212 protein-coding genes and 2 pseudogenes (2 of these 214 cut by a window edge) are annotated in these 227,881 nt (G+C 68.8%); 112 read left to right on the top strand and 102 right to left on the bottom strand.

Annotated features, from left to right (window positions below; all coding sequences use genetic code 11):
• The 3 genes from AB0E69_RS07245 to AB0E69_RS07255 all read right to left on the bottom strand — a co-directional run.
• On the bottom strand, positions 1-845 hold the 5' portion of the coding sequence (locus AB0E69_RS07245; protein WP_360141045.1) for a glycoside hydrolase family 16 protein. It extends 130 nt beyond the left edge of the window; 845 of the gene's 975 nt are visible here — the first part of the coding sequence; its start codon is at positions 843-845; its stop codon lies off the left edge, out of view.
• Positions 846-1,078: 233 nt separating this feature from the next.
• Positions 1,079-3,580, bottom strand: coding sequence for an FtsX-like permease family protein (locus AB0E69_RS07250; protein ID WP_360141048.1), 2,502 nt, complete (start codon positions 3,578-3,580; stop codon positions 1,079-1,081).
• A gap of 38 nt (positions 3,581-3,618) precedes the next feature.
• Positions 3,619-4,374, bottom strand: a complete 756-nt coding sequence (locus AB0E69_RS07255) for an ABC transporter ATP-binding protein (RefSeq protein WP_360141051.1) — start codon at positions 4,372-4,374, stop codon at positions 3,619-3,621.
• 452 nt (positions 4,375-4,826) lie between these two features.
• Here AB0E69_RS07255 and AB0E69_RS07260 point away from each other — a divergent pair, with 452 nt between their 5' ends.
• Both AB0E69_RS07260 and AB0E69_RS07265 read left to right on the top strand, forming a co-directional pair.
• The gene (locus AB0E69_RS07260; protein ID WP_360141054.1) at positions 4,827-5,060 is read left to right on the top strand and encodes a hypothetical protein; all 234 of its coding nucleotides are present in this window, start codon (positions 4,827-4,829) and stop codon (positions 5,058-5,060) included.
• Positions 5,061-5,312: 252 nt separating this feature from the next.
• Positions 5,313-5,891, top strand: a complete 579-nt coding sequence (locus tag AB0E69_RS07265; protein ID WP_360141057.1) for a phosphoribosyltransferase family protein — start codon at positions 5,313-5,315, stop codon at positions 5,889-5,891.
• A gap of 50 nt (positions 5,892-5,941) precedes the next feature.
• Here AB0E69_RS07265 and AB0E69_RS07270 read toward each other — a convergent pair whose 3' ends face one another.
• Together AB0E69_RS07270 and AB0E69_RS07275 are read right to left on the bottom strand one after the other, a co-directional pair.
• Positions 5,942-6,577 (bottom strand): alpha/beta hydrolase-fold protein, encoded by a 636-nt coding sequence (locus tag AB0E69_RS07270; protein ID WP_360141060.1) that lies wholly within the window; start codon positions 6,575-6,577, stop codon positions 5,942-5,944.
• Positions 6,577-7,542: a ring-cleaving dioxygenase gene (locus AB0E69_RS07275; protein WP_360141063.1), complete on the bottom strand. Its 966-nt coding sequence runs from the start codon at positions 7,540-7,542 to the stop codon at positions 6,577-6,579. Before AB0E69_RS07275 ends, AB0E69_RS07270 begins: the two co-directional genes overlap by 1 nt.
• Before the next feature lie 280 nt (positions 7,543-7,822).
• Here AB0E69_RS07275 and AB0E69_RS07280 point away from each other — a divergent pair, with 280 nt between their 5' ends.
• The 7 genes from AB0E69_RS07280 to AB0E69_RS07310 all read left to right on the top strand — a co-directional run bounded on the left by AB0E69_RS07280 (position 7,823) and on the right by AB0E69_RS07310 (position 16,528).
• Entirely contained in the window at positions 7,823-8,197 is a 375-nt protein-coding gene (locus AB0E69_RS07280; protein WP_360141066.1) for a VOC family protein, read from the top strand.
• A gap of 4 nt (positions 8,198-8,201) precedes the next feature.
• Entirely contained in the window at positions 8,202-8,435 is a 234-nt protein-coding gene (locus tag AB0E69_RS07285) for a helix-turn-helix transcriptional regulator (protein WP_360141069.1), read from the top strand.
• Between the two features lie 186 nt (positions 8,436-8,621).
• On the top strand, positions 8,622-10,406 hold the full coding sequence (locus tag AB0E69_RS07290; protein ID WP_360141072.1) for a hypothetical protein: 1,785 nt from the start codon (positions 8,622-8,624) through the stop codon (positions 10,404-10,406).
• A 10-nt stretch (positions 10,407-10,416) separates the two neighbouring features.
• Positions 10,417-13,338, top strand: a complete 2,922-nt coding sequence (locus AB0E69_RS07295; RefSeq protein ID WP_360141075.1) for an ATP-binding protein — start codon at positions 10,417-10,419, stop codon at positions 13,336-13,338.
• Positions 13,339-13,423: 85 nt separating this feature from the next.
• Positions 13,424-14,422 carry a hypothetical protein gene (locus AB0E69_RS07300; protein ID WP_360141078.1) on the top strand — a complete coding sequence of 333 codons (999 nt, stop codon included), beginning with the start codon at positions 13,424-13,426 and terminating at the stop codon, positions 14,420-14,422.
• Between the two features lie 14 nt (positions 14,423-14,436).
• Positions 14,437-15,657, top strand: a complete 1,221-nt coding sequence (locus AB0E69_RS07305; RefSeq protein ID WP_360141081.1) for a hypothetical protein — start codon at positions 14,437-14,439, stop codon at positions 15,655-15,657.
• A 70-nt stretch (positions 15,658-15,727) separates the two neighbouring features.
• Positions 15,728-16,528 (top strand): hypothetical protein, encoded by an 801-nt coding sequence (locus tag AB0E69_RS07310; RefSeq protein ID WP_360141084.1) that lies wholly within the window; start codon positions 15,728-15,730, stop codon positions 16,526-16,528.
• Here the strand turns inward: AB0E69_RS07310 and AB0E69_RS07315 are convergent.
• Positions 16,439-17,095, bottom strand: coding sequence for a response regulator transcription factor (locus tag AB0E69_RS07315; protein ID WP_360141087.1), 657 nt, complete (start codon positions 17,093-17,095; stop codon positions 16,439-16,441). The two genes, AB0E69_RS07310 and AB0E69_RS07315, sit on opposite strands and share 90 nt — an antisense overlap.
• Positions 17,092-18,129, bottom strand: coding sequence for a histidine kinase (locus AB0E69_RS07320; protein WP_360141090.1), 1,038 nt, complete (start codon positions 18,127-18,129; stop codon positions 17,092-17,094). Before AB0E69_RS07320 ends, AB0E69_RS07315 begins: the two co-directional genes overlap by 4 nt.
• Before the next feature lie 148 nt (positions 18,130-18,277).
• On the opposite strand from AB0E69_RS07320, the gene AB0E69_RS07325 reads away from it, so the two are divergent.
• From AB0E69_RS07325 to AB0E69_RS07335, 3 genes are all read left to right on the top strand, one after another.
• A complete protein-coding gene (locus tag AB0E69_RS07325; protein WP_360141093.1) occupies positions 18,278-18,991 on the top strand; it encodes an ATP-binding cassette domain-containing protein in 714 nt (237 codons plus the stop codon).
• Positions 18,988-19,755 (top strand): ABC transporter permease, encoded by a 768-nt coding sequence (locus AB0E69_RS07330; protein WP_360141096.1) that lies wholly within the window; start codon positions 18,988-18,990, stop codon positions 19,753-19,755. Before AB0E69_RS07325 ends, AB0E69_RS07330 begins: the two co-directional genes overlap by 4 nt.
• Positions 19,756-19,939: 184 nt before the next feature.
• Positions 19,940-20,632 carry a phosphatase PAP2 family protein gene (locus AB0E69_RS07335; RefSeq protein ID WP_360141099.1) on the top strand — a complete coding sequence of 231 codons (693 nt, stop codon included), beginning with the start codon at positions 19,940-19,942 and terminating at the stop codon, positions 20,630-20,632.
• A 32-nt stretch (positions 20,633-20,664) separates the two neighbouring features.
• Here AB0E69_RS07335 and AB0E69_RS07340 read toward each other — a convergent pair whose 3' ends face one another.
• Entirely contained in the window at positions 20,665-21,399 is a 735-nt protein-coding gene (locus AB0E69_RS07340) for a TetR/AcrR family transcriptional regulator (protein ID WP_360141102.1), read from the bottom strand.
• A 103-nt stretch (positions 21,400-21,502) separates the two neighbouring features.
• Here AB0E69_RS07340 and AB0E69_RS07345 point away from each other — a divergent pair, with 103 nt between their 5' ends.
• The gene (locus AB0E69_RS07345; RefSeq protein WP_360141105.1) at positions 21,503-23,170 is read left to right on the top strand and encodes a carboxylesterase family protein; all 1,668 of its coding nucleotides are present in this window, start codon (positions 21,503-21,505) and stop codon (positions 23,168-23,170) included.
• A gap of 2 nt (positions 23,171-23,172) precedes the next feature.
• On the opposite strand, the gene AB0E69_RS07350 is transcribed toward AB0E69_RS07345, so the two are convergent.
• The 4 genes from AB0E69_RS07350 to AB0E69_RS07365 form a co-directional block, all read right to left on the bottom strand.
• Positions 23,173-23,649 carry a CinA family protein gene (locus AB0E69_RS07350; protein WP_360141108.1) on the bottom strand — a complete coding sequence of 159 codons (477 nt, stop codon included), beginning with the start codon at positions 23,647-23,649 and terminating at the stop codon, positions 23,173-23,175.
• A 93-nt stretch (positions 23,650-23,742) separates the two neighbouring features.
• Positions 23,743-24,321, bottom strand: coding sequence for a hypothetical protein (locus tag AB0E69_RS07355; RefSeq protein WP_360141111.1), 579 nt, complete (start codon positions 24,319-24,321; stop codon positions 23,743-23,745).
• Between the two features lie 104 nt (positions 24,322-24,425).
• Positions 24,426-25,538, bottom strand: a complete 1,113-nt coding sequence (locus tag AB0E69_RS07360; RefSeq protein WP_360141114.1) for an epoxide hydrolase family protein — start codon at positions 25,536-25,538, stop codon at positions 24,426-24,428.
• Positions 25,523-26,797, bottom strand: coding sequence for an MFS transporter (locus AB0E69_RS07365; protein ID WP_360141117.1), 1,275 nt, complete (start codon positions 26,795-26,797; stop codon positions 25,523-25,525). The genes AB0E69_RS07360 and AB0E69_RS07365 overlap by 16 nt, the downstream gene beginning before the upstream one ends.
• A gap of 91 nt (positions 26,798-26,888) precedes the next feature.
• Between AB0E69_RS07365 and AB0E69_RS07370 the strand changes: the two genes are divergently transcribed.
• Entirely contained in the window at positions 26,889-27,446 is a 558-nt protein-coding gene (locus AB0E69_RS07370) for a TetR/AcrR family transcriptional regulator (protein ID WP_360141120.1), read from the top strand.
• Between the two features lie 6 nt (positions 27,447-27,452).
• On the opposite strand, the gene AB0E69_RS07375 is transcribed toward AB0E69_RS07370, so the two are convergent.
• From AB0E69_RS07375 to AB0E69_RS07385, 3 genes are read right to left on the bottom strand one after another with little or no spacing between them, the layout of a single operon-like run.
• Entirely contained in the window at positions 27,453-28,148 is a 696-nt protein-coding gene (locus tag AB0E69_RS07375; protein ID WP_360141122.1) for a hypothetical protein, read from the bottom strand.
• Positions 28,149-28,157: 9 nt separating this feature from the next.
• Positions 28,158-28,808 carry a response regulator transcription factor gene (locus AB0E69_RS07380; protein ID WP_360141124.1) on the bottom strand — a complete coding sequence of 217 codons (651 nt, stop codon included), beginning with the start codon at positions 28,806-28,808 and terminating at the stop codon, positions 28,158-28,160.
• Complete coding sequence (locus tag AB0E69_RS07385) at positions 28,796-30,037, bottom strand: histidine kinase (RefSeq protein WP_360141126.1); 1,242 nt, start codon at positions 30,035-30,037, stop codon at positions 28,796-28,798. Before AB0E69_RS07385 ends, AB0E69_RS07380 begins: the two co-directional genes overlap by 13 nt.
• 239 nt (positions 30,038-30,276) lie before the next feature.
• Here AB0E69_RS07385 and AB0E69_RS07390 point away from each other — a divergent pair, with 239 nt between their 5' ends.
• On the top strand, positions 30,277-31,191 hold the full coding sequence (locus AB0E69_RS07390) for a helix-turn-helix transcriptional regulator (RefSeq protein WP_360141129.1): 915 nt from the start codon (positions 30,277-30,279) through the stop codon (positions 31,189-31,191).
• 35 nt (positions 31,192-31,226) lie between these two features.
• Positions 31,227-32,189, top strand: a complete 963-nt coding sequence (locus AB0E69_RS07395; RefSeq protein WP_360141132.1) for an aldo/keto reductase — start codon at positions 31,227-31,229, stop codon at positions 32,187-32,189.
• A gap of 5 nt (positions 32,190-32,194) precedes the next feature.
• On the opposite strand, the gene AB0E69_RS07400 is transcribed toward AB0E69_RS07395, so the two are convergent.
• The gene (locus AB0E69_RS07400) at positions 32,195-32,971 is read right to left on the bottom strand and encodes a phytanoyl-CoA dioxygenase family protein (RefSeq protein WP_360141135.1); all 777 of its coding nucleotides are present in this window, start codon (positions 32,969-32,971) and stop codon (positions 32,195-32,197) included.
• Positions 32,972-33,125: 154 nt separating this feature from the next.
• Here AB0E69_RS07400 and AB0E69_RS07405 point away from each other — a divergent pair, with 154 nt between their 5' ends.
• The 10 genes from AB0E69_RS07405 (at position 33,126) to AB0E69_RS07450 (ending at position 45,825) form a co-directional block, all read left to right on the top strand.
• Positions 33,126-33,569 (top strand): pyridoxamine 5'-phosphate oxidase family protein, encoded by a 444-nt coding sequence (locus tag AB0E69_RS07405; RefSeq protein WP_360141138.1) that lies wholly within the window; start codon positions 33,126-33,128, stop codon positions 33,567-33,569.
• Between the two features lie 41 nt (positions 33,570-33,610).
• Entirely contained in the window at positions 33,611-35,356 is a 1,746-nt protein-coding gene (locus AB0E69_RS07410; RefSeq protein ID WP_360141140.1) for a GAF domain-containing sensor histidine kinase, read from the top strand.
• Between the two features lie 253 nt (positions 35,357-35,609).
• Complete coding sequence (locus tag AB0E69_RS07415; RefSeq protein WP_360141143.1) at positions 35,610-36,578, top strand: hypothetical protein; 969 nt, start codon at positions 35,610-35,612, stop codon at positions 36,576-36,578.
• Positions 36,575-36,931, top strand: coding sequence for a hypothetical protein (locus AB0E69_RS07420; RefSeq protein WP_360141146.1), 357 nt, complete (start codon positions 36,575-36,577; stop codon positions 36,929-36,931). Before AB0E69_RS07415 ends, AB0E69_RS07420 begins: the two co-directional genes overlap by 4 nt.
• Positions 36,932-37,096: 165 nt before the next feature.
• Entirely contained in the window at positions 37,097-38,488 is a 1,392-nt protein-coding gene (locus tag AB0E69_RS07425) for a cytochrome ubiquinol oxidase subunit I (RefSeq protein WP_360141149.1), read from the top strand.
• A 28-nt stretch (positions 38,489-38,516) separates the two neighbouring features.
• Positions 38,517-39,527: a cytochrome d ubiquinol oxidase subunit II gene (gene cydB / locus AB0E69_RS07430; protein WP_360141152.1), complete on the top strand. Its 1,011-nt coding sequence runs from the start codon at positions 38,517-38,519 to the stop codon at positions 39,525-39,527.
• Positions 39,527-41,167, top strand: a complete 1,641-nt coding sequence (gene cydD, locus AB0E69_RS07435) for a thiol reductant ABC exporter subunit CydD (protein WP_360141155.1) — start codon at positions 39,527-39,529, stop codon at positions 41,165-41,167. Before cydB ends, cydD begins: the two co-directional genes overlap by 1 nt.
• Complete coding sequence (gene cydC / locus AB0E69_RS07440; RefSeq protein WP_360141158.1) at positions 41,164-42,819, top strand: thiol reductant ABC exporter subunit CydC; 1,656 nt, start codon at positions 41,164-41,166, stop codon at positions 42,817-42,819. The genes cydD and cydC overlap by 4 nt, the downstream gene beginning before the upstream one ends.
• Positions 42,812-45,190, top strand: a complete 2,379-nt coding sequence (locus AB0E69_RS07445; protein WP_360141161.1) for a phosphoketolase family protein — start codon at positions 42,812-42,814, stop codon at positions 45,188-45,190. Before cydC ends, AB0E69_RS07445 begins: the two co-directional genes overlap by 8 nt.
• Before the next feature lie 83 nt (positions 45,191-45,273).
• Positions 45,274-45,825 (top strand): flavodoxin domain-containing protein, encoded by a 552-nt coding sequence (locus AB0E69_RS07450; protein ID WP_360141164.1) that lies wholly within the window; start codon positions 45,274-45,276, stop codon positions 45,823-45,825.
• Between the two features lie 9 nt (positions 45,826-45,834).
• On the opposite strand, the gene AB0E69_RS07455 is transcribed toward AB0E69_RS07450, so the two are convergent.
• A complete protein-coding gene (locus AB0E69_RS07455) occupies positions 45,835-46,488 on the bottom strand; it encodes a response regulator transcription factor (RefSeq protein ID WP_360142996.1) in 654 nt (217 codons plus the stop codon).
• A gap of 207 nt (positions 46,489-46,695) precedes the next feature.
• Between AB0E69_RS07455 and AB0E69_RS07460 the strand changes: the two genes are divergently transcribed.
• Positions 46,696-47,340 carry a pyridoxamine 5'-phosphate oxidase family protein gene (locus AB0E69_RS07460; protein WP_360141167.1) on the top strand — a complete coding sequence of 215 codons (645 nt, stop codon included), beginning with the start codon at positions 46,696-46,698 and terminating at the stop codon, positions 47,338-47,340.
• A gap of 263 nt (positions 47,341-47,603) precedes the next feature.
• Here the strand turns inward: AB0E69_RS07460 and AB0E69_RS07465 are convergent, their stop codons facing one another.
• Positions 47,604-48,518, bottom strand: a complete 915-nt coding sequence (locus AB0E69_RS07465) for a universal stress protein (RefSeq protein WP_360141170.1) — start codon at positions 48,516-48,518, stop codon at positions 47,604-47,606.
• Between the two features lie 49 nt (positions 48,519-48,567).
• Positions 48,568-49,131: a hypothetical protein gene (locus tag AB0E69_RS07470; RefSeq protein ID WP_360141173.1), complete on the bottom strand. Its 564-nt coding sequence runs from the start codon at positions 49,129-49,131 to the stop codon at positions 48,568-48,570.
• A 184-nt stretch (positions 49,132-49,315) separates the two neighbouring features.
• Here AB0E69_RS07470 and AB0E69_RS07475 point away from each other — a divergent pair, with 184 nt between their 5' ends.
• Positions 49,316-50,191 carry a universal stress protein gene (locus tag AB0E69_RS07475; protein ID WP_360141176.1) on the top strand — a complete coding sequence of 292 codons (876 nt, stop codon included), beginning with the start codon at positions 49,316-49,318 and terminating at the stop codon, positions 50,189-50,191.
• A 10-nt stretch (positions 50,192-50,201) separates the two neighbouring features.
• On the opposite strand, the gene AB0E69_RS07480 is transcribed toward AB0E69_RS07475, so the two are convergent.
• Complete coding sequence (locus tag AB0E69_RS07480; RefSeq protein WP_360141179.1) at positions 50,202-51,533, bottom strand: ferric reductase-like transmembrane domain-containing protein; 1,332 nt, start codon at positions 51,531-51,533, stop codon at positions 50,202-50,204.
• A gap of 296 nt (positions 51,534-51,829) precedes the next feature.
• On the opposite strand from AB0E69_RS07480, the gene AB0E69_RS07485 reads away from it, so the two are divergent.
• Entirely contained in the window at positions 51,830-52,504 is a 675-nt protein-coding gene (locus AB0E69_RS07485; RefSeq protein ID WP_360141182.1) for a response regulator transcription factor, read from the top strand.
• A complete protein-coding gene (locus tag AB0E69_RS07490) occupies positions 52,476-53,561 on the top strand; it encodes a HAMP domain-containing sensor histidine kinase (protein ID WP_360141185.1) in 1,086 nt (361 codons plus the stop codon). Before AB0E69_RS07485 ends, AB0E69_RS07490 begins: the two co-directional genes overlap by 29 nt.
• Before the next feature lie 15 nt (positions 53,562-53,576).
• Here AB0E69_RS07490 and AB0E69_RS07495 read toward each other — a convergent pair whose 3' ends face one another.
• Genes AB0E69_RS07495 through AB0E69_RS07515 form a run of 5 tightly spaced genes read right to left on the bottom strand, consistent with a single transcriptional unit; the run spans position 53,577 to position 63,522 of the window.
• Entirely contained in the window at positions 53,577-54,044 is a 468-nt protein-coding gene (locus AB0E69_RS07495; protein ID WP_360141188.1) for a hypothetical protein, read from the bottom strand.
• Positions 54,041-55,003, bottom strand: a complete 963-nt coding sequence (locus tag AB0E69_RS07500; RefSeq protein ID WP_360141191.1) for a multicopper oxidase domain-containing protein — start codon at positions 55,001-55,003, stop codon at positions 54,041-54,043. Before AB0E69_RS07500 ends, AB0E69_RS07495 begins: the two co-directional genes overlap by 4 nt.
• A 29-nt stretch (positions 55,004-55,032) precedes the next feature.
• Complete coding sequence (locus tag AB0E69_RS07505) at positions 55,033-57,021, bottom strand: multicopper oxidase domain-containing protein (protein ID WP_360141194.1); 1,989 nt, start codon at positions 57,019-57,021, stop codon at positions 55,033-55,035.
• Between the two features lie 13 nt (positions 57,022-57,034).
• The gene (locus AB0E69_RS07510) at positions 57,035-58,306 is read right to left on the bottom strand and encodes a multicopper oxidase domain-containing protein (RefSeq protein WP_360141197.1); all 1,272 of its coding nucleotides are present in this window, start codon (positions 58,304-58,306) and stop codon (positions 57,035-57,037) included.
• Positions 58,303-63,522, bottom strand: coding sequence for a hypothetical protein (locus AB0E69_RS07515; RefSeq protein ID WP_360141200.1), 5,220 nt, complete (start codon positions 63,520-63,522; stop codon positions 58,303-58,305). Before AB0E69_RS07515 ends, AB0E69_RS07510 begins: the two co-directional genes overlap by 4 nt.
• 272 nt (positions 63,523-63,794) lie before the next feature.
• Here AB0E69_RS07515 and AB0E69_RS07520 point away from each other — a divergent pair, with 272 nt between their 5' ends.
• The 3 genes from AB0E69_RS07520 (at position 63,795) to AB0E69_RS07530 (ending at position 68,544) form a co-directional block, all read left to right on the top strand.
• Positions 63,795-65,363, top strand: a complete 1,569-nt coding sequence (locus AB0E69_RS07520) for a copper resistance protein CopC (RefSeq protein WP_360141203.1) — start codon at positions 63,795-63,797, stop codon at positions 65,361-65,363.
• A complete protein-coding gene (locus tag AB0E69_RS07525; protein WP_360141206.1) occupies positions 65,360-67,546 on the top strand; it encodes a S8 family serine peptidase in 2,187 nt (728 codons plus the stop codon). Before AB0E69_RS07520 ends, AB0E69_RS07525 begins: the two co-directional genes overlap by 4 nt.
• 110 nt (positions 67,547-67,656) lie before the next feature.
• Positions 67,657-68,544, top strand: coding sequence for a universal stress protein (locus AB0E69_RS07530; protein ID WP_360141209.1), 888 nt, complete (start codon positions 67,657-67,659; stop codon positions 68,542-68,544).
• 49 nt (positions 68,545-68,593) lie between these two features.
• Here AB0E69_RS07530 and AB0E69_RS07535 read toward each other — a convergent pair whose 3' ends face one another.
• Complete coding sequence (locus AB0E69_RS07535) at positions 68,594-69,247, bottom strand: CBS domain-containing protein (RefSeq protein ID WP_360141212.1); 654 nt, start codon at positions 69,245-69,247, stop codon at positions 68,594-68,596.
• Positions 69,248-69,308: 61 nt separating this feature from the next.
• On the bottom strand, positions 69,309-70,064 hold the full coding sequence (locus AB0E69_RS07540) for a PEP/pyruvate-binding domain-containing protein (protein WP_360141215.1): 756 nt from the start codon (positions 70,062-70,064) through the stop codon (positions 69,309-69,311).
• Positions 70,065-70,243: 179 nt separating this feature from the next.
• Between AB0E69_RS07540 and ppk2 the strand changes: the two genes are divergently transcribed.
• Both ppk2 and AB0E69_RS07550 read left to right on the top strand, forming a co-directional pair.
• Positions 70,244-71,056 (top strand): polyphosphate kinase 2, encoded by an 813-nt coding sequence (ppk2, locus tag AB0E69_RS07545; RefSeq protein WP_360141218.1) that lies wholly within the window; start codon positions 70,244-70,246, stop codon positions 71,054-71,056.
• 144 nt (positions 71,057-71,200) lie between these two features.
• Positions 71,201-71,974 carry a universal stress protein gene (locus tag AB0E69_RS07550; protein ID WP_360141221.1) on the top strand — a complete coding sequence of 258 codons (774 nt, stop codon included), beginning with the start codon at positions 71,201-71,203 and terminating at the stop codon, positions 71,972-71,974.
• A 393-nt stretch (positions 71,975-72,367) separates the two neighbouring features.
• Here the strand turns inward: AB0E69_RS07550 and AB0E69_RS07555 are convergent, their stop codons facing one another.
• Complete coding sequence (locus tag AB0E69_RS07555) at positions 72,368-73,840, bottom strand: hypothetical protein (RefSeq protein ID WP_360141224.1); 1,473 nt, start codon at positions 73,838-73,840, stop codon at positions 72,368-72,370.
• A gap of 258 nt (positions 73,841-74,098) precedes the next feature.
• Entirely contained in the window at positions 74,099-78,259 is a 4,161-nt protein-coding gene (locus AB0E69_RS07560; RefSeq protein ID WP_360141227.1) for a DUF4157 domain-containing protein, read from the bottom strand.
• Positions 78,260-78,741: 482 nt separating this feature from the next.
• On the opposite strand from AB0E69_RS07560, the gene AB0E69_RS07565 reads away from it, so the two are divergent.
• Positions 78,742-79,197: a VOC family protein gene (locus tag AB0E69_RS07565; RefSeq protein WP_360141230.1), complete on the top strand. Its 456-nt coding sequence runs from the start codon at positions 78,742-78,744 to the stop codon at positions 79,195-79,197.
• A 56-nt stretch (positions 79,198-79,253) separates the two neighbouring features.
• Here AB0E69_RS07565 and AB0E69_RS07570 read toward each other — a convergent pair whose 3' ends face one another.
• Both AB0E69_RS07570 and AB0E69_RS07575 read right to left on the bottom strand, forming a co-directional pair.
• On the bottom strand, positions 79,254-79,517 hold the full coding sequence (locus AB0E69_RS07570; RefSeq protein ID WP_360141233.1) for a hypothetical protein: 264 nt from the start codon (positions 79,515-79,517) through the stop codon (positions 79,254-79,256).
• Between the two features lie 97 nt (positions 79,518-79,614).
• Entirely contained in the window at positions 79,615-80,529 is a 915-nt protein-coding gene (locus AB0E69_RS07575; protein WP_360141236.1) for a LysR family transcriptional regulator, read from the bottom strand.
• Between the two features lie 70 nt (positions 80,530-80,599).
• On the opposite strand from AB0E69_RS07575, the gene AB0E69_RS07580 reads away from it, so the two are divergent.
• Positions 80,600-81,421, top strand: coding sequence for an SDR family NAD(P)-dependent oxidoreductase (locus AB0E69_RS07580; protein ID WP_360141239.1), 822 nt, complete (start codon positions 80,600-80,602; stop codon positions 81,419-81,421).
• Here AB0E69_RS07580 and AB0E69_RS07585 read toward each other — a convergent pair.
• Genes AB0E69_RS07585 through AB0E69_RS07600 form a run of 4 tightly spaced genes read right to left on the bottom strand, consistent with a single transcriptional unit; the run spans position 81,418 to position 86,486 of the window.
• Positions 81,418-82,824 carry an alpha-L-fucosidase gene (locus AB0E69_RS07585; protein ID WP_360141242.1) on the bottom strand — a complete coding sequence of 469 codons (1,407 nt, stop codon included), beginning with the start codon at positions 82,822-82,824 and terminating at the stop codon, positions 81,418-81,420. The two genes, AB0E69_RS07580 and AB0E69_RS07585, sit on opposite strands and share 4 nt — an antisense overlap.
• Positions 82,824-84,515 carry an ABC transporter substrate-binding protein gene (locus AB0E69_RS07590; RefSeq protein WP_360141245.1) on the bottom strand — a complete coding sequence of 564 codons (1,692 nt, stop codon included), beginning with the start codon at positions 84,513-84,515 and terminating at the stop codon, positions 82,824-82,826. Before AB0E69_RS07590 ends, AB0E69_RS07585 begins: the two co-directional genes overlap by 1 nt.
• Before the next feature lie 34 nt (positions 84,516-84,549).
• Positions 84,550-85,500 (bottom strand): carbohydrate ABC transporter permease, encoded by a 951-nt coding sequence (locus AB0E69_RS07595; RefSeq protein WP_360141248.1) that lies wholly within the window; start codon positions 85,498-85,500, stop codon positions 84,550-84,552.
• Positions 85,497-86,486: an ABC transporter permease subunit gene (locus AB0E69_RS07600; protein WP_360141251.1), complete on the bottom strand. Its 990-nt coding sequence runs from the start codon at positions 86,484-86,486 to the stop codon at positions 85,497-85,499. Before AB0E69_RS07600 ends, AB0E69_RS07595 begins: the two co-directional genes overlap by 4 nt.
• Before the next feature lie 131 nt (positions 86,487-86,617).
• Here AB0E69_RS07600 and AB0E69_RS07605 point away from each other — a divergent pair, with 131 nt between their 5' ends.
• From AB0E69_RS07605 to AB0E69_RS07615, 3 genes are read left to right on the top strand one after another with little or no spacing between them, the layout of a single operon-like run.
• Positions 86,618-87,934 carry an L-fuconate dehydratase gene (locus AB0E69_RS07605; protein ID WP_360141254.1) on the top strand — a complete coding sequence of 439 codons (1,317 nt, stop codon included), beginning with the start codon at positions 86,618-86,620 and terminating at the stop codon, positions 87,932-87,934.
• Entirely contained in the window at positions 87,931-88,647 is a 717-nt protein-coding gene (locus AB0E69_RS07610) for an FCD domain-containing protein (protein ID WP_360141257.1), read from the top strand. Before AB0E69_RS07605 ends, AB0E69_RS07610 begins: the two co-directional genes overlap by 4 nt.
• A gap of 8 nt (positions 88,648-88,655) precedes the next feature.
• Positions 88,656-90,659 carry a glycoside hydrolase family 36 protein gene (locus AB0E69_RS07615; RefSeq protein WP_360141260.1) on the top strand — a complete coding sequence of 668 codons (2,004 nt, stop codon included), beginning with the start codon at positions 88,656-88,658 and terminating at the stop codon, positions 90,657-90,659.
• A 10-nt stretch (positions 90,660-90,669) separates the two neighbouring features.
• On the opposite strand, the gene AB0E69_RS07620 is transcribed toward AB0E69_RS07615, so the two are convergent.
• The 5 genes from AB0E69_RS07620 to AB0E69_RS07640 all read right to left on the bottom strand — a co-directional run bounded on the left by AB0E69_RS07620 (position 90,670) and on the right by AB0E69_RS07640 (position 97,057).
• Positions 90,670-92,724: a beta-galactosidase gene (locus AB0E69_RS07620; protein WP_360141263.1), complete on the bottom strand. Its 2,055-nt coding sequence runs from the start codon at positions 92,722-92,724 to the stop codon at positions 90,670-90,672.
• Positions 92,725-92,777: 53 nt separating this feature from the next.
• Positions 92,778-93,629, bottom strand: coding sequence for a carbohydrate ABC transporter permease (locus tag AB0E69_RS07625; RefSeq protein WP_360141266.1), 852 nt, complete (start codon positions 93,627-93,629; stop codon positions 92,778-92,780).
• A complete protein-coding gene (locus AB0E69_RS07630; RefSeq protein ID WP_360141269.1) occupies positions 93,626-94,567 on the bottom strand; it encodes a sugar ABC transporter permease in 942 nt (313 codons plus the stop codon). Before AB0E69_RS07630 ends, AB0E69_RS07625 begins: the two co-directional genes overlap by 4 nt.
• Positions 94,564-95,943, bottom strand: coding sequence for a sugar ABC transporter substrate-binding protein (locus tag AB0E69_RS07635; protein ID WP_360141272.1), 1,380 nt, complete (start codon positions 95,941-95,943; stop codon positions 94,564-94,566). The genes AB0E69_RS07630 and AB0E69_RS07635 overlap by 4 nt, the downstream gene beginning before the upstream one ends.
• Before the next feature lie 76 nt (positions 95,944-96,019).
• Complete coding sequence (locus tag AB0E69_RS07640) at positions 96,020-97,057, bottom strand: LacI family DNA-binding transcriptional regulator (RefSeq protein ID WP_360141275.1); 1,038 nt, start codon at positions 97,055-97,057, stop codon at positions 96,020-96,022.
• A gap of 191 nt (positions 97,058-97,248) precedes the next feature.
• On the opposite strand from AB0E69_RS07640, the gene AB0E69_RS07645 reads away from it, so the two are divergent.
• Positions 97,249-97,518 carry a GlsB/YeaQ/YmgE family stress response membrane protein gene (locus AB0E69_RS07645; protein ID WP_360141278.1) on the top strand — a complete coding sequence of 90 codons (270 nt, stop codon included), beginning with the start codon at positions 97,249-97,251 and terminating at the stop codon, positions 97,516-97,518.
• Positions 97,519-97,567: 49 nt separating this feature from the next.
• On the opposite strand, the gene AB0E69_RS07650 is transcribed toward AB0E69_RS07645, so the two are convergent.
• Positions 97,568-98,587: a zinc-dependent alcohol dehydrogenase family protein gene (locus tag AB0E69_RS07650; RefSeq protein ID WP_360141281.1), complete on the bottom strand. Its 1,020-nt coding sequence runs from the start codon at positions 98,585-98,587 to the stop codon at positions 97,568-97,570.
• Positions 98,588-98,762: 175 nt separating this feature from the next.
• Between AB0E69_RS07650 and AB0E69_RS07655 the strand changes: the two genes are divergently transcribed.
• Positions 98,763-100,628, top strand: a complete 1,866-nt coding sequence (locus AB0E69_RS07655) for a hypothetical protein (protein WP_360141284.1) — start codon at positions 98,763-98,765, stop codon at positions 100,626-100,628.
• Between the two features lie 11 nt (positions 100,629-100,639).
• Here the strand turns inward: AB0E69_RS07655 and sulP are convergent, their stop codons facing one another.
• Genes sulP through AB0E69_RS07675 form a run of 4 tightly spaced genes read right to left on the bottom strand, consistent with a single transcriptional unit; the run spans position 100,640 to position 105,533 of the window.
• Positions 100,640-102,331, bottom strand: a complete 1,692-nt coding sequence (gene sulP, locus AB0E69_RS07660) for a sulfate permease (protein ID WP_360141287.1) — start codon at positions 102,329-102,331, stop codon at positions 100,640-100,642.
• Between the two features lie 36 nt (positions 102,332-102,367).
• Complete coding sequence (locus AB0E69_RS07665; RefSeq protein ID WP_360141290.1) at positions 102,368-103,927, bottom strand: hypothetical protein; 1,560 nt, start codon at positions 103,925-103,927, stop codon at positions 102,368-102,370.
• Between the two features lie 47 nt (positions 103,928-103,974).
• Positions 103,975-104,898 (bottom strand): ABC transporter ATP-binding protein, encoded by a 924-nt coding sequence (locus tag AB0E69_RS07670; RefSeq protein WP_360141293.1) that lies wholly within the window; start codon positions 104,896-104,898, stop codon positions 103,975-103,977.
• The gene (locus tag AB0E69_RS07675; protein WP_360141296.1) at positions 104,895-105,533 is read right to left on the bottom strand and encodes a TetR family transcriptional regulator; all 639 of its coding nucleotides are present in this window, start codon (positions 105,531-105,533) and stop codon (positions 104,895-104,897) included. Before AB0E69_RS07675 ends, AB0E69_RS07670 begins: the two co-directional genes overlap by 4 nt.
• A gap of 47 nt (positions 105,534-105,580) precedes the next feature.
• Here AB0E69_RS07675 and AB0E69_RS07680 point away from each other — a divergent pair, with 47 nt between their 5' ends.
• From AB0E69_RS07680 to AB0E69_RS07690, 3 genes are all read left to right on the top strand, one after another.
• Positions 105,581-105,787 carry a hypothetical protein gene (locus AB0E69_RS07680; RefSeq protein WP_360141299.1) on the top strand — a complete coding sequence of 69 codons (207 nt, stop codon included), beginning with the start codon at positions 105,581-105,583 and terminating at the stop codon, positions 105,785-105,787.
• A gap of 551 nt (positions 105,788-106,338) precedes the next feature.
• Entirely contained in the window at positions 106,339-107,190 is an 852-nt protein-coding gene (locus AB0E69_RS07685) for an NAD(P)-dependent oxidoreductase (protein ID WP_360141302.1), read from the top strand.
• A gap of 118 nt (positions 107,191-107,308) precedes the next feature.
• Positions 107,309-107,482, top strand: coding sequence for a hypothetical protein (locus AB0E69_RS07690; protein ID WP_360141305.1), 174 nt, complete (start codon positions 107,309-107,311; stop codon positions 107,480-107,482).
• A 338-nt stretch (positions 107,483-107,820) separates the two neighbouring features.
• Here the strand turns inward: AB0E69_RS07690 and AB0E69_RS07695 are convergent, their stop codons facing one another.
• Complete coding sequence (locus AB0E69_RS07695) at positions 107,821-108,129, bottom strand: AzlD domain-containing protein (protein ID WP_360141308.1); 309 nt, start codon at positions 108,127-108,129, stop codon at positions 107,821-107,823.
• The gene (locus AB0E69_RS07700) at positions 108,126-108,785 is read right to left on the bottom strand and encodes an AzlC family ABC transporter permease (RefSeq protein ID WP_360141311.1); all 660 of its coding nucleotides are present in this window, start codon (positions 108,783-108,785) and stop codon (positions 108,126-108,128) included. The genes AB0E69_RS07695 and AB0E69_RS07700 overlap by 4 nt, the downstream gene beginning before the upstream one ends.
• Positions 108,786-108,837: 52 nt before the next feature.
• Between AB0E69_RS07700 and AB0E69_RS07705 the strand changes: the two genes are divergently transcribed.
• Positions 108,838-109,416, top strand: coding sequence for a CGNR zinc finger domain-containing protein (locus AB0E69_RS07705; protein WP_360141314.1), 579 nt, complete (start codon positions 108,838-108,840; stop codon positions 109,414-109,416).
• On the opposite strand, the gene AB0E69_RS07710 is transcribed toward AB0E69_RS07705, so the two are convergent.
• The gene (locus AB0E69_RS07710; RefSeq protein WP_360142998.1) at positions 109,413-109,634 is read right to left on the bottom strand and encodes a helix-turn-helix domain-containing protein; all 222 of its coding nucleotides are present in this window, start codon (positions 109,632-109,634) and stop codon (positions 109,413-109,415) included. The genes AB0E69_RS07705 and AB0E69_RS07710 overlap by 4 nt on opposite strands.
• Here AB0E69_RS07710 and AB0E69_RS07715 point away from each other — a divergent pair.
• A complete protein-coding gene (locus tag AB0E69_RS07715) occupies positions 109,593-109,790 on the top strand; it encodes an FAD-dependent oxidoreductase (RefSeq protein WP_360143000.1) in 198 nt (65 codons plus the stop codon). The two genes, AB0E69_RS07710 and AB0E69_RS07715, sit on opposite strands and share 42 nt — an antisense overlap.
• A 21-nt stretch (positions 109,791-109,811) precedes the next feature.
• Here AB0E69_RS07715 and AB0E69_RS07720 read toward each other — a convergent pair whose 3' ends face one another.
• Both AB0E69_RS07720 and AB0E69_RS07725 read right to left on the bottom strand, forming a co-directional pair.
• Positions 109,812-110,642, bottom strand: a complete 831-nt coding sequence (locus tag AB0E69_RS07720; protein ID WP_360141317.1) for a hypothetical protein — start codon at positions 110,640-110,642, stop codon at positions 109,812-109,814.
• A 94-nt stretch (positions 110,643-110,736) separates the two neighbouring features.
• Positions 110,737-111,492, bottom strand: coding sequence for a DeoR/GlpR family DNA-binding transcription regulator (locus AB0E69_RS07725; protein WP_360141320.1), 756 nt, complete (start codon positions 111,490-111,492; stop codon positions 110,737-110,739).
• A gap of 172 nt (positions 111,493-111,664) precedes the next feature.
• Here AB0E69_RS07725 and AB0E69_RS07730 point away from each other — a divergent pair, with 172 nt between their 5' ends.
• From AB0E69_RS07730 to AB0E69_RS07760, 7 genes are read left to right on the top strand one after another with little or no spacing between them, the layout of a single operon-like run.
• Positions 111,665-112,984 carry an extracellular solute-binding protein gene (locus AB0E69_RS07730; protein WP_360141323.1) on the top strand — a complete coding sequence of 440 codons (1,320 nt, stop codon included), beginning with the start codon at positions 111,665-111,667 and terminating at the stop codon, positions 112,982-112,984.
• Between the two features lie 2 nt (positions 112,985-112,986).
• On the top strand, positions 112,987-113,916 hold the full coding sequence (locus AB0E69_RS07735) for a sugar ABC transporter permease (protein WP_360141326.1): 930 nt from the start codon (positions 112,987-112,989) through the stop codon (positions 113,914-113,916).
• Entirely contained in the window at positions 113,913-114,749 is an 837-nt protein-coding gene (locus tag AB0E69_RS07740) for a carbohydrate ABC transporter permease (protein ID WP_360141329.1), read from the top strand. Before AB0E69_RS07735 ends, AB0E69_RS07740 begins: the two co-directional genes overlap by 4 nt.
• Before the next feature lie 12 nt (positions 114,750-114,761).
• Positions 114,762-116,111, top strand: a complete 1,350-nt coding sequence (locus AB0E69_RS07745; RefSeq protein ID WP_360141332.1) for a hypothetical protein — start codon at positions 114,762-114,764, stop codon at positions 116,109-116,111.
• On the top strand, positions 116,108-117,232 hold the full coding sequence (locus AB0E69_RS07750) for an SIS domain-containing protein (protein WP_360141335.1): 1,125 nt from the start codon (positions 116,108-116,110) through the stop codon (positions 117,230-117,232). Before AB0E69_RS07745 ends, AB0E69_RS07750 begins: the two co-directional genes overlap by 4 nt.
• Positions 117,229-118,188 carry a BadF/BadG/BcrA/BcrD ATPase family protein gene (locus tag AB0E69_RS07755; RefSeq protein ID WP_360141338.1) on the top strand — a complete coding sequence of 320 codons (960 nt, stop codon included), beginning with the start codon at positions 117,229-117,231 and terminating at the stop codon, positions 118,186-118,188. The genes AB0E69_RS07750 and AB0E69_RS07755 overlap by 4 nt, the downstream gene beginning before the upstream one ends.
• Positions 118,189-118,198: 10 nt before the next feature.
• Positions 118,199-119,017, top strand: a complete 819-nt coding sequence (locus tag AB0E69_RS07760) for a DeoR/GlpR family DNA-binding transcription regulator (RefSeq protein ID WP_360141341.1) — start codon at positions 118,199-118,201, stop codon at positions 119,015-119,017.
• On the opposite strand, the gene AB0E69_RS07765 is transcribed toward AB0E69_RS07760, so the two are convergent.
• From AB0E69_RS07765 to AB0E69_RS07785, 5 genes are read right to left on the bottom strand one after another with little or no spacing between them, the layout of a single operon-like run.
• On the bottom strand, positions 119,007-119,840 hold the full coding sequence (locus AB0E69_RS07765; protein WP_360141344.1) for a carbohydrate ABC transporter permease: 834 nt from the start codon (positions 119,838-119,840) through the stop codon (positions 119,007-119,009). The two genes, AB0E69_RS07760 and AB0E69_RS07765, sit on opposite strands and share 11 nt — an antisense overlap.
• The gene (locus AB0E69_RS07770; protein WP_360141347.1) at positions 119,833-120,801 is read right to left on the bottom strand and encodes a sugar ABC transporter permease; all 969 of its coding nucleotides are present in this window, start codon (positions 120,799-120,801) and stop codon (positions 119,833-119,835) included. The genes AB0E69_RS07765 and AB0E69_RS07770 overlap by 8 nt, the downstream gene beginning before the upstream one ends.
• Positions 120,798-122,075, bottom strand: coding sequence for a sugar ABC transporter substrate-binding protein (locus AB0E69_RS07775; RefSeq protein WP_360141350.1), 1,278 nt, complete (start codon positions 122,073-122,075; stop codon positions 120,798-120,800). The genes AB0E69_RS07770 and AB0E69_RS07775 overlap by 4 nt, the downstream gene beginning before the upstream one ends.
• Entirely contained in the window at positions 122,075-123,226 is a 1,152-nt protein-coding gene (locus AB0E69_RS07780; protein WP_360141353.1) for an FAD-dependent oxidoreductase, read from the bottom strand. The genes AB0E69_RS07775 and AB0E69_RS07780 overlap by 1 nt, the downstream gene beginning before the upstream one ends.
• On the bottom strand, positions 123,219-124,289 hold the full coding sequence (locus tag AB0E69_RS07785; RefSeq protein ID WP_360141356.1) for an amidohydrolase family protein: 1,071 nt from the start codon (positions 124,287-124,289) through the stop codon (positions 123,219-123,221). Before AB0E69_RS07785 ends, AB0E69_RS07780 begins: the two co-directional genes overlap by 8 nt.
• Positions 124,290-124,472: 183 nt before the next feature.
• Between AB0E69_RS07785 and AB0E69_RS07790 the strand changes: the two genes are divergently transcribed.
• On the top strand, positions 124,473-125,054 hold the full coding sequence (locus AB0E69_RS07790) for a dihydrofolate reductase family protein (RefSeq protein WP_360141359.1): 582 nt from the start codon (positions 124,473-124,475) through the stop codon (positions 125,052-125,054).
• On the opposite strand, the gene AB0E69_RS07795 is transcribed toward AB0E69_RS07790, so the two are convergent.
• The 6 genes from AB0E69_RS07795 to AB0E69_RS07820 all read right to left on the bottom strand — a co-directional run bounded on the left by AB0E69_RS07795 (position 125,026) and on the right by AB0E69_RS07820 (position 129,530).
• Positions 125,026-125,682 (bottom strand): hypothetical protein, encoded by a 657-nt coding sequence (locus AB0E69_RS07795; protein WP_360141362.1) that lies wholly within the window; start codon positions 125,680-125,682, stop codon positions 125,026-125,028. The genes AB0E69_RS07790 and AB0E69_RS07795 overlap by 29 nt on opposite strands.
• Positions 125,679-125,987 carry a PadR family transcriptional regulator gene (locus AB0E69_RS07800; RefSeq protein WP_360141365.1) on the bottom strand — a complete coding sequence of 103 codons (309 nt, stop codon included), beginning with the start codon at positions 125,985-125,987 and terminating at the stop codon, positions 125,679-125,681. The genes AB0E69_RS07795 and AB0E69_RS07800 overlap by 4 nt, the downstream gene beginning before the upstream one ends.
• Positions 125,988-126,056: 69 nt before the next feature.
• Complete coding sequence (locus AB0E69_RS07805) at positions 126,057-126,404, bottom strand: VOC family protein (RefSeq protein WP_360141367.1); 348 nt, start codon at positions 126,402-126,404, stop codon at positions 126,057-126,059.
• 11 nt (positions 126,405-126,415) lie between these two features.
• Entirely contained in the window at positions 126,416-127,291 is an 876-nt protein-coding gene (locus AB0E69_RS07810; RefSeq protein WP_360141370.1) for a LysR family transcriptional regulator, read from the bottom strand.
• Positions 127,292-127,499: 208 nt separating this feature from the next.
• Positions 127,500-128,861, bottom strand: a complete 1,362-nt coding sequence (locus AB0E69_RS07815; protein ID WP_360141373.1) for a HAMP domain-containing sensor histidine kinase — start codon at positions 128,859-128,861, stop codon at positions 127,500-127,502.
• Positions 128,862-128,873: 12 nt separating this feature from the next.
• Positions 128,874-129,530, bottom strand: a complete 657-nt coding sequence (locus AB0E69_RS07820; RefSeq protein ID WP_360141376.1) for a response regulator transcription factor — start codon at positions 129,528-129,530, stop codon at positions 128,874-128,876.
• Between the two features lie 97 nt (positions 129,531-129,627).
• Between AB0E69_RS07820 and AB0E69_RS07825 the strand changes: the two genes are divergently transcribed.
• From AB0E69_RS07825 to AB0E69_RS07875, 11 genes are all read left to right on the top strand, one after another.
• The gene (locus tag AB0E69_RS07825) at positions 129,628-130,344 is read left to right on the top strand and encodes an ABC transporter ATP-binding protein (protein ID WP_360141379.1); all 717 of its coding nucleotides are present in this window, start codon (positions 129,628-129,630) and stop codon (positions 130,342-130,344) included.
• The gene (locus tag AB0E69_RS07830) at positions 130,337-131,095 is read left to right on the top strand and encodes an ABC transporter permease subunit (RefSeq protein WP_360141382.1); all 759 of its coding nucleotides are present in this window, start codon (positions 130,337-130,339) and stop codon (positions 131,093-131,095) included. Before AB0E69_RS07825 ends, AB0E69_RS07830 begins: the two co-directional genes overlap by 8 nt.
• Complete coding sequence (locus AB0E69_RS07835) at positions 131,092-131,535, top strand: hypothetical protein (protein WP_360141385.1); 444 nt, start codon at positions 131,092-131,094, stop codon at positions 131,533-131,535. The genes AB0E69_RS07830 and AB0E69_RS07835 overlap by 4 nt, the downstream gene beginning before the upstream one ends.
• Positions 131,532-132,260, top strand: a complete 729-nt coding sequence (locus tag AB0E69_RS07840; protein ID WP_360141388.1) for a hypothetical protein — start codon at positions 131,532-131,534, stop codon at positions 132,258-132,260. Before AB0E69_RS07835 ends, AB0E69_RS07840 begins: the two co-directional genes overlap by 4 nt.
• A gap of 70 nt (positions 132,261-132,330) precedes the next feature.
• Entirely contained in the window at positions 132,331-132,723 is a 393-nt protein-coding gene (locus AB0E69_RS07845) for a VOC family protein (RefSeq protein ID WP_360141391.1), read from the top strand.
• A gap of 60 nt (positions 132,724-132,783) precedes the next feature.
• Complete coding sequence (locus AB0E69_RS07850; RefSeq protein ID WP_360141394.1) at positions 132,784-133,797, top strand: LacI family DNA-binding transcriptional regulator; 1,014 nt, start codon at positions 132,784-132,786, stop codon at positions 133,795-133,797.
• A gap of 164 nt (positions 133,798-133,961) precedes the next feature.
• Positions 133,962-135,125, top strand: coding sequence for a substrate-binding domain-containing protein (locus tag AB0E69_RS07855; RefSeq protein WP_360141397.1), 1,164 nt, complete (start codon positions 133,962-133,964; stop codon positions 135,123-135,125).
• Positions 135,122-136,621 (top strand): sugar ABC transporter ATP-binding protein, encoded by a 1,500-nt coding sequence (locus tag AB0E69_RS07860; RefSeq protein ID WP_360141400.1) that lies wholly within the window; start codon positions 135,122-135,124, stop codon positions 136,619-136,621. The genes AB0E69_RS07855 and AB0E69_RS07860 overlap by 4 nt, the downstream gene beginning before the upstream one ends.
• Positions 136,618-137,613, top strand: coding sequence for an ABC transporter permease (locus AB0E69_RS07865; RefSeq protein WP_360141403.1), 996 nt, complete (start codon positions 136,618-136,620; stop codon positions 137,611-137,613). The genes AB0E69_RS07860 and AB0E69_RS07865 overlap by 4 nt, the downstream gene beginning before the upstream one ends.
• Before the next feature lie 37 nt (positions 137,614-137,650).
• Entirely contained in the window at positions 137,651-139,732 is a 2,082-nt protein-coding gene (locus AB0E69_RS07870; protein WP_360141406.1) for a beta-galactosidase, read from the top strand.
• A 9-nt stretch (positions 139,733-139,741) separates the two neighbouring features.
• Positions 139,742-140,566 (top strand): hypothetical protein, encoded by an 825-nt coding sequence (locus AB0E69_RS07875; RefSeq protein ID WP_360141409.1) that lies wholly within the window; start codon positions 139,742-139,744, stop codon positions 140,564-140,566.
• A 49-nt stretch (positions 140,567-140,615) separates the two neighbouring features.
• On the opposite strand, the gene AB0E69_RS07880 is transcribed toward AB0E69_RS07875, so the two are convergent.
• Positions 140,616-141,065, bottom strand: a complete 450-nt coding sequence (locus tag AB0E69_RS07880) for an ester cyclase (RefSeq protein WP_360141412.1) — start codon at positions 141,063-141,065, stop codon at positions 140,616-140,618.
• A gap of 164 nt (positions 141,066-141,229) precedes the next feature.
• Here AB0E69_RS07880 and AB0E69_RS07885 point away from each other — a divergent pair, with 164 nt between their 5' ends.
• Positions 141,230-142,177, top strand: coding sequence for a hypothetical protein (locus AB0E69_RS07885; RefSeq protein ID WP_360141415.1), 948 nt, complete (start codon positions 141,230-141,232; stop codon positions 142,175-142,177).
• Between the two features lie 28 nt (positions 142,178-142,205).
• Positions 142,206-142,964: a PIG-L deacetylase family protein gene (locus tag AB0E69_RS07890; RefSeq protein ID WP_360141418.1), complete on the top strand. Its 759-nt coding sequence runs from the start codon at positions 142,206-142,208 to the stop codon at positions 142,962-142,964.
• 9 nt (positions 142,965-142,973) lie between these two features.
• Here the strand turns inward: AB0E69_RS07890 and AB0E69_RS07895 are convergent, their stop codons facing one another.
• Positions 142,974-143,666: a GAF and ANTAR domain-containing protein gene (locus AB0E69_RS07895; RefSeq protein WP_360141421.1), complete on the bottom strand. Its 693-nt coding sequence runs from the start codon at positions 143,664-143,666 to the stop codon at positions 142,974-142,976.
• A 394-nt stretch (positions 143,667-144,060) separates the two neighbouring features.
• Here AB0E69_RS07895 and AB0E69_RS07900 point away from each other — a divergent pair, with 394 nt between their 5' ends.
• A complete protein-coding gene (locus tag AB0E69_RS07900) occupies positions 144,061-144,498 on the top strand; it encodes an Hsp20/alpha crystallin family protein (RefSeq protein WP_360141424.1) in 438 nt (145 codons plus the stop codon).
• Between the two features lie 70 nt (positions 144,499-144,568).
• Here AB0E69_RS07900 and AB0E69_RS07905 read toward each other — a convergent pair whose 3' ends face one another.
• Together AB0E69_RS07905 and AB0E69_RS07910 are read right to left on the bottom strand one after the other, a co-directional pair.
• Complete coding sequence (locus AB0E69_RS07905; protein WP_360141427.1) at positions 144,569-145,252, bottom strand: DUF6766 family protein; 684 nt, start codon at positions 145,250-145,252, stop codon at positions 144,569-144,571.
• Between the two features lie 84 nt (positions 145,253-145,336).
• Complete coding sequence (locus AB0E69_RS07910) at positions 145,337-145,732, bottom strand: hypothetical protein (RefSeq protein WP_360141430.1); 396 nt, start codon at positions 145,730-145,732, stop codon at positions 145,337-145,339.
• Positions 145,733-145,857: 125 nt separating this feature from the next.
• Here AB0E69_RS07910 and AB0E69_RS07915 point away from each other — a divergent pair, with 125 nt between their 5' ends.
• Complete coding sequence (locus AB0E69_RS07915; RefSeq protein ID WP_360141433.1) at positions 145,858-146,094, top strand: hypothetical protein; 237 nt, start codon at positions 145,858-145,860, stop codon at positions 146,092-146,094.
• Between the two features lie 204 nt (positions 146,095-146,298).
• Positions 146,299-146,952 (top strand): GAF and ANTAR domain-containing protein, encoded by a 654-nt coding sequence (locus AB0E69_RS07920; RefSeq protein ID WP_360143002.1) that lies wholly within the window; start codon positions 146,299-146,301, stop codon positions 146,950-146,952.
• A gap of 30 nt (positions 146,953-146,982) precedes the next feature.
• Here the strand turns inward: AB0E69_RS07920 and AB0E69_RS07925 are convergent, their stop codons facing one another.
• Entirely contained in the window at positions 146,983-147,732 is a 750-nt protein-coding gene (locus tag AB0E69_RS07925) for an SDR family oxidoreductase (protein ID WP_360141436.1), read from the bottom strand.
• A gap of 90 nt (positions 147,733-147,822) precedes the next feature.
• Between AB0E69_RS07925 and AB0E69_RS07930 the strand changes: the two genes are divergently transcribed.
• From AB0E69_RS07930 to AB0E69_RS07950, 5 genes are all read left to right on the top strand, one after another.
• Positions 147,823-148,443 (top strand): TetR/AcrR family transcriptional regulator, encoded by a 621-nt coding sequence (locus tag AB0E69_RS07930; protein WP_360141439.1) that lies wholly within the window; start codon positions 147,823-147,825, stop codon positions 148,441-148,443.
• 184 nt (positions 148,444-148,627) lie between these two features.
• A complete protein-coding gene (locus AB0E69_RS07935; RefSeq protein WP_360141442.1) occupies positions 148,628-149,392 on the top strand; it encodes a GAF and ANTAR domain-containing protein in 765 nt (254 codons plus the stop codon).
• Between the two features lie 94 nt (positions 149,393-149,486).
• Positions 149,487-149,705: a hypothetical protein gene (locus AB0E69_RS07940; protein WP_360141445.1), complete on the top strand. Its 219-nt coding sequence runs from the start codon at positions 149,487-149,489 to the stop codon at positions 149,703-149,705.
• A 52-nt stretch (positions 149,706-149,757) separates the two neighbouring features.
• Positions 149,758-150,267: a GtrA family protein gene (locus AB0E69_RS07945; RefSeq protein ID WP_360141448.1), complete on the top strand. Its 510-nt coding sequence runs from the start codon at positions 149,758-149,760 to the stop codon at positions 150,265-150,267.
• A complete protein-coding gene (locus AB0E69_RS07950) occupies positions 150,260-151,459 on the top strand; it encodes a hypothetical protein (protein ID WP_360141451.1) in 1,200 nt (399 codons plus the stop codon). Before AB0E69_RS07945 ends, AB0E69_RS07950 begins: the two co-directional genes overlap by 8 nt.
• Here the strand turns inward: AB0E69_RS07950 and AB0E69_RS07955 are convergent.
• Genes AB0E69_RS07955 through AB0E69_RS07970 form a run of 4 tightly spaced genes read right to left on the bottom strand, consistent with a single transcriptional unit; the run spans position 151,452 to position 154,608 of the window.
• Entirely contained in the window at positions 151,452-152,228 is a 777-nt protein-coding gene (locus tag AB0E69_RS07955) for a hypothetical protein (RefSeq protein WP_360141454.1), read from the bottom strand. The two genes, AB0E69_RS07950 and AB0E69_RS07955, sit on opposite strands and share 8 nt — an antisense overlap.
• Positions 152,225-152,524: a PadR family transcriptional regulator gene (locus tag AB0E69_RS07960; protein ID WP_360141457.1), complete on the bottom strand. Its 300-nt coding sequence runs from the start codon at positions 152,522-152,524 to the stop codon at positions 152,225-152,227. Before AB0E69_RS07960 ends, AB0E69_RS07955 begins: the two co-directional genes overlap by 4 nt.
• A gap of 12 nt (positions 152,525-152,536) precedes the next feature.
• Positions 152,537-153,586, bottom strand: coding sequence for a glycosyltransferase family 4 protein (locus tag AB0E69_RS07965; protein ID WP_360141460.1), 1,050 nt, complete (start codon positions 153,584-153,586; stop codon positions 152,537-152,539).
• Positions 153,583-154,608, bottom strand: a complete 1,026-nt coding sequence (locus AB0E69_RS07970) for a lysylphosphatidylglycerol synthase transmembrane domain-containing protein (protein WP_360141463.1) — start codon at positions 154,606-154,608, stop codon at positions 153,583-153,585. The genes AB0E69_RS07965 and AB0E69_RS07970 overlap by 4 nt, the downstream gene beginning before the upstream one ends.
• 81 nt (positions 154,609-154,689) lie before the next feature.
• Between AB0E69_RS07970 and AB0E69_RS07975 the strand changes: the two genes are divergently transcribed.
• The 4 genes from AB0E69_RS07975 (at position 154,690) to AB0E69_RS07990 (ending at position 158,312) form a co-directional block, all read left to right on the top strand.
• Entirely contained in the window at positions 154,690-155,508 is an 819-nt protein-coding gene (locus AB0E69_RS07975) for a PIG-L family deacetylase (RefSeq protein ID WP_360141466.1), read from the top strand.
• 1 nt (position 155,509) lies between these two features.
• The gene (locus AB0E69_RS07980) at positions 155,510-156,898 is read left to right on the top strand and encodes a HAMP domain-containing sensor histidine kinase (protein WP_360141469.1); all 1,389 of its coding nucleotides are present in this window, start codon (positions 155,510-155,512) and stop codon (positions 156,896-156,898) included.
• Between the two features lie 39 nt (positions 156,899-156,937).
• Entirely contained in the window at positions 156,938-157,615 is a 678-nt protein-coding gene (locus AB0E69_RS07985; protein WP_360141472.1) for a response regulator transcription factor, read from the top strand.
• A 322-nt stretch (positions 157,616-157,937) separates the two neighbouring features.
• Positions 157,938-158,312 carry a VOC family protein gene (locus tag AB0E69_RS07990; protein ID WP_360141475.1) on the top strand — a complete coding sequence of 125 codons (375 nt, stop codon included), beginning with the start codon at positions 157,938-157,940 and terminating at the stop codon, positions 158,310-158,312.
• 17 nt (positions 158,313-158,329) lie between these two features.
• Here the strand turns inward: AB0E69_RS07990 and AB0E69_RS07995 are convergent, their stop codons facing one another.
• From AB0E69_RS07995 to AB0E69_RS08005, 3 genes are all read right to left on the bottom strand, one after another.
• Complete coding sequence (locus tag AB0E69_RS07995) at positions 158,330-160,027, bottom strand: hypothetical protein (RefSeq protein ID WP_360141478.1); 1,698 nt, start codon at positions 160,025-160,027, stop codon at positions 158,330-158,332.
• A gap of 301 nt (positions 160,028-160,328) precedes the next feature.
• Positions 160,329-160,754, bottom strand: a complete 426-nt coding sequence (locus AB0E69_RS08000; protein ID WP_360141481.1) for a hypothetical protein — start codon at positions 160,752-160,754, stop codon at positions 160,329-160,331.
• Positions 160,751-161,131 carry a cupin domain-containing protein gene (locus tag AB0E69_RS08005; protein WP_360141484.1) on the bottom strand — a complete coding sequence of 127 codons (381 nt, stop codon included), beginning with the start codon at positions 161,129-161,131 and terminating at the stop codon, positions 160,751-160,753. Before AB0E69_RS08005 ends, AB0E69_RS08000 begins: the two co-directional genes overlap by 4 nt.
• Positions 161,132-161,944: 813 nt before the next feature.
• Here AB0E69_RS08005 and AB0E69_RS08010 point away from each other — a divergent pair.
• Complete coding sequence (locus AB0E69_RS08010; RefSeq protein ID WP_360141487.1) at positions 161,945-162,877, top strand: DMT family transporter; 933 nt, start codon at positions 161,945-161,947, stop codon at positions 162,875-162,877.
• Positions 162,874-163,662, top strand: coding sequence for a maleylpyruvate isomerase family mycothiol-dependent enzyme (locus tag AB0E69_RS08015; RefSeq protein ID WP_360141490.1), 789 nt, complete (start codon positions 162,874-162,876; stop codon positions 163,660-163,662). The genes AB0E69_RS08010 and AB0E69_RS08015 overlap by 4 nt, the downstream gene beginning before the upstream one ends.
• Before the next feature lie 33 nt (positions 163,663-163,695).
• Here the strand turns inward: AB0E69_RS08015 and AB0E69_RS08020 are convergent, their stop codons facing one another.
• The 10 genes from AB0E69_RS08020 to AB0E69_RS08065 form a co-directional block, all read right to left on the bottom strand.
• Positions 163,696-164,217 carry a DUF5134 domain-containing protein gene (locus AB0E69_RS08020; RefSeq protein ID WP_360141493.1) on the bottom strand — a complete coding sequence of 174 codons (522 nt, stop codon included), beginning with the start codon at positions 164,215-164,217 and terminating at the stop codon, positions 163,696-163,698.
• Positions 164,214-164,732: a dienelactone hydrolase family protein gene (locus AB0E69_RS08025; RefSeq protein WP_360141496.1), complete on the bottom strand. Its 519-nt coding sequence runs from the start codon at positions 164,730-164,732 to the stop codon at positions 164,214-164,216. The genes AB0E69_RS08020 and AB0E69_RS08025 overlap by 4 nt, the downstream gene beginning before the upstream one ends.
• A gap of 61 nt (positions 164,733-164,793) precedes the next feature.
• Entirely contained in the window at positions 164,794-165,222 is a 429-nt protein-coding gene (locus tag AB0E69_RS08030) for a hypothetical protein (RefSeq protein ID WP_360141498.1), read from the bottom strand.
• Positions 165,222-167,441 carry a CehA/McbA family metallohydrolase gene (locus AB0E69_RS08035; protein WP_360141501.1) on the bottom strand — a complete coding sequence of 740 codons (2,220 nt, stop codon included), beginning with the start codon at positions 167,439-167,441 and terminating at the stop codon, positions 165,222-165,224. The genes AB0E69_RS08030 and AB0E69_RS08035 overlap by 1 nt, the downstream gene beginning before the upstream one ends.
• 150 nt (positions 167,442-167,591) lie before the next feature.
• On the bottom strand, positions 167,592-168,266 hold the full coding sequence (locus tag AB0E69_RS08040) for an MBL fold metallo-hydrolase (protein ID WP_360141504.1): 675 nt from the start codon (positions 168,264-168,266) through the stop codon (positions 167,592-167,594).
• A 72-nt stretch (positions 168,267-168,338) separates the two neighbouring features.
• A complete protein-coding gene (locus tag AB0E69_RS08045; RefSeq protein ID WP_360141507.1) occupies positions 168,339-168,743 on the bottom strand; it encodes a hypothetical protein in 405 nt (134 codons plus the stop codon).
• Positions 168,740-169,681 carry a metallophosphoesterase gene (locus AB0E69_RS08050; protein WP_360141510.1) on the bottom strand — a complete coding sequence of 314 codons (942 nt, stop codon included), beginning with the start codon at positions 169,679-169,681 and terminating at the stop codon, positions 168,740-168,742. Before AB0E69_RS08050 ends, AB0E69_RS08045 begins: the two co-directional genes overlap by 4 nt.
• Entirely contained in the window at positions 169,678-170,121 is a 444-nt protein-coding gene (locus AB0E69_RS08055) for a cupredoxin family copper-binding protein (protein WP_360141513.1), read from the bottom strand. The genes AB0E69_RS08050 and AB0E69_RS08055 overlap by 4 nt, the downstream gene beginning before the upstream one ends.
• A 20-nt stretch (positions 170,122-170,141) precedes the next feature.
• Positions 170,142-170,822 carry a Rieske 2Fe-2S domain-containing protein gene (locus AB0E69_RS08060; RefSeq protein ID WP_360143004.1) on the bottom strand — a complete coding sequence of 227 codons (681 nt, stop codon included), beginning with the start codon at positions 170,820-170,822 and terminating at the stop codon, positions 170,142-170,144.
• A gap of 2 nt (positions 170,823-170,824) precedes the next feature.
• On the bottom strand, positions 170,825-171,325 hold the full coding sequence (locus AB0E69_RS08065; RefSeq protein WP_360141516.1) for an RNA polymerase sigma factor: 501 nt from the start codon (positions 171,323-171,325) through the stop codon (positions 170,825-170,827).
• 158 nt (positions 171,326-171,483) lie between these two features.
• On the opposite strand from AB0E69_RS08065, the gene AB0E69_RS08070 reads away from it, so the two are divergent.
• Positions 171,484-172,794 carry a vanadium-dependent haloperoxidase gene (locus AB0E69_RS08070; protein ID WP_360141519.1) on the top strand — a complete coding sequence of 437 codons (1,311 nt, stop codon included), beginning with the start codon at positions 171,484-171,486 and terminating at the stop codon, positions 172,792-172,794.
• Between the two features lie 16 nt (positions 172,795-172,810).
• Here AB0E69_RS08070 and AB0E69_RS08075 read toward each other — a convergent pair whose 3' ends face one another.
• The 6 genes from AB0E69_RS08075 to AB0E69_RS08100 form a co-directional block, all read right to left on the bottom strand.
• Positions 172,811-173,146 (bottom strand): TraR/DksA C4-type zinc finger protein, encoded by a 336-nt coding sequence (locus AB0E69_RS08075; protein WP_360141522.1) that lies wholly within the window; start codon positions 173,144-173,146, stop codon positions 172,811-172,813.
• 27 nt (positions 173,147-173,173) lie between these two features.
• A complete protein-coding gene (locus AB0E69_RS08080) occupies positions 173,174-174,595 on the bottom strand; it encodes an alpha-amylase family protein (protein ID WP_360141525.1) in 1,422 nt (473 codons plus the stop codon).
• 64 nt (positions 174,596-174,659) lie between these two features.
• Complete coding sequence (locus AB0E69_RS08085; RefSeq protein ID WP_360141528.1) at positions 174,660-178,430, bottom strand: hypothetical protein; 3,771 nt, start codon at positions 178,428-178,430, stop codon at positions 174,660-174,662.
• Entirely contained in the window at positions 178,423-179,118 is a 696-nt protein-coding gene (locus AB0E69_RS08090; protein WP_360141531.1) for a TetR/AcrR family transcriptional regulator, read from the bottom strand. The genes AB0E69_RS08085 and AB0E69_RS08090 overlap by 8 nt, the downstream gene beginning before the upstream one ends.
• 28 nt (positions 179,119-179,146) lie before the next feature.
• Positions 179,147-180,199 carry a Gfo/Idh/MocA family oxidoreductase gene (locus AB0E69_RS08095; RefSeq protein WP_360141534.1) on the bottom strand — a complete coding sequence of 351 codons (1,053 nt, stop codon included), beginning with the start codon at positions 180,197-180,199 and terminating at the stop codon, positions 179,147-179,149.
• A 113-nt stretch (positions 180,200-180,312) separates the two neighbouring features.
• Entirely contained in the window at positions 180,313-181,002 is a 690-nt protein-coding gene (locus AB0E69_RS08100; protein ID WP_360141537.1) for a hypothetical protein, read from the bottom strand.
• Between the two features lie 260 nt (positions 181,003-181,262).
• On the opposite strand from AB0E69_RS08100, the gene AB0E69_RS08105 reads away from it, so the two are divergent.
• The gene (locus AB0E69_RS08105; RefSeq protein ID WP_360141540.1) at positions 181,263-184,070 is read left to right on the top strand and encodes a family 20 glycosylhydrolase; all 2,808 of its coding nucleotides are present in this window, start codon (positions 181,263-181,265) and stop codon (positions 184,068-184,070) included.
• A 54-nt stretch (positions 184,071-184,124) separates the two neighbouring features.
• Here the strand turns inward: AB0E69_RS08105 and AB0E69_RS08110 are convergent, their stop codons facing one another.
• Together AB0E69_RS08110 and AB0E69_RS08115 are read right to left on the bottom strand one after the other, a co-directional pair.
• The gene (locus tag AB0E69_RS08110) at positions 184,125-184,370 is read right to left on the bottom strand and encodes a hypothetical protein (protein ID WP_360141543.1); all 246 of its coding nucleotides are present in this window, start codon (positions 184,368-184,370) and stop codon (positions 184,125-184,127) included.
• A 91-nt stretch (positions 184,371-184,461) separates the two neighbouring features.
• Positions 184,462-185,073 carry a TetR/AcrR family transcriptional regulator C-terminal domain-containing protein gene (locus AB0E69_RS08115; RefSeq protein WP_360141546.1) on the bottom strand — a complete coding sequence of 204 codons (612 nt, stop codon included), beginning with the start codon at positions 185,071-185,073 and terminating at the stop codon, positions 184,462-184,464.
• A gap of 83 nt (positions 185,074-185,156) precedes the next feature.
• Between AB0E69_RS08115 and AB0E69_RS08120 the strand changes: the two genes are divergently transcribed.
• Entirely contained in the window at positions 185,157-185,360 is a 204-nt protein-coding gene (locus AB0E69_RS08120; RefSeq protein ID WP_360141549.1) for a hypothetical protein, read from the top strand.
• A 128-nt stretch (positions 185,361-185,488) separates the two neighbouring features.
• Here AB0E69_RS08120 and AB0E69_RS08125 read toward each other — a convergent pair whose 3' ends face one another.
• Positions 185,489-185,941: a hypothetical protein gene (locus tag AB0E69_RS08125; protein WP_360141552.1), complete on the bottom strand. Its 453-nt coding sequence runs from the start codon at positions 185,939-185,941 to the stop codon at positions 185,489-185,491.
• A gap of 114 nt (positions 185,942-186,055) precedes the next feature.
• Between AB0E69_RS08125 and AB0E69_RS08130 the strand changes: the two genes are divergently transcribed.
• Complete coding sequence (locus tag AB0E69_RS08130) at positions 186,056-186,814, top strand: SDR family oxidoreductase (RefSeq protein ID WP_360141555.1); 759 nt, start codon at positions 186,056-186,058, stop codon at positions 186,812-186,814.
• A gap of 46 nt (positions 186,815-186,860) precedes the next feature.
• Positions 186,861-187,856: a Gfo/Idh/MocA family oxidoreductase gene (locus AB0E69_RS08135; protein ID WP_360141558.1), complete on the top strand. Its 996-nt coding sequence runs from the start codon at positions 186,861-186,863 to the stop codon at positions 187,854-187,856.
• A gap of 4 nt (positions 187,857-187,860) precedes the next feature.
• Here the strand turns inward: AB0E69_RS08135 and AB0E69_RS08140 are convergent.
• The 3 genes and pseudogenes from AB0E69_RS08140 to AB0E69_RS08150 form a co-directional block, all read right to left on the bottom strand.
• Positions 187,861-188,019 (bottom strand): annotated as a pseudogene (locus tag AB0E69_RS08140) (pyridine nucleotide-disulfide oxidoreductase); the annotation flags it as partial.
• A 178-nt stretch (positions 188,020-188,197) separates the two neighbouring features.
• Positions 188,198-189,283: a HAMP domain-containing sensor histidine kinase gene (locus AB0E69_RS08145; RefSeq protein WP_360141561.1), complete on the bottom strand. Its 1,086-nt coding sequence runs from the start codon at positions 189,281-189,283 to the stop codon at positions 188,198-188,200.
• The gene (locus tag AB0E69_RS08150; protein ID WP_360141564.1) at positions 189,276-189,977 is read right to left on the bottom strand and encodes a response regulator transcription factor; all 702 of its coding nucleotides are present in this window, start codon (positions 189,975-189,977) and stop codon (positions 189,276-189,278) included. Before AB0E69_RS08150 ends, AB0E69_RS08145 begins: the two co-directional genes overlap by 8 nt.
• 86 nt (positions 189,978-190,063) lie before the next feature.
• On the opposite strand from AB0E69_RS08150, the gene AB0E69_RS08155 reads away from it, so the two are divergent.
• From AB0E69_RS08155 to ligA, 7 genes are all read left to right on the top strand, one after another.
• Positions 190,064-190,684: a M15 family metallopeptidase gene (locus tag AB0E69_RS08155; protein ID WP_360141567.1), complete on the top strand. Its 621-nt coding sequence runs from the start codon at positions 190,064-190,066 to the stop codon at positions 190,682-190,684.
• The gene (locus tag AB0E69_RS08160; RefSeq protein WP_360141570.1) at positions 190,681-191,814 is read left to right on the top strand and encodes a peptidoglycan bridge formation glycyltransferase FemA/FemB family protein; all 1,134 of its coding nucleotides are present in this window, start codon (positions 190,681-190,683) and stop codon (positions 191,812-191,814) included. Before AB0E69_RS08155 ends, AB0E69_RS08160 begins: the two co-directional genes overlap by 4 nt.
• Positions 191,811-192,812: a D-isomer specific 2-hydroxyacid dehydrogenase family protein gene (locus AB0E69_RS08165; protein ID WP_360141573.1), complete on the top strand. Its 1,002-nt coding sequence runs from the start codon at positions 191,811-191,813 to the stop codon at positions 192,810-192,812. Before AB0E69_RS08160 ends, AB0E69_RS08165 begins: the two co-directional genes overlap by 4 nt.
• Positions 192,803-193,837, top strand: a complete 1,035-nt coding sequence (vanA, locus tag AB0E69_RS08170; protein WP_360141576.1) for a D-alanine--(R)-lactate ligase — start codon at positions 192,803-192,805, stop codon at positions 193,835-193,837. The genes AB0E69_RS08165 and vanA overlap by 10 nt, the downstream gene beginning before the upstream one ends.
• Positions 193,834-194,454 carry a D-Ala-D-Ala dipeptidase VanX gene (gene vanX, locus AB0E69_RS08175; RefSeq protein ID WP_360141579.1) on the top strand — a complete coding sequence of 207 codons (621 nt, stop codon included), beginning with the start codon at positions 193,834-193,836 and terminating at the stop codon, positions 194,452-194,454. The genes vanA and vanX overlap by 4 nt, the downstream gene beginning before the upstream one ends.
• 8 nt (positions 194,455-194,462) lie before the next feature.
• Positions 194,463-194,897 (top strand): GNAT family N-acetyltransferase, encoded by a 435-nt coding sequence (locus AB0E69_RS08180; protein WP_360141582.1) that lies wholly within the window; start codon positions 194,463-194,465, stop codon positions 194,895-194,897.
• Positions 194,898-194,996: 99 nt separating this feature from the next.
• The gene (ligA, locus tag AB0E69_RS08185) at positions 194,997-196,982 is read left to right on the top strand and encodes an NAD-dependent DNA ligase LigA (RefSeq protein ID WP_360141585.1); all 1,986 of its coding nucleotides are present in this window, start codon (positions 194,997-194,999) and stop codon (positions 196,980-196,982) included.
• Here the strand turns inward: ligA and AB0E69_RS08190 are convergent.
• Together AB0E69_RS08190 and AB0E69_RS08195 are read right to left on the bottom strand one after the other, a co-directional pair.
• Positions 196,974-198,284: an FAD-binding oxidoreductase gene (locus AB0E69_RS08190; protein WP_360141588.1), complete on the bottom strand. Its 1,311-nt coding sequence runs from the start codon at positions 198,282-198,284 to the stop codon at positions 196,974-196,976. The two genes, ligA and AB0E69_RS08190, sit on opposite strands and share 9 nt — an antisense overlap.
• Positions 198,281-198,673, bottom strand: a complete 393-nt coding sequence (locus AB0E69_RS08195; protein ID WP_360141591.1) for a DoxX family protein — start codon at positions 198,671-198,673, stop codon at positions 198,281-198,283. The genes AB0E69_RS08190 and AB0E69_RS08195 overlap by 4 nt, the downstream gene beginning before the upstream one ends.
• Positions 198,674-198,823: 150 nt before the next feature.
• Between AB0E69_RS08195 and AB0E69_RS08200 the strand changes: the two genes are divergently transcribed.
• The 14 genes from AB0E69_RS08200 (at position 198,824) to AB0E69_RS08265 (ending at position 218,359) form a co-directional block, all read left to right on the top strand.
• A complete protein-coding gene (locus AB0E69_RS08200; RefSeq protein WP_360141594.1) occupies positions 198,824-201,580 on the top strand; it encodes a LuxR C-terminal-related transcriptional regulator in 2,757 nt (918 codons plus the stop codon).
• Between the two features lie 95 nt (positions 201,581-201,675).
• Positions 201,676-202,257, top strand: a complete 582-nt coding sequence (locus AB0E69_RS08205) for a dihydrofolate reductase family protein (protein WP_360141597.1) — start codon at positions 201,676-201,678, stop codon at positions 202,255-202,257.
• A 29-nt stretch (positions 202,258-202,286) separates the two neighbouring features.
• Complete coding sequence (locus tag AB0E69_RS08210; RefSeq protein WP_360141600.1) at positions 202,287-203,468, top strand: hypothetical protein; 1,182 nt, start codon at positions 202,287-202,289, stop codon at positions 203,466-203,468.
• Between the two features lie 121 nt (positions 203,469-203,589).
• The gene (locus tag AB0E69_RS08215) at positions 203,590-204,456 is read left to right on the top strand and encodes an alkaline phosphatase family protein (RefSeq protein WP_360141601.1); all 867 of its coding nucleotides are present in this window, start codon (positions 203,590-203,592) and stop codon (positions 204,454-204,456) included.
• Positions 204,457-204,532: 76 nt separating this feature from the next.
• Positions 204,533-205,771: an MFS transporter gene (locus AB0E69_RS08220; RefSeq protein ID WP_360141603.1), complete on the top strand. Its 1,239-nt coding sequence runs from the start codon at positions 204,533-204,535 to the stop codon at positions 205,769-205,771.
• Complete coding sequence (locus AB0E69_RS08225) at positions 205,768-206,739, top strand: hypothetical protein (RefSeq protein ID WP_360141605.1); 972 nt, start codon at positions 205,768-205,770, stop codon at positions 206,737-206,739. The genes AB0E69_RS08220 and AB0E69_RS08225 overlap by 4 nt, the downstream gene beginning before the upstream one ends.
• A 75-nt stretch (positions 206,740-206,814) precedes the next feature.
• Positions 206,815-208,422 carry a DHA2 family efflux MFS transporter permease subunit gene (locus tag AB0E69_RS08230; protein ID WP_360141607.1) on the top strand — a complete coding sequence of 536 codons (1,608 nt, stop codon included), beginning with the start codon at positions 206,815-206,817 and terminating at the stop codon, positions 208,420-208,422.
• A 5-nt stretch (positions 208,423-208,427) separates the two neighbouring features.
• A complete protein-coding gene (locus AB0E69_RS08235) occupies positions 208,428-210,524 on the top strand; it encodes a hypothetical protein (RefSeq protein ID WP_360141609.1) in 2,097 nt (698 codons plus the stop codon).
• Positions 210,525-210,538: 14 nt separating this feature from the next.
• Positions 210,539-210,964: a cupin domain-containing protein gene (locus AB0E69_RS08240; RefSeq protein WP_360141611.1), complete on the top strand. Its 426-nt coding sequence runs from the start codon at positions 210,539-210,541 to the stop codon at positions 210,962-210,964.
• Between the two features lie 2 nt (positions 210,965-210,966).
• On the top strand, positions 210,967-211,935 hold the full coding sequence (locus AB0E69_RS08245) for an NADPH:quinone reductase (RefSeq protein ID WP_360141613.1): 969 nt from the start codon (positions 210,967-210,969) through the stop codon (positions 211,933-211,935).
• A 48-nt stretch (positions 211,936-211,983) separates the two neighbouring features.
• Positions 211,984-213,021: a YbhN family protein gene (locus AB0E69_RS08250; RefSeq protein ID WP_360141615.1), complete on the top strand. Its 1,038-nt coding sequence runs from the start codon at positions 211,984-211,986 to the stop codon at positions 213,019-213,021.
• Positions 213,022-213,086: 65 nt separating this feature from the next.
• Positions 213,087-215,189 carry a phosphate acetyltransferase gene (pta, locus tag AB0E69_RS08255; RefSeq protein WP_360141617.1) on the top strand — a complete coding sequence of 701 codons (2,103 nt, stop codon included), beginning with the start codon at positions 213,087-213,089 and terminating at the stop codon, positions 215,187-215,189.
• Positions 215,186-216,367 carry an acetate kinase gene (locus AB0E69_RS08260; protein ID WP_360141619.1) on the top strand — a complete coding sequence of 394 codons (1,182 nt, stop codon included), beginning with the start codon at positions 215,186-215,188 and terminating at the stop codon, positions 216,365-216,367. The genes pta and AB0E69_RS08260 overlap by 4 nt, the downstream gene beginning before the upstream one ends.
• 81 nt (positions 216,368-216,448) lie before the next feature.
• Positions 216,449-218,359, top strand: a complete 1,911-nt coding sequence (locus AB0E69_RS08265; RefSeq protein ID WP_360141621.1) for a protein-arginine deiminase family protein — start codon at positions 216,449-216,451, stop codon at positions 218,357-218,359.
• Here the strand turns inward: AB0E69_RS08265 and AB0E69_RS08270 are convergent.
• Entirely contained in the window at positions 218,334-221,129 is a 2,796-nt protein-coding gene (locus AB0E69_RS08270) for a BTAD domain-containing putative transcriptional regulator (RefSeq protein WP_360141623.1), read from the bottom strand. The genes AB0E69_RS08265 and AB0E69_RS08270 overlap by 26 nt on opposite strands.
• A 122-nt stretch (positions 221,130-221,251) precedes the next feature.
• Here AB0E69_RS08270 and AB0E69_RS08275 point away from each other — a divergent pair.
• A pseudogene (locus AB0E69_RS08275) lies at positions 221,252-221,527 on the top strand (alpha/beta fold hydrolase); the annotation flags it as partial.
• A 127-nt stretch (positions 221,528-221,654) separates the two neighbouring features.
• Positions 221,655-222,035, top strand: a complete 381-nt coding sequence (locus AB0E69_RS08280) for an alpha/beta hydrolase (protein ID WP_360143028.1) — start codon at positions 221,655-221,657, stop codon at positions 222,033-222,035.
• Positions 222,036-222,057: 22 nt separating this feature from the next.
• On the opposite strand, the gene AB0E69_RS08285 is transcribed toward AB0E69_RS08280, so the two are convergent.
• From AB0E69_RS08285 to AB0E69_RS08295, 3 genes are all read right to left on the bottom strand, one after another.
• On the bottom strand, positions 222,058-223,776 hold the full coding sequence (locus AB0E69_RS08285) for a cytochrome c biogenesis protein CcdA (RefSeq protein ID WP_360141625.1): 1,719 nt from the start codon (positions 223,774-223,776) through the stop codon (positions 222,058-222,060).
• Positions 223,777-223,852: 76 nt separating this feature from the next.
• Positions 223,853-225,061: a sigma-70 family RNA polymerase sigma factor gene (locus AB0E69_RS08290; RefSeq protein ID WP_360141627.1), complete on the bottom strand. Its 1,209-nt coding sequence runs from the start codon at positions 225,059-225,061 to the stop codon at positions 223,853-223,855.
• Between the two features lie 21 nt (positions 225,062-225,082).
• Complete coding sequence (locus AB0E69_RS08295) at positions 225,083-225,463, bottom strand: YciI family protein (RefSeq protein ID WP_360141629.1); 381 nt, start codon at positions 225,461-225,463, stop codon at positions 225,083-225,085.
• Positions 225,464-225,616: 153 nt separating this feature from the next.
• Here AB0E69_RS08295 and AB0E69_RS08300 point away from each other — a divergent pair, with 153 nt between their 5' ends.
• Entirely contained in the window at positions 225,617-226,498 is an 882-nt protein-coding gene (locus AB0E69_RS08300) for a YafY family protein (protein WP_360141631.1), read from the top strand.
• 22 nt (positions 226,499-226,520) lie between these two features.
• A complete protein-coding gene (locus AB0E69_RS08305; protein WP_360141633.1) occupies positions 226,521-226,907 on the top strand; it encodes a VOC family protein in 387 nt (128 codons plus the stop codon).
• A 48-nt stretch (positions 226,908-226,955) separates the two neighbouring features.
• Here the strand turns inward: AB0E69_RS08305 and lhgO are convergent, their stop codons facing one another.
• A protein-coding gene (lhgO, locus tag AB0E69_RS08310) for an L-2-hydroxyglutarate oxidase (protein ID WP_360141635.1) crosses the window boundary here: on the bottom strand, positions 226,956-227,881 show its 3' portion. It continues 286 nt past the right edge of the window; the window shows 926 of its 1,212 coding nt (coding positions 287-1,212); its start codon lies beyond the right edge, outside the window; it ends in the stop codon at positions 226,956-226,958.

Here is a 227,881-nt window from a genome sequence, read left to right on the forward strand (position 1 = left end):
GCGTAGTACGCCCAATCGACCTGCTCGCGGTACTCGCTGGTCGACGTGCCCTGGTGCCCGTCCAGATCGATGAACCACAGGTTCCAGTTCATGCTCATGTCCTGGCGCGGCAAGACGGTGTTGCCGTCCTGGTCGACGGTGTGGTCGGCAGTGAGCTTGCCGTCGATGTAGTACCGCACGTGGCCGTTGCCGACCTGCGTGACATAGGTGTGCCAGCCGTCGAGCGACCTGTCCTGGCGGCTCTCCGCGGTGCGTGCGTCCCACGGGTCCTCGCGGAAGGTGTGCCAGCTCGTCTGGAAGTTGACGGGGCCGGTCTCTCCCCAGCCTCCGTTCGGCAGATACTCCGTGAAGTCGAGTTCGCTGTAGATCGGGTCGTAGTCGAACCTTGTCGGGCCGATCGCGAACGCGGTCTCGTTGATGTGGTCGCCGTCCGTTCCGGTGGCCGGCTGGTCGGCGTACCGGACGCGGGTCGCGTAGGTGCCGTTCCGGAGATTCATGGTTGTTCGGCGGAGTTCGGCGTTGGTCGTACCGGCGGTTGTGCCGTCGGTCGTCGCCCGGAGCTGAGCGACCTTCTGACCGCCACTGGTGACGAAGGTGACGTTGCTTGCCGGCCAGGCCGTTCCCGGCACGCCAGGGCCACCCATTTCACTCCGTGCATTCCAGCCGTGGTCAGCGAGAGCAGGGTCGGTGGCTGCCTTGTACTGGAAGTCGTCGAACAGCGCGCCGCAGGTGCCTGACCCGCGGTCTGCCTGATCGGTCGAGCCGGCAGCAGCGGAAGCGCCGCTCACCATCAAGGCGATCGACGCGGAGGCGGCAAGGAGGAGGGTCGTTCGCTGACGTGACATGGCTCTTCGGATCTCCTTCGCGGCAAGGATGGGCGGAAGCCCGCGTCCTGGTCGAGCATGAATGCCGCCGGAGTGAACTGCAAGAGTTCTGACGAACTTTTCGAATGGACCCAACATAAGCAATGTTCGACCTTGCGCACTGGTAAATACCAACAATTGCTGCTGGCGATTTATTAGCGGCTGTAGCCAGCCCCGCTGCCCGGGCCGGCCGCCGCGATGGTATTTACCAGTTGCTATTCCCTGGTGCCGGCTTGGGTGAGGGGAGCTTTGCGGAGCAGGTGGGTGATGGGGAGGATGGTGGTGGTCATCGCCAGGAGGGTTGCACCGCCCAGTACGGCCAGCCAGCCGGCTGCGGGGATGTACGGGAGGGCACTGCCCGTGATGGTGCGGAGTACTGCGGTCAAGGTGACGGCTGCGATGGTGGTGCCGATCGCCAGGGCGACGCCCAGGAGGGCTGCTTGTTCGGCGTTGACCATTCGTTTGAGTTGGCGTTTGGTGACGCCAGTCAGGCGCAGGACTGCCAGTTCGCGGCGGCGGGCGAGGGCGGCCATGATCATCGTGTTGGCGGCGGCGAGGGCGGCGTAGCCGATCATCACAGCGATCAGGAGTTTGTTGAGCCAGGCGCTGATGGCCAGGTCCTTGCCGATCTTCACCGCGCGTTGACTGGTGGGGATCAACGTCGCGCCGGGGATGTGGACCGTGGACGAGGCGCGGATCAGTACTTCGTCGGGTGCGCCGCCGGTGGTCGACCGATCCAGAACGAAGTCGCCGAAGGCGAGACCGCGGGCATAGATCGCGGCCACTCGCAACGTCTTCGGTGTCCCGTCGGCCAGCCAGAGGGTGGCAGTGTCGCCGACCTTCCAGCCCTGTGCGGAGGCGCGGGTCTCGGAGACCGCGACGGAGTCGCGGTTCAGGTCTGCCAGGGAGCCTTTCTTGATCTCGAGGTCGATCGCGGTGGCGTCGGACGGGTCGATCGCTTGGGCGGCGACGGCTTCGACGCCGTCGAGGATCTTCACGATCACCGAGGTACGCCGTACGCCGGTTGCCGCTTCCACTCCGGGGACGTTGCGGACCTTCGCCGCGGCGTCCACCGACAGGCCCGTCGGTGACACCAGGGTGTACTGCGCGAGCGTGCCGGCGCGGGTCTGCGCCACGGTCTGCCGCTGCAAGTTGTCCTGGAGGAACCACACGGAGCCGCCGAAGCCGACGGTCAGGACCAGCGCCGTGAGCACGGTCGCCGTCCCGCGCGCGTTCGCCTTCAGATTCTTCGCGGCGAGGTATCCGCTGTTGCCCCAGCCACGGCGAAGAAGAGGATCGAGCATCCCGGCCGCGCCACGGTTGATCCAGGGTGCCAGCAGGGCGACGGCGATGACGAAGAGGTACAGCATGCTGATCGCGCCGGCGAGTGCCGCCTGCCCACCGACGCCGACCGCGACGGCACTGGACGATACTCCACCGATCAGCGCGGCCAAGCCGAAGCCGAGGCGGACCCTGCTGCTTCGCGCCGGTTCGACTGCCGCGTCGGTCAATGCTTCGACCGGTCGGATGCCGGAGATCCGACGTGCGGCCAGCAGGGCTGCAGTCACAGCGAGCAAGATGATCAGAAGTGCGGCGGCCGGAGCCGCCAGGATCCCGATCGCCAGCGGGAAGTCGGCCGGTACGAAGGCCCGAGCGACGAGTTGGTCGCCCATCCACCGGCTGGCCAGCAGCCCGGCGGGGATACCGACGATCGAGGCGATGCCACCGAGGATTGCGGCCTCTGCCATCAGCATCCGCCGGAGCTGACCCGGCGTGGCGCCCGTTGCCCTCAGCAACGCCAGCTCGCGACGGCGGCTCCGGATCGACAGGCCGACCGTGCCGGCCACGACGAAGACGATCAGCATCACGACGTAACCACCGAGCGCCGCGCCGACCTGGATCAGCAGGTCTCGGGCCGCAGACAAGTCCGACCGTTCGACCATTCCCCGATCACCGTCGACGTACGACGTCGCGGACGCCGAGGTGGCAATCTTCTCGACGGCCGAGGCGACAGCTGCTCGATCGGCGTGAGCGGACTCGACGACGGCGATGACATCTACCTGACCGGGATGCGGGGCGAGCGCAGCCGCCCCGGCGTCGGTGAAGAACACGCCTGGAGTATCACGTCTGGATGTCGGCGCTCCCGCGGGGCTCTCGGCGATTCCGCTGACCGTGTAGCGGTGAGCGATCCCGTCGATCACCAGCTCGATCGGATGACCGATTTTGAGCGAACCGCCGGGGACCAGGCTTCGGTCGACCACGATCTGATCGTTCGTTGCAGGTTTGCTCCCGGCAACCAGCTTCGACTGCGCCAGCGTGGTGACGCTCCAGGGATGGCCGATCACCTGGCGACCAGCGGCGACAATCGGGATCGACTGATCAGGAACGACCTTGGCAATCCCCGGCACGCTCCGGAGCTGACCGACCAGGCCGACCGGGACGGTGCCGCGCTCGGGGAGGGGAACCGTCGTGGTGTTCGTGTCACCACCGAATTCCTTGCTGGTGAAGGTGATGTCGCGTTTGGCGACGACGAGATCGGCAGCGCCGTACAGGTGCGACTCGGGTTTGTGGCGAAGGCCCGACTCGACCAGCGCGCCCGTACCCGTCAGGATCATGACGCCCGCGGCGAGCCCGATCAGCGTCGCGAGCACACTGCCCGGTCGCTGCCGGAGCAGGCGGAGAGCCAGCCCGGTCATGCCGCTCCTCCACCCGGTCATGCCGCTCCTCCACCCGGTCACGCCGCTCCCCCATCCGGTCATGCCGCTCCTCCAGCCAGGGTTGACGGCGAGTCGGCGACGATCCGGCCGTCGGCCAGGGCGAGCATACGGTCGGCGTACGACGCCGTGAGCGGGTCGTGGGTGACCATGATGATCGTTTGATCGTGGTCGTCCACGATCGATCGCAGCAGCGCCAGAACGTCAGCCGCGGTCTGACTGTCGAGTGCGGCCGTCGGCTCGTCCGCGAAGACCACCGTCGGCCGGATCGCAAGCGCCCGCGCGATGGCGACCCGCTGCTGCTGCCCGCCCGACAGCTCGACCGGTCGATGATGCAGGCGGTCCGCGACCCCGACGCGCTCGACGATCTCGGCCAGCCACCGGCGATCCGGTCGTACGCCGGACAGTCGCAGCGGCAGCGTGATGTTCTCCTCGACGGTCAGCGCACCGACCAGATTGAACTGCTGGAACACGAAGCCGATCTCGTTCCGGCGCAGCCGGGTGAGAGCCGCCTCCGACAGCCGCGACAACTCGTGAGCACCGATCCAGACGCGTCCCGAGGTCGGGCGTTCCAACCCCGCCGCGGTCTGCAGGAGGGTGCTCTTCCCTGATCCCGACGCCCCCATCACGGCGGTGAAGGTGCCGCTGGCAAACGTCGCGTCGACGCCGTCGAGGGCCACGACCGGCTGTCCGCCGGCGTCGTAGATCCGCGTGATCCGCTCCACCCGTACCGCGGTGCCGTCGCTCGGGGATGCTGCTCGAACGATCTCGAGACCCGGATCAATCGTTACCGACATCGACTCGCCTTTCGGTCTTCACGTACTGCGTGGACATACCGCAACGCTACGAAGCCCGAACCCCCACCAACATCCCATCAGCAGGCACCCCGGCGGTACAGCAGGCTCTACCCCCGCGGCACCTCACCGAGCCACCGCAGCACGCCGACCACCCGGCGATCCGCCCGATAGCCGATACCGGCCGGGCAGGGCAGAGCAGGACGAAGCAGGGCACGGCAGCACAGAGCAGGGCGAGGCACGGCGAGGCACGGCAGGGCGAGGCAGGGCGACGAGGATCCACGCCTGCGCACGCCAGAGCCGGTAGTGCGGTGGCTAGCCACTCCTGCGGCGGGGGCGGGTGGCACGTCGAACGGTGAAGCCTGCTGTAGGGCGGTTGGGGTGGTTGCTGGATGGTTCGGCGGTGGAGGCGTCTTTAGCGTTGGTGACAAGCACAACGTCTTTGAGGAGCAGTCATGGTTGACCCGTACCGGATCTCCACTACAGCCGAGCGCGGCCCCGTCGTACGATCGCCCAGGCCGCGCGGATCGGCATTGCGTACCGCGCTTTGGGCGGGGCTGTTGATCAGCGCCGCGGGGAACGCGACCACATCGTCGCTGGGTGTCAATCCGTTGATCGGAATTGGCTTCGGGCTGGTGACGCTTGGGTTCATCGCCGCCCTGGTCGTGCACCACCGCCGGGCCCGCTGACTGCCCCGCGTACACCGACCGGCAGGCCAGGGGCAGCGCCAGGGAGTACTACGGGCGCGACGAAGGTGATGCGGCGGGATCGTCGACGGTATGGACACGAAACAGATGACTTTGGCGAATCCCCGGCGAACAAGGGTTGTCGACCGCGGTGATGTTGCTCGGCTTGCCTCCGTACCGCGGCCGGAGGGAGAGCTTGTTGCTCGGCTTGCTGCCGTGCCGGGGTTGGTCCGGCCCGGGATCTCGCGGTGGGACATGAAGACGCGGCTGCCGTTGCACCCGCTCGCCAATGAGAATGCGTACGGCGATCCGCGGTTGCTGCATGACCTTGCGGTACCGGGAGCGGAGTTCGCGCACCGGCTCGGCGTGGATGTTGTCGTCGGCGCCGAGACGGGCGGGGTCCCGTTGGCGACCGCCGTCGCGCTGGCCGGCGGTCTCCCGTTCGCGTTTGTTCGCAAGCCCGGGTACGTCGGGCACGAGGACCACGAACCGCGCGTTCGGGGAGCCGCGGTCGCCGGGCGGCGGGTACTGCTCGTCGATGATGCGGTCTCGTCGGGCAAGGCGCTCGAAGCGTTCGCGGACGAACTGCAGAGCGAAGGCGCGAACCTCGCCGGCGTCTTCTCGCTCATCGACATGCGCGACGTTGCGACCTCGGTGGCTCCGATCGCCAAGACGCTGCCGATCGAGTCGATCGCGACCTACCTCGAGATCCTCGAGGCGGCGACCGACGGCGGGATCCTCGACCCCACGGTGCACCGGCTCGCCGTCAACGCGCTCGTCAACCATTGGACCAATGACGACCCCCGCTGGTCACTGCTCGACCACGCAGCATGAACTCAAAATCGGCGGGTGCGCGCTGCGGCGTACGAAGGACTCGGGCGACGTCACGTCCGCTCCCCGACGGCATGGATGAACGTCCTGATCCGAGGAAGTTGACGTGCGTCGATGGTGTGGCCGCCGGGGAACGGCAGCAGCGAGACCTCGGCGTCTCGGCGGCGGAGTTGTTCAGCCAGCCTGTTCGTCTGCTCGTACTTGGCCATCGGATCGCTGTCGCCGTTGACGATCAGCACCCGCTTGCCGGCCAGACCATGGTCGCGAGGCTCGTCCTCCGCGAAGGGCACCATCGCGGCCAGCAGTACCGCGCCGACCAGCGACTCTGGGTGGCGTAGGAGCAACGCGGACGCCATGTTCGCTCCGTTGGAGAAGCCGACCGCCATCCAGGAACCAGGAGCCACGTCGTACTTCGACTCCGCAGCGGCAAGGAATGCGGCAAGCTCGTCGGCGCGCAGCCGAAGGTCATCCTCGTCGAACACCCCCTCCCGCAGCCTTCGGAAGAATCGGGCCATCCCCTGCTCCGACACGGTCCCTCGCGGCGACAGCACCGGAGCGTCAGGCGCCAGGTGCTGTCGCAGTACGAGAAGATCGCGCTCGTCGCCACCCGTGCCGTGCAGCAACAGCAGCGGCGGCGCGGTCGAACCTGGCTGCCAGATGTGCGGCCGCCGGAGCGGGTCCTCGCTCATCAGTCGTCGGGCTTCGGAGCCGGTGGCACGCGCAGCGAGGGCAATGTGTTCTCGATCTGCTCGCGGTTCGGTTCGAGCCAGGGCGGGAGCTTCAGGTGCTGGCCGAGCTCCAGCAGCGGTTCGTCCACCGTGAAGCCCGGCTGGTCGGTCGCGATCTCCAGGAGGACGCCGCCTGGTTCACGGAAGTAGATGGAGGTGAAGTACTGACGGTCGAGGATCTCGGTGACTTGTACTCCGGCCTCGATCAGGTCGAGGCGCCACTTCGCCTGTGTCTCCCCGTCCGGCGCCCGGAAGGCGATGTGGTGAACCGTACCGGCCGCCTGGACGCCGCGATTCTCGTTGCTGGGCCGGACGTCCACCGCCGTACCCTCGGCTCCACCCGACATCACGAACCGAGTCCCATCGCTGGTGTCCCCGCCGTGCTGCATCCCCAGCAAGCCGTCGAGCATCTCGGCCGTCGGGTCGAGCAACTGCTCCGTCATGGTCACCGAGAAGAGACCACGGATCGCGTTGTCGAACGGTATGGCCGCGACGCCGTCCCAACCGGAGCGGGTGTCGCCATCGGAGGCGACCAACTCGATCACCAGGCCGTCGGGATCGCGCAGCCGCAACACCTCCTCGTCAGCACCGGCGACCGGCGCGTCCGCGTCGACACCGAGGGTCTGGAGCCGTTGCTGCCACCAGCCGAGGGACTCCGGCGGGACGCTGAACGCCGTGGCTGTGGTGAGACCGGTGCCCTGTTTGCCGTTCGGCGCCCCGGGCCAGGGGAAGAACGTCAACAGGGTCGACGGCCGGCCCGAGGAATCGCCGTAGTAGAGGTGATAGGTGTCCGGGGCGTCGAAGTTAACGGTCCGTTTCACCAGCCGAAGCCCCAGCACCGTCGTGTAGAAGTCGACGTTGCGCTGCGGATCCTCCGCGATGGCAGTCACGTGGTGCAGCCCGTGCGGTGCAACCGAATCAACCATTGGAGCCCCTCCCACGCCCAGACCCGGGCACGGCACCAGCCGCCCCTTCTCGACAGTACGACCGGACGTCGTCGACCACCACCGAGCAACCGCACCAATCTGGGGTAGACAAACGCTGCCGGTCGCTCCGGCCTCAGCGGGTCGGGACGCCAAGGGTCAGGACGCCCGAGGGTCGGGACGCCGAGGGTCGGGCCGCTGAGGTAGGAACCAGGGATTCTCCCGGGCGCGACGACGGTCGGGGCCGGTGACGATCGAGGGACATCGTCGAAGGAGTTCTTCCATGGAGACCACACTCGAGGCCGTCGTCGTACCGGTGTCCGATGCCGATCGGTCCCGGCATTTCTACCGCGCGCTCGGCTTCCGGCTCGACCTCGACGTGACGACCGACGACGGCTCCCGGGTGGTCCGGCTGACGCCACCCGGCTCGACCTGCTCCATCCTCTTCAGCAGCGGGATCGTCACCACTCGGCCAGGCCCCTGCTGCGTGCTCCTGACGGTGCCGGACCTCGAGGCGGCGCGATCCGAGCTCATCGAGCGTGGCGCTGCGCCCGGTCCGATCCGGGACCTGCCGACCGGCTTCCGCGCAATCTCCTTCCGCGATCCAGATCAGAACGAATGGCTACTGGTGGAGGGCACACCCCTCAACCGACACTAGCCACATGCTCGCGCACGGCGAGTGGCTCCGCCGGGCGGACCGACGCCTCGACGCGCGCGACCAGCTCCACATCGCCCGCCTGGCCCGCTCCGGCCGAACCAACGCCCAGATCGCCGAAGAACTCTTCCTCAGCGCCCGAACCGTCGAATGGCACCTCCGCAAGGTCTTCACGAAACTCCAGATCACCTCCCGCAAAGGCCTCCAGGACGCCCTCCCGTTCGGCCCCCGCCCGCCCTGACTTTAAGGCTGGCTGAAGGCGGCTCCGGATGCTTGTGGTCACGCACAAGACTGGGGGATCCGGATGTCTGACAACTATCGGCCCGTTCGCGACCGGACCAGCTGGCCCACTTCAACACCGGAGCAGGACTGGCCGGAGCAGCTCGCGACTCGTATCTTTTCTCCGCCTGCCCGATGGGGCTGGCAGGTGTCCCAGCCGGTTCTGCCGGTCCAGACCGAGGCGCCCGAGGCACCCGCACCCTGGGTCGAGCTGCCCCGGCCGGACACCTCGTCATTGCGCGGGGCACGATCCAAGGCAGTCACCAAGCTGGTCTGGCGGATTGCCTTCACGACGATCGCCGTGGTCGCCTTCATCGCCTACCAGGTCACGATCGAGTCCAACGTCGCCTCGTTCGGTTCGTCGGCCGAGCAGGTCTACAGCGTCGGGATCATCGTGCTGGCGGCGATTCTGGGCATCCGGGTGCTTCAGGGCCTCGGCGCCGTACGGCGTGCCTCGGCCGCCATCGCCTCGTTCGAGCGACCCTACCTGGCCGCGCGGGCAGCGGAGAAGGAACGGCACCAGCGCGCGGTCGCGCAATGGCAGGAAGCGGTACGCCGGCACCAGGCGCAATCCTGGGAAGCCGAACAGGAGGCGGAGCGGCGCGCCCGCGGACCGCTCTGGTACCCCGTCCAGCCGATCTCGGACCCGGTCCGCGTCGACGTGTTCGGCGGAGATCCGCGCCGGCACGGCTGGGCGAGCCTGGCCGTGACCTTGGGCGCCGCTTCGCTGTCCCAGGGGCAGCGGATCACCGTCATCGACTTCACCGGTCAGCAGGTCGGCGGCGGACTGGCGAGGGTCGCGGCCGCCGGCGGGCGCCGTACCCGCGTTGTCGAACTCGGCGAGGGCGGTCGATCCGTCGACCTCCTGAACAGCGTCGTTCCGGCCCAGTTACCGGAGTGCATCGCAACGGCACTCGCCCCGCGGGCCGAAGGCTCGGACATGCGCCACGAGCGGGCGCTCGTCACCCAGACCGTCCGGATCGTCGCCGGCTGCCTCGAGTGGCCGTTCACCTTCGCCCGGCTGGCAGCCGGCGTACAGGTGCTCTTGCAGGGCTCCGCGAGTCGTGAGCTGACCGACCTCGAGACGAGCCGGCTGGCCGAACACATCGGTGACATCGATCAGAACGAGTGGACCACCCGGCAGCTGCGCTACCTGGGCAGTCAGCTCGCCAACCTGGCCGCGGTCCTGCCCGGCGGCGTGACCGCAGACCCGCTCTGGTCCCCGGACGATGTGTCCGTCCTCGCCACGGCCGGCGGGCGGGACGACCTCAAGGACGTCCTGGACCACCTCGTCCTGCAGCTCGCCCAGTGCGCGTTGGGTGGCAGTCGCCGGCTCGGCGACGTCCTGGTCGTCGCCGGTGCCGATCACCTCGGCGCGGAGACGCTGCGGATCTTCGCCGAGCACGCCCGCAACGCGAAGGTCAGGCTGGTGCTGATGATCGATCAGCCTCAGGGCGATCTGGAGAAGACGGCCGGTACCGGTGGTGCCGTCTGCATCATGAAGATGTACAACCACCGCGACGCCAACATCGCCGCGGAGTTCATCGGCAAGGGCTACAAGTTCGTGCTGCACCAGGTGAGCCGCCAGGTCGGCAAGACCATGACCGACGGCAGCAGCGACAGCTTCACCGCCAACACCAGCCGGGGCAGTTCCACCAAGCAGCGGCTGATCCGCGGGCCTGGTACGGACCTGAACGACAACCGTGGACACAGCTGGACCGGCGGCCGGAACTGGTCGACCGCCGACAACATCAGCACCACCACCGCGTCCAGCCGGGTCTACGAGTTCGAGGTCGAGCCGAGCCAGATCATGGGCCTGCCGGAGACCATGTACCTCCTGGTCGACAACTCCGGGCACGGCCGGCGGGTGATCATGGTCGACGCCAATCCGGGCATCTGCCTGTTCGACCGCGTCTCGCTGACTCCGGCGTGAGCAGGCGACGATGACTGCTCTGGACGGATTCGACTTCCACCGCCTGGTCCGGGTGCCGGTCTCCGACAAATACGGCAGGGACAGCAGGGACAGTTCGGGCGGTCCGCGGGCCGACGAGCCGGACCCGCTGCTTGCGGCGGTCGCCGGCGCCCACGCCGAGCTGACCCACAATCCGGGACCGACTGCGCCGGCCTTGTGCAGTGCCTGGATCAGGCCTCCCGGCAAAGTAACGATGCAGTTCCTGCTCGGCGGCCGGCCGGGTTTCCCACCTGCGACCAAGGACACCGACGACGACCTGCCGAAGGAGACGCCGCGGCCCATTCTGTTCCCGCCGGGGGCCGCGGCGGTCGCCGTACCCGAGCTGGAGGCCCTTGCACAGTTGAAGGAATTCGAGCACTGGGTCCCGTGCCAGCTGCTGCCGGACGCGTTGTGGGCGCCGGACCCAGGCAAGCAGGGCGAGTCCGCCGTACGGCGTGGCGCCTTCGAACGCTACGCCGCACATCTCGGTACGCCGTTCGCGTGGCTGGTGATCGCGGAACCGCTGCAGCCCGCGGACGTCCGGCCGCAGCTCGACCGGCTCGTCACCGAGATCCTGCCGCTGACCCGGAGCGAGGTCGGGGAGGCAAAACGGATCGAGCTCGAACGCAAGCAGGGCCGGCATCGCGAACTCAGCCGGGCACAGCTCGGCGGTAGCTGGCGAATCCGGGTGCTCGTCGGAGGCGACGACGAGGGCAGGACGGTCAGTACGGCCGCGACATTGTGCTCCGCAGCCGATCTCGACCGGTTGCCGTACGTACTGAGCGCCGGACCGAAGGCGACGACTCTGACCGCTGCGTTGCAGGAGACCGAGCACACGGCTCTTGTGGCCGGATCCGACCTGGTGGTCACGCTGACCCGTCCGCCGCAGCGGGAACTGCCGGGGCTGCGAGTCGTCGAACCGCACACCTTCGACATGACCCAGGAACAACCGGCCGAGCTGCACGGCCCATCCCTTGCCCTCGGCAACATACTCGACGAGGCCGGGCAGGTGGCCGAGGTGGCGACACTGAGCCGGGAGACGCTGAACCGGCACACCTTCGTCTGCGGCGCGACCGGTGCGGGCAAGTCACAAACCGTTCGGCACCTCCTCACCGAGGCGAGCCGGCAGGGTCTGTCCTGGCTGGTGGTCGAGCCGGCGAAGGCCGAGTACGCGCAGATGGCCACTCGGCTGGCCGCGCACGGTGGCGACGTAATCGTGATCCGGCCCGGCGATCCGGGCGTGGCTCCGGCGGGTTTCAACCCGTTGGAACCGGCCGAGGGCTTCAGCCTGCAGACCCACATCGACCTGCTCAGGGCGCTCTTCCTGGCCGCGTTCGAGTCCCACGAGCCGTTCCCGCAGATCCTGTCGACGGCGCTGGTCCGAAGTTACGAGGAGCTGGGCTGGGACCTCACCCTGGGTGAGCCGCTGGTCAAGGACGGCAAGCCGCGGTACCCGACGCTCGCCGACCTGCAACGAGTCGCGGCGCAGGTCGTCACCGACATCGGGTATGGCAAGGAGGCATCTGCCGACGTCAGCGGCTTCATCAAGGTCCGGCTGAGCAGTCTGCGACTCGGTACCACCGGTCGGTTCTTCGAAGGCGGGCACGCGATCCAGTTCGACCGGCTGCGCGACCACAACGTCGTACTGGAGATCGAGGACGTCGGCGACGACGCGGACAAGGCGTTCTTGATGGGTGCCGTGCTGATCCGGCTGTCGGAGCACCTCCGGCAGCAGGACAAGGTTGCCAAGAGCAAGGGCCTGGAGCACCTCACCGTGATCGAGGAAGCGCATCGGCTGCTGCGGCGCGCGGAACCGGGCGGCACCGGACCCGCGGTCAAGGCGGTCGAGATGTTCGCGTCGCTGCTCGCCGAGGTCCGTGCGTACGGCGAAGGTCTGGTGATCGCCGAGCAGATCCCCGGCAAACTCGCCGTCGACGTGATCAAGAACACCGCCGCGAAGATCGTCCACCGCCTGCCCGCCGAGGACGACCGCGAATCGGTCGGCGCCACGATGAACCTGAACGAGGCACAGTCCCGGTACGTCGTCACCCTCACCCCCGGCCAGGCCGCCTTCTTCACCGACGGCATGGACCACCCACTGCTGATCAAGGTCCCGGACGGCACCGACCTCGAACGCCAGGTTAAGCCCAGGACGGCTTCCGTCGAGGCGCTGATCGAACGCCGCAGCAAGAGCTGCGGCCCCGAATGCCGAGCCAGCGCCTGCACGCTGCGGGACATGCGGACTGCCCAGCAACTCCTGGCCGAGCATCCGTGGCTGACCATCTGGTCCGAGCTCACCGTGCTGGCTCACCTGGCCGGGTACAACACCCCGACCGTCGACGTCAGCATGCTGCCGCCGGCGGGCCGGATCCGGATGCGCGACTTCGACTGCGCCCTGTCGCATGCCGTCGACGCCGCGATCGCCAGCCGATCCGCGCTGCTCCAGCCGACCACCGATCCGGACGAGCTCGCTGTGCACTCCTGCGCGTCGATCGGCGCGACCTTGCGCGGCGGCGATCCGGACCCGGACTGCGATGCGCACGGCCTGCGCTACCTGGCCAGGCGCTACGCACTGCACGAAGTGCGGCTGGCGTTGAAGCAGCCCACCGCGGAGCAGGGCCGGCATCCGGACTCCGACGACTGGGAACTCCGGCTGCACCGAAGATTCCCCGGTACGACGGTCGCCGAGCAGCTCGCACTGGTCGACCGCTGGTGGGACGACCTCATCGCCGACCAGGCAGCTTGTGATCAGGTCACGTTCGGTACCTCGGCGCCGTCGCTGCTCGAACAAGCGATCGGCGGTTCGGTCCTCGATCCGGCCTGGTCCGCGCAGGTGGACCAGGCACTGCGGCCGTTCCGCAACCGCTGGCCGAAACAACACCTCCTCCGCCGGAAGGCAGCCGAGCATGGCTGAGATTCCTACCGCACCTCCCCCGCCGGTCCGTAGACCGGACGTGCCCCCGCCACCGCCACCCCACCAGGCGAAGCGTCCAGAGCCAGTGAAACCGGCCGAAGTGAAGCCGGCCGATCAGCCCCGAGCCACCGGCGAACCGGCCCGGCCCGCGACCGATCGCAAGGTCGACGCCCCACAGGCCGCGTCGCCGGCCCGGCCGGAGCCCGACCACTTCAAGCCGGCCGACAAACCGGCCGAGGCCGCCAAAGACGCACGCCACCTGCTCGAGCTAAGCGAAGGCAAGAACCCAGTTGTCGTCGTCGACAAGTCGTCCGGCATCCGGCAGCAGCTCGAGAAGATGGCCGCCGGCGCCGAACCCGGTAAGGCCGCCGCGGAGCTGACCGGGAAGGGTCACACCCTCGAGATCGGCGCTGACCAGGCGAAAGCACTCTCGGTACTGCGGGTGCTCGCGGACAAGACCGCCGAACGCCGCAACGATCCCGAGCACCAGGCCGACGTACTGCAACTCGTCTCCTATGTCCGCTTCGGGGAAGGTACGCACGGCGAAGGGGTTGCCTTCGACATCGGCAAGTACGGCGGCCACTCGTTCGACCAGAACAATCCGGCCGAGTCTCGCGCGGCCGTCAAGGCGCTCGCCGCCGACCTGCCACCCGGCAACTACGGCCTGGGGCTCCCCCGACTGCCCAACAAGTTCCCGATTCCCGAGAACGCGGCGCACTTCGCGCAGTACGGCAAAGACGCGGCGCTTTTCGGACCGGGCGGCAAGGACGCGGCCAGCCACCCCCCGGAGTATGTGCGGCTGCCGGCCGGGCAGTTTGTGGAAGGTGCAGATCCCAAGGCGCCTGGCTATCAGGCGGTCTACGCGAAGGCCAGCGAGCACCTGCTGCGGGCGGAAGACCCACATTTCCGGCAGCCGGAGACGGCCAAGGAGATCAAGCCGTTCGGTGACCTGTCCCGGCTGGATCCCGGTACTACCGCGGTGATTCGGGAGGCGGCCACCCGGCAGATCTTCCTGACGCCCTTCCCCGACGGGTTCAACCACGCCCACCTGTCCGTCGTCGGTCCCGGCGCCAAACACTTCTGAACGGAACCTTTTCCATGGTTGAGATCAATACCACCCCGCAACCGCCCGGCAAGCGCCCTCCGGACCTGCCACCGCCGGTGCCGCGCCCGGAAGGAACACCGGCAGCACCCGACGCGAAGAAGGTCGACACACCTCAGGCGGCCGCGCCCGCCGGGCCCGAGTCGGATCATTTCGGCCGGCAGACGGCGTACGGCGAGGCAGGCACATCGGATCTGAGCAAGGCGGCACCCGGAACGGTCTTCGTCGATGCCGAGGTCCGTAAGTTCGATCCGAGCGGCAAGGTGGAGTCGGTCAAGTCCGTCCAGGAAGTGATTCCGCCCAAGAACGGCGGCGGATCGTGGGTCAACGACTGGGCCGTCGAGGCGCGCAAGGAGTCACTGAACGCGCGCAACGACGCCGAGACCCAGGCCGACGTCGAGAAGCAGGAGCGCCACGAGGCCGCCCTGCATTACACCGCGCAGCACATCGGCGACGGCGAGACCTTCGAGAGCGGTGCAACCGCGGCGACCGGTGGCATGATCATCGGCAACTGGCTGTTCGAAGGGGTCAAACCGAACGCCGCGGACGTCAACGCCTTCGCCAAGTCGGCCGCGGACGGCGCACGAGGTGCCTACGACCGCCATCAGGCGGCCCGGACCGACGTTCCCGGCAAGCTGAACGCCGGACCCGAGAAGCCTGGCTCGACGAGCGGTCCGGAGCTGAAAGTCGTTCTCGGCACTGAGCAGCCCGCCGACGGCAAGGGGGACGGCACGTCGCCGGAGGGACGACTCAACGGAGCGTTCTGGGGACCTGGTGGATGGATGCGGGACGACTCGTCCACCCAGCAACCCTGGCTGACCTGGGAGCGCAGAGTGCAGACCGAGGTCGGCGAAGGGGGTGCCGGACAGTCGCTGTACGTTGCCGGGAAGGAGTTCGACACCTTCTACGTGAACGCGCAGGGCGAGAAGGTTCTGGTGGATGCGAAGTACTCCTTCCGTGGGGACTTCTACGATCCGTCTCGGTTCAGTCCCGGGCCCCCCTCCGCCGACGGCACGCCGTACTCGATGCCGGCCGACCAGGCCGCCCAGATGACGACGATCAGCAACATGATCAACAGCCAGGTCGGAGCGCTGGGCGCAGCCGGTGCCACCCGGGTCGAGTGGGTGGTCCCGGACCCCGAACTCGCCAAGACCCTGAACGCGACCTTCGCTCAGATGGGCCTGGCCGGCAAGATCAGCGCCCGCTACCTGAAATAACCTCTCCCCCGGCCCGGTCCGGCGGTGGGATCAGCTGGTTCTCAGGTTGGGCGTTCTAGCCTTCCGGACCATGCGAACTCGTGTGTTCATGGGCCCGAAGGTTCCGGCGGTGTTCTTGATGTTCTGGGTGGTCAAGCTGCTGACCACCGGAATCGGTGAGACCGCGTCGGACTACCTCGGCTCCGTCAGTATCCCGCTGGCGGCCGTCATCGGGCTTGGCAGCTTCTCCACCGCTCTCTACCTGCAACTGAAGGCCACGACCTACCATCCGGTGCGCTACTGGGTCGCCGTGCTCGGGGTCGCGCTCTTCGGCACGATGATCGCGGATGGGCCGCACGTTGCGCTCGGTACGCCGTACTGGTTCGACTCGATCGTCTACCTCGTGCTGTTGTGCGGCCTGCTGACCTGGTGGCAGCGCAGCGAGGGCACTATCTCGGTGCACTCGATCACCACCGCTCGGCGCGAGCGGTTCTACTGGGGTGTCGTGCTGCTGACCTTCGGCCTCGGCACCGCTGTCGGCGACGCCACCGCCATCGACTTCGGTCTCGGCTTCGTCTGGTCGATCCTGCTCTTCGGCGTGCTCATCGTGGTGCCGTTCGGTCTGTGGAAGCTCGGACTCAACGTCACTGTCGCCTTCTGGTCGTCGTACGTGCTGACCCGGCCGCTCGGCGCCTCGGTCGCCGACTGGCTCGGCAAAAGCAAGCACGATGGCGGTGTCGGCTGGGGTATCGGGCCTGTCACCGTGGTCGGGCTGCTGCTCTTCGCAGTGCTCGTCGCGTACCTAACCGTGACCCACAGCGCCCGCGATACCAGCGCGGAAGGCAAGGATGACGAGTTGGATGCGGTCGCGGGCGTTCAGCTTGGTCAGTAGGTGGGCTATGTGGGTTTTGACGGTGCCGATTTCGATGTAGAGCGACTGGGCGATCTCGGCATTGGACAGGCCGTCTGCGACTAGCAGGAGGACTTCGCGCTCTCGTTCGGTGATGGGCGGCAGGGTCGGCGCGCGGGTCGGCTCGCGACGGTGAAGGACCTCCTCGATCAGGCGACGGGTGATGGTGGGGCCGAGGAGAGCGTCGCCGGCGGCGATTATCCGGATCGCGGCGAGTAGATCTACGGGCGGCGTGTCTTTGAGGAGGAAGCCACTCGCGCCGCCGCGGAGTGCGGCGTACACGTAGTCGTCGAGATCGAATGTGGTCAGGATGAGCACTCGCGCAGCCGATGATCGAGTGATCAGCCGGGTCGCCTCCAGACCGTCCATCGACGGCATCCGGATGTCCATCAGGACCACGTCCGGCTGCGTCCGCGCGGCGAGCTCGACGGCCTCGGAACCTGTGCCGGCTTCGCCAACAACGACCAGGTCCGGCGCGGTTCCGACGATACCTTTGAGGCCGGCACGGACGAGCGCCTGGTCCTCGGCGATCAGCACCCGGATCGTCATCCGGCGCCGCCCAGCGGGAGCCTCGCGTGGACCCGGAATCCCTTGTCCGGAAGCGGTCCCGCGTCGAAGGTCCCGTCGTACAGAGCCACGCGCTCGCGGAGACCGATGAGCCCATGGCCTGCCCGGAACGCACTGCCCTCGCCGCGATCGATGATCTCGACGACCAGTTCGTCCGGCCGGTAGTCGATGGCCACGGTCGCGCTCGGGGTCGACGCGTGCTTCACCACGTTCGTGAGCGCCTCTTGCACGATCCGGTACGCCGACAACTCCAGCCCGGCCGCAAGCTCGACCGGCGCGCCGACGACCCTCAGCTCGGCCCGCACCCCCGCCTTCGCGGTCTGCGCGATCAGCTCGTCCAGCTGCCGTAAACTTGGAGCCGGCGCCAGCGCGACCTGTTCGTCGGACCGGAGGACGCCGAGCAACCGCCGAAGCTCGGCGAGTGTCGTCCGGCCTGTTCGTTCGATCGTCGCGAGCGCCTCGCGGGACTCCTCCGGATGATCGTCAATGATCAGGTGACCATAACCGGCCTGAACGGTGATCACACTCATGCTGTGGGCGACGATGTCGTGCAGCTCACGGGCGATCCGCAGCCGTTCCTGCTGCAGCGCGAGCTCCTGCGCCTGGCGCCGGAACTGCCGCGCGACCCGGCCGGCGATCCACGCGCCCAGGACCAGCAGCCCGAACGGCAGCACCCCGCCGGCGTGCTGGAAATCCGGCAATCCAGTCGCCACCACACCGACTTCGGCAGCTATCAACGCCGCGCGCCGACCCGGCTGAAGAAGCATTGCCAGGCACAGAACAGGAACGGCGACGAAGCCGAGCGAGGGCTCGTACGACGTCAGCACCAGGGGTACCAAGCAACAAAACGTCGCCCACCCGGGCGCCCGCCGGACCAGACCGAGCCCGAGCACCGCGGCCACGGTTCCAACCAGGGACGGCAGCGCGGCCCCCTTGTGGGTGAACAGGGCCCAGACGAGTACGCCGTACAAGATCGAGCCGACCCACTCGAGCGCGACGAGCTCCCGTGGCCTCATCCGGGTAAGCGTCATGGTCACGACGGTAGGCGGGTGACCGGCGACCGGTCATCATCCTCCAGACAGATCTCTTCAGACGGAAAGTAGCAGCCAGAGATCTGTCTCCCGCCAGACGCCGTGGCCGGTCCCCCGGCACCACGCTGAGGACATGATCCAACTCACCAACCTCAGCAAGCACTACCGCTCGGTCCGTGCCGTCGATGACCTCACGTTGACCGTCCATCCCGGCCGCGTGACCGCGTTCCTCGGTCCGAACGGCGCCGGCAAGTCCACCACCTTCCGCCTCCTCCTCGGACTCGACCGCGCCGACACCGGCACCGCACTCGTCAACGGCTCGCCGTACGCCGCGGCGCGCGAGCCGCTCCGCGAGGTCGGCGCGCTGCTCGACGCGAATGGGGTTCACGGCGGCAGGTCGGCGTACCACCACCTCCTGAGCATCGCGCAGGCCGGGCGGCTACCTCGGGCGCGAATCGGCGAGGTGCTCGACCGCACCGGCCTCTCGGATGTCGCCAGCCGGCGCGTCGGCGGGTTCTCGCTCGGGATGCGCCAACGGCTCGGCATCGCGGCCGCCCTGCTCGGCGATCCCGCCGTACTGCTCCTGGACGAGCCGATGAACGGCCTGGACCCGGAAGGCATCCGCTGGATCCGCGGCCTGCTTCGCGGGTTCGCCGACGACGGACGGACCGTCTTCGTCTCCAGCCACCTGATGAGCGAGATGGCTCTGGTCGCCGATCACCTCGTCGTGATCGGGCGTGGTCGACTGATCGCCGACGGCCCGTTGGCGGAGTTCACTCGCGACGGCCGCTCGCTCGAAGACGTCTACCTCGACCTTGCCGACTCCGACTTCGGGAGCTACCGATGATCGCCTTGCTCGCGTCTGAATGGACCAAGCTCCGTTCGGTCCGCTCGACCCCGCTCAGCCTCGTCGCCGCGGCCGCGGTCTCGGTCGCCGGTGCCTTCTTCTCCGCCACCGGTCGCGCGGACGCGTACGCCAACCTGTCCGCCGCCGACAAGCTCGCCTTCGATCCGGTGAACCTCAGCTACGACGGGCTGGCTTTCGCACAGCTGGCGTTCGGCGTCCTCGGGGTACTCGCGATCAGCACGGAGTACACCACCGGGCAGATCCGGACGACCTTCACCGTGGTTCCACACCGCTCGGCCGTCCTGCTGGCAAAGTCCGCGGTCACCGCCGCGATCGCTCTCGTCCTCGGAACTGTGCTCGCCGTCGCGTGCTTCTTCGTAGCCCAGGCCGGCCTGCGAAGCGCCCAAGTGAACGTCTCCCTCGGGTCACCGCACGCGCTGCGCGCCGTACTCGGCGCCGTCGTCTACCTGCTCACGATCACCCTGCTCGGCGTCGGCCTCGGCACGATCATCCGCCACACCGCCGGAGCGATCAGCGCCGTCCTCGGGCTCGTCTTCATCCTCCCGGTCCTCGCCGCGAACGTCTCCAGCTGGACCACCTGGCCGGCCAAGTGGAACCTCTGGACGGTCGGCAACACCCTCATCTCCACCCAACCCCCGCCGGCGAACACCCCGACTCCCACCCAAGCCCTGCTCGTCTGCACCGCATACGCCGTACTTCCCCTCGCCATCGCGGCCGTCCTCAACGCCCGCCGCGACGTCTAGGACTGGCGCGCATGACTACCAACACTGCCGCAGCGCGGACAGCCGCACCCCGGGCGCTGAACAGCAAGGTCGACGCCTACCAGAAAGCTGGGACGCTGGGCGGTTAGCCTGTTGGGAAGGAATACGCAGCCGGCACGGTGAGACTCGTACCGATCGACGCGTTGCCAGGAGCAAGGACCGCTGGATGACCTCCACGAACGCCGCGGATCCAGCTCGGCCACGCCGTCGTAGCCTGGCCGCGAGCGCCGCCGTCGTCCTCGTCGGCACGGCCGGGCTGTTCGGGCTGGCCGACGCGGCCACGGAGTCGGACGGCCTAGCGGCCTTCGATCCCGGGCTGACCACGCGGGCGGTGGCGCACCGGACACCGGCTCTGACCGTGGTCGCGCACGGACTCACATTCCTCGGAAACACTGCCACGCTCGTCACCCTGAGTCTGATCGCAGCAGCCGTCCTCTTCCGCTGGAGCCGCCGAGCTGCGGTCGTGCTGGTGATCGCGATGATCGGCTCGTCGGCGATCACCAGTGGGTTGAAGGCGCTGATCGGCCGCGCGCGACCCGACGCGGCGGTGGTGCTCGGCCCATTGACACAGACCTTTGCGTTTCCGTCCGGTCATACGCTCAATGCCACGGTCTTCTTCGGCACGATCGCGGCGCTGACCTGGCCGATGATCCGGGTGGGCTGGCTCCGCGTGGCAGTGCTGGCCGGCGCGGTGGTGTTGAGCATCGGCGTGGGGCTGAGCCGGGTGTACCTCGGCTACCACTGGGCCACCGACGTACTCGCAGGGTGGATCACCGCACTCGTCTGGCTGACGGTGGTTCTGAACGTGGCGCAGTACGGTCACCCACTACGCCGCAGGATGTCCTCCCAGACGCGGTAGAGGCCGACAACGAGATCAACAGGAGCCTGTTCTCACCGCTTGCTTGCGATCAGTGCGGCGATGCCGTCCAGGATGCGGTTGAGGCCGAAGGTTACGTCGGCGTCGTGGATCTCGTCGGTGTACTGGTTGCCGGCCATCAGGTCGGCCAGGACCATGTAGCCGAGTTCTTGCAGCCGAGGTTCCAGGAACCGCGTCACCGCTTCCGGCTCGACGGACGTCGTGGTGGTGTCGCGTAGGTCGCGACGCGCGCTGGCGATCCGCCGCGCGTAACCGTCGAGCAGCAGAGCGCACGACAGGCTTTCGGTCGGAGTCAGCCCGACAGCGGTCAGCACTTTCAGGATCGCCTCTGCCCAGCCGAGCAGGTTCGGCGTCATCGGCGCTCCGCGGATCGGGAGATCACAGAGCCATGGGTGGACGTCGCACCGATCGACCATCGCCTGGGTCCAGATGGTCGCTGCGGCTCGCCAGTCGGGTGCGTCGGCGACCCGGTCCGGTGCCGGGCCCCAGGCTGCGTCGGCGAGCAGTACCAGCAGCTCGTTGCGGGATCGCACGTATCTGTAGATCGCATTGGCGGTCAGTCCGAGCTTCTGGGCGATCTTCGGCATCGACAGCGCGGCGAACCCCTCGGCGTCTGCCAGCTCGAGGGCCGCGTCGACGATCTGTTCGACGCTCTGCGTCGGCTTGCGGCCGAGTTTGTTCGACTTGGTCGGCAGGCCCCAAGCCAGCACCAGCCCCGGTGGCAGGTGCGCATCGTCGGTGAACGGCATCAGTTCGACTCCTCCCGTCCCGCGACGGTTTGACTTCGTGTGTACCTTACACTTTATATTTGTGAGACCCACACACGAATACAACTGAGGATGCGAGCGCCCTATGCGACAGCAGGATCACCACCACAGACCGGGCCGGCGGTTCGGCCTTTCTCGGCGGATCGGAGTACTGCTGACCGCGGGGTTGCTCTCGGCGTCAGCGGCGGCCTGTGGAGGAGCTGCCGAAGCCACGACGAGCGACCGCGGTACGTCGGAGACTCCCGCGGAGACCGTCGTCTCGACCGACGCCGGCGCAGTACGCGGCACGCTCACCGCGGACGCCCGGCTCTTCCAAGGAATCCCGTACGCCGCACCGCCCGTCGGCGCGCTCCGCTGGGCATCACCGCAACGGCCCGCGTCATGGCACGGCATCCGGGACGCCACTAAGCCAGGGAATCGTTGTGCCCAGGCCGGAGGGCTGATCGACGAGGCCAGCAGTACCGAGGACTGTCTCTACCTCAACGTCACCACGCCACGCGACCGGGGCGTACACAAGCTGCCGGTCATGGTGTGGATCCATGGCAACGGCTTCCTCAACGGAGCCGGCAGCCTGTACGACGCGCAGCAGTTGGCGAACAGCGGCCAGGTCGTCGTGGTCAGCCCGAACTACCGGCTGGGCATCTTCGGCTTCCTCGCCCATCCGGCGCTGGACCACGGCGCAGCTCGGCAACTCTCGGGGAACTTCGGCCTCGAAGATCAGCAGGCTGCGTTGCGGTGGGTCCAGCGGAATGCGGCAGCGTTCGGCGGCGATCCGGGCAACGTCACGATCTTCGGTGAGTCCGCGGGAGGAACCAGCGTCTGTTCCCAGCTGGTCGCGCCCGGATCGGCGGGCCTGTTCCAGAAGGCGATCCTGCAGAGCGCCGAATGCACCGGGCGGCGGTGGTCGCCCGGACCGCCGACCTGGTTCCCGCTGCCACGGTCCGAGCGCGAGCAGCACGGTCTCGAGGTCGCGGCCAAGCTCGGCTGCTCCAACCCGCGCACCGCTGCGGCCTGCCTGCGGGACATACCTACGGACCAGCTCGCCAAGTGGTCTGACGACGGGGTCGGATCAGGACCCACCGTTGGTGGCGGCGTACTGCCTGTCAGTCCGGATCGTTCGTTCGCAACGGGCCGCTTCAATCGCGTACCGATCATCCAGGGGACCACGCGGGACGAGCACCGGCTGTTCACCGCGGCGATCGAAACAGCAACCGGTCAGGTGACGACGCCGGCCGGCTACCGCGAAGAAATCCACACGTTGTTCGACCGATCGGACGCCGAACGAATTCTGGCCCGCTATCCGGTCGAACAGTTCCATTCGGCCGGCGAGGCACTGTCGACCGTCGTCAGCGACTGGGCGTGGGGCTGCCCGGTCCTCGATCGAGACCGCGCACTCGCCAGGCACACGCCGCTGTATGCGTACGAGTTCGCGGACGAGACGGCTCCGTGGTTCAGCACGCTCCCGAAACCCAACTTCCCGACCGGCGCGTTCCACGGCGCCGAACTGCAGTACCTCTTCACCGACGAGCAACTCCCGGGGCCGAGCACACCCGCGCAGAAACAACTCTCCGCGACGATGATGAGCTACTGGACGCAGTTCGCACGCACCGGAAGCCCGAACGGTCCGGGACAGCCGCGGTGGGAGCCGTTCCAGTACAAGGACCACGTCCAGTCACTCGCCCCGTCAAGAATCGCGTCGGCCGACCTCGCCCGGGAACACCAGTGCGCGTTCTGGACCTCGATAGATTCCTGACCTCATTCCTTGTTGAGGGAACTGAGAAGGGCTTGCAACGCCGTCAACGTGGCCTGGGCAACGATCTCGGAGGGGTCACCGTCGAACTTATGCTGGTCGACGACCTCGCCTGCCGATGAGCTCAGCGCCACGTAGACGGTCCCGGGCGGATGGCCTTCCTCCGGATCCGGTCCGCCGACTCCTGTCACCGCGACTGCGATGTCCGCGCCGAGCAGTTCGGCGCAGCCTCTGGCCATCTGTACGGCGCAGCGCGCGTTTGCCACCGGCCCGGGATCGACCTTCAGCACACGAAACTTGGTCTCAGCCGCGTACGCGACAACCCCGCCGGCGAACCAGGCACTCGAATCTGCCGCGGCACCGAGCCGACAGGCGATCGCGCCGCTCGTCACCGACTCGGCAACCGCGACCTGAACCCCCTGCGCCATCGCCGTACGACCGATCCGCTCGGCAACGACCTCCGGCAGGTCCGTGTCCGTCATCTCCCCTCCGTCCGTCAAGGGCGGCTCCTGTTCTCAGACCTCCGTAAAGGCTCCAAGATAGGCCCATTACCCGTCTCCGGCCGGGAGAAACGATCAGCCGATGATGGCGAGGATCTTGGCGCAGAAGTTCTCGTCGGTCGCGTTGCCTTCCTGACCGACGACCTTGACGTCTCCCAACGAGTCGATGAACTCGTCGTCGGACGGGTCACCCGGCGTACCGCCGTTGTCCACGAGGATGTCGAACCACACACCCCCGCTGTCCTGCAGGACCAGCTTGCCGCCGGCGTCGAACCACCTGTCGCCGGCCGTCTCCCGGATCCTGATCGTCAGCGTGCCGTCCCTGTTGTCGACCACCTGGGTGTCCTTGTGCACCAGGTCGAGCACGTGGGTCACGAGCTTGCCGTTGGACAGGTTCGTGAGGGTGTTGGTGAGATGGGCGTTCTCCCGGTAGTAGGGCAGGCCGGTTCTCGGGTTCAGGCGGTACTGGAACGATCCCCAGTTCGTGAAGTCGAAGCTCACGTCGTTCCCACTGCCGCAGAAGTCCTCGATCACGCCGGTCCCGGCGTCCTCGAAATGCCCTCGCTCGATCGGTGCGGCCGCCGCCGGGACCGCAGCCGTCATCGCCAGCAGAGCAGCTCCACAGGCCATGGTCGTTCGATGTCGCAGCTTCATGAATGTGTTCCCCCTCGTCAGTCGTGCAGACTCCCCCGCAGGCGCCTCCCCCGCAGCACCCGCACTCCTGTCCACCGTCCCAGGACATAGCACACGCGTACAGGTCACAGCCCGCACAGTTTGGCGAAAGAGCGGATGTCGGCGGCCAGGAGGGCTGGTTGTTCGGTGGCGGCGAAATGGCCGCCGCGGGGCATCTGGGTGTAGTGCACGACGTTGTAGTTGCGTTCGGCCCATTTCCGCGGCGGTTGGAGGAGGTCGGCCGGGAATACAGCGAGACCGGTCGGGACCGAAACCTCGACGGCGCCGGGCGGGTAGTGCTTGTGCTCCCAGTACGGCCGAAAGCTCGCCGCGATCGCTCCGGTGAACCAGTAGAGGCTCGCCTGGGTGAGGATCAGGTCGTCTTCGAGACCGGAGAGCTGGTCGCCGTGATCGGTCCAGGCTCGGTACTTCTCCAGCAGCCACGCGAGCAGTCCCACGGGCGAGTCGTTGAGTGCGTAGGCGGGCGTGAGCGGCCGGGTGCGCTGCAGGTGCTCGTACCCGCCTTCCTCGGCGTACCACTGTTCGCTTTGAGCGACATATGCCAACTCTTGCTCGTTTGGTTTCGATTGATCGTCAGGATCAGCGACGGCCAGCACGTGAATGCCCGCGACGGCCTCTGGGTGCGCCTGTCCGAGCCGTGCGCTGATACCGGCGCCAAGATCGCCGCCGTGCGCGAGGTACCTGGTGAAGCCGAGACCGGTCATCAGCCCGTGCCAGAGCTCATGGGTCGGGACACCGGGCAGGGTCGCCTGCTCCGGTGTGAAGGGAAAGCCTGGCAAGGACGGTACGACGACGGTGAACGAGCGCGCGCCGGCCTCGCCGTACTCACTCGGGCGCGCCAGCCGCTTGGCGAGCTCGACCTCTTCGAGGAAGGTGCTCGGCCACCCATGGGTGAGCACAATCGGCATCGCGTCGGCCGTCTCACCGTCGAAACGCAGATAGTGGATCGACAAGCCGTCGACCGTCGCCCGGTACGAAGGCAGGGCGTTGATCGATCGCTCTTGTGCACGCCAATCGAACCCGTCCGACCAACGCTCTGCCAGCCTGCGCAGCTCTCCCGGCTCCGTTCCGGCTCCCCAGCCCGTCATCGGCCAGGGCCGCGGCCACCTGGTGGCACGAATCCTGCGCCGCAGCTCGTCCAGTTCCGCATCCGGTACGGCGATCAGTCGGTCTGACATGGCGACTCTCCTTCGGCAACAGACTGCCTCGTCAGCCGGAGCGCGTTCTCATTGACCTGTCGGCGCGCCCGGACGACCCCTGCGACCGCCGCGATCAGAACGAGCGCCACCTCCAACGCCCCGTACGCAACGGCTGTCGGCTTGAGCCCGAACCGTACGACAGCGAGCCCGGCAGCGAGCGCCGGGACACTGAAAGCGAGATAGCTGACGATGTACATGGTCGCGAACACTTCCCCGCGCTGGACGGCCGGCGCCGCCTCGCCGAGCGCGTTGACGGCGTGCCGAAACGCGGCGCCGAAGCCGAGCCCCGCGACCAGCGATCCGGCCACGTAGAGCGGCAACGAGCTCAGCAGCATCGCCGTGATCGTGGCGAGGACGCCGAGCGCGAGTGTTCCGTACCCGAACCACTCGCCCCACCGGGGCGGTGCGACTGTCGAGACGATGGTGCCTGCGATCCCGGCTGTGAAGAACACGCCGAGCACGATGCCCACGACGAAATGGCTGTGCACCTCGAGGACGCTGCCGAGTACCGACGACCCGAGCGACAGATAGAGCCCGGCGAGCGCCCAGACCGCGGCCATCGACGGAAGCAGTGCGAGGAAGATCGGCCGCGTGACCGGCGGCAGTCCGGCGCTCGGCCGGAGCGACCGCCAAAGCGACTGCCGGAGCGACTGCCGGAGCGAATCCCGCGACGCCGGCTCGGGGCGAGCGCGTTCGGGGATCCACCAGACGAGCGCGGCGAGCACCAGAAAGACGACCGCGAGGATCCAGTACACGAGCTGGCGAGGAAGCGGCGCGAACTCCACCAGGGCACCGGCAAGCACCGCCCCGATCGTGATGCCCACTGCGGGGGCCGCGCTGCTGACGATCGAGCCGACCCGTGGGTTCGGCGCGGAATCCATGATCATGGCCGTCGTCGTGCCGGTGGCAGCGCCGACGGCGAAGCCCTGCACGATCCGCGCCACGATCAGGCCACCGGTACCTCCGGCGATCGCGAACAGGAGCATTCCCACCGCAAGCAGCACCAAGGCTGCGGAGGCGACCGGCCGACGGCCCACCCGATCGGACAGCGAGCCCACGGTCAGCAACGCTGCCAGCAACGCGAAGACGTAGACGGCAAAGACGACCGTCAGCGTGAACGCGGAGAACCCCCAGAGGCGTTGGTAGACGGGATAGAGCGGCGACGGTGCAGAGGCGGCCGTCAGCGTCGCGGCGCCGGCGGCCCCGGCAACGAAGAACGAGACTGGTCGACTGAACACGGGGACCTCCATCCCTAAAGCAATGATCTTTGCTCTAACGACAGTACGGGTCATCGTGGCAAAAGCAAATTTCTTTGCGTACGATCGTCTCGTGGCCGATCGATCAGCCCGTCCCGGGGGGCGCAGCAGCCGGGTCCTGACCGCGATCTACACCTCGGTCGGCGAGCTCGTCGGCGAGGGTGCCGACAAGCTCAGCTTTCCGGTGATCGCCGAGCGAGCCGGGGTCAACCCGACGACGCTGTACCGGCGTTGGCCCGACGTGCACGCGCTGCTCGAGGAGGTCGCGGTCGCCGCCCTGACACGCGACGGCGAGACGGTCCCCGACACCGGATCACTCGAACAAGACCTGATCGAATGGGCAAATATCATCGCCCGCGACATCAGCCGTCCCGAGCGAGCCCGCTACCTGCGCGCGATGGTGTCGGCACGGGTCGAGCTCGTCGAGAGCTGCCCGGTCACGGAGAGGCGGCGCGAGCAGGCGGCGGAGATGGTACGGCGCGCCGGCGACCGCGGAGAGAGGACACCGACGGTCCAGCAGATCCTCGACCACGTCGTCGCGCCGCTCTACTACAACGTCATCTTCGCGCTGCCGGTCGATCCTGACCGCGCCCCGCGGCTGGTCCGCGATGTGCTGGCCATGGTCCGTTAACGAATCTCACCAACTGCCCTTGAGGAGCAGCAGGAAGCCCGGGTCTGGATTGGCCACGGTGGTCACGTTGGCTACCACGACAACCAGCACGGCCACGGCCGGCACCGCCATGAGCAGGCCGAACAACCGACGCCGGCGCCACGCCACGACCGACAGGACGATGAGTACGGCGGCGAGCAGCCCGGACAGCACGGCCTTCACCACGTGCCACCGCACGTACTCGCCGAGCATCACCTCGAGCGCAGGCGACCTCGGGCCGTTCACGACCTGCTCGCGGACCTGGGCCAGTACGGCGGCCAGATCGTTTGCGCGGCTGGACGCCAGGTTCGGCAGCAGCGTGCCGAAGGGTGACACGATCCCTTGAACATTTTCGATCAGCAGCACCGCCGCCACGAGCGCGAGCACCCCGATCGGCAGCCGGAACCTCCGGAGCCGGACGGCCAGCGCCACAAGGACCGCGAGCAGCGGCACAGCGATCACCACGCGCACCAGGTGGTAGCGGAACTGGTGGTCGACGAGGTGCTGAAGGTCGGGAGGGAAGTCCGCGCCACCGCCTGAGGACCAGTAGGCGAGGAAGGCGCGTGGGAAGTCATCAGGTCGTCCGGAGCCCAGCAGCGGCGGGACGAGGAAGAACGCGATGGCCAGGAAACCAGCCATGGTGAGGAGCCCGGCGTCACGCCGCCGGGCGATGGTGGTGATCACAGGGGACTCCTAGTCGGATCGGCTGCGCAGGTACGCGAGCACGGCGAGGACCCGCCGGTTGGTGTCGTCGCTGACCGGCAGGTTCAGCTTGGTGAGGACGTTGCCGATGTGCTTGGCGATACCGGCCTCGGTCAGGGACAGGCTCCGGGCGGCCGACGCGTTCGAGTGGCCCTGCGCCACCAGGGCGAGGACCTCGCGTTCGCGGGCCGAGAGCTGCTTGAGCGGGTCGCGGCGGCGTTGCATCAGCTGCCGTACGACCTCGGGATCGACCACCGTGCCGCCCTCGGCCACCCGGCGGAGCTGCCCGGCGAACTCGGCCACGTCGCCGATGCGGTCCTTGAGCAGGTAGCCTATGGACCGACCGGAACCCGATGCGAGCAGTTCGCCGGCGTAGCTGTGCTGCACGTACTGGCTGAGGGCAACTACTGCGAGCTCGGGATCCTCGGTACGTAATGAGACGGCGGCCCGCAGCCCTTCGTCGGTGTAGTCCGGTGGCATCCGGACGTCGGTGATGACGAGTGCCGGGTGGTGCTCGGAGACGGCAGCGAGCAATGCGGGTGCATTACCGACCGCAGCGACGACCTCGATCCCGAACCGGGCCAGCATCGCGCTCAACCCCTCGCGAAGCAGGACCGAGTCCTCGGCAATCACGACACGCACGGCAGCTCCACCCGCAGGATCGTCGGACCACCGACCGGGCTCGAGATCAGCAACCGGCCGCCGGCCGCGGCGGCCCGATCAGCGAGCCCGGTCAGTCCGGAGCCGCGATCGGGGTCGGCGCCGCCACCACCATCGTCGCGGACCTCGACGATCAATCGATCAGCCTCGCGCCAGGCGGTGATGGTGATCCCGGGGGCGGCAGCGTGTTTCACCGCGTTGGCCAGAGCCTCGGAGACGGTTGCGTAGGCGACCGTCTCGACGTTCGCCGGGAACCGCGCCGAGGTCACGTCGACGCGTACGTCGAGGGAACTCGCGGCGGCCAGCTCCTCGACCGCTGCCCGCAGGCCCAGGTCCCGCAGTGTGCGTGGGCTGATGCCGCGGATCAGATCGCGCAGCTCGGCCATCAGCGTTTTGGCCTGGTCGTGCGCGGCCGACATCGCGGCAGCAGCCGGCGAGGACGGTGGCAGATCGAGCTGAGCCATCCCGATCTGCATGGTCAGGGCGACCAAGCGCTGCTGAGCGATGTCGTGCAGGTCGCGCTCTATACGTACGAGTTCGGCGTCGAACGCGTGGGCCAGCCGGGTCCGGGAGCGGCCGACCTCGACCAGTTCCTCGGACGGGTCCGGGCACAGCAGCATCCGGGCCAGTGCAGCATGCGCGCCGCTGAACAGGGCGGTCAGGTAGAGCAGGACCGGGATCAGCAGCAGTCCGTCACCGGCCCGCTCGGCGATGCCGGCCGGTGAGTCCATGACCGAGATCCGGTGATGCACCGCGATCGGTGTCGAGACGACGATCAGCCCGATGGCTCCGAGTACCCCGAGCCAGATCGGGCCGACGACGCCGAGCAGGACCGCGTAGGCCACCGCTCGCCAGGTGGCCGGGTCGGTGTAGCGGTCGGTTTGACGCCCGGAGCGCAGCGGCGCATCTCCGAGCAGCCGCAGTCGCCACCGTTCGATGCGGGCCATCGCAAGCGCCAGCCGTGGGCCGAGCAACGCGAGCAGGCCCATCCCGAGAAGCCCGAGGCCGGCCGCCGCGATCAGATAGCCATCCGTACGCCCGGAGCTGAGCACGACCACGGCCGCGAACACCGGCGTCAGCGGCACCGCCAGCAGGAGCCATAGCAGGCTACAGGCAACCCCCGTCGTGGCGGAGTAGGCAAACCCACGCCACGGCCACACCGAGACCAGGAACCGTCGCCCGGTCATCGCCCGGAGCAGCGTCACTGTCATGCGCCCAAGCTAGGCGACCACCGACAACCTCCGACAGCGCGCTGATTGGACTCCTGCGGTAGACCTAGCACTACTCCCTCAGCAGGTCGGCCAGTAGCTCCAGAGCGATGAAGTGGCCCGCGCCCGGCACCTGCGTGAAGTCGGCCGCCGGAAGCAGCCGGCGGTTGGAAGTCACCACTGCGGAGAGGTGTACTGGTAGGGCATCCCCAGTGGTCGTGTGACGTCGTAGCGTCTTGTTTGTGGATACGGATGGGCGAGGCACGAACCGGCAGGAGGTGCGCGAGTTCCTGACTTCGCGGCGCGCTCGGCTCACTCCCGACGACGTAGGACTCGCGCCCGGCAGTAACCGGCGGGTGCCGGGACTGCGGCGTACGGAGGTTGCGATGCTCGCCGACGTCAGCATCGAGTACTACTCGCGGCTCGAGCGTGGGGACCTCGGCGGCGTGTCCGACGGCGTCCTGCACGCGGTCGCCCGGGCTCTGCAGCTCGACGACGCCGAGCGTGAGTACCTGTTCGACCTGGCGAGAGTCGCGAACGGATCGACTCCGCCGGTGCCGCGACGCAAACCCAAGCAGTGGGTCGCGCGGCCCGGCCTCCAACTCGCCCTGGACGCCATCACCGCGGGACCGGCGTTCGTCCGCAACGGCCGGATGGACATCCTCGCCTCCAACAGCCTCGGCCGCGCGTTCTACGACCACGTCTTCGACGGACCCGGCCGGGGCAACCTCGCCCGGTTCAACTTCCTCGACGACCGATCCCGCACCTTCTACCCCGACTGGGACGCCGCCGCCGACGTCAGCGTCGCGATCCTGCGCACCGAGGCCGGGCGCGACCCGCAGGACAAGCAGCTGCACGACCTGATCGGAGAGCTGTCCACCCGAAGCGATGACTTCCGTACCCGCTGGGGCGCCCACAACGTACGCCGCCACGGCAGCGGCACGAAGAACTTCCACCACCACGTCGTCGGCGACCTGACCCTCACCTACGAGGGGCTGGAACTCACCGCCGAACCCGGTCTGTCCTTCCTCATCTACACCGCCGAACCCGGCTCACCAAGCCAAGAACGGCTCGCGCTGCTGGCCAGCTGGGCCGCAACGGATCAAGCGGAATCGACCGCGCCGACGTACCACGACCGCCTGGACAATCCGCGCTGACTGCGGACCCACGCAACACCGACTGGAGGGCGACGATGGACCAGCAACGACTTGGCGACTCCGGTCTGAAGGTCAGCCGGATCGCGCTGGGGTGCATGAGCTTCGGCGATCCCGGTTTCCACCGGTGGACCCTCGACGAGGAGGCCGCGCAACCGTTCTTCCGGCAGGCCGTCGAGCTCGGCATCACCTTCTGGGACACCGCCAACGGGTACGGCGCTGGAAGCTCGGAGCAGTACGTCGGCCGCGCGATCACGAAGTACGCGCGGCGGGAGGACATCGTCCTGGCCACGAAGGTCTACGGCAAGATGCACGACGGTCCGGGCGGATCCGGCCTGTCCCGCAAGGCCATCCTCGAACAGCTGGACGCGTCCCTGACCCGCCTGGGCACCGACTACATCGACCTCTACCAGATCCATCGCTTCGATCCCGACGTACCGGTCGAAGAGACGATGGAAGCGCTGTACGACGTGATCAAGGCGGGCAAGGTCCGCTATATCGGAGCGTCGTCGATGTGGGCCTGGCAATTCGCCAAACTGCAGCACGCGGCAGACCTCGGCGGCTGGACCCGGTTCGTGTCCATGCAGAACCAGTACAACCTGCTCAAACGCGAGGAGGAGCGCGAGATGCTGCCGATGTGCGCCGACCTGGGCGTCGGCTGCGTACCGTACTCACCGTTGGGCAAGGGCAGACTGACGCGCCCCTGGGGCCGGCACACCGAGCGCGGCGACAGCGACCACGTCGCCAAGACGTTCGACCTCGACGTCGACCGGCCGGTCGTGGACTCCGTACAACGAGTGGCGGAGGAACGCGGCGTACCCATGGCTCAGGTCGCGCTGGCCTGGCTCCTGTCCAAGCCGATCGTCTCCGCTCCGATCGTTGGGGCGACCAAACCACACCACCTCACCGACGCTGCCGCGGCGTTGGACCTCGAGCTGACGGCCGAGGAGATCCACTCGTTGGAAGAGCCCTACACGACCCAGCCCGCCTACTGGTGGTGAGTGCGTCAGATCGGTAGCGGGTCGTAGTTGGCGCCGAACGGCGCGTCCGGCCTGGTGAACTCGCCGAGCAGGGCGCGCCTCAGGGGTGTGGTGCGCTCGAGGAACTCGGGATCGTTGCCGAAACGGTCGGCCGGGCGGACCCACGGCGGGCTGTAGACGTAGTGCGTGGTGAAGCGGTCGTAGTCGCCGTCGTGGCGGAAGGTTCGGTGCCAGACGCCGTTGTGGAACACCAGGGCGGCGCCGGCCTCGGCGCAGACGACATGGCCGATCGCGATGTCGCCTTTGCTCTGCCGGATCGAGTCAGGCAGGGCTACCCGCGAGCGGTGGCTGCCGGGGATCAGCTCCAGGTTGCCCATCCCGGGCACGGTCTGGTCGGTGAGCAGGTACGACACCCGGAGCTGCAGCAGCGGTACCGGGTAACCCAGGTCCTTGAAATCGAAGGCGGACGATCCGTCCTGGTGCCAGCCGCCGTTCCCCGCGTGCGCCGGCTGCATGGTGTTCCAGCCGGCTTGCAGCACGAACCGGTCGCCGAGCAGACCCTGCACCTTCGGCAGCACATCAGGATGATCGATCAGCCGCTCGAGAACCGGCTCGCTCTCGTAGCTGCGGCCGATCTGCCCGAACTCGCGGTCGCGGTTCTCGTGCAGCCGCCGCGAGACCTCGTACGCCTCCGCGGCCTCGTCCTTGGTCAAGACGCCGGGAATCAGGAAGTAGCCCCACGACTCGAAGATGAAGCGGTCAGTCTCGGTCAGCTGACCTTTGTCGACGACGGGATCGAGCATCGCTCTGTCCTCTTCTCCAGGTTGCCGGTCTCCGCAATTCTGACGCCAGTCGTGTACCGATAAACCCGCCAGCGGGTTTTGGTCAGGTGGGGACTTTCGGCCCTACGGCGGGCGGCGGCCGAGAGGCATCGTGGATCCTCACAGGGAGGTTCCCATGACCGCGCTACTCCGCTTTGATCATTCCCGGCTGCAGGTGCTCGGTCTGGCCGACTGCCTGGGCCTGCTCGCGTCGGTTCCGATCGGGCGACTGGTTTACACGTACGGCGGTCTTCCCGCGGTACGGCTGGTGAACTTCGTCGTCGACGGCGACACGATCGTGTTCAGCACCGGGCAGGGCGACAAGCTGCGCGCGGCCGAGCGCGGCGACGTGGTCGCTTTCGAGGCCGACGAGGTGCAGTTGGAGTACCACGTCGGGTGGACGGTGACGGCGATCGGGCATCTGTCCGTCGTCACGCCGGACGAGGTGGCGACGTTGCGCCGTACCGTGCCGCTGCACTCGTGGTTGCCGATGGACGATCCGCAGCTGGTCCGCCTGGGGATCGAGTCCGTGCATGGCCGACGCCTCGTGCCCTGGGGTCAGCGGCCACGGTCGGGCTAGCGCTCCTTCCCACCGCCGGTCACGTCTCGTAGCCTGAGCCCGTGACTGAGGACTCGCGCACGGGGCGAGGTGCCTGGGACGAGGGGGCGCTGGAGTTTCCCGGGTTGTCCCGGGTGCGGCTCGATGCGCTCCTGCAGGAGCTGCTCGGCCGGGTCGACGAGATCATGGAGTCCCAGGAGCGGCTGCGGGCCCTGCTCGACGCGGTCGTCGGCATCGGCGCCGACCTGGACCTGAACAGCACGCTCGACCGGATCGTCACCGCCGCCTGCGAGCTCGCCGGCGCCCGGTACGGCGCGCTCGGTGTCGTCGGCCCCGACGGCAAACGCCTGGTGCGCTTCATCACCCACGGCGTCAGCGACGACGAGATCGCCGCGATCGGACCGTACCCGGAGGGCCACGGCATCCTCGGTCTGCTGATCGAGCACCCGGAACCGATCCGCCTGCATGACCTCGCCGAGCACCCCAGGTCGTACGGCTTCCCACCGAACCACCCGCCGATGAAAAGTTTCCTCGGGGTCCCGATCCGGACCCGCGAGCACGCCTACGGCAACCTGTACCTGACCGAGAAGACCGGCGGCGCCGACTTCACCGAGGACGACGTGAGCACGGTCTCCGCGCTCGCCGCCGCGGCAGGCGTGGTGATCGACAACGCGAGGTTGTACGCCGACACCGAGCAACGCCGGCGCTGGCACGAGACGAACGCCGAGATCACCCAGCTGATGCTTGGCGAGTTCGACCCGGACCAGGCGCTGCAGCTGATTGCCCAGCGGTCCTGCGAGATCTCCGGGGCCCAGGTCGCCGGCGTGCTGGTCACCGACGGCGACGAACTGGTCGTCCGTGGGATCGAGGGACCCGCCGGCTTCGGCCGGTACCTCGGTCGCCGTATCCCCGCCGGCCTGCCCGTCCTGGGCCGGGTCACGGCCGCGGACAACCAGGTCGTGATCATCGAGGACGCGGCGCAGCTGCTCAAGGACACCGGTGCGTTGACCGAGTTTCCGGAAGGCGCCACGCTCGGCCGGACCACGATCGCCCCGCTGCCACCAGGCCGCACGGGCACGAGCGGCCTGCTGGTCGTCGCTTCGGAGCAGGGGTCGACCGCGCCGGTCACCGAAGGCGCCGAGCTGGTCCGGCTCTTCGCCGGCCAAGTCACCCTCGCGCTGGAACGAGCCCAGGCGCAGCACGACCGTGACATGCTCGCCGTCCTGGAGGACCGCGACCGAATCGCCCGCGACCTGCACGACCTCGTCATCCAGCGGCTGTTCGCCACCGGCCTGCAACTTCAAGGGATGCACCGCCTCGCCCGGCCCGAGCACCAGGAACGTCTCAGCCGGGCGGTCGAGGACATCGACACCACGATCCGCGACCTGCGCGCCGCGATCTTCGAGCTCCAGCAGGCGCCCAACGCGAGCTCCCTGCGCGGTGACCTCCAGGCACTCGTCGCGGAGTACGCCGAGCCGCTCGGCTTCCGCCCGCAGCTGATCTGCACGGGTCCGATCGACACCGTCGTACCGGCGTCCGTCCGGCCGCAGATCCTCGCCGCCGTTCGGGAATCGCTGTCCAACGTCGTCCGGCACGCGCAGGCGGCGCACGCGACCGTGGAGGTGACCGTCGAGGCCGGCCAGGTCATCACCCGGATCACCGACGACGGCATCGGCATCGGCGCCGGCACTCGCCGCAGCGGGCTGCGAAACCTCACCGAGCGGGCGCAGACGCTCGGCGGCACAGTCCGGATCACCAGTAACGAGCCGCACGGCACCGTGGTGGAGCTCAGCGCGCCGACTGACTAGGTCATGTCTGGCAATTCCGCGCCGTAACGAGCATGTGCTCGGTGCGGTAGCTCGGCGTGCTGGGGCGAAGGGTTCGATGCGGAGCATCGTGCCCTTTGCACCAGTGCGGCGAGATGCCGTGCCGAGTTCAGCGCAGTAGGCGAGGAATTGCCAGACATGGCCTAAGGCCCTCCGACTCGGGACTCTTGCCCGCAGCGCCGCTCCCCTCCCGGCGGCGAGGCTGAGGTAGGAGAACCAGTGGGAGGAGCGTCCAGTGTCCGAGCAACTGCCGTCCGACGATGTCGAGACCATGCTGGCCGCGGCCGTCGCCGCACCGAGCATGCACAACACCCAGCCTTGGCGGTTCGAGATCGACGGGCACGTGATCGACGTCTACCTGGACGGATCGCGCACCCTCCCCGCCGAGGACCCGACCGGCCGCGCGATGCGGATCGCCGCCGGTGCCGCCGCGTTCAACCTCCGTTGCGCGGCCGAGAGCCTCGGGTACGGCGCCTGGTTCGGGCTGGCGCCGTACCCGGAGGAACCGGACCTGCTGGCCCGGATCGTGCTCGAGCCGACCGCGACCCGCAACGATGAGCTCCGCGACCTCGCTCAGCAGATCCCGCACCGCCACACCGACCGGCACCCCAGCGATGCCGCGTTGCCCGAGAGTCTTCGGGTCGCGTTGCTGCAGGCGGCGTACGTCGAAGGTGCGGAGCTCATCTGGCTCGGCGAGACCGAGGTACACGCCGTGCTCGACCTGGTCCTCGATACCGACCTGCGCGAGATCGGCGACTGGCACCGTCGCGCCGAACGCGCGCACTGGGTCGGCGGCGAACGAACAGCCGACGGCATCCCCAGCTCGGCCCTCGGGCCGCGACCGGCGGGTTACCCGGCAGCCGTTCGCGACATGGCCACTCGGCCGGCCGATCGGATCCGCGCCCAAGGCACCTTCGAGAGCCGACCGGACATCGCCGTTCTGTCGACCGCGTACGACGAGCCTGCCGACCAGGTCGCGGCCGGATCCGCGCTCGAGCGTGTGCTGCTCACCGCGACCCGCGCGGGTGTCAGCGCGTCCTTCCTGAACCAGCCGCTGGAGTTCGACGACCTGCGCCGCACGGTGCAGGGCCTCACCCACCAGCCCGGTCATGCCCACATGATCATCCGTTTCGGCCACAGCCACTCGACGGCGCGCACCGCCCGCCGGGCGGTCGCCGACTTCCTTTCCAAGGAGCAACCATGACCACCCTGCGCGAACAGATCGACCGCTGGGAGGCCGACCTCGAGACGATCGCCGCGACCAGCTCGTCCGACGAGTGGGTGCTGGAGGATCGCCGCCTGGCCGAAGCTCTGCACACGCTCTCCGCGTTCCGCGGACGCATCCTGCCGGAGCTCACTGCTGAGCACCCGCACGACACGATCCTGTCCGACGAGATCGAGCACCTCGTCGACCGCCTGCAGGACCTCCGCGACGACCTGTACCGAACCGTCCACCCCGCCGACTCACACCGAGAGGTCGCCGAGACGGTCGCGGCCCTACGAGCGCTCGCCCGCGTCGCCCTCCGCTTCGAGCAGAACCCAGCCGACGTCGCATGACCGAGTTGGTCAGAACGTCCCATCCCGCGGCCGGCTGCTCGATCGCCGTCCTCTCGTCTCCCGCCAGCCCACCGCGAAGCGGCCCGCCGGGCCAGAGCCGTTGGTCCCGGGGCCCGGGACCTTCGCCCCTAGGCCGGCCCGGGCGACGACCGGGACGCTGAGGACATGGATGCGATCGACCTGGCACGGTGGCAGTTCGGAATCACTACCGTCTACCACTTCTTGTTCGTGCCGATCACCATCGGCCTCTCCGCACTGGTCGCCGGCCTGCACACCGCCTGGTACCGGACCGGGAAGGTCAAGTACCGGCAGCTCACCCAGTTCTGGGGCAAGCTGTTCCTGATCAACTTCGCGATCGGTGTGGTCACCGGCATCGTCCAGGAGTTCCAGTTCGGGATGAACTGGAGCGCCTACTCGAAGTTCGTCGGCGACATCTTCGGCGCGCCGCTGGCGATCGAGGGCCTGCTCGCCTTCTTCCTGGAGTCAACGTTCCTCGGGCTCTGGATCTTCGGCTGGGACCGGCTGCCGAAGAAGGTGCACCTGGCCTCGATCTGGCTCGTTGCCATCGGCACCCAGTTGTCGGCGTACTTCATCCTCGCCGCGAACTCCTGGATGCAGTGGCCCGTTGGCTACACCTACAACCGGGCCACCGGCCGCGCCGAACTCAAGGACTTCGGCGCCGTGCTCACCAACAAGGTCGCGCTGGCGACGTTCCCGCACACGATCTCCGCCGCCTTCCTCACCGGCGGAGCCTTCATGCTGGGCATCTCGCTGTGGCACCTGCTCCGCCGCGACGCTGCACGAACCGCGTTGTTCCGCCCGACGGCCAAACTCGGAGCGATCACCGTCCTGGTCGCGTCCGTCCTGGTGCTCGTAACCGGTGACATCCAGGGCAAGATCATGACCGAGACCCAGCCGATGAAGATGGCCGCGGCCGAGGCGCTCTACGACACCTCCCAGCCGGCCGGCTTCTCACTGCTCACCGTCGGATCGCTCGACGGGCAGCGCGAGGTCTGGTCACTGACCATCCCGCACGGGCTGTCCTTCCTGGCCACCGGAACCTGGAACGGCAAGGTCCAGGGCATCAACAACCTGCAGCAGGCCTACGAGCAGCGCTTCGGGCCGGGCAGCTACAAGCCGAACATCCCCGTCACCTACTGGACCTTCCGGCTGATGATCCTGTTCGGCGCGCTCTCCGCGCTGATGGCGCTGATCACCCTCTGGTACCTGCGCCGCCGCGAACGCGGTACGCCGTCACGCTGGTTCGTGCGCGCCGCGATCGCACTGCCGGTGCTGCCGCTGGTCGCGAACAGCTTCGGGTGGATCTTCACCGAGCTCGGCCGGCAACCGTGGATCGTGTTCGGCCTGATGCAGACCCGCGACGGCGTCTCCCCCACCGTCGGCGCCGGCTCGGTGCTCACCTCGATGATCACCTTCACCCTCCTGTACGGCGTCCTCGCGGTGATCGAGGTCGCCCTGCTGCTCCGGTTCGCCCGGACCGTACCGGCCGAACCCTCGGCGGAAGCGGACGCTCCCGAGCCCGCCTTCCTGTACTGAAGAGACTGAGGAGTCTGAGGAGACCACCATGCATCTCACCGACCTCTGGTTCCTGCTCATCGCGGTCCTGTGGACCGGCTACCTCGTCCTGGAAGGCTTCGACTTCGGCGTCGGCATGCTGCTCCCCGTGGTCGCCAAAGACGCGGTCGACCGTCAGGTCACGCTCCGGACCATCGGACCGGTCTGGGACGGCAACGAGGTCTGGCTGCTGGTCGCCGGCGGCGCCACGTTCGCCGCGTTCCCGTTCTGGTACGCCACCCTGTTCTCCGGCTTCTACCTCGCGCTGCTGATCATCCTGGTCGCGCTGATCGTCCGCGGCCTCGCACTCGAGTACCGCAACAAACTGCAGGACGCGGCGTGGCACCGACGCTGGGACCTCACGATCGTCATCGGCAGCGCCGTACCCGCCCTGCTGTGGGGTGTGGCGCTGTCCGACATCGTCCGCGGCGTACCGCTGAACGCGAACCACGACTTCACCGGCACCTTCTTCACCCTGCTCCACCCCTACGCGCTGCTCGGCGGGCTGACCACCCTGACCCTGTTCGCGTTGCACGGAGCGATCTTCCTCGCGCTCAAGACCCACGGACCGGTCCGCGACCGGGCTCGGTCGCTGGTGCTGCCGCTGAGCGCGGTCACCGTTCCCCTGGCGGCGGCCTTCCTGCTCTGGACCCAGTCGTACGACGGCTCGTGGATCACCTGGACGCTTGCCCTGCTGGCCGCAGCCGCACTGCTCGGTGGTGTCGGCGCCTCCCGCGCCGGCCGGGACGGTCTCGCCTTCCTCGGTACGGCGGCCACCATCGGCCTCGCCGCGGCGACGCTGTTCGTCACGCTCTACCCCGACGTGCTGCCGTCAACCACCGACCCGGCCTTCAGCCTGACCACCACGAACGCGGCGTCGACGCCGTACACGCTCAAGATCATGACCTGGGTCGCGGTCATCTGCACGCCGATCGTGCTTCTCTACCAGAGCTACACCTACTGGGTCTTCCGGCAACGCCTCACCCGAGACGACATCCCACAGGTCGAGGCGGCGGCCTGATGCCGGCGGTCGACCGCCGGCTGCTCCAGCACACTCGCGGCACCAGGGTCTTCCTGGTGCTGTCGGCTGTGATCGGTACGGCGCAAGCGGTTCTCATCCTGCTCCAGGCCTGGCTGCTCGCAGACATCATCGCCGACGCATTCCTCGGCGGACTGGACCTTCACCGGCTGCGCGGACCGGTCAGCGCTCTCGCGGCCGCCCTGCTCGGCCGGGCAGCCCTGACCTGGGTCGCGGAGCTCGTGGCCCAGCGCTGCTCGGCCACGGTGAAGTCCGAGCTCCGAATGCGGTTCCTCGAGCAGATCGTTGCCCTCGGCCCGCGCTGGCTGACCGGCGAGCGCAGCGGCGAGCTGACCACGCTCGCCACCCGCGGGATCGACGCCCTCGACGACTACTTCTCTCGGTACCTGCCCCAGCTCGTGCTCGTCGGCGTCGTACCACTCGTCGTCGCGGCGCGGATGGCGACGGCCGACTGGCTGAGCGCGGTGATCGTGGTCGTGACGCTGCCGCTGATCCCGATCTTCATGGTGCTGGTCGGGCTCACCACCAAGGCCGCGACGGCCCGGCAGTGGGCGACGCTGCAGCACCTGGCCCACCACTTCCTCGACGTGCTCGGCGGTCTCGGCACGCTCAAGGTCTTCGGCCGTTCCCGCGCCCAGGTCGAGACGATCCGCCGGCTCGCCGACCGCCAGCGCCGTACGACGCTCGCCACACTGCGGATCGCGTTCCTGTCGTCCCTCGTCCTCGAACTCGTCGCGACGCTGTCCGTGGCGCTTGTCGCGGTCTCGGTCGGCCTCCGGCTCGTCGAGGGCCGTCTCGATCTGCGGACCGCGCTCCTGGTGCTGATCCTCGCGCCCGAGGCGTATCTGCCGCTGCGCCTACTGGGAGCGCACTACCACGCCAGCGCGGAGGGCCTGGCCGCGGCCGATCAGCTCTTCGAGGTGATCGACCAGCACGCACCAGCGGACCGCCGTCAGACCACGAGGCTCACTACCGCCGATCCCGCAGGCATGCTTGTGGTCGACCACGTCACTGTGCACGGCAGGGACACGGACGAACCCACGCTCCGCAACCTCACACTCGAAATCCCGGCCGGCGAGGTGACGGGCGTCGTCGGTCCCAGCGGCGGCGGGAAGTCCACCCTGCTGGGCCTCCTGCTCGGCATCGTCACTCCCGACCAGGGCAAGGTGCTTGCCGGCGGCATCGACCTGGCCGGCGCCGACCTGGCCCGCTGGCGGCGGGACATCGCCTGGCTGCCACAGGACCCGGTGCTCTTCGCAGGCACGGTGGCCGACAACATCCGGCTGGGCCGGCCGACCGTGGACGACCTGGCGGTACGGCGTGCCGCCCGGTCGGCGCGCGTCGACGTACCGCTGGACCTCGAACTGGGCGAGCGCGGGCAGGGCGTGTCAGTCGGCCAGCGCCGGCGGATCGCGCTCGCCCGGGTCATCCTCCGCGACGCTCGTCTTCTCCTTCTCGACGAGCCGACCGAGAGCGTAGACCCCGACACCGAACAGGCGCTGCTGGAGACGCTGCCGTCCGTCTTCGCCGGCCGAACCGTCGTCCTGGTCACCCACCGGCCGGCACTGCTCGAGCTGTGCGACCACGTGATCCGGCTCGACCGTACGACGGTGCCCGCATGACCACCGTCGGCTGGCTGACCGGTCTGATCCGGCCGGAGCTGAAACGCCTTGCCGCCGCGACGCTTCTCGGTGTGCTGGCGATGAGCTGCTCGATCGGGCTGATGGCCACCTCCGCGTGGCTCATCTCCCGCGCCGCGCAACATCCGCCGGTGCTGTACCTGACCGTCGCGATCGTCGCCGTCCGTGCCTTCGGCATCGGGCGCGGCGTCCTGCGGTACGCCGAACGCCTCGTCGGCCACGATGCGGCGTTCCGGGTCCTCGGCCGGACCCGGGTGCACGCGTGGATCGATCTGGACCGGGCAGCTCCGGCAGGCCTCGGCGGAACCCGCGCCGGTGACCTGCTCGCCCGGGTGACCAGCGACGTGGACGCTGTTCAGGACCTGCTCGTCCGTGGTGCGCTGCCGATTGCCGTCAGCGTCGTGACCGGCGCGGCTGCCGTTGCACTGTTCACTACGATCCTTCCGTCGGCCGGGGCCGTTCTGCTGCTCGGACTCGCCGCGGCGAGCATCGGCGGTCCCACAGCCTCGCTGCTGCTGTCCGCGCGATCCGAGCGGCGGTTCGCGCCGACCCGCTCTGCCCTCGGCACCGAGGTGCACCAACTTCTCACCGGTCTTCCCGACCTCACGGCGTACGACGCGACCGCGCAGTCGTTGACGCAGGTCCGGCGAGAGGACTCGAGGCTCACCGGCCTGCTCAGGCGGTCTGCCGCAGGCGCCGGTGTCGGTGCGGCCATTGTCAACGGCACCCTCGCGCTCACTGTGGTCGGCGAGATGCTGGTCGGCGTACCCGCGGTCCGTGACGGCCGCGTGGCCGGTGTCGTACTCGCGGTTCTCGTACTGACGCCGCTCGCGGTCTTCGAGCTCGTCACCCCGCTGCCCGGCGCCGCCCGGTACCTCGTCCGTGGCCACCAGGCCGCGGACCGGCTCCGGGCCTTGGCCGACCTCCCCGCGCCATCGGTTGCCTGGGGCACCAAACCGGCGGAGCCGGGCACGCTCTCGCTGCGTGCGGTCGACGCGCGCTGGCCCGGTGCACCGGATCCGGTGCTGGTGAACGTCAGCCTCGACCTCCGACCGGCGCGCCGGGTCGGGCTGATCGGTCCGAGCGGGTCCGGGAAGAGCACGGTCGCCGCCGTACTGATGGGGTTCCTGGCCCCGGAAGCCGGCACGGTCACCTTGGCCGGCGCGGCCCTGAGCTCGCTCGATGAGGCGTCGTACCGCCGGCACGTCGTGCTGTGCGGTCAGGACGACCACGTGTTCGACGCCACCGTCCGGGACAACCTGCGGATCGGCAAACCGGACGCGACCGACGCCGAGCTGCTCGACGTCCTCGACCGCGTCCGCCTCGGCGAGTGGGTACGGCGACAGCCGGCCGGGCTCGCCACCACGGTCGGAGAGCGCGGCGACCGCCTCTCCGGTGGGGAACGTCAGAGGCTCGCGCTCGCTCGCGCGCTGCTGGCGAACCCCGTCGTACTCGTCCTCGACGAACCCGCCGCCCACCTCGACGAACCGACCGCCGACGCCTTGATCCAGGACATCACCAACGCCACCGAGGGGCGGACCACGCTCCTCATCACCCACCGCCACCGCGACCTGGACGCCGTCGACGAGGTCGTCGACCTGTCCACGGCCCAGCTGAGGAGACACTATGCATGAGCTCACCGGAAAGCCGCTCACCGACGCCGAGATCGCCGATCTCGACGCGTACTGGCGGGCCGCGAACTATCTGTCCGCGGGCCAGATCTACCTGCTCGCCAACCCGCTGCTGACCGAGCCGCTGCGCGCCGAGCACATCAAGCCGAGGCTGCTCGGGCACTGGGGTACGACGCCGGGACTCAACCTGCTCTACACCCACCTCAACCGGGTGATCCGGCAGCGCGACCTGAGCATGATGTACGTGATCGGCCCGGGCCACGGCGGCCCGGCGATCGCGGCGAACACCTGGCTCGAAGGCAGCTACAGCTCCACGTACCCCGACGTCTCCCGGGATGCGACCGGGATGGCGCGGCTGTTCCGGCAGTTCTCCTTTCCTGGCGGTATCCCGAGCCACGTCGCGCCCGAGCTGCCCGGATCGATCCACGAGGGTGGCGAGCTCGGGTACTCGCTCAGCCACGCGTACGGCGCCGTACTCGACAACCCGGACCTCGTCGTCGCCTGCGTGATCGGGGACGGTGAGGCGGAGACCGGGCCGCTCGCGGCGTCCTGGCACTCGAACAAGTTCCTCGATCCGCGGACCGACGGCGCGGTGCTGCCGATCCTGCACCTGAACGGGTACAAGATCGCCAACCCCGCCGTCCTGGCCCGGATCGGCGACGACGAGCTGACCCGGTTGCTCGAGGGCTACGGCTACACGCCGTACCTTGTCGAAGGCAACGAACCCGAGCACGTACACCAGGCGCTGGCGCTCACCCTCGACCAGGCCCTCGACGACATCGCGCAGATCCAGACCGAGGCGCGGTCCACCGCCGGCACACCGCGCCGACGCTGGCCGGTGATCGTACTCCGGACGCCGAAAGGCTGGACCGGTCCCCGCGAGGTCGACGGCGTACCGGTCGAAGGAACCTGGCGCGCGCACCAGGTACCGGTGGCGGAGGTCAGGACCTCGCCCGAGCACCTCCGGCTGCTCGAGGACTGGCTGCGCAGCTACCGGCCCGACGAGTTGTTCGACGCGGAGGGACGGCCGGTGGAGCGGCTGCTCGCCCAGGTGCCGGCGGCGGATCGCCGGATGGGCTCGAGCCCGCACAGCAACGGTGGCCTGCTGAGCCAGGATCTCGAGTTGCCGGAGCTGGCACAGTACGCCGTACCACTCGAGCAACCCGGAGTGACCACGCACGAGCCGACGCGGGTGCTGGGCAGCTACCTGCGGGACGTGATGCGGGCGAACCTGGCGCGCCGCAACTTCCGTGTCTTCGGACCGGACGAGACCGCGTCCAACCGGCTCGGTGCGCTCTTCGAGGTCACCGGGAAGGCCTGGAACGCCGAGGTGCTGCCGACCGACGAGCACCTGACCGTCGACGGCCGGGTGATGGAGATCCTCAGCGAGCACACCTGCCAGGGGTGGCTCGAGGGGTACCTGCTGACCGGCCGGCACGGCTGGTTCTCCTGCTACGAAGCCTTCGCGCACATCGTCGACTCGATGGTCAACCAGCACGCCAAGTGGCTCAAGGTCACCCGGGCGCTGCCGTGGCGGCGGCCGATCCCGTCGCTCAACTACCTGCTCACCTCACACGTCTGGCGGCAGGACCACAACGGCTTCTCGCACCAGGACCCCGGCTTCATCGACCACGTGGTGAACAAGAAGGCGGAGGTCATCCGGGTGTATCTGCCGCCGGACACCAACACCCTGCTGTCGACGGCCGAGCACTGCCTGCGAAGCCACGACTACATCAATGTGATTGTCGCCGGGAAGCAACCGCAGGCCGACTGGCTCGGACCGGAGGCGGCGGCCCTGCACTGCGCCCGCGGTCTGGGCATCTGGGAGTTCGCGAGCAACGACGAGGGGTCGCCCGACGTGGTCATGGCCTGTGCGGGCGACGTACCGACCCTGGAGACGCTGGCAGCGGTCAAGCTGCTGCGCGAACATCTGCCGTCGTTGAAGATCCGGGTGGTCAACGTCGTCGACCTGATGCGACTGCAGCCGGCCGGCGAGCACCCGCACGGGCTGCCTGACGCGGACTTCGACGCGCTGTTCACCACCGACAAGCCGGTCATCTTCGCGTACCACGGCTACCCGTGGCTGATCCACCGTCTCACCTACCGCCGTACGAACCACCACGGCCTGCACGTCCGCGGCTACAAGGAGGAAGGCACCACCACGACACCGTTCGACATGGTGGTCCGCAACGACCTGGACCGGTTCCATCTCGCGCTGGACGTGATCGACCGGGTGCCGGGCCTCGGACAGCGGGCGGCCGACGTACGCCAGTGGCTCGTCGACCAGCGCGCCCGGCACCACGCGTACATCCTGGCCCACGGCGAGGACCTGCCCGAGATCAGGAACTGGCAGTGGACCGCAAGCACCCCCTGAAGGTCCTCCGCACAGCGGGCCGTTCGGCACTGCCGGGCGGCACCGCGGAGTGGTGTCCTGAAGGTGAACCCGAGGAGGTCACGATGTCGAAGAACGTACTGGTCGCCTACGCCAGCAAGGCAGGCGCGACGGCCGGCATCGCCGAAGCGATCGGCGACGAGCTGCGCGCCCACGGCCACCTGGTCGACGTACTGGATGTTGCCCAGGTCAACGACCTCACGCCGTACGACGCCGTTGTCCTCGGCAGCGCCATCTACGCCCGCCGCTGGCGCCCCGAAGCGGTGCACTTCCTGCGCCACCACACCGCCGAACTCCGCGACCGCCAGGTCTGGCTCTTCCACAGTGGGCCGGTGGGTCCGGACAAGGACCAGGCCCAGACCATGCCACGCGCAGTCCGGCACGCCGCGGAGAAGATCGGCGCCACCCCGGCCGTCACGTTCGCCGGCCGCCTCACCCCCGAAACCGCCACCGGGTTCCTCGCCCGCCACCTGGCCACCGGCACCCTGTCCGGAGACTCCCGCGACTGGTCCAAGATCCGCGCCTGGGCCACCGACCTCGACGCCGCCCTCACCGCCACCAACCGCAGCACCTGGCACCGCGACCCGCGCCCAGCCACCGAGAACTACCTCGGCTGAGCAGCCCGGTCAGGTCCGTGGGTGTTTCGCCGCGTGTTCGACGGCGAAGACGGCGGCTTCGGTGCGGCGTTCGAGGTTGAGTTTGCGGAGCAGGGAGGAGACGTAGTTCTTGACGGTCTTCTCGGCGAGGTAGAGGGACTGGGCGATCTGGCGGTTGGTCTTGCCCTCGGCGATCTCGGCGAGGATCCGGCGTTCCTGCTCGGTGAGGCTCGCGTAGCGCGGGTCCTCCTCGGCAACGGGGTGACGGAGGCGTTCGAGGACCTTGCGTGTCATGCTGGGGTCCAGGAGCGACTCGCCGGCGGCGAGGCGGCGTACGGCGTCGATGAGGGTCTGGCCGTGGACCTGCTTGAGCAGGTAGCCGGACGCGCCCGCCATGATCGCGGTGAAGAGGGCCTCGTCGTCGGAGAACGACGTGAGCATCAGGCACGCGGGCGGCTCGTCCATTACGGACCGGATCTCCCGGCACACGGTGATCCCGTCGCCGTCGGGCAGCCGGACGTCGAGGACGGCGACGTCGGGGCGTACGGCGGGGATCCGGGCGATCGCCTCCGCGGCGGTCGCAGCGTCGCCGACGACCTCGATGTCCGGTTCCGCGTCGAGCAGCTGGTGCAGGCCCAGCCGGACCACCTCGTGGTCGTCGAGCAGGAACACCGTGATCGCCATCATCGTCTCCTCGAGCGCTTCACCAGCCGTCCGGCCGGCACTCCCCCAGCATCCCGCCACCACGGCCCAGAACGGAAGGGACCTGGGTCCCGGCACCGACGGGACCTTTGGCGGCAGCCGGCCTGCCGCGGCCGGGACCTCAGGCCCTGCCCGCGCGGCCGGACGGCTGATTGCCTGGAGGTGATCACGACCGAAAGGCACACTCCGATGGACACCAGGTCAGCAGCCGCCGCGACCAGCGGCCTCGGCAGTCGTATCCAGCACCGCCGACTCGCTCTCGGCCTGAGTACCGCAGAGGTTGCGGAGCGCACCGGACTGAGCGCCCGCCGGATCGAGCACATCGAGACCCGGCCGTTCGTACTCACCGGCGCCGAGCTCGTCCAGCTCGCCCACGCCCTGGACAGCACCGTCGACGACCTGACCGGGCCGCACACGCCCTTCGGAGTACGTCGCGCACCGCTCACGCCCGTACTCCAGCCCATGCGCCGGGACGAGTGTCTCGCCCTCGTCGAGGCCGCGGACGTCGGCCGCATCGCGTACCGCGGAGCCGACGAGCTCGTGGTGATCCCGGTCAACTACTGCTACCACGACAACCTGATCCTCTTCCGCACCGCGGCCGACAGCGCGGTCGCGCAGTACGACCTGGAACCGATCGCCTTCGAACTCGACTCCTTCGACGAAGGCATGCACGACGGCTGGAGCGTGCTGATCAACGGCAAGGTCCGCCCGGCCACCGACCTCGAAAGCGATGCCGCCTACGGCCGAGTCGAGCCGTGGGCCGGCGGCCGCCGCGACACCTGCCTCGCCATCGAGCCCCACCAGATCACCGGCCGCCGCATCCGATCCTGGTAACCACACAACCGAGGGATCCCGCTGTCGTGTGCATCGTCACGCCGCCTTCAGGGAACGCAACGTCCGCGCGAGGTCCTCGCCCCAGCGGCGGGCATCACCACCTCGGCCTGCCTCCACGCGTCCTGGCGGGTCGACGCTCGGCTCGTCGAGAACGCGTGGATCGGACTGCCGACAACCAGCAGACGTATGCCGCCGGGAATCACCGTCGGCGCCCGGTACACCGGCACCAGTGCACGACCGGTGCCGAACATCGTCGGCCTCCTTCAGTGCGTCGGTACGGCGGCGTCGCGGCGTGCGTCGTCCGTCCGCTCGGCCGGGGTGACATGGTGGGGCACGATCGCGACCGGGCAGGTCATCGCGGCCACCGAATGCCGCGCGACGGGATCGACGGGCAGCTTCCCGGTGTGCGCGCCGACCACGACCAGGCCGACTTCGCCGCTCTCGTGCACCAGCGCAGCGGCGGGTGGCCGGCTGCTCAGGAACCGTGTCACCTTGACGGTCGGATACCGGCTGGTCCACGGCGAGAGCGTCTCCGACAGCAGCTGGTCGGCCCGGCTGATCCACGAGTGACCCGGGTCCCCGTCGTCGAAGGCGTGCTCGGCCGGCAGTCCGGCGTGCACCAGGGTCAGATCCGCCTCGCGGGCCGCCGCAGCTCCGAAGGCGAACTCCAGTGCCTCGGCGGACAGCGTCGTACCATCGATGCCAACAGCAACCTTCCGGTCGAGCAGTGACGGCCGCCACGACAGCGGTACGACGACGACCGGGCAACCGGCCCGGCGGGCGAGGGTCAGGTTCGCCTGCGCGTGCACCAGCCGCTGCGGACCGCGGTTGTGGGAGCGGCCAACGATCAGGAGCCGTGCCGCGCGGGCCGCATGGGCCAGCACCCTGGTCCGGGACCCCTCGCCGGTGACGGCCGCCAGATCCATGGCGTACCCCTCTCGGTGCCGCACGTGCGCGACAGCGACGCGCAGCGCGGCATCCGCCAGCTCCGCGGGCGGCTTCGGAACGTACCCCGGCATCGCCGGGGTGAACGATCCGTGCGCCGCGTACGGCGCCACAAGCACCAACTCGGCTCCGGACCGAAGCGCCTCCGCGGCGGCGTAGTCCACCACCCGCAGATTCTCCCCACTCCCGTCGACTTCGACCACCACGGGCCCGGTCCGGTTCCAGGTACTCATCTCTCTCACCTCGTTGTCGTTCGGATACGACGGCCAGCGAACCCTTTGCCTACCGCAGCCACGGGTACTTGCGGACGAAGTCCAGCCCGGCCCACCACTTGCCGAAGCCCCATACATTGCCAGCGGCAACGAGTGCGAGGGCGACGACCGAGATGGCGCCGAGGATGTGGTCGTCCAGGACCGGGTTGTTCGCCGGCGGCAGGTTCGCCGACCACATCAGCAGGTACAGGAGCGCCCCGCTGACCGCCGCGATCCGCATCCCGATACCCAGCGTCAGCGCGATACCGATCCCGGCCAGGCCGATCATGAACAGCGGGCTGACCCACCAGTCACCGACCAACGAGTGGTAGAAGTCGCTCATCGGGCCGGCCGTGCCCTTGCCCAGGAATCCGGCGGTCGGGTCGCCGCCGTCGATCCAGCCCTTGCCGGACTTGGTGGCATACCCGAAGCCGAACACCTTGTCCACGAAGGCCCACAGGAAGGTGAGGCCGTACGCGATCCGCAGTACGGCGAGTGCTCGCCCGGCCGTCGGAGTGATGATCGGGTGCCGCTGGCCATCGGGCTCCATCGTGGGAGCCGACAGGTGTCGCTGCCGGTGCGGCGTGATGGTCATGGTGTCGTCCTTTCGGTTGGTTTCCGACACCTAGATCGTCGAATCTCCGGCCTCCGCCGGTCAGAGTCGTTCTCACCCCAGCCGCGGGAGCCGAACGGCCCAGCCATCCCGGGACGTATGCCGCTGCCGCCCACCCAGCCACCGCCGGACGCTGGACACCTGCACCAAGCCAAGGGAGCACACCATGACCACCCACCCCGCCCCGATCGTCGTCGGGTACGACGGCTCGCCCGGTAGCCGGAGCGCACTGCGCTGGGCCACCGCCGAGGCCGTCCGGACCGCGGCACCGCTACGGATCACCGAGGCTTTCGAGCTCGTCGTCATCACCCGGCCGTCACCCGGGCACGTCGTACCGCTCGAGGCCGTCCGCTCGGCCCGGCAGAAGGAGCTCGACGCGGTGGCCGAAGGTTTCCGGTTGCAGCATCCGGACCTGGTCGTCGAGACCAGCCTGATCGGTGGGCCGGCGTCGAAGGCTTTGATCGACACCGCCGCCGAGGCGCGGCTGGTCGTCATCGGCTCGCGTGGCCTCGGCGGCTGGAGCGGGCTGCTGGCCGGATCGGTCGCGGTCCAGGTGACCACGCACGCGCAAAGCCCGGTGGTCGTCGTACCGTCGGAGCTGCGGCTTCGCACTTCTGAAGAGCCGACCGTGGTCGTCGGCGTGGATGGCTCCAAGGCGTCCGCGAAGGCCATCGAGTTCGCCTTCGAGCAGGCCGACGCGCTGCAGGCCCGCGTCGTCGCGGTTCATGCCTGGACGTCGCCGTTCCTCACATACGACGACGCCGCGTCGATGCTGCAGTTCGACGAGGCGAAGGTGAATGAGGAGTCCCGGCTGCTCGTCTCCGAGTCCGTCGCCGGCGCGGCGGCCGAGCACCCCGACGTGCAGTGGACCACCGAGCTGGTCAGCGGATCCGCCGCACCGGCACTCATCCGGCGCTCCGAGACCGCCGACCTGCTGGTCGTCGGCTCCCGCGGACGCGGCGGCTTCACCGGGCTGCTCCTCGGCTCGGTCGGTCAGTCCGTCTTGCACCACACCCACTGCCCGACCGCAATCGTCCGCTGACCGGGGACAGTCAGACCGCCCCGAAGCGTTCGGTGTGGATTCTGCGGACGGGGATCCCGAGCGCGGTCAGGTCCCGGCTGACCGCGGTCACCATCGGAGCCGGGCCACAGAGGAAATAGTGCAATCGCTGCGACTGCCGCGGGAGGACGCGGCGAAGCAAGGTGTGACTGATCCGGCCGCGCTCGCCGGTCCAGCCTGGTTCGGGCGCGCTGACCACCTGGATCACCTTCAGCTTCAGCCGTGTCCGGACTTGTTCGACCTCCGGCAGCAGCATCAGGTCGCGTTCGGTCCGGGCCGACACGATGAGCCAGAACCGTCGCGGGTCGGCTCGGTCCGCAAGGGTGCGCAGCATGCTCAGCAGCGGCGTGATCCCGACCCCCGCGGCGATGAACACGAACCCCGGCGCGTGCTCGAGCCCCTCGGTGGTGAAACCGCCGTACGGCCCGTCCAGGAACACCCGGCGACCCGGACGCAACGCGCCGAGCAGCTCGGTGAAGTCCCCGAGCGCCTTGATCGTGAACTCGATCCGGTCCGGATGCTCGGCCGTCGAGGCGATGCTGAACGGGTGTTCCTCGAACACGAACGGCGTGGACCCGATCTTGAGCCAGACGAACTGGCCCGGCTCGAACGGCATACCGGGATGCCCGTCGGCCTGGATCACCAGCGTCACCCCGTCACCGGCGACGGGCCGCACCGACACCACGAGGTACGCGAACCGGCGGGCCCGGATCGGCAACCAGATCCACCGGCGCGCCGCCAGGCCGGCGATCAGCAGACCGGATGCGACGAACCACGCCGCCAGCAGGACGTGCGACACCAGGTGCCGAAGCCACCACACGTGGAGCCACGCCATCACGAGCACGATCGCCACCAGCCCGTTGTGCACGAGACGCCAGCCCTCGTACCGCGGCTGGCGCCCGGGACGACGCAACGCGAGTACGACGACCAGCACCAGCGCGACCGTCGAGATGACCGCGGCCCGGGCGGCCCGCGTCGTGTGCGCGAGATCGAGGATCGCGAGCCCCCGCGGATCGGTGATCAGAACCCCGACGAGGTGCGCCACCACCAGCACGACCGCGATCAACGCCACCAGCCGGTGGACAGCGAGCACCGTCTCGATCCCGAAGCTGGCGATGAGCAAGGGCAACCGGGCCGGCAGCGCGACCGCGATCACCAGCGCGGAGAACCCGACCAGACCCGTGCTGAGCACCAGAGCGTTGCCGGCGCCCGCGTCCGGCGGCCCGAGAACACCCCAGGTCAGCCCGAGCGGGACGAGCAGTACGGCGAGGTACCAGAGGAACCAGGCGAGCCGGGCCAGCGGGCCGTGGACACGCGCTGACACGCGGTGTCGGGACATCAGGACGTGCCTTCGGGATCAGGGACGGTGGAAAAGTACGCCTGCCGCGCGACCGCGCGGAACAGCGCGACCCGGGAATGACAGGACTGTCATCCGCAGCCGACCGAAGCCGACCGAAGCCGGGGATTACTGACCTCTTCCGTCCGGAACCGGGTGGTCGGACAATGTCTCTGGGTCACGGGGTCGGTGGGGTCCCGAACCGGAGGCTGTGGGGTGCAGCCGCTGGACAGTCCGTGCCCCGGCAGTGCGGCCGTGCGGCCGTACGGCCTCGAGGGGGTTCGATGACCAGAATTCTTGTTGTCGACGACGAGCCTGACCTGCTCGGGTTCGTCCGCAGTGCGCTGGAGGTCGAAGGCTTCCACGTCGCCACCGCCACGGACGGGACCGAGGGACTCCGGCTCGCCCTGACCACCAAACCCGACCTGGTGATTCTGGATCTGCTGATGCCGGGACTCGACGGGCAGGCGGTCCTGACCGCGTTGCTGACGCACGACCGGTCGCACCGGATCCTGGTGCTGTCGGCCACCGAGGACCGCCAGGTCCGGGTCGCCTGCCTCGAGCAGGGCGCGGTCGACTTCCTGGCCAAACCGTTCGTGGTCCGTGAACTGATCGCCCGGGTGCGCTCACGGTTGCTGTCACCGGTGACCGCCGGCGCACCCTGGCTGCCCGAGGTACTGCGGGTCGGCGAGATCGTCCTCGACACCCGCACTCGGCGCCTCCAGATCGGTCAGCGGACCGCGGAGCTGCCACAGCGTGAGTTCCTGCTGCTGCAGCACCTGATGCGGAACCCGGACACCGTCTGCTCGCGGCAGGAGCTGCTGTCCGAGGTGTGGGGCTACGACTTCGACCCGTCGACCAACCTGGTCGACGTGTGTATCGGCCGGCTGCGGTCGAAGCTCCGCAGCGACGCCATCCGGACGGTTCGCAATGTCGGCTATCAGCTACAGACGGCCTGACCAGGCCGAGGTCCTGACCGGACCGCGCGTGCGGCACCTGAGCCGCGGGTCGATCACGGACGGCCTGCTGGCGGTCTTCATGCTCGCGATGCTGCTGCTGATGATCAGGCTGCCGGGCGAGGAGACGATCCCGTACCACTTCCTCTTCCTCAGCCTGACGATCGTCTACGGGTTCCGGGTCTGGCCGCTGTGGACGACCGTCCTGGTGGCGCTGGTGGTCACCGGGGCGACCGGCTGGGTGCTCGCCGACCGGGTGGTCAACCACATCATCGACAACGCCGAGCTGGCCGAGGTGCCGCTGATGCCGGCGCTGTTCGTCGCGATGGTCTGGCATGCCCGGCGACGGTTCGCGGCACTCCAGCAGGTGAAGCGGATGGCCGACCAGCGGCGTGCCAGCCTGGAGCGCGAACGCGGCTTCCTCCGGGACACGTCGCACGCGATCCGGACGCCGATCACGATCGCCCGGGGTCACCTCGAGTTGGCGTACGACGGCGCGGTCCTGAACGGCATCCGGGAGAGCGTCGACGTGGCGTTGCGGCAGCTGGACCGGATGTCGGCACTGTCGAATCGGCTGCTCGCGCTGGCGCGGCTCGATGCCGGTGAGGAGCTGGATCTCAGGCCGACCGACCTGTCCGGGCTGATCTCCGAGATCGGCCGGAACTGGACCGCGAGCAGCGACCGCGCCTGGTCGGTCGACAGCGGTCCGGCCGGCCAGGTGCGGATCGATCCGGACTGGATCGAGCTCGCCGTCGACGCACTGGTCGAGAACGCTGTCCACTTCACCACGGCCGGCGACGCCATCCGGCTCCGATGTACGTCGTCGGCCGGCGTCATCACGCTTGTCGTCGAGGACTCCGGAGTGGGTATCGAGGCCGAGGACCTGCCGTACGTGTTCGACCGGTTCTGGCACCGTCGCCCCGAGCACGGGCCGATGGGCAGCGGCCTCGGCCTGCCGATGGCTCGCGCCATCGCGGAAGCTCACGGTGGCGCGCTGACCGTTGCCCGCGGCCCGAACGGTGGTGCCCGGTTCGCGCTGAGCATCCCGCTCGCCGAGTAATGCACCGGGTGATGCTCAGCGGACGACGACGTGCTCGACCTCGGACCCGCCCAGCAGCACGCTGACCTTCGACCCGCGCCGGATCCAGTTCCCCGGATTCTCGAACACCAGGTAGTACGTCTCCCCCGCCGTGTACTTGCCGGTGTGCGCGTGACTCATCAGCAGGTCGCGCACCACCAGGCCCGAGTCCTCGTCGACCACGGCCGGTGGCGTCGTCGCATCGTGCAGGCTGTTCGCCCGGTTCGGATCGAGGACCTGGAACCGCAGGTCGATCAACCCTCCTCCCCCGGTCACGGCCACCTGCGTGATCCGTACTCCGCTGCGCTCGGCCAGGCCGTTCGCATCGACGGCCGCGCGCCCCCAGGCAACCTCGGCCACCGGGGCAGCTGCCGGCGGGTGCCGGTGTGCGCCGAGCACGAACCACACCGTCAGCGCGCCGGCAACGAGCGCCACGCCGGTCAGGAAACCGATGAGCTTCTTCATGAGTGCAGGAAGACCAGCATGCCGTTGCCGATTGGCGACGTGCCGGTCTGCGGCCCGCTGGTCAGGTGCAGCTGGCGGTTGAACAGCGGAAAGCCGTGCGTGCTCGGCGGCGCAGTGCCCGGCATGGTGACGATCGTGTCCTCGGTGGCACCGGCCGGGATCGTCTCCGTGCTGGCAGCGACCGGGTTGGTCAGCAGCGTGGCATCCCGGGCGACGACCTGCTGATGCATGCCGAGCAGGGTCATCGACGTGTTGTCGTAGCCGGCATTCAAGTAGCGCAGCAAGACCCGTTGGCCGACCCCGGCGGCGATCGCCGGGACATCCGGATAGGACCTGCCGTTGACCAACCAGTACGTCGCCTTGAAGTTCTGCAGGTCGAACGTCTCAGGCGCGGCGTTGAAGGCAGGATCGACAGCCGTCAGCACCAGCACCGCCTGGACGTCGTACGCCGTGGTCGCCGACGGATACGCCTGGTTGGCCGTGGTCGTGCCGACGACGAGCGCGCCGGAGAGCCCCATCGCCTCCTGACGGCCGGCGTCTCCACCGCTTTGGTACAAGTACGTCCCCGGCTGGGCGGTGAAGGTCCGGCTGACCGCAGCGCCGGGCGCGGCATCGGTCGGTCCGGGGTTAAAGGCCACCCCAGGGATCTCGAGGGAGACCGTGTGCCCTGCGGGCAATGCGTTCCGCACCGTGATCGTGACCAGGTCTCCCGCGGTCGCCGCGAGTTGCGGACCCGGCAGCGTCGGCGAGGCCGACGTGCAGTCGCCCGGCGTCGTCGGCGTACCGAAGCCCCAGATCGGGACCAGGCCGCCGCCCGGAAGCGGCGCGGTGCCCGGTACCGCGCAGAGCTCGATCGCGACCGTCGCCGCAGCAGCGGAACCACCCAGCGTGCTCAGGCCGAACACGGCCAGCGCGAGCACCAGCAGGACCCGGGCCCCGCGGTGAACGGATGTAGGCATCGCAGCTCTCCTCTGCCGCTCGTTCCCGGTCATGGCGCGTCGTACACGATCTTCATCAGGTCACCCCAGGTCGAGAAGGCGGCCGGGGCGGGTCCGGTGAAGCGCTGGGTGTGGACCAGCACCCGGACCTGGCCGGCGTACGAGCCGGTACCGATGTAGGCACTCGCCGAACCTGGCAGCGTCCAGGTGGAGCTGACGTCGGTGGAACCGACGTTCTGGGGCTGAGCAGGTGCGCCCGGCAACGTCGTCCAGCCGGCCGAGGTCGCCGTACTGCAGCCAGCCGCGCCGGCCACTGTCCAGTTGCAGATCTTGACGGTCTGCTGCGGCAGGTTGGTGGTGAGCGCCGTGCAGGTGGTCGCCGTCGTGCTGGCACAGTTGCGGCCCTCGTAGATCACCTTGAGGTTGGCGCTCCCGGCCGGTACGCCGCCGAAGCCGGCGTACCAGTCCGTGGCCAGGGCGGTCACCACGGCACCGCTGCCGTGCGTTGTTGCTGCCGTTCCGAGCTGGCCGCGCGCGACCGTCCAGGTAGTGGTGCCTTGGCCGCCGGTGACCTGCACGACCTCGTTGTCGATGCGAACGAAGTACGAGCCGGTGGTGGGGAAACCGACGGCCGAGGCGACTGTGATGGACGTCTGAGCGGCCGTGGTCGCCGTCGGACGGGTGGTCGTCTTGGGGTTCAGCTGGTAGTAGACGTCGTCGGACTGCCCGAGGGCTCCGACCGCGCCGGACTTCAGGGACGCGCCCACGAGCGACGACGTGGTCGGCGAGCCGAAGCAGCCGCCCGCCGGATCGACCCGCAGCAGGGTACCCATGCCGCCGAAGCCCTGGTCGTAGTTGGTGAACTCGTTCAGCGCGTGGCTGTGCAGCGGGAAGTACCACTCACCGCACGCGTTCTGCGACGTCGTACCGACCGGCAGCGTGCCCTTGTACCCGAGGTACGGCGATCCGCTGTACCAGGTGTTGCCGTCCTTGAAGAACACGTTGCGGTAGTTCGGCTGGGCGACCGGGAGCGGGTTCGCGGTCGGACTCCAGTTGTCGGTGTCGTCCCAGCGGAGCAGGAAGTCCTCGGTCTGCCCCGAGCCGATGGTCTCGCCGAAATGTTCGGTCGCGGCCACCAGCCGGCCGTCCTGGGCGATCTGCAGGGTGTGGTTCCCGTGCGGGTGGAACGGATGGTTCACCGCGCCCACGTTGATCATCCGAATCAGTGCGGGCCGGTTGTCGGCGGCCGAGTTCGGCTGCAGCCGGACCAGGGCGCCGTACGGCTGGTTCGGCAGCAGGGCCGAGCCGTTGTCCTGGATCGTGTCCGGGAACTCGCGGCCGTTGATCGCGAAGTACCGGTTCCGCAGCGCGTTCACGTCGTACGTGCCGCCGACCTCGACCGCGTGGTGCAGGTCGGAGTCGATGTCGCTGAGCAGCAGGAGGTACTCGCGGCTCGGCGCGAACTGCGTGCCCGCGTTCGTGTAGGCATAGTCGTCGCCGAGCGCCGGGCGCACGATCAGCGCGCCGGCCAGGCCCATCTCGACCTGCTTGGCGACGTCCGATCCGCTCTCGTAGAGATACGTGCCCGGCTGGCCGACGGCGAACGTGTAGGTGATATCGCCACCGGGCGCGACCTCGCTCGTGAGCAGACCCGCGCTGCCGCCGGTAGCAGTGACCGCCGCGTCCTGCCCCGGGAACACGATGGAAGTTGCCTCAGGCAAGTTGTTGTGCAGGTGCACGACGACCGTCTGGCCTTGGCCGGCGCACAGCACCGGACCGGGGCTCTGGAAGTGCCCACCGGCCGGTGAGTAGCTCCACATGAAGACGCTGTTGCCGTCCGGGGTGTCGATCGTCCCCGCGGACGCGACCAGGTCGAAGGTCCTGGTAGCGCCCACAACCGTGCCTGGCGTACACACCATGCCGATCGGTGGGACGGCCTCCGGGCCGGCGCTCGCGGTCGGCGCGACGGCCGGGAGCAGCAGGCCCGCGGCGAGGGCGAGACCGGCCAGCGACCGGCGGATCCGTTGCGATGTGCTCATCGTCGCCTCCTGCTCAGACATAGGTCTGGCTCACGACGGTCTGCGCGGGCAGCGGGTTCTGGTACACCCGTACCTCGGTCATCATTCCGCTCGGGCCGGGTGCGCCGAGACTGGACAGCCGCCGCCAGTCCCGGTTCTTGAAGTAGTAGACGTTGTAGCTGCCGCGACCGTCGGTCCCGGACGGCCGGAGCGCGTCGTACGGCGGTGCGTCGAACAGCACGTCGCGTGCCTCGCCGGGGCCGATGTAGAGCGTGTTGGTCCAGTACGACGTGGTCCGCAGCAGCGACGCGTCCTGACCGACGACGTGCATCGGGATCCCGGGCAGTTGCATCGCGTGCTGCTGGTAGCCCAGGTTCGCGAGCCGCAGCAGGACCCGCTCGCCGCCGTTCACCTGCACCAGCGCAGAGTTCGGCAGGCTGTAGTCGAGGGCGTTGTCGTAGTTCGGGTTCGGCGTCGCGATGCGCAGGGCGCCCGGCAGCGCCGGGTCGTCGTTCGGCAAGGTGGTCTGCGGGTAGCAGCGGCCGTTCAGGACGAACCACTGCGGCTCGTAGTCGGTCGCGATCGACTCCTGGATGTCCCGGTCGCCGTCGTGGAAGTTCCTCCAGTACTCGTTCAGCAGGATCGCGAAGTGCCGGTGGTACCCGGTCGACCCGTCGCCGTCGTTGTACGCGAACCGGTTGAAGCCACCGATCGTCGTACCGTCCTGCAGCGGGCGGACGAAGACGATGCCGGTCATCCCCATCTGTACGTGCTCGACGTCCTCGAAATGGCAGTGGTACATGTAGGTGCCTTCGCGGTGCGGACGGTAGAAGTACGTCAGCTGCTTCCCGATCGGCACCGCGACCGACACCTCGGGGACACCGTCGTTGAGCGGCGACGGTACGTCGAACCCGTGCCAGTGGACCGTGTGCGAGTCGACCAGGTCGGGCCGCTGCACCAGCCCGAGGTTGGTCAGGGTGATCTTGACGTCGTCGTTCTGCCGTACGTCGATGGTCGGCGCGCTGGTCTTCGCATGTCCTTTGTACTGCGAGACGAGCTGGTCGACCGTCGCCGTCGGGCTGACCGGGACGAACCCGAAGATGTACAGCGGGTCGTCGTCGCGGCCGGGCACGGAGATGTAGCCGTCGGTGGCGGCCAGCGCGAGTGTGGTCGTGGCCGCGGTGGCGGCGCCGGTCCCGCGGACCAGGCCGGCGCCGATACCGCCGAGGGCGAGCGTGCCGAGCGCACCCAACCCGGTGGCCTTCAGGAAATCCCGGCGTCCGACGCCGGCCGGCTGCGAGTTCATCGCGGGCTCCTGATCAGAGGTGCGGTTGGTAGCGGCAGGGGCAAGCCAGGCAGTTCGTCAGCGCCCAGGTCCCACGGGGTGAGTGCCCGGAGCGTGCGCAACTGCGGACGGTACTGGCTGTCGTAGTCGCCCAGCGGCTCGGTCGCGAGCGGCGTCGCGTCCGGCGTACCGCTCGGGGCCTGTACTGCGCCCGCGGAGCATGGGTTGAGTGCGGTGATCGGGGCCGGCGCGGCGGTGTTCGAGCAGCGCACACCGCGGTCCACGACCGGGCTCGTACCTTGCAGGTGATAGTTCCCGGTCAGGCCGACCGGCGGATCCGCGCCGGTGATCGTGACCGCGGCGGTCTGCGGATCGAGTCGCGACCCGGACACCGTCAGCTCGAGCGTGAACGGCGTGACGAACGCCGGGTTCGAGCCGATGAGGTTCCCCTGACCGGCCGGCACCGCGTGCTGGACGCCGTTCGGGCCGAGGATCTGGCCGTTGGTGAGATCGGAGTACCGCGGGGTGAAGGTGTCGGCGTTGTTCGCCGTACCGTGCACCTCGAAGTCGATGAACCCCTGGTTCACCAGCGTCGCGCCCGGGCCGAAGCTGTCCAGCGTGAACGCGTTGTTGTTCCAGAAGATGTCGTTGAACTGGGCCGTCGGCCGGGAGAAGTCCGGCCTGGTCGCCGCGTTCGGGTACTGCGCGACGTACCGCGCGTCGGCCTGCCAGAGCGGGTCGTTGCCCTCGGACGCGAGCCCGGCCGCGTGCGGTACGCCGATCGCGGAGTTCTCCGACGAGGCGGTCGACACGTTGTTGGCCACGGTGTTGTTGATGATCCGGACGTTCGACGAGTCGTCGAGCATCATCGCGCCGCCGATGTCCGCGGAGCCGTTGTCGACGAGCTGGTTGTCCCGGACGTTGACCACGGCGTTCAGCGCGTCGAGGACGAACAGACCGCCGCCGTCGTCGCCGGAGTAGTTGCTCTGGATCAGGTTCTTGTCCAGCGACACCGCGCCGGTGCCGTCGCCGAGCGACCCGCCGCCGACCGGCAGTTCGGACTCGATCGCGACGCCCGCGCCGGAGTCGACCGAGTCGTTGTAGTAGATCTGGTTGTCGTGGATCCAGCCGTTCGGGCTGAGCCCGATGTGCGAGACGCCGGCGCCGTAGTTGACGCTGAAGTTCGAGCAGACGATGTTGCCTGCCACCTCGTAGTTGTCGGAGCCGTAGAAGATGCCGAGGCCACCGGCCTGGGTCAGGCCGCCGTTGCCGAGCAGCCGGTTGTTCGCGACCTTGACGGAGTAGTTGTGGCTGACGTGGTCGTACGGCTGGCCGATCCCGATGCCGCCGGCAACCACACCCGCGTTGTTCTCGAGCACGTTGTTGGTGAGCTGCTCGTTGTTGATCGACGCCTGGAGCTGGATACCACCGGCGCCCTCACCCGAACCACCGGTCATCAAGGCGACGCCGTCGATCCGGGACTGGTTGAACTGGGTCTGGTTGACCTGGGCCGTCGTACCGGTCAGGTCGTACGCCGTTGCCGTCTTCGCGACCACGGTGACGTCCGCACCCCGCAGTACCGGGTGCGCCGCGTCGACGTAGGGGCCGTTCGCCGCGATGGTGGCGTCGTACTGCGTCGCGTTCTGCTGGAAGTAGCGGCCGTCGACGACCGATCCCAGGACGTGGAACCGCGGGTCCTCCGGGTCGCGGGCCTGCGCCTCGTGCGCACCGATGATGCCACCAGGGCCGACGCCCTGGATCTTCAACGGCTTCCAGACCACGACGTTCTCGTTGTAGGTGCCTGGCTTCAGCACCAGCAGGCTGCGCGCGGGCGCGGCGTCGATCGCTGCCTGCAGTTGGTGCCCGGTCAGCGTCGGAGCGGCGACGTTCACCACGTTCGGGTTGTAGGCGGCCCCGCCGGCCGTGCCCGTGACGTGAACCGTGATGCCGTTCACGGTCGGCACACCACCGTTGGCGTTCGAGGTGATCAGCGTCAGTTGCTTCGGGCCCGGCGTGAAGGTCCCGCCGAAGGCCGGGATCCGGATCTGGACCCGATCGGGTACGCCGGTGGTCCCCGACGTACCGGGCGTCCAGCTGACGATCCCGCCGTTGGCCCGGGTGAGCGTCTGCACCTGGCCGGTCCGGTCGTCGGTGAGCGTCGCCCGTACGCCGGTGTTCCCGGTGGCCGTGCCTTGCGCGCCGATGAAGTCGGCCTGAATCGTCATCACCTGACCGGCCGTGCGGACCGGGGTGTCAACCTGCAGGAGCTCGGGCCGCGCCGGTACGGCGGGATCCTCGCAGCCGGTGCCGGAGATCGGGTCCAGCGGCAGGTCGAGCTGGGTGGTCAGACCCGGCCAGGCCTCGGCCGGAGTCGTTGCCGTCAGCAAGTTCGGGTTGTAGGCCGGGTTGGGTGCGGTCTTGGAGCCGGGGTCGTCGACCTTCACCAGGTACATACCGGGGCACGGTCCCTGCGGGATCGGGCAGTTGAGCGTCTCGGTCGACGGGACGAGCGCCTCGAACGAGCCGTCCGGGCTGGTGGTCACGGTGGTCAGCAGCCGCCAGTTGTTGGCGTCGTACGGCAGGTTCACGTTGCCGCCTGATCCGGCGGTGTCGACCCGGGCGTAGATCCCGACCGGGATGTTGCCGATCGGCCGCGGTTCTCCGTACCACGGCGACTGCGGGTCGCGCTCGAAGTAGATGTCGTTGAACACCTGGCCGACCAGCCGGCCGGGCTCGGCGACGTCACCGGTGCGGGTGTCGGCCGGGTCCGTACCGTTGGGGTCGGTGCGGAAGTTCGTCATCAGGTTGAAGTCGGCGTTCGCGTTCTGGCTGTTCTGCAGCACGACGAGCCGCTTGTCGCACAGCGGGGCGTGCGCCCCCGCGATCGGGTAGAAGTTGCTCCGCGGCGTCAGCGTGGACTTGTCGATCACGTGGTCGTCGCCGGTGCACGGCGGCGGCGGGATCGCCGGAGTGAAGTGGTTGCCGAGGTCAACGTTCACGTCCTCCTCGCGGACGGGCCGGTACAGGCAGCCGCTGCCGTCGCCAGGAATCGTGGTTCCCTTCGGGTGGCTGACCTGCTGGGCGGCGCCGACCGGGTTGCAGGCACGCGTGTCGGTGCTGTCCTTGGGCATCTCGACGTGGGTGATGTAGGTGCCGGCGACGAGTGCGGTCGGCTGTGTGTTGCCGTTGCAGCTGCCGTTGTCAGCGGTCAGGTCGTATCCGTTCGGGCAGTAGTCGGCGAAGGCGTAGCCGCCGTCGAACGCGCCGTCCTTGGTCTGCTCACCGGTGATCGGCACCTCGAGGCAGTTCGGCCCGATGTCCGGGTTGAGTTGCGCGCTGATGTCCGCACCGGTCGCGTCGCGGACCGCGCAGCCGTCGGCGTACGCCGTACCGGTCGGCGGTGTCCCGCTGGGCTGGACCCAGTGATCGGTCACGTACTTGTTCACGATCACGTCGTCGGCCGTGTTCGGCAGGCCGTCCGGGCCGAGCGTCTCCAGGTACACCGTGACGTCGGGAATCGCCGGCTCGTAGTCCTCGTGCGCCTGCATCTTGGCGTCGAACTCGTTCCGGGTGGTCGAGAAGTAGGTGATACCAACGATCTGGCCCGGCGTACCGGCCGGGTAGTCGGTCTTGCCCCAGTCGACGGTGGCGCGATGGCCCTCGGTCATCAGCTGGTTGGTCAGCAGGGCTCCGCCGAGGTCGGTCGGGATCGGCGTCACGGTGCTCGGGTCGTACTCGTCGTGCTGGGCGGCGCCGCTGACGCCGAAGCGGGCGAAGCCTTGCTCGTTGATGATCCAGCGGCCGAGCGGTCCACCTTCCGCGGTCGGGTACTGGTAGTAGCCCGAGGGATCTGTCGTGGTGGCTTCCTTGATCGAGCCGTCCCGCCAGCGCTGGTCCATGTCGGTGTTGCCGATCCCGGGCTCCCCCGGATCCCTGACCTGGTTACCGTTCAGATCCTTGTAGACATGGCCGTCCAGCCAACCGAACCAGCGGGAGACGCCGACGCCGTGCTCGTCCGGGTGCACCGGATCCGGGTCCTCGACCGCGACTGTCTGGTTGGCGGTGATGTCGACCGGCAGGATCCGCATGATGTAGCTGAGCTGCTCGTCCCAGATGGACAGGTTGTAGCTTCCGGGCGGCACGTTCTGGATGTCGAAGTTGCCGCTGGCATCGCCCTGGCCGACGAACACGGTCCGGTCGGTGCTGCTGTCGCTCAGCGCCACGAATGGGTTCTCGACCGGCTCGCCGAGCGTCAGCTGGTCGAAGGGCGGCCAGCCCTGCCAGTTCCGCGCCGTACCGGTGATCTCGCCCGTGCCCGCGGTCGCGAACGGCTGCGGTGCACAGACGAACCCGAACCAGTACGCCGTCCGCGCGGTCGGCGGCTCCCACAGCTGCTCACCGGGCGCACCGGTGCCGTCGGCACCTTCTTCGGTCGGCGCCTGCAACTGCAGCCCGCCGTCGATCGTGGTGGTCTGGTACCAGCGGCTGTTCGGGTCGCTGTTGCACGGCCGGTCCGGCGGATGCACGTCGATGAAGTACGTGGCCGGCCCGAGGTTGTCGATCTGGTTGAAGCCGTCGCCGTTGGTCAGGCACAGCCCGCCGCAGAGCGGCTGGTTGTTGTAGTCGACCGTGACCGCGCTGTGGGTCTGCTCCTCGAGACCGACCTGGAAGCCGCTCAGGCCGCCCTCCTCGGTGTCCGGAGCGCCGTTCGTCCACGAGTTGTCCTCGAACACGAAGACCCGGATCTTGCCCAGCGGCAGCGGGTGCTCGTCGCTCTGCACGGTGAGGTCGACGCGGGCGGTCAAGGAGCCGTCCGCGGCCGCGTCGGCGGGCAGGTTGATGTACTTGCCCCACATCTTGTGGTCGAGCGACCGGACCGAGATCAGGTACCGGCCCGCGGGCAACGTGACCGTGTTGCGGGTCTGGTCGCCTTCGCGGACGATCGGGCTGTTGCTCTCGGTGTTGAGCGCCTTCGGGTCGCTCGGCAGCTTGGTGTTGTCCAGGTTGACGAGGTAGCTGAAGTTCGCCAACGGGTTGCCGGTCGGGAAGTCGCGCGCGTCGACGGTCACCGCACAGCCGCCGGCGGGACAACTGGCGGCTGCTTGGGCCGGCGGTGCGGACCGGCTCAGCGCGAGGCCGGACAGGCACGCGGCGATCAGGCCGAGCACAGCGACCCGTGCCACCAACCCCCGGGTACGGCGTACCGTCCGGACCGACCGTGTCGGAGCTGCAGACATCGGAACCACCCTCCCGGCGGCACGAGCTGGGCAGCCCGCCGCCTGGCGCCTGGACATCTGTGGGTGATCATCGAATGGGCCGAGCGGTCCGTGGCGCTGGATGACGGCTCTGTCATCCGCAGGTCATCCGGCGGTCATCCGGCACCGCTGACCAAGATGACGGTCCGGTCATCAGATGACCGTCGCGTCATGAACCGGACGGTGCCCGGCCGCGCTTCCTATCGTCGGGAGTGTCGGCGCGGTGACCCGGCGCCGACGGGGAGGGGAAGCCTGTGTGGCGCCGTTGTGTGCTGATCCTGACCGGCGTGCTCTTCCTCTGCGCGCTGCCGTCGGTCGCGTCCGCGCACACCGAACTGGTCCGGTCCGACCCGGCCGACGGCGCCGTCCTCGCCGAGTCCCCGGGCCTGGTCCGGCTCTGGTTCAGCGGTGACATCGACGCATCCCGGAGTACGGCGCGACTCGTCGACGCGCACGGGGTGACGCTGCCAGGCGTGCAGCCGGTCCGTGGGAGCGGTGATCCGCGGACGGTCGCGGCGGAGCTGCCCAGGTTGGCCGAGGGATCCTACGGGCTGCTCTGGGAAGCGGTCTCGGCGCGGGACGGCCACACGACGAGCGGGACAGTCACGTTCTCGATCGGACGCGCCGGCGCATCGGTGCGGGTCGCGTCCGATGGTTCGGGTGGCCTGGTTCGGCGGTGGGTGTGGCTGGTCGCGCTGGCAGGTGTGGTGGGTCCGATCTCGCTCGTGGTCTTCGTCCTCCGCGCACCGGTTGGGCCGCGACGCCGGCTGCTCCTCGGTTCGCTGGGCAGTGCGGTCGTTGCCATCGCTCTGCATCACTCGGGATTCTGGCTGCTCACCCTGCTCGTGTTGTGCGGTCTGATCGGTCTGGCAATCGCTCGGCGGGTGCCGGCCGCGCTGCTCTTGGCGCCTGTCGGCGTGCTGATGTGGCTCGAGGCCTTGGGCAACCATGCCGCGGCCCTGCCGTCAGCCCGGACCTTTGCACTCGCCGCCACTGCGGTGCACGCCTTTGCGGGACTTCTCTGGCTCGGTGCGATTCCGGCTCTGCTGGTCGTCCTGTGGCGGGGACCGCGTGCCGAGGTGATCAGACGCTTCTCGGTCCTGGCGGCCGGCAGCGTCCTACTCGTGCTGGTGACCGGGCTCTACAGCGCGGGCCGAGAGGTCGCGACGATCGGATCTCTGGTCACCGGGACGTACGGACAGCTGCTGTTGCTGAAGACGGCACTCCTGGTGGGCATGGGAGCTCTGGGGTTGCTCAACGCATGGCGCCTGCGTCGACGGTCTGTACCGCGCAGAACCATCGTGGCCGAGAGCTCGGTCGGTGCGGTGCTGCTGGTCGCGGTCGCTGCGCTCGTCGGTCAGGCGCCACCATCTACGACCTCGGCAACGGCGCCGCCGGAGGTTACGCGGAGCGGCTTCGTGCAGGACCTGGTCGTGACGGTGTCGGCGACTCCGAACCAGCCAGGGGTGAACTGGTTGACCGTTCTCGCGGACAGCAGTCGCCGACCGGCGCCGGCGCCACTCGACAGCGTCGACCTCCGCATCGGCGACCAGACGACCCGGTTGCAGCACCTGACCGGTGCGCGGTACTTCGCAACGTACCGGGCGGACTCGACGGGCGCCGTACGGATGGTCGCCGTTCTGCATCGCGGCGGGCAGGAGTACGCCGTACCGATCGACTGGCAGGTGTCGTCTCCCGCGGCGCGGTCCGCGCCCGGGCGGCGACTGGCACCGTACGTCGACGGCGCGGCCCTGGCCTTGCTGGAGATCGGTATCGCTGTCTGTGCCTGGTGGCTTGTCCGACGTCCCGGAGGTGCACGATGAGGTCTGTTGCGATCGCTCTGCTCACATCGCTCGCGTTACCTGGCTCGTCGATCGGTGCGCCGACGCCCGATCCGTTCGTGGACGTCATCGTCGTGATGAAGTCGCAGACCGCACCGCAGGTCGCGACGCCGGACCGGCGCGAGCGGCTCCGCCGGGTCGAGAAGGTGTTGCGGGACCATGCAGACCTGACCCAGCGCGGCGCTCGCGACCTGCTGGCGGCACGCCTGCGGGAGGGCCGCGTGATGTCGGTCGTACCGCTGTGGATCACCAACGCGATCGGTGCCCGCGTCCGCGCGAGCGTGGCCGTGGAGCTCGCTCACCGCGCCGACGTCGCCGAGGTTCGGCCGAGCACGACCGTCGAGGCTCCGGCCACGGACCTCGCGTCTGCGGTCGAGCCGAACGTTGCCCAGGTCAACGCACCCGCGTTGTGGGACCTCGGGTACCGCGGTCAGGGCATGGTGGTGGCGTCGATGGACACCGGCGTGGACATCAGCCATCCCGAGCTGGCCGCGCGCTGGCGGGGCGGAAGCAACAGCTGGTACGACCCGAACGGGCAGCATCCGGGTGGGCCGGTCGACCTGCTCGGCCACGGCACGCAGACCACGGGCGTGATGGTTGGCGGCGACGGCGGCGGTACGTCGATCGGCGTCGCGCCCGACGCGCGGTGGATCGCGGTGAAGATGTTCAACGACCGCGGACAGGCCTCGTCGACGGCGATCCATCTCGGCTACCAGTGGCTGCTCGACCCCGACGGGAACCCGGCGACAGCCGACGCGCCGAACGTGGTGAACAACTCGTGGACGATGAGCGCGGGCAGCTGCAGCCTCGAGTTCCAGCCGGACCTGCGGAACCTCCGCGCCGCCGGCATCCTCCCGGTCTTCGCAGCCGGCAACTACGGTCCGACGACCGGCACCTCGGCCAGCCCCGCGAACAACCCGGAGGCTCTCGCGGTCGGCTCGGTCGACGGCAACGGCCTGATCGACCCGTACAGCAGTCGCGGACCGTCGGCCTGCACGCAGACGGCCTATCCACACCTAGTTGCCCCAGGCATTGATATCCGGACCACCGACCTGTACGGCGGTTACCTCGACGTGTCCGGTACCTCGTTGGCGGCACCACACGTCAGCGGGGCACTCGCCTTACTGCTCCAGGCAATGCCTGGGCTCAGCGCGGACCGGCAGCAGGCGGCGCTTCAGGCGGGCGCGACGGATCTCGGCGTCACCGGACCGGACAACGACTACGGATCCGGCCGGCTCGACGTGCTGGCGTCGTACAACTGGTTGCGGAACACCCCCGACTTCGGTGTGGCCGTGACACCGGCGTCCGTCACTGTGCAGCCCGGCGGGACGGCGACATACGCGGTCACGGTCTCGAACTCCGGCGGATTCACTGGGGACGTTGCCTTGTCGCTCGGTGGGCTCGCAGGAAGCTTCAGCCCGCCGGTAGTGGCCGGCGGCGCGGGGACGGCCACGCTGACGGTCACGGCGCCGACGACGCCAGGCACAACGTCGCTCGTCGTCACCGGCACGAGCGGTTCGGTCAGTCATACGGCAACCGCTTCCTTGACTGTCGTTTCATCGCCCGACTACGCGCTGACCGCGACACCCCTCACGCGAACCGTGACTGCCGGCTCGTCGACGACGTACACACTGTCGGTCAGTCCTAGCAACGGCTTCGCGGCAGACGTGTCTCTGACAGCGACTGGCTTGCCGGCCAACGTTGGAACGGCCACGGTGAGTCCGGCGACAATCCATGGCAGCGGGACCTCGCAGCTGTCGATCACGACGGTCGGGACGGCACCCGCCGGTACCTATCCGCTGACGGTGACGGCCTCGAGCGGTGCGCTGAGCCACTCGGTCGGCGTGACGCTGACGGTCACCAGGCCTGACTTCGGCATCAGCATCAGCCCGTCGTCGGCCTCGGTCATTCGCGGACAGACAGCGACGTACACCATCGCGGTCAGCTCGATCGGCGGTTTCACCGGTTCGGTCGCACTGAAGGTCGCCGGGCTGCCTGCCGGCGCGTCAGCCAGCTGGACCGGCAACCCGATCGTCGCTCCAGGCAGCGCGAGCCTCAAGGTCAGGACGACCTCGACCACCACGAGAGGTACCTTCACCCTCAAGCTCACCGCCACCAGTGGATCGCTGAGCCATCAGGTGACGGCGACCTTGGTGGTGCGCTAACTCCATCCTTTGTCGGAGAGGGATGACCTTCAGGACACCTCCGGCCGGGACCTTCGGCCCTGGCCGGGCGACGGCACTTGTCCTTGACTGGAGGTGTCTCAGGAGGTGCCATGTCTGCGAAACTGCCGGTGCTGGTAGGAATCGACGGATCCCGTGACGGTCTGGTCGCGCTGATCTGGGCAGCGTCATACGCCACGCTGCAGCACGCGCCGCTGCACGTCTTACACGTGATGGACGAGTACCTGCACAAGCCGTCCGTCACGCCACTCTGGCCGGACGACGGCAGCCAGGTTCTGGAGGAAGCCCGCGACGAGCTCGAGCGGCTCGGCTTCACGGACGCGTCCCTCGAGGTACGGCACGGGCACCCGGCCAACGTGCTGCTCGAGCTGGCCGAGGAGGCCCAGGCGCTCGTCGTCGGTCGCCGCGGGCTGGGCGGATTCGCAGAGTTGGTCCTCGGCTCGACGTCACAGGTGTGTACGGCGCTCAGCACCGACATCCCGCTGATCGTTGTCCCGGACACCTGGGACCCTGCCTGCCCGCCGCACGGGCGCATCGTGGTCGGTGTCGACGGATCGGCGGAGGGTCAGGAGGCCCTGCGGTTCGGGTTCCAGCTGGCTGCCGCGACGAATGCGGAGCTGCACGGTGTGCACGCGATCGAGGTCCGCGAGAGCAACCAGGACCCGTGGATCGACCCGAACGACTGCAGCCCGCAGGCCGTCGGTCGGGTGCGGCTCCGGCAGCCCTGGGCCGACGAGGCCGACGAGCTCCTCGCCCAGACCCTCGACGGCTGGGCAGCGAAGTACCCTGAGGTACCGGTCCGGCAGCGCGGCGTGACCGACCACCCGGTCCTGGTCCTCGCCCACGAGTCCAAGTCAGCCGACCTGATCGTCGTCGGCGGCGTCGGCCGCACCGCATTCTCAGACCTGCGACTCGGGCCCGTCGCCCGCGGCCTGCTACACCACTCGACCTGCCCGGTCGCCGTCGTACACGCAGGCTGACCCGTCAGCGCCGAGCGGCCTACCCGTTCCAGCTTCCCGAGGTGGTTTCTTAGGAGAAGATCGCGCCCGGTGCGGGTGCGGTGTCGTCCACGAGCCAGGACAGCGTGCTCCGGACGCCGGCCACACCGTCGACGCCGCCGATCAATACCTCGGCGAAGACCGCGGTACTGCGCTTCTCGACCTCGCCGGTCAGCATCGCGACGCCGTCCCGAACGGACACCTCGACCGCGAACGGGTCGTCCCACAGCTGGCGGTCGACGATGTCCCGGCGTACCCGGGCCAGGATTTCCTCGTCCGGCGCGGTGAAAGCGCGCAGCAGGTCCGACCCCGTCACGATGCCGGTCAGCTCGTCGCCGTCCAGCACGACCAGCCGGGTGATCCTGCGCGCCGCCATCAACCGAGCGGCCTCGTCGAGCGTGCAACCACCTTCCACGGTCACCACCGGACTCGTCATCAGCTGACGAGCGGTCAGCGCCCCGCCGTTCGCTCGGGTCCTCCGACGCCACGTCCGTCGGCCTTCGTCTTTATGCAGCAGGTCGGTCTCGGACACGATGCCGGCGACTCCGCCGTACCCATCGCGCACAGGTACTCCGCTGATCCGATGCTCGGCCAGCGTCTCGACAATCGACTTGAACGGCGCATCCGCCGCAACCGTGACCACGTCCTTGGTCATCACGTCGGCAACTGCCAGCAGGTAACGCATCATGACTCCTCAGCGCGGCGAACGACCGATCAGCGGGCCAGCTCCTCGATCTCGGCGTCGGTCAGAGCCAGGCTGGACCGCTCGCCGACGGTCGTGGGTACGACCTGCGTCCCCGGCGGTCGTCGTACACGGTCTTCGTTGCCTTCGCGCCGCGGTGCTTGACGATCATCGGCCGGGCGCCCGGGTGCACGGAGTACTGGCCGGCGTCGTCGGCAGGTGAGCCCCCCAGACCCCAGGTCGCGCGGGCGCGGAGGACGGTGCTCTCGCCGCGGACCGTGCCCGAGGCGCCGAGGTCGGCGCGGATCATGCGTTGCACGGTGACCTGCATGACCGCCTTCAGGTGGTCCTCGCCGTTGGCCTCTCGCTTGCCGAAGGCAACCGACCCGAACAGCGACGCGAAGCACCGGCGGCAGGCAGCGACGACGTCCGCACCGGTGCGCAGGTGTCGGAAGACCTCGCCCTGCTGCCCGTCCGGCAGCGACACCGGACTGCAGCGAACCGCGACGTCCGTGCCCTCGCCGCCCAGCTCGTCGTAGGCAGCCAGAATCTCGCGGGTCACCGCCGGCGGGACAGATGCGTCGCGGAACGCCGACCGAACCTCGGCTGCGGCGACGACCACGTCGCGACCCGCCCGGTACCGCCGGACCGCCTGCGCGATCACCGGGCCCAGCCCGGCGTCGCGGACGAACTCCTGGTACGCCGCGGCGGTCACCACGAACCCCTTCGGAACCCAGATCCCGTCCAGCTGCGCGTTCTTCACCCCGGCCTGGGCCGGATCCACCTCGCCCTCGAGCGGAACGACGTACTCGCTGTTCATCACTCCTCCTGTCCCGCTGCTCCACTGTTTCCGTCACTCTCATTCCAGCCCCACGCCCGGGGTCGGTTGCAGGGCCGAAGGTCCCCCCTTCGGCTCCGTCGCGACCCATCCTCCGCGGGCATCGCCCGGCTGAGTACGGCCGAAAGGTCTGTCCGTGAGCGCTGGGATCTGGAGGGCGGATGGGGGATCGTGCAGGGATGAAGCGGTTGGCGAAGAAGGTGTATGAGCGGGAGTTGCTGCGGCTGCAGGCCGAGCTGGTGAAGCTGCAGGAGTGGGTGCGCGCGGAAGGTGCGCGCGTGGTGGTGGTCTTCGAGGGCCGCGACGCCGCCGGCAAGGGCAGCACGATCAAGCGGGTGACGGAGTACCTCAACCCTCGCGTCGCGCGGATCGTGGCGCTGCCGGCGCCGACCGAGCGGGAGCGGTCCGAGTGGTACTTCCAGCGGTACGTCGAGCACCTGCCGGCGGCCGGCGAGATCGCGCTCTTCGACCGGAGCTGGTACAACCGGGCCGGGGTCGAACGCGTGATGGGGTTCTGTACCGGGCAGGAGTACGCGCGGTTCCTGCACCAGTGCCCGATCTTCGAGCGGCTGCTGGTCGAGGACGGCGTACTGCTGCGCAAGTACTGGTTCTCGGTCAGCGACAGCGAGCAGGAGAACCGCTTCCGCAGCCGGCTCGAGGACCCGATGCGCCGGTGGAAGCTGTCGCCGATGGACCTGGAGTCGATCACTCGCTGGGAGGAGTACTCCCGCGCCAAGGACGAGATGTTCGTGCATACCGACATCCCCGAAGCGCCCTGGTACGTCGTGGAGAGCGAGGACAAACGCTCCGCCCGGATCAACATGATCGCCCACCTGCTGTCGACCATCCCGTACCACGAGGTGCAGCGGCGCCCGCTCGACCTGCCGCCCCGGCCACCGTCGAAAGGCTACGAACGCACCCCGCGCGACATGCAGACCCAGGTCCCCGATCACGCCGCCGAGCTGCGCGACTGAGAGTCGAAGGTCCCGCGCCGCAGGGACAATCGGCCGGTGCGGACGATCACCTCCACCACCGATGCTCGAACGAGATCGGTCGAACGCGATTGATCGAACGTGATCGATCGAGCGCGAGTCCCGCGTCGCGTCGAGGAGGCCGGCATGAATCATCAACCCGTCGTGGTCGGCATCGACGGCTCAGCGGCGTCCCAGGTAGCCATCAGGTGGGCCGCCGCCGAGGCTGCCACACTCGACGCCCCCTTGCGCCTGGTCCATGCGGTCTCACCGGGTGCCCCGCCACCCGCCGCCGACCTCGGCACCGCCGTCTCGGTCGCCCGCGACGCCGTACCCGAGCTGGTCGTCCACGCCGACGTCGAGGTCGGTGCTCCGTCCTCGATCCTGGTCAAGGCCTCCGGCGACGCGCAACTGATCGTCATCGGCAGCCGCGGACTCGGCCTGATCGTCGGGTCGATGGTCGGCTCCACCGGCCTCGATCTCGCCGCGAACGCGCACTGCCCGGTCGTCGTCGTCCGGCCCGACCTCTCGCCAACCGGCGCCCGGGTCGTGATCGGGTACGACGGTTCGCCGGGCAGCGACAACGCCCTGTACTTCGGGCTCGCCTACGCCCGCCGGCACAACCTCGCCGTACGGGTCGTCGCCGCGCAACCGGCCGGCACCGACCTGCACCACCTCACAGAGTCCGAGCTACGCGACGCCGTATACAAGCTGCACGGCCACGACACCGAACTCGTCGAGATCACCGGCCACCCCGCCGAGCACCTCCTCCGCCTCGCGGCCGACGCCGCCCTGATCGTGCTCGGCGCCCGCGGCCGGGGCGGCTTCGCCGGCATGCTCCTCGGCTCGGTCAGCCAAACCGTCCTCCACCACGCCGACTCCCCGGTCGCCATCATCCCGGCTACCGCCGGCGGTCGCTGACATTGACGGCCGCGCCACCCAGATGCCTCCAGCAACCATCTGGCGCACAATCCACTGGAATTTCACGCTTTGTTCGGCTTAGGCGCCTGCGTCCTCCTCGCCCTGACTACCCCGGTTCGTATCCGGCTTCGCCGACGCCGCGTTCTTCGACTGGACCCACGACGCCCGCCAACAGATCTTCGTGGCTCACCCGACCCAGTGCGCACTCCTCCTGGCCGCCGCCGAGCTGACCATTGCAACCCTCTTGCGCAAGACCCGCCACCTCGCCGTCATCGCCTTCCACCTGGCGCTAATGCTGTTCGCTGGTCCTTCTGCTCTGGTCTATCCCCACCCTCACCTTCGCCGTACCAGCCGCCCGCCACGCCTGCCGCATCGCCCCCCATAGGCGCCGCTCTACTCGTCGTCGTCCGACTCTGTCTGCTTCGAGGCCGACGTCTTGTTGTTCACCCGAGCGTCCACGAAGACCGGTGTCATCGTCACGCCCTTCTTCTCCGCGATCGCGGAGCACGTATCGCGGACGCGACCGAGACGCTCGTCCCCGAAGTCGAGATCCGTGAAGCCGACGCACAGGTAGTAGCCGAACTCGATCTGCTCCGACTCGAGGTACTGCGGCAGCTGCTTCGATGCACCGGTGAAGAACCCACTGCTCTTGATGAGCTTCACCTCGGTCAACGCCCGTCGGTGCCAGCCGGCCGAGAACTTGAAGTCAACCGGACCCCGTCCAATGTTGACCTCCCGGGACAGGTCGACTCCGGCAGCCTGGCACTGGGTCTGCCACATCATTGAGGCGATGGCCTGGACGATCTTCTCCTGGCGAGGTCGGGTGTAGTCGTCGTTCCAAAGTGTCTTCCAGAGATCCGTTTGCTCGACCGCGTGCTTGAACCCGTTCATGAGAACGCCGACCCACGAGTAAAAGTCATCCGCCGACTCGGGTGTCATCAGCCGCGGTCGACCTTGCGCGGCGTCGCGTCCGGCTTCTGCCCATCCAACCAGCAACTGGGGGTCGGTCAGGACGTTGTACGGCAGGTGATCCTCATCTGCCACCTTGTCTACGTACGCAAGCGCTAGATTCGGGCGGGCACGCGCAACCTCGCGCCCGGCGGCCGTCTTCTCGGCCTTCGTCAGGCTTTGGCTCAGGTCGTAGTTGAGGTCGAACCGCAGCATGCTCGCTTCATTCGTCTCAGCCCATGACCAGAAGCCATCTGCCGTCACCCGCGGGATGTCCTTCAGGAACCGGTCCGGGCAGAGCAGCACGCCACCGTTGAAAGCCGGGCTCCTGGGCAACGCAACACGACCGTCGTCCCAGCGACCTGACTTTCTGCTCCAGCTACGGTGCCTTACCAGCACCGACTCTGTGGGGAGGCCGTGGCGGTCGACCACCTGCTGGGTATAGCTGATGAAGCGCCCCTTGGTGATGTTGCAGAACATGTCGCTGATGCGATCGACGCCGAGACCCTTGCAGAACAGTACGAACGCCTCGACGTACCGCAGCGTGTCCACTCTGTCGCGCCGCAGGAGATCGAGAGCGTCGGCCATGCGATCCGCGAAGTCATCAGCGGTACCGGACCCCTCGGGATGGCCCATGGACAAGCCGAAAGCAAACTCCTTCGGCTCTGGGAAGGTCAGCATCTGCTGCGCCTTCCGCCAATGGGGCGACTTGCGATCCCCTTCGGACAGCCTCACGAACCGAAGTGCGAGCGAGAAGAAGTCGACCAGATCCTGGTGGCAGGCTGACCAGAACGGATCGTCGTCCTCGAAGACGAGGAACGGATCGACGTACAATGGCGTGTCTTCGATGGTTTCGAGGTCGAACCAGTCGTCACTGCTGAGCCGATGGGCGACATTGAACTGCTCGGTGAACCGCATGCTTCCCCGTGGTGCTGATCGAGCTGCCGTCGAGACCGGGTGCTCGACATATCCACGAGTGTGTCGGCAACCGTGACAAAACTGCGACCGACACGCCGACGAAGGTCCCACACTTCGACAGCCAACCGCCTCCTTGGGCCTCAGATGAAGTGGACCGGCAACCGACCCACTCCGAACGCTCACTCGCCGAGGCGCCGAGCAACACTGAAGCTTGACACCTCGGCTCCCGGACCGGCGACGGGTCTGTTGTGGCGCGGTTCAGTAGAGGATGGATCGGTCGCCGGACTCTATCTTCCGGCGCAGCTCGTCGATGAGGGCTTCTACCGCTGCGCGTAGCTCGACTGGGTTTTCCATGAGTGGTTTCAGTGCGTCGAGGCGGGCCTCGACGTCGCTGTTCCAGATCGGGTGGCCCTGCAGGTCGCGCATCGTTGCGGCGCTTGGTCTTGGCATGTTGGCTTCCCTGTAGATCTCTGGCGTCAACTGGTGCACGGGGAGCTTGCCGGCGCCTGGGATGTTCTCGCGGGTCGGGAGCGCGATGCCGTTGCGCGGGGCGTTGTTGTCCCAGCCGCCGTTCGCCCGCAGGGTGTCCAGCACGGGGTGGTTCTCGAGGGAAACCGGGAGCAGGTGGTGCGGGTTCCAATCGCCCGGACGGACGGCCCAGTCCGGTGCCATGCCGGCTCTGATCATCCTGCCCTTCAGTGCCCCGCGGCTGACGCCCGCCTCCAGGTCGCTGACGCGCGCCGGCGGACGGTTCTCGATCTGCCGAAGCTGCTCGTCCTCACCGAGATGCACCTTCGACGGGTCGTCCAGCGCGCCGGTTGGTTGCTCCGGGCCCCCACTCGGGTTGACCTCAGGAGCCGGCAGCCGCCGCTCCGCCAACGCATCCGCAAGCGCAGACGCGTCATCAAGCTTCCCGATCTCACTAAGAACCCGCCCAGCCTCAGCCGCCGGCAGCTTCCGCAACGCAGCCAAAACAAGATCCCGATCCACCTTCGGCAACTGCTCAATCAACCGCAACGCCCGCACCCGCAACCGCCCCGACCGCACCCCAGGCGGCAACCCCACCCGCTCCCCACCCTCCGCCCCAGCCCCAGCCTCGGTTGTGGGGCCAAGCTCGGTCGTGGAGGCAGGCTCGGTCGCCGGGCCAGGCTCGGTCGCCGGGCCGGGCTCGGTCGCCGGCGCGGGCTCAGTTGTCGGCGCGAGCTCCCCACTCGGCGCGGGCCCCGTCGTCGGCGCGGCGGGCCCCGCGGCTCGCGCGGACTCGCCACCCGATGCCGGCGGGTGCTCTGCAGTTGGCGCACGCTCGGATGCCGCCCCAGGCGACGCTGGCTTGGCGGCTGTAGCGGGCTCAGCTGCTGCGGCAGGCCCGCTGGTCGGCGCGGGCCCCGTGGTCGGCACCGGCTCGGCACCTGATGCAGGCGGCGTGCGACCCGCGGCTGGCGCGGACTCGACCGCCGGTCCAGCCGACGTGGGCTGAGTAGCTGCGGCGGGCTCAGGCGCTACGGCAGGCCCGGTGGCCGACGCAGGCCCTGTGGTCCGCGTGGGCTCGGTGGTTGGAGTGGGTTCGGCGACCGGTGCCGGAGTCGTCGCCGGACCCGTGGCGGGCTCGGTCGTGGGAGTCGGCTCGGCGGCGGGGGCAGGTGCGGTTGTGTGAGTGGGCTCGGCGGCGGGGGCAGGTGCGGTCGCGGGAGCAGGCTCGGCACTCGGCGCAGGTGCAGTCGTGGGAGCGGGCTCAGTGGTCGGGGCAGGTCCTGTGGTGGGAGTGGGCTCGGGGGCTGCGGCAGGTTCGGGGGTTGGAGAAGCTGCCGTGGTGGGTGTGGGTTCAGTGCTCGGGGCAGGTTCTGTGGTGGGTGTGGGTTCGGGGATTGGGGCAGGTGCGGTGGTGGGTGTGGGTGTGGGTTCGGGGACTGGGGCAGGCTCGGGGGTTGGAGCAGGTCCGGTGGTGGGAGTGGGCTCTGGGGCTGGGGTAGGTGCGGTGGTGGGTGTGGGTTCGGGGGCTGGGGCGGGTGCGGTGGTGGATGGTGGGATTGGGGTGTGGTGAGGGGGTGGGGGGCTGGAGGTGGGGGTGGGTTGGGTGGGGGTTGGGTTGTGGGGTGGTGGGGTGGGGTTGGCTTGTTGTCGGGCTTGTTGTTCTAGGGCTGTTTGGGCTTGGGCTATTTTGGCGGCTGTCACTGCTTGCTGTCTGGTCTGCAGGTAGGTGCGCATGTTCTCTTCGGCCACCGTCGGTTCGAAGGACTCGATGGCGGTGCGCAGGTCTTCGTGGGTCAGTGCGGCCTCGACGTCGGTGACGAACTTGTCGATGCGGCCGACGTACTCGTTGCGCAGGGCATCCATCTCGGCGGGCACGTCCTGGGCGAGGGCGTCAGCCAGCCGCTTGCGGTACTGCTCGATACCGGCCCGGCCCTCCGGTGACTTGGCCAGTTCCGCGTAGTCGACCTGCTGGTCCTTCGGAGCCCGGCTCTGATCCAGGAAGTCCCCATTGCCCGACTTCAAGCGCTGGATGAACTCGTCCGTGCTGAGCCCAGCTACCTCCTTGGCCAGTGCGGCCCCATTGGCCTTCGCCGCCTCGCACTCCGCGACGACCTCGGCGCGGTACCCGCCCAGCTCGCTCGTGATCGACGGTTTGAGCGCATGAACAGAACCCTTCAACCGAACACGTTCCCGGAGTACGGCGAGCGACCGCGTCATCTTCTGCATGGTCTTCGGGAACGCAGCCTTCGCGGTGACGTGCAGTACGGCGGCGACAACGATCATCCCGACCGCCATGATCACGTTCGTCTGCGCCGCTGCCGCCGCCTGGACCTGGCGCTTGAACTCGGCCGGGTACTTCGCCTGCGACGCGGCCTTGATCCGCAGATCGGCCTCCACCGCCGATAGCGTGACCGTCGTACCGAGCAGCGCCATGGCGCCGACCGCGATCGTGGCCAGCTCGCCGACCCCGGTCAGCCACGAGGCGACGTATACGATCCCGGCGAGCGCCAGCAGCCACCCGGAGAGCTTCGCGCCGGCGCCGGCCCCAGCGGCCCACCGGGCCCAGGAGTTCGCATCGCCGTTGGCGACCTCGGCGAGATCCTGGCCGATGGCCTTGAACGTGTCGGGCGTGTTCAGCAAGGTGGCTGACTCGGCGAAGTCCTTCAACGTCTTGCCCGGGTGATCCTTCATGTACTTCAGCTGGGCCACGGTCAGCTCCGTCGCCATCTGGCGGGCGGCGACGTACCGGTCGTCCTCGGACATCGTGGCCAGCGCCTGATCGTCGAGGGTCTTCAGGCGCTCGTCGAGCGCGGCCTGCAGCGAGTCCTTGTCGGCGGCCTGCTGTTGCTGCTGCGCCTGCAGCGCTTTCACCAGCTCGGCTTTACGATCGATGAACAGGTCGACCGATCGTTCGAACAGGTTCATGTTCGTTGTTGCTCGAACGGCCAGCAGCTTGAAGGCAGCCAGGTCTTCCTTCGACAGCGTGCCGAGCTTCTGCGCGATCCGCAGCAGCGCCGCGTAGTCCTTCGGCGGCAGCGGCGTGTCGCCGCTGGTGAGCAGGTCCTTGATCTCGGGTGGGAGCTGTTCGAGTTTCTTGGCTTCGTCCATCACCCCGGCGAGCTGGTTCTCCCAGGTGCGGACGTTGCCGGTCTCGGTCGTGCCGATCTTGGTGCTCTTCGCACCCGTGAGCTTCTTGTACCGGGCGTCCACCTCGTCGCGGATCTGCGAGCGTTCGGCGCCGGGCAGGTCGCGCAGCTTCTGCTTCGCCTCTTGCCGGCGTTCCTTGTCCTCGGGACGCCCGCTCGCCTCGACCCGTCGTACCTCGACCAGGAAGCGGACCTTCTTACCGCGGCGGTTCGAGACATCACAATCGCCGCAGGTCCAGGTCGAGTACGTCTCCCGGCCGAAGGCGACCCGTTCGTAGATCCGGAACACTTCCTCCATCGTCTGCACACTTGCCGGTATGTCGGCGCTGTACGCGAGCGTCTCGATCTCATCGGCGGCGCGCCGTCGCGGCTTGCGCAGTACGTTCGCTGACCTGGTGTTGCCTTGCTGAAGCACGTGCACCAGTTCGTGCGCGAGCAGCATCTGGCCCGCGCCGGTCTCCGGCCGGTACCGGCGGTCGCGGAAGAAGACATCCATGCCCGACGTGAACGCCTCGGCGCTCACCATCCGGTTCAACCGGTCGGCGGACTCGTCGGTATGGATCCGCACCCCACCCAGGTCCGCACCAAGAGTCGCCTCGAACCCCGCCCGTACGCCGGGCGGCAGCGGCCGACCGCCAGGACGAGCCGCCTCGACAGCGCCCGCAACGTCGATCGCCGTACTCTCGCCGACGACCGCCGAGTCGAGACCGGCAGGCGAACGCGTCTCCGACGACTCCGACGACTCCGGCGACTCCGGTACGCCGGTGACGCCCGCCGCGATCTGATCCGCCTGCGCCTCCAACGAATCACCACTCGACGTCAACAGCGACGTGACAGCCCGGTTACCCGCCCTACGCTGCAGCGCCAGCGCCGACGCAGGCAGACCAGGCGCGCGAGCGGACTCGCTACCGGCGCGCGAAGCCTGCCGCTCCGGCGCACGCACCGGATCCGCGACCGAGGCCCGAACTGCCGGCCCACCGTTCATCCGCGACAGCCCCGGAGAGTCGCAACCACGCCCAGCAGACTCGTTGGGCATGCCAACGCCAACGTACTCCGACCGGCCACCTCAACAGCACCGTCCACTGCCCTCACCCCCGGACAGACTGTCCCACCTCCGACGCTACGGAGCCTCACCACAACCGTCAAGACATCGATGAACGCCCCGAGGCCGTCGACCTACGCGAACATCAAACTCCACTCGAGCGGCTCGGCCCGCGTACCTCGCGGCCGGGAGTGAGCCGGTTTTGTCGGTGGTGGCGGGGATGCTGGGGGCACGGCTTTCAGATGAAGGGGACGTTGATGGGTGCGGCGTTTCAGTTGGTGGTTGATTGTGGTGATGCTGATTTGCTGGCTCGGTTTTGGGCTGGGGCGCTGCGGTACGAGTTGGCGCCGCCGCCGGCCGGGTTTGCCAGCTGGACGGACTTCTACCGGCGGCTGGGTGTGCCTGAGGAGGACTTGACCGACGGCGCGGACAGGATCCGTGATCCGGACGGGCGTGGTCCGGACATCTGGTTCCATGCCGTGTCGGAGACCAAGGTGGTGAAGAACCGTCTGCACCTGGACATCCACGCCAGCGGTGACTGGACCGATCCCATCGAAACCCGGATCCGGCGCGTCGACACGGAGGCAGCCAGACTCGCCGCCCTCGGCGCCACCATCACCGGACCCTTCGAGGAAGGTCTCGACCACTACGCGGTCGGAATGAAGGACCCCGAAGGCAACGAGTTCGACATCAACTGACCACCTGCCGAACTGACCACCAGGCCTGCCGAACTGACCACCAGGCGCATCTGCGGCTAGCAGGCGTCCAGGACTTCGGCGATGCTGCCGGTGGTCGTGCGGACGATGTGTGGGAGCCGGTTCCAGCGCGCCACCTGCGAGCCGAGGGCGATCTGGTCGAGCTCGTCCTCGCCGCTGGAGAACGGCGACTCGCTGTCGTGCCGGCGCGAGTGCCAGCCACCGTCGCGGTAATAAGTCTCGATGAAGCCGTCGGCACCTGCGAGAGGCTCCTGCGTCGCGGCTGCACGCGGCTGACTGTCGGCCGGGGCGGTCGTGCTCATGCCTGCTACCTCCTGACACCATTCGTCGTCTACTGGATGACAACCGAATACGTCATCGATTCGACGACATCTTACACCAGGTGGCGAGACCCGCGCTTCATCGGATCTCGGCCGCGGCGGCGCGGAGTGCGTCGGCGACGATGGCCGCGGGCGGTGACAGGTGGCCGGGCAACCGTGCCAGGATGGTTCGGCGCAGCTCCTTCGAACCGCCGTGGACGGTGAGGATGCGGACGCCCGCCGGTGCGACCGCGGCCATCGACGGGGAGATCGTCGTCAGGCCGGCGCCGGCGGCGACCAGCTGGAGCTTGGCCATCCAGTCGCGGACCCGGTGGGCGATCTCCGGGCGCTCGTCGAGGCCGGGCCAGACTCCCATCAGCAGCTCCTCGCCGCCCGCGGGTCCAGCGATCCAACGTTGACCGCGGAGGTCCGCCACGTCGACCGAGTCCTCGGCTGCCAGCGGATGACTGGCTGGGACCGCGAGCAGCAGGCTGCGCTCGGCCAGGGTCTCCAGCGTGATGGTCGGCGACTGCGTGTCCGGTGGCCGGAACGGTGGCGCCGAGGCGATCAGCGCCAGGTCAACGCTCCCCGCACGCACCGCCCGAACGAGCGCCGGCGTCGAGCCTTCCCTGGTCGTCACGGCGATCGACGGATGCGAACGCCGTACCGCACTGATTGCTCGAGGCAACAAGACGGCCCCGGCGCTGGGGAACCAGCCGACCCGCACCCGCCCACCCGCGGCCGGGAGGCCGGCGAGCTCCCGGGCGGTCGCGTCGATCTGATCGAGTACGCCGGCCGCGTTCCGGAGTACCACCTGACCAGCAGCGGTCAGCGCGACACCTTCACGGCGCCGTTCGAGCAGAGACGAGCCGGCCGCGCGCTCCAGGGACGCGATCTGTCGTGAAACCGCGGACTGCGTGTAGCCGAGCGCGCTCGCGGCAGCCGTGAAGGTACCGCGCTCCACGACCTCGCGGAACACCCGCAGCGCAACCAGAGAGACATCGCTGTAGTCCATGACGTTTACGCATGCTACCTGTGCCATAGCCTCGTTGGATTCATGTAAGCCACCGCCCTAGCTTGGCGACATGACACAGAACCGCACAGCCCTCGTCACCGGCGCCAACCAAGGCATTGGTTTCGCTCTAGTCCAGGAGCTTGCCAACCGCCTCGGCCCGGACGACCTGGTGCTTCTTTCCGGCAGAGATCCCCAGCGCGTCGCCGAAGCGGTCAGCCGTGTCCAAGGCACCGCCCGCGTCGAAGGACGGGTGCTGGACGTGACCGATGCGGACGCGGTCGCCGCGCTGGCCGCCGAGCTCGAAGAGGTCGACATCGTGATCTCGAACGCGATCGGACCGCTGGTTCCGGACAAGACGCAGGCCGAGCAGGCGGACGTGTTCATCGACGTGGCCAACCTCGGAGCGCAGTCCATGCTGCGAGCGTTCGCGCCGATCCTGAGGCCGGGTGGGCGGTTCCTGGTGGTGGCGAGCTCGCTCGGGACGCTCGATCACCTGCCGCAACACCTCCACCCCCGGTTCGACAACGCGACCCTCGACCAGGTCGAGGACGCAGTCGAGGAGTGGCGAGCCGCGATCCACAACGGGACGGCCGAGGAGAAGGGCTGGCCCGAGTGGATCAACCTCCCGTCCAAGGTCGCCCAAGTGGCCGCAGTACGAGCGGTCGCGGCAGAGCGCCGTACGCAAGACCTCGCCGACGGCACGCTGATCGCCTCGGTCTGCCCCGGACTCGTCGACACCCGCGCGTCCCGACCCTGGTTCGACGACTTCAGCCAAGCCAAATCCCCAGCTGAAGCCGTCAAACCAATCGTCGACCTCGTCCTCGCCGACCTCGACCCCGCCAGGTACGGCGAACTGATCCGCGACGGCAAAGTCCTTCCCTGGAGAGGCTAAACCTCGATGGCCAAACAGTTGGCGACCTGTAGCGGTGCCCTGTCGGGAAGGCTCACCACGAGTACGCCGTGAACCTGGTCGAAGGGCACCGGGCCGTGGCCGAGCAGCCGGACAGCCGTGACCGACTCCGTCACGCTACGGATCACCACCCGCCCATCAGCCGGCCACGCCATCTGGAATGCGTAGACAGTGTCGTCCTTGCGCGTGAACCGGAAATCGGAGGCGGTCCAGGGCACCCGATCCTCGGTGAAGCCCTTGATCACCACGCTCGACGGACCTTCTCCGAACACCCGATACGGCCGGGTGCCGTAGATGCCTTCGCCACAGACCCGCATCCACTCCCCCAGCTCCTCGAGGATCTGGGTGCACTCGGCGTCGATGGTTCCGTCGGGTAGCTGCGGGACGTTGAGCAGCAGGTTGCCGTTCTTGGACACGATGTCGACCAGCATCTCGACCACGTGGCCGGCGGACTTGTAGACGTCGCGGACGTTGTAGAACCAGTCCCCGACCGACGTGTCCGTCTGCCAGGGCAGCGGGTTGATCTCCGGTGTCTGGCTCCGCTCGATGTCCATGATCCCGACGGCACTCACCTCGGGACTCCGGTCCTTCTGCTGATACACAGCGCGCGGGTTGGTGTTGTAAAGATGCGCGACCGCGCGCAGGCCCGGCGTGTAGTCCACCGAGCCGAAGGGCAACGGCCCGTCGGAGTACAGCAGGTCGGGCTGGTACTTGTCGATCATCTCGGTGACCGCGTCGAGCCAGTGCTGGTGCCAGGCCGGCTCGGTGGCGTACCACGGGTCCTGAACCACGACCTCCGGTCCGGTCAGGTAGGCACCGTTGTCGAGGTACAGGTCCCGGTTGGCCGGATCGACGCCGTCGTACGGCACACCGGCGTACGGTCCGTGCCGATCGTGGCCCTTCGCCGCAGCGAACCAGCTGAAGGCCGCGCCGAGATGCTCGGTGAGCCCGAACGGCAGCCCGCGCTCGGTCGCGGCCGCCTTCCAGAGACCGACGATGTCCTTGCCGGGGCCGAGCTTGACCGAGTTCCACCGGGTCAGCGCCGAGTCGTAGTTGAAGAAGTTGTCGTGATGCACGGCCTGGGCCACGAAGTACCGCGCTCCGGCGGCGGCGAACTGGTCCATCAGCGCACCGGGGTCGAACCGCTCCGCCTTCCAGCGCTCGGCGATGTCCTTGTAGCCGAACTCCGACGGGTGGCCGTAGGTCCGGAGGTGGTACCGGTACTGGTCGCTGCCCTCCCGGTACATGTTGCGTGCGTACCAGTCGCCGTACCGCGGCACCGACTGCGGACCCCAGTGCGCCCAGATTCCGAGCTTCGCGTCCCGGAACCAGTCCGGGCACTCGAAGGTGGTCAGGGACTCGAAGCTCGGGTCGAACGGACTCATCACTTGGGCACCTTGTCGTAGGCGGTCTGCTGGATCTCCAGGTAGCGCTTCAGACCGAGGCCGTCGAGGCCCTTGACGTACGCGTCCCAGTCGGTGTCGATGTTCTTCGAGCCGGTGATGAACTGCAGGGAGTTCTGCTGGATGTAGTTCTCGAGGTTGGTCTGCAGGGTCGCGACCTCGTTGGCGAGGGTGGGGTCGATCCAGACCTTCCAGAACGGGTAGATCTGCGCCTTGTCCTCGTGGCCGGCGTACAACTTCGTTGCGTCGAACAGCTTGCGTTCGTACCCCGCCTGCGAGGAGGTGTCGGTGTCGATGACCTCGGAGTTGCGGTACTTCGCGGTGTTGTTGTACTGCGCCAGCGCACCCCAGCCGCTGTTCCGCGGTTTCGACCCGGGCTTCAGGGGAATCTGCTTGAAGCTCGGCTTCAGCGACTTGTCGAGCGCCACATCGCCGGGACCGGGCTTGGTCCAGGCCTTGCCCTCCGTGCCGAACTGTCCATTGTTCTCTCCCTCATCGGTGAAGATGTAGTCGAGCATCTTGATCGCCTGGATCTGCTTCTCCGGTGTGGCCTTCGACGTCAGCACGAACGTGGCGCCGGGAATGCTCGGGAAGACGTAGCTGGCGTAGTTCGCGCCACTCGGACCGGTCAGCGGCGGTACCGCGTCGTACTGCTTGTCCCGCCCGTCCGCCGAACCGATGGTGACGAAGATGCCCGAGTGCATGACGGTGCCCGAGCCGAGGATGACCGAGCCGCCGTGGTTGCCCTGCTGCTGCATCGCGTCCGGGTTCTGCGTGAAGGCGCCTTTGTCGATCAGGCCTTCCTTGTAGAGCGAGTTGATGTACCGCAGACCTTCGCGCCAGCCGTCCTTGTTCGCCTGGACGTCGACCTTGCCGTTGTTGAGAACCAGTGTGGTGTTGTTGCCGCCGCTGTTGTTCTGCCCTTGCGGGTCGTAGATGAAGGCGTTCATCAAGTACGGGATGAGGCTGTCGCGGACGTTCGCGCTGAGCGGGATCTCGTCGGCCTTGCCGTTGCCGTTCGGGTCCTGGGTCTTGAACGCCTGGAGCACCTTCCGCAGGTCCTCGGTGGTCTTCGGCTGCTCGAGGCCCAGCTTCTTCAGCCACGCCGAGTTCATCCACAGCTTGTCCGGGTACGAACAGTGGAAGCAGTCGACCCACTGCGGGATCCCGTAGATCTTGCCGTCCGGCGCGGTCGCCATCGCCTTCCACTCCGGCGTGGAGTCGAACGCCTTCTTGATGTTCGGCGCGTACTGGTCGATCAGCTGGTTCAGCGGAACGACGACCCCCTGGTTGGACAGCTTCAGCAGCTCGGCGGTGGTGAACTGGTCGACCCACGGGATCAGCAGGTACAGATCGGGGTAGTCGCCGCTGGCCAGCGAGATCTGCCGCTTCTCCTTCGCCGGGCCGCCGTCGAACGTCGTCGTCTGCCACTTGATGGTGAGGTTGAACTTCTGCTTGATCAGCTTGGTGAAGTCGTTCGTGGCGAGGTTGGTGTCGGCCGACTGTGGCGAGAAGACGTTCAGCGTGACATCGGGGTTCCCGGTGATCGTCGGCAGCGGTTTGCCCTGCGCGTCGTCGGTCGAGCCTTTCCCGGAGCAGGCTGCGAGCGCGAGTGCGAGCAGGCTCGCACCGACGACGACGGCGCGGCCCTTCCTTCTGAGTTGTACAGACATGGGTCCCTCACAGGGTCGAGGTGAAGCGGAACGATCAGCCCTTGACAGCGCCGATCAGGATTCCCTTGGTGAAGTAGCGGGCGACGAACGGATAGATGAGCAGCACCGGCACACTCGCGACCACGATCAGCGAGTACTTGAGCAGGTCGGCCAACTGCTGGCGCTGGATGACGACCGACGCGTCGACGGCCCCGCCGCCCGTCGTGTTCAGGATCAGGATGTTCCGCAGCACCAGCTGCAACGGGAACAGATCCGGGTTCTTCAGGTAGATGAGCGCGTCGAAGTACGAGTTCCACTGCATGATCGCGTACATCAGTGCGACCACCGCGATCATTGGTTTGGCCAACGGGATCACCACTGACCACAGGAATCTCAGGTCACCGCAGCCGTCCAGCTGGGACGCCTCGACCAGCTCCTCCGGGATCGCCGTCCGGAAGTAGGTCCGGGCGATGATGACCTGCCAGACCCCGATCGCCTGCGGGACGATCAGCGCCCACCGGGTGTCCAGGAGACCAACCGACTGGACCACCAGGTACGTCGGGATGAGTCCGCCGGTGAACAGCATCGTGAACAGGATCAGGGTCATCACGAGGTTGCGGCCGACCAGCGTCCGGCGGGACAGCGGGTACGCGATCGCGATCGTCATCGTGACGCTGACGATCGTGCCGACGACCGTGTAGAACAGCGAGTTGACATACCCCTGGATGATCTGGGGATTGGCGAACACGGCGTGGTACCCGCGCAGCGAGAAGTCCACCGGCCAGAACAGCACCCGGCCGGCCGACACCGCCTCCGGGCTGCTGAACGAGCTGGCCACGATGTACAGCAGCGGCAGCAGCACGACCAGGAGGAACACGCCGAGCAGCAGGTAGACGCAGAACAGGAAGATCCGGTCGCTGCGTGGCTCGTGGATCCGGCGCGCCCGCGCCGCCCGGCGCTCGACCTTCTTGTCCGGCGCCGGCCGGAGTTCACTCAGCACAGTCATGACCACAGTCCGTTCCCGGTGACCCGCTTGGCGATCACGTTCACGACCAGCAGCAGGACGAGGTTGATCACCGAGTTGAACAACCCCACCGCGGTCGCCCCGCTGAAGTCCGCGTTCAGCAGACCGGTCTTGTAGACGTACGTCGCGATGATCTCGGACTGGCTCAGGTTCAGTGGGTTCTGCAGCAGGAAGGCCTTCTCGAAGCCGATCGCCATGATGTTGCCGACGGCAAGCACCAGGATGATCACCGCGGTCGGCATGATGCCCGGGAGGTCGACGTGCCGGATCCGCTGCAGCCGGCTCGCGCCGTCGACCCGGGCCGCCTCGTGCAGGGCTGGATCGATGCCCGCGAGCGCGGCCAGGTAGATCACCGCGGAGTACCCGGTGGTCTGCCACACGTCCGACCAGACGTAGATGTGCCGGAAGTAGTTCGGGTTGCCGAGGAAGTCGACCGCCGGCACCCCGAAGAAGCCGAGGCCCTCGTTCACGATCCCGAGCCGCGGCGACAGCACCAGGATCGTCATCGAGACGACCACCACGGTCGAGATGAAGTACGGCGCGTACGTCACCATCTGCACGGCCCGCTTGAAGAACCCGGTGCGGATCTCGTTCAGCGCCAGCGCGAGCACGATCGCGAGCGGGAAGCTCGCCGCCACCGTGTAGACCGAGAGCAGGAAGGTGTTCTTCACCAGGTTCCAGAACACCGGGTTGTGGAAGAACAGGTCGAAGTTCTGCCACCCCACCCATTCGCTTCCCCAGATGCCCTTGATCACGTTGTAGCTCTTGAACGCGAGCACAGCGTTCGACATCGGGACGTACTTGAAGACCACGAACCAGATCAGCGGGACGACCATCATCAGGTAGAGCGTCCAGTGCCTGCTGACGCTGCGGCGCAGTCCCTTCAGGCCTGGGCGCTCGCGCCGGCGCCGCCGCGGCCGGGCGGGTGTCTCACCGGCCGGTGGCCGGACAGTGGTCAGGGTTGCCATGGAATCTCCTCGCCACACCGTATTAATCCCATGAATTTCCCGGATCGTAGCGCTCAGGCCGCTGGTGGTCCATACTGAACGGCATCGAAGTTGAGGAAAGATCCCATCTATTGATCTTTGTGGGGGCCGCCATGCCGCGCATCACCTCGGTGGAGGTTGTCGATGTCCGCTTCCCGACGTCGCTGACACAGGACGGCTCGGACGCGATGAACAAGGACGGCGACCACTCGGCGGCGTACGTCGTCCTGCACACCGACGACGCGGGCCTGTCCGGCCACGGCTTCACGTTCACGATCGGTCGCGGCACCGACCTGTGCGTCGCCGCAGCGGCCCAGCGAGCGGAGCCGTTGGTCGGACGTGACGTCGGCGAGCTTTGCGACGACCTCGGAGCGGTGTACCGCGAGCTGCAGTCCGACACGCAGCTGCGCTGGCTCGGCCCGGACAAGGGCGTCGTACACCTCGCTCTTGCCGCGGTGATGAACGCGGTGTGGGACCTGGCTGCCCGGCGAGCCGGCGTACCGCTGTGGCGCCTGCTGGCCGACATGTCACCTGAGCAGCTGGTGGACGCCGCGGATCTCCGGTACCTCACCGACGCCCTGACCCGGGATCAGGCGATCACCCTGCTCGCCTCACGCGAAGGTGGCCGTAAGCAACGAATTCAGGAGCTGGAGGCAACTGGTTACCCCTGCTACACCACCTCGGCCGGCTGGCTCGGGTACTCCGACGCCAAGCTGCGCAGGCTGTGCGAGGAAGCCGTTGCCTCCGGCTACACGCACCTCAAGCTCAAGGTCGGGGCCAACCTCGAGGACGACATCCGGCGGTGCGGGATCGCGCGGGAGGTGCTCGGCCCGGACGCGCACCTGATGATCGACGCCAACCAGGTGTGGGACGTGCCCGAGGCGATCGAGTGGGTGAAGGCGCTCGCCGAGTTCGACCCGCTGTGGATCGAGGAACCGACCAGTCCGGACGACATCCTCGGCCACGCCGCGATCCGGAAGGCGGTCGCACCGATCGGGGTCGCGACCGGCGAGCACGGCATGAATCGGGTGCTGTTCAAGCAGATGTTCCAGGCCGGCGCGATCGACTACTGCCAGCTCGACGCGGCTCGGCTCGGCAGTGTCAACGAGGTACTCGCGGTCTACCTGCTGGCCGCGTGGTTCGGCGTACCGGTCTGCCCGCACGCGGGCGGTGTCGGGTTGTGCGAGCTCGTCCAGCACCTGGCGATCTTCGACTACATCGCAGTCTCCGGCACGCTCGAGCGCCGCGTCACGGAGTACGTCGACCACCTGCACGAGCACTTCGTCGAGCCGTGCGTGGTGCGGAACGGCGCGTACGTGCTGCCGACCGCCGCCGGTTACAGTGCCGAGATGTACAGGGAGTCGCTCGAGACCTACAGATTTCCGGACGGCAGCTACTGGGCCACGCGCAGCGGCGGCGAGCAGCCATGAGCCCCGTCAAGACCGGCGCCTCGCAGACCGACGTAGTGGTCCAGAGCATCCGGCAGATGATCATCGACGGCGGTCTCCGGCCCGGCGCCCGGCTCCCGGTCGAGAAGGACCTCGCCGCGGCGCTCGGCGTCTCCCGGAACGCGCTCCGCGAAGGTGTCCGGGCGCTGTCGATCATGGGCGTGCTCGAGACCCGGCAAGGCGACGGGACGTACGTCACCACCCTCGATCCGTCGATGCTGCTGGCGCCGATGGGTTTCGTCGTCGACCTCCAGGACGTCAACGGAACGCATCACCTGCACGCCGTACGGCGGATGCTCGAGACCGAGGCCGCCGCGCTGGCGGCCCGGCAGATCGACGCCGACGCGCTGGCCGCCGCGGCCGGCCTGCTGCACCGCAACGAGACGGAACTCGCGCTCGCCGAGCCCAACCACGAGACCGTGATCGAGAACGACATCGAGTTCCACCGGATCGTCGCGCAGGCCGCCGGCAACCCGGTGCTGACCGCCCTCATCGACGCGCTCGGAGGCCGCACCATGCGGGACCGGCTCCGTCGATCGATCGCTCAGCCTGGGGCGGACGAGACGTCGCACCGCGAACACCTGTCGATCCTCGCCGCGCTGACCACGCATGACCCGGACCGGGCCCGGACCCGGATGGCTGCTCATCTGTTCACGGTCGAGGACTACCTCCTCAACCGCCCGACCACCGATTGAGGCTCACCTTGCTGCGCTGGACTGCACCCGATCTGACGCTCACCTTTGTCCTCGACGACGGCCCGGTCCGGGTCGCCTTGGGGTCCGCGGACCCGGCCGGTGCGGAGTTGCAGCCGCTGGTCGAGGTGGAAGCCGTCGGATACGGCCGGGCGCCGAGCAGCAATCGGCACGTCGACACGGTCCTCGGCAAGCAGCTCCGCTACGTCCGGCACGAGGAGAGCGGGACAACCCTGCGCATCGTGCAGGAGGAAGAGCGCACCGGCTTGCGGATCACCAGCGTCTTCGAGACCGGGGCCGGTGTCCGCGCGTGGACCGAAGCGAGCATGGTCGGCGATGGCACGCTCGAACTCACCTTCCTGTCGTCGCTGGTGGTCGGGCTCACGTCGGCCGACGCGGAGCTCCTGACCGCCGAGAACAGCTGGATGGCGGAGAGCCGGTGGTCGGTCCGACCACTCCGCGAGGCTCTCGCGGACATCGTCCGTCCTCCGCACCACCACGTCGCCAGAAGCCGGTACGCCGTCACGAGCACGAACTCGTGGTCCACCGGCGAACGCCTGCCCATCGGCGTCCTGATCGAACGATCATCCGCGATCGGTTGGCAGGTCGAGCACAACGGTCCGTGGCACTACGAGCTCGGCGAAAGCCAGGCCGGGGGCTACCTACTGCTGAGCGGGCCGACCGATCAGGAGCACCAGTGGAGCGTGGAGATCGCCGCTGATCGTTCGTTCACGACCGTGCCCGTGTCACTGGTGGCGGGGACGGATCGGGATGCCGCTTTCGCCGCGCTGACGCGCCAACGTCGCGCGGTGCGCAACCGGCGTACTGCCGACGACCGGATGCCGGTGGTGTTCAACGATTACATGAACACGTTGCTCGGTGATCCGACCACGGAGAAGCTGCTGCCGCTGATCGACGCGGCCGCGGCGGTCGGCGCCGACTACTTCTGCATCGATGCGGGCTGGTACGCCGAAGGCGACTGGTGGAACACCGTCGGCGCCTGGCAGCCGTCAACAACGCGCTTCCCGAACGGGCTCGCCGAAGTGATCGACCGGATCCACTCCCACGGCATGATCCCCGGCCTGTGGCTGGAACCAGAAGTGATCGGGGTCCACTCCCCCGTCGCCGAAGAACTGTCCGACGAGGCCTTCCTCACTCGACACGGCCATCGCGTCGCGGAGTCCGGCCGCTACCTCCTCGATCTGCGCAATCCAGCCGCCCGCAAGCACCTCGACGACACCGTGGACCGGCTCGTGGCGGAGTACGGCATCGGGTTCTTCAAGTTCGACAACAACACCATGACCGGGCCTGGCACCGACAAGGGCGGTACGTCGCTGGGCCAGGGACTCCTCGAACACAGTCGGGCCCTGCTCAGCTGGCTCGACGAGCTCCAGGCCCGCCATCCGGATCTCTTGATCGAGAACTGCGCGTCCGGCGCAATGCGGATGGACTACGCCATGCTGTCCCGGCTGCACCTGCAGTCGACGTCGGACCAGGAACATCCGTTGCTCTACGCACCGATCGCCGCGGCGGCGCCGGCCGCCGTACTCCCCGAGCAGGCCGGCCACTGGGCCTACCCGATCACCGGCACCACCCGCGAGGAGTTCACCCTCGCTCTCGTCAACGGCATCCTCGGCCGGCTCTACCTGTCCGGCCACCTCAACCGGATGACGACCGACGAGCTCGACCTGGTGCGATCGGCTCTCACCGCCCATCGCGCGGTACTCAAGGACATCAGCACCCTCGTCCCCGCCTGGCCACTCGGCCTGCCGCGCTGGGACGACGAGTGGATCGCTCTCTCGCTCACGGCTTCTGACATCACCTACCTGGCTCTCTGGCATCGCCTGCCGGGTCCGTCCAGCATCTCACTGACCATTCGACCAAGCGTGATCGAACCGCACTTCCCCAGCGAAGCCGGGCCGTGGACCTACACGTCCACCGGCACCAGCCTCACTGTCACTACCACCGCCTCCGAGCCATCCGCCCGAGTCTTCCGCCTCACGCCGTCCAGCTGACGCCGTCCAGCTAAGGCTGACTCGGTTCCACCAGCACGCGGACGTCCCACGGGCCGAGGTCGAGCTTGTCGGTGACCGTGCGGTCCGCGAGTACGTCGTGCAGTGTCGCCGGAAGGTCGATGCTCAGACTGTCCCACGACCAGTTATGAACGAAACGAAGCCGCCGGCCGTCCGATGCAGTCGCTGACGTGACCGTCACGCTCGCCGGCAGGTCCGTCCACGCGGTCGGCGCAAGCCACCGGAACAACGCGGTCGCCAGCGGACCGTTGGGAACCGTGCCCACATAGGTGATCCTGCCCGCTCCGTGCGCCCGGGTCGTTATCGCCGGCCACCGCCCGAAGTGTGGATGTTGATAGCCCGCCACTACGTCGGCGCCGTCGACCTGGAGCCCGTCGGCCCACCGGGTCGCAGCTGCGTCGTCCCCCAACTCCAGTTGCGAGTCAGCGGCCGCTCGGACCGGCAGGTCCACGCTGAGGTTGCTGTACTCGTCGTACGAGACCCCAGCTGCGGCTGCGAGACCCGCTGGCATCGTGGCTGTGCGGGCTCGTGCTTCGACATCCGCGTACCCAGTGCGCGGTCCGACGACCAGGTGACCGCCGGCGGCCGCATAAGCGACCAGCTTCTCCAGGAGCGCGTCGTCGGCCAGGTAGAGCCCGGGCACCACCAGCACAGGGTCCGCGACGCCACTGAATTGGCTTGCGTGCATGATCCGGACCTGCAAGCCGGCGTCGAAAGCGCCACGGTAGAAGGGATCGAAGAGCCCGTGGTACGAGCGATCGTCCGGGCTGCCGTCCTCGTGCGAGAGCGCGGGATACTTCTGCATCAGCCACTTGCTGGGCAAGGAGTACAGCATCGTGACGTCGCTGTCCGGGGTCAGGTCCGCCACCAGACCACCGGCGGTTTCCAGCTCGGCGCCCAGCTTCGCGATCTCCCGGTACGTCCGGCCGGGCTTGCCGTTGTGCGGTACGACGCCGCCCCAATAGGTCTCCGCACCGAAGTGCAGTGTGTGCCAGTGCCAGTACTCGATCATCTTCGCGCCACGCGACACGAGTGCCCACGCTGCCTGCCGCCACTGGCCGTCGTACGCGGGTCGGTTGTCCCACGGGTAGCCGATCGACTGGGCGTTCGTCTCGGTCACCAGGAACGGCCGCTGCTGCGACGAGTACATGCGATCTGCGCTGAGATAGAGCGCCCACGTCCCTCTGGTCGTCCAGTTCTGCTGCCCTGGAGACGACTGCGGGTGCAACAGTCCGTCCTGCATCGCGTAGTACGGATTGCCGGCGGTCACGTCCAGCCGCCGTACCAGCTCGTCGTCGGCCATCGCGGGGCGTTCGTACGAGATACAAGTGGTCACGAACTGGTCGGACCGGGCGTACTCACGGACGATGTCGGCCTGCCAGCCGATGAACTCGGTCGTCTGGTCGGCCTGGAACTGCCGCCATGCGACGTCGTACTGCGGCTGGTAGTTGCCGTCCGGTGTCCACAGGTCCGCCCAGTCCGACAACCGGTGCGACCAGTAGACCAGCCCCCATGCATCGTTGAGCGTCTCGACGTCGCCGTACTTGTGCCGCAGGCTGTCCACGAACCGCTGGAACACGCCGTGGTTGTGGAACAGCTCGTTCCCCGGCTCGTTGTCGACCTGGAACCCGATGACCGCCGGATGGCTCGCGTACCGGTCGGCGATCTTGCGGATCACCCGCTCCGCGTGGAACCGGAAGCCGGGGTGGGTGAAGTCCACCTCCTGCCGCGCACCCCACGGGATCCGCTCACCGGTCCGCCGCTCGCCGGCGATCTCCGGGTAGAGCCGGACCAGCCACGGCGGTACGGCGTACGTCGGAGTGCCGAGGAGTACGGTGATGCCGCGGGCGTGCGCGCCGTCGAGGACGGGCTGCAGCCAGTCCAGGTCGAAGCGGCCGTTCTCGGGCTCCCAGGTCGACCAGACGGACTCGCCGACCCGGATCACCGAGAACCGCGCCGCCGCCATCAGGTCGAGGTCCTGCTCGAGCCGGTCGTGCGGTTGGTACTCGTGATAGTACGCAGCCCCGAAGAGCACACGCTCCTGCACAGGTTTCTCCAATGCTCGAAGGGAAAGCTCGAAGGGAAAGCTCGAAGGGAAAGTCAGCCCTTGACGCCGCCGGCCGACAAGCCGGATTGCCAGTAGCGCTGCAGCAGCAGGAACGCCGCGATCAACGGGATGACGGAGAGGAAGGACCCGGTGATGACCAGCGACAGCACCGCGCCGGTCGTGCCACCACCGGCGCTGGCCTGCGACGACCACGCGGCCAGTCCCACCGTGATCGGGTACAGGTCGGGGTTGTTCAGCATGATCAGCGGCAGGAAGTAGTTGTTCCAGGTCGCGACCAGGGTGAACAGCACCACCGTGACGATGCCTGGGGCAAGCATCCGGAGGGCGACCTGGAAGAAGATCCGGAACTCGCCCGCACCGTCGATCCGGGCCGCCTCGATGATCCCGTCCGGCACCGCGTCCTGCGCGTAGATCCGCATCAGGTAGAGGCCGAACGGGCTCACCAGCGACGGCAGGATGATCGCCCAGGGCGTGTTGACCATCCCCGCCTTGCTGAACAGCAGGTACGTCGGGATCGCGAGCGCCGTCGTCGGCACCATGATCGCGCCGAGCACGATCCCGAACATCCCCGTGTTCCCACGGAACCTGTACTTCGCGAACCCGTAGCCGCCGAGCGCACAGAGCAGGGCCGCCCCGCCCGCACTCACCACCGAGTACAGGACGGTGTTCCCCATCCAGCGCGCGAACACCCCGCCGTCCGTCGTCACCGTGTCCCGGATGTTCGACAGCAACGCAAAGTCGCCCGAGAACCACAGGCCGAAACTCGAGAACAGGTCGCCGATGTTCTTGGTCGACGCCACGAACAGCCAGAACAGCGGCAGCAGGAAGTAGATCAGCAACGCGACCATGGCCATCGTCAGCACGTTGCTTCGTCGTTCGGTCATGACCGGCTCCTCCGGGAGGTGACGAACAGGACGGCGTACGACGCGACGACGATGACCGCACCGAGGAGGAACGAGACCGCCGCCGCGTAGTTCACCTCCTGGCCGGTGAAGGCGAGCGTGTAGGCGTAGAGGTTCGGCGTGTAGCCGCTGTCGATGACGCTCGGCGCCAGCCGCTGCATCAGCTGCGGCTCGTTGAACAGCTGGAAGCTCCCGATCACCGAGAAGATCACGCAGACCACCAGGGCCGGCCGCAACGCCGGGATCTTGATGCTCCACGCCGTCCGGATCGCGCCCGCGCCGTCCACCGCCGCGGCTTCGTAGAGCTCGTGCGGCACGGCCCGGAGCGCGGCGTACAGGATGATCATGTTGTAACCGGTGAACTCCCAGGTGACGACGTTCGCCAGCGACCCGAGCATCCAGCCACTGGTGAGGAAGTGGGGCGCGGGCAGGCCGAGCGCGTCGGTGAGCTGGGTGAACGGACCGAAGTCGCGGCCGTAGAGGTAGCCCCACATCAGCGCGGCGACCACGCTCGGCACGGCGTACGGCAGGAAGATCCCGAGCCGGAAGACCCTTGCCGCCCGCAACAAGCCGCTGTCGATCGCCAACGCCGCCACCAGCGCGATCACGAGCATGACCGGGACCTGGATCAGGAAGAACAGCCCGACCCGGCCCACCCCTTCGAGCAGGCGCGAGTCGGTGAGCGCCCGGCTGTAGTTCTCGAGTCCGGCGAACACCGTGCCGCCGATCAACCGCTCCCGGAACAGGCTCAGGTACGCCGCATACGCGAGCGGCAGCACCAGCATCGCCAGGAAGACCACCATGAACGGCGCGACGAAGAGGTAGCCGGTGGAGGCCTGGCTGACACCACGCCTCCCGCGGCGGACCGCACTGCGGCTCGGTGCCCTGGACTCGAGTCTTTCGGTGACGTTGACGCTCATGGCCCGACCTTGAAGCCCTGGTTCTTCGCGTACGTCGTGGTTCGTTGCTGCCACTGGTCGAGCGCCGCCCCGGTGTCGCTCTTGTTCGCGAACGACTTGCCGACGGTCTCGTCCCAATCGTTGACGGCCTGGTCCAGGAACGGCGGCCACTGGAACTTCGTGTCCACCGTGTCGCTGATGCCCGCGAACAGCTTGTTCACCGGCTGGCCGCCGTAGAACGGCAGCGGCCGGTCGACGAACGACGAATCGGCCAGCAGCGACTTCGTGACCGGGAACAGGAACTGCTCGGTGGCCAGCATCTTGGCCGAGGTGGGATCGGTGTTGATGAACTCGGCCAGCTTCGCCGCGGCGATCTTGTTCTTCGTGCCCTGTACGACGGCCGTCGTCGAGCCACCCCAGTTGCCGGAGACGTTCTTACCGGCCTCCCACTGCGGCAGCGGCGCCGCGCGCCACTTGCCCGCGGTCGCCTTCGCGCTGCCTTCCAGGAAGACCGGACCCCACGCGGCGGTCAGCCAGGTCGCGTACTTGCCGCGGTTCAGCGCCTGGTACCAGGCGTCGTTGAAGTCGGCGTCGGCAGAGACCGAACCGTCCTTGACCAGGCCGTTCCAGTAGTCGCCGAGCTTCTTGGAGCCCTCGTCGTTCAGGTTGACCTTGACCGACTCGGCGATCGGGTTCTCGAACGGCTTGACCCCGGCCTGCCACAGCAGGCCGAACCAGACCCCGGCCTGGTTCTGCGCGAGGTTCGTCATGTAGACGTTCGGATCAGCGGCGTGCAGCTTGCGGGACGCGGCGGCGAACTCCTCCCACGTCTTCGGTACAGCGATGCCGTACTTGTCGAAGATGTCCTTGCGGTACAGCATTCCCATCGGGCCGCTGTCCTGCGGGACGGCCCAGACCTGTCCGCCGGACCCGACGACCTGCTGCCAGGTCCAGGGCACGAACTTGTCCTTCAGCGCCGCACCGCCGTACGGCCGCAGGTCCATCAGGCTCTTGGTGAGGGCGAACGTCGGGATGTACTGGAACTCGATCTGGACCGCGTCCGGGAATCCGCTGCCGGCCTTCAGGGCGGTGCGCAGCTTGGTGTACTGCGGTTCGCCCTGGCCGGCGTTGACCACCTTCACCTTGATCGCCGGGTACTTCTGCTCGAACAGGTCGACCTCCTTCTGGATGTTCGGGACCCAGGTCCAGAAGGTCAGGTCGGTCGGAGTGGTCATCGCCTTGTCGATGTCGGCCTGGCTGACGGACGGTGCCGCGGCGCTGTTGGCCGCGGAACTGCCGGCGCCTCCACCGCCTCCGCCACAAGCAGCGAGGGCGAGGGTGGCGGTCAGTGCGAGTGCGACGCCGGCGCGCAGCCGGCCTTTCGGGAACGAGAACACGGGAAACTCCTCGGAAGTAGGCAAGGCGGTGCCCAGGTAGGGGCGAGCGAGCGCGCCTACCTGCTGGGTACGTCGGTCAGGACGCGGGAGCGGTGGAGTGACGGATGATCATCCGGAGCGGTGGTGGCTCCGGTACGAGGGAGTGGTCGCCGGTCGGCGACTCGATCTCCGTGACGAGGTTCGCGATGCCCCGGGCGACATGCGCGTCGAAGTCCTGCGAAACCGTGGTGAGTGGCGGGCTCAGGTAGGCGGCCGACGGAATGTCGTCGAAACCGACCACGCTGACCTCGCCCGGGACGGAACGACCCGCCTCGGCGAGCGCCCGTAGTACCCCGATGGCCATGTCGTCGTTGGCGACGAAGACCGCGGTGACCTCGTCGTCGGCGGCGAGCCGCAGCCCGGCCTCATACCCCGAGGCGGGCAGCCAGTCGCCTTCGAGCACCGGTGGTTCCGGAGCGCCGGCCGCAGCCAGCGCTTGGCGCCACCCGTCCAACCGTTGCTGAGCCGCCCACCAGCGCTGCGGCCCGGCAACGTGCCAGACGGTTCGGTGCCCAAGGCCGAGCAGGTGTTCGGTGACGAGCCGGCCGGCGCCGGTGTTGTCGCCGCCGGTGTAGAGCGCGGGCTGGGCGGTGAGCCCGGGGAACTGCCCGAAACTCAGCACCGGAAGATCCACGTCGATCGGCTGGTCGTCACCCTCGTCGATCGGCTCGGACAGGATGATGCCGTCGACCCCCTGCTCGAGGAGGCGCTCGACCGCACCCGCGACACCGCCGGAGTCACCCTCGAGCGTGTTGGCGATGCTCAACGAGTAGCCGGTACTGCGCAGGGTCCGTTCGATCGCGACCAACTGGGTGGACGGGCCGAAGAGCGCCGTACCGAGGCAGACGACCCCGATCCGCTGGTTGCGGCCCGAGTTGAGCGCCCGGGCCGCGTTGTTACGGCGGTAGCCGAGCTCACGCATGGCGGCCTGGACGCGGAGGCGGACGTCCTCCCTCACGTACGGCTCGTCGTTGAGCACGCGGGAGACGGTCTTCTGTGAGACACCCGCGAGCCGCGCGACATCCATGCTGCCGGGACGGCGGCCACGACCGCCGTTCGGATGCGCATCGCTCATGGGCCCTCACCTTATGCCGGACAGCCGATCTGACTGCGTAGTCAGAATGTGTCTACGTAGTCAGAAACGTCAATCCCCAGTTACCCGACTGTGACCTCGCACCGGTGCGCGAATCGTTTCTCACGGGGCACCGGGAGATCGCCGCGGCCACATCGGGCCCGCGGCTCGGTAGCTAGACGAGGAACGGACACATGGAGATCATCGGAGTCATCGTCGCGGGCATCATCATCGGCCTGCTCGGCAAATTCGTCGCCCCCGGGAACAAGGACAACATCCCGATCTGGCTGACCATCCTGTGCGGGATCGGCGGCGTGATCATCGGATGGTTCGTCTACACCGCCTTCGGCGGCAACGGCAGCCCCGGCGTCGACTGGGTCCGCTGGATCGTGGCCATCGTGATCGCGGCCATTCTGGTCGTCATCGCCTCGACAGTCACCGGCCGGAACACCGCTCGCCGCTGACTACCCGCCCGCAGGTGCCGGAGCGAGCCTGCTCCGGCACCCGGGTGGATCAGACCGTGAGCAGGACCTTGGTGGCGGTGCGCTGGTCCATGGCCTGGTAGCCCTCGGCGGCGCGGTCCAGCGGCAGGGTGAGGTCGAAGACCTTGCCGGGGTCGATCTTGCGGTCCCAGATGAGTTGGATCAGTTCTGGCAGGTACTGCCGTACCGGCGCCGGACCGCCGTGGAGGTGGACGCCGGCCATGAAGAGCTCGTTCCCGGGAATCGCGACCTCGTGCGAGACGCCGACGAAGCCGACGTGTCCGCCCGCCCTGGCCGAGTGGATGGCCTGCATCATGGCCTCCTGAGTCCCGACCGCCTCGATCACCGAGTGGGCACCGAGCCCGCCGGTGAGCTCTTTGACCCGTGCCACACCCGCCTCACCGCGCTCCTCGACGAGGTCGGTGGCACCGAACTCCTTGGCCAACGCCTGGCGATCCGCATGCCGGCTGAAGGCGATGATCCGCTCGGCGCCGAGCTCCCTCGCGGCCAGAATGCCCAACAGGCCAACAGCGCCGTCACCGACCACGGCGACCGTCTTGCCCGGGCCGACCTCGGCGGCGACCGCAGCGAACCAGCCCGTGCCAAGCACGTCGGAGGCCGCCATCAGCGACGGGATCAGCTCGGGGTCAGGCATCCCCGGGGTGGCGACGAGGGTGCCGTCGGCCAGCGGGATCCGGGCCCGCTCGGACTGCGTACCGATCGTGCCCATGAGAACCCGGTGCACGCAGTACGCCTGGTAGCCGGCCTGGCAGATCTCACACGTGTTGTCGGACGCCCAGAAGGAGCCCACGACGAAGTCGCCGACCTTGATCGTGCGCACGGCCGAGCCCACCTCCTCGACGACGCCGACGTACTCGTGGCCCATCACCTGGTGATCGACGGGCTCCGCGCCGCGGTACGGCCACAGGTCGGAGCCACAGATGCAGGTTGCCGACAGGCGGATGATCGCGTCGGTCGGCTCCTGCAGCTTCGGGTCCTCGCGCTCCTCGACCTGTACGTTCCCGGGCGCGTGCATGACTACCTGGCGCATCTCGGCGCTCCTCCTCGTGACGTAACGTGCTGCCCGCATCAAGAGGGCCTCTGTGGAGTCAAGCGCGCAGGGCGGCGGCGAAGAAGTCCCTCTCGATGGGTGTACTCGGAGGGCACCCTTCAGGCCGGGTGGCATAGTGCCGGGGAGCAGTGGTGCTAGTGAGGGTGGGGATTGGATGCGGTGGGGCGACCGGTTTCGGTACTGGTTCGACAACACGATGGCTCGGGGTACGCCGGCGCTCGTAGGGCTGCTCGGGCTTGCGTCGCTGGTTCTGGTGCTGATCATGTCCGGGTTGGTGCTGCTGTTCGCGCCGGCTGACGTTCGCGCGCATGGCGAGTGGCACGGCGTGTTCTGGATGAGTCTGCTGCGCACGCTCGACCCCGGCACGATGGGTGGCGACCAAGGCGGTCTGGTCTTCCTCGGGCTGATGCTGGCGGTCACGCTCGGCGGGATCTTCATCGTCAGCTCGTTCATCGGTGTCCTCACCACCGGCCTGGAGAGCAAGATCGCCGTACTCCGGAAAGGCCGGTCGCGGATCGTCGAGCGCGATCACACCGTGGTCCTCGGCTGGTCCGAGCAGATCTTCACCGTCGTCAGCGAACTCGTGCACGCGAACCGGAGCAACCGCACCTCCTGCGTGGCGATCCTCGCCGACCTGGACAAGGCGGCGATGGACGACGCGATCCGGTCTCGGGTCCCGGACCTCGGGCGGACCCGGATCGTCTGCCGGTCCGGCGATCCTCTGCATCCCCCCGACCTCGACCTGGTCAGCCTGTCCACCGCGCGATCGGTGATGGTCCTGCCGACGGACGGACCCGACTCCGACATTCACGTGGTCAAGGTGCTGCTGTCCCTGGGTACGATCGCGGCCACCGGCGAACCCGGCCCGCACGTCGTCGCCGCGGTCGCCGACTCCACCAACCTACGAGCCGCGCAGCTGGCCGGCGGCCGGCGCGCACAGCTGGTCGGTGCGGACGACCTCGCCGTCCGGCTGCTCGTCAACGCCCATCGGCAGTCCGGCCTGTCGGCGGTCTGCGCCGACCTGCTCGCATTCGCCGGCAACGAGTTCTACCTGCGGTCCGAGCCGGAACTCGCCGGACGCACCTTCGGCGAGATCCGGCACGCCTACGAGCTCGGCGTACCCGTCGGGCTGCGCGGCCAGGACGGAACCATCTGCCTCAATCCGTCCTCGAGCGTGACGGTCGGCGCCGAGGACGAGGTGATCGTGCTGGCCGAGGACGACACCCTCATCCGGCTGGCGGAGCGTGCGCCACACCTCGTCGAGGCCGCGATCTCGCCCCGGCCGCGCCACGACCCCGCGCCGGAGCAGACCCTGATGCTGGGCTGGAACAAGCGCGCACCCCAGATCATCGACCTGCTCGACAAGTTCGCGTTCCCCGGGTCGCACCTGCAGATCGCCTGTACTGGCGCGGCCGACCACGTGGCTCCACCGACCACCAACCTCACCGTCGAGCTCACCACCGCCGACCCGACCGATCGAAATGACCTCGAGCGACTCGATCCAAGAGCCTGCCGGCACGTCATCGTCCTGTCGTCCGACGGTCTCGGCGCGCAGGAGGCCGACGCGAGGACTTTGATCACCCTGCTCCACCTGCGCGACCTCGCCGAGGGCCTCGAGCCGCCGTACTCGATCGTCAGCGAGATCAACGACGACAACAACCGGGCGATCGCCGAGGTCACCCGCGCCGACGACTTCGTGGTCAGCGACAAGCTGATCAGCCTGCTGCTGACCCAGCTGACCGAGAACCGGCACCTGGCCGAGGTCTTCGAGGACCTCTTCGATCCGAGCGGTGCCGAGATCTATCTCAAGCCCGCCCCGGGCTACCTGCTCCCGAACGCGCCGGCCAACTTCAGCACGGTCGCGGAGGCAGCCGCCCGGCACGGTGAGACCGCGATCGGCTACCGGATCTACACCGAGTTCTACCGGCCGCCGGCGTACGGCGTCGTCCTCAACCCACCCAAACACGCCCCGCTCACGCTGACCGAGAAGGACCGCGTCATCGTCCTCGCCGAAGACTGACCAGGTGCAGGTCAGTCGTCGGTCGCAGCGGCTGATCGACGGAACGCCTCGACCGCGGTGGGCAACGTGTAGAAGACACGGTCCGGGCCGAGCCGGTCCAGGAAGCCGGCAGCCTGCAGGTCGTCGCGGAGCTCCTGCTTGACGCGGGCGAGGGCGAGCACGATCCCCCGAGCCTCGAGCTCCTGGCGAAGGGTGTCGAGGGTATCGAGCGCGGTGATGTCGATCTCGATGTTCGCCTCGGTGTTGAGCAGCAACCAACGGACCGGCGTCGACGCCGCGTCGACGGCGGCGAGGGCACGCCGGTGGAAGTCCTCCGCGTTGGCGAAGAACAGCGGCGAGTCGTACCGGTAGACGACCAGACCGGGCACCGGTCGCGCCTCGGGGTAGTCGTCGATGTCGTGCATCCCAGCGATCCCCGGCACGTAGCCCAGGATGCCGTCGTGCGGGCGGGCGACGCGCCGCAGTACGTCGAGAACGGAGAGCGCGACCGCGACGAGTACGCCGTACAGCACGTCCAGCGCGATCACGCCGACGGTCGTCGCCAGCGCGAGGACGAGCTCACTGCGCCGGAAGCCGGCAACGCGGCGGAACTCCGGTACGTCGATCAGCCGGATCGCCGCGAACACCACGAGCGCACCGAGGGCTGGAATCGGGAAGGTGGACAGCAGCGGTCCGGCGAACAGCAACGTCGCAACGATGACGGCAGCTGCGACCAGCGAGTACACCTGGCTCTTCGCCCCGGACGCAGAGGCGAGCGCTGTCCGGCTACCGCTGCTGCTGATCGGAAAGCCGCGCACGAAACCGGCTGACACGTTCGCCAGCCCCAGAACGAGCAGTTCACGATCCGGATCGACAGGCCCACCGCCGCGGCTCGCGAACGCCCGGCCGGTCAGCACGGTGTCGGTGTAGCCCACCAGCGCGACTCCCAGCGCCGGCAGCGCCAACATCTTCAGATCGTCGCCACCTAGCGACGGCAGATGCGGCACCGGGAGTCCACTCGGCACCGAGCCGACCAGCGCCACTCCCCTGTCCCCCAGCCCCGCGGCCCACGTGACCAGCGCTGCGAGGGCTACCACGATCAGCGGACCGGGCAGTCGCGGCGTCCAGCGGGCCAGGGCGAGGAGGAGCCCGAGCGCGGCCAGTGCCACGACTACAGGAGCTAGCCGCCACTCGTCGATCAGCCGGATCGCCGACCACACCTCAGCCGGCGGCGAGTCCCCGTGCACTGGCGCGCCCGTCAGCCGACCTAGCTGCCCCGTCATCATGATCACCGCGATCCCGGCCAGGTATCCGACCAGCACCGGCTTCGACAGCAGATCCGCCAGGAAGCCGAGCCGAGCCAGCCACCCCAGCACACAGATCGCACCCACCAGCAACGCCAATACGGGGGCCAGCGCCGCGTACCGACCGGCATCGCCGGCAGCCAGCGGCCCGATCGCCGCGGCGGTCAGCAGCGCGGTCGTCGACTCCGGCCCCAGCGACATCACCCGTGACGAGCCGAGCAGGAAGTAGAGGACCAACGGTCCGAGCGCGACCCACAGCCCGGCGACCGCCGGCAGTCCAGCCAGCTGCGCGTAGGCCATCACCTGGGGCACGAAGTACGCCGCTACAGTCACCCCGGCGACGACGTCGGAGCGCAGCCACCCGCGGCGGTACGTCCGAAGTACGTCGATCCCAGGCGCGGAGATGGCCCAGCCCGCCACGTCGTCCCTCCTTTCCAAGGTCTCCTGAAGGTCCGGCTACGCCCGCGGTATGTCTCGGCGGTGGAAGGCGATGAATCCAGCGAGTGTGAGGACGACAGCGACGACGGTCAGGGAGATCAAGTTACCGGGATCGGCGCTGCCCAGTGGAGGGTTGCCGATCCGTGTCGTGGGGGCGAGGTTCAGCACCCATGACGCGAGCTTGAGGCCGGGTCCGAGGAATGCGATGAAGGTTGTGGCGGCGTACACGGCCCAGGTGAGGCCGAAGCCGCGCGGCCAGAGGCCGAACAGCGCCAGCGCCAGTCCGGCCAGCACGAGCTCGGCCGGCAGGTAGGCCAGGCCGGCCGTCAGAACGACGCCGAAGTCGTTCGCGCTACCGATCGATCGCGCAGTCGACAGCGCGAGAGCCAGGGACGAGGCGATCACGACGAGACCGAGGCCGGCGGCAACGACCAGGGCGTGCACAGCGAGCCAGCGGAGCCTCGAGAGAGTGCCGCTGAGGCCTGTCTCCAGGCGTCCTTCGGCCTCCTCGGCGCGGAGCGTGCCGATGGCCTGGATCACGTAGCCTCCGGCAACGACTGCGAGATAGAGCTGAGTCACGGCGATGAAGCCGTCCACCGGCCTGCCGCCCTGGACTCCCATCGACTCGGCCAGCGCGGGGTTGCCGGCCATCGCGTCGAGCAACTGCCGGGCCAGCGAGCCCATCATCGCGGTGAGGAGGATTCCACCGGCCAGCCAGCCGATAACGGCCGGGCGATGGACCCAGACCGCGAAGCCGGCCGGCCGCCGCTGGAGCCAGGTCGCTCGCCCGGAACCTGTATCCGCCCGCCGCAGAGCACTGCCGATGTCGCGGCGTCTGGCGAGCCATACCGCAGTACCACCGAGGGCAACGCTGACCACGGCCGGTATGACGAGCACCCACCACCGCTGACTGTCGAACGGTGCTGTCTTCTCCGCCCACCCCAGTGGGGACAGCCAGGTCAACCAGGTCTTGGTCGTGTCACCGATCCCGCGGGTCATGTAAGCGGCGGCGAGCATGGTCAAGCTCCACGTGTAGACCGCGCGGGCATGCAGCACGAGTTGCGCCATCAGCGCGGCGAAGCAGGCGAACACCAGCGCCAGCCCACCGAGCGCGAGGCTGTACAGGATCGCTCCTGCCGCCGGGACGCCCACGAGCGCGAGCCCGATCGCGAACAGACCGGCTGTAGCGACAACCGCAGCCGTAGCCACCGCGAGCGCAGCGAGGACCGGCTGGTGGCGCGCGATCCGGCCGCCGAGGATCGTCTCGAGCCGGCCGGACTCTTCCTCACGCCGGGTGGAGCCCACGACCAGGCCGATGCCCAGCAATGGCAGCAGGAACGAGGCGAGGAAGCCGAACTCGTCCTGGATCACCCCCCCGAGACTGTCGATACCCTCGACATGCCCATTGATCGCGGCCAGCGCGCTGCCGGAGGTCACTGCCTCGGCATAGGTGTGGATCTTGGCCGGGGTGTCGTACAGACCGGCAATTGCTGCGGCCGTTCCGACCATGCCGGCGGCGAGAGCAACTACCCAGACCAGGACGGTACGGCGGCGTGTGCGCCACACGATGCTCGCCATGATGCCCAGACCGCCCGGGCACGGAGCCGCTGTACGCTTCGCGACGCTCATCGTGCGGCCACGGCCGGCGAGTCGTTGGCCGCACCGTACTTGCTGAGGAACAGGGCATCGAGGCTCGGCGGGGTGACGGTCAGGGTGTGGATCTGCGCTGCGTGCAGTCGGCCGATCGTCGCGTCGAGGTGATCCCCGTCGACGGTGAATCGCGTGTCCACCTGCCCGCCCTGCCGCTCGGAAACCCAGTCGGCGACGCCCTCTGCTCTCGCCAGGCCGTCGGGTTCGACGGCGGTGACGGCGTGCACCGCCGTACGCGTATGGCGGCGTAGGTCGGCCAGAGTGCCCGTGGTCACTGTACGGCCGCGGCGGACGATGCTCACCCGGTCGGCCAGCGCCTCGACCTCGCCGAGGATGTGACTGGACAGCAGCACCGTGACACCGTCCTCCCTCCGCTCGCGCACGCACTGCTGGAAGGCCTGCTCCATCAACGGGTCGAGTCCAGAGGTGGGCTCGTCGAGGACGAGCAGCTCCACGTCCGCGGACAACGCGGCGACCAGGGCGACCTTCTGGCGGTTACCTTTGGAGTAGTCCCGGATCCGCTTGGCCGGGTCGAGCTCGAATCGGTCGATCAGCTGTTCGCGGCGCTTCTCGTCGACCCTTCCGTGCGTCGTACCGATCACGTCGAGGCACTGTCCGCCGGTCAGGCCGGGCCAGAGCGCGACGTCTCCCGCGACGTACGCGAGGCGCTCGTGCAGCCTGGCTGCGTGCCGCCAGGGATCGACACCGAAGAGGCCGACGTGACCGGCGCTTGCCCGCATCAACCCGAGCAGGATGTGGATCGTGGTCGACTTGCCCGCTCCGTTCGGTCCGAGGAAGCCGTGAACCTCGCCCCGGCGAACCGTGAGGTTCAGGCCGTCGAGGGCGCGGACCTTTCCGAAGGTCTTGGCGAGCTCCTCGATGCGTACGACGTCTCTCATCGCTGCTCCTCCCCCGGGGACGTTGCGAAGGCACCGTCCTGGTAGACGGCGGTGACCTCTTTCGCCCAGCGGGTCATGCCCTGCGGCGTGAGCGGGTCGACGCCGATGGCGGCGGCGACCTGGTTCCGGAGCAGGAGTACCGCCAGGTCGTTGACGAGCAGGAACGCGGCGCGTACCGCGGGGTCGCCACTGGGCCGGGTGGCACCGAGCTGGTTCATGGTCTCGAGCAGTTGCCGGGTCTGCGCGAACCATCGGCCGAACAACGCCGCGCCCGCGGGATCGTTGGTGAGCAGCAGCCGGCGCAGGTACGCCGGCAGCGGCGAGCCCGGCGGAAACGCCCGCGCGAACAGCTCGCCGATCGACACCCAGTTGTCACCGGTCATCGCCTCGGCCAGTTCCTGCTCGTCCATCGCGAACAACGCGTCGAAAGCCCGCCCGGCGTATTCGTCCACCGCCGACCGCAGCCCTTCCTTGCTCCCGAAGTGATGCACCACGAGCGCCGGCGAAACGCCCGCCACCGAAGCAATCTCCCGCACCGTGACGGCATCGTGCCCCCGCTCGGCGAACAACCGTAGCGCAGCGTTGCGGATGTGCGCCTTGGCGGTGAGATCGCCTCCGTCGGCTACTGAACTCATGTTCAGCACACTAAACAGATGTTCAGTCGCCGTCAAGAGATCGGGCGATGGCTGAGGAAGGTTCCGGTCGGTCGTTTGCTGAGTACTTGAAGGATGCGCTGCTCGAGCCGGAGTCTTCAGCGAAGCTCGTTCTCACCGGCAAGGAACGGCGATCTGCCGACGAGAGCAAGTTCGTCTTCAGTTCGCCGGAGTCGGGGACTTTCGAGCTGAATGTCGCGGCGGTGACGGAGTTCGAGGCGCTGGACGGCGGCTAACCAGAATCACGCCGGACGCCGCCGCGGTGCCTTAGCTGGCGAGTTCATCCGGCGAGCGCGGCCTGGCGCCGTTCGTGGTGGCGACCCCGGACCCTCCCGTTCTGATCATCGTTGCCCTAGGCAACGTCCGGCATGATTCTGGTCAGCTCGGCGTCGGGCCACGGCCATGCCGAGGAGGTCCTCAAGGAGCTCGGCGAGCAGGCCGCGCCGTGCCGCCTCCTCGACCTCGCTGACGTCACTGCCATCTGGTTGCGGCGGCCGCAGCCGTACCGGATCTCTCCCGAGATCATCCCCGACACCCTAATCACGAAGGAACCCGAAGAGGCGCGGTCGTTCTGGGAAGCCCACGCGGGAAACGTCGTCTGCAAACCGTTCCGACAGACTCACCGCGGACGGCAGCTACGTCTTGTTCGGGGTCAACCCAGCCGGCCAGTTCCTCTACGTCGAACGCTCATCCAAACAACCAATCACCGCAGCACTCGTGTCCCACCTCCGGTCCGCCGGTTGAGCATGGGGCATCTCATTTGGTCTGGTTCTGCGACGATGGGGCGGTGGCACGAGTAGCGGTGACCGGAAGTAGTGGGAAGTTGGGGCGCGCGGTGGTTGATCACCTCGCGGAGCACGGGTGGGACGTGGTCGCTCTTGACCAGGCGCCGCCGGCCCGCGGTGACGTGACGTCGACGCGGCTGGATCTCACCGACTTCGGCCAGACGTACGAGGCGATCGCCGGGATCGACGATCGGCACGACGGTGTCGACGCGGTCGTGCATCTGGCCGCGATCCCGGCGCCGGGGCTGCGGCCGAACGCGGCGACGTTCCAGAACAACATGACCGCGACGTACAACGTGTTCTCGGCAGCGCTGCGGGCCGGCGTCCGGAACATCGTGTGGGCGTCGAGCGAGACCGTGCTCGGGCTGCCGTTCGACGAGTTCCCGCCGTACGTGCCGGTGGACGAGGACTACCCGCCGCGGCCGAACAGCACATACTCGCTGGTGAAGACGCTCGAGGAGGAGCTGGCCCGGCAGCTGTGCCGTTGGCATCCGGACCTCAAGCTGATCGGGCTGCGGTTCTCGAACGTCATGTACCCCGAGGACTACGCGAACTTCCCGTCGTTCGACGCCGACGCGCGGGCGCGCAAGTGGAACCTCTGGGGCTACATCGACGCCCGCGACGGCGCCCAGGCGGTCCGCAAGTCGCTCGAGTACGACGTCACCGGCACGGACGTGTTCATCGTCGCCAACGCGGACACGGTCATGTCGCGTCCCAACGAGGAACTGCTGGCCGAGGTCTTCCCCGGTGTACCGGTCAAACGCCCGTTCGGCCCCAACGAAACCCTGCTCTCGATCGAAAAGGCCCGTCGGCTCCTCGGCTACGAACCGCAGCACTCCTGGCGTACCAGCTAGCTCGAACGCGACCGAACGATCAAACGAATCTCCGCGTGATCGGTCGATCAACAGGTGGCGTGATTGGGAGGTGGGTATAAGACAACCAACTCCGCCCGATCGTTCGAAGGAGCACTCGATGTTCGCGATCATCGCCGCTGTGATCTTTGGGCTGGCCCTCATCCTGGACTGGGCCAACGCCAGAGTAAATGACGCGTTCACGCCTCAGACGTTGCTGATGGCCGGCTTGCTGTGCATTGCGCTCCACCTGGCCGGCATCGGGGCCGGGCGTCGCTGGGGCCGCCGTCGCTGAACGCTCACCCGAGTCGGTGGTGTCGAGGTCTGCGGCACCACCGACCGACGGTCGTACGTTGCGGGGCGTGCTGGCTGGGGATCCGCCCATGGTGGTGCGGCGGCGGTGTCATCAGGGGCTTGTCGATCGGGGGCTCGAGGTAGTGGTGGCGCTCGCTCTGGGGGGTGGTTGGTCGGCCTGCTTGTTGCGGGGTTGGTGAACGAGGTGGTTCTCCTGCTGGCCGATGGGCTGTTCTTCGGGCTGGCCGCCGTACTGCTGATGGTGTCTCGTCAACGTCGTACGTCGTCACCACGACCACCCGTAGCTCGAGCACCGTCGGGACGCCGACGAAACTAGAGTCAGCCAAGGAGTCTCAGGGCGGCGCAGGTGGCCGCTCCCAGCAGCGCCGCGGCCAGAAGAGGGACTCGAAGGAACACGAGAGCAATGAAGCCGGCTCCCAGCCCGGCCAGGCGGGCGTCGATGACGATGCGGTGTCCGGTCGTGAGGGTGCTGGTCACGATGAGCGCCGCGATCAGTGCAGGCGCGAACAGCTCGATGACTCTGGTCAGCGCCTCCGGCGGCCGGCGACCACCGGCGATTGCCGGTCCGGCGACCTTGAGCAGCAGGGTCGCGGCGGCCACGGCGACGATCAAGATCCAGGTGTTCATGACTTGTGCTCCTTTCGGAGGCCGATCAAGGCGGTCAGGGCGCCGGCGATCACGGGTACGCCGGTCGGCGTGATCGGGGTCAGCGCGAGGGCGATCACCGCGGCGAGGCACGCGACCAGGAGCGCTCGCCAGTTGGGTCCGCGGAGCTCGGGGAGAAGCAGGCCGAGGAAGAAGACCGGAAACATCACGTCCAGTCCCAGCCGGTCCGGATCGCCCAGCGAGCCGGCACCGATGACACCCACGGCGGTGCCGCCGACCCAGGCGGCGTACTGCAGAGGCGCTGCCCACGCGATCGCATTGATGTCGAACCGCCCGTTGTCCCTTCGAGCGATCACGAATGACGCATCGACCACCAACGCGCCGGTCAGCACCCGTCCGATCAGCGATCGACCCATCGAGGGCGCGATCGCGAAACCCATCGGCAGGTAGCGCGCGTTGGTGACCGTGGCCGCCGTACCGGCGAGCAGCAAGCTCCCGCCGCCGCTGAGCACACTCAGGACGGCGAACTGCGCGCCGCCTGACCACATCAGCATCGACATGAGCACCGCCGGCCAGGCTCCGAACACCGGTTCCGCCAGGACACCGAACGTGATGCCGACGGGAGCAGTCGCGACCGCCACCGGTACCGAGTCGATGACTCCCCTGGGCAGTTGCATCGTCACTCCTTACGGGTGTTTATCGGTTCACCCATCAGGTACCCTCTTTCTTATGGTTGAACCAGGAAATGCCCGTGAGGAGTTCTCCGCGCTGGGCGGACACCGCGCGCTCGACCTGGTGAACACCGTGGCCTGGAGACTGGATCCACAGCGTTGGGCGGACAAACTCGTGGACGACGACAGCGCGCTGCGCTGGGCCTGGGAGTTCGGCCTCTGCACGGAGGCAGAAACCGTACTGGCCGAGGGCCTCCTGCTTGGCCTGCGCAGCGTGCGCGAAGACATCTACAACGCAGTACTGCACGCGGACTCCGACAGCGCCGCCCGACTCACGGAGCTCTACCGCGAGTGGTGGCAGCGCACCGACCTGCAGGTCGATCCGCAACGCCGTTGGCAACCCACCGAGCGGTACGTCGACGGCCGGACCATCATGCTCCGCGCGGCGCGCGACGGCGTCCAACTCCTCCTCGCCGGCACGCCTAACCTCAAGCAGTGCGCGGACGACACGTGCGGCTGGCTCTACCTCGACACCTCGCCCCGCCACAACCGCCGCTGGTGCGCACCCAACGACTGCGGCGCCCGGAACCGCTCCAAAACCCACTACTACCGCCAACGAAGCGGCGCCAAGCCCTAAACGCGGTTGCTGCGGCGATCCTCCGACGGTGACTGACCGGCGTGGTTACTGAAGCCCCGACTGAGGTAGAACGCGCTGCGATAACCGCAGCCCTCCGCAATCGTCTGGAGCGTGTCGTTGCTCTCGACAAACAGCTCGCGAGCCTTCCGGAGCCGCGATCGTACCCAACAGGATGCCTGCGGCAACCTGCTGGTCCGGTCTGGCTCTCGGCCACCCACGTCGCCTACGCGGTCACCCGCATGGAGCCGGGCTTCTGCGTACTCGCCGAGGCCGCCGCGGTGGCTGCCGTCCAGTCCCTCCACGAACAAACCGACTTACAACGCGTCGACATCCGACCGCATCGCCCAGCGCGGGCAGGTCATCGTCTGGTCTGACCAGCTTGCTCAGAGCGGGCGCTAGTTGTCGCGGTGGGCCTTGACGGAGACGACGGTTTGCATTCCGCTCACGTCGATCCGCAGGGTGTCGACGTAGTCCGTGTTGGCCGTCGTCGGTGTCAGTTTGACGTCGAGTTTCCGGAAGCCGTTGACCGGGATGCGGCCGGTGCTGCTCGCGCTTCCGTCGAGCTGGAAGCCCGACTTCGGCGCTGCGGTCTCGTGCTCGAGCTGCGCCCAGTTCTTGTCCAGGCTGAGCACCGCCGTGCCGGTGTTGAGGATCCGCACCGTTCTCGTCTGGGCCTCGGCGCCGTCGAACTTCCCGAAGTCCAGGACCTCGTGATCAACCGCGTAACTGATGTCGACGGCAGTGTCGCCCGGGCCGATGATCACGTCCACGACCCGGCTGATGAGCAGGCGGAACACCGACTCACGAAAGCCTGCGACGAAGGCGATCACCATGAACAGTCCATAGGCGACCGGCCCTAGCTTGCCGATGTCGGTGCCGTCCGAGATCCCGCCCGCGGTCCGCAGCACGATCGCCACCATCAGGTAGGCGAGCGTGCCGATCACAGCACCGAGAACCGGCCGGATGAGATGCCAGATCGTCATCCGGCTGAGCCAGTGCCCCGCGTGCTTCGCCGCCCCGGTCAGGCTGATCGTCGTACCACCCAACGCACCCGCCCACGGCACCACCAACGGAACAAGACCGCCCACGGGATCATGCGGAAGCACGTCGTTGGTCCACGAGTGCGGGTCATTCAAGTAGTTGAGAAGCAGAAACCCCAACCCGCCGATCCACACGATGTCGAGGGCCACAATCCCCCACGGCGCCCCGCGACTGCCATCAGCCATCTGCACCACCCCACTCCTGACGATGCTCCGACGATCGGACGATCGCAAGAGCTCGAGTGAGCACCGGAAACACTGGCCGGCGGCCGACCTGGGCTCAGACGGTTGTGACGCGGACGCCGGTTTGGCGGAGGGCGGTCACCTGGTCTGGGTGGGCACCGCGGTCGGTGACGATGTCCGTGACGCCGCTGAGGTGGCTGATTCGGGCGAAGGTTACTTGGCCGATTTTCGAGCTGTCGGTGATGACGACGCTGCGGTGGGCCCGGCGGAGGAAGGCCAGGTCGGTTTGGGCTTCCATCTCGTCGTACGTGGTGCAGCCTTCCTCGGGGGTCAGGCCGTCGACGCCGATGAACGCGATGTCGAGGTGGTAGTTGGCGAGCATCGCCTCGGCGGCCGGGCCGACCAGCTCGTACGACGAACGGGCGATGCCGCCGATGAGGACCAGGCGGATGCCGGAGTGGCCGACCAGTTCGGCGGCGATGTTGATCGCATTGGTGACGACGGTGATGCCGCGTCGCTGGGCCAGCGCGCGGGACAGCTCGAGGGTGGTGGTCCCGCCGGTCATGCCGACGACCGCGCCGTCCTCTACCAGCGCCGCGGCAGCGCGGCCGATGTTGCGCTTCTCCAGCTGCCGCATCGCTGCCTTGACCCGGGTCGGCTTCTCGTCGCCCGCTTCGTTGGACACCGCGCCGCCGTGGGTGCGAACGAGCAGCTGGCCGCGGCTGAGCGTCTGGAGATCGCGGCGGATGGTCGCGCCGGAAACGCCGAGCGCGGCCGCCAGCGCGGTGACGTCCACCGTGCCCTGCCGGCCGACCTGATCGAGGATCTCGCTCAACCGCTCGGACTTCCGCACAGCGGCACCCTACAAGCACGGCGCAAGCTGCGCACCAACTGCGCACTTGCGCAAATCCCTGCGCATGTATACGAAATCCTTGACCGTTAGTTTTCTTTCGAACTACCTTCGCACCACATTCGCGCATGGAGCGATGCGCAACTGCGCACCGCGCAAGACCCTGGGAGCAACCATGCTGAGGACCACAAAACTGCCGGCAGTCATCGCGAGTCTGGCCCTCGTCGTCGCCGGCTGCGGCGGGTCGGGGAACAAGCAGAGCAGCGGCGGATCGACCCAGACCTCCGGTGTCACGATCACCGTCGCGCTCGCCTCGGACGCCCCGCCGAAGGCCGCGCTGGACGCGTTCACCCAGCAGACCGGCATCACCGTCAACTGGGTGAACATCGACTGGGACAGCCTGCAGAACAAGATCTCGGCTGCCGCCACCGCGAAGACGTACTTCGCCGACGCGACCGACGTCGACTGGTCCCGGGTCGGGCAGCTCGGCAAGCTCGGCTGGTTCTACTCGGTGGACTCGTACGTCGACACGAAGGCGATGCAGGCCGACGTACCGCAGCTCGCTTCGTTCACCGTCGACGGGCACGTCGTCGGCATCCCGTACGACGCGTCGTTCATGGTCACGACCGTCAACACCGACCTGTTCCAGAAGGCGGGCGTCAACCCGGCGCCGAAGACCATCGACGAGTACACGACCGGGCTGAAGACCATCAAGGCCAAGGGCATCGCCGACCACCCGCTGAACATCCCGTTCGCGGCGGCGGAGGGCCTGTCGACCTACTGGTACGAGACGACCGGCGCGTTCGGCGGCACGGTCCTCGACAAGGACGGCAAGCCGCAGTTCACCAGCCCCGACTCGCCCGGCTACAAGGCCGCCGACTGGATGGTGAACGCGCTGAAGTCTGGTCTCGTCCCGCCCGGCAACATCAACGTCACCGACTCGCAGGGCATGCAGAACCTAATGGCCCGGGGCCAGGTCGCGAGCACGTTCTCCGATTACTCCGGCAACGTCGGCACGCTCTACAACATCAAGAAGTCGTCGTCGGTCGTCGGCAAGGTGAAGTACATCCCGACGCCGGGCGCCGACGGCCCGACCGCGAACCTGAGCAACCCGGACGGCATCGGGATCCCGAAGCAGGCGAAGTATCCGGCCGCCGCCGCGAAGTTCATCGAGTGGTTCACCGCGACCCAGCAGCAGGCCGACTTCGCCGGCGTCAACGGTCCGGAGAAGGCGTTCGCGACGTACCCGATCCCGTCGCACCTGTCGGCGGTCAAGCAGATGACCGCGAAGGGCAGCCTGATCGGTGGCGCGGAGCTGGTGCCGATGCTGCAGGGTTCGAAGCCGGTCTTCGAGGGCGGCGCCCCGTCCTGGTACCCGAAGTTCTCCAACGCGGTCTACACCAACCTGCACGCCGCGGCCACCGGCTCGATGTCGGTCGAGCAGGCGATGAAGACGATCGGCGACACCGCCAACCAGCTGGCGGCCGGGTCGTGACGGTGACCACGACGGCCGAGGTCAGCACGACGGGACCGGCCCCAGGCCTCAAGCCGGTACGCCGGTCCCGCGTCGACCTCCTGCCGTACCTGCTCGTCGCCCCGGTGATGATCTTCATCGCCGGCCTGGCGCTGGTACCGGCGGTGTTCACCATCGTCCAGTCCTTCTACAAGGTCGACGCGCTGGACCCACCGACCCGGTTCGACGGCTTCGGCAACTTCGTCCGGCTCGCCAAGGACCACGCGGTCATCGGCAGCCTCGGCAACACCGCACTGTACGTCGTGATCGGCGTGACCCTGTCCACGCTGATCGGTATCGCAGCCGCGGTCGTCCTGCAGCGGCCGTTCCGCGGCCGGAGCCTGGTGATCGCGATCCTGATCCTGCCCTGGGCGATGCCCGGCGTGGTCGAGGGCATCCTCTGGACCGGCATCTTCGACCCGAACGCGGGCCTGATCAACAGCGTGCTGTCGTCACTGCACCTCAGCGACGGCAACGCCGTACTGCTCGGCCAGAACCGGTTGCTCACGATCGCCCTGATCGAGCTGGTCCAGGTCTGGCAGATCGCGCCGCTGTCCGTGCTGCTGATCCTGGCCGTGCTGCAGCTGATCCCGAGCGAGCTCTACGAGGCCGCGCAGATCGACGGCTGCTCGGCGTGGGGCGCGTTCCGCCGCATCACGCTGCCGCTGGCCAGGCCCGGGATCGCGGTCACGATGGTGCAGGCCGTGATCGCCACGCTGAACGTGTTCGACCAGCCCTACGTGCTGAACGGCGCAGCCAACACCGGCGCGTCGGTGACCATGCAGACCTACTTCATCAGCTTCCAGGACCTCGACTTCGGCAAGGGGTACGCGCTGTCCCTGCTGATCACCATCGTCACGCTGCTGATCTCGCTGGTCGTCGTCCGCCTCGTCTACCGGAGGGTCGAACTATGACCAAGCGACGTAGCGGACTGCGCGGCGTCGGGGTCGCGCTCCTGCTGATCTGGTCGCTCGGACCGGTGTATTGGGCGATCAAGACCAGCCTGCAGACCGAGACCGACGCCCGGGCGCGACCCGCGCACTACCTCCCGACGAACGCCACCCTGCAGAACTACAGCACCCTCCTCTCCGGAGACAGCGACATCCCGGCACAGGTCCGGCAGTCAGCCGTGAACATCGTCATCGAGTGCGGGGCGGCGACCATCGTGACGGTGGTGCTCGCGACGCTCGCGGCGTACGCCTTCGCTCGAATGCGGTTCCGCGGCAGGAACGTCCTCTTCTACGCCGTGCTGGCCACGATGGCGTTCCCGGCGTACACGACGCTGATCCCGCTGTACCGGATCATGAGCACCTTCAGTCTGGTGAATACCTATACCGGCATCGTCCTCGTCTACGTCTCCGGATTCTTGCCGTTGGCAACGTGGATCCTGCACAACTACTTCGCCAGTCTGCCCGACGGGATCGAGGAGGCGGGGCTGGTCGACGGCGCGCGGCGGCTCCAGGTCCTGTGGCACTTGTTGTTGCCGCTGGCCCGGCCGGGCATCATCTCGACTGCGCTGATCACGTTCCTGTTCGCGTGGGGTCAGTTCCTGTTCCCGCTCGTACTGTCCAGCGACCTGTCCACTCAGCCACTGACCGTCGTCATCGCCGCGCTTCAAGGCCGGCACGTGGTGCCGTCAACGTTGCTGAACGCCGCCGGCGTCCTCGCGATCGTCGTCCCGGCCGCACTGGCGCTGGCCTTCAACCGCTACATCGTCAACGGCCTGCTGGCCGGCAGCACCAAATAGAGGGGAATCTTCGTGAGCGACAAATCCATCGTCCTGATCGGCGCCGGCAGCACTGTCTTCACCCCTGGCCTGATGACCGACCTCGCGGCCAGCAGGACGTTCGACGGCTGGACCGTTCACCTGGTCGATCTGAACGGTGATGCGGCCGAAACGATGGCCAAGGTCGGCCGCCGGATCGCGACCGAGCGCGGCGCCGACCTCACCTTCGTCCCGCACGTCGACCGGCGCGAGGCCTTGCCCCACGCGCGGTTCGTCACCACCACGATCGCGGTCGGTGCCGCCGCCGGCTGGCGCGCCGACGTCGAGGTACCCGCGAAGTACGGCATCGCGCAGACCGTCGGCGACAGCGTCGGTCCGGGCGGCGTACTGCGAGCTCTGCGGCACGTCCCCGAGCTCGTGGTGATCGCCCGCGACGTGGCCGACCTCGCGCCCGAGGCGCAAATGATCAATTATTCGAACCCGCTGACCGCAAATGTTCGTGCGATCACAGTCGAAACCGGGCTGAGCGCCGTCGGACTGTGCCATGGCACGATGCACACCCTCTCCAAGCTGACCGCCGACCTCGGTTACGGCCACGGCGAGCTGAGCGCGATCTTCGCCGGCCTGAACCACCTCTGCTGGCTGCTCGACCTCCGCCACGGCACCGAGGACGTGTACCCGGCCCTGCGCCGGCTCGTCGAGGACCGCGCCGGCGACATCGACGCGCCATCGACCGGTGAGGAAGGCGTTCACCTCGCGGTCTCGGCGGATCTGATGCGGACGTTCGGCCGGTACCCCGCACCGGGTGACCGGCACGTCGCCGAGTTCTTCGGTGGTTACCTCAGGGGCGCCGACGAGAACAACCTGCCCTGGGGCCTGCAGGGTGGACGCGATGCCACGATGCGGTACATCGGCCAGAAGGACGACCTCTGGGAGCAGCTGCACGCGCAGGCCGATGGCAAGGCCCCACTCCCCCGGACCGACAACCAGGAAGCGGAACGCCTGGTCGGGATCGCCGAAGCCATTGTCACCGGCAACGACCATGTCGAGCTGGCGGTCAACCTGCCGAACGAGGGCAAGATCCCGAACCTCCCGTCGACAGCCGTCGTCGAGGTACCAGCGGTCGTCGGCGCCGCCGGCATCATCGGCCTCGGCGTGGGACCACTGCCCGACGGGATCGCCGCTGTGCTGTCCGCCCGCGCGCAACAGCAGGAGATCACCGTCCAGGCGGCGCTGACCGGAGATCGCGCACTCGCCCTGCAGGCGCTGGTCCTCGACCCACTCGTCGACAGCCTGACCGTTGCCACCGGCATCCTCGACGACGCGATCGATGCGCACGGTCCGCTGCTCGACCGTTTCGCCCCGGCCGAGGTGTCCGCATGACCGACACCTTGCAAGAAGTTCAGCAGCAACCCGCGGTGTGGCGCGAGACAGCCGCGATGCTGGCGGCCCGATCGACGCAGATCGAGGAGTTCCTCGAGCCGGTGCTCGCGCAGCCGGACCTGCGGATCGTCCTGACCGGCGCCGGGACGTCGGCGTTCGCGGGTCAGATCCTGGCTCCGGCTCTGTCGAGAAGCCTCCGCCGCCGGGTCGACGCGATCGCGACCACGGACATCGTGTCGAACCCGCAGGAGATCTTCGCCGAAGACGTACCGACCCTGCTGGTCTCGTTCGCCAGGTCCGGTGACAGCCCCGAGAGTGTCGCCGCCACGGAGCTTGCGGTGACCTGCCTGCGATCGGTCCACCAACTGGTCATCACCTGCAACGCGGACGGCAAACTGGCCCGAACGCACACCGACGACCCGACGGCGCTCGTGTTGTTGATGCCCCCGGCAACCAATGACCGAGGATTCGCGATGACGTCGAGCTTCACCTCGATGCTGCTGACCGCCTGGCTGGTGCTGGCGCCGAAGCAGGACCTCCAGCTCGCTGACCAGCTCGCCGCCGCGGCCGAACAGGTCCTCGCCCGCGCCGAAGAGCTGACGCCGTACACCGGCCGCCACTACGCCAGAATCGTCTACCTCGGCAGTGGCGCGCTTGCCGGCCTTGCTCGCGAGTCGGCCCTGAAGCTTCTCGAGCTCACCGCCGGGATGGTCGTCAGCTACTACGACACACCGCTCGGCTTCCGGCACGGGCCGAAGGCTGTGCTGGAAGAGCGCACGCTGGCGGTCGTTTACCTGTCCAATGATCCCTACACCCGACAGTACGACCAGGACATCGCGACCGAGCTCCGCACCGCGATCGGCGACGACAACGTGCTGGTCGTCGACGCCCAACCGAGCGCCCAACCGAAGGCCCAGGACAGCGCCCGGGACAGCGTCCTGCAGATCGACGGCGTGGCCGACGTGAACGACGCGCCCCTCGCGCTGCCGTACGTCGTGATCGCTCAGCTGCTCGCGCTGCGCTTCTCGGTCGCACTCGGCCGGACCCCCGACAACCCGTTCCCGGACGGCGAGGTGAACCGCGTCGTCCAGGGCGTCACCATCCACCCGCTGCAGCCGTGAACCTCTACCTCGGGGTCGACGGCGGCGGGTCCGGTACGGCGTTGTGCCTGGTGAACGCCGCCGGCGAGGTCCTGGCCGAGACCACGGCGCCGAGCTGCTACTACCTCGACGCGAGCTGCGAGGAGGGCGTCGCGCTGGTCGAACGTGTCCTGACCGCTGCGGTGTCCGAGCTCTGCGCGCTGGCCGGTGTTCGCCCGGCGGAGATCACGTCGGCGTTCTTCGGGCTCCCGGCGTACGGCGAGGTGTCGGCCGACGTACCGGTGCTCGATGCCGCCCCACGCGCAGTGCTCGGACACGACCGGTACCGGTGCGACAACGACATGGTGTGCGGATGGGCTGGGTCGCTCGGACTCGCCGACGGTATCAACGTGATCAGCGGGACCGGGTCGATGACGTACGGGCGCAACGGCGAGCTCGGCGTCCGCGTCGGTGGCTGGGGCGAACTGTTCGGCGACGAGGGGTCCGGCTACTGGATGGGCGTGCGGGGGTTGCAGGCGTTCACGCAGATGAGCGACGGGCGGCTGCCGGCCGGGCCGCTGCTCGATGTACTACGGAAGCATCTCGAGCTGGCCGCCGATCTCGATCTGATCGACGTGGTGCTCAACCGGTGGCGAGGCAGCCGGCGTGAGGTGGCCGCGTTGTCACGGGTCGTCGTCGAGGCTGCCCGGCTTGGAGATGTCGCTGCTCAGGGAATTGTCGATGCAGCGGCAACCGAGCTGGTCCGGCTGGTGGAGACCACGCGCACCCGGTTGCGCTTCACGGGAACGGTGCCGGTGTCGTACTCGGGCGGCGTACTCACGGCGCCCGAGATCCTGCAGGCGTTCACAGCACGACTCGCAGACAGCTACGAACTACGCGAACCGCAGTACAGCCCAGTGGTCGGCGCGGCGCTCTACGCGGCGGCCCTGGCTGGTGAACCGCTGAGCCAGATCGCAGTCGGGAGACCACTCGAGTGAGGTGAGCTTCATGGGTACGACAGCTCCGCCAGCGGTGCGCTCTTGGCAACCGTCGCCCCGCCGCACCCAGCGGCTGGTAGAGATGCTCGACCTACTGAGTCAGCGCGGTCTGATGTCGGTCGACTGCCTGTGCCGCGAGCTCCAGGTGTCACCCGCGACGCTGCGCCGCGACATGACGCATCTCGAGGAGCAGGGACTGATCTCCCGGACCCATGGTGGCGCCCGGCCGGCCACCGGTCCGGAGCTGCCGGTCCGGCTCCGGGACACCAAACGCCCGCGGACCAAGCACGCCATCGGCATCGCGGCGGCTGCCCTGCTGCCGTCGAACCGGCCGCTCGCGGTTGCGATCGGTGGCGGCTCGACCGCGGCCGAGGTCGCGCGGGAGCTCGGCGGCCGGCGCCGGCTGACGATCGTGACGAACGCGCTGACCACCGCCGCCGCGGTCGCCGCCCGGCCGAACCTGCAGGTGATCATGACCGGTGGGGTGATCCGGGCGAACTCGTTCGAGCTCGTCGGCAGCCTGGCCGAGAGCGCCTTCAACGGCATCAGCGTGCACCTGGCCATCCTCGGCGCCGACGGGGTGAGCGTCGCCCACGGCGTGACCACCCACGACCCGACCGAGGCGCGCACCAACCACGCCATGGTGTCGCACGCGCACCGGTTGATGGTGGTTGCCGACGGCTCGAAGATCGGTCAGGCGACCGTGGCCAAGGTCGCCGACGCATCGGCCATCGACGTCCTGGTGACCGATGCGTCGGCGGATCCGGACGAGCTCGCCGGGCTGAAGGCGCTCGGGGTGACCGTGCGGCTCGCCCGGATCAGCCCTTGACCCCGGAGAACGCGATACCGCTCATCAGCTGGCGCTGGAAGACGATGAAGACCACGATGACCGGCAGGCTGGCCACCAGCGACCCGGCCATCAGCACCGGGAAGTTCGTCGTGTACTGCCCCTGCAGGCTGGCCAGGCCGGCGGACACCGGCATCTGCCGGGGATCCGAGTTCACCACGAGTGGCCAGAGCAGATCGTTCCACGACCAAATGATCACGAGGACGCCGAGAGCGATCATGCCGGGCGCCGCCATCGGCAGCATGATCCGCCAGAAGATCTGGAAGACGTTCGCACCGTCGATCCGGGCCGCCTCCTCGATCTCCAGCGGCAGCTGCCGGAAGAACTGCCGCATCAGGAAGGTGCCGAAGGCACTGAACATGCCGGGCAGGAACAACGCGACCAGCGTGTTCAGCAGTCCCAGCTTCTGCATGATCTGGTACTGCGGCAGCAGGAACACCTGGTACGGGACCATCGTCACCGAGAGGAAGATCGCGAACAGCACACCGCGCCCGCGGAACTGCATCCGCGCGAACGCGAAACCGGCGAGCGCGCTGAACAGCACCTGACCGACCGTTCGCGCGATCGTCATCACGGTCGTGTTGATCAGCTCCCGGCCGAACGGCAACGCACCGAACACCGTCGACAGGTTCGACCACTGCGGCGAGGTCGGCAGGAACGTCGGCGGCACGCTGACCGACTCACCGAACGTTTGCAGCGACGTCGAGAGCTGCCAGAGGAACGGCCCGACCATGAAGATCGCTCCGACGCACAGCACCAAGTGCGCGACCGGGTGCCTGACCCGCCGCTTCGTCGACTCAGCCATAGTGGACCCACCTCCGCTGCAGCCTGAACTGGGCCGCGGTCAGGATCAGCGTCGCGAGCAGCAGCAGGACGCCGATCGCGGCCGCGTACCCGCCGTCGTGCTCGGCGAACCCGCGCTGGTAGAAGAGGAAGACCAGCGTCTCGGTCCTGGTGATCGCCGGACTCGTCGCGCCCACCATCAGGTACACGAGGTCGAAGGCCTGCAGCGAGTTGATCACCGTGATCACCGTGACGAAGAAGATCGACGGTGTCAGCAGCGGGACCGTGATGTGGAAGAACTGCGCCACCCGCCCGGCACCGTCCAGCTCGGCCGCCTCGTAGTAGTCGGACGGGATGCCTTGGATGCCGGACAGGAAGATCACCATGTTGTAGCCGATCGATCCCCAGACCCCGACGATGCTGATGGCAAAGATCGCGGTGGCCGGGTCGGACAGCCAGTGCGGGCCGTCGATGCCGACCTTGGACAGCAGCCAGTTGATCAGCCCGTAGTCGCCGTTGAACAGGTACTTCCAGGTCAGCGCGACCGCGGCCGGCAGGGTGACCACGGGCAGGAAGTACAGCGTCCGGTAGATCGTGACCCCGCGCATCCCGGGCAGGCTCAGCAAGGCCGCCACCACGGCCGAGAGCGGTACGGCGAGCAGCGAGATCGCGCTGATGATCGCCGTGTTGACGATCGCGTGGAAGACATCGGAGTCGGCGATCAGCGTCCGGTAGTTCTCCAGCCCTGACCACGCGTGCCCGCCGAACGCTCCCCAGCTGGTGAAGGAGTAGTAGATCGTCTGGAAGGTCGGCCAGATCTCGAAGATCAGCAGTCCGGCGGCGGCCGGCAGGAGCAGGATCGCTGCCCACCAGCCGCTGTCCCGGGTGGGCGGTGGCGGCCGGCGAGCCGCCCGGGCCCGCTCGCCGGCCGGCTTGCCGGTCAGCGGGTCGGCCGGCGCGGTGGCTGTGCCGGGCCCGCTCACTTCTTCTCCTTCGCCAAGGCCTGGTTCATCGTCTCGGCCACCTTTCGGGAGACGTCGGCGACGGGTACCTTGCCGGTCCAGGCGTCCGCGAACTGCTTCGTGGCTGCGTCCCGCCAGGCCGCGGTGTCGGTGGACGCGGGGAACGGCTGGGCGTACTTCAGGTGGTCGACGAAGACCTGCAGGTCGAACTCCGGCATCGCCTTGGCGTAGGCGTCGGCGTGGCCCTGGTACGCCGGAATCACGGTGCCCGTCTTCGCCTGGATCTCGGCCGCCCGGTCCGAGCCGAGGAACTGCAGGAACTCCCAGGTCTGGTCCGGGTGCTTCGTCTTCGCGGACATGCTGTTCGCGAGGCCGTTGCTGTAGTAGTTCCGGTTCCCGTCCGGTCCGGCCGGCAGCGGTGCGACATCGATGTTCGCCTTGCCGTACGGGACGGCGGCGATCTCCTCCGGCTCCCAGGAACCGCAGTACCGCATCGCGACCTTGCCGGAGGTGAGCATCGCGAGCGGGTCGGTGTCGGTCGTCTGCTGCAGCGTCGGCGAGACGTGGTACTTCGTGATCATGTCGGTCCAGAACTGGATACCCTTGATCGTCGCGTCCTGGTCGTACCCGGAGCTCTTGCCGTCCGGCGAGATCACCTGTCCACCGACCTGTGGCACGGTCAGGTACCAGCTCAGCTCGTCCGCCTCGGGCGCGACGAACCCGTAGACGCCCTTCTTCGGGTTGGTCAGCTTCTGCGCCGCGGTGACCACGTCGTTCCAGGTCCAGGAGGCGTCCGGGTGCTTCACCTTCGCGGCGTCGAAGAGCGCCTTGTTGTAGCAGAGCCCGAACCCGTTGACGTCCTTCGGTACGCCGTACACCTTGCCGTCGAACGTGTACGCCTTGGTGACCGCGGGCACGTACGCGCCCAGGTCGAGCTTCGACTTCTTGATCTGGTCGTCGAGCGGTGCGATACCGCCGCCGGTGGCGTAGTACTTCGCGTACACCATCGTCATCCAGAACAGGTCCGGGCCGGTGCCGGCGGTGACGCTGGTCTGCAGCTTGGTCCAGTAGCTCTCCCAGGGCGTCACCTGGACCTGGACGTCGATGTTCGGGTGCTTGGCGTGGAACTCCTGGACGATCTGCTTCATTGCGGCCGACTGGGCCTGGTCCCAGATGGCGTAGGTGAGCGTGACGTGCGCGTCGTCGCCGCTGGGCTTGGCATCGCCCGAGCAGGCCGCGGCCGCGACCAAAGGTGCCACGAGCAACAAACTGAGGATGCGTCGTACTGATCTCATCAGGACTCCTTCGGGAGGGGACGACCCGGGTTGAGGAATTCGAGGCGCTCCGGCAACTGATCGCCGAGTGCGTGCTGCGCCGCCAGCTCACCGAGCAGCGGACCGAGCGTCAGACCCCAGGCGCCCAGGCCGGTCGCGACGTGGACTCCCGGCGCGACTGCTCCGACCAGCGGCAGTCCGTCGCTGGTGGCGGGGCGGAGGCCGACTCTGGTCTCCAGCACGGTCGCGGCGGACAGGCCGGGCGCCAGGTCCAGAGCGGCCTGCAGTACTGCGTGCTGCCCGCCGGCGGTGACGCGCGCGTCGAATCCGACGTCCTCGTGCGTCGCGCCCGCGACGATCCGGTCGTCGAATCCGAGCAGGTAACCGGCACCAGGGGTATTGACGACGGGGCGCATGCCGGTTTGCCTGCCGTCGAGGCGCAGGTGGACGAGCTGGCCGCGGATCGGGCGGACGGCGACGTTGACGCCGTACGCGGCGAGGTCAGCCGCGGCCCAGGCGCCGGTGGCGAACAGGACTGCTTGGCTGTTGAGGGTGCGGTGGCCGATGCGGACTCCGGTGGGGCCCAGGACTCCGGCGCCGGGGATGATGTCCAGCGCGGCCGCGGCGTCGATTTGTGCTCGGCGGCGAGCCGCCGTCAGCAAGCGGTCGTGCAGCCGGGAGCCGACGACGCGGCCGACCTCGGTGATGAACAGGCCGCGGAGGTCACCGCGCAGTTCGGGCCAGTACGTGCGTACGTCCTCGACGAGCTCGACCGGCTTGGTGATGCCGTGGGCTCGGCGTCCCTCCGGGGTCGAGAGCCGTTCGGCGACAGCGTCCAGAGCGGCCTGCTCGCGCGGGTCGTCGTCGGCCACGACGAGCTCCCCGACCTGTTCGTACGTCGCCGAACCGGCGCCGGCCGGATCGACCGCGTCCAGCTCGGCCAGCAGGCTCTCGTAGTACCCGACGCACTCGGTGATGAGCGCGGTCCACTCCGGCCGTTGCTCGCCCCGGTCGAGTGCGACCGGCGAGACGATGCCCGCGCCCGCGTCGGTTGCGCGGCCTGCCAGCCCGGCATCGATCAGCGCGACCCGCGCGCCCTTCCGGACACCGGCCAGGGCGGCGCTGGCGCCGACGATGCCGCCGCCGATGACGATCAGGTCGTAGTCAGCCATCGCTCGTCCCCGCCGTGAGGGCCGGGATGAAGGCGCGGGCGTTGTCTCCTTCGACCTTCGCGGCGAGGTCGTCCGGGAGCCCGAGCCCCGAGATCGTCCAGCGGCCGGTCGGGGGTGGGTGCTCCGTCGAGTACGCGAAGGCTTCGTCGGAGCTGGTCAGGAATCGCAGGTACAGGTGGTAGTCGGCGGGCTCGGGTGGCGCGCAGTCGGTCCCGAGCAGGACGCGGTCCGGGTGGTGCTCGATCAGCGCTCTGGTACGCCGCGGTTGCCGGCCGAGCTCGGCGATCCGCGCGGCGATGTCGACGCGGTAGTTCGGGTAGCGGTCGAGCATCTGCTCCACCCAGTCGAGGTTCTCGGCCAGGCAGCCGACGTGCGCGCCGATGAAACGCACCCGCGGATGCGCGGCGATGACGGCCTCGAACGCGTCCAGCAGGCGCTGGAGCGGCGGGAACTCGGGTCCGTAGAAGTGCCAGTCGGGGTGCCGCAGCAGTTCTTCGAGCCGCTCGTTGCGGGCGTCCAGCGGCTCGAAGAAGGCGGCCGGGTCGGCGGTGTGGATGAGCGCGGGGACGCCGGCCTCGGCCAGCGCGTCCCACAACGGCTCCAGCCGCTCGTCGTCGAGGAAGATCAGCTCCGACCGCTCGTCGCGGACCCGGAGCCCGATGTCCTTCCAGAGCTTGAGTCCGGCCGCTCCGCGGCGTACCGAGTCGGTGAGTGAGACTGCCATCCGATCGCCCCAGCCCGGTGTGGACGTATCGCTCCAGTCCACCCGGGCGAAGGTGACGAACCGGCCGGGGTGCTTGCGGTCGTAGCGATCGAGGTTGGCCTCGAGTTCGTCGCTCCATTCGCCGTCGAGATTCACGATGGTGGCGACGCCGGTGGCGTCCATCATCGCGATCAGGGCGTCCGGATCCGGCGCCCGCCAGACTCCGGTCAGGCGGCGGCCGAGATGGTTGTGGACGTCAACGATCGGGGCGGCGGGCTCGGTCACGTGCGTGGTCTGGGCGGTCATCATCGACACCGGGGCGAAGTCGCGCAGGCGGAGATCGGCGAGTGGCTCGGACATGCATCCCTCGTTTCGCGAGTGCGAGCGGTGGGACGACGCTAGGTCCGGCGGTGTGGCGCCGACAGGAAACGCTCACTCCAACTGATCGGATTTCGGCGATGATGTCGATTCCGGGCCGATTCGTTCGACGCAGAGGCAAGAGGGGGGCCGCCGGGGCCGCCGAATGCATTCAGGGAGCGCGCTATGACCGCCGTCTACACCTTCGACGTCTACTCCAGCCTCGACGGCTCCGCGTCGTACGACAACGCCGACTGGGGCGGCTACTGGGGCAAGCAGGGGCCGGAGTTCCTGGACCGGCGGGCCGCTCTGTACGACGCCGAGCAGCGGATGGTCCTGGGGGCCAACACCTTCCGGCTGTTCGTGGAGATGATCAGCTCGAGCAAGGTCCCGGACGAAGCGCTCGACCGGGAGAACACGGCGCTGCGGAAACTGCCGACCACGGTCGTCTCGTCAACCCTGGAGGGCCCGCAGGACTGGCCGGACGTGACGATCCTGACCGGCGACGCGGTCGACGTCATCGCCCGCCTGAAGAAGGAGTCCGACGTCCCGCTCCGCTCGCACGGCAGCCTGTCCCTCAACCGGGCCCTGATGGCCGCCGGCCTGGTCGACTTCGTCCAGGTGACCATTTTCCCGGTCATCGCCGGCCGAACCGGCGTAGAACCGATCTTCGAAGGCGCCGAAGACTTCGACCTCGACCTCGTCGAAACCCGGACCTTCGACGGGCGCACCCAAGAACTCATCTACCGCCCGACGCTGCACGCCTGAGACCCGCGAGGTGCCCGCCAAGTGTGGCCAGGGCACCTCCGGTCAGGGACAGGAGGACGGGGAGGAGGAGCAGTCCGGTCAGGAGGTTCCGGTTGAGGTAGGCGCGCATGGAGGGGAGCCCACTCTTCGCCAGGCCGTCGAGTTTGACCTGCTGCCGGCCGATGGTGGTGATGAAGAGGTTGTCGACTGCGGCGAAGGTGGCGATGGTCAGCACTCCGATCATCGCGCCGGCCACTGCGCCGGCCAGGGCGAAGGTGCGCCAGTCGGGCGTTTGCCTTGCGGTCAGGACGCCGATCAGCGTGCAGGCGGCGAAGATGGTCAGGTAGGCGATCAGGACGGACAGGCCGTCGTTGTCGTCTGTTGATGGGAAGACCACGTTCGACAGCACGATCTCGACGGTCAGGGCGGCCCAGACGATTCCGCCGATGAGGAGAGCGCGGCGCAGTGCGGTGCTCGTCGCCGGCACTACTTCCCGCAGGTGCGCGTCCGCGGCGCCGCTCACCAGGTCCCACGCCACGCGAGCGCGTCGAGTGCGGCGCATCGGTTCGAGGTCGTCGAGGAGTCGCTGGAGCTCCTCGACGTACCGGCGCTGCCACGACCTCGGGTACAACCGCAGCAGGCGCTTCATGCGAACGCCGTCAACCGCTTGAGGCCGACCGTGCTGAGCCGCCGCGCCTGCTCCAGGTACGCGCGCAGCGCCTGCGCCCCGGCCGCGGTCAGCTGATACGGCCGCCGACGGTCCTCCTCCGGCAGTGCTTCGATCAGCTTGCGCTCCAGCAGCCGGTTCAGTGCGGCGTACAGAGTGCCAGGACCGACCACGGTCCCGGCCAGCTCCTCGATCTCCTTGATCAGCGCGTACCCGTGCTTCGGCCCACCCGCGAGACTCGTCAGGATCAGCACACTCGGCTCGGCGAACCGGCCCAGACCATCCATCGCTCCCCCACTACTCCGTGCCACGCTATATCGTCCAACGGAATAGTAGGCAGGGTGGGAGCGTCGGGTCTAGAGGTCGTAGGCGATTGGGTGTCGGGGCTCGTAGAGGCCTACTTCACCGCCACCCGGCAAGCGGATCGTCGTGAGCTTGCCCCAGCCTTGGTCGCTGACCGGGGTAGTGAACCGGACGCCCTGCTCGGTCAGAGCGGCGATGGTGGCTTCGATGTCGTCGCACATGAAGTAGAGCTCGTGCTTCGGAGCCTCCCCAGGATGGACGGCGACCTCCGCCGGCGGGAGTTGCAGGATCAGCCAGCCGCCGCCGGCGTCGACGGACTTGGCGCCGAGGATGTCGCGGAGGAACGCGCGATCCGCGTCGGCGTCCTGGCTGTACACGATGACATGGGCTCCGTTGATCACGGCTTCGGACGCTACCCCGCAAAGTGCTGACGGGCCAGCACCAGGAACTCCTTGGCGGCGGGAGTCAGGTTTTCGTGGTTCCAGGCGAGGGCGGTCCGACGTTGCAGGCTCGGACGGGTGAGACGCAGTACGGCGACGTCCGCGTCTCCCACGCTCGGCCGTGGCACCACCGCGATGCCCAGTCCGGCCGCGGACAGGGCCACCAGCGTGCTGAGCTCGCCCGTCTCGACGACGACCCGCGGGCTGAAACCTTGCTTGCCGCAGGCATCCTCGAGCACCAGCCGCAGACCACTCTCGCGGATCAAGGTGACGATCGGTTCGCCCTCCAACTCCGCCACCGCGACGGTCTTGCGGTGAGCGAGGTGATGGTCGCGCGGCACCACGACCACCAACGGCTCGACCCCGACGGCCAGCGTCCGCAGCGGGTACGGCGGCGGAACGTCGCGCAGCCCGATCATCGCGACATCGAATTCGCCGCTGGCCAACTCCTGGATCAGTGGCTGGTTGTGCCGCTCGACCATGCTGAGGTCGATCGCCGGGTAGGTCGCGTGAAACTCCCGGAGCAACGAGATCAGCCCGGCCTCCATCGGTCCCGACGTACCGACTCGGAGCCGGCCGTGTTCGAGGCGACGCAGCGACCGGACCGAATCGCGTGCCCGCTCGGCCGACGCCAGCGCAGCCCGGGCGTGCGGTAGCAACGTCTCCCCCGCGTCCGTCAGCCGCACGCCTCGCGGGTCCCGCACGAACAACGGCTCACCGAGCTCGCGCTCGAGCGACCGCAACTGCGCGCTCACCGCCGGCTGCGCCACCAACACCCGGCGCGCCGCCCGCGTCACTTGCCCTTCCTCCGCCACCGCAACGAAGTACGAAAGCTGCCGCAGGTCCATCGCTCATCCTCTGCCATAAGGAAACGCTCTGGCAAGCATAGGCAACCTGTCTTGGTCTTATACCGATCCCCGGTCCTACGCTGACGATATGAGCCCGTCGCTTGCCCGCCGCATCTGGATCCGCCTGTCGATGACACTGGCCGCGTGGCTGGTCGCGTTCCTCCTGGTCGTGACGCTGACCCTCGTCCTCGGCCACCGCCTGAACCAGCTACCGATGCCGGTCCGCGCCCTCATCCTGAGCGGCGTGCTGGTGATCTTCATGGCCAACGTCCTGATGCCCTTCCTCACCAAGCTCGCCGCCCGCCTCGGCGGTCAGCCTGGGCATCCGGACCTCCAGCAGCGCGCCGCCGGCGGCGGAAGTGCCGATGGCAACTGTGCCGTGGTGGCGTTCGACGATCGCCGCCACAATGGCCAGGCCGAGCCCGGCGCCGCCCGACTCGCGTGAGCGGGAGCTGTTCAGCCGAACGAAGCGGTCGAAGACACGGCTCCGGTCAGCGAGTGGAATGCCGGGACCGTCGTCGCTGACCGTGAGGATGACAGTGGTGGCGTCCTCGGTCAGTGTGAAGGCGATCCGGGTCCGGGCAGACCGCGCCGCGTTGTCGGCGAGGTTGTGGATCATCCGCGACAGTGCGGTTCCGTCACCACGGACCTGACCCGCGGAGACGGCCGTCGTGTCGATCGTGAGGTTGGTTGCCGACCGCAACCGCTGGGCCGTGGCCAGGACCAGGTCGTCGAGGTCCACCGGGGTGTTCGGCGGCGGGCGATGGTCCTCGTCCGAGCGGGCCAGCAGCAGGAGGTCGTCGACGAGGTACTGCATCCGCAGATCCTCGGCGAGAATCGTGGCCGCCAGCTCGGTGACGTTCGTCCGGTCCGGATGCGCCTGGGCGACCTCGGCGTGCTGACGGATCGCGGCGATCGGTGACCGCAGCTCGTGCGATGCGTCGGACACGAATCGCTGCTGGGCATCGTGTGACCGTTGCAGCCGGTCCAGCATCCCGTTCATCGTCCTGGCCAGCCGCCCGATCTCGTCCTTCCGAACGGCGGGAACCCGGCGGTGCAGCTCGGACGCAGTGATCCCGTCGACCTCGGTCCGGATCGCAGTCACCGGCGCCAAGACCCGCCCGGTCACTATCCATGTCACGCCACCGACCAGCAGCATCATCAACGGCACCCCGATCACGAGGACCTGGCTGACGAAGCGCGTGGAGTCCAGTACGTCGACCAACGGCTGTCCCACGATCACCTGACCGCCGGACGCGAGCGGCGCGGCGCTGAAGACGAAGTCCTCGGAGTACCCGGCAGGTTCGACCTTCACGCACCCGGTCCCCGGCGTCGCCAGCGGACTGCCTCCGCCCGGCAGCGCGCCGGATCGGTCGGTCCACTGGACCAATTCCGAGCTCGTGGACGGGACCCGTTCGGCGCTCGAGCTCAGCTGCACCGCACGATCCCGAGCCTCCTGGCAGACCTGGTCGGTCAGCACCGACCCAAGAAGGGCGACCAGCACCAAGGCGCCGGCGACCAGCGCGACACCGAGTACCAGTACGGCGGTCAACGTCACCCGCAGGCGCATCGCGAACCCTCGTCAATCGGTCAGGCGGTACCCAGCTCCGCGCAGGGTCGTGATCGCCGCCGGACCGAGCTTGGTCCGCAGCCGGCGGATGTAGACCTCGACGATGTTCGGATCGCCCTCGAAGTCGTAGTCCCAGACGTGTTCCAGAATGGTTCGCTTGGACACCACCTGCCCGCTCCGCCGGATCAGGAACTCCAGCAGGGCCAGCTCGCGCGCGGTCAGCACGAGCTCCGCATCGGCCAGCCAAGCGCGCCGGCTGGCCGGATCCAGCCGGAGCCCGCCCGCTTCCAGGATCACGGGGCGTTCCGCGGCGCCGCGGCGTACCAGAGCGCGGAGACGCGCGATCAGAACGGCGTACGAGAACGGCTTGGTCAGGTAGTCGTCGGCGCCGGTGTCGAGCGCCCGGACCTGGTCGTTGTCGGCGTCGCGCGCGGTCAGCATCAGGATCGGGGTCCAGACCCGCTCGGCCCGCAGCGTCGCGCAGATCTCGAAGCCGTCGATCTCCGGCAGCATCAGGTCCAGCAGCACGACGTCGTACCCGTGCTCGCGGGCGAACCAGAGCCCGTCGGTCCCGGTGAGCGCGACGTCGACGGCGTACCCCTCGGCCTCGAGACCGTTGCGCAGCCCCGCAGCCAGGCGTACTTCGTCCTCCACCACCAGGGCTCGCATCCGTCACCTCCCCGCCCATCCTCCTTCATTCTGGCTGAACTCCGGCTGAATGCACCGTTCAGGCGGGATTCAGCCGCCCGGTCCTACCGTCGGCCCCATGACGGCAACGATCGAGGCGATCAGCCTCAGCAAGCGGTACGGCGGACGCCAGGCGCTCGACGAGCTGACGTTCACGGCCGAACCGGGCGATGTGATCGGGCTGCTCGGGCCGAACGGCGCGGGCAAGACGACGACGATCCGGCTGCTCACCACGATCCTCGAACCGAGCGGCGGGAGCTTCACCGTCGCCGGGATCCCGGGCGATCAGCCGCATCGGATCAGGCAACGGATCGGCGTCCTCCCGGAGAGTGCCGGATATCCGGAGCGGCAGACGGCCGCGGAGTACCTGCGCTACATGGCACGGCTGTTCGGCCAGGATCGCCGGTCCGCACGCGCGGCCGCGGACCGGTTGCTGGGCGACGTCGGGCTCGGCGATCGGGCCGGCGGCCGGATCGCGTCGTACAGCAGGGGCATGCGGCAACGACTCGGGATCGCGCGGGCGCTGGTCAACGAGCCGTCAGTCGTGTTCCTGGACGAGCCGACGCTCGGTCTGGACCCGGCCGGGCAACGCGAGATCCTCGACCTCATCGGCCGGCTCGCTGCCGACCGTGGTGCGACGGTTGTCCTGTCCACGCATCTGCTGGCCGAGGTCGAGCAGGTCTGTGGCCGGGTGCTCGTGCTCGACCGCGGCACGCTCCGGGCGGCCGGGTCGATCGACGAGGTCCGAGCGGGCAGCAGCCTGAGCGACGCATTCCTACGGCTAACCCATGATTAGGGTCGCCGCGCAGGAATGCCGGGACCTGTGGATCGCCGGCCGCGGACCGGTGCTCGTGTTCGGGTTCAGCGTGCTGCTCAGCGCGATGACGTACCTGGCCGCGACCAACCGGGCGATGAACTTCCTCGAGCAGCGTGAGGCCGTCAACCTGACCGTCCAGGTCGGGCTGGCAGTCGGCGTACTGCTGACCGTCGTGGTCAGCGCGGACGCGATCAGCGGCGAACGTGAACGCGGTACGTTCGAGGGTCTGCTGCTGACGCCGGTACCGCGGCGCGGGATCGTGGTGGGCAAACTCGTCGCGGCGTCGACGATGTGGGTGGCGTGCCTGCTCGTCACCCTGCCCTACGTCTGGGTCCTCGGGCGTGGTGTCGCGGGCGCCGGTCAGGCCGCGCTGCTTCTCTTCACCGTCGGGACGCTGGTCGCTGTCGGCCTCAGCGGTATCGCCTTGGTCGTCAGCGGGATCACCAACTCGGTGAAGACGAGTCTGGCGTCCGGGTTGTTGCTGCTGCTGGTGCTGTTCGCCCCGACCCAGCTGCCGGCGCTCCCCAGGACCGGCGTCGGCGACGCGATCACGCGGATCAACCCGATCGGCTCGGCCCTGCACTACATCGCCCAGATCCTCGTCAACCGACGCGGCTGGACGCATGACCTCAGCTACCTGGCGTCGCCGGTCGCAACCGTTGTCGTTGCCGTCGGCATCCTGATCGTGGCCGGGCCCCGGCTCGTGCGACTGACTGCGGGGTCACGATGAACCTCCTTGCCCTGGTGGCGCTTGCCGATCCGACGATCACGATGGACCCCGACCAGCTCACCGCGACCACCGGACAGACCCTGTCCGTCGAGTCGGTCGTGAGCCAGTCCGGACCGGCGACGGCCCATCTCAACGTCGTCAGCCTCGACGGTGTGTACGTCGATCTCGAGGACTGGATCCACGACGTCACGCAGCCGGTGCCGGCCGGCGCGAACACCGCCCTGGACTGGGAGTTCCAGGCCGTCAACCCGGGCCGGTTCGTGGTGTACGTCGTCCTCATCCAGCAGAACGGCCGGCTCGTCGTCGGACCGCCTGTACGCGTCACCGTGGCGCGACGCCAGACGCTCGACACGGCCGGCACGCTGCCGGTCGCCATCGCCGTACCTGCACTCCTCGGTGCGGCGGCCCTCATCCAATTCGTTCAAAGGAAAGCTCGATGATTCTCGCCCGGCTCACCCTCGCTGTCGCCGCGGTCTTCGCAGTACTGCCGGCCACCGACGCCTCGGCCCACACGGTTTGTCCGCTACCGGTGTTCGGTCCCGGCAGCCAGTACCATCCGCGGATCAAGCCATCGCACTTCTCCTCGCACGTGACCAACCCTTGGTACCCGCTGAAGGTTGGCCGCACCTACGTCTACACCGGCACCCGGGAAGGCCAGGCCGCTCTCGACCTCGTCGTCACCACGTCGCGGACCAGAGTGATCGACGGCGTCCGCACGCGGGTCGTCGAGGACCGGCTGTACCTCGACAACGTGCTGGCCGAGCGGACCAGCGACTACTTCGCCCAGGACCGCTGCGGCAACGTCTGGTACTTCGGCGAAGACACCGCCGAACTCGATGCGCACGGCCGGGTCGTCAGCCGCGAAGGCACCTTCCACGCCGGCGTCGACGGCGCCCAACCCGGCGTCGTCATGCAAGCCCATCCCCAACTCGGCCGCTACTTCCGCCAGGAGTGGTACGCGGGCCAGGCCGAAGACGTCTTCAAGGTCATCAGCCTGAACGCCACCTTCGGCCGCTACCACCACGCCCTCCGCACCCAGGAAACCACCGCCCTCGAGCCCGGCGTCATCGACAACAAGTACTACGTCCGCAACATCGGCGAAGTCGCCGAAATCGCCGTCAAAGGCCCCACCGAAGCCCTCAAACTCACCGAAATCATCTCCTGAGCTGTCGATCCGGCGTGGTTCTGTTCGTCAGTCCGGATGAGACCGTCTCCGACCAACGAGGTGCCACGCCGTGATCATCGACAGCGTCTTCCCGATCGTCGTCAGCGCTGACCTGCCGCGCCTGCTGACCTTCTACACCGAGGTCCTCGGCGGAGAGCTGGTCTACCAGTTCCCGCCCGAGGGCCCGCCGGCGTACGTCAGCCTTCGCTTCGGGCAGGCCGCGCTCGGCCTAGGGCACGACCCGGACTTCAAACCAGCCGACGGCACCGCCGCGATCTCCCTCTGGCTGTACGCCGACGACTGCGACGCCGCCATCGACCGCATCCGCCGGACCGGCCTACCGATCCTGCAGGAACCGGCCGACCAGCCCTGGGGCGAACGCGAAGCCCGCGCCCAGGACCCCGACGGCAACCTGCTCATCATCGGCCAGCGGTCGCCGGGTTCGGCTGCCGTGACGGGGTAACGTCATCTCTGCCGCCGGAAGCGGGCAGAGATGACGTGACGACCGTGCAGGGAGCCGAGGATGAGTGCGAGTGGGGTACGGCGACCGTCGGTGAAGGATGTGGCGCGGGAGGCAGGGGTTTCGTTCCAGACGGTGTCGCGGGTGCTGAACGGTGGGTCCCGGGTGGCGGAGTCGACGCGGCAGCGGGTGCTCGAGGTGGCGGCCGAGCTCGGCTACCGGCGCAACGACAACGCCCGGGCCCTGGTGATGCAGCGGTCGATGACGATCGGGGTGATCGCCGACGGTTCGCCGCGGTACGGCCCGGTCAGCACGCTCGCCGCGGTCGAGAAGGCGGCCCGGGACGCGGGGTACAACGCGTTCGTCACGACGATGAGCAACCCCAGCCCGGACGACGCGATCCAGGCGTTCCACGAGTTCTCCAAGCGGGCGGTCGAGGGGATCGTCGTGATCGCGCCGCGGATGCCGATCGCCGACGTGGTCCGCGCGGTACCGGTGACGGTGCCGGTCGTGCTGCTGGCGCCCGGGGAGACCAGTCACGACAAGTTCACGGTGTTCTTCGAGGACCAGGAGCTCGGCGCGCGGCTGGCGACCCGGCACCTGATCGACCTCGGGCACCGCGAGATCGTCCACCTGGCCGGCAGCCAGGACTGGCTGGACGGGCAGGTCCGGCTCCGCGGCTGGCAGTCCGAGCTGGCCGCCGCGAACCTTCCCGCGCCCGCGGTGCAGTACGGCCGCTGGACCGGTGACAGCGCCTACGACATCGGCCGCAAACTGCTCGCGGAAGGGCTGCCGTCGGCCGTCTTCGTCGCCTCGGACCTGATGGCGCTCGGGTTCATGCGGGCGCTCTACGAGGCCGGGGTCTCGGTACCGCGGGACATCTCGATCGTGGGCTTCGACGACAACGAGTTCGCGCCTCAGACCTTCCCGCCGCTGACGACGGTCCGGCAGTCGTTCGGCGTCGTCGGGGAGCGGTGCATGGAGATCCTGCTCGGCCTCGTCCGCGGTACCCCGGTCGACGTCACGCCCGCGGTCCCGCAGCTGGTGGTCCGGCAGTCCACCGCCCCAGCACGCTGACGTCAGCTCACCCTGGAGGACCGCCTAAGCGGTTAACTTAGGCGAACGTTCGCCTGGACTCTTGACCCACCCAAGGCGAACGTTCACACTCGCGGTCAGACGACAGCACCCGGACGCCTGTCCGTCGTCCCAGGCGCCCATCGCATCGACCGAAGGAGTTGGTGATGTCGCACCGACCGATATCCGGCATCGTCACGGCCGCGGGACTGGCGGCCGTCCTCGTGCTGGCAGCCTGTACGCCGAGTTCGAGTGGCTCGGCCGCCGCGGATCCAGGCGTCTCGTCGAAGGCCGACCAGGCCCTGGCCGCGCTCGAGGGCAAGGTCTTGAGCAAGGGTCCGCACGGTGAGGAACCCGCCACCGCCACGAAGGCCGACCTGTCCGACGCCGAGGTCACGAAGGTCAAGGCGCTGGGGGCGACCGCGGCGATCGTCATGCACTACGGCGGCAACGACTGGGCGAACGCCCAGATCGCCGGCCTGAGGGACGAGTTCGGCAAGCTCGGCGTCCGGGTCGTCGCGACCACCGACGCCAACTTCAAACCGGACAAGCAGGTCTCCGATCTCGAAACCGTGCTGACCAAGAAGCCGAACATCATCGTCTCGATCCCGACCGACCCGGTCGCCACGGCCGGCGCGTACCGGAAGGCCGCGGCGACCGGCGCGAAGCTCGTCTTCATGGACAACGTCCCGCAGGGAATGACGGCCGGCAAGGACTACGTCAGCGTCGTCTCGGCGGACAACTACGGCAACGGTGTCGTGTCCGCGCACCTGCTGGCGAAGGCACTCGGCGGCAAGGGCAAGATCGGCGTCGTCTACCACGAGGCAGACTTCTTCGTCACCAAACAGCGGTACGACGCTTTCCGCACCACGATCCAGCAGGACTATCCCGACGTACAGATCGTCGAGTCGAAGGGCATCGCCGGACCCGACTTCGCGGGCGACGCCCAAGCCGCCGCGAACGCGATGCTCAGCAAGCACGCAGACCTGGCCGGCATCTGGGGAGTCTGGGACGTGCCCGCCGAGGGCATCATGGCCGCGGCCCGGGCGGCAGGCCGTACCGACCTGAAGATCGCGACCCAGGACCTGGGCAAGAACGTCGCGATCGCGCTGGCCAAAGATCAATTGATCGTCGGCCTCGGGGCCCAGCGACCGTTCGATCAAGGCGTGACCGAAGCGAAACTCGCGGCCGGTGCCCTGCTGGGCAAGACCGCCCCGCCGTACGTCGCCCTCAGCGCGCTGCCCGTGACGCACGCGAACGTCCTCGACGCGTGGCAGCAGGTGTACCACTCCCCCGCGCCCGACGAGCTGCGGAAGGCGTACAAGCAGTGAGTCCGATCGTGGAGCTGCGGGGTATCCGCAAGAGCTTCGACGGCGTACCCGTCCTGGTCGGGGCGGACTTCGAGGTCGCCGCGGGCGAGGTCCATGCCCTTGCCGGAGGCAACGGGGCCGGCAAGTCGACGCTGATGAAGATCCTCCAGGGTGTGTATGCCAAGGACGCCGGCGAGATCCTGGTCGCCGGTACGCCGGTCACGCTCGCCTCGGTCCAGGACGCCAAGGCCGCGGGCATCGGCATGGTCTTCCAGGAGTTCAGCCTGGTCCCGAGCCTCACGGTCGCCCAGAACCTCTTCCTCAGCTCCGAGACCAGGAACGGGATCGGCCTGATCAACGACCGCGACTCGCGCGAGCGAGCCCGCCGGGTGTTCGCCGAGCTGGAGGTCGAGGTCGACGTCAACGCCACGGTCGCCGACCTGCCGACGGCGTACTGGCAGCTCGCGGAGATCGCCAAGGCGGTCGCCCAGGACGCCCGGGTCCTGATCCTCGACGAGCCGACCGCGAGTCTTGCCCGGGCCGAGGTCGACGCCCTGTTCGCGCTGATCCGCCGGCTCCGGGCCCGCGGAATCTCGATCATCTACATCTCGCACCGGATGGACGAGATCTACCGCATCGCCGACCGGATCACGGTCCTGCGGGATGGGCGCACCCTGTTCACCCGCCGGCTCGACGACGTGACCCCGGCCGAGATCGTCCAGGGCATCGTCGGCCGTCCGGACGACGGCGTGCTCAGCTACCAACCGCGTACGTCCACCGGCGGCGAAGTGTTGCTGGAGGCAATCAACCTCTCGGCCGGACCGCGGGTGCGCGGCGTGTCGTTCCCGCTGCGCGCCGGGGAGATCCTCGGCATCGCCGGGCTGATGGGCAGCGGCCGCTCCGAGCTGGCCCGGTGCCTGTTCGGCATCGACCGTCTCGATGCCGGCGAGGTCCGGATGCACGGCCGGCGCATCGAGCTGCGCAGTCCGCGCGACGCCCAGTCCGCCGGGATCGCGCTGATTCCGGAGGACCGCCGCGAGCAGGGCCTCGTGCTCGAACACTCGGTGGCCGACAACCTGCTGCTCCCACAGCTCGCCGAGCTCCGGCGTGGACCGCTGCTGGACCCCCGGGCCGCGCGCCGCCTCAGCAGGACACTGATCGACCGTTTCGCCATCAAGACGAGCGGACCCGATCAACCGGTCCGGCGGCTGTCCGGCGGCAACCAGCAGAAGGTCGTCATCGCGAAGTGGCTCGGCACGCAGCCCGAGGTGCTGATCATGGACGAACCGACCGCTGGAGTGGACGTCGGCACCAAGGCCGAGATCGTCACGATCATCCGGCAGCTCGCGGGCAAGGGCGGCGCGGTCATCGTCATCTCCTCGGAGTTCCCCGAGCTGCTCGCGGTCAGCGACCGCGTGCTGGTGCTCCGCGACGGCACGGTCGCGGAGGAACTCGACCGCGACGCGATCCCCGACGAGGACTTCCTGCAACTCTCCGTCCAAGGACTTCGCCCATGAACTCACAGGCAAGCGAACCAGTCCGGTCCGACGCGCCGGGTCGCAGTACGGCGGAGCTCGTCCGCGGGCTGGCCGGTCTCGACTGGCGGCGGTACGTCATCTACATCGCCTTCGTCGCGATCTTCGTCCTGTTCGCCGTACTGCTCGGCAACGACGGATTCCTGAGCAGCAACAACCTGCTCAACATCTTCCGGCAGACCGCCACGATCACGGTGATCGCTGTCGGGATGACCTACGTGATCGCCTGCGCCGAGATCGACCTCAGCGTCGGCTCGGTCGCCGGGCTCGCCAGCGTCTGTTCCGCGATGGCCATCGCCCACTACGGCCTGTTCGCGGGCATCGCCGCGGGCCTGGCGGTCGGCCTCGTGGTCGGTACCGTGAACGGCGGCTTGGTCAGCCTGCTCGGCATCCCCTCGTTCCTGGTGACGCTCGGGATGCTGGGCATTGCGGCCGGAGTCGCCCAATGGATCACGTCGTCAGCGCCACAGCCCATCCTGAACGACACGTTCAACCTCGCCTTCGGCGGCGGTGACTTCGGACCCGTGCCCGGACTGCTGGTCTGGATGGCGGTCTTCGTCCTGCTCGGCGCCGTGGTGCTGAACCGCACCAGGTTCGGCCGGCAGGTGCTCGCCACCGGTGGCAGCCGGACCGCCGCGGACTTCACCGGGATCAACACCCGGCGGATCAAGTTCCAGGTGCTGCTCATCTCCGCGACCGTCGCGTCCATCGGCGGCATGCTGTACGCCGGACGACTGCAATCGGGCCGCTTCCAATGGGGCGCCGGCGACGAACTGTCCGCCATCGCCGCGGTGATCCTCGGCGGCACCAGCCTGTTCGGCGGCCGCGGCACGGTGGTCGGAACGCTCTTCGGCGCACTGCTCATCGGCATCGTCAACAACGGACTCATCCTGGCCGGGCTCGACTCCAGCCAGCAGCAGGTCATCCGCGGCGTGATCATCATCGCTGCCGTCGCCCTGGCCCGGAAGAAGTAGACCCCCACCCCAACTCTGCGCACAGAAGGGAGCAGCCTTGTCTGCTTCTGCCGAGGTATACCGTCCCATCGCGCTGACCGACGGCGCGCTCACCCTGCACGGCGAGACGGCAGCACTGTACGGCGGCGCCGTCCACTACTGGCGGCTCGACCCGGAACGCTGGGACTCCGTGCTCGACGCGGTCCGCCGGATGGGCTTCACGATGATCTCGATCTACATCCCCTGGGAGGTACACGAGCTCGAGCGCGGCCGGTTCGACTTCGGACAGGTCGACCCTGCCAACGACATCGACGCCTTCCTGACCCTGTGCGAGGCCAAGGGATTCCGGATCGTCGTTCGTCCCGGTCCACAGATCAACTCCGAGCTCACCTACTTCGGCTACCCGCGACGCATCCTCGCCGACGAGCGGCTGCATGCGTGCAGCGCGATGGGATCGAAGGTCGTGCTCACCCAGGTCCCGAAACCGATCCCGGCGCTCAGCTACGCGAGCGAGGAGTTCTTCGCCGAGACTGCGCTCTGGTACGACGCGATTTGCGCCATCCTCACCAAACACGCTTACCCGCACGGCGGCATCGTCGCGGCCCAGGTGGACAACGAGATGGCGTACTTCTTCGGCGTGAACGCCTACGCCGCCGACTACTCCGACGCATCCATCGCGGGCTACCAGCGCTTCCTGCTCGACAAGTACGGCGATCTCGCCGGCATCGACACGGCCTACTCCACCAGGCACTCCACCCTGGACGACGTCGAGCCACCCCGACGGTTCGACGCCACCAGCAGGCAGGACATCCCGTGGTACGCGGACTGGGCGGAGTACCGGGAGCGGTACCTCATCGACTCGATGGCGCGGCTGGCCGGAATGATGCGCGAACGTGGGCTGGGCGGGATCGCCTTGTTCCACAACTATCCGCATCCGCTCGGGCCGGGCGGCGCGGTGTCCGGATTCACCGCGCCGTACAACCTGGCTGCGCTCGAGGAGGAGCTCGATTTCGTCGGGTTCGACATCTACTCCCGCAAAGAGCTGTACGCGCACGTCAAGACGATCGCGTCGTACGTCGTCGGCACCAGCAGGTTCCCTTACATCCCCGAATTCATCGCCGGTGTCTGGCCGTGGTACCTCGATCCGGGCGATCTGCGCGACGAGGAGTTCGTCACGAAGGCAGCGCTGATGCACGGCATCCGGGGGTTCTCGCGCTACATGCTGGTCGAGCGGGATCGCTGGCTGGACTCACCGATCCGGCGCGACGGCCGGGAACGACCGGAGAAGGTTGCGATGTTCCGCAACGTCAACGCGATGCTCGACGCGGGCGACTTCGCCAACCTGCGCCGGCGGGAGGACGTGCTGCTGCTCGCCAACCGCGAGTACGACCGGCTCGAGGCCGCCTCCGTTCTGGTCTCGTTCCCGGGCGACTTCCTGGAGACGCCCTCGGGTTTCTCCGAGTACGCCGGACCGCTGACGATCAGCGAGGACCCACTCGGGTTCGACGAGCCGGTGCAGCTCGCCAAATCATCGTGGTTTACGGCGTTCGCGGACGCCTGGAGCAGCTCGGGTGTCGGCTACTTGCTGTCCGACACCGCGCTGTCGACAAAGCGGTGGCGGAATCACAAGGTGCTTGTGCTGACGACACTCGACTACCTCGACGCCGGGCTCCAGGCGGCGCTGGTCCGGTACGCCGATGCCGGCGGGACGCTGGTGATCGGGCCCAAGACGCCGACGCTGGACAGCACGATGCGGCCCTGCACCGTACTTCGCGACGCGGTGGACGGAGCCGGGACAACCCGCGTCGGATCCGGGCGCATCGTGCTGGTGCCGACGCTGGACGCCGTACCCGCAGCGGTGGCCGAGGTGTGCCGGCAGTCAGGCCTGCAGATCATGACCGCCAACGACCCGCGGCTCGACGTCACCGTCCACGACACCATCGGGGATCCCAAGACCAAGGTCGTGTTCGTAGCCAACCCCACCGCCGAACCGATCGACGCCGCGATCGAGATCGGCGCCGCCGTCCACACCGTCCGCGAAATCTGGGCCGGCCGCGACCTCGCCCCCAACGGACGGACCATCGCCAACCGGCTCCCGCCGTACTCCATCCACGTCTACCGGTGCGTCTTCACCGCCTGAGGAGCCCCCATGCTGCATGAGAACGTCCTGATGGCCGACATCGACGTCGACCAGTGGCGCAACGCCCAGGCCCTGCTGCTCCGGTCGGCCAAAGCAGCCCGCAGGCTCGTCGTCATCCACGACCACGGGAAGGTCGTGAAGTTTCGGCATACGGCCGGCGCGGCGGTCAACGGGCGCGTCGATGTCGTGACCGACCCGCACGTGCTCGCACGGGAGCTGTACGCCGCCAACCGTGGTCTGGTCGACTTCGTCGTCGTCATGGAACGCAATGCGGTCGACTGCTACTTCGCGACGGTCCAGAACGCGTGGTCGATCGACGACGACCTCGACACCTACGTCCACGACACGTACGCCACCCTGGACGCGTTCGCCGACGAGATCGTCACGTACCCCGGCTCAGCCCGCTCCACCCTTGGTCTGCAGTGGAAACTCGGGGCGACGTACGACGAGCTCGTCGGCGCAGTGCATGCCTACGTCGATCCCGGATCCACTGCGATTCTCGGCGTGGAGGCCGCCGGTGAGCTCTGGACCTCCCTCATCCTCGACTTCGACCCCGACCTGCGGATCACCTCGATCACCACCGCCGATCCCTCGGTCGTCGATATCCGTGGGACTGTCGCTCAACTGGCCGAGAACCTGGCCGAATGGGCCGAAGGAACGGGCAAGACAGTCTCGCTCGCGCTGGTCCTCCAGCAAGAAGCCGCACGGAGCTTTCTCGCCGCCGAAGGTCCGGAGGAGAAGCTCGGCATCCTTTCCGGCGCGCTCTCCACAGGCAACGCCGCAGCCAGCCGAGGCGACCTTCGGAAGCCCGTGGCTGTTCCTCGCGATCGCTGAACACGCTGCCTGTCGGACGCCCGAGCTGGGCGTCCGACAGGCCATGTTGTCAGGCCGCGGTGATCAGGCCGAGTTGCTGGAGGACGGTGACGCCGTCGTCCAGGCCCAGTTCCTCGGTGATCAGGCCGTTCTCGACCTTGAGGATGCTGATGCCGGTGAAGCGCATCGTCTTGCCGGTGGCCGCGGGGAGCTTGCCGATGGGCATGTCGTCGAACGGTTCACCGGTCTGCGTCCCGCCACCGATCCACTGGCCGACCACGTAGTCGCCCTCGGCGATGAGGTCCGCAGTACCTCCGAACGCCAGGTCCGGGAACGCGGCCCGGAACTTCGTGGCAAACGCCCGCACCTCGTCCCGCCCCCGGCAGGGCGCATGCAACGAGTACTCGAACCGGATGTCCGGCGCAGCCAGCTCGTCGATGACGCTGGGGTTGAAGTCCGCCCCCCAAAACTCCGTGAACCAACGCCCGACAACAGCCTTGTTCTCCTCGATCGACGACATCGTCGCCCTCCTCAATCAGTGTCACCGACCCACTCGAGCCGGCCACGACTGGAACGCCCTCACCGACGAACCTGTGAGGGCCGCCCGGCGGAAGTGGTCTACAACTTTCGGGGTTTGTTCGGCATCGGGGTAAGTAGTTCGTACTGCGACCCGAGGGGCTGGGCATGTTCGGTCGGCTGAGCAAGGCGGCGGTTGCCGCGTTTCTGGTAGTGGGAATCACCCCTGGGGCTGCGCAAGCAGTGGGTGCTGGGACGTCGGCCACCGCGCAGGCGTCGGCTGGTTGTTACGTCCATGTCGGATCCGTGACCGCCGCGGGTGATCACGCGGGCAAGCTGGTCACCGTCGGGGCCGCGTCGACGGACCGGTTGGACACCGGCGTCTACCCGCCCGGCGCGGTGCGGGTGAGTGGTTCGATGCAGGCGGATCCGGACGTCATCGGGTACGGCGCGTGGATCGGCGGGTACACGGTGCTGGGCTCCTCCATGTACTCAACCTCCTACTACCTGACCCTGGACGGAGACGTCGACCGGACCAGGCCGACGACGTACCTGGTCGGTGGTGGCTGGGGTGACACGACCTTCTTCGAGACGACCCGGTTCTGGGCCTACCCGAAGCCACCGAACCTGACCACGCAGTACCAGCTGCGTGCCAACGGCACCCTGAGCCGTTGGGAGATGCAGTACAACAACGGCAACAGTCCGGTGAAGTGGGCGAACAAGCAGTCCGCGACCGGGTTCGCGTCGGTGAAGACGATGGCGATGATCAGCCAGACGCTGACCTACGACACGTTCCTGGCCAACACCCGCAGCGGAGCGCTCTACACGATCCGGATCCCGCGCACCTCACCGATGAAGCCGATCGTGAAGAAGGTCCGCGGTTCGAGCTGGCAGGCGTTCGACGCGCTGGTGGCCGAGAAGTGCGGGCAGTACGGCACGATGCTGGTCGGCATCGACAAGGACACCAAGTCCGCCTACGCGTACGCGCTCGGCCACGCGAACGGCACGTCCACGGTGATCCAGGGCCTCGGCAAGGTACCGGGCACGTTCGCCGATCCCGTGTACTTCCGCCGTCAGATCCGCGAGGGCGACGCCCAGATGCTGTTCGGGGAGTAGCGACCCTCCTCGTGGAAGGATGGCCGGCATGAGTCTGCCTGTCCTGCCTGAGGAATCGTTTCAGCGTGTGTTGTGCGTCGTCGCGCATCCCGACGACATGGAGTACGGCGCGTCCGCGGCCGTGGCGCGCTGGACCGCGCGTGGTATCGAGGTCGGTTATCTGCTCCTGACCCGCGGCGAGGCGGGGATGCCGAACCGGCCCGAGGAAACGGCTCGTCTGCGGGTTGCCGAGCAGCAAGCCGCGTGTGCCGTCGTGGGCGTCGAGCACCTGACCGTGCTCGAGCATCCCGACGGCGTGCTCGTCTACGGCCTCGACCTGCGCCGCGACATCTGCCGGGAGATTCGCCGGTTCAAGCCCGACGTCGTACTCGGCACCGGATTCGAGGTCGAGACACCGTTCGGCTTCGACCAGGCCGACCACCGCGCGGCCGGGCTGGCGACGCTCGACGCGGTACGCGACGCCGGCAACCGGTGGGTCTTCCCGGAGCAGATCGACGACGAGGACCTCGAACCGCACTCGCCACGCTGGTACATCGTCCCGGGGCTCGCGGGTTCCGCATCCCACGGCGTCGACGTCACGGGCGAGCCGCTCCGCCGCGGCGTCGCCTCGCTCGAGGCGCATGCGGCGTACCTGGCCGCGCTCCCTGGCCACCCCGCCCCCGCGGACCTCATCCCGATGTTCACCGCGATGAGCGGCAAGGCCATGGGCGTCGAGCACGCCGTACTCTTCCGCGCCCATGACCTGCAGGCGCCGCCGGACTTCTTCACCGAAGAAACAGCCGACTGAGGGCCCGGATCAGTCGGGCGGGAGCTGTCCGGTGTTGAGCAGGTCGGTGGCGACCTCGCGCAGCTTCCTTTGACGGTCCTGTGAGTAGCGGCGGAGGACCGCGAACGCCTGCGCCTCCGACAGCTCGAAGCGCTCCATCAGTACGCCGATCGCCAGACCGATGGAGGCTTGGCTGTCGCCGGCCACCGTCAGGTTGGCCAGCCTGCCCACGGTCTCCAGGCCGATCGCGGCGTACGTCGCCACCAGCTCGGCGACGGTCTTCGTGCCGTCATCGAGCTGATCGGGACGCGGATGAGCGAACGTGACGACCGCCGCCGTACGCCGTCCACCGCGCCCCAGCAGCGGGAGGCACAGGATGCTGCGCCAGCCCGACCGAGACGCGGCGGGCGTCCAATCGGGCCACGCCGTGCTGACCGCGAGATCCGCGCATTGCGCTACCTGGCCCGTCTCCGCCGCGTCGATCAGCGGCCCCTGCCCGGCTTCGAGCTGCGACTGCTCGATCGGACGCAACGACGGATTGCACGCAGCATGAACCGGACGCCGACGGCGTACCAATGCCACCGCGGCCGCCCAGCCCGGCAACGCCTCCTCGGCGCGCGCCACAGCTATCCAGGCCGCCGACTCCTCGTCGACGCAGCTGCTCATCCCGGCCGCCATCCCGGCCAGCACCTCGGACAACGTGGACGATCTGCCCCCGGCCATCGCAAGGCCCCCAGTTCGGCCGGCGCGCCGACGGTGCCACCGTCCTACTTCCAGAGCTACCCGCAGGCCAACCGACCCGCCCCCAGGTACCCGCCCCGAACCGAGCCAATTCGTTCCTCCCGGTGAATAGAGGGGCCTGCAGGGGGTACCGAGGCCAGGCTCACCCTGAACGCTTCGCGTCGGGCAGCGCACGGCCAGGCCGAGTGCAGCCAAGCTGGAAGGCCGGGTCTCGCCTGGCATCCTGGGTTGGCGTCCGGCGCGGAGCCTGTACGTCCTCCGACAGCTCCCAACGTCATCCATTTGACGACGGGCCAGCTTGTCATCGATCCGATGACATGCTAGAACAGTGGTGCGTGTTGACACCACAGGTTCAGAACTCAGGAGGTGTACGACGATGTTGATGCGCACCGACCCGTTCCGTGAGCTCGACGGGCTTGCCCAGCAGCTGCTCGGCAGCGCGGCCGGCCGGGGCACCTGGACGAAGCCGAACCCGATGCCCTTGGACGCGTACCGCTCGGGCGAGCAGTACGTCGTCGCGTTCGATCTTCCCGGCGTCGCGCCGGACGCGATCGAGCTCGACGTCGAGCGCAACGTGCTGACGGTGAAGGCCGAACGCCGCCCACCGCAGCTCGCCGACGACGTCGAGATGCAGGTCGCCGAACGGCCGCTCGGCGTGTTCTCGCGACAGCTCTTCCTCGGTGACACCCTCGACACTGAGCAGATCGAGGCGAGCTACGACGCCGGCGTACTGACGCTGCGGATCCCGATCGCCGAGAAGGCCAAGCCACGGAAGATCGCGATCAGCGGCAGCCAGAAGCAACTCGACTCCTGAGCACAGGTCCGGCGAGGTGCCCGACCATCAAGGGCACCTCGCCGTGTGCCACCCCTGCGAAAGCGTGCGGTCAACCCTCGATGCCGGTCGCGCTGTGGGAGGTGCCGACCGGCTTGCTCTCCGGGGAGCCGCGTTCGCGCAGGTAGATGCTCAGCACCGCCATCGATCCGACGGCGAGAAACTCGGACTGCCAGTTCTGCAGGCTGCGGCTCCAGAAGTCGGCCGAGCCGACGTACGAGAGCCACGACACCGGATCCTGGAGCTGCCTCAACTGCTCCTCGTTGAACGCCGACCAGCCCGCCACCGACTGCACCGACCAGCAGGCCAGGAACACCGAGCCCATCACCAGACCCAACGACGACGAGAAGAGCTTGGTGCGCCACCCGCCGACCCTCGCCCAGCGCGGCGAGTCGGGCCCGGCATGAGCGCCGACCTTCTGATCCTCGTCGGACTCCCGCCCGGCCTGATCCAGGGGCTTGGACTCCGGCGAGCCGCGCTGCACCAGCCAGACGGTCAAAACGATGTAGAGCAGGAACTGCAGGTACTCGCTCTGCCAGTTCTCGGTGACGTCGACGGCGAAGTCGGCCGAGGTGATGTAGCGGCCGAACGTCACCGTCGCCAGCCCGTCGGCCACCTGCTGGTTGTTGAACTCCGCGAGACCGGCGAACGCCTGTCCGACCAAGGCGGCCAGGAACAGCCCACCGAAGACGAGACTGAGCGAGTTGGTGCGGAAGAAACCCCGGGCCCGAGTCATCGCTGCATCAACCCCAGGCTGAGGAAGTACGCCAGGCCGAGGACGATGACTGCCAGGTAGACGACGAAGATCACCCGCATCGACTCACCCCTTGACCTTGCAGTCGTACGGCGATTGCCCGTCCGGAGTGCAGCCCGCCGCGACAACCTTCCAGCCGTCGTCGAACTCGGCGAGGAACGCAGTGTCGCCGCTCATCCGCGCCTGCGCCTCGGTGCCGTACTGGCGCAGCTCGACCACCGTGCCACCAGCGGGAATGTCCGCACCAAGAATCGCCGTGGGACAGCGAGCCTGGGCCGACTCCTCCACCTCGACCACCGTCTGCGGAGCGAGCAAGTCACAGGCCGCTGCACCCTGTTTCTGCTCGATCGCGCGGTAGAACCGCTCGGCCGCACTCGAGGACGCTGCGGGAAGCTTCGAGCCACACGCGCTGACCGTCAGCACGGTCGCGCCCACCACCACGCCGGCAAGCCACTGCTTCATGCCGGGCAGGTACCCAGCGCGATTCGCAGTATCACCGGGGGTTTGAGGTGATTGCAGTGGGTACCGGTCGATATACAGAGCGTGACTATGTTGCGCGAGGCAAACGAGTTCGGAAGGTGGAGCCGATGAGACCGATCAGGCGGATGATCGCAACGGGCGCGCTGCTCGCCGTCGCAGTAGGCGGCGGGGCGACGACGGCGTACGCGCAGCCCACAACGGTTCAAGGAGAAGGCGAGGTCGCGTGCGGGTACGACTACGGCGCCTGTGTCAAGCAGTGGTACGACTACGCGTTCGTGAAGAACTACATCGTCACGAAGATCTACTACAAGGGCGGCGGGTACCACTTCTACTGGTGGAGCTGACCCATCGAGGACCGGCCGGCCGCTGCCCCACGGATCCGCCCAGCGGCCGGTTCGGATCGCAACCGTTCGGGCACCAACAGTAGTCACGCCGACGTGCGCGTTTTCTCAGCTCCTGAGGGGCATCATGGCGGCATGGATCGTGCCGACCAGCGTGGTGCTCACGACGAGGCGTCCCCGGACCCGGGCGCCGCGACGCGCGCTGACATGTTCGCGAAGCTGGCCGTCGAGATGCACGACGCGGTCGGCGTGGAAGAGACGATCGGGGCGGTGGTTCAGTTCGCCCTGCAGGCACTGGACTGCAGTCACGCCGGCGTCGCGCTCTACAGCCGGGGCGGCCAGCCGGAGATCCCGGCCGTCACCGACCCGGTGGTCGCCGAGATCTACAAGTTTCAACTGGGCAGCCAGGACGGCCCGCTGATGGCCGCCATGCGCGAGGGTACGCCGGTCCTGATCCGGGACACGGCCTGCGACCAGCGCTGGCCCGAGTGGTCGATCATGGTCAGCAGCCTCGGCGTCCGCAGCGTCCTCGACGTACCGCTCACGCTCCGCCACACGGTCGGTGTACTCGGCCTGTACAGCCGGCGCCCGGACGGTTTCAGCGCCGACGACGAAGCGATCGCGCACATCCTGGCCAGGCACGCGTCGGTCGCCGTCGGCACCGCCCGCCGGGAGGCGACCATGGCGGCCGCCGTCGACGCCCGGAAGCTGGTCGGCCAGGCGATGGGCATCCTGATGGAACGCTTTGACGTCGACGGCGACCGCGCGTTCGCCATCCTCAAGCGCTACTCCCAGGACACCAACACCAAACTCCGCGACGTCGCCCAGCAACTCGTGGACACCCGCCGACTCCCCCGCTGAGCCCGGCCGGACGCCCGGCGCACCTCGAGGTCAGACCGCCAGGCGGCCGCCATCGATCGGGAGGACGGCGCCGTGGATCAGTGACGCCGCGTCGGAGGCCAGGAACACGATGCCCTCGGCAACCTCGTCCGGCCGGCCGACCCGCTGCAAGGGAGTGGTGCCGGCCAAGCCGTCGAGGTTCTCACCGAGCACCGCCGTACCCTCGGTCCGAGTCGGCCCGGGGCTGACCGCATTGACCCGCACGCCGGCCGGTCCGAACTCGGCTGCCCAGGCCTTGGTCAGCAGCTGCAGCGCCGCCTTGCTCGATCCGTACGCCGCCATTCCGGCCAGACCGAACGACGCCACCATCGTGGTCAGGTTCACGATCGCGCCATGACCGCGCGCCGCCATCAACGGCGCCAGCTCCGCGACGAGGTAGAACGGCGCGCGCACGTTGACGGCGTACACCTCGTCGAAGTCGCTGACCGGCACCTCGGCGGTCGGGCCGAACGGGAAGATGCCCGCGTTGTTGATCAGTACGTCGACGTGCCCGCCGCCGAGCTCGATCGACCGCGCGGCCAGCGAGCGCACGCTGTCGAGGTCCGCCAGGTCGGCCTGAACGAAGTCCGCCGTACCGCCGGCGGCGCGGATTTCCTCGACCGCCTTGTCCCCACGGGCGGCGTCGCGCCCGCTGATCACGACCCGTGCGCCGCGGTCGGCGAGCAGTCCGGCGACCGCGCGGCCGATGCCGCTGTTGCCACCGGTGACCAGCGCGGTCCGGCCGGCGAAGTCCTGCGTCATATCCGTCTCCCAGGTACTGGTTGGAGTAAGTACTCCAATAGTTCGCGGATGATTTTGGAGTATCAACTCCAAAATCTGTAGGCTGCGGATATGACAGTCACGGCGGGACCGGGCAAGCGGCTGACCAAGAAGGGGCAGGCGACGCGGGACCGGATCGTCGCGGCCGCGTCGCAGCTGATGCTCGAGCAGGGGGTCGCGCGGACGACCATCGAGGACATCCAGGCGGCCGCCGGGGTGAGTCCGTCGCAGCTGTACCACTACTTCCCGGGCAAGGACGCTCTGGTGTCGGCCGTGATCGACCACCAGACCGGGCGCGTGCTGGACGTGCAGCACCAAGGTCTCGACCAGATCGACACGATCGACGCCCTGAACCGCTGGCGGGACCTGATGGTCGGCATCCTCACCGAAGCCCAGTGCGTCGGCGGCTGCCCGCTCGGCTCCCTCGCCAGCGACCTCGCCGAGAGCGACCCGGTGGCAAGAGTCCAGCTCGCCAACGCCTTCGCTCGCTGGGAACAGCTGATCCGCTCAGGCCTCGAACAGATGCAGGCCCGCGGCGAGCTGGCCCCCGACGCCGACCCCGAAGCCCTGGCCGTCACCCTCCTCGCCACCGTCCAAGGCGGCCTCCTCCTCAGCCAGGTCCGCCGAGACCCCGCCCCCCTGCACACCGCCCTCAACACCCTGATCGCCCAACTCCGCTCCTCCACCCCCTGAGCAGGATCAACAGGACGGTCAGGCCGGGCACAGATGTTGAGGCGGGTCCTGGCGCTACTTTCTTAACGCCAGGGCCCTGGGGCGGCGGCCTCTCGAGCGATCGCGTCCCTGATCTGGGAGTGCCCACCTTTATGCTGCCGCGGCTCGTGGAGCGCGTAGCGGCGTACGGGAGCATGATGCTGTGGTGGACACGGACATCATGGCGCTGAGCGAGGAACTGGCCGAGATCGGGCGGCTGGTCGAGGGCGACGACGTCGACGCGACGCTGGCGAGGTACGTCCGGCGGCTCGTGGCGACAGTGCCGGACTGCGACCAGGCGATCATCGTGGTCGCCGGCCAGAAGTCGTCCGAGATCGCCGCCAGCCACCGCCGAGGGGAACCAGAGCCGGCCGAAACAGCAGAGGTGCTGGCCGCCGAGCTCATGCTGCCCGACAGCCCGATGCGCGACGTGCTCGTCCACGGGGAGCCGCACAAGATCGCCGACACCGCGACCGACGACCGGTGGCCGACCTTCTCGGCCGCCATGGCCGGTGAGGGCTTTCGGAGCTGCCTGCTGCTGCCGCTGCCAGCCCGGAACAGGAACCCCGCCGGCTTCGCGCTGTTCGCGGCGAAACCCGGGGTGTTCGCTGATGCGACGTACGACCTGGCGCTGTTGTTCGCGCTGCACGCCGGGGTTGCCTTCGAGAACGCGCAGCTGTTTCACGACAGCCGTGCGTTGATCGACCAGCTGCACACCGCACTGGAGACGCGCACGGTGATCGGGCAGGCAGCCGGGATCCTGATGCTTCGGTACGACCTGAAGAGCGACGTCGCGTTCGAGGTCCTCAAGCGCGGCTCGCAGACCAACAACCTCAAGCTGCGCGAACTGGCCGCCCGCCTGGTCAATGCCCACGAACAAGGCAAACTCGCCGACGTACTGCGAGCCCACGGCCTCTCGATCTCCACCTGAGTGGCGGCGCAGGCATCGTTTGGCGGTGCCGGATCGTTTGGCGGGCCTGGTGCGGGGTACCCGGGTTTGAGGTCGCAATGGTGGGAGGTTCCTGATGGCGGAGCAGAGGCTGGATGCCCGGTTGATCGTGCTGCGGACGCTGCTGCGCAAGGTCGACGACGATCCGTTTCCGTCGGCCACGATGCTCGACATGATCGAGGATCTGCTGCGGCCCGACGAGGTGTCGGAGTACGTCCGCATCCTGACCCGGAAGATCGATTCGGAGAAGTTCCCGAGCATCCCGATGCTGCAACGCATCGTGGCGCTGGCCTGACCCGGCCGGTCGAACGGCCGGCGACCTTGGTGCGGTTGGCTATCGTGTGGGCGTGGCTCGGTACGCGCGGCGGCGCCGGTTGGCTGAGCAGGATCTGGGGGCGCGGTTCACCGCGGTGACGGCCGCGATCGCTCGGTGGTTGCCCGGAAGGGTGCCGGCGAATCTGGTCGGGTTCGTGATCATCAACGGGTTCACGTTCGGCGTGGATCTCGGGCTGCTGACCGTGCTCCGTTCCGTGGCAGGGCTGCCGTTGTGGCTGTCGATCACGCTCGCGTACGCGACCGCGTTCGGCCTGTCGTACGTCCTCAACCGGGCACTCAACTTCCGCTCGCACGCCCCTGTCGGTCGCCAGTTCGGCGTGTACGTCGTCGTTGTGGTCGTCAACTATCTCGTCTGGATCCTCGGCCTCGGCGCCGGTCTCGGGGCGCTCGGTCTCGAGTACCACCTCGCCAGGATCATCGCCGGCGCCTGCGAGGGCATCTACATGTACTGCGCCCTCCGCTGGGTGGTCTTCAGGTACGCGACGCGTACTACGCAGCGTGTACTATCGGGGCATGAGTAGAGCGAGGAAGAAACGTCGCTGGGTGGTCGGGATCGTCGTCGTGTTCACCAGTCTCATCGCGTTGTGCGGCTGGTACGTGGCGGCGATGGCTGTTCTCAGCTCCCGGCCGGTGGAACTGCCGGCGCTCAGCGGCAAGTACCAGGTCGGGAGGACGAGTTTCGAGTGGGTCGACAACGGGCGGACCGATCCGCTCGACCCGCACGGTGGGCCGCGGCGGCTCGCGGTCTGGTTGTGGTATCCGGCTCCCGCGCAGGCCCAGGGATCGAGGTTGCCGTACGCACCGGGGCTGTGGTCGAAGCTGGCCTTCGGGCCGCCGTTCCGGTGGTTCGAGACCAGCTTCGGCAAGGTTCGCGTGCACGCCGTCGACGGCGCGGCGGTCGCCGACGGACGGTTCCCGATCGTGGTCCTCGAACCGGGCATGGGCTTCGCGGCACCGCAGTACAGCGCGCTGGCGGAGAGTCTTGCCAGTGAGGGATTCGTCGTCGCGGGCGTGACACCGACGTACAGCGCGAATCTGACCGTGCTCGGCGGCCAGGCCGTCACCAGCACCACGCAGGGCAATCCGCCCGACCTGGGCGGTCACAGCGGTGCGGCACAGCAGACCGGAGACCGGCTGGCGACGGAGTGGGCGACCGACGCCCGGTTCGTCGGCGACCAGGTCGTCGCGCTCGGCCGGACCGGTCAGTTCGACGGCAAGATCGATGCGAAGGTGGCGTACGTCGGGCATTCGTTCGGTGGCGCGTCGGCGCTGGACGCCTGCCGGACCGACAGTCGCTGCGTCGGTGCGGTCGACCTCGACGGAACGCAGTTCGGTCAGGTCGTCCACTCCGGGCTGCAGAAGCCCTTCCTGATCATGGAGTCGGAGGACTCCTGCGTCACCGGGACGTGCGGCCCGGCGGCGACGGATCCGGGCGGCGAACGGGACACCGCCGTGAAGTTGCTCAAGGCAAGCACTGGACCACGGTGGCTGGTCACCGTCGCCGGCGCGCACCACCTGAACTTCACCGACTACGGCCTGTACTTCCTCGGGCCGCCCGTGCGCGGACTCATCGGGCTCGGCAGCATCAACGGCAAGCACGCGCTGGTCGTGCAGGACGACTACGTCGCCGCCTTTCTGAACCACGTCGCGCGGAACGCACCGGTTCAGGGCCTGGAAGGACTGCGCACGAAGTACCCGGAGACGCTCAGGTAGTCCGGACCTCGCCCAGGTCGCGGACCGTCCCGTTGACGGCGGCGGCCAGGGCGAGCAGCGCAAGCCCGCCGACAGCGCCCGCCACCCGGTCGCCATTTCCGACGATCGTGGGCATCAGGATGGTCAGTCCGGTCCCGCCCAGGCCGGCTGCCACCATCCACAGTCCCAGCGCCAGCCGACGCGGACCAGGCACCCAGACGGCCGACAGGTTGACGTCGGCAACCGTCCGGACCGCTTGCGCCGCGATCAGCATGAGCGCCAGCCACCAACCCCCGGCAACGACGGATCTGAGCTCCGTCGCAGGAGCGACGAACCGGTTCACGGCGAGTACGACGCCGACCGCCAGGAGCACCGGGATCGCGATCCGCCGCGATGCGACCGCCACCAGGTCCACGAACTGCCGGCGACGCGGCCGCGGAACCGGCACCGCGAGCAGGAATCCGGCAAAGGTGGTCCCGTCACAGGCGTTGAGGATCCACGAATGCGCCAGCGCCCGGGGAACAGCACCGGTCAGCTCCAGAACCGCGTGAGCAGTCAGCCAGCCCATGGCGGTGACGACCACGGCGAGCGCCGCGACGCGACGGCGGCGCTCGAGAATCGAGTCGGTGGGCCAGATCGCCGGGTGCAGCCACATTCCGGCAATCGCCCAGACGAGCCTCGGAGCGCCGCGCCAGCCGCTGCGATCGACCTCCGCGACCAGTTCGTGCCCCCAGCGCTCCCGGAAGGGCTGCGGATACAGACCGACCAGGAGCTTGCCGACGCTGATCATGTGAGGCGTACTCCGAGGTTCTGCAGGCCCGCGTTCGCCACTCGCGCCATCGCGCGCAGCTCCTTCTCGAGCACCTCGCGTCCGGCCGGAGTGATCTGCACCGGCCGCTGCCGGCCCTGCTCCTCCAGCGTCTCGATCAACCCTTTCGCCTCGAGCCGCGACAACGCGCCGTACAGACTCCCGGCTCCGAGCCGCTCACCGGTGAGCTCCTCGATCCCACTGTTGATCGCGTACCCGTGCTTGGGCCCATCCGCCAACACGGCCAGCACCAACGTCTGCGAATCATTAGCCTGCATCCACCCACCGTACTACGCAACGCGTATCAGCCGACGAGCGTACTGAGTCCGGTACATCGCGAGATGCTGCCGGACGACTCGCTCCCAGGTCATCTCCGGCTCGGTGGTCCGGTTGTGGCGCTGCAGCCGAGACATGGTCGCGGGATCGGCGAGCAGCGCCGCGACCGTGGTCGCCATCTCCCGGTCGCCGTTCACCAGGTATCCCTCGATCCCCGGCCGGATGAACTCGCCGACCCCACCGGAGGCCATCGCCACGACCGGCAGGCCGGCACAGCGCGCTTCGAGCGCGGCGACGCCGAACGACTCCAGCTCGGCCGGCGCCAGATACACGTCGGCCTCGGCGTACAACTCCCGGATCTCGAAGCGGGTCAGTCGGCCTGGCAGCTCCACCCAATCCAGCCCGCGAGAGACTTCGGCGGCCATCGCCCGCGTACGCGGACCACTGCCGACGACGACCGCCCGCAGTTCGACGGCCGGCGGGACGAGCTCCCGGATCTGCCGGAGCGTCCCGAGCAGGGCCGCCGGGCGCTTGCGCCGCGCCAGCCGCATCGTGCTCACGATCGTCAACGGGTGGTCCGGGCGCCGGGGCCGGCTCCACATCGCCGGATCCACCCCGTTGTGCAGTACGTCGACCTGCCGCCGGGGCAGCAGCCGCCGCAGTACGTCGGCCACGACCGAGCTGACAGCGGTCCACCGCACAGAGCCGACGTACCGGTCGATCCGGCCGACCGGCCACGGCGTCGACGAACTGGGCAACGAGTGCAGCGTCAGGATCGCGCCGTCGACCAAACGCGCCGCCTGCCAGCCCAATGGAGAGAAGAGCGAGGTGTGGCAGTGCACGACGTCGTACCGCGGCAGCTCAGCCCGGAGCCGCTCGACGGTCAACGGGACCCCCGCGACGGCCGGCAGCCGTACGACGCCGGCCGCACTCGATCCGTCGGTGGTGGTGAACACGGTGACGTCGTGCCCGGCGCCCACCAGCTGCACGGCGAGGTCGTGGACCTGCAACTCGATCCCCCCGAGCCTGGGCAGGTAACAGTCGCTGACCAACGCGATCCTCATCCCGCCACCACCGCCGGCCGCCGCTGGAGCCAGGACCAGACCGCCAGCAGGACCCCACCGACGGGGATCTCCATCAGGTAGGTGAAGCCGCGGAACAGCAACAGACCGGCGGCCACCCCGGCCGGGTCGCCACCGAGGGCCACGAGCGCAGCCGTCGCGCCGACCTCCACCACACCGGCGCTTCCCGGCGTGATCGGTACCAGGGTCAGGAGACGCTCGACCGCCAGACCGGTGAAGAGCACGAGCAGTCCGAGCGGTACCTGCAACGCGTGAAAGCACATCCACAGCAGGGCAAGCTGCAACGCGAGGTACGCGATCATCCCGGCTGTCATCGGACGCCACCGGGCCCGGACCACGCCTAGGATCGAACGCCGGAGCTCGGGCAGCTGCGACCGCAGGTCGGACCGGCGAAACCTGCCGATCGGCTTGTCGAGGGCCGCTCCGATGCGTGCGGCGGCCCGTTCGTCGGCGAGGATCCACAGGCCGCCGAGGACGGCGATCGGGACCGGGACGAACAGCAGACTGCCTGCTCCGAAGGCCGAGGCGCTGTGCAGCAGCGGCACGAGCCCCAGGGCGAGCGCGATCACTCCGAGCTTCGAAAGAACGTTCAGCAGCGTCGTCACCGCGAGGAAGCCGCCGAACGCGGCCGAGCTGAACCCCCAACGCCGAACCATCGCGAAGTTGAGCGCCGTCCCCACTGCGCCACCGAGCGGCAGGACGTTCGCGACGGCGCTCCCGGTCAGGCTGAGCGTCAGGCCGCGCCGCTTCGTCAGCCCAGGGAGGGATGCAGCCAGCACGAACGAGTGCGCCCACAACCCAGAGATCCAGACGACCGCGAGCAGCGCCAGCTCCCCGACCGACACCTGGCCGAGCACACCACCGACCTGTCCCCAGGTCGCACCGACAGCCCGGGGCAGGAGGACGACCAGCCCAGCGGTCAGCGCCACGCTGAGGACGGAGGTCAGCAGCCGTCTCCGTCGACGGTCCATCGGCACCCCTGGCCACTTGTCGCGTTGGTTCATCGATCCCAGCGTGGAATCGGTCGGCTGAGAGCGTGCTGAGAGCAACTAGGGCGGTGCTGTACGGCGTGCCATGCTCGAACCATGGCCGATCGGTTCACGCTCGTCGCCTTCCACGCGCACCCGGACGACGAGGCGCTCCTGATGGGCGGGACGCTGGCCCGGTTGGCGGCCGAAGGTCATCGGGTCGTGCTCGCGGTCGCCACCGATGGTGAGGCCGGCCTCGCGTCCTCGTCGTACCAGGCCGGTGGGCTGGCAACCGTCCGACGCGACGAGCTCGATCGGTCGGCGGCGGTGCTCGGGTGCGCGCGGGTGGTGCGGTTCGGGTTCAAGGACTCGGGTTCCTCCGGCCCGGTGGTGGACGGTGCGTTCAGTGCGCTGCCGGTCGAGCGCGCCGCGGCTCCGCTGATCGACCTCCTCCGCGAGGAGCGGGCGGATGCCTTGACGGTCTACGACCCGGCCGGTGGGTACGGGCATCCGGACCACCGGCAGGTTCACCAGGCCGGGACGTACGCCGCCGCCCGGGCCGGTACGCCGTTGGTGCTCGAGGCAACGATCGATCGTCGGCTGATCCAACGACTTGTGCGGCTCGTCGAGCTGATCCCCGGGGTACTGCCTGCCGTCCACACCGCCGACTACGACCACGCCTACTCCCCCAGTGCGTCCATCACGCACCGCGTCGACGTACGCGCGTACTCCCGCCAGAAGCGACAGGCCTTCGAGGCACACGCGAGCCAGGCCAGCTCGGACGGTGGGGCCCGGACCCTCGGCCTGCTGCTGAAGCTGCCGACCTGGTTGTTCCGCCGGATGCTCGGCCGCGAGTGGTACGTCGAACACGGCCGGACGCCTGGCACTCCGTTGGACGACGTCTTCGCGAGCCTCCGCCGTGGAAGGGGCTGGTGACTTGGCCGTAGTACGCAAGGCGGTCTCGCGGCTTCGGCGCGCGAGTGTTCGCAGCAGGTCAACCGCGGCGGCGGTGGTCGTGGTTGCCGCGGCCATGGCGCTCGGGGCCGCCGTACTGCTGCTGCTCCTCCAGCGGGCCCTGATCACGACCGTCTCGGATGCCGCCGACGGGCGGGCCGCCGATGTGGCGTCGCAGGTGAGTCAGCAGGGCGTCGCGAGGCTCAGCGCCGATCTCGCCGAGTCGACCCGAGCCAGTCAGCTGATCCAGGTCCTCGACAGCACCGGCAAGATCGTTGCCGCGTCCTCGGCCCGCGCCGACAACAAGGCGCTCACCGGCCTGCATCCAGCGCCCGGCGCGATCGAACGCGCCGAGGTGGGCGAGATGCCGTTTCTCGACGACGACCACGACTACCTGATCGTTGCCCGCGGCGTGCAGTACGACGGGCAGACCTACGCTGTGGTGGTGGCCTCGTCGATCGCGACCCAGCGCTCGACGGTGACCACGGTGACGAAGTACCTGCTCGTCGGCTTCCCGGTCCTGTTGATCGTGGTTGCGGTCGCCGGTTGGCTGCTCGCCGGCCGGGCGTTAGGACCGGTCGAACGGATCCGTGCGCGCGTTCAGGGGATTGAGTCGACCGACCTGACCGAACGCGTCCCGGTGCCCGAGACCGAGGACGAGGTCGCCCGGCTGGCCGCGACCATGAACGAGATGCTCGACCGGCTCGAAGCCGGGCAGGCGACCCAGCGCCGATTCGTGGCCGACGCGAGCCACGAGCTCCGCTCGCCGCTCTCGACCGTTGCCGCCGGCCTCGAAGTCATCGAGCCCGCGGCGCAGGGACAGTCGTGGCAGGACCTGCACGGCCTGATGCGCGGCGAGGCCGAGCGCATGCGCCGCCTGGTTGAGAACCTGCTCCTGCTCGCCAAAGCAGACGATGCTGCGTTGCCGATCCAGCGCGCCGAGGTCGACCTGGACGATCTCGTCGACACCGAGGTACTGCGACTTCGCCAGAGCAGCGAGCTGAAGGTCATCAGCGACGTACACCCGGTCCGGGTCCTCGGTGATCCTCTGCGCCTTGGGCAACTGATCCGCAACCTGGTCGACAACGCCGTGCGGGCCGCGCACACCACAGTGCGCCTGACCACCAGCGAGGACGGCGGTGCGGCCCTCGTCACCATCGAGGACGACGGCGACGGTATCCCCGAGGCCGATCGGGTCCGGGTCTTCGAGCGTTTCGTCCGGCTGGACACCAGCCGCGCCCGCGCAAGCGGCGGCTCCGGGCTCGGACTGTCGATCGTCCAGGAGATCATCAAGGCGCACCACGGAACCGTCGTCCTGAGCGGCGCTGCCGGCGGCGGGACCATCGCGACGGTGCGGCTGCCGCTGCCCTGACTCAGCTTGTTCTCAGCCGCGAGCGCGGACACTGACAAGATGCGGGTGCTGATTGTCGAAGACGAAGTACCGCTGGCCGAGACGGTGCGGCACGGCCTGACCGAGGACGGCTTCGTGGCCGAGGTCGTCCACAACGGTGAGGACGGCGTCTGGGCGGCGACGGAGTCGAAGTACGACGTCATCGTGCTCGACATCATGTTGCCGAAGGTCAACGGGTACAAGGTGCTCGAGCAGCTCCGCGAGCGCGGAGTCTGGACGCCGGTGCTGATGCTGACCGCGAAGGACGGCGAGTACGACCAGACCGACGCCTTCGATCTCGGCGCGGACGACTACCTGACGAAACCCTTCAGCTTCCTGATCCTGATCGCCCGGCTCCGGGCGCTGATCCGCCGCGGCGCGCCCGAGCGGCCGGTCGTCATCGAGGCCGGCGACCTGGTCCTCGACCCGGTGAAGCGACGTGTCGAGCGGGCCGGCCAGGAGATCACGCTGACCCGCCGCGAGTACGGGCTGCTCGCGTACCTGATGCGGCACCGCGGCGAGATCGTCAGCAAGACCGAGATCCTCGAGAACGTCTGGGACCCGGCGTTCGACGGCGACCCGAACGTCGTCGAGGTCTACATCCGGTACCTCCGGCTCAAGCTCGACGCGCCCTTCGACCGGCACGCCATCGAGACCGTCCGCGGCCTCGGCTACCGGCTCGACACCACCGGAGGCTGAGCGGCCAGTCCGTCGATGCGGCCGCGAAGGCGCCTGGGCGAATAGAGAACCCGGACCAGCAGCGCGATCGCGCAGGCAGTCGACGCGAACGCGAGTAGAGCGATCACCAAGCTGGAACCTTGGCTCGACCGAAGTCGCCACCAGGCCGAGCACACGCGGGAGGCTTCCCAAGCCCGGCAGGAGGATCCGGCGCGTCGCCGGCTCCGGGATCAGCGCAAGCTGGTAGTCAGGAACACGGTCTGCATCTGTCCATCATCGCGGGCTCCCAGCGCTGGTTTGGAACAGTTGGCCGTCGCGGTTTGAAGGCTGGTACTGGGAGCGCATGACCGCTACCCTCACCGCCACCGTCCTCGGAAGCCCCAATCCAACCGCGCTGGCCGACTTCTACCGAGAACTCCTCGGCTGGGTCGAGGGCACTCGCGAACCCGGCTGGGTCACCTTGCGCCCACCCGGCGACCAGCGGCCGGGCCTGAGCTTCCAGCTCGAGTCCGACCACGTACCGCCGGTCTGGCCACAACGCGCCGGCGTACAGCAGATGCAGGCTCACCTCGACATCCAGGTCGACGACCTGGACCACGAAGTACGCCGCGCCGAGTCCTTGGGCGCGACCGCCGCGGCCCACCAACCACAAGAAGGCGTCCGCGTCATGCAAGACCCTGACGGCCATCCCTTCTGCCTGTACCTCCCCGGCCACTAGAACGCCGGCGGTTCTCGTCAAACACCTTCAGGACGTAGCAGCCAGGTGAGCCGGTCGTCGGGGCGTGGACGGTAGGTGCACTCCGTGCCGGTGCGGATCGCGTCACGAAGATGCGCGCCGACGGCGGGATCCACCGATTCGATCCGGGCGATCGCCGTGGCGATTGCCTTGGTGGCTGCGATGCGTGCCCGCTCGCCGGTCGAACCGCTGGTGCGGGCGCGGCCGCCGAGGCCTGCCGCCGCGCTGAGCTCGGCCAGCAGGGCGGCGCGTTCAGCCTCGAGAGACTCGGCGCGGGCCAGGTCGGCCCAGTCCTTCGCCTCGGCGAGCTCGGCATCGAGCTCAGCCAGCCGCCGGCGGTACGCCGCCGCAGCCTGCCGATCGAGCTGCGGCCCGGCCGCAGGCTGCAGCACGGTGCCCGCACCATCCGTCACCAGCTCGACCGCCGACAGCGCCTGCCCTGGGCAGGCCAGGAGCCGTTGCAGGTAGTCGAAGCCGCGCAACGCGCGCATCGGCCGTCCGTCCGCGGCGCCGATCAGCCACAAGTCGTCACCGGCCGGGTGGAAGTGAACCACGGAGTCACCGGCGACCGGCGCCCAGGACTTCAACCGGTCGTGCCACCACGTCGCCCCGATCCGTGCGTACGTCGCCAGCGCCCGCTCGCGCAGCGCCTCGGCCCGATCATGGTCGCCCGCGAGCGCGGCGGCCCGCGCGAGCGTGTCGTCGGTGACGCCGTGGAAGTACACCGCGCCGGCGTTGAGCACGGCGCGGTTCTCGTACGGCGTCAGCAGGCGAGCCGTCGTACGAGCCATCTCCGCGTCGCCGGACGCCAGGGCGGCCTCCAGAATGCACTGGAGGTTGAGCAACAGATTGACGTCTCGCGGAAGCGCCTCGACGACCTCAGGGCCAAGCTCCGCCAGCAGCGACCGGGCGCGTTCGGGCCGGCCGAGGTAGGTCCACACGGCGGCCGCCTCCGTCGCCACTTCGGTCACGCCTTCGGCCCTGGCGAACTCCTCCATCGCCCCGCACATCCTCTCGACGGTCGCCGCGTCGCCGGTGTGCAGAGCGGTGTAGCCACGCATCAGCTTGGTGATCATCCACGCGTCGGCGAGCCCGGCGTCCTCGCCGGCCGCTTCCGCGATCTGGATCAGCTCGGGCGCGCGGTCGCTGTCACCACGGACGTGCTCGTAAAGCCAGCGTCGAGAGGATGCGAAGAAGCGGGCCCGCGGCGACTCCTCCCCCAGCCGCTCCAGCGCGCGGAGGTGGCGCTGGATCGCGGGGAGCTGAAGGGTCTCCCAGGCGACCTGGAGACCCCAGAGATGCGCTTGCAGCCGTACGTCGGGGTCGAGGACGTGAGCGGACACGTCGTCCAACCGGGTCGCGGTCTCCCGGCGGAGCGGCAGGTCGTCCGGACCCCAGTGCGCTACGAGCACGGCGTCGAGGCTGTCCGCGATCCGCTCCGGATCACCGGTCCGCTCGGCGTGCGCCAGCGCCTCGTCCGCGAAGGAGCCGGCCCGATCGGCGTGACCGCCGTACGCCCAGCAGCGCGCGAGGGCAGCGGCCACGCGCGAGCGGTCGGCGTCATCGGTGGTGCGGACGAGTACGTCGTACAGCTCCGCCGCGAGGCGACCCGGCTCGGTGCCGAAGACGTGCCCGGCCGCGGCGCTGAGAACCGCCCGGGTCCGCTCCGTGAGCTCAGTGTCGCGACTCCTCGTCACAACATCACGGTACGACGCCCCCGGGCGGCTCAGTCAGTGATCGATCGATCAGGACCGATCGATCAGGCCGGTCAAGGTCGGTCAGGACCGGTCAGGTTCGGTCAGGACCGGTCGGGTTCCCCTTCCTCCGCTACCTCCTGCCGACCCTGGCCCCTCGGCACCAGGCTGGGAGCCGCCCTCGAGTCGCCGTCCCTTCGTAGCCTTCGAGGGCTACGACACGATCCTGGCCCTGGCCGACTACCTCCGTTCGGTCAGGACCGGTCGGGTTCGGTCAGAGTCGGTCGGGGTCGGTCAGGGTCGGTCAGGGTCGGATCAGCTTTACCTCGGCGGCGTGCTCGGCCTGCCTGGCCTCGTCCCAGTCGCCGGTGCAGTAGACCCGCAGGTCGGTGATCGCGCCGCGTGGGTCGACGTCGGCCGCGAACTGCTCCCGGCAGTACCACGTCTGCCCCTCGGCCACCCACCGCTCCTCGAACGCCATCACGAACCCGCCCTCGGTCCGGTCGACACGCTCGACGCGCACCGCTCCGGGGAACGGATGCTGCTCGCGCCGGACGGCGAGGCAGTCGGCGACACCCTCGACCTGGATCCGCCAGTGCGGCAGGGACAGGTCCAGGAAGCAGTCATCGGCCAGCATCCCGGCCTGCACCTCCCCGGTCTCCAGCCAGTCGACCAGACGCGCCACCGAGGCGTCGACCTCGCCGTGCCGGGCTGTTGCGACGCTGGTCATGCGCCGACTCGGGCGCGCTCGAGGTTGGCGCCGATGACGGCTTGCGTGAGCTCGAGCTCGGCGGTCCGACTGAACTCGACGACGCTCGTCCCCGCGGTGATCAGCGGCAGATGTCCCGGCCCGGCGTAGTACGCGTCACCCGCGCGGTACGTCTCGGAGTGGTCGGGCCAACGGAAGGTCAGCTCCCCCGCCGTGACAACACCCCAATGCGGGCACTGGCAGCGGTCGTCAGGCAGCCCCACGAAGTACGGCGCCGGATCGACGTCGACCGGATACGTCTCGAAGGCGATGGTGTAATCCCCCAACGGGGCGTAGCGCCCGGTCAACTCGGGAATCTCAATAGCCACCGGAGTGGTGGCCGGGTTCGCACTAGGCATGATGTCCTCCAGGATCGTCGGTGTGCGGACACCCTGCAGGCGTGACTCCGGACGGAACAATCGTGACGTCAGCCGACAATGCGTTCACGAGCCGGCTCGGCCCGGTCGCACGCCACTGGCGGTGGGAGTCGAGCGCCGAACTTGCGTATCTGGCGACCGTTGGGGGTGACGAGGTCGTCCTGGTCACGGCGACGATCGGGTCGTTCTTGAGGCAGGTCGAGAGCCTGCGCGACCAACAGTGTGCGGGCTCGCTGGGGACCGTCTCGTTTGGCGCTGGTGTCGTTGTTTCGACTGACCTACCTAATGCCGTGACCGGCGATCACTGGCCACGGGAGTTCACGGGTTCCTGCGCTTGGAGCGGTCGAGCGCGGCCTGTTCGAGGGCAAGCGGACGGGACGCGAAGGGGCGGTTGCTCAGGGTTTCGTTGCACGGTCAGCCGTGAGGGCCGTCCGCAGCTTGTGAGGCTCGCGGCGGGTGGGCGAGTAGGAGCGCGCGTAGCGGACGCTGTGAGGAGCGCAGCGACGAACGGCGGCTGCGTAGCACGCGGGCGGTACATACAGTCACCCGCGAGCGGCAGCTCGCAGAACGCGGGCGGCAGCCGCAACAAGCCGGGCGCCAGCCCGGCAGGAGACGGGTGAGTGGGAGCGCGCGGAGCAGGCGCGGGTGAGGAGCGCAGCGACGAATGGTGGCTGCGGAGCACGCGTGGGACGTACTCACACGCACGCGTGGGATGTACTACTCCGGTTTGGACCTGTTGAACTGTCCTGCATTGGACCTGTGGGAAAGACCAGTCGGCCGCATAGCGTGGCGGTCATGGTCAAGGGCAATGTCGGGGCGTATGCGTCCGCGGCCGGCGCGATGTTTCTCGTCGGTACGCTGGCGGCGGTCTCCGGACTCGTGAACGGCTACCCGATCTACGGCGGTCAGGCGCTGCGGTACGCGCTGTCCGCCGTACTGTTCCTCGTCATCGCCCGCGTCAAGCAGCTCCCGCTGCTCCGGCCGCGGCGACGTGAGGTTGTGCTCCTGATCGCTCTGGCCGCGACCGGCCTGGTCTTCTTCAACATCTTCGTCATCACCGCGACACGGCACGCGCACCCGGCAACGATCGGCACCATCATCGGCGCCGTACCGATCGTCCTCGCCCTGGCCGGACCGGCGCTCAGCGGCGCACGACCCGCACGGCACGTGGTCGCCGCAGCGGTTGTCGTCGTCGCCGGTACGGCGATCACCTCCGGCCTCGGCACCGCCGACACCGCGGGGATCCTGCTGTCGGTCGGCGCGCTGATCTGCGAGGCCTGCTTCACGCTCCTCGCGATCCCGCTCCTCACCCGGCTCGGCCCGATCCGCGTCTCCGGCTACACCGCGGCCACCGCCGTACCCATGCTCCTGGTCACGTCCGTGATCACCGACGGAACGCACGCCCTCCGGGCACCGACCTGGCCAGAGCTCGCGGGCTTCCTCTACTTGGCGATCATCGTCGGCGGCCTCGCCTTCCTCCTCTGGTACGGCGCAATGCCCCGCCTCGGCCCCGACCGCGCCGGCCTCTTCGCGGGCCTGGTCCCCGTCGGCAGCATCACCGCCTCCGCGCTGCTCGGCCAAGCCACCCCGACCGCCTTCGAGCTGGTCGGCGCCTCGATCGTCGTCACCGGCCTCCTGATCGGCCTGGCCCCACGCTCCTCGCGGCCTGCTCACCACCCCGGTGGTATCAAGGAGCTGCACACGCCCACCGCTGGAGGTACAGGTTGAGCAACGCCGATGTCGTCATTGCAGCACTGCGCACCGGGTACGAGCGACTGGCAGGGGTGGTGAGGACATTCGACGACGACGACCTGGCCGGGCCGTCGGCGGCGTCGGAGTGGGACATCGCGCAGGTGCTGAGCCACCTCGGCAGCGGCGCGGAAATCATGGCCAACACGATCCAGCTGGTCCTGGACGGCAAGCCGCCGGTCGGTGGCGACTACAACCAGAGCGTGTGGGCTCGCTGGAACTCGTCGACCCGAGCCGAGCAGGCGGCCGGCTTCCTCGACCGGAACGAGAAGCTCACCAGCTTGTTCGAGTCACTGGACGCCGATCAGCGGGACAACCTACGGATCGAGTTGGGTTATCTCCCCGCGCCAGCCGATGTGGCGACGGTCGGCCGGATGCGTTTGAGCGAGCTTACGTACCACTCGTGGGATGTCCGCAGCGCCTCCGACCCGGCCGCCACTCTCGACACCGCCGCCGTACCCCTGATGCTTCAGATCGACACCGACCTCAGCTGGATCACCAAGCCGGCCGCGCTGAACGGCCAGCAGGCTGTACTCACGGTCACGACGAGCGAGCCGGCGTCGGAGTTCTCCCTGCACCTCGGGGACCCGGTCAGCATCGACCAGGCCGTCGCTGACGCCCCCGACGGCTCCCTCACGTTGCCCGCCGAAGCTTGGCTCCGACTGATCGCCGGCCGGCTGTCCCCGGACCACACCCCGTCCTCAGTGGACCTCACCGGCCCCATCACGCTGGACACCCTGCGCAACGTATTCGCGGGCTACTGAGCAAGTCGGCTGGCACCCTCGCCGCGATGGGTGTCAGCCGACCGATGTCAGACCTGGGAGCATCAGGGCCAGCATGGTTGCGGTGCCAGCGGTGGCCAGGCCGTGGCAGGAGCAGGCGATCCGGTGGCCTCGGGAGCGGACGGCTCGGAGTCCCCACCAACCTGCGGCCAGGGCGAGCGAGCCGACGACGTCCCAGCTCAGCATTGCGGTCCAGGTCTGCGTCAGCGAGGACATCGCGAGCAACATCCACACCATGCCGAAATTCATTGCTGCATGCATCAATGCGCCCGCTCGGGCCGTGACGTCGACCGAGCTGGCCAGGTGGCGGAGGAAGACCAGCGCTCCGGCCGCGAAGAGCGCGACCAGCGCCCATAGCGCGACACCGGTTGCCGGCCACCACACCATCGCCAGCATCGCTGGGCTCATCACGACGTGGTTCACGTCGACGACGGTCTCGATGCCCCGCCTGCGGCCCACCACCAACCGCAAGAGGCAGTAGAGCCCGGTCCCTCCGAAGAGGACGGTCAGCGCGACCGCCCAGGCCCCGGCGATCATCGCACGGCCCTCCGGACGCGGCTCCACAACAGGCCGGCCGCTGCCTCGTCGTAGTCGGGCGACGTCAGGTCGGTGAAGAAATGCGAAAGCCCCGGATAAGTCCACACCTTGCCGGTCCACTGCGACAGGTCGACGAACGTGTCGTTGCTCCCGGCATGCAGTTCGAAGGACGAACCGAAGCCGGCCGGGACCGCCGCGTGCCCGTGAATCAGCACCACGGCAGACGCTGCCGGACGATCCGGCCAGATCTCGCCGACGACCCCGGCCCCCATCGAGATCCCGATCAGCACCGCATCCTCAGGCACCTCGCGTACGGCGGCCTGCGCCCGACCGCAGATCGCGTCCCAGCCGACCTCCCGCATCAGCGCCAACCCGGAATCGAGATCCGCGGCAACGCGCCCGCCGTACAGATCCGGCAGATGCACCTCATGCCCATCGCTCCGCAGCAGCTTCGCCGCGGAGTGTTCGACCGCGCGCAACCCGAGCGCAGAGTGAAACAGCACCACTGATGTCACCAGCACGTCCTTCCCGAGGCCCGACATCAACAACGTCGAAGCCGACGGGCGGATCTCGACGTCAGGTGCTGCCGATCAGCGCAACAGGGACTGGGCTGAGGTGCGAGCGGAGGATCAGGTGCAGCGAGCTGTGGAGCGCGAGACCGCCGAGCGCTCCCAGCGCGCGGAAGCTCAGCGTCACGTCCACAACCGTCGGTACGTCGAAACGCACCCGGAAGCTGCCTTCCTGGCGCGGCTCGCCGGTCAGCTCGTGGACTGGGAGATCCAGCTCGACGCCCGGCACCGGCTCGCCCTCGATCACCAGCCGGCCCGTCACGAAGCCGGTGTTGACGATCGGGAACTCGATTGGGTGCCACTCCCCGGTCGGCAAGCTCCGCACCCGGTGGCCGGTCCGGGCGACGTTCACCCGGGCCTCCGGGTTGATCGTGACCGAGATCGGTGCCGTCGTCTCGACCGGGCCGCAGCAGCCGGCCGGTTCGCCGTGAACCATCAGTCCACCTCGCATTCGTCACGGCGTACCAAGTAGGTCGCTTGCGCGGCGTCGTACGCCTCCCGCGCGGCCGGTCGCTCGGTGTCGCGGATGAAGCCCTGCTTCGCAGTCCACAGCGCGTCCACCGAGTCGTACAGCCACTGCGCGCTGCGCCGCGACGCCCGGATCGGCTGCCCGGCGACCTCGACGAAGATCGGCTGCGTGTGCACGCTGCGCAGGATCCGCAGCGCGATCCAGGACGACCGCTCCAGCTCGACGTCGAATTGGAGCGCCTGCTCGTTGCCGTCAGCAAGCAACTCCTGTGACCCGGCCGGTACGCCGTTCACCAGCACCTCGACAAGCACGTTGCGCGACCGGCCGATCCGCGACCGCTCGAGGTGCCAGCCGACCGGCGCGCTGTACACGGGCTGGCCGGGCCCTGGTGGCGCCGGCGGCTGTTCAGGCAGCCAGGCCGCGACCGTCGCCGTCACCCGGACCTGTCCCGCAGCGTCGATCGCATGCTCCCGGCTGGTGTCGCCGTCGACCGCGAAGTCGTACACATGGCTCCGGCCGTCACCGAAGTACGACGCGCGCTCCTTCAGCCCGCCGAGCCACGCCTCCAGCGCCTGCGGACCGTGCGGCGGCTCCGGCAGCTGGACGTACGTGCGCCCGACACCCGGGCCGTCGTCGTAGATGCACGGGTAGTCGGTCTCGCCGAGCATCAGCGTGCGGTAGCCGACGTTCAGCAGGTGGTACCAGATGTTGAGCTCGGCGGCCGGGGAGAACTCCGCACCGCACTGGAAGTCGGCAGCACCGAGCGGTACGTCGACGATGATCTCGTTGGACCCGATCGACTGGAAACCCGGTACGACGTAGTTCGGCAGCTCGTCGGTCTCGACCGCGAGGCCGAGACCGCAGTGCGCGTACCCGACGAGCGCGTTCTGGGCGTGGCCCCAACGCATCACCGGCAGGTTCCACGACGGCCAGTCCTCGATGACGGTGGTGCCCGGGTAGTCCTGGTCGGTGAGCCCGAGCAGGATGACGTGACCGGAGTGGCTGGACGGGAAACCCGACACCTCGAGGTCGTACCGGAGCAGGCTCTGGCCGTCGTGGTCGGTGTCCTGCGGCTCCCACGTCATGCCCTGGGCCTGCTGCATCGCGGGGTACTCGAGCTCGGCCCGCGGGCTGATCGACGAGCCACTGAAGAACTGCTTCTGGTGGTAGTAGCACGGTCCCCAGGTCAGCACGCTGCCCATCCACAATCCCTCGCCGCGGACGTGCCGGATCATCGTCTCCGGGTTCACGCCCTCGGATGGCACGCTGTAGTGCGAGCAACCGCCGGCGTGGATGTGCGGGTCGCCGGAGTAGTAGCCGTGCGCGGCCGGATCGGCCCAGCGGTCGAGCTCGATCGTGATCGCCTCGGTGCCGGCGGACACGTCCACCTCGACGTGCACCTCGCGGTACTCCGGCCCGCGCCGGGCGGCGATGTCGTACTGGCCGGCCGGGAGCGTGATCACCTCGCCGGTCGCCCGGTAGACGTGGTCGTGGAAGAACATGTCCGGCGCCAGTCGCATCGCCTTCGACGGGTACGCGCGCCGCTGGGAGTCCCGCACGGTCAGCGCCGCCACGCTGGTGCTGCCGTCGGGCTCGCGGACGTCGAGCCGGACGTCGTGCGCGGGCAGGCAGTCGAAGTCGAACTTCGCGGCGTACTCGCGGCTCTCGAACCCCAGCCGCTGCCAGGCCTTCGAGGACGGCGGCCGGGTGATGCTGTCAAAGGCCTCCTCGACCGCCAGGACGAACATCAGCTCACCGCTGCGCGTCCCGCCGTCACGGCTGTACAGGCTGATCACCTTGTACTCGACGTCCAGGCCGGACACGTCCGTCGGACCGGCGAGCTTCACCTCCAGCCAGCTCTTCGCGATCCGCGGTACGACGGTCAGCGTGTCGTGCAGCGTGATCCGCGCGGCGTGGCTGTGGTGGTCGACCAGCCCGAGCACGTGGTTGGACGGCGCGGACAGATCGCCGAGCAGCTGGTGCGGATTCGAGATCCGGACCAGGGAGCTCCGCCACCCGTGCTGCACCAGCCGCGGCGGCGCGGCGCCCGGCGTACTCGCGGTGTAGCCCCGCTCGTCGAGCTCGACGTCGACCAGGACGTAGGGCCGCAGCAGCTCCTCGACCTTGGCCGACCGGACGGCGTCGCTCTGCGTATCGTCAGCCAGCTTCGCCAGCTGAGTGGTCAAGTCGTCGGGTAACGGTTCACCGATCGCGCGAAGTTTCTCAACGGCTCGAGTCGCGGATGCCAGCAGTGGCTGAAACACGAAACCTCCTCGTCGCAGACGAGCTTCGAGCCTAGTTGCCTTGCGCGCGCCTGGCGCGGCATTTTTCACGGCTCACCAACCGCGGGCGCGCCACTCCTTGAGGTGCGGGCGTTCGGCGGAAGCCACCGTGGAGCGGCCGTGGCCGGGATGGATCGTGGTCGAATGATCGGCGGTGGTCAGGAGGTGATCGACCGATCGCATGATCGTGGGGAAATCGGACAACGGCCAGCCGGTCAGGCCGGGACCGCCTGGGAAGAGGGTGTCGCCGGTCAACAGTTGGCCGGGGAGCTTGAAGGTCAGGCTTCCCGGGGTGTGGCCGGGTGTGTGGATCACGGTCAGACCAGCCACCTGCAGGACGTCGCCATCGGCCAACTCTTGGTCGATGACGCCGTCCCACAGTTTCGCCTGGCTGTCGAAGGCGAGCTGCCCGGTGGGGAGCAGCTCGTCGGTAGCTGTGCCGGCATCCCAGTGGCCCGTTTGCTCGGCGTGCCTCAACTCGTGCTCCCAGACCGCGGTCTCCGCCGGATGAGCAAGCACAGGTACGTCGAGGCGCTCGCGCAGGTCCTGCAGAGCCAGCACGTGGTCCCAGTGAGCGTGTGTGAGCACCAGCCCCACGACGTCGAGGCCGGCCAGACCGTCCAGGATCCGCTCACCCTCGTCGCCGGGGTCGACCACCAGCGCCTTCCCCTGGTCATGGACGACCCAACAGTTCGTATCCAGCGCACCGACGACGATTGGATGCAGCATGCCCCCAGGTTATCCGGACCGCAGTCCGGCTGTCCTCAAGACTCGGGTTGCGATTCTGGGGTGGCCCGCAGCTCATTCATGGGCCTGGCGTGCGGACCGGCGCTCGGCGAGCTGTTTGGTGAATGGGACCAGGAGCAGGACCAGGGCGAGCACCCAGGCGATCACGCTGAGCAGGGCCTGTGGAGCGGGTTGCCAACCGCGTTCCGTGAAGCCGAACAGGCCTATCGTGCGGGAGCCGAGGAAGCCGCCGAGGCCGCTGAGGCAGAGGCCGACGGCGAGCAGCCGGATGACGGCGGCGTTCCCGGCGAGGAGGAGCAGCGCGACCGCGAACGAAGCGGCGGCGTCCCAGCGGAAGGACGTCCCGATGTACGGGATCGCGTGATAGCTGCGCGCGTACAGCTGCGCGTGGATGAAGCCGACGACCCCGAGGCAGACCGCCACCGGCAGACCGGCGAGCGACGTACGGACGAATCTCATGCCAGCTTCACATCCTTGATCGCCAAATTCTCGGTGCCCTCGCGGTACTGCACCTCGCGGATCCCGAGCGCGTCCTTGAGCTTCCCGGCCGGCAGCGTGACCGGCGAGGGCGCGGGCCGCTCGCCGGGCCGCGGCAGCGGGTACGCCGTGGTGGTCGCACTGTGGAAGGTGATGTTGCCTTCGGTCTTCGTGAACAGCTGGTGGATGTGTCCGTTCAGGCACGTCACCGACGAGAACCGTTTCAGGTAGCTGAGCGCCTGGGTGGCGTCGTCGGTCCCCCAGCCCCACTTGGGGTAGAGGGCGAACAACGGGATGTGGCTGAAGACAACGATCGGCGTGTCCGCGGACAGCTTGGCGACGTCCTTCTCGACGAACTCGAGCTGCGGCTTGCCGAGGTGACCGAGCGACTCCAGGCTCAGCGTGTTCACCAGCGAGATGAAGTGCACGCCGTGCAGGTCGAAGCTGTACCAGCCGTCGCCGGCGGTGCCCTTGCCGAACGCCTGCCGGTACTTCTGGCCGTGGTCGTCGACCGAGTCGTGCTCCCCCGGGACCGTGAAGACGTGTCCCGTGTTCAGCCCGCCCATCATCTGCTTGACCTGGTCGAACTGGGCCGGCGTCGAGAGATGGGTCAGGTCTCCGGTGTGCATGACGAAGTCCGCGCGGTACGGCAACGTGTTGATCTGCTGGATTGCCTCCGCGAAGGATTGTTCAACAGCCGCGTTCGCCGTGCCCTTGAACCCGAGGTGGCTGTCGCTGATCTGGATGAACCGCAGGGCGTTCGGATCCTGCTCGATCGCGGCCGGCTTCTCGTCTGGGCGCGTGACCTGGCTGATCACCTCGCCGCCCGTCACCGTGAGTACGACGGCAGCACCGAACCACGCCGTATGGCGGATCAGCTGCCGCCGCGTCATCCCTTCCGGGCTGAGGTCGTCGCTCATGCCGTGACCACCACGGTTCCGGTCATGAACGGGTGGATGGTGCACAGGTAGTCGAACGAGCCCGCCTTGGTGAACTTGAACTGGTACTTGTCGCCGTTCTGCAGCGTGCTGGACTTGAGCGGGCCGTTGCCGTTCTGGCTGGTGACCGTGTGCGGGTCCTGGTCGTCGTTGGTCCACGTCACCGTCGTACCGACCTTGACCGAAATGCTCTGCGGGCCGAACGCGAACTCCTTGATGTCGACCGAGTTCGCCGCGACGGCCGGACCGGCCGGAGACGCGGACGTGGTCATCCCCGGCATCTCGGAATCGGCCGCGGGCGGCGGCGCGGGATTGGCCTGGCTCTGACTATCGGTGCCGCCACCGCACGCCGCGACGGCGACCAAGCAGCCGGCCGCCGCGAGCGCGGTGACGAAGGGGCGTGTTCCACGCAGGGTTGTCATGCCATTGATATGGCACCGGGTTACGCCTGACGCGGCGGCACGAAGACCTGCACAACCCCTTCGGACTCACGCACCATCAGCTTCGGCAACGGCGGCAGCGCGATCGGCAACCGGTGCTGCAGCACAGCGCCGTCGACAGCGAAGGCGGCGTTGTGGCAAGGGCAGTTCAGCTTCCGCGCCGGCCCGTCCAGAGCCAGCTTGCAGCCCAGGTGGGTACACACGCCGGAGACAGCCTTCACCTCACCGGCGGACCGGTGCACGAACCCGACGATGCCCCCGACGTCGAACGGCCGTACGGCGCCGTCCGGCAGGTCCTTGGCCGCGACGATCCCGCGCCATTCCCCGTTGTCTGGCGTGATCGTCTGCTCGATCGGCTCCGCGGTGGCGGCTCCCCCGGAGCCGCTCAGCAGCGCCTCGGCGCCGGCACCGACCGCGACCGACGCCGCGGACGCGGCCGCGATCGACACGACGAAGCGGCGTCGGCTGGCCGGCAACTGCCGGACCGGCGGCGCCTCGTCGAGCTCGGTCCGCAAGCGCTCGCGCAGCGAGCTGACGAACTCGTCGCTCGGCTCGCTGTCCGGGCCGGCAGCGCGCAGTGCGATCGCGGTCCGGAGCTCTGACTCGTCCTCCGGACCGGCCGCGAAGCGTCGCGTCCGGCGCCGGCTCAGCAGGTCGTCGACGAATCGGCGTACTCCGCGCATGCTCACACCTCCATTCTGTCGGCCACGGCCGCGGCCTGGCGAAGGGCCCGGTGCTGCAGCACCTTCGCGTTGCCCACGGTCACGCCCAGTTCCAGCGCGGCTTCCTTCAACGAACAGGCACCGATGAAGCGCAGCTGCAGGATCCGCCGGTAGCGCTCCGGGAGCTCCGCCAGGATCGCCTCCGCCCGGGCGACCGCGCCGGAGTTGCCCGCCTCGGCTACCGGTTCCGTCAGCGCCCAGTCCTCCTCCAGCCGCGTGATCTGGCGGCCCAACGTACGGCGCCAGTACCCCGCGAGGACCGTCCGCGCGGTCGCGAGCAGGTACGCCCGGACCTCGCCGACGCTCGCCGACAGCTGCAACGGCCGCAGCGCCGTGACGAACACCTCGGCGGTCAGGTCCTCGGCGTCCGGCCGGTTGCCGACCTTCGCGAACATGATCCGGTAGACCCGGTCCACGTTGTCGTTGTACACCGCCTCCCAGTCGGGATAGCTGTCCTGGGTCACCACGCGAAGGTGAACCGGTGCCGTCGAAGGACCCGCGTCCGGGTTCGGTTCATCGTTGAGAAACACCACACCCGTAATAGGAGCTGGGGTTACACCGGCGCACTGTAACCCGTCCGGCTATCGGTTGGTGACCATCGAATCTTCCTTGTGGAGTCATCGTGATATCTCCAGTCTCACGCCGCGGCCTGCTGATCGCCGGCGGCACCACCGCGGCGGCTGTCGCCGTCGGCGCCACCGGCACCAGCTTCGCGGCCACTCGGACGACCAGCCGCGTCCCGTCCCTCGAATTGGCCAGCGAGCTCCGGGCCGGCGCCGACGTCGTGGTCGCGTGGAACCAGACCATGCTCCGGATCGTCCGTACCGCGGGCCTCCAGCCGCCCACGATCCATCCGACCCGGAGCTTCGCGCTGCTGCACGCCGCGATCCACAACGCCGTGGTCGCCACGACCGGGCGGGGTACGCCGTACCTCTTCGCCGTACCCGCGGCTCCGGGCGCGTCGCCGACCGCCGCGGCTGCGCAGGCCGGGCGCGACGTGCTGGCCGCGCTCTACCCGTCGCAGACGGAGAGCCTGGATCAGCAGCTCGACGCGGAGCTGCTGACCGTGCGACACGGGCGGGAGGCCGGGATCAGTGCGGGACGGCTCACCGCTCGCCTGCTCCTCGAGCTGCGCAGCAACGACGGCTCGTCGGCAGTTCCGCCGACACTGGACCCGGGGACCGAGCCCGGGCAGTACCGACCAACGCCTCCGGCTTTCGCTCCGGCCGTGTTCACCCACTGGCGGGCGGTGACGCCGTTCCTGATCAAGCGCGCCGACCGCTTCCGGCCTCGCGCGTACCCGGACCTCCGCAGCCGCCCGTACGCCGCGGCGATCAACGAGGTGAAACGGCTCGGCCAGGACACCAGCATGGACCGCAACGACGACCAGACCGAGCAGGCCAAGTTCTGGGCCGCGCCGATCTGGAACTACTGGAATCAGATCACCCAGAACGTACTCCGGGCCGACGGCAACGATCTCGTCGGCGCCGCCCGCGTCTTCGCGCACCTCAACCTGGCGTTCGCCGACGCGGTCATCGCGTTCTACGCGGCGAAGTACCACTTCCGGATCTGGCGCCCGATCACGGCGATCCGGCTCGCCGACACCGACAACAACCCCGGCACCACCGCCGATCCCGACTGGAACAGCCTGGCCACCACCCCGGCCGACCCGTCGTACCCCGGCGCGCATAGCGTGATCTCCCAGACCGCGGCAACGCTGCTCGGTCAGGAGTTCGATCCGCGGCTGCGCCTGGCTGTCACGTCGGAGACGCTGCCGGGCGTCACGCGCAGGTTCCGGTCCCTGCAGGCGATCGCCGACGAGGCCGGCCTCAGCCGCATCTACGGCGGCATCCACACCAGACTCGACCACTACGCCGGCCAGGACCTCGGCCACGACCTGGCTCGCGCGGTGAGTCCTTTCCTGGCCCCCTGACGGCAACTAGCCCAGCTCAGCTAGCGCATTCCACGCAGGTGCGGGCCGTCGGCCTCGCTTGCAGCCGGGCCTCGGGGATCGGCTGCCCGCACACCTCACAGATCCCGTAGCTGCCGGCTGACAGGCGGTCGAGTGCGGCCTCGACCTCTGTCAGCTGGCCCTGGACCTGTTGGACGAGGGCCGCGACCTGGGAGCGCTCGAACGCGATGGTCGCGCCCTCGGGGTCGTGCTCGTCGTCCGCGTTGGCGTCGTACGCGGCCTCGACCACCTGCTCGAAGTCACCGGTCAGGCTGGCGAGGCGGCGGATCGCCTGCCGCCGCTCGGCCGCGAGCAGTTCGCGCGCGTTCTCCATTCCTCAATCCTGACGCACTGCCGGGAGTTAGGACACTTTCGCGGCGGCGTGCAGGGCGAGGCCGTCCTGGGCGGCGATGTCGGCGCGGAACCAGCCGTTCGCGTCGACGACGTACGCCGGGCCGCTGCAGTGACCCGGGGTGTAGTCGCCGTGGAAGATGTCGCAGTAGGTGCCCGCGGGCAGGTCGGTGTGGAAGCTTCGGCCGGTGAGGGCGGTGCTTTCGTCGTTGAGGACGAGGTAGCCCTTGGCGCCGCGGCCGAAGGCGATCGCGTCGTTGCCGTTGTCCCACCACTCGGTGACCGCGGTCCCGCGGACGGTGTTGTGGAAGCCGACCATGTTCGCGATCACGCGCCACGCGTGCTCGCAGCGCCAGCGGTTGGTGAAGCAGGTCGTGTCGACCGTCTGCCCGGTGCTCGTCGACGGCGGGCCTTCGTCGTTCGAGCTGTACTCGTAGCTCGACATCACCTTCGGCGTCCCGTACGTCCAGGCCAGCATGAACGCGTTCGCCATCGCGTAGCGGCCGTTGTCGCGGAACGTCAGTACGCCGCTCCCCCGCTGCGTGTCGTGGTTGTCGGTGAACACGACCGCTTTGTCCGACGCCAGTGGCGACGCGAAGGTCCGCAGGTACGCCAGCCGCTCGGTGTTGAAGATCTTCGCGAGGTCCTTCCCGTAGCGGAACTCGAGCACGTCGCCGTTGCCGACGTACTCGTCCGGGGTGATCGGCTCGCCGGCGCCGTAGATGACCTCCTGGTACAGGTACGCCGGCCGCGACAGCCGGGACTTGATCGCGGCGATGTCCTCGGCCGGCATGTGCTTGGAGGCGTCCAGCCGGAACCCGTCGACACCGATCGACAGCAGGTCGTTGAGGTACGCCGCGATCCGGTCACGCACGTACGTCGTCCCGGTCGCGAGGTCGGCCAGGTCGACGAGCTCGCAGTTCTGCACCTCGTACCGGTCGCCGTAGTTGACGATGTCGTCGTTCCCGTTCCGCCCACAGTGGTGGAAGTCCTGCGTCTGGTACGTGCCCGGGTAGTCGTAGTGGCTGTACGGCGACCCTGCGCTGCCGACCCCACCGGACGAGCCGCCGGTCATGTGGTTGATCACGGAGTCGACGTACACCTTGACCCCCGCGGCGTGACAACTGTTGACCATGGCAACGAACTCGGCGCGGGTGCCGCGACGAGTCTGATCCAGCTTGTAGCTCACCGGCTGGTAGTCCTGCCACCACGGAAACCCGGCCACCACCACATGCTCCTGAGGCGGCGAGACCTGCACAGCGCCATACCCCTTCGGCCCGAGCACCTGCCCACACTCCCGCCCCACCGACGTCCAGTTCCACTCGAACAACTGGACGATCACGTCCCGCGGCCCGGCAGGCGCCGCCCCGGCAACGGGACTCACCGCCATCATCGCCAGCACCAACGGCAGCACCAACAGTTTGCGCATCATCAGAACTCCCTCGGGGGCGCGGAGGAGCTCTCATCAAACCATTCAGCACCGACGATGCGAACCCCTACGGCAGCAGACGTAACACATAGCCCGCGACCGACTCGGGGCAGTCGTCGCGGCGGGCGAGGCGGAGAGCGACGTCGCTGCCGTTGGTGACGACGCCGGACAGGGCACACTCGGCAAGGGCTCGCTTGTTCGACTCGGCGGCCTCGGGCCAGGCAGCTTCGAACGTCGTCCAGGCCTCCGGATAGGTGCGGACGACGCTGGTCAACAGGTCGGCGAGGTTTCCGCTGGCGGCGGCGCCGATGGGGCCGGTATCGAGGTCCCGCAGCAGCGCAGCCGAGGTGGAGATGAGATCTGCGGCCGGCAGGACTGTCTTGGCGATGTCGGTCAGCGCGGAACAGGTCTGCGAGTAGTTCGCCGGCAGATTGCGCGCCGCTCGCTTGGCAGCAGGCAGCGTCGCGCGATGCAAGGCCCGGTGGTAGACATCCAGGATCTCCTCGACATCCGCAACTGTCGGCGCAGCGGAACGGTCGCTGACCGAACTGTGCGCAGCTTCGGCGAGCACGGCGAGCAGACTGCCCGCGACCTGCGGATCCTCGTCCCGATCCACCGCTCCGGTGAGCCGATCGCAGACAGCCTCCGTGTGTGCTCGGGCCCAGGCCGGCCCCGCCGCATCGATGCGGAGCCGCTTGGCAAGCCTGGGTACGGCGCCATCGTTCTGCACGCGCAGGAGCTTGACGAACCAGCCGAGCCCCGTCGCCTGCCAATCCTCCGGCGACCAGTCGTCCGCGCGATCGAGTACGGCGGTGACCGCGTAGCCCCTGGCCCGCAGCCGCGGCGCGTCGACGACCCGATCGATCCAGTCCCGCGCCGCAGACGACGTCGGTACCCAAGCAGCCTGCAGCCGTGTCTCGAAGTTCGCAGCAAGACCGCCACACGCGACCACGACGTCGCTGATGCGATCCGCGTGGTGTGCCAGGGAAGCCGGGTCCGCCGAGTAGAGCAGCGCGTCGATGACGCCCTCCGCGACCACCCTCCACTGGGCACGATCGGCCTCGGGCGTCGACCGAGCCGTCGCCGTCAGCGTGTCGAGCCGCTGGGCGAGTACGGCGTCGTCGCCGACGCTGAGCTTCACCGCCGTGGGCCAGGCCTTCCGCGGCTCGAGATGCGCCAGCTCGACCAGCCGCGCGGAAAGCTCCAGGCGTTGACTTCGCGTCAGAACGGGTTCGACGGCCCGGACGAGTTGGCTGGCCGATCCGACCGTGTCGCGAGTTGGCGTGATCCCCTCGAGGAGGGCCGCGGCGACCGTCGCCGGATGATCCGCGGCGATCAGTTGCGCCGCGTTCGTCAGCCGGCCACGGTCGAGCGGTCCGTCGGCCGGAGGTCGCAGTACCTCCTCGACGAGCTCGTGCACCGTCGTCTCGTCGGTCGCCATCGTGTGCACCAGGCGGACCTGGCAGCCTGACCAGCCAGTCGGGTACGGCGCGGTCAGTACCGCTCGCCACGTGTCCCAACCGCGGGCGGTCCGGATGGCCGGGTCCGCCCGCTGCCGAACCATGATGGCGACACACTCGTCGCGAACTCCGTCTGGCCGGGCGGCCTGTAACGCGAGATCGAGGAGCGCGGTGTCGAGCTCGGGCTGATCTGCTTCGTGGACGAGACGGATCAGGTAGGCCTGGCCGGCTTGCGGCAGCGCGAGGTAGGTGCCGACAGCAGTGCGGAGCAACGCGGTTCGATCCGCGCGCAGGCCGGGTGCGAAGACGCTTGTGAGCAGCTGGACTACTTCGTTCGCGGCGATGGTCAAAGCCGTAGTGCTGCGGGACGCGATCGTGGTCAAGGCGGTCCTCAGCAGCTGCGAGGCGTCGGCGCGGGCCCGGATCAGCGTGGCGAGTGAACGCCTGATCGGTGTCAGGCTCGCTGACGTGCCGGCCAGAAGCTTCAGCAGGACCTCTGCTGCGGTCTGCGCATGCGCCTCGGGGGCGTCGGCCAGTACGTCAGCCGCGGAGGCGAGCAGGGAGGCATGCTCTGCGAGCAGCTCGGCCAGCACGGCTTCACGGTCGAATCCGGCCGGAGCGGTCAGCGCCAGTCTGACGAGCAGCCGCACGCCCTCCACCGAAGTACGCGGTATCGCTGCGGAGATCTCGGTCAGACGGTCGGCGTTCAGCTCCTCGCTGAGCAGGTGGTTCGCCACGCCCCAGTAGCCCGATCGGCCAACGGCCAGGCCGTCGGCCAACCGCGACCAGTCAGCTTCACCGCCGAAGCCGGCCAGGCGTTTCGCGACCGAGAACTCTGCGAACGTCTGGTGAAAGAAGGAGACGCGGAGGCCGGTCTCCTTGACCACGCCCTCGCTCAGCAGCTCGAGCAGCTGATCCGCGTGAGCCGCGTCGGGTCTGGGGACGTCCTCGACGAATCGCGCCTGGCTCTCGCGCCAGACGCCCGCCGCGATCTCGAGCGCTGTGGCCTCCTTACGCCTCGATCCGGCGGTGACTCGGCCCTTGCGGTCACTGCGCACCCGCCGCTCCCAGTACTGCCGGTAGAGCTGGGTGACCGTCAGGTCGTCGGGCATCCGTCCGTCGGCGGCGTACAGCGCGCAAGCCATCGCCAGACGCAGCGGTACGCCGAGGACGTCGAGGGCACGTCGACGGTCGAGAACGAGACTCAAGCTGTCGAGGAACGCACCCCTGGCCACCGTGGGGATCCGTGTGTCAGCGGCGAACCGAGCGGCCAGAGCCAGCACCTCCGGTTTGCTGAGGGCGGGCAGCGGCCAGGTCTGGGGGCGCCAGGCCGGTGCGACGAGATCGGCCCACTCGCGCTCGCGGCAGGTGATGACGAGATCGGCGATCTCAGCGGTCGACTTCAGGACCGCGACGATGTCGTCGACCGTCTCGTCGCGAAGGAGCAGATCGATCGTGTCGATGATGACCAGCGGCCGCCGTCCGTACAGAGCGGCCAGGTCCCGCAGACCGACCTCCAGCCCGGACCCGAGCCTGCCAAGGGCGGCATCGATGCGCATGGCCGAGCTGAGGTCAGCCGAAGCAGGCAGGTGGCTGCAGAGAATGAGCAGCGTGGGTCGCTCGACGGCGTACTGGTCGTAGAGCTGGCCGGCCAGGACGCTCTTGCCCAGCCCACCTTCGCCGAGGACCACCAGCGGAAACGCGACGCGGTCCGCTTCACCGATGACAGCTGCCATTGCCGCGAGGCGATTCATCGGTGGCAGGATCTCGGGCCGAACCTCGTCCCGGGCCTCGGCGGCGGCCTGACTGACGCTGATCGCGACCGCGGCCGGGTTGAGCGCTTCGGATCCGCCCTGCTGTGCCGCCTCGAGCCTTTCGATACCTTCGCGTACCTGAGCGAGATCGGCGAAGATCTCGCGGTGCGCCGCGAGCGTCATCAGCTCGTGCCAGGCGCCGCGCTCGGCCGCGCGGACGAGCAACGAAACCGTGTGCGCGAACAGATCCTCGAAGTACGCGATGCCGGAATCGCTGCCGATGTCCTGCCTGCGCCGGGTCGCCCGCTCGGTCATCACCCGGCTCTTCAGCGACTCCGCACCCCGCGCCGCCGCCCGCGCAACGTCGAACTGCGGCACCCACCCGAAGACGTCGACCAGCGCCGCCTCGGCAGCACTCGCATCAGCCAGCCGGCCGTTGTTCTGGGCGCGCCGCTTCCTTTCGTCGAAGTACGCGACGGATTCCTGCACATAGTCCGGTACGTCGCGCTCCCGCCCGTTGACGCTCGCCGCATCGGCCAGCCCACCGAGCCCCACGACGTACAGAAGCCGGAGCACTCCCGGCCGATACTTCTCGACCGCCTTCCGCCCTGAGCCCTCAGCCATCGTTGGACGTTTGCGGCCGGGGGGTTTCGGCGATGCCGGTGAGGAGGACGTGGAAGGACCAGGTGAGGCGGGCTGGGCCGGGGCCGGAGAGGAGGTCGGGGCCGAGGGAGGCGATGTGGGGGTAGGTGTCGGCGGAGGCCTCGCGGAGAGCTTCGGCCAGGGCGGTTTCCTCGGCTGCTGACTCGGCTGAGCGGTGGCGGGTGCTTTGTTCGGCGGCGGTGGAGGTGGCGTGGTGGAGGAGGAGGTCTACTCCCCATGCGGCTTGGGGTGGGGGGACCTTGCCAATGGACAGGAGGGCGAGGATCGCTTCGGCGAGGGCCAGGTAGGCGGGACCTGAAGGTCTCGTGACCAGGACCGACTGGGCCAGGCCGGGCTGGTTGAAGAGGATGAGGGTGTAGGAGGTCAGGATCTCGATCACGCGGTCGCGCCAGCCGCCTTCCGCGTGCACCGGGCTCAGGTCTACCTGCTCGAGGAGCTGCTCGAGCATGGCGGCGTGGAGCTCGGCGGTGTTGCGGACGTAGACGTACAAGGACGCGGGTCCGGTGTCGAGCTCCTGGGCGAGGCGGCGCATGGTGACCTTCTCGAGGCCCTCCGCCTGCATGACCGCAACCGCCGCGGCGACGATGCCCTCGCGGGTGAGCGCGGGTTTGGCGGGTCGCTCGCGGCGGCTGACGACAGGTCGGGTCATACGGCGATCGTAACGAACATGTTCGGCGCTACGACGCGGCTCCGCGGACCGTTGCCTGCTGCTGGGCGGTCAGGGCCAGCCGCATGGTCTCGAAGGTGTGCTCCTGCGGCGCGGCCGTCGTCGTCCGCTCCTGGACGTCGCGGATCAGGTCGGCGTAGTACGACGTCGTCACGTCCGAGCAGTCGATGTACTGCGTGCCCTCCTGGTTCACCAGGAACAAGTGGTCGCCGCCGTCCCGTCCGGCGATGTCGACGTACTTGCGGAGCTCGATGTAGCCGTCCGTGCCGAGAATCATCAACCGGCCGTCACCCCAGGTCCCCAGCCCGGCCGGCGTGTACCAGTCGACCCTGATGTAGCCCTGCGCGTTCTCGCTGCGCAGCAGGATCTCGCCGAAGTCCTGCAGACCCGGCTCGTCCGGGTTGCCGAAGTTGCCGACTGTGCTCGTCACGACCTCCGCCGTCCGCGCGCCGGTCAGCCACAGGAACTGGTCGATCTGGTGCGACGCGATATCGGTGAGGATCCCGCCGTACCTGCTCTTGTCGTAGAACCAGTCCGGCCGGCCGGCGCCACCGCCGAGGTGCGCCCGATCGCCGATGCGGTGCGGCCCGAGGCCGAGCGTCTGGACCACGGTCCCGATCTTGCCCGCGCGGACCAGCTCGCCGGCCTTGATCACGCTCGGCACCTCGAACCGCTCGGAGAACGTCACCGACCAGAACCGTCCGCTCTGGCCGACCGCCTTCTCGATCTCCGCCAGCTGCTCGAGACTCACGCAGCCCGGCTTGTCGGTGACGACGTCCTTGCCGGCGTTGAGCGCGGCGACGGCGATCGGCCCGCGGCGGTCCGGTACGGCGGCGGTCACGATCAGGTCGATCCCGTCCTGCCCGATCAGCTCATCCGGACTCGCGGCCACCGGGACGTCGGGGTACTGCTCCCGGACCCGGGCCGCGATCGCCACCTCCGGCTCGTCGGTCGCCATCCCGGCGAACTCGGCGCCGGCCGCGACCAGGCCCGCGATCTGACCGAAGATGTGTGCGTGATCAAGCCCGACGGCCGCGAACCTGACAGCGTGCGTGGAAGTCACCCGTACTCCTCCGACTCGGCAACGCTTCGACTCCCCTCACCCTATGCAGGTTGGCAAGCGCTTGCCAACCTGCTGCGAGTCGCCGGGCGCCGCCGGGCCGAACCCCGTGACGGTCAGTTGTAGAGGTAGTAGAGGTTGTTCCGGTCCCCGGTGCCGGCGTAGCTGTAGGTATTGGCGTTGGCGGTATTCATGATGTACGCATTGCCGGCGGTCTCGGTGAATTCGGCCAGCCCGAGGACGATGCCGGTAATTCTGGAGACGTGATTCGCCAGGTGCTGGTTCGAGGATTTACAGCTGGCGTAATAGTTGTTCATCTCGATGTAAACCTCGGTGGCCCAGATCTCCGGGGCACTTCCGGTGCGCTTGCCGCTCGCCTTGGAGCATCGGTTGTCGGCGGCGTTGTAGACCGAGTAGTGAATCGTCTGGTAGAGCGGAATGCTCGCCGGACAGTTCGCGCCCGGGCCGACGTAGGTCAGCACCGGATTGAGCGTGCCCGATTCGAAGGCGTTGCCGGCTGCCTCGATCGGCCACATGCTGCCGATGTTGTTGTCTTGACAGATCTGCTTGTTCTGGAACTTCCAGCCGGTGTAGTAGGTGGTCAGCACCTTGCCCGGCGCGGCCTTCTCGGCGACCTGGGTGTCCGCCTTGCCGTCGACCCGGGTGCTGATCCTCCCGTCGACGCTCAGCGAGATCTCGACGTTGTGCAGAGCCGGTCGTGGCGCCGGCTCCGGTGCCGCACTACTGGGCGCGGCCTGAAGTCCGGCCAACCCGGCCAGTGCTGTTGCGGCCAGCGCGGCGATCACATGGTGGCGCACGATGATTTCCCTCCCGAAGGCGATTCTGATCAGCTTGAAGATTCGTTTCTGGCCGCGGAGTAGTCAATCCGAAAGCCGCTTTCTGCAGGTTGTTGCAATATCCTTCGGGACGTTGCGGTAACTGATTTCACCGTCGCGGGATGATCCGGGCCGGGCGGCCGAGGTGTGTTCTCGGCGGGTTGGGGGAGGATCGCAGTACGGCGCCCTCACCGGCCCGCGTGATCCGCCCATCACCGGCAAGGAGTGACGTGAGAATTCCGATCCTGTCGCTGGTCGCCGCGGTCCTCGTGCCGCTGGCCGTCGTGCCGACTGCCGCCGGCACCTCGGCAACCTCCGCCGAGGCGTCCGAGAGCGTGAACCTGTCGCTGCTACCCGGCGCGGTCGCGTCCGCGAAGTCGCAGCGGATGACCGCGCCCGCCCTGACGTACGCGCCCGCCAATGCCATCGACGTGTTCGTCCACAACGGCTGGACCTCCAACTACGCGTCGGTCGGCGGTGGCTACGACCCGAGTCAGGACTGGTTCCAGGTGCGGCTTGCGACCCCGACGCCGGTGTACGAGGTGTTCAGCCGGTGGACCTCGCCGGCCAAGCCGACGGAGTACGACCTGCAGGTCTCGACCGACTGTGAGACCTGGTCGACGGTCAAGCACGTGGTGAATCCGGCCGACAAGGATTCCCAGGTGATCGACCAGCGGGACCCGGTCGCGTGTGTCCGGATGCAAGGGCTCACGACGACATCGACCGTTGGGTACACCCTCAACGAGTTCGAGCTCTGGTCCGGCCCGAAGCCGGCGGCGGTGGTCGGGCAGATCATCCCGGTCCCGGTGAAGCAGACACCCGGCAGCGGCCAGCCCTGGGAGCTCACCAGCACGTCCCGGATCGTCGTCTCCGATTCAGCCCTGACGGGCACAGCTGAGGTGATCGCCGGCTATTTGCGCCCGGCAACCGGTTTCGTCCTGCCGGTGGTGACAGGTACGGCGACAGCCGCCGACATCGCCCTGAGCACGGGAGCGGTTCCCGGCATCCCGGCAGACAAGACAGCCGAAGGCTACGCACTCACCGTCTCGGCCGCAGGCGTCAAGATCGTCGCCCCGCAGGCGCACGGCCTGTTCAACGGCGCCGAGAGCCTCCGGCAGCTGTTGCCAGCAGCAATCAACTCGACCGGCACCGGCGTCGGGCCGTGGAGCGTCCAGCCGATCTCCGTCCTCGACTACCCGCGCTACCCGCACCGCGGTCTGCAACTCGACCCGGCCCGCAACTTCCTCAGCGTCGCCGAGATCCGGTCCATGATCGACCAGCTCGCTGCGCTCAAAGGCGACCGCTTGCACCTGCACCTCAGCGACTCCCAGTCCTGGCGCCTGGAGATCAAGGATTACCCGGCCCTCGACGGCACCGGCTGCAACGGAACGGCCTGCATCGCCGGCTTCTACACGCAGGAGGACTTCAAGGGCCTGGTGAAGTACGCCGCTGACCGGTTCATCGAGATCGTGCCCGAACTGGAAGGCCCGGCCCACGCCACGGCCGCGGTCAGGTCCCTCGGCGGCGTCGCGGTGATGGGCTGCCAGGGCCAGACCCAGACGGACCGCTTCTGCACCAACCCGCTCGACCCGGCGAGCGGCCGCGCTCTCGACTTCTGGCGCGCCGCCATCGCCCAGCTCGCCGCGATCTCCCCGGCGCCGATCATCCACATCGGCGGCGACGAAGCTATCGGCATGCCGCACGAGGACTACAAGTGGTGGGTCGGCCAGATGGAGAGCATCGTCAACGCCAACGGCAAGCGGATGATGGGCTGGAACCCGGCGCTCGAGGGCTATGCACCGGGCTCGACCTCGATCAACCACTACTGGTCGGACTACACCGGCGGCGGCCCACCGCTGATCAAGCCCGAGTGGTTCAACCAGGGTCGCGCCGTCGTCACCACCCCGGAGTGGAACGCGTACCTCGACTTCGGGTACGACGGCTCTCCCGGCCGCACGCCGCGCACCGAGCTCGACAAGGCGTACGGGTGGGACCCGGAGTGGGTCTACGAGAAGTACCGCTCCGTCTGGGCGCAACCGGCGTACGGCGGCCCGAAAGCCGCGGACATCATCGGCATCGAGGCGCCGATCTGGGGCGAGCAGATGCGTGGACTGGCCGGCAACGAGTTCATGGTCTTCCCACGCCTGGCCGGGATCCTGGAGAAGGCGTGGTCCCCGAAGGTCCTGACCCAGGACTACGACGCGTACCGCGCACGGCTCGGCGTCGCCGGGGCGCGCTGGGCGTTCGCGAACGTGAACTACGGCTCGATCTCTCAGGGCGCCTGGACGCCGGAGGCGATGGGCACGATCGCGCGCTTCGGCGTCGACAGGACCCTCACGAACGCGCCGCTCGGACGGCTGGCCGCCGGCTCGCTTCCACCGGGCGAGTTCACCGCGACGATCGACTGGGGCGACGGATCCCCGGCCGAGGCCGCCACGATCGCGGCGCGCGACTACGTGACGAGCCAGCGCCAGGGCAGAAGCCTGATGACCGTCGGCGGGAGCCACACCTACCCGGTCGACGGCGTCTACCACGGGTCGGTCACCTACACCCGCCAAGGCCAGAGCTGGGTCGTGCCGTACGTCGCCACCGGCGTACCCGCCTGTACGACGATGCTGACCGGCACGCACCAGGGTCCGATGACCGTGTCCTCGGGCGTCGCGTGCCTCAACGGCGCGACGATCTCCGGACCTGTCACGGTATCGGCCGGTGCCGGGATCTACGCGTCCGGCTCAACCTTCCGCGGACCGGTGTCGGCATCCGGGGCAGGAACCCTCGTGTTGTGCGGCTCGATGGTGTCCGGCCCGGTGACGGTGACGGGCAAGACCCGCGTCTGGCTCGGCAACGCAAACGGTGCCTGCGCTGGTACGACAGTGAGCGGTCCGGTCTCGCTGCAGAACGACACGGGCTCGACAGTCGTCTCCGGCAACCGCATCAACGGACCGCTTTCCTGCGCAGGCAACTCCCCCACCCCCACCAACGCCGGCCGCCCCAACACAGTCTCCGGCCCCAAGTCCGGCCAGTGCACCGGCCTCTGACAACCATCACCTGAAACGACGGCCCTGCGCACGATACGCAGGGCCGTCGTCAACTCAATAGGCGCCGTGGAAGTACCACTGAAAGATGAAATACGGTGGTTCACCGAGCGGCACCGCGAAGCACGGGTGGCTGACACCGCCTTGGTTGTCCCAGCCGTACCGGATCTCTTCACATTTCGCCTGGGTCGGGTACGGCCCGAGCGTCACGTTGGTCTCGACACTCGCCGACGCCGTCGCCGGTACGGCAGCCGCGATCGCAACCCCCACGGCAGCCGCGACGACGGTTCCACGAACTCGCATAGGCATCTCGTTTCTCTGGAAGGAATGCCCAGATTTCTATCGAGGTGCCGTCCTCCTCTCAATCCATTCGACCCAGCTGCAGGTGCTGTGGCTAGGACGGATGAAGGCCGTTGAGTAGGGCGGTGAGGCCGGTGGTGAACTCGTGGTCTGGGCCTAGGGTGGCGACGGCTTCGGCGATCTGGGCGAGGTGGGCGGCTTCGGGTGACGGGTCGGGTGGCCAGAGGATGGCGCTGCCGTCGCGGGATGCTTGCTGCTCGAGGGTCGCGCCGATGGTGTAGCGGGACACTGCGATGAAGGCGAGGACCGCGTCCGTACCGCTGAAGCCGTGGCCTTCCAGGAACGTCACCTGAGCGATCGCATGGTCGAGCGCCGGGCCGCGCGGGCCGGCAGTGGCCAGCAGCCGGGCGCCGTCCCGTACGGCGAGCATCGCGCGGCGCAGACTGTGCGCATTGCGGTCGAGGAAGTCGCGCCAGCCCTCGCCCGGCTCCGGCAATCGTTCGGTGTGCCAACGATCGAGCACCTCGGCCGCCACCGCGGCGAGCACCTCCTGCTTGTCCCGGAAGTGGTGGTAGAGCGCCGGCTGCCGCACGCCCAGCCGCGCCGCGACGGCGTGCAGCGAGAGACCGTCCAGGCCGCGTTCGTCGAGTACCTCGATGGACGCGGCCACGATGGCCCGCCGATCCGTCCGACGCTGCTGAGGCACCCACGCACGGTACCGCCTGCACTGAAACTTATCGATGATAAGCTTCCGGCGACGTGACCGACAGTGTTCAAGGAGTGACACGGATGAGCGACAAGGACGTCTGGGCCGGCACCGTGGTCAAGAAGTCGCGGGGCCTGATGGACGGCTCGAACATGTACCGCCGGCTCAAGGTCGAGCTCGACGGCGGCAGCGTGGAGAAGGTCCGCGTCCCCCGGAACGTGTGGGACGAGGTGGCCGTCGGCGACCGCGTCGTCAAGGAAGCCGGCACCGACCCCCGCCGCGCCTGACACCAGGCAGGCACGCCGGGTCCGCGGCGTGTTCGGGCCGTGCCGGTCAGTACGGCCCGAACACCCCCACCGTGACGACGATCCAAGGTCCACCGCGCCCCACCCCCAGGCGTAAATAGTCCTGCTGTTCAGCTCGTCGGCTGATTGCGGGCTTCGATGGACTTGATGGTGCGGGTGAAGGCTTTGCCGAGGAAGGCTTTGCCGACGAGGCCCAGGGCTACTGCCAGTAGGCGGCCCTTGAGGTTCTTGCCGTCTCGGACTACGACGGCGTTGATCTGGGTGCGGCCGTCGGGCAGCTGGTTGAAGGTGTAGGTGTGGCCGGAGGCGCCGCCCCAGAGGTTGGAGTCGATGGTCGTGAGGACGACGCGTTCCGGGTCCGACCAGTCGTAGCTCAGGCGCTCCCAGATGCCGCTCGAGCCTTCGGTGACGTCGGCGTGACCGGGGCTCTGGGAGTGCACCGTGAGGTTGGCGTCGGTGCTGTTCGGGAAGAGGTCGGACCGGCCCGGTCCGAAGTCGGTGAGCCCGGCAATGAACTGCTCGGGCGTCGCGGTGGTCGTGGCAGTGAGATGAATCGTGGACATGATTGCTTTTCCGTTTCTTCAGGGGTTCAACTACCTCTACTGTCCGGCGCGCCTCCGCCGCTCACGCCAGTCGAACACCCTGGTCGTCACAGCAGAAGGGCCACCATGAACGCGATGCAGAAGTTCTCTCTCGAGGGCAAGGTCGCTCTCGTCACCGGCGGCAACCGTGGGCTCGGGCGCGCGATGGCCGAAGCCCTCGGCGACGCGGGGGCGGCCGTCGCCGTCAGCGCGCGGACACTCGCAGCGGCCGAGGCCGCCGCCAAGGAGCTGACCGAGCTCGGCATCCGCGCGTACGGCGTCCAGCTCGAGGTGTCGGACGTGGACGACGTCGAGCGCGCGGTCGAGCAGGTCAGCACCGAGTTCGGCGAGATCGACGTACTGCTGAACAACGCCGGAATCGGCGTCGCGGGCCGCGCGTTCGAGACGCCGGACACCGCCTGGCACGAGGTGTTCTCGGTCAACGTGGACGGCGTCTGGTACTGCAGCCGCGCGGTCGGACGCCGGATGGCCGAGCGCGGCGGCGGCACGATCGTCAACGTCGGGTCGATGTCGGCCGAGATCGTCAACCAGCCGCGGTGGCAGGCGTCATACCTATCGTCGAAGGCTGCCGTCCACCAGCTGACCAAGGCGCTGGCGGCCGAGTGGGCGCCGCACGGGATCCGCGTAAACGCGATGGCGCCGGGCTACTTCCTGACCGAGATGTCGCCGGTCGACCAGCCGGAGTTCAAGGAGTGGTGCGTGGATCCGGCCGCGATGAAGCGGTACGGACTGCCGCCGGAGCTCGGACCGGTCGCGATCTTCCTCGCCAGCGACGCGTCCAGCTTCATGACCGGCTCAATCGTCACCGTCGACGGCGGCTTCACCCTCTTCTGAGCCCCGCGCCCAACCCCGCCCTGAACCCTGCTCCGAAAGGTTGCTCATGGTAACGATCGGGATCGTCGGCGCCGGTCTCCGCGGCCGGCTGTTCGCCGAGGCGCTGCAGGGACAGCCGGACGTCGAGGTAGTCGGCTTCGCCGAGCCCTCGCCCAAGGTGGCCGACGACGCCCGAGACGCGACCGGTCTGCCCGTCACCGCATCACACACCGAGCTGCTCGAGGCCCACAACCCGGACGCGGTGATCGTGGCGACGCCAGACTTCGCGCACCGTGAGATCGCGGTCGACGTCGCCGACGCCGGCAAGCACCTGTTGATCGAGAAACCTGTCGCCACCACGCTCGACGACGCCGAAGCGATTGCCGCAGCGGTCCACCGAGCCAACGTGCGCTGCCTCGTCGGCTTCGAGAACCGGTGGAACCCGCACGTCGTCCAGGCCAAGGCCGCGATGGCCACCCTCGGCGAGCCGATCACCGCGTCGGCCACGCTGAGCAACTCGTACTTCGTCCCGACCACCATGCTCTCCTGGGCGGCGAAGTCGTCGCCGGCCTGGTTCCTGATGCCGCACACCGTCGACCTCATCCTCTGGCTGACCGGCACGAAGCCCGTCTCGGTCAGCGCGGTGGGATCGCGGGGCGTGCTCGCGAAACGCGGCATCGACACCTGGGACGTGGTCCATGCGCTGATCACCCTCGACGACGGATCGACCGCGTCGCTCTCCTCCGCCTGGACGCTGCCGGACGCCGGTGACGGCATCGTCGACTTCCGCTTCCAGGTGGTCGGCACCGAGGGTTCGGTGACCGCCGACCTGTCCCACCAAGGCCTGACCGTGGTGAGCGACAAGTTGCGCTCGGCGTGGCCGGTCGGCGGACGGATCGGCCGCTCCCAGGTCGGCCCGGCCGTCTGGATGGTCCAGGACTTCGCCGCCGGCCTCGTCGACGGCGGCGACCTTGGTCCGGACATCGATCACGGCGTACTGGTGACCCGAACCATCTGCGCGATCGAGGACGCGATCACCACCGGGCGGGCCGTGAGCTGCTGACGGGCTATTGGGCGAGGACGTCGCTGAAGGCTTCGGTGGACGACGGGTGGGTGTAGATCGAGTCGCGGAGCTCGGTGGCGGTGATGTGGTACCGCATGGCGAGGGCGACCGTGTTGATCAGCTCCTGCGCGTCGACGCCGAGCAGCGCGGCGCCGAGGATCTCGTCGGTGCGCGAGTTGCCTGATCGGACGCTCCGGCTGTCCGCCGGGCAGGCAGTCCTGCTGCCCCGCAGCCCCGAAGCACACGATCCGTACGCCGGGCTCCGCCTTCACCCGCGCCTTCCGAGCTGCCACTGGCACAACCCCGGGCCACTACAGCCGCACCCGGACCTGAGCCTGCCTCTACTGCCCCGGCGCGGCGGCCAGGCGGACCTTTGCGCAGAGTCCGCCGCCTGGGCGGGGGGTGAGCGTGAGGGTGCCGTCGTGGGCCTGGGTGATGCTATTGACGATGGCCAAGCCCAGGCCGACGCCGGCGTGGTCAGTGGCCCGGACGCGGTCGCCGCCGCGCTGGAAGGGCTCGGTCAGGGTGGCCACCAACTCCGGGGCGAGTTGCTCGCCGGTGTTCTCGACGGTCAGCGTGACGGTCCTCGGTTCGGCCGCGGTCGTGACCAGCACCGTGCCCTGCTCCGGCAGGTTGTGCACGATCGCGTTCTGGACGAGGTTCGTGGTCAGCTGCAGCAGCAGCGCGCGAGACCCGGTGGTGGCGGCAACGTCACCGGCAGTTTCGATGGTGACGCCGCGTTTCTCGGCCAGCGGGAGGAGATTTTCGGTCGCTTCTTCCGCCAGCAAGGACAGATCCACGTGTTCCCGGGTGAAGGCACGCCGGTCGACGCGGGTGAGCAGGAGCAGCGCCTCGGTGAGGTCGATGGCTCGAACATTGACGGCGTGCAGGCGCTCGACCAGGTCGTCGTCGCGGTCCTGGCTGTTGCGGGCCACTTCGAGCATCGTCTGCGTGATCGCCAGCGGCGTCCGCAGCTCGTGGGAGGCGTTGGCGGCGAAACGACCCTGCTCGGCGACGTGCGCCTCGAGCCGGGCGACCATGCTGTCGAAGGCGTCGGCGAGCTCGCGGAACTCGTCCGTGCGGCCCGGCAGCCGGATCCGGTGCGACAGCGACCCGGTCGCGGCCAGCCGGGTCGCGGCGGTGATCCGGTTCAGCGGAGCGAGCATCCGGCCGGCGAGCAGCCACCCGCCGACCAGGCCGAACACCAGCAGGAAGAGCATGATCCCGGCCGCGATCGGCGCGAAGGCCTTGATCAGGCTCGGGCCTGACGGCGCGATCACCACCCGCATGGTCTGCTGCGCCAGCGTCTGGTACCGCAGCAGGAAGATACCGATCGCCACCAGCAGCACCGTGCCGGCGAGCATCAGGAAGCCGGTGTAACTGAGCGTGAGCTTGAGCCGGGCACTCGGACCCGGTTCCCTATCCATCGCCGTCCGGCCCACTCTCCGGCTTGCTCTCCTGCCCGGCGTCGATCCGGTAGCCGACGCCGGTCACGGTGGCGATGATCCAGGGCTCGCCGAGCCGCTTGCGCAGCGACGAGACGGTGATCCGGGCCGCGTTCGTGAACGGATCGGCGTTCTCGTCCCAGGCCCGCGCCAGCAGCTCCTCGGCGCTCACGATCCCGCCCTCGGCCGCGACCAGCACCTCGAGTACGGCGAACTGCTTCCGCGTGAGCGCGACGTACCGCCCGTCGCGGTACACCTCCCGCCGGAACGGGTCCAGCCGCAGCCCGGCGATCTCCCGCACCGGCGGCCGGTGGTGGACCCGCCGGCGGTCGAGCGCCCGCAGCCGGAGCACCAGCTCGCGGAGCTCGAACGGCTTGGTCAGGTAGTCGTCGGCACCGAGCTCGAAGCCGGAGGCCTTGTCGTCGAGCCGGTCGAGCGCGGTCAGCATCAGGATCGGCATTCTGCTGCCGGAGGCAACGATCCGGCGGGCGATCTCGTCGCCGGACGGCCCCGGAATGTCCCGGTCGAGGACGGCGATGTCGTACTCGTTCAGGCTCAGCAGCTCCAGCGCCGTACCGCCGTCACCGGCGATATCGGCCGCGATCGCCTCCAGCCGCAGACCGTCGCGGATGGCGGCCGCCATCTCCGGCTCGTCCTCGACGATCAAAACCCGCACCATGCAATGGTACGAGGTCGAACTTATCGTCCGTATATCCAAAACCGGATACACGCCGGCAACATCGTCTTCTCTTCACTGGAAGCATGTCAGCCACCGAACCGGTCCGCACCGCGGGCCGCCGGACCAAGTGGGCCTTCCGCGCGGCCTTCGTGGTCGCCAATGTTGCGCTCGTCGCCGTCTTCGTGCAGCAGTCGCTGACGTCCTTCACCCCGTCGTCGTCCGGTCCCACCAGCACCACCAGCCACGGCGCGCTCGGCACCGACGACGGCTATGTCCCCGACGGTACGACGGTCTTCGACGACGAGATCCCCGCGGTCGCGAACCTCGACGCCGGCCTCCTCACCGCCCTGCGCGCGGCCGCGAAGGATGCCAAAGGCAACGGCGTCGAGTTCGTCGTGAACAGCGGCTGGCGCTCGCGCGCGTATCAGGAGCAGCTGCTCGACCAGGCGATCTCGAAGTACGGCTCGCGGGCGGAAGCCGCGCGGTGGGTGGCGACCCCGGACACTTCGCCGCACGTCGCCGGCCAGGCGATCGACATCGGGAAGGCGGCCGCGGCCTGGCTGGCCAAGCACGGCGCGAGGTACGGCCTCTGCCAGATCTACGACAACGAGCCCTGGCACTACGAGCTCCGCCCGCGCGCCATCGAGCACGGCTGCCCACCCCGGTACGCCGACCCGACCCACGACCCGAGGATGCAGCAGTGACCCTGACCGTCCGGCCGATCAGCGCCGCGGAGCACCTGGCAGCAGTGCAGTCGCAACGGTCGGTGAGCTTCCTGCAGACACCGGCCTGGGCCCAGGTGAAGTCCGAGTGGCGCAGCGAGTCGATCGGCTGGTTCAACGGCCGGCAGCTGTTCGGGACCGGCCTCGTCCTGCACCGGCCCGTACCGCGGATCGACCACTTCACTCTGGCCTACCTCGCCGAAGGCCCGGACATCGACTGGACCGGTGACCTCGACGTCTGGCTCGACCCGCTGGCGTCGTACCTGAAGGCGCACGGCGCGTTCGCGATCCGGCTCGGTCCGCCGGTGCGCACCGACACGTGGAGCGCCGCGCAGGTCAAGGAAGGCATCGCCGACCCGGCCGTCAAGCGGCTCACTGACCTGCCCAGCCAGGTCGACCCGGTCGGTGCCCGCGTCACCAGGCAGCTGCGCGACGCGGGCTGGCTGCCGCAGTACCCGGAGGACGGGTTCGGGACCGGGCACCCGCAGTACAACTTCGAGATCCCGCTCGCCGGCCGGTCCGAGGACGACGTACTCGGCGGCATGAACCACCTCTGGCGGCGCAACATCAAGAAGGCGGCCAAGGAAGGCGTCGAGGTGACCGTCGACGCGACCGACCTGAAGGCGTTCCACGAGCTGTACGTGCACACCGCCGAGCGGGACCACTTCACGCCGCGCGGCTTCCCGTACTTCGAGACCATGTTCGCGGCGATGTCCGCCGAGGACCCCGAGCGGATCAGCCTGTACCTCGCGCGCCACCAGGGCGACCTGGTCGCCGGCGGCATCCTGGTCCGGGTCGGTGCGCGGGCCTGGTACGTGTACGGCGCCTCCTCGACCCAGAAGCGCGACGTCCGCGGGTCGAACGCGTGCCAGTGGGCGATGATCCGCGACTCGCTGGCGGCCGGCTGCGACGTCTACAACCTGCGCGGCATCACCCCCACCCTCGACGCGGACGACCCCCACGTCGGGCTGATCCAGTTCAAGGTCGGCACCGGCGGTGAGGCCGTCCGGTACGTCGGCGAGTGGGACCTGCCGCTCCAGCCGGTGGTGTACCGCGCCTTCAACCTCTACCTGCGACTGCGCGAGTCCCGGAGAAAGCGAGCCCGCTCATGACGGACCTCCGCACCTGGCTCACCACGTCACCACCCGTCGGCATCACCGTCTTCGGCTGCGAGCCCGACGAAGAACTGCTGTTCCGCGAACTGGCGCCGCGCCTCGGCGTACTGCCGACCATCACCGCGGAGCCGGTGTCCGCCGAAAGCATCGCCCTGGTGGCCGGCAACCGCTGCATCAGCGTCGGGCACAAGGCCCAGATCTCGAACCCGATGCTGCTGGCGCTCAGCCAGGCCGGTGTGCAGTACATCTCGACGCGGAGCATCGGCTACAACCACCTCGACGTGAACTACGCGGACAGCGTCGGCATCCTCGTGGAGAACGTTGCCTACTCCCCCGACAGTGTCGCCGACTACACGGTGATGCTGATGCTGATGCTGCTGCGCGACATCAAGTCGGTCCTGCAGCGCACCGACGTGCACGACTACCGGCTGAACGACGTCCGCGGGAGGGAGCTCCGCGACCTGACCGTCGGCGTCGTCGGGACCGGGCGGATCGGCGGGGCGGTGATGGATCGCCTGCGCGGCTTCGGCTGCCGGGTGCTTGCGTACGACACTCAGCCCCGGACATCAGCCGACTACGTGTCCCTGGACGAGCTGCTCCGGGACAGCGACCTCGTCACCTTGCACACGCCACTCACCGCCGAGACGCACCACCTGCTCAACCAGGAGAGCGTCGGCACGATGAAGCCCGGCGCGTTCGTCGTCAACACCGGCCGCGGTGCCCTGATCGACACCGAGGTGCTTCTCGCAGCCCTGGAGAGTGGCCACCTGGGCGGTGCGGCGCTGGACGTCCTCGAAGGCGAAGAAGGCGTCTTCTACGCCGATCGCCGCAGCGTCCCCATCGAGAGCGACCGCTGGCTCCGGCTGCACAAACTCCCGAACGTGCTGATCAGCCCGCACACGGCGTACTACACCGACCGGGCCCTCAGCGACATCGTCGAGAACTCGCTCAGCAACTGCCTCGAGTTCGCACGCAGAAAGCAGGAATGGATATGAAGCTCGGAATTCTGTTCGGCGGCCGGGGCGAGGAGCACCCGATCTCCGTGAAGTCCGCCCGCATGGTCGCGGACAACCTCGACAGCTCCAAGTACGAGCCCTACTGGATCGGAATCACCCAGCGCGGCGCGTGGGTGCTCTGCGACGGCCCCGCCGACGGCTGGGAGGACCGCGGCCGCCCGGCCGTGATCTCGCCGGACAGCAGCCGGCCCGGACTGCTCGTGCTGGACGGCGATCGGCACGAGACGCTCGAGCTGGACGTCGTACTACCCGTCCTGCACGGCAAGACCGGTGAGGACGGCTCGATCCAGGGGCTGCTCGAGCTTTCCGGCATCCCGTACGTCGGCTGCGACATCCCTAGCTCGGCGCTGTGCATGGACAAGTCGCTGACGTACCTCGTCGTCCGGAGCGCGGGGATCGCGACGCCGAACTTCTGGATCGTGTGGGCCGACGAGCCAGTCGACGCCGGCCAGTTCGTGTATCCCGTCTTCGTCAAGCCGGCCCGCTCCGGCTCGTCCTTCGGCGTCAACAAGGTCGACAGCCCGGAGGACCTGCCGGCCGCGTTGGAGGCCGCTCGGCAGTACGACTCCAAGCTGCTGATCGAGGAGGCGGTCGTCGGCAGCGAGATCGGCTGCGCCGTCCTGGGCAACGACCCCGACCTGGTCGTCGGCGAGGTGGACCGGATCGCCCTGACGCACGGGTTCTTCAAGATCCACCAAGAGGCCACGCCGGAACAGGGGTCCGACAACGCGACCTTCATCGTGCCCGCGGACATCCCGGCCGAGGCCCGCTCGCGCGTCCAGGAGACCGCCAAGGCCGTGTACCGCGCGCTCGGGTGCCGGGGACTGTCCCGGGTCGACCTGTTCCTCAAGGAGGACGGGCAGGTGGTTCTCAACGAGGTCAACACGATGCCCGGCCTGACGTCGTACAGCCGGTACCCGCGGATGATGACCGCATCCGGCATGACGCGGACCGAGATGATCGACCGGCTGATCTCACTGACACTGACTGGCAAGCAGCAGTGAAGACAGCACTCAAGTCGGACTTCGTGTATGTCGACGAGGTCACGTCGGGCATTCGCTGGGACTCGAAGTACGCGACCTGGGACAACTTCACCGGCAAACCGGTGGACGGCTACCTGGCGAACCGGATCGTCGGCACCCGGGCGTTGTGCGACGCGCTGGAGAAGGCGCAGGCCGCGGCCGAGCCACTCGGTTTCGGGCTGCTGCTGTGGGACGGGTACCGACCGCAGCGCGCCGTCGACTGCTTCGTGCGCTGGTCGCGGGAGCCGGAGGACCACCGGACGAAGCTGCGGCACTACCCGAACATCGAGCGGTCCGAGATGTTCGAGCTGGGCTACGTGGCGATCAAGTCGGGGCACAGCCGGGGCAGCACCGTCGACCTGACGCTGTACCACCTGGCCACCGGTGAGCTCGCCGACATGGGTGGTGACCACGACCTGATGGACCCGATCTCGCACCACGGCGCGCCCGGCATCGGTCAGGTCGCAACCGCCAACCGCAAGCACCTCTGCACCGTCATGACCGACTCCGGTTTCAGCTCGTACGCCAGCGAGTGGTGGCACTACTCGCTGAAGGACGAGCCGTACGCCGACACCTACTTCGACTTCCCGATCAGCTAGGAGTACGTATGCAGATCCGACCCGCCCAGCCCGGCGACGCCGCAGCGCTCAACGAGCTCTTCGACCAGCTCGGCTACCCTCAGGACGACATCGAGGCGACGGCGGCCCGGGTGAAGGAGTACGCCGCGGATCCGACCAATGCGGCGTACGTGGCCGATGCTGAGGGCAACCTTCTCGGGATGATTGCCGTCCACGTCGGTCAGTTCCTGCACCGCGACGGCAGGTGGGGCCGGATCGACGCGCTGGTCGTCTCCGCGGACGCTCGGCGGCAGGGTGTCGGCGCCCGCCTGGTCGCGGAGGCCGAAGCCTTCGCGACCAGCCACGGCTGCGTCCGCATCGAGCTCAACAGTGCCGACCACCGCGAAGCCGCGCACAAGTTCTACGAACGCTGCGGCTACGTCAACCAAACCGGCTTCTCGACCCGCTTCCTCAAGGTCGGCTAGCCGAGCTCGAGCGGGTTGGCGGCGGCCGTGGCTGGTGTGTTCGGGAGGATCAGGGCGTTCATGCGGTCTATTCTCCGGGGGCGCAGGTAAGGTCCTGGCGTGGACGTTGGGGAGCGGATTCAGGAACTGGCCGATCAGATCGTCGTGCTGCGGGACGCCTACTACCGCGGCTCGCCGTCGGTGGCCGACGCGGAGTACGACGCGATCGAGGACGAGCTGCGGTCGCTGATCGAGGCCAATCCGGAGCTCGCGCCGGACCCGAACCCGTTGGAGCAGGTGGGCGCGCCCGCCGTGCTGCACGCCCCGGTCCGGCACTCGCGGCCGATGCTGTCGCTGGAGAAGGCGACCCGCCCCGAGCAGGTCGAGGCGTTCTTCGGCCGCTTCCCCGGTCAGTCGGTCGTCGTGATGCCGAAGCTGGACGGCCTGTCCCTCGCGCTCGTGTACGAGAACGGGCAGCTGGCCCGCGCGGTCACCCGCGGTGACGGTACGACGGGTGACGACGTGACACCGCTGGTGCGCGCGCTCGCCGACGGGGTCCCGGACAAGCTCGACGGACCGGACCGCGTCGAGGTCCGTGGTGAGGCGGTGATGCTGCGGTCGACGTTCGCCGCGTACAACGCCGCGCACCCGGACAAGCCGCTGATCAACCCGCGGAACGCCGCGGCCGGCACGCTGCGTGCGAAGGATCCGGCGACGGTGGCCGAGCGCCGGCTGCAGTTCCTGGCGTTCGACCTGCTGAGCGACGGCGCGGACGCCGATCTCGAGCGCGCGCTGAAGGAGATGGGCTTCACGGTCGCCGACATGCGGCACTGTGACGACGCCGCCGCGGCGCAGGCCGTGATCACGACCATCGAGCAGCAGCGCAACGACCTCGACTACGACCTGGACGGCGCCGTACTGCGGCTCGCCGATCGCGACGCCTTCGCCGCGGCCGGCACGCGGTCAAGCTCGCCGCGGGGTGCGCTGGCGTTCAAGTTCGCCGCCGAGGAGAAGACGACCGTCCTGCTGGAGGTGCGGTGGGACGTGGGCAAGACCGGCAAGATCGCGCCGGTCGCGTGGCTGGAGCCGGTTTTCGTCGGCGGGACGACGGTGACCCGCGCGACGCTGGCCAACCAGGAGGTGATCCGGGCCCGCGGCATCAAGATCGGCGACACGGTCCTGGTCCGCCGGGCCGGGGATGTGATCCCGTTCGTGGCCGGCGTACTGGACGCGTCGAAGCGGACCGGGGCCGAGCAGGACATCGTGCCGCCGGTCGTGTGCCCGTCGTGCGGATTTCCCTTGACCGAGCAGGGGAACAGCCGCGAGCTGTTCTGCACCAACGTGGCGTGTCCGGCGCAGACCGTCCGGCGGCTGATTCATTGGGCGTCGCGGGCGGCCGCGGACATCGACGCGATCGGTGGCGTCTGGATCGAGCGGCTGGCCGAGGCCGGGATCCTGGAGCACCCGTCGGACTTCTACCACCTGACCGCGGAGGGTCTGCTGGAGTTCGACCGGATCGGCGAGGTGTCGGCGGCCCGGATGATCGAGTCGATCGACGCCAGCCGGCAGGTGGGCCTGCGCCGGGCCCTGATCGGTCTCGCCATCCCGATGGCCTCCGAGGGCACGGCGGCCAGGTTGTGCCGGGCGGGCTTCGGCTCGCTGGAAGAGGTCGCCGATGCCGGTGTCGACGGGCTGGTTGCCGTCGAGGACATCGGTCCGAAGGTCGCGGCCTCGCTGATCGAGCACCTGACCCGGCTCCGGCCGGAGCTCGAGCGGCTCCGGGCGGCCGGCGTCTCGCTCGACGTACGCGAGGAGGACCTGCCGCCGGTGGTTGCGGCCGGTGCGCCGCTGGCCGGGAAGACGGTCGTCGTCACCGGCTCGATCACCAACCCGCGGTCCGGGGAGAAGGTCGCCCGCCCGGCCTTCCAGCGACTCTGCGAGAAGGCCGGGGCGACGATCGCGTCGTCGGTCTCGGCGAGCACCGACTTCCTGATCACGGGCGCCGACGTGGGAGCGTCCAAGCTGACCAAGGCCGAGAAGCTCGGCGTCGCCGTCGTCGACCAGTCCGAGATCTGGGCGCAGTTGCAGGCAGCCGATCTACTGTGACGGCGTCAGCGGCGTGCGGTTGAACACGTTGTCCGGGTCGTAGCTGCGTTTGAGTTGCTGCAGGCGGGTCAGCTTCGCCGGTGAGTACGCGCGGTGGACGGCGGTCGCGTCCTCGTCGGCGATCGTGTTGACGTAGCTGCCGCTCGTGTAGGGCTCGAGGCCGGCGGCGTACGCCCGCGCCGCGGCGATCCGCGCGACGTCCTCGGCCGGATCGGTCCAGTCGTCGCCGGTGGTGAACTCGACCAGCGCATCGCGGTGGCTGTACGCCGTGTCCGCGTCGGGTACGTCGAGGATCGCGCCGCCGTTGAGCGTCATCCGTGCGCCCGGATTGTTGTCCTGGGCAAGGAACGCGTCGATCGCGGCGTCCGGCAGCGTCCGCAGGTAGTGGCCTTTGCAGTAGCGGCGGAGGGCATGACGTTCGTCGTCGTCCGACTGGGTCTGCAGATCCAGGTAGGTGAGCTCGCGAACGCGCTGCTGCACCGGCTTCCCGATGCTTTGGTACTGCGTGAGCAACTGGCGACCCTCGTCGGGATCGCCGACCCAGACATATCCGATGCTGGCCATTGGCCTGCCGTCCCAGCGCCCGACCCGGGCAACCGGAGTTGCCTGGCGCGGCGTGCCGGGGAACAGATCTCGCCAGCCGCGCAACGCCGTACCCGCGTCGTCGAGGTCGTAGAAGAGGTCGGCGGTCAGTGCTTGCGTGCCCACTGGGTGCAGGCGGAACTCGAACGAGGTGACCACGCCGAAGCCTCCACCTCCTCCGCGCAGGGCCCAGAAGAGCTCCGGGTGCTCGGTGTCGCTGACGCGCAGGACGGCGCCGTCCGCAGTGACCAGCTCGTACGACGCAACGTTGTCGCAGGTCAGGCCGTGGGCGCGGGCCAGCCAGCCGATGCCGCCACCAAGGGTCAGCCCGCCGACGCCGGTGTGGGAGACGTTGCCGGCGGTGGTCGCCAGGCCGTACCGCTGGGCGCCGACGTCGAGGGCGCCCAGCAACGCGCCGCCGCCGACGCGGGCCCGGCGGCTGGCCGGGTCCACGTGGACGGAGCTCATCGGCGACAGATCGATCAGCAGGCCGTCCTCGACGACCGGCAGGCCGAGGAAGCTGTGGCCCCCGCAGCGGACGCCGATCTCCAGGCCGGCCTCGCGGCCGTAGCGGAGAGCCGCGACGACGTCCGCCGTACTCGCGCAGCGGGCGATCATCGCCGGGCGACGGTCGACCATCGCGTTCCACACCGTGCGGCCCGCGTCGTAGCCCGGGTCGCCGGGGCGGATCAGCAGACCTTCGAACGCCGAGATGGTCATCGCCGGACCACCGCTCGGACCTCTGCCCGCCGGAACCAGGCGATCGCCACGGCGACGACCAGGAAGGCGAGCGGGATGGCCGGGGAGATGCCCAGCACGACCACGTTGGTGAACGTCGCACCGACCATCAGGGCGGTCAGACCGACCGCGGCCAGGCCGCACAGCCGCGGGACCAGCAGCCCGATTGCTCCGGCCAACTCGAGGCCACCGACGAAGTACCGGAGCCACTGACCGGCGCCGATGGACCTGAACTGCTCGACCATCGCCGGGTCGCCGGACAGCTTCGGCAGGCTCGCCATCACGAACATCGCCGCCAGCAGCACCTGCACCACCCACAGCGCCACCGTGCCCGTCCGGACCTTGCGCGGCGTTGTCATCGTCGTACTCATCGCTACCTCCAAGGGTTGATCTGGGGGTTGATCTGGTGCGACGACCTTCCCGCCGGCGACCACGGAGCCACATCCGTGCCGACCACGGATCTCCCACGGATCTCCCGCAGATCTCCCACAGGCGCCCCGCGGATCGGACATGATGGGCGCGTGGACGAGGTGTCAGCGCGCGAAGCCGAAGTACTCGAGGCGGTGGCGGACCACCGGTCGAACGCACAGATCGCCCGCGCCCTGCACATCTCCGTCCGCACTGTCGAGAGCCACGTCTCGTCGTTGCTCCGCAAGTACGGCGTCGCCGACCGCCGCGAGCTGGCCGACCTCGTCGCCGCGCGCGCCGAGGTGACGCCGAGCGCGGGCTCAGCCCAGTCGACGCCGCAGGCGGGCCGTGCCGAGCCGGCGAGCGCCCGGCCGGCCATCACCGGACTCCCCGCGACGCGCACCACGTTCGTCGGCCGCGCCCACGACACGTCCGCCGTGCGCGACGCCCTCGAGCGGTCGCGGCTGGTCACCATCCTCGGCCCAGGCGGCATGGGAAAGACCAGACTGGCTGCAGTAGTAGCAGCCGACCTCACGACAGCTGCTGCCTCCGGCGCGGGCAGCGGGGGCGGTGGGGCTGGCGCGTCCGGTGCGTTTGTGGATCTGGTGCCCGTGCGGGGCGGGCTGGTGGTGCGAGCGGTGGCGTCCGCGCTGGGGTTGAGTGAGCGGCCTCCTCAGAGCCTGGAAGAGGTGCTGGTCGAGCAGCTGCAGTCCGGGCGGTGGTTGCTGGTGCTGGACAACTGCGAGCACCTGGTCGACGAGGTCGCCGAGCTGGCGGAACGGCTGCTGCGCACCTGTCCCGAGGTGACGATTCTGGCCACCAGCAGGGAGCGACTCGGCGTACCGGCCGAGACGACTGTCGTTCTGCCACCCCTGGACGCGGCCACCGAGTTGTTCGCCGATCGCGCACGGGCCGTCGATCCGTCCTTCACAGCCACCGACGAAGACCTCACCGAGATCTGCGAGCGGCTCGACGGCATGCCGCTGGCGATCGAGCTGGCCGCGGCGCGGATCGGCTCACTCGGAGCGGACGGACTGCGAGCCGCACTCGACGACCGACTCCGACTGCTCGCCGGCGGCCGCGGCATGGACGCCCGGCACCGGTCGCTGACCGCGGTCATCAACTGGAGCCACGACCTGCTCGACGTCCACGAGCGCCTGCTGTTCCGCCGCCTCGCCATCTACGTCGGCGGCTTCGACCTCGACGCCGCCACAGCCACCAGCCCCGACCTGACCCGAGGCGAGGTCGCCGACCTCCTCGGCCGCCTCACCGACAAGACCCTGATCGTACGCCGAGGCTCCCGCTGGCAACTGCTGGAAACCATCCGCGAATTCGCCCGCGACCAACTGACCCCCGACGAACTGACAGCCGCCCAGTCCCACTACCTCAACTGGGCCGCCACCACCGCCACCCACCTGGAATCCCAGCTGGACAGCGCCGACTGGCAGACGCCGTACGACGAGGTGGTCGCGGACCTGCGGGCTGCGTTGGGGGCCACCGGGCCGGGGCCGGATGCGACTGCGCATCGGTTGGCGCGGGCGTTGGGGCATTTGGCGTTTGCCCGGCGCGAGTTCGTCGAGTCTGTGGCGCACTACCGGGCAGCGGCGGAGCGGGCCGAGGACGGGGTGGCGGCCGCGCTGGATCTGCGGTCGGCGGCCGATGCGACGCTGGCGATCTCGGACGCGGAGACCGGTGTGGAGCTGCTGCTCGACGCCGCCGACCGGGCGGTTGCTGACGGCAACGTTCGGGCGACGATGCTGGCGCTGGCCGTCATCGCGGTGAACCGGTACCCGACGGGGACGCTGTACGCGGTACCCAGTGAGCGGACCGAGCAACTGCTGACCGACGCGTTCGCCGGCGCCCGGCCCGGCGACTCACAGGTGACCGCGCTGCTCGCGACCGCCAAGGCATGGGAAGGCGGCGGGCGGCGGATCGACGCGGATCCGAAGCTCGCGCAGGAAGCCGTCGATGCTGCCCGCCGCAGCGGTGATCCGGTCCTGATCGCGGGTGCGCTCGACGCGCTGAGCGTGGCCGCCGCGAACGGCGGCCGGCTGCGCGACGCACGGTCGTACGCCGTCGAACGGATGCGTCTCGTCGGCCCACTCCCCCGGCACGAGCCGTACGCCGCCGCCGAGATCATCGACGCCTTCCACGTCACGCCCACCACGGCGACCGCGGTCGGTGACCTGCCCGCGGCCTTCGCGGCCCTGAGCATGCCCGACGATCCGGTCGGCGACCACCCGTACATCTCGCTCCCGCGGCGGATCCGTGTCTGCGCGCTGACCGGCCGGTTCGACGCCTGCATCGAGTACGCCGACGCGCTCTGGGACCGCTGGCAACGCGCCGGCGCCCCACCGATCGAGTGGATGGCCTCCGCGATGTCCGCCGCCGCGATGGTCCACGGCCTCCGCGACGACGGCCTGTTCGACACCTGGCAGCAGCGCGCCCTCGAGGCCGCCCGCTGCGACGACCTCGACGACGCGCCCTGGCTGGTCGCGCCCTACCTCTTCGCCGAGGCCCGCGTCGCCACGCACCTCGCCGACACCAGGAGCGCCGACTACAGGGCCGACGACAGGGCCGACGAGATCGTGCGGCGGGCGTTCGGGGAGTTCGGTGAGCACTGGTGGGCGCCGTACGCACAGGCCAGTGCGGCGGAGTTGGCCGTGGTCGCTGGATTGCTAGGCGTACCGGAACTGCTCGCCGCTGCGGCGCCGGCGGCCGCGGAGAACGACTGGGCTGCTGCGTGTCTCGCGCGTGCCGCTGCCCGGCTCTCCGGCGACCACGAGGCCCTGACCGCGGCCGCCGAGGCGTTCGGCCGGATCGACGCCAGCTTCGAGCGCGAGGCCACGCTGGCGCTGAAGGTTCCGTAGTAGATCCGTGCTGACCACGGATGGCACGCGGTCGCCCGGTCGACAGGCTTGAGACAACCCCGCAGGGAGCGGGACTCGAGTATGGAGGAGTCATCATGGGCAAGGTTGCGTCAGCGATGTCGATGTCGCTGGACGGTTTCGTCACCGGGCCGAACGACAGCCGGGAGCACCCGCTCGGGGTGGGTGGCGAGGTGCTGCACGACTGGCTGGGGCCGGCGGCGACCGCCGAGGACAAGGAAGTGCTGCAGGAGATGGTGGCCGGCGCCGGGGCGATCCTGATGGGGCGGCGTTCGTACGACTTCTGCGTCGGCGAGGGCGGCTGGGGCGACGGTGGTCCGGCCGGTGACCTGCCGTGCTTCGTCCTCACCCACGAGCCGCCCGCGGAGGCACCGAAGGTCTTCACCTTCGTGACCGACGGCATCGAGAGCGCCGTCGCCCAGGCCAAGGCCGTCGCCGGGGACCTCACGGTCGGCATCCACGGCGCCACCGCGGCCCAGCAGGCGCTCGCCGCCGGCCTCCTCGACGAACTCCAGGTTCACCTGGTCCCGGTGCTGCTCGGCGACGGCGTCCGCTTGTTCGACCTGCTCGGCGGTGCTCCGGTCAACCTCACCCGCGACCGCGTCGTCGAATCCTCCAACGGCGTCACCCACCTCCGCTACCACGTCGACCCCCGCTGAGACAGCATGCGAGGTGGTTTCATGGTCGGGTGGAGCAGGAGCCGGAGGAGCTGCTCGAGGTCGGGAGCCCGAGACGCGTCTGGCGGATTGCCGTCGGCGGTCTCGGGCTGCTGGTGGCCGGGCTGATCGGCTTTCGGCTGGTGTCGGCTTCCGATCACCAGCCGAGCCCACCGCCGACCGAGGCGATCAGCGTGGCACCAGCCGGTCCCACGTGGTCGATGGGGACCGGGAGTTGCGGGACAGAGGTGCAGCTGCCGATCGTGGCCAGCGAACCGCCCAGGGAGAGCACCGGGCTTCAGGTGCTCGTCGGTGGCGAGCGGCTGCGGGTCGTCGACTTCGACAGCGGGCGAGCGACCGCGCTGGCCACCGAGGTGGTGAAGCCGGGTGAGTACGCCGCTGTGCTCGCCGGCGACCCGGTGACGGCGTACGCGACCACGCGGTCCTGCGACGAGACCGCCCACTACGCGATGCTCCGGATCAGCGTCGACCGTCACGTCAGCCTGGTCCGCTCGCTCGGTCCGAACGAATCCCTGCTGACCGACGCCAACCACGTCTGGATCGTGGCGTTCGCCGCCGACGTCGAGCACCCCTACGCGACCATCACGCCGGCCAGCGGCGGCAAGCGGGTCCAGCTGCCGCTCGGCTTCTACCCGTCCGCGATCGTCGGCACCACCGTTACCGGGATGATGCAGTCCGACCCGACCGGGCCGCCGACTGCGCTCGCTCTCGTGGACGCGCGGACCGGTCGTCTCCTGGGCCGTCTCGACGACCAGGTCTCGCCGCTCGCGGCCGGCGCGGGTCAGGTCGTCTGGACCGCCTCCTGCCAGGAAGGTCCGTGCCTGCTGCACCACCGCGCGATCAGCGGCGGCCCGATCGGCAAGAAGATCCTCCCCAACCCGGTCTGCTGCGGCGTCGTCAGCCCGGACGGCAAGAAGGTCGCCCTCGTCGTCCAGGGCGCCTCGGCCGCGCAGGTCGCCGTACTGCATTTCGACACCGGCCTGCTGGACGTCGTACCCGATGTCGAGCTGCCTGCGAAGTCGCAGCCCGGTTTGGCCTTCAGCCCCGACGGCGATTGGCTGGTGATCGCGCTCGATGCGGGCTCGCGGACCCGCCTGCTCGCCTGGCGGTCGGACCTGCCGCAGCCCTACGAGACCACCGCGCTGGAAGGGTCCGTCGAGGATCCGCCGACGCTGGTGGTCACCAGTCGCTGACCGCACCCGTCCTGTTCCTCTGCGTGACACGATTGTTCATCTCCCGAACATCTGGCTGCGGCTGTCGGCTCACACGATGAGTGATGGCCCGGACCGGGCCCCATCCTGTGAGGGAGAAATCGTGAAACGGAAGCGCATCGCAGCCGTGCTGACGGCTGCGGCGGTCGTCCTCGCTTCGGCCACCGCGATCACCGGCACCACGGTCGACGCACAAGCAGCGCCAACATCCCAGGCCGCTGCCGTGCCGGTGTTCGACCACATCGTGCTGGTGATGTTCGAGAACCACGCGTACTCGCAGATCAGCGGCAGCTCCAGTGCCCCGACGTTCAACAGCCTGGCCGGCCAGGGCGCCAAGTTCAGCCAGGCGTACGGCGTCACCCACCCCAGCGAACCCAACTACCTGGCGATCTTCTCGGGCAAGACCCAGGGCGTCACCGACGACAGCTGCCCGCACACCTACAGCGGCAGCAACCTCGGCAGCCAGCTGATCGCCGCCGGCAAGACCTTCAAGGGCTACTCCGAGAGCATGCCGTCCGACGGCTACACCGGCTGCTCGAGCGGCGAGTACCGGCGCAAGCACAACGGCTGGGTCAACTTCACCAACGTGCCGGCCACCAGCAACCTGCGGTACTCCGTCTTCCCGAGCTCGGCCAACTACGCGAGCCTGCCGACCGTGTCGTTCGTGACGCCGAACATGTGCAACGACATGCACGACTGCTCGGTCGGCACCGGTGACACCTGGCTGAAGAACAACCTGACCGCCTACGCGACCTGGGCGAAGACGCACAACAGCCTGTTGATCATCACCTTCGACGAGGACAACGGCGGGTCGTCCAACCACATCTTCACCGCGTTCGTCGGCGCGCACACCCAGGTCGGCACCTTCTCCAACCAGATCAACCACTACAACGTCCTGAGCACCGTCGAGAGCTCCTACGGGCTGACGCACCTGAACTCGGCCGCCGAGATCACCAACGTCTGGAACTGAACCTCCCCGCTCGCGGGCACGGCTCCGGCCGTGCCCGCGAGCTCCCCCAGCCTCGGAGCCCTCGGAGGTGACTCTCGTGTACCTGTCCACGATCGACCGTCCGCATGACGCGAAGCCGTCCCGCGGGCGCGCCCTGTTCCTGCTCAGCGGCAACGTGTTCGCGCTCGGCGCGGTCAGCCTGGTCACCGACATCTCGTCGGAGATGGTGACCGCGGTCCTGCCCGTCTACCTGATGATCGGCCTGCACCTCAGCCCGGCCGCGTACGGCGTCGTCGACGGCACCTACACGGGCGCGACCGCGCTGCTGCGGCTCGTCGGCGGGTACGTCGCGGACCGCACCCACCAGCGCAAGTTCGTCGCCGGTCTTGGCTACGGTCTGTCCGCGGTCGCGAAGCTCGGCCTGCTCGCCGCGGGCAGTGCCGTCGGCGCGATCGGCGCCGTGATCGCGGTCGACCGCACCGGCAAGGGTCTACGGACGGCACCGCGCGACGCGCTGATCACGCTTTCGACTCCCCCGCAGCTGTACGGCCGCGCGTTCGGCGTACACCGGATGATGGACACCGTCGGCGCGTTCGCCGGTCCGCTGGTCGCGCTCGCGATCCTCGGCGCGACGGCCCAGGCGTACGACGCGGTGTTCGTCGCCAGCTTCTGCATCGCGACGTTCGGCGTACTGCTGCTGGTGCTCTTCGTCCGTGACCGCCGCGACGAACAGCCGAAGAAGACCGCGGTGGAACCCTCGCGGCTCAGCGACCTGCTGCGGATGGCGCCCGTACGGCGGCTCGTGCTCGCCGCATGCCTCGCCGGCCTCGTGACGATCGGCGACGGCTTCGTCTACCTGCTGCTGCAGCGACGCGAAGGGCTCAACCTGGCCTGGTTCCCACTGCTCGCCGTAGGCACCAACCTCTCCTACCTGCTGCTGGCCGCGCCGTTGGGAGTGCTGGCCGACAAGGTAGGCCGGTTGAAGGTGGTCATCGCCGGCTATCTCGCGCTGCTGCTCGTATACCTGCTGCTGTTCGGTCCGCTCGGTGGCTGGCCGCTGCTGGTCGTCGTGCTCGCGTTGTACGGCGTCTTCTACGCGTCCACCGATGGCGTACTGATGGCGCTGGCCGGGCCGGTGCTGCCGGAGAGCTTGCGCACGACAGGACTCGCGCTGATCCAGACCGGACAGGCCTTGTCCTACCTCGGATCGTCGGTCCTGTTCGGCGTGGCGTGGACCGTGTGGGGGCCGGCCAGCGCGAGCAGGGTCGCCGCTGGCCTGGTCGCCGTGGCCGTCGTCCTCGTCGGCGTGCTGCTCCGGGGAGTTGGTCGGAAGTGACCCGCCGGGTTCTGGTCGCGCTGCTCGGGGCCGTGGTCCTGGCTGCCGTCGCCGTGACGTACGGCGTGGTCGTCACCTCCCGCGGACACGTGGCCACCGCCAACGAGCTGAGCCTGGCGGCTGGTCCGCGCATCATGTTCCGCAGTACCGCACCGGACAGCAAGGGCCGTCTGGCGCTGGTTCCGAAGGACAACCCCGGCGGACCGCGGTCCGTGTCGGCGTTGAGCTGCCTGCGGGTCTACGCGGCCGGCGGCACCGGCACGTGTCTGCGACAGGACGGCGCGCTCACCACGTTCCAGATCGCGTTCCTGGACCAGAACCTGAACGTGACGAAGGCGATCCCGCTGGTCGGCGTACCGAACCGCACGCGCGTCTCCGCGGACGGCCGGCTCGCGGGCTGGACGGTGTTCGTGGCGGGCGACTCGTACAACCACGGCCGGTTCTCCACGCGGTCCGGGCTCATTGATCTGCAGACGTCGGACATGATCGACTCGCTCGAATTCCTCAAGGTGACGCTGGACGGCCGCGCGTACACGGCTCCGGACCTCAACTTCTGGGGGATCACCTTCGCGGACGACGACCACTTCTACGCGACGATGTCGACCGCCGGTCGCCGCTATCTCGTTGCCGGAGACATCGCGGCCAAGTCGGTCCGGACCATTGCGCAGAACATCGAGTGCCCGTCGCTCTCCCCCGACGGCAAGCGGATCGCGTTCAAGGCGGCAATCGGCAACGACCCGGCGAAGGGCTGGCGGCTGTCCGTCCTCGACCTGGCGAGCGGCACCCGCACCCCGCTGGCCGAGACCCGCAGCGTCGACGACCAGCCGGCCTGGCTGAACGCTCGGACCATCGGGTACGCCGTACCGCACGGCAAGGGCGACGCGGACGTCTGGGCAGTGCCTGCCGACGGTTCGGGCAGTCCCCGGCTACTGATCCCTCACGCTGAGTCACCAGCCGCACTCGGTTAGTAAGGTGCTTCAAACTTGTCGGTGGACGCGCGTAGTCTCGGGCCTGGTTATCCGTGCGCGAGGGGGGACCCCACCGTGAGCCAACCGGCCGTCAACAACTCCGACCTACCCGAGTACCCCGACAACATCGATGCCGCGGTGCTGAAGATCGCCGGCGTCGTGGTGCTCGGCGCCATCATGTCGATCCTCGACATCACGGTGGTCAACGTCGCCCTGCCCACCTTCCAGGACGAGTTCGGGACACCGCAGAGCCCGATCGCCTACTCCACCGTCGCCTGGACGGTGACGGCGTACACGCTGGCGCTCGCGACCGTGATCCCGCTGACCGGGTGGGCCGCCGACCGGTTCGGCACCAAGCGGCTCTACATGACTGCGATCTTCCTCTTCACCGCCGGGTCCGCGCTGTGCGCGACCGCGACCAGCATCGACATGCTGATCGGCTTCCGGGTCCTGCAGGGCCTGGGCGGCGGCATGCTGATGCCGCTCGGGATGACGATCATGACCCGGGCCGCCGGGCCGCACCGGATGGGCCGGCTGATGGCGATCCTCGGCGTGCCGATGCTGCTCGGCCCGATCCTGGGCCCGATCCTCGGCGGCTGGCTGATCCAGGCCGCGAGCTGGCACTGGATCTTCCTCATCAACGTGCCGCTCGGCGTGATCGCACTGATCTACGCCCGGCTGGCGCTGGAGAAGGACCACGCGCAGAAGTCGGAGTCGCTCGACTATCTGGGCGTCGCGTTGATGTCGCCCGGCCTCGCGCTGTTCCTGTTCGGGGTGTCGTCGCTGCCCGCCAAGGGCGGCGACTTCGGCGCGCCCCGGGTCTGGGTCTCGATGCTGCTCGGTGTGCTGCTGATGGGCGCGTTCGTCTGGCACTCGTTCCGGCCGAAGCACCCGCTGCTCGACCTCCGGCTGTTCCGCGACCGGAACCTGACGGTCTCGATCATCACGATGTTCCTGTTCGCGGCCGCGTTCTTCGGCGGGCTGCTGCTGGTGCCGACGTACTTCCAGCAGATCCGCGGCGAGTCGACGCTGCACGCGGGCCTGCTGGTGGCACCGCAGGGGCTCGGCGCGATGGTGACCATGCCGATCGCCGGCCGGCTGGTGGACAAGATCCCGGTCGGGCGGATCGTGCCGTTCGGGATCGCCGGGATCGTGATCGGCATGTTCGGGCTGACCCAGATCACGGCCACCACGTCGTACGGCCTGATCATCGCGATGCTGGTCGTGATGGGCTTCGGGATGGGCGGCACGATGATGCCGCTGTTCACCTCCGCGCTGCGGACGCTGTCCAGGGCCGAGGTCGCCCGCGGTTCGACACTGCTCAACATCAGTCAGCAGATCGCGTCGTCCTGTGGCGTGGCGACGATGTCGGTCGTGCTCACCAACCAGCTCAACAACTCGCCGGTCATCCCGGGGACGCAGAACATCCCCGGGCTGGGCTCGGGTCTGCGCGAGACGCAGGCGGCGATCCTGTCCAACACCCGCCCGGAGAATGTCGCCCCACTCCACCTCGACCCCGCGGCCATCGCTCGTGGGCTCGTCGACGCGGCGACGGCGTTCGCGCACACCTACTGGGTCGCGTGGGTGCTGGTCCTGCTCACGCTGGTGCCGGCCTTCCTGCTGCCGCGCAAACGGTCCGACACGCGGACCGGCGAAACCGCACCACCCGCCGTGGTCGACTGAAGGGCATGACGTCGAAGGATCTCGAGCGAACCGGCTTCCAGGAGCAGGCGCCGTACGACGCGTCGATCGACCTGCGCACCGACTTCGTGATGGTCTACGGGCTGAACGACACGACGCCGGAGCGGATCGCGCGGTGGCGGCAGGCCGGGTACCGGGTGCACCTGATGACCGGGATCTCCTGGGGGACGTACCAGGACTATCTGGACGGGCGGTGGGACGGCTCGGACCACTGGGCCGACGCGCAGACGGCCGGTGACGGGTCGCCGATCCTGCACGGGTCGAGCACGGACATCCCGTACATGGTTCCGACCTTCCGCTTCACGGAGTACCTTGTCGAGAAGCTGCGGCCGATCATCTCGCTGGGTGTGGAAGGCATCCATCTGGAGGAGCCGGAGTTCTGGGCGCGGGCCGGCTACTCCGAGTCCTTCAAGCGGGAGTGGCAGGCGTACTTCGGCGAGCCGTGGCAGCCGCCGCACAGCACCGCCGAGGCGCACTTCCGCTCCGGACAGCTCAAGCAGCACCTGCTCTCGCGCAGCCTCGACCGGGTCACGTCGGTGCTGCGCGACGAGGCCCTGCAGCAAGGCCGGCAGGTCCGGTTCTACGTGCCGACGCACAGCCTGCTGAACTACACGCAGTGGCAGATCATCAGTCCCGAGTCCCGGCTGCGGACGCTGCCCTCGATCGACGGCGCGATCGCGCAGGTGTGGACCGGTACGTCGCGGACGCCGAACGTGTACGCCGGGAAGGTCGCGGAGCGGACGTTCGAGACGGCGTACCTGGAGTACGGCATCGCGCAGGACCTGACCCGCGGGACCGATCGGCGGATGTGGTTCCTGCACGACCCGATCGAGGACCACCCGGACCGGACCTGGGAGGACTACCTGGCCAACTGGCAGCGCACGCTCATTGCGTCGCTCCTGCACCCGGGCGTCGCGCGGTACGAGGTGGCGCCCTGGCCGCACCGGATCTTCAACCGGCCTTATCTGCGGGAGGGGTCCGGCGAGCGGGAACCGATCCCGGCGGACACGGCGACGAGTTACTTGATCGCGATGAACAGCCTGCGGGATCTCGATCAGCCGGACGTGCGGTGGGCTCACGACGGACCGCGGATCGGTGTCGCGCTGTCGGACACCGCGATGTTCCAGCGGTGGTCGCCCGGGGGTGAGAGCGGCCACTACGACGGTTTGCAGGACGCCCTGGCGTTGGAGGGCCGCGAGCAGCTGCACTTCTCCGACTTCTACGGGCTGGCGTTGCCACCGTTGTGCGAGGGGCAGCGCGTGTCTCCGGTGCAGCTGGAGAACGTGCTGGACGCTCCGGATGCGCTGGACGACATCGACGTACTCGTCCTGAGCTACGAGTTCCAGAAGCCGCTGGCGCCGGGGATCCACTACGCGCTCGCCGGGTGGGTGAGCCGCGGCGGCAGCCTGCTGTACGTCGGTGACGGCGCCGACCCCTATCACTCGATCCGCTCCTGGTGGACCGGTCGGTACGCCACCTGCGCCGACCACCTGGCCGAGGCGCTCGGCGCGAACCCGACCGTGGACGGCATCCAGGCGGTCGGCAACGGCCGGGTTCGCTTCCTCCCAACTCGCCCAGCCGACTTCACCAAGTCACCGGACGAACTGGTCGCCGCGATCCGCTCGCTGGCCGAGGCCGCCGGCCACAGCTGGCAGTCCACGAACTGGCTGTCCGTCCAGCGCGGCCCCTACCTCATCGGCGCCGTCCTGGAAGAGGCCGGTGGCACCCACTCCGTCGAGGGCACGTACCTCGACCTCCTCGACCCGCACCTCCCCATTGTCCGGCAGCGCGTCTTGGGCCCCGGCCAGCTGACCTGGCTCCGCGACCTCACCTACGACGAGGAGCCGCTGCTGGCCTCCGCGGGCCGCGTCGTGGACTGGCAGCAGGACGACAACAGGATCGCCTTCACCTGCGAAGCTCCGCGTGGCGTCGAAGTCACCACCGCCATCCGAGTGCGCACCGAGCCAACCACAGTGCAGGTAGACGGCACGGCGATCACCGACCACCGCTACCAAGACGGCATCCTCTGGCTCCGCCACCCCGGCGTACCGTCCGGCACGCAGCTCGAGATCCAGCTCACCTGACGAAAGGCGGCACCATGGAATCGTCCGATCATTTCAAGACCGACTCCTCGCAGCAGCCGGCGGCGCCCGGGCGGTTCTTTCACGTTGACGACATCAAGCCGGTCGAGTACGTCGCGGGGCTGTCGTTCCGGCCCGTGCTCGGCGAGCAGACGCTGACGAACTTCGTGCACTACGAGCCGAACACCGAGGCGCCGCTGCACAACCACGTCGAGGAGCAGGTCGTCGTGGTCCTCGAAGGCGAGCTCGAGTTCGAGATCGACGGCGAGATCCGGACGATGCGGCCGGGTGACGTCGCGGTGATCCCGCCGTGGGTGCCGCACCGGGCGCGGACGTACGACGGGACGTGCACGCAAATCGACTTCTTCAACCCGCCGCGGAACAACCTGGTGGAGTACGCGCGGACGGCCCGGGACGCGGTCGGCGAGATCGCCGGGAGCTGACCGTGCGGAGCATCGTCGTACGGCAGTTCGGTGGGGCGGACGTGCTGCAGGTCGAGGAGGTCGCCGACCCACAGCCGGGGGCCGGCGAGGTGGTGGTCCGGATCGAGGCGGCGGGGGTCAACCCGGCCGACACCTACATCCGGACCGGGGAGTATGCGTTCTTCAAACCGGCTGTGCCCTACACGCCCGGGTTCGACGGCGCCGGCGTGGTGGAGTCGGTCGGGTCCGACGTGACCGGGTGCGCGATTGGTGACCGGGTATTCGTCGCGACGCTCGGGCCCACCGGGTCGGGCACGTACGCGGAGCGGGTGGTGTGTGCGGAGGACGCCGTACATCCGCTGCCCGACGAGCTCTCGTTTGCCGAGGGTGCCGCGATCGGTGTGCCGTGGCTGACGGCGTACCGGGCGCTGTTCCAGCGGGGTGGGCTGCAGGCCGGCGAGGTCGTGCTCGTGCATGGAGCGAGTGGCGGCGTCGGGCTGCCGGCGGTGCAGATGGCACGCCGGGCGGGCGCTGTCGTCATCGGGACCGCGGGCACCGAGGCAGGCCAGGACCTGGTGCGGTCAGTCGGAGCGCAGCACGTGCTCGGGCACGGCGCACTGGACGACATTGCGTCGCTGACCGACGGCCAAGGGGTCGACCTGGTCGTCGAGATGCGGGCCGAGCTCAACCTGGAGGCCGACACCGGCGTCCTCGCTCCGCGCGGCCGGATCGTGGTCGTCGGCAGCCGCGGCTCGCTGCCGTTCACTCCTCGGGCCCTGATGTTCCACGAAGCAGACGTCCGCGGTACGGCGTTGTGGAACATGAGCCCGGGCGAGCGCACAGACGGCTGGTCCGCGATCCAGCGCTTCCTCGCCGACGGCCACCTCACGGCCCCGATCGGCGCGGTCTTCCCGTTGGAGGACGCCCGACTGGCCCACGAGCACGTGCTCAACCACCCGGCCACCGGCAAGTGCATCCTCGACTGCCGCTGATTCCCCCCAACTGCGAGGAGCAGGCCCACAACTGGTACACAAGGGTGCGTGAGTTCCACGGACACCGCGGCCAAGGCACGGCCGGCTTGGTACCGGCGGGCATGGACCGCGTTGTCGATCCTGATCCTGGTCGCCGTCGTCGAGTACGTCGTCCTTCCCAAGCTCGCGATCGCCCGGCAGTCGCTGGACCGGGTCGGTCATCTGAACCCGATCTGGGTGGTCGTCGCCATCCTGCTCGAGGCCGCGAGCCTGGTCTGCTACTCGTTCTTCACCCGGGCCCTGCTCGGCCGCGGCCACCTGCCATACTCCTGGATCCTCCGGTCCGACGTCACCGGGTACGGCGTGAGCCACGTCGTACCCGGTGGTGCCGCGACCGCGAGCGCGCTCCGCTTCCGGCTGTTCGTGGCCGGCGGCGCGCAGCCGACCAATGTGACCGCGACCGTCACCGCCGAGGCGATCGGGTCGCCGCTCGCGCTGGTGTTCCTCGCCTGGCTGACGTCGATCCCCGCGGTCGTGTCCCGCGACGCGACTCCGGCGTACCTGACCGGCTTCCTGATCGGCCTGGCCGTCATCGCCTGCGGCATCCTCGCCGGCGGTTCCCGGTCGACCGTCGAGCGGTACGCCGCCCGCCTGGTCCGTCTCGTCGTCCGGTACCTCCCGCAGCGGACCCGGCCCTGGTTCGAGGACCTCGCGCGCCGCTTCCGTGACCTGCTGCGCGACCACGAGGTCAGGAAGGCCTTCCTCATCTGGGCCACGCTCAACTGGGTGCTCGACGCCGCCGTGCTCTGGACCTTCCTGGCCGCCTTCTACCAGCCGGTCAACCCGGTCCCGCTGCTGCTCGCGTACTGCGCCGCCAACCTGGCCGCCGTCATACCGCTCACCCCCGGCGGCATCGGGGTGGTCGAGGGGATCGCGATCTCCACGCTGCTCGGGTACGGCATCCCCGGCCAGAGCGCCGTACTCGCGGTCCTCGCCTGGCGGCTGATCCAGTTCTGGCTGCCGGTGCCGGTGGCGGGCCTGTGCTATCTGAGCCTGCACGCCCAGAACGGCTTCTTCGGTGGGCGACGGACAGCCGCCAGCCCCTGATCATTCACCTGCACCTGCCAGCCTCTGCTGAGCCTCTGGTCAGCGCAGTGACCTAGGGTGGCGGCATGGCGAGCAGTGTCTATGTCGCGTCCGTCGAGGGCTCGACCGGCAAGTCCACGGTCGCGCTCGGCGTCCTCCAGCAGCTGTCCCGACGGGTGCAGCGGGTAGCGGTCTTCAGGCCGATCGTTCGGCGGGACGCGGCGGCGCACGGCGGCCGTGACTACGTGCTGGACCTGCTGACCGCGCACGACGCGGTCGAGCTGGCGTACGAGGACTGCGTCGGGGTCACGTACGACGAGGTGCACGCCGATCCGGACGCCGCGCTCGACGTGATCGTGCAGCGGTACCACCGGGTCGCCGAGCAGGCGGACGCGGTGGTCGTGGTCGGCAGCGACTACACCGACGTCGGGACGCCGACCGAGTTCTCGTACAACGCGCGGATCGCGGCCAACCTGGGGACGCCGGTGCTGCTGGTGCTCAACGGGTTCCGGCGCAGCCCGCGGGACCTGCGCGCGATCGCGGACATGGCCGTTGGTGAGCTCCTGGCGAACCACGGTTCGCTCGCGGCGCTGGTCGCGAACCGCGTCACCGACTCCCTGGACGAAGCAGTCACCGCCCTCACCGGAGTCGGCGCAAGCCCCGGCGGCTCCCGGGGCTTCGCCCCTGCCTTCGCGCTCCCCGAGGAGCCGCTGCTGACACAGCCGACCGTGGCGGACCTGATGGCTCCGATCGACGGCCGCCTGCTGTCCGGCGACCCCACCCTGCTGACCCGCGAAGTGACCGGTCTGCTCGTTGCCGGGATGACGATGCCGAACGTGCTCGACCGGCTCTTCGACGGCGCGGCCGTGGTAACAGCCGGCGACCGGCCCGAGGTCGTGCTCGGCGTGCTGACCGCGCACGCCTCGCTCGGCTTCCCGCAGATCTCGGCGATCGTGCTCAACGGCGGTTTCACCCTGCCTCCACAGATCCAGCGGCTGCTCGACGGCGTCGGCGCGACGCTGCCGATCCTGGAGACCGGCCTCGACACGCAGGCAACGTCGGCCGCGCTGACCGCCGTCCGCGGCCGGCTCACCAGTGACTCGCCGCGCAAGATCGACGCCGCCCTCGCGCTGGTCGACAAGTACGTCGACGGCGAGGCGCTGCTCGACCAGCTCGAGGTGGCGCGCAGCAGCGCGGTCACGCCGCTGATGTTCGAGCACCAGCTGATCGACCAAGCCGTTGCCGACCGCAAGCACATCGTGCTGCCGGAAGGCACCGAGGAGCGGATCCTGCGCGCCGCCGACGTCCTGCTCCGCCGTGGCGTGGCCGAACTGACGCTGCTCGGCAGCCCGGTGACGATCAGCGCGAAGGCCGCCGCCGTCGGCGTCGACGTCTCCGCCGCTCGCGTCATCGACCCCGAGCACGACGAGCTCGCCGAACAGCTCGCCGCCGAGCTGCACCGGCTCCGGCAGCACCGTGGCGTCGACCTCGACCGGGCCCGTGAGCTCGTCAAGGACGTCTCGTACTTCGGCACGATGATGGTGCAGCTCGGACTCGCCGACGGGATGGTGTCGGGCGCCGTGCACACGACCGCGCACACCATCCGGCCGGCGCTCGAGGTGGTCAAGACCGTACCCGGCGTGTCCGTCGTCTCGTCGGTCTTCTTCATGTGCCTGCCGAACCAGGTCCTGGTGTACGGCGACTGCGCGGTGAACCCGGACCCGACCGTGGAGCAGCTCGCGGACATCGCGATCTCGTCGGCGACCACCGCGGCGGCCTTCGGGGTCGAGCCGCGGGTGGCGATGCTGTCGTACTCGACCGGCTCGTCCGGGTCCGGGACCGACGTCGAAAAGGTGACCAAGGCAACGGCTATCGTCCGGGACCGGGTGCCGGACCTGCCGGTCGAGGGCCCGATCCAGTACGACGCGGCGATCGACGAAGCCGTGGCGCGGACGAAACTGCCGGACTCGCCGGTGGCCGGCCGGGCCACCGTCTTCATCTTCCCGGACCTGAACACCGGCAACAACACGTACAAGGCCGTGCAGCGGTCGGCGAACGCGGTGGCGGTCGGGCCGGTGCTGCAAGGTCTGCGGAAGCCGGGGAATGACCTGTCCCGCGGGGCGACCGTGCGGGACATCATCAACACGGTCGCGATCACCGCGGTCCAGGCACAGCAGGGTGGCCGATGAGCAACCATGTCCTGGTCATCAACGCCGGCTCGTCGTCCTTGAAGTACAGCCTGATCGACGCCACGACCGGCGAGGCCGCCGCGTCCGGGCTGGCCGAGCGGATCGGTGAGGACGAAGGGCGGCTGGTCCATCGCGGGCCGGACGGCGAGACCTCGACGGAGAAGGCGATCCCGTCGCACGAGGACGCGCTGCGTCGGGTGATCGACGCCTTCGAGTCGCACGGTCCGGCGCTGTCCGAGGTGGACATCGCGGCCGTCGGGCACCGGGTGGTGCACGGTGGCGCGAAGTTCGGCGTACCGGCGCTGATCGACGACGCGCTGATCGCGGAGGTCGAGGAGCTGGTGCCGCTCGCGCCGCTGCACAACCCGGCGAACCTCGAAGGCATCCGGGTGGCGCGGCAACTGTTTCCCGACCTGCCGCAGGTTGCGGTGTTCGACACCGCGTTCCACCAGACGCTGCCGGAGCACGCGTACACCTACGCGGTCCCGGCGGCCTGGCAGGAGCAGGGCATCCGCCGGTACGGATTCCACGGCACGTCGCACGCCTTCGTCTCGCACGAGGCGGCCCGGCTCCTGGGTCGCGATCCTGCCGAGGTGAACGTGATCGTGCTGCACCTCGGCAACGGGTGCTCGATCTCGGCCGTCCAGGGCGGCCGCTCGGTCGAAACGTCCATGGGACTCACGCCGCTGGAGGGTTTGGTGATGGGCACCCGTTCGGGCGACCTCGACCCGGCGATTCCGGCGTACGTCCACCGCGAGCTCGGCCTTTCCGTCGACGAGATCGACTATGCCCTCAACCACGACTCGGGCCTGAAAGGCCTCAGCGGACACAACGACTTCCGCGAGCTGACCCGCCTGCGCGCTGCCGGCGACGAGCGTGCCGCACTCGCCTTCGACGTCTACTGCCACCGCATCCGCAAGTACGTCGGCGCCTACTACGCCGTCCTCGGCACCGTCGACGCCATCGTCTTCACCGCCGGCGTCGGCGAGCACTCCCCCGACGCACGCGCCACCTCGCTGGCGGGCCTGAACCGCCTGGGCATCACCATCGACCCCACCCGCAACGCAGCCTCCGCCCGCACCATCTCCCCCGACGACGCCGAGGTAGCCGTCCTCGTCATCCCCACCAACGAAGAGTGGCAAATAGCCCGCGAAACCATCACCGTGCTGAGAAGTTGACAACCGGAGGTGATGTTCGCGCGTCCTTGTCGTGTGTTGGCGGCGGAGACCCGCTGACCTCGACCAAAGGACTCGTAGCTGATGTCAGTTCTGCCTCGTGCACTTCTGTCGATTGTTGCTTCTGGTGGGCTTGTTGCGGCGGCTCCGCTCGCAGCCACCGCCGGTGGTACTGCGTTCGGCGGGCTGCGGCTCGACCCGGTCGGCCGTGGCCTGTTCCTCGCCAACCTCGACGACGACTCCGGCCGCTGTCAGGCCCCGGCGAAGAAGATTGCCGCCGCTGCGGTCGATCGGGAGGCGGCCAACGACGAGGCGTTCCAGAAGCGTAAGGAGGAGTTGGACAAGGAACCGGACCGGGAGAAGGCGGAGCGCGAGTACCAGGAGCTGGTCCGCGCGCACCAGAAGCACCAGAACCTGGCCGATCGTGAGCTTGCCGCCTGCAACGATGCCGCGGACAACGTGGTGAACGGCGCCGCCGACGAGCGCGATCTGGCCCGGATCCGCACGATGCCCTGGGCAACCGCTCCGCACGATGCCGTCGGCACGCTCAGCGTATCGGTGCCCGACCGGGTCCATCTGTTTGTCAAACGCACCACTTGGGAGCCAGCCACCCGCCTCAGCGCGCAGGAGCTGCGCCACGGCGCCGAGCTCGGCATCGAGGGCCGTGACGTCATTCGCGACTCCGCAGTCTGGGACGGTACGGCGAAGGTTACGCTCACAGTCGCCGGTGCGGGCTCGAGCACGGTCACGATGCGCGAGGCGCCGGTCCTGACCCAGCTGAACACCCAGCGGCTGCAGCAGGTGCTGACGGCAGCCACCGGTGATGAAGATGCCGAGGGCAAGCAATGGCGGGCGGACGCGGAGAAGCTGATCAAGTCCACCGGCGCACCGGGTGGGCTCCGGCGGCTCGACCAGAGCGGTGACGAGTGGACGCAGGACATCTTCGAGCCGGCGTACACCTCGATGCCTGGACCCGACGGACGACCGCAGGGCATGAAGGTGCTGATCGGATCGGCGAACGACGACCGTCGGGTCGCATCCCGGGTGATCTTCACCGAGTTGGCCGGGCCGGGCGTCGCGGCCGTGCACGTCGAGCACGTGCCGTCGCCGGACGAGAACAGCAGCTACGACTCGATGGGGAACCTGGAGACGATCCCGGCCACTCCGCAGTACCCGAACGGCCGGATCGTCATCGGTGGTGACGGTACGCCCGCGCACGGGCCGGCGCCCGAGATGCTGACGCTGCTGAAGTCACAGGGTGTGCAGGACCCGATCTCGGTCGACACGTCGTGGCTGACGATCGGGCACGTCGACGAGTTCATCCAGTTCGTCCCGGTGCCGGGGAGCCGGCTCGGCTGGCGTGCGGTGGTCGCGGACCCGACGGCAGGCTTGAAGATCCTCGACCAGGTACGGCGTACCGGCCACGGCGCCGACAAACTGCACGGGAATCTGCCACCGCTCGAATGGCCGTACGACGAGCGGATCGACCAGCGGAGCGTGAACGAGTTCCTCGCCGACAAACAGTTCGTCGGGACCAACGAGCAGGCGGCGGCGAAGATCTCCGCGAACCTCGCCGTACTGAAGGCCAGGGGCGGGCTGAAGGCCGCGGACGTCGTTCGGGTCCCGGCGCTGTACACGGCCCGGTCGCTGGACTGGGCGATCCTCGAGACCGAGGTCAACTCGCTGCCGGCCGGGCCGGAGCGCGACGCGAAGCAGGCGCAACTCGACGCACTGCGCGAGGGCGTTGCCGAGGTCCCCGGGACAGTGAACGGACTCGTGCTGAACCCCGGTCACTACCTGGCGCCGACGCCGTACGGACCTGTTGTCGGGGGCAAAGACCTGTTCGCGGCGGCGATCGACAAGGCGCTCGGCCGCATCGGTTACCAGGTCACGTATGTGAGCGACCTGATCAGCACGCACGTCTCCGAGGGCGAGCTGCACTGCGCTACCAACACCCTCAGAGACTCTCTCAGCAACCGGTGGTGGACGAGCTGACCCGGCTGCTGTGGGACTCGAGGACCTGACGGAGGGCCGCCGCGATCTGACCGTCTCCACGGGCTTCTGACTTGGCGATCGCGTCGAGGAGGATCCGGCGGCCCGCGTCGTAGTTGCCTGAGGCAATGGCGAGGTCCGCCTCCGCGGCGCGGAGGTGGACCTCGACGGCACGGGGTGGATCCTCGAACCAGGCGTTCACGTCACCGATGAGCTCGGCGGCGTCTTCCAGGCGGTCGCGGCGGACGGCGAGTCGGGCCAGGAGAGAGGTCGGCCAGGCCAGGTGGTAGTAGCTGGAGACGGCGCGGAAATTGTCGGCCGCCCGGCGGAGCAGCGCTTCGGCTTCATCCAGCTCCTCCAGCTCCAGCTTGATCTCGCCGAGGATGGCCAGGTCGACGCCCTCCATCAGGCTGCCAGGCACGCTCAGCTGCAGGATCTGCTCGAAGCGGACCTGCGCTGCGACATAGTCCTGCTGATCCGTGTGGGCCGATGCCAGGGTCCGCAGCACGATCGAACGGGTCGACTCCGGACCACCCGGCCGGTCGACGATCGCCAGCGCCTGGTTGCCGTGCACCAAGGCGAGCTCGGGATCGCCACTCAACCGCGCCGCGTTGCTCAGCTCGATCAGCGCCCGCACCTGCAGGTACGGCGACTCCGCCCGGTTCGCGAGGTCGAGCAACCGCTCCCCCGCGACCAGGTCCTCCGCCGGGCTCCGGTGGTACGCCGGGGCGAGCGCGATCTCCGTCCGCACGAACAACTCGAACGGCCCGGTCACCTCCAACGCGTCGCGGATCGCCTCGAGCAGCTCGATCCGCGGCTCGACCAGCTCCTTGATCAGGTGGTACCCGTTCAGCCGCAGCCCCAGAATCCCGGCAAGCTCGGTCTCGCCCGCGTCCAGCGCCGCGTACGCCGCCGCCGTCACCAGCTGCCACGACCGCCCGAACCACACCGCGGCATCCTCGACGACCTCGCCCTCAGCGACCGGCAGCACCGGCTCGTCCGGAATCTCCAGATGCGACGCCAGCGTCATCCCGTGCTTCAGCTCCACATCTGCCAGCGCGGCCAACCGGTGGACCGTCGCCAGGTACCGCCTCCTCGGCGCATCGGGATCCGTCAACAACTCTGTCGCGTACTCACGCACCAGGTCGTGCATCTTGTAGTCCTGCCCGCCGACTAGCTCAACCAGTCCGAGCTCCACCAACCGCCCGAACGTCGTCGCGCCCGTCGCCTCGTCGCAGTCCAGCAACGGCGCCGCAACCCACGCCGGAAACTCCGTCACCCCGACCAGCGGCAGCCGCTCGAACACCAGCCGAGCCTCGGGATCGGCCAGCGCCAGCGTCCGATCCAGACTCGTCCGTACGGCGAGATCCCCCGCCACCATCGAGTCCAGCCCGACCATCGTCGGCAGGGCGTCGGCACCCGAGAACGCCAGCCGCGCCCCGACGATCCGCAACGCCAACGGCAACCCCGCGCAACCCGCCACGAGAGCGTCCACCTGATCGCCGAGCGACTGCCCGACCAGCCGGTTCAACAGCCCGCGACTCGTGTCCCGGTCCAAGGGCAACACCTGCCGATGCACCGCCTCGGTGGCGAGCGGCCGGCGCGACGTCAGGATCGCCGCACACCGAGCCCCGCGCGGCACCAACAACTCGACCTCATCGCCATCAGGTACGTCGTCCAGCACGACCAGCACGCTCCGCTCGGCCGTCTCCTCCTGAAAACGCCGCGCTCGCTCCTCGACGGAATCCGGAATGGCTGCCGGCACGACCCCCAGCGATCGCAGCATCCGCCCGAGCAACGTCCGCGCCGGCACCGGCGTACCGCGCACGTCCTGCATCCGCGCGAACAGCTGACCGTCCGGGAACGCCTCCGCGACCAGATGCCCGATCCGCGTCCCGGCCGCGGACTTCCCCACCCCGGCCGCGCCCCACAAGCAGTACACCGACGCCCGATCCCGGTCCGCCTTGAGCACCTCCACCGCTTCAGCCAGTACGTCGTCCCGGCCGACCAGCACCGAGATGTCGACCGGCAGCTCCCGCGGCGGATCGTCCGCCGGACTCGGACCGCGCAGGTCCTGGTCGTCACGCACGATCGCCTCGCGCAAGCGCCGTACCGCGGGCGCCGGATCGAGCCCGAACTCGTCGGCGAGCCGCTGCGCCAGGTCGTCGTACGCCGTCAAGGCCGCCGCCTTCCGGTCAGCGCGGTACAGGGCGGTCATCCACGCGATCACCAGCCGCTCCCGCAGCGGATCCGCCGCGACCAGCTCGGCGAGCTCGTCCGCCAACGCCTCATGCCGCCCGGCGGCGAGGTCAGCGTCGATCCGCTCCTGCTCGGCCGTACGGCGTTCCTCGGCCAGACTCGCGCTGTACCGCTCCGGCAGCACGTCGGCCACCGCCGGCCCGCGCCAGAGGTCCAGCGCCGCCCGCAGCCGATCCGACCGCTCCACCGGATCGACCGTCCGCCGTCCCTCGGCCACCAACCGCCGGAACCGGAACGCGTCCACCGCCTCCGGTTCGACCACTACGGCGTACCCGTCCCGAGTCCCGTCGATCCGCACGCCCGCCTTCCGGAGCCGGGACACGTAGACCTGGACGGCGCCTCGGCCCTCGACCGTGCCCTCCGGCCAGACCAGGTCGACGAGCTCGTCGACCCCGACGACGTCATTTGCCCTCAGCAACAACGCGGCGAGGATCACCCGCTCCTGCCGGCGCCCGATCCGGATCTCGCGGTCGCCGTCCCAGATCTCGAACGTCCCCAGCAGCCTGAACTCCACCCGCGCACGATAGCCGGGTTGCCAAGGCTCTTACGATGCCAGGTATGGAGCGACTGGAGCTTTCCGACGGGCGGGTACTGGACTATCTGGTGGAGGGCCCGGCCGACGGGCGTCCGCTGGTGATGCACCATGGCACGCCGGGCGTCGCGCTCAGGCTGCCGCCGGTTGCCGAGGCGGCGGCGCGGCACGGTCTGCGGTTCGTGACGCACAGCCGGCCGGGGTACCGCGACAGCACGCCGCACCCAGGGCGGACAGTGGCAGACGTGGCGAGCGACGTCAGCGCGCTACTCGACGCGCTCGGGGCTGACGACTTCGTGACGATCGGATGGTCGGGTGGCGGGCCGCACGCGCTCGCCTGTGCCGCGCTGCTGCCGGACCGGTGCCGGTCCGCGGCGATCCTGGCCGGCGTCGCGCCGTACCGGGCCGAAGGGCTCGACTGGATGGCCGGGATGGGCGAGGAGAACGTGGCCGAGTTCGGCGCGGCCGCGACCAGCGTCGAGGCGCTGGAGAAAGTTCCTCGGCGAGATGGGCGGCGCCCTGCGGACGGTTCAGGCGAGCGACATCATCGGGGCGTTCGGCGACCTGCTCTCCGAGGTCGACAAGCAGGCCGTCCGGGATGGTCTCGCCGACTACCTCGCCGAGTCCTGCCGCAACGCCGTCTCGACCGGGTACGCCGGCTGGCGCGACGACGACCTCGCCTTCCTCGCCGACTGGGGTTTCGACCTCGCGAGCATCCGCGTCCCGGTCTCGATCTGGCAGGGCGACCAGGACCGCATGGTCCCGCACGCCCACGGCGCCTGGCTGAGCGAGCACGTGCCAACCGCCACCCCACACCTCGTCCCCGGCGAGGGACACGTATCGCTGGTCAAGAACATCGAGACGATCGTCGCGCAGCTGGATCTGTAGGTTGCGTCTCAGGCTGGGACTCTTAGCCGAAGGCGAAGGTGAAGGCTGAGACGCCGGCGGTGTAGGTCAGCGTCATCGTGCTGCGGTGCACGTCCGGGGTGTCGACGAGCTGGTAGGCGTTCGGTGTGCCGTCGACCGTGATGGTTCGGTCGGCCTGGCCCGGGATCGAGACGGTGACCGTGCCGTGGCCGGACAGCACGTGGTAGACCTTCGCGGCGTTGTAGTTCAGCCGGGACTGGGCGCCGGTGGTCGACGTGACGCTCTGCGTACCGACGACCCACCGGCCGCCGAGGCTGTACGTGTCGTTCGGCTGCTGCTCGTTCAGGACGAACGAGGTCGCCGTGGGCCGGGGCGCGAGGGCACCGGTGCCTTTGAAGTTCGCGGACCGGGAATAACCGAGGTACGTCTCGTTGGTCCGGCCTGCCACGCCGGTGTCGGCCTTCACCGTCCCGTCGACCGGCGCCGGCAGTTGCAGACCTGGCCTGGCCTCGGTGAGCAGCTTGCGGAGCTGGTCCTCGGTCTGCCCGTAGGAGCCCTCGCCGAACTTGATCGACCGTACCGTCCCCTGCGCGTCGATCAGGTACTTCGCCGGCCAGTACTGGTTCCGGTACGCCGTCCACGTGGCCAGGTTGTTGTCCTGGGCAACGGGGTACCGGATGCCTTCGGAGCGGATCGCGGCGGCCAGGTTGCCGGCGTCCTTCTCGAACGCGAACTCCGGCGAGTGCACGCCGACGATCTCCAGGCCGAGCTCGCGGTACGCCTTGTCCCAGGCGAGCAGGTGCGGGGTGGCGCGCTGGCAGTTGATGCAGGAGTACGCCCAGAAGTCGACCAGGACGACCTTGCCCTTCAACTCCCCCAGGCCGACCGGCCTCCCGCCCGGGGTGTTGAACCACTTCTGCGTGCCCTGGAACTGCGGCGCGGGGCCACACTCGGCCAGCTCGGCGGCGCCCGGCGTGCACTTCGAGAGCTCGGTCGACGCATTGCCGATCGCCGGCGCGAGGGCGCCCTGGACGGTCTTGTTCTCCGCGACCTTCTGCTCCAGCCCGCTGGTGTACGACGGGATTGTGCGCTGGATCAGGTCCGTGAGGTTGAACGCCAGTCCGACCGCGAGCGCGAGCATCACCACACCACCGGCGATCCGGAAACCGCGAGCACGCTCCCGGTACGCCTTCACCCGCTGCGAGATCCGCGATCCCGCCGAGGCGAAGATCAGCAGCGGCAGCGCGGCGCCGATCGCGAACGACACCGTCAGGACCACGGTCCGGGACCCGACGTTCCCGGTCGCCCCGGCCACCGTGATCGCGGCGAGCACCGGTCCCGCGCAGGGGACGTACAGCGTCCCGAGCCCGAGACCGAGCACGAACGCGCCGTTGTCCGGGCGGTTGATCTTCGGCAACCGGTAGAACGGCTTCTCGATCAGGTGCCCGAGCGCGGGCACGATGAGTCCCAGCCCGACCAGGCCGAGCACCACCAGTCCGACCCAGCGCAGGAAGTCGTCGGGCAGTCCGAGCGCGGACAGGATCACCGAGCCGAGCAGCGTGAACACGCTGAAGCTGACCACGATCCCGGCGATGATCAGCAACGGCCGCCGCCTGCCGCCGCCTGCCGAACCGGCTGACCCGGCTGACCCGGCTGACCCGGCTGACCCGGCGAAGAAGATGATCGGCAGCATCGGCAGCACACACGGCGACACCCCGGTGATCAATCCACCCAGCAACCCAATCAGCGCAAGCGTCAACATGCCGGTACTCCCAAGGTGGTACTCCAAACGGACATCAAACCTTCGCCACCAAGCACCTACCGGATGGGTCGCCCGCTCAACCCCCTGCCGGTGGAATCGCCTCCGCCCGGCCCTGAAGGAACTGCCTCGCCGGCTCCGAGCGAGCCAGCTCGGCCGCTCGCGCGTACGCCGCGGCGGCCTCGGACTCTCGACCCAGCGATCGAAGCAGCGCCCCGCGCGCAGCATGCAGCGGGTGGTACGCCGCGAGCTCTCCGGCGACCTCATCGATGAGACGCAATCCCGCGGCCGGCCCGTCGACCTCCCCGACCGCGATCGCTCGGTTCAATGCGACCACCGGCGTCGGCATCACCGCGATCAACCGATCGTAGAACCACACGATCGATCGCCAGTTCGTGTCCTCGTACCGCGACGCGGCGCAGTGCATCGCCTGAATGGCCGCCTGAAGCTGGAACGGCCCGAGCTTCCGCTGACGGAGACACGCCAGCACCAGCGCCTGTCCTTCGCCAATCAGCCTGAGATCCCAGAGCGATCGGTCCTGATCCTTCAGCAACACGAGCGTCCCCTGTGACTCACGCGCCGGGACGCGGGCCTCACTGAGCAGCACCAGTGCCAACAGCCCGGCCACCTCAGGCTCGCCAGGCATGAGCGCGACCAGGAGCCGGGCCAGTCGCAAGGCCTCGGTGCGGAGCTCACTCCGCGCGCGGTCCTCGAGGCCCGCGTTGTACACGAGGTAGAGGACCGAGAGCACCGCGCGCAGACGGCTCGGCAGCTGCGTCTCGTCCGGCACGCGGTACGGGATCGCCGCGGCCTTGATCTTGTACTTCGCGCGCACCAGCCGCTTGGCCATCGTCTCCTCGCTCACCAGGAACGCTGCGGCCACCTCGGCGACGGACAGGCCCCCGATCAGCCGGAGCGTGAGCGCGACCTGGTGCTCGACGCCGAGCGCTGGATGACAGCAGGTGAAGATCAGCCGGAGCTGGTCGTCGTCCTCGTCCGGCGACCCGTCAGCGTTCAGGGCGGCCCGAGCGGTGCTGACGGCGAGCTCACGGCCGCGCCGGTTCCGCCGGACGACGTCGACGGCCCGGTTCCGCGCGGTGGTGACGATCCAGCCGGCTGGATTGTCGGGCAGCCCGTCCCGCGGCCAGCGCCGGACAGCCGTCACGAACGCATCCTGTACGGCGTCCTCGGCCAGCGAGATGTCGCCGTACAGCCGGATCAACGTGGCCACGGCCTTCCCGCGGGACGCGCGGAACGTCCGCTCGACCTCCTCCGCGTGCTGCTCCACCGGCCGATCCCGCTCGTCTCCTCAGCGTCCGTCCTGGACGCGTCCGGTGGCCCGGAACGGCCGGACCTCGATGTCGTGATCGATGGCCTCCACCACCTTCTCCGCCCAGGCCAGCGCCGCGTCGAGGTCGTCGGCGTTGATGATGTAGAAGCCGCCGACATGCTCCTTCGCCTCGACGAACGGGCCGTCGGTCGTCACCTTGTCCAGCCCGGTGCCACCGCGGACCACCGTGGCCGCGTCCGGACCGTGCAGCGCACCACCGAACACGAAGGCGCCGGCGCGGTCCATCTCTTCCTCGAGCGCGATCACCCGGCCCATGAACGCCCGCATCTCCTCGGGCGTGGACGGCACCCGGTTGGGCTCGCCCGCTACGTCGTACACGGACAGCACGTACTGATTCATCGACACTCCCAGGATCGGCGGGCTGGTCCCGCTCTCACCAGATGACGAAAGCCGAGCGCCCGATCAGGACAGCCCGGGCAACTCGATCCTCGTCTCTCATACTGTCCCTGAACTTGTCTCTGGACTGTCCATGGGCGCGGCTAGCGTGCGGGTATGAATCGGACGGACAGGCTGTATGCGCTGGTCGAGGAGCTTCGGGCTGCGGGTGGGCGGGGGCGGACGGCGCGGCAGCTGGCCGCGCGGTTCGAGGTCAGCGTGCGGACGATCGAGCGTGATCTGAGTGCGCTCGGGCAGGCCGGCGTACCGCTCGCCACCAAACAAGGGCGCACCGGCGGCTACAGCGTTGACCGGTCGATGAGCCTGCCGCCGCTCAACTTCACACCGCGCGAGGCGACCGCGATCGCGGTGGCGCTGAGCCGCAGCGAGCATGTGCTGTTCTCCGGCGACGCCCGGAGTGCGCTGCAGAAGATCGTGGCCGCGATGCCCGAGCGGGCCCTCGAGGAAGCCAGGGCGACGGCGGCGAAGGTCCGCCTGCTCGTCCGAGAGGTGCCGGATCCGGACGCGGAGGTTGCCGAGCGCATCTGGCAGGCGGTGCGCGACAACCAGGTCCTGCGCATCAGCTACATCGATGCCGGCGGCATCACGACCGAGCGCGACGTGGAGCCGCAGCACGTCGTCGTCGGACCGAACGGCTCGTACCTCACCGCCTGGTGCCAGCTGCGGCAGGAAGAACGCGTGTTCCGGATGGACCGCATCACCGCGGCCGAGCACTCACCGCTCCGGCGGCTGTCGGCGGCGGCCGCCGACCCCCGGGTCGACGGCCATGCGACCAAGCTGCCCGAGGCCGCGCTCCGACCTGAAGACCTCCTGCCGAACCCAGTGCCGAACCCAGTGCCGAACCCAGTGCCGAACCCAGTGCTGAAACCGGTGCCGACACCCCGGCCGGCGCAGCTCTCACATCCTGCGTCGAACACCGACATACGGGTGTCGCGAACGCCTGCGACGGTGGGTTCGATCCGCCGCTCCGGTGGATGATCGTCACGACGAAGGAGTTCCGATGACCACACCCGCTCCCGGCACGCTCGGCTGGTTCGAGGTCGCCACCAGCGACCCGGACGGTGCCCAGAAGTTCTACGGCAGTCTGTTCGACTGGACCTTCGACGGCAGCTCGGTCGCGACCGGCGACCTGGACTACCGCAACATCAAGGCCTCCGGCGCCGATGCTCCGATGGGCGGCATCTTCGGCACCGGCGGGCAGGTCCCCGACCACGCGGTGTTCTACATCCTGGTCGCCGATGTCGCGGCGACCTGCGCCGACGCCGAGCAGCTCGGCGGATCGGTGGTCAGCCGCCACCTCGACACCGCCCCTGGCGCGCCGACGTTCGCGTACCTGCGCGACCCGTCCGGCAACCAGTTCGGCATCTTCGCCCCACCGGCGGCCTGATGCAATGCTCCTCGCCGGACCCGTCCGGCGAGGAGGTCGCCCGTACCCTCAGGCTCGGTCGGCGGAGAGTTCTTCGGCGATGCGGTCGCCGATCATCAGGCAGGCTGTGGCCGCGGGTGAGGGTGCGTTGAGCACGTGCAGGGCGCGGCCGTCGCGCAGGAACAGGAAGTCGTCGACGAGTTTGCCGTCCCGGGTGACCGCTTGCGCGCGGACGCCGGCACCAGAGCGCCGTACGTCGGCGACCCGGAGCTCGGGGAGCATCCGCTGCGCCTCGCGGACCAGGGCGCGGCCGGTGAGCGAGCGGGCGATCTCCTTCGCGCCGGTCCGGGCGTACCGGCGGGCGAGCCGCCACGAGCCGGGGTACGTCGCGGACTCCCAGACGTCGCGCGGCACGATCTTCCCCCACGTGTACCCCTCGCGGGCCAGCGCGGGGACGGCGTTCGGTCCGACGTGTACGCCGCCGTCGATGCCGCGGGTCAGGTGCACACCGAGGAACGGGAGGTCCGGATCCGGGACGGGATACACAAGTCCCTTCACCAGGAAGTCGCGCTCCGGCACGATCTCGCTGAACTCACCGCGGAACGGCAGGATCCGGACCCCCGGCTCGAGACCCGACGCCCGAGCCAGCCGGTCGCTGTGCAGCCCCGCGCAAACCGCGACCCGCTCCGCCTCGATGACACCGTCGGTGGTGTGCACCCGGACCACGTTCCCCGCGTTCCCGGCGTTTCCCACGTTCTGCACCGAGGTGACCGTGACGCCGGTCCGGATCTCGCCGCCGGCCGCGCGGACGTCGTCCGCCAGCGCGCTGCCGACCAGTTTGAAGTCCACACGACCGGTGGACTCGACGGCGAGCGCGCCTTTCACCCGGAGGTGCGGCTCGCGCTCGGCGACCTCCTCGAGCGAGAGTCGCCGGACCGGTACGCCGTTCTCCTGCCCGATCCCAGCCAGCCGGTCGAGCTGCGGCAGTTCGGCCT

It is taken from the genome of Kribbella sp. NPDC026611 (assembly GCF_040638345.1).
Taxonomy (GTDB): domain Bacteria; phylum Actinomycetota; class Actinomycetes; order Propionibacteriales; family Kribbellaceae; genus Kribbella.

Bases quoted from the DNA above. Each gene is read 5' to 3' on its own strand.
- AB0E69_RS07985 (WP_360141472.1), top strand. From the start codon at position 156,938: ATGCGGGTGCTGATTGTCGAAGACGAAGTACCGCTGGCCGAGACGGTG.
- AB0E69_RS07595 (WP_360141248.1), bottom strand. From the start codon at position 85,500: ATGACTGTGCTGAGTGAACTCCGGCCGGCGCCGGACAAGAAGGTCGAG.
- AB0E69_RS07580 (WP_360141239.1), top strand. From the start codon at position 80,600: ATGACACAGAACCGCACAGCCCTCGTCACCGGCGCCAACCAAGGCATT.
- AB0E69_RS07940 (WP_360141445.1), top strand. From the start codon at position 149,487: ATGGCGGAGCAGAGGCTGGATGCCCGGTTGATCGTGCTGCGGACGCTG.
- AB0E69_RS07730 (WP_360141323.1), top strand. From the start codon at position 111,665: ATGCTGAGGACCACAAAACTGCCGGCAGTCATCGCGAGTCTGGCCCTC.
- AB0E69_RS08085 (WP_360141528.1), bottom strand. From the start codon at position 178,430: ATGGCTGAGGGCTCAGGGCGGAAGGCGGTCGAGAAGTATCGGCCGGGA.
- AB0E69_RS07900 (WP_360141424.1), top strand. From the start codon at position 144,061: ATGTTGATGCGCACCGACCCGTTCCGTGAGCTCGACGGGCTTGCCCAG.
- AB0E69_RS07285 (WP_360141069.1), top strand. From the start codon at position 8,202: ATGCTCGCGCACGGCGAGTGGCTCCGCCGGGCGGACCGACGCCTCGAC.
- AB0E69_RS07790 (WP_360141359.1), top strand. From the start codon at position 124,473: ATGACCGCCGTCTACACCTTCGACGTCTACTCCAGCCTCGACGGCTCC.
- AB0E69_RS08125 (WP_360141552.1), bottom strand. From the start codon at position 185,941: ATGTCCACGATTCATCTCACTGCCACGACCACCGCGACGCCCGAGCAG.
- AB0E69_RS07325 (WP_360141093.1), top strand. From the start codon at position 18,278: ATGATCCAACTCACCAACCTCAGCAAGCACTACCGCTCGGTCCGTGCC.
- AB0E69_RS07915 (WP_360141433.1), top strand. From the start codon at position 145,858: ATGAGACCGATCAGGCGGATGATCGCAACGGGCGCGCTGCTCGCCGTC.
- AB0E69_RS07270 (WP_360141060.1), bottom strand. From the start codon at position 6,577: ATGAGCGAGGACCCGCTCCGGCGGCCGCACATCTGGCAGCCAGGTTCG.
- AB0E69_RS08195 (WP_360141591.1), bottom strand. From the start codon at position 198,673: ATGAGTACGACGATGACAACGCCGCGCAAGGTCCGGACGGGCACGGTG.
- AB0E69_RS07455 (WP_360142996.1), bottom strand. From the start codon at position 46,488: ATGGCGATCACGGTGTTCCTGCTCGACGACCACGAGGTGGTCCGGCTG.
- AB0E69_RS07840 (WP_360141388.1), top strand. From the start codon at position 131,532: ATGATTCTCGCCCGGCTCACCCTCGCTGTCGCCGCGGTCTTCGCAGTA.
- AB0E69_RS07825 (WP_360141379.1), top strand. From the start codon at position 129,628: ATGACGGCAACGATCGAGGCGATCAGCCTCAGCAAGCGGTACGGCGGA.
- AB0E69_RS07775 (WP_360141350.1), bottom strand. From the start codon at position 122,075: ATGAGATCAGTACGACGCATCCTCAGTTTGTTGCTCGTGGCACCTTTG.
- AB0E69_RS08120 (WP_360141549.1), top strand. From the start codon at position 185,157: ATGAGCGACAAGGACGTCTGGGCCGGCACCGTGGTCAAGAAGTCGCGG.
- AB0E69_RS08020 (WP_360141493.1), bottom strand. From the start codon at position 164,217: ATGATCGCCGGGGCCTGGGCGGTCGCGCTGACCGTCCTCTTCGGAGGG.
- AB0E69_RS07525 (WP_360141206.1), top strand. From the start codon at position 65,360: ATGAGGTCTGTTGCGATCGCTCTGCTCACATCGCTCGCGTTACCTGGC.
- AB0E69_RS08285 (WP_360141625.1), bottom strand. From the start codon at position 223,776: ATGTTGACGCTTGCGCTGATTGGGTTGCTGGGTGGATTGATCACCGGG.
- AB0E69_RS08050 (WP_360141510.1), bottom strand. From the start codon at position 169,681: ATGAGCGACGACCTCAGCCCGGAAGGGATGACGCGGCGGCAGCTGATC.
- AB0E69_RS07305 (WP_360141081.1), top strand. From the start codon at position 14,437: ATGGTTGAGATCAATACCACCCCGCAACCGCCCGGCAAGCGCCCTCCG.
- AB0E69_RS07340 (WP_360141102.1), bottom strand. From the start codon at position 21,399: ATGCCGTTCACCGACGATGCGCACCTGCCACCGGGGCTGGTGCTGGCT.
- AB0E69_RS07785 (WP_360141356.1), bottom strand. From the start codon at position 124,289: ATGTCCGAGCCACTCGCCGATCTCCGCCTGCGCGACTTCGCCCCGGTG.
- AB0E69_RS08055 (WP_360141513.1), bottom strand. From the start codon at position 170,121: ATGACAACCCTGCGTGGAACACGCCCCTTCGTCACCGCGCTCGCGGCG.
- AB0E69_RS07510 (WP_360141197.1), bottom strand. From the start codon at position 58,306: ATGAACTCGCAGCCGGCCGGCGTCGGACGCCGGGATTTCCTGAAGGCC.
- AB0E69_RS07950 (WP_360141451.1), top strand. From the start codon at position 150,260: ATGAGTAGAGCGAGGAAGAAACGTCGCTGGGTGGTCGGGATCGTCGTC.
- AB0E69_RS08040 (WP_360141504.1), bottom strand. From the start codon at position 168,266: ATGCTGCATCCAATCGTCGTCGGTGCGCTGGATACGAACTGTTGGGTC.
- AB0E69_RS08090 (WP_360141531.1), bottom strand. From the start codon at position 179,118: ATGACCCGACCTGTCGTCAGCCGCCGCGAGCGACCCGCCAAACCCGCG.
- AB0E69_RS08180 (WP_360141582.1), top strand. From the start codon at position 194,463: ATGCAGATCCGACCCGCCCAGCCCGGCGACGCCGCAGCGCTCAACGAG.
- AB0E69_RS07835 (WP_360141385.1), top strand. From the start codon at position 131,092: ATGAACCTCCTTGCCCTGGTGGCGCTTGCCGATCCGACGATCACGATG.
- AB0E69_RS07330 (WP_360141096.1), top strand. From the start codon at position 18,988: ATGATCGCCTTGCTCGCGTCTGAATGGACCAAGCTCCGTTCGGTCCGC.
- AB0E69_RS07890 (WP_360141418.1), top strand. From the start codon at position 142,206: ATGAGTCTGCCTGTCCTGCCTGAGGAATCGTTTCAGCGTGTGTTGTGC.
- AB0E69_RS07475 (WP_360141176.1), top strand. From the start codon at position 49,316: ATGACCACCCACCCCGCCCCGATCGTCGTCGGGTACGACGGCTCGCCC.
- AB0E69_RS07485 (WP_360141182.1), top strand. From the start codon at position 51,830: ATGACCAGAATTCTTGTTGTCGACGACGAGCCTGACCTGCTCGGGTTC.
- vanA (WP_360141576.1), top strand. From the start codon at position 192,803: ATGGATATGAAGCTCGGAATTCTGTTCGGCGGCCGGGGCGAGGAGCAC.
- AB0E69_RS07535 (WP_360141212.1), bottom strand. From the start codon at position 69,247: ATGCGTTACCTGCTGGCAGTTGCCGACGTGATGACCAAGGACGTGGTC.
- AB0E69_RS07355 (WP_360141111.1), bottom strand. From the start codon at position 24,321: ATGAAGCTGCGACATCGAACGACCATGGCCTGTGGAGCTGCTCTGCTG.
- AB0E69_RS07925 (WP_360141436.1), bottom strand. From the start codon at position 147,732: ATGACGCAGGACTTCGCCGGCCGGACCGCGCTGGTCACCGGTGGCAAC.
- AB0E69_RS08075 (WP_360141522.1), bottom strand. From the start codon at position 173,146: ATGGAGAACGCGCGCGAACTGCTCGCGGCCGAGCGGCGGCAGGCGATC.
- AB0E69_RS08145 (WP_360141561.1), bottom strand. From the start codon at position 189,283: ATGGATAGGGAACCGGGTCCGAGTGCCCGGCTCAAGCTCACGCTCAGT.
- AB0E69_RS08295 (WP_360141629.1), bottom strand. From the start codon at position 225,463: ATGAATCAGTACGTGCTGTCCGTGTACGACGTAGCGGGCGAGCCCAAC.
- AB0E69_RS07460 (WP_360141167.1), top strand. From the start codon at position 46,696: ATGGACACCAGGTCAGCAGCCGCCGCGACCAGCGGCCTCGGCAGTCGT.
- AB0E69_RS07610 (WP_360141257.1), top strand. From the start codon at position 87,931: ATGAGCCCCGTCAAGACCGGCGCCTCGCAGACCGACGTAGTGGTCCAG.
- AB0E69_RS08280 (WP_360143028.1), top strand. From the start codon at position 221,655: ATGGGCGGCGCCCTGCGGACGGTTCAGGCGAGCGACATCATCGGGGCG.
- AB0E69_RS07600 (WP_360141251.1), bottom strand. From the start codon at position 86,486: ATGGCAACCCTGACCACTGTCCGGCCACCGGCCGGTGAGACACCCGCC.
- AB0E69_RS07975 (WP_360141466.1), top strand. From the start codon at position 154,690: ATGGCCGATCGGTTCACGCTCGTCGCCTTCCACGCGCACCCGGACGAC.
- AB0E69_RS07815 (WP_360141373.1), bottom strand. From the start codon at position 128,861: ATGCGCCTGCGGGTGACGTTGACCGCCGTACTGGTACTCGGTGTCGCG.
- AB0E69_RS07675 (WP_360141296.1), bottom strand. From the start codon at position 105,533: ATGAGTTCAGTAGCCGACGGAGGCGATCTCACCGCCAAGGCGCACATC.
- AB0E69_RS07885 (WP_360141415.1), top strand. From the start codon at position 141,230: ATGTTCGGTCGGCTGAGCAAGGCGGCGGTTGCCGCGTTTCTGGTAGTG.
- AB0E69_RS07795 (WP_360141362.1), bottom strand. From the start codon at position 125,682: ATGAAGCGCCTGCTGCGGTTGTACCCGAGGTCGTGGCAGCGCCGGTAC.
- AB0E69_RS07255 (WP_360141051.1), bottom strand. From the start codon at position 4,374: ATGTCGGTAACGATTGATCCGGGTCTCGAGATCGTTCGAGCAGCATCC.
- AB0E69_RS07395 (WP_360141132.1), top strand. From the start codon at position 31,227: ATGGACCAGCAACGACTTGGCGACTCCGGTCTGAAGGTCAGCCGGATC.
- AB0E69_RS07470 (WP_360141173.1), bottom strand. From the start codon at position 49,131: ATGACCATCACGCCGCACCGGCAGCGACACCTGTCGGCTCCCACGATG.
- AB0E69_RS07780 (WP_360141353.1), bottom strand. From the start codon at position 123,226: ATGGCTGACTACGACCTGATCGTCATCGGCGGCGGCATCGTCGGCGCC.
- AB0E69_RS08010 (WP_360141487.1), top strand. From the start codon at position 161,945: ATGGTCAAGGGCAATGTCGGGGCGTATGCGTCCGCGGCCGGCGCGATG.
- AB0E69_RS07960 (WP_360141457.1), bottom strand. From the start codon at position 152,524: ATGCAGGCTAATGATTCGCAGACGTTGGTGCTGGCCGTGTTGGCGGAT.
- cydB (WP_360141152.1), top strand. From the start codon at position 38,517: ATGCATCTCACCGACCTCTGGTTCCTGCTCATCGCGGTCCTGTGGACC.
- AB0E69_RS07495 (WP_360141188.1), bottom strand. From the start codon at position 54,044: ATGAAGAAGCTCATCGGTTTCCTGACCGGCGTGGCGCTCGTTGCCGGC.
- AB0E69_RS07650 (WP_360141281.1), bottom strand. From the start codon at position 98,587: ATGCGCCAGGTAGTCATGCACGCGCCCGGGAACGTACAGGTCGAGGAG.
- cydD (WP_360141155.1), top strand. From the start codon at position 39,527: ATGCCGGCGGTCGACCGCCGGCTGCTCCAGCACACTCGCGGCACCAGG.
- AB0E69_RS07295 (WP_360141075.1), top strand. From the start codon at position 10,417: ATGACTGCTCTGGACGGATTCGACTTCCACCGCCTGGTCCGGGTGCCG.
- pta (WP_360141617.1), top strand. From the start codon at position 213,087: ATGGCGAGCAGTGTCTATGTCGCGTCCGTCGAGGGCTCGACCGGCAAG.
- AB0E69_RS08205 (WP_360141597.1), top strand. From the start codon at position 201,676: ATGGGCAAGGTTGCGTCAGCGATGTCGATGTCGCTGGACGGTTTCGTC.
- AB0E69_RS07850 (WP_360141394.1), top strand. From the start codon at position 132,784: ATGAGTGCGAGTGGGGTACGGCGACCGTCGGTGAAGGATGTGGCGCGG.
- AB0E69_RS07820 (WP_360141376.1), bottom strand. From the start codon at position 129,530: ATGCGAGCCCTGGTGGTGGAGGACGAAGTACGCCTGGCTGCGGGGCTG.
- AB0E69_RS07385 (WP_360141126.1), bottom strand. From the start codon at position 30,037: ATGACAGTGACGCTGCTCCGGGCGATGACCGGGCGACGGTTCCTGGTC.
- AB0E69_RS07275 (WP_360141063.1), bottom strand. From the start codon at position 7,542: ATGGTTGATTCGGTTGCACCGCACGGGCTGCACCACGTGACTGCCATC.
- AB0E69_RS08045 (WP_360141507.1), bottom strand. From the start codon at position 168,743: ATGAGATTCGTCCGTACGTCGCTCGCCGGTCTGCCGGTGGCGGTCTGC.
- AB0E69_RS07605 (WP_360141254.1), top strand. From the start codon at position 86,618: ATGCCGCGCATCACCTCGGTGGAGGTTGTCGATGTCCGCTTCCCGACG.
- AB0E69_RS07540 (WP_360141215.1), bottom strand. From the start codon at position 70,064: ATGAACAGCGAGTACGTCGTTCCGCTCGAGGGCGAGGTGGATCCGGCC.
- AB0E69_RS07490 (WP_360141185.1), top strand. From the start codon at position 52,476: ATGTCGGCTATCAGCTACAGACGGCCTGACCAGGCCGAGGTCCTGACC.
- AB0E69_RS07865 (WP_360141403.1), top strand. From the start codon at position 136,618: ATGAACTCACAGGCAAGCGAACCAGTCCGGTCCGACGCGCCGGGTCGC.
- AB0E69_RS08240 (WP_360141611.1), top strand. From the start codon at position 210,539: ATGGAATCGTCCGATCATTTCAAGACCGACTCCTCGCAGCAGCCGGCG.
- AB0E69_RS08265 (WP_360141621.1), top strand. From the start codon at position 216,449: ATGTCAGTTCTGCCTCGTGCACTTCTGTCGATTGTTGCTTCTGGTGGG.
- AB0E69_RS07920 (WP_360143002.1), top strand. From the start codon at position 146,299: ATGTTCGCGAAGCTGGCCGTCGAGATGCACGACGCGGTCGGCGTGGAA.
- AB0E69_RS07990 (WP_360141475.1), top strand. From the start codon at position 157,938: ATGACCGCTACCCTCACCGCCACCGTCCTCGGAAGCCCCAATCCAACC.
- AB0E69_RS07550 (WP_360141221.1), top strand. From the start codon at position 71,201: ATGAATCATCAACCCGTCGTGGTCGGCATCGACGGCTCAGCGGCGTCC.
- AB0E69_RS07265 (WP_360141057.1), top strand. From the start codon at position 5,313: ATGAAGACGCGGCTGCCGTTGCACCCGCTCGCCAATGAGAATGCGTAC.
- AB0E69_RS07260 (WP_360141054.1), top strand. From the start codon at position 4,827: ATGGTTGACCCGTACCGGATCTCCACTACAGCCGAGCGCGGCCCCGTC.
- AB0E69_RS07250 (WP_360141048.1), bottom strand. From the start codon at position 3,580: ATGACCGGGTGGAGGAGCGGCATGACCGGGCTGGCTCTCCGCCTGCTC.
- AB0E69_RS07905 (WP_360141427.1), bottom strand. From the start codon at position 145,252: ATGACTCGGGCCCGGGGTTTCTTCCGCACCAACTCGCTCAGTCTCGTC.
- AB0E69_RS07400 (WP_360141135.1), bottom strand. From the start codon at position 32,971: ATGCTCGATCCCGTCGTCGACAAAGGTCAGCTGACCGAGACTGACCGC.
- AB0E69_RS07575 (WP_360141236.1), bottom strand. From the start codon at position 80,529: ATGGACTACAGCGATGTCTCTCTGGTTGCGCTGCGGGTGTTCCGCGAG.
- AB0E69_RS07830 (WP_360141382.1), top strand. From the start codon at position 130,337: ATGATTAGGGTCGCCGCGCAGGAATGCCGGGACCTGTGGATCGCCGGC.
- AB0E69_RS07315 (WP_360141087.1), bottom strand. From the start codon at position 17,095: ATGACGATCCGGGTGCTGATCGCCGAGGACCAGGCGCTCGTCCGTGCC.
- AB0E69_RS07515 (WP_360141200.1), bottom strand. From the start codon at position 63,522: ATGTCTGCAGCTCCGACACGGTCGGTCCGGACGGTACGCCGTACCCGG.
- AB0E69_RS07665 (WP_360141290.1), bottom strand. From the start codon at position 103,927: ATGGCGAGCATCGTGTGGCGCACACGCCGCCGTACCGTCCTGGTCTGG.
- AB0E69_RS07880 (WP_360141412.1), bottom strand. From the start codon at position 141,065: ATGTCGTCGATCGAGGAGAACAAGGCTGTTGTCGGGCGTTGGTTCACG.
- AB0E69_RS07425 (WP_360141149.1), top strand. From the start codon at position 37,097: ATGGATGCGATCGACCTGGCACGGTGGCAGTTCGGAATCACTACCGTC.
- AB0E69_RS07910 (WP_360141430.1), bottom strand. From the start codon at position 145,732: ATGAAGCAGTGGCTTGCCGGCGTGGTGGTGGGCGCGACCGTGCTGACG.
- AB0E69_RS08305 (WP_360141633.1), top strand. From the start codon at position 226,521: ATGACCACACCCGCTCCCGGCACGCTCGGCTGGTTCGAGGTCGCCACC.
- AB0E69_RS07855 (WP_360141397.1), top strand. From the start codon at position 133,962: ATGTCGCACCGACCGATATCCGGCATCGTCACGGCCGCGGGACTGGCG.
- AB0E69_RS07645 (WP_360141278.1), top strand. From the start codon at position 97,249: ATGGAGATCATCGGAGTCATCGTCGCGGGCATCATCATCGGCCTGCTC.
- AB0E69_RS07700 (WP_360141311.1), bottom strand. From the start codon at position 108,785: ATGCAACTGCCCAGGGGAGTCATCGACTCGGTACCGGTGGCGGTCGCG.
- AB0E69_RS07555 (WP_360141224.1), bottom strand. From the start codon at position 73,840: ATGCGGTTCACCGAGCAGTTCAATGTCGCCCATCGGCTCAGCAGTGAC.
- AB0E69_RS08030 (WP_360141498.1), bottom strand. From the start codon at position 165,222: ATGGTTCACGGCGAACCGGCCGGCTGCTGCGGCCCGGTCGAGACGACG.
- AB0E69_RS07585 (WP_360141242.1), bottom strand. From the start codon at position 82,824: ATGAGTCCGTTCGACCCGAGCTTCGAGTCCCTGACCACCTTCGAGTGC.
- AB0E69_RS08080 (WP_360141525.1), bottom strand. From the start codon at position 174,595: ATGATGCGCAAACTGTTGGTGCTGCCGTTGGTGCTGGCGATGATGGCG.
- AB0E69_RS07345 (WP_360141105.1), top strand. From the start codon at position 21,503: ATGCGACAGCAGGATCACCACCACAGACCGGGCCGGCGGTTCGGCCTT.
- AB0E69_RS07590 (WP_360141245.1), bottom strand. From the start codon at position 84,515: ATGTCTGTACAACTCAGAAGGAAGGGCCGCGCCGTCGTCGTCGGTGCG.
- AB0E69_RS07630 (WP_360141269.1), bottom strand. From the start codon at position 94,567: ATGAGCGTCAACGTCACCGAAAGACTCGAGTCCAGGGCACCGAGCCGC.
- AB0E69_RS07280 (WP_360141066.1), top strand. From the start codon at position 7,823: ATGGAGACCACACTCGAGGCCGTCGTCGTACCGGTGTCCGATGCCGAT.
- AB0E69_RS07505 (WP_360141194.1), bottom strand. From the start codon at position 57,021: ATGAGCACATCGCAACGGATCCGCCGGTCGCTGGCCGGTCTCGCCCTC.
- AB0E69_RS07810 (WP_360141370.1), bottom strand. From the start codon at position 127,291: ATGGACCTGCGGCAGCTTTCGTACTTCGTTGCGGTGGCGGAGGAAGGG.
- AB0E69_RS07360 (WP_360141114.1), bottom strand. From the start codon at position 25,538: ATGTCAGACCGACTGATCGCCGTACCGGATGCGGAACTGGACGAGCTG.
- AB0E69_RS07565 (WP_360141230.1), top strand. From the start codon at position 78,742: ATGAAGGGGACGTTGATGGGTGCGGCGTTTCAGTTGGTGGTTGATTGT.
- ppk2 (WP_360141218.1), top strand. From the start codon at position 70,244: ATGGGGGATCGTGCAGGGATGAAGCGGTTGGCGAAGAAGGTGTATGAG.
- AB0E69_RS07695 (WP_360141308.1), bottom strand. From the start codon at position 108,129: ATGAACACCTGGATCTTGATCGTCGCCGTGGCCGCCGCGACCCTGCTG.
- AB0E69_RS07405 (WP_360141138.1), top strand. From the start codon at position 33,126: ATGACCGCGCTACTCCGCTTTGATCATTCCCGGCTGCAGGTGCTCGGT.
- AB0E69_RS07500 (WP_360141191.1), bottom strand. From the start codon at position 55,003: ATGCCTACATCCGTTCACCGCGGGGCCCGGGTCCTGCTGGTGCTCGCG.
- AB0E69_RS07895 (WP_360141421.1), bottom strand. From the start codon at position 143,666: ATGGCCGGGGGCAGATCGTCCACGTTGTCCGAGGTGCTGGCCGGGATG.
- cydC (WP_360141158.1), top strand. From the start codon at position 41,164: ATGACCACCGTCGGCTGGCTGACCGGTCTGATCCGGCCGGAGCTGAAA.
- AB0E69_RS07625 (WP_360141266.1), bottom strand. From the start codon at position 93,629: ATGACCGAACGACGAAGCAACGTGCTGACGATGGCCATGGTCGCGTTG.
- AB0E69_RS07640 (WP_360141275.1), bottom strand. From the start codon at position 97,057: ATGAGCGATGCGCATCCGAACGGCGGTCGTGGCCGCCGTCCCGGCAGC.
- AB0E69_RS07335 (WP_360141099.1), top strand. From the start codon at position 19,940: ATGACCTCCACGAACGCCGCGGATCCAGCTCGGCCACGCCGTCGTAGC.
- AB0E69_RS08130 (WP_360141555.1), top strand. From the start codon at position 186,056: ATGCAGAAGTTCTCTCTCGAGGGCAAGGTCGCTCTCGTCACCGGCGGC.
- AB0E69_RS08110 (WP_360141543.1), bottom strand. From the start codon at position 184,370: ATGCGAGTTCGTGGAACCGTCGTCGCGGCTGCCGTGGGGGTTGCGATC.
- AB0E69_RS07450 (WP_360141164.1), top strand. From the start codon at position 45,274: ATGTCGAAGAACGTACTGGTCGCCTACGCCAGCAAGGCAGGCGCGACG.
- AB0E69_RS08135 (WP_360141558.1), top strand. From the start codon at position 186,861: ATGGTAACGATCGGGATCGTCGGCGCCGGTCTCCGCGGCCGGCTGTTC.
- AB0E69_RS07445 (WP_360141161.1), top strand. From the start codon at position 42,812: ATGCATGAGCTCACCGGAAAGCCGCTCACCGACGCCGAGATCGCCGAT.
- AB0E69_RS07800 (WP_360141365.1), bottom strand. From the start codon at position 125,987: ATGGATGGTCTGGGCCGGTTCGCCGAGCCGAGTGTGCTGATCCTGACG.
- AB0E69_RS08000 (WP_360141481.1), bottom strand. From the start codon at position 160,754: ATGACCAGCGTCGCAACAGCCCGGCACGGCGAGGTCGACGCCTCGGTG.
- AB0E69_RS07930 (WP_360141439.1), top strand. From the start codon at position 147,823: ATGACAGTCACGGCGGGACCGGGCAAGCGGCTGACCAAGAAGGGGCAG.
- AB0E69_RS08300 (WP_360141631.1), top strand. From the start codon at position 225,617: ATGAATCGGACGGACAGGCTGTATGCGCTGGTCGAGGAGCTTCGGGCT.
- AB0E69_RS07320 (WP_360141090.1), bottom strand. From the start codon at position 18,129: ATGAGGCCACGGGAGCTCGTCGCGCTCGAGTGGGTCGGCTCGATCTTG.
- AB0E69_RS07350 (WP_360141108.1), bottom strand. From the start codon at position 23,649: ATGACGGACACGGACCTGCCGGAGGTCGTTGCCGAGCGGATCGGTCGT.
- AB0E69_RS07750 (WP_360141335.1), top strand. From the start codon at position 116,108: ATGACCGACACCTTGCAAGAAGTTCAGCAGCAACCCGCGGTGTGGCGC.
- AB0E69_RS07705 (WP_360141314.1), top strand. From the start codon at position 108,838: ATGGTTGAACCAGGAAATGCCCGTGAGGAGTTCTCCGCGCTGGGCGGA.
- AB0E69_RS07760 (WP_360141341.1), top strand. From the start codon at position 118,199: ATGGGTACGACAGCTCCGCCAGCGGTGCGCTCTTGGCAACCGTCGCCC.
- AB0E69_RS07570 (WP_360141233.1), bottom strand. From the start codon at position 79,517: ATGAGCACGACCGCCCCGGCCGACAGTCAGCCGCGTGCAGCCGCGACG.
- AB0E69_RS07720 (WP_360141317.1), bottom strand. From the start codon at position 110,642: ATGGCTGATGGCAGTCGCGGGGCGCCGTGGGGGATTGTGGCCCTCGAC.
- AB0E69_RS08235 (WP_360141609.1), top strand. From the start codon at position 208,428: ATGACGTCGAAGGATCTCGAGCGAACCGGCTTCCAGGAGCAGGCGCCG.
- AB0E69_RS07465 (WP_360141170.1), bottom strand. From the start codon at position 48,518: ATGAGTACCTGGAACCGGACCGGGCCCGTGGTGGTCGAAGTCGACGGG.
- AB0E69_RS07670 (WP_360141293.1), bottom strand. From the start codon at position 104,898: ATGAGAGACGTCGTACGCATCGAGGAGCTCGCCAAGACCTTCGGAAAG.
- AB0E69_RS07690 (WP_360141305.1), top strand. From the start codon at position 107,309: ATGTTCGCGATCATCGCCGCTGTGATCTTTGGGCTGGCCCTCATCCTG.
- AB0E69_RS07420 (WP_360141146.1), top strand. From the start codon at position 36,575: ATGACCACCCTGCGCGAACAGATCGACCGCTGGGAGGCCGACCTCGAG.
- AB0E69_RS08165 (WP_360141573.1), top strand. From the start codon at position 191,811: ATGACGGACCTCCGCACCTGGCTCACCACGTCACCACCCGTCGGCATC.
- AB0E69_RS08155 (WP_360141567.1), top strand. From the start codon at position 190,064: ATGTCAGCCACCGAACCGGTCCGCACCGCGGGCCGCCGGACCAAGTGG.
- AB0E69_RS07680 (WP_360141299.1), top strand. From the start codon at position 105,581: ATGGCTGAGGAAGGTTCCGGTCGGTCGTTTGCTGAGTACTTGAAGGAT.
- AB0E69_RS07310 (WP_360141084.1), top strand. From the start codon at position 15,728: ATGCGAACTCGTGTGTTCATGGGCCCGAAGGTTCCGGCGGTGTTCTTG.
- AB0E69_RS07765 (WP_360141344.1), bottom strand. From the start codon at position 119,840: ATGGCTGAGTCGACGAAGCGGCGGGTCAGGCACCCGGTCGCGCACTTG.
- AB0E69_RS07655 (WP_360141284.1), top strand. From the start codon at position 98,763: ATGCGGTGGGGCGACCGGTTTCGGTACTGGTTCGACAACACGATGGCT.
- AB0E69_RS07875 (WP_360141409.1), top strand. From the start codon at position 139,742: ATGCTGCATGAGAACGTCCTGATGGCCGACATCGACGTCGACCAGTGG.
- AB0E69_RS08260 (WP_360141619.1), top strand. From the start codon at position 215,186: ATGAGCAACCATGTCCTGGTCATCAACGCCGGCTCGTCGTCCTTGAAG.
- AB0E69_RS07970 (WP_360141463.1), bottom strand. From the start codon at position 154,608: ATGAACCAACGCGACAAGTGGCCAGGGGTGCCGATGGACCGTCGACGG.
- AB0E69_RS08190 (WP_360141588.1), bottom strand. From the start codon at position 198,284: ATGACCATCTCGGCGTTCGAAGGTCTGCTGATCCGCCCCGGCGACCCG.
- AB0E69_RS07965 (WP_360141460.1), bottom strand. From the start codon at position 153,586: ATGAGGATCGCGTTGGTCAGCGACTGTTACCTGCCCAGGCTCGGGGGG.
- AB0E69_RS07530 (WP_360141209.1), top strand. From the start codon at position 67,657: ATGTCTGCGAAACTGCCGGTGCTGGTAGGAATCGACGGATCCCGTGAC.
- AB0E69_RS07740 (WP_360141329.1), top strand. From the start codon at position 113,913: ATGACCAAGCGACGTAGCGGACTGCGCGGCGTCGGGGTCGCGCTCCTG.
- AB0E69_RS08060 (WP_360143004.1), bottom strand. From the start codon at position 170,822: ATGCGCGGAGTACGCCGATTCGTCGACGACCTGCTGAGCCGGCGCCGG.
- AB0E69_RS08005 (WP_360141484.1), bottom strand. From the start codon at position 161,131: ATGCCTAGTGCGAACCCGGCCACCACTCCGGTGGCTATTGAGATTCCC.
- AB0E69_RS07955 (WP_360141454.1), bottom strand. From the start codon at position 152,228: ATGATCAGCGTCGGCAAGCTCCTGGTCGGTCTGTATCCGCAGCCCTTC.